This window comes from Streptomyces yatensis, assembly GCF_018069625.1.
GTDB classification, from domain to species: Bacteria; Actinomycetota; Actinomycetes; order Streptomycetales; family Streptomycetaceae; genus Streptomyces; species Streptomyces yatensis.
This window is the reverse complement of sequence record NZ_CP072941.1, coordinates 2,522,489-2,753,174: the sequence shown is the minus strand read 5'-3', so window position 1 is coordinate 2,753,174 and position 230,686 is coordinate 2,522,489. Positions and strand designations below refer to the sequence as shown.

The following is a 230,686-nucleotide window of genomic DNA, read 5'->3' as shown; positions in this document are numbered from 1 at the left end:
AGCACGGACAGCTCCGCAATCTTGTTGTCCGCATCGAGTCGGGCGTAGTCCATTCCGTTGACTTCGGTGTCTTCGATCCGCAGTCGAAAGAACGCGGCGTGGTGGGTCTCACCGCTGAGGATCTCTTCCACGGTGAGGTCGTCGGCCAGCCTGCTGACGGTCTTCAGGACGTTCGCGACTGCCTCGTGGCCGGTGATCGGCTCGGAGAGGAACGGACTGTTCAGCACCACGTTCTCGGCGAGGTTACGGGCGATGGCGTCGTTGTCCGCGCTGTGCATGCCGTCGAGGAAGGACTCGAAGGCGGCGCGCTGCTGGGTAGAGGTGCTCATGGCTACTCCTCGTTGCGTGAGATCTGGTCGGTGCGCCTGACCGTGGGTCAAGTCGTCTTCCCGATCGATCTGAGACGCAGTATCAAACCAAGACTCAGTCTCAGAAAGTCCCGCTGACGGCTACGCTGGAGTGTGATGAATACCTCGCCCGACCCGAGCGGCCACTCGGTTGCGGCACGCCCGCTGCGAAGCCTGGCCCGCGAGGTCATGAAGGCTGAAGTGGTCGCCGTAGCGTCACGGCTGTTCGACGGCCAAGGCTTCGACAACACCACCGTCGACCAGATTGCCGCCGAGGCCGGACTCTCGCGCGCGACGTTCTTCCGCTACTTCAAGACCAAAGAGGACGTCGCGCTCGACGGCCTCCATGGACTGGGCCGGCGCGTCGCCTCCGCGTTCACCTCACGGCCTGACGAGGAGCGGCCGTGGACCGCCCTTCGTCATGCGTTCGACGTCGTAACCGAAGAGCACGCGGGCGAGCCCGACCGCTCCCTCCGGTTCTTCACCATGATGTGCGAGACACCCTCGCTGAAGGCCCGGCATTGGGAGAAGCAACAGCGCTGGCACGAACTGCTGGATCCGGAGATGTGCCGACGGCTCGGCCGGTCTTCCTCGCCCCACGACCCCGTGGCGGCTGCGCTCGTCGGTGCAGGTCTCGCCTGCCTCGACGCGGCCACCCAAGCGTGGCTCGCCTGCGATGGAACCAAAAGCCTGGCCTCGCTTCTCGACCAGTCCATGGGCGCGCTCGACAACTGAGCCGAGCGCCGACTACGGGTGTTGCCGTCGAGGGCCGCGGCGGGCAGTAGCCCGTCCGGCGCCGGATGCTGGTCCGCACGCTGGGCGGCACGGCGCTGTCCGCGTTCCGCCGGCCCCGGGGGTGGGCGGGATCTCGGGCGCCGGCACGGTGCCGCGGGTGATGTCCGCAACGTATGCGCAGGTCGCCTCGTCCAGGGCATCGGCGTCCAGAGGGGCCAGGACGCGCCGGAAGGTGCGTTCTGGGCATCGTGACGCCGCGTCACCGCTCCACAAGAAGTGGATGAGAACCCGGCGTTGTGGCCGGTGTGACGGCGGCCCGAGGGAGAGAGAGGGTGTCAGCCCGCCGCCTCGCTCTGCGCGTCGCGGGCGGTGCGGCGGCGCAGGCGGCGCCACAGGGCGGGGGTCGTGCTGATCACCACCGTCAGCACCACGGCCGCCGCCACGCCCTCCCACGGTTCGGGGAAGAGCGAGCCGCCCAGGATCCCGATCAGCTGATACGTCACCGCCCAGGCCAGTGCCGCGGGCCCGGCGCCGTGGGCGAATCTCCGGAGTGGCCAGCGCGCCAGCAGGCAGGCCAGCATCACCGGTATCCGGCCCGCCGGGATCAGCCGGGACAGCACCAGAACCGCCACGCCGTGCTCCTCCAGCCGCGCCTGCGCCTGGTCCAGCCGTTCCGGCGCGGCGTGGTCGTGGATCCGCTCCAGCCACCGGGAGCCGTTCTTCGAAGCCACCCCGCGCCGCCCGAGCCAGTAGAGCATCACGTCGCCCGTGAAGGCCGCCAGCGAGGCCACCCCGAAGACCACCAGCAGCGACAGCGGGGGAGCGGTCTGGTGGATGGCGACCACCGCGGCCGAGGAGACCACCGCACCGGTGGGTACCACCGGCACCAGCGACCCGAACACGACCAGCAGGAACAGCGAGGGATACCCCACCGCCTGCTGGGTCGACTCGGAGGGCACGCGCCGGGCCAGATCGACCACGTCCACCAGATTCGCCAGATCCCCCATCACCTGGCGGGCTCCAGTCGGACGCACTCCCCGTGCCCCAGCCGGTGCACCACCGCGTCGGGGGCCAGCCGCCCGGCGTGGCGCACGAAGTCGTCGCCGGGGGCGTGGAATTCATGCGGACGGATCGCGTCCATCCCGATCGGCCAGTACGTCCCGTAGTGCACCGGCACCGCGCAGCGCGCCCCCAGCCGCGCCAGCGCCTGGGCCGCGCGGCCCGCGTCGAGATGGCCGGGGCCGAGGTAGGGACCCCAGCCGCCCACCGGGAGCAGCGCCACATCGCATGCGCCCACGGCCTCCGCCATTCGGTCGAACAGCCCGGTGTCGCCCGCGAAGTACGTGGTCGACTCGCCGCTCAGCACGTATCCCAGCGCGGGCACCCGGCTCGGCCCGTACGGCAGCCGCCGCCCGTCGTGCTCGGCCGGTACCGCCCGGATCCGCACCTCGCCGACCGTGCACACATCCCCCGGCGCCATCTCGGTCACCCGCAGCCCCCGCGCCGCCACCACCCGCCGCAGCCCGGGCACCGCCCGTCCGGCCCCGCGCGGTACCACCAGCCGGGTGCCGGGCAGCAGCTTGGCCAGCGAGCCGGGGTGCAGATGGTCGGCGTGCAGATGCGAGACCAGGGCCACGTCCGCGATCGCCGCGGCGGCCGGTGGTACGGCCCCCCGGCGGCGCCGCAGATGGGCCAGCCGCCGTGCGAACAGGGGGTCGGTCAGCACCCGCACCCCGGAGTCCCGCACGGTCGCGGTGGCGTGCCCCCACCAGGTGATCTCCACCGACATCTCCCGCCTCCGTCCCTCGGGCCCGTCCGTCCGATCCTCTCACCCCGCCGGCCGGGGCATGGCATCCGCCCATCCCGGGTATGCATGAGTCATGCATGATGACAGAGAACGGGTGGCGAATCTGCTGGGGGCCACGGCACTGGCGATCACGGACGATCTGCTCAGCGCCCCGGCCTCCGCGTCCCGCCTGAGCATGAGCGCGGCCGCCGCGCTGATCGTGCTCCGCGCCGACCCCGGCGTGAGCGTGACCGAGCTCGGCCGCCGAGTGGGGCTGACCCAGTCCGCGGCGGTGCGGATGGTCGACGGGCTGGAGCGGGACGCGCTGGTCGAGCGGCGCCGCACGATCGGCAACTGGACCGGGGTCCACCCCACCGCCAAGGGCCGGCGGACCGCCGGCCAGCTGCTGACCTCGCGGACCTCCCAGCTCACCGGGGTGCTGGACGGCCTCGGCGATACGGAGATCCGCCAGCTCGGAACCCTGCTGGCGAAGCTGCTCGACGGGCTCTACCAGGGCAGTGGCTCGGCCGACCGGATGTGCCGGCTGTGCGACCGGGCCGCCTGCACCCCGGACGGCGTGGAGTGCCCGGTCGGCGCCGCGGACCGGGCGGCCGCTCGGGCGGCGGCCGAGGACCGGGCCCGTACGGACCATGGGTGAGCTGCTCGCCCTCGCCTCGGCGCTCTGCTTCGGCACCACCCACTTCCTGAGCGGCCTGGTCTCCCGCCGCCGGCACGGGGTGACGGTCGCGGCCTGGGCACAGCTGGCCGGCACGGTGGTCAGCCTCGTCCCGGTGCTGTTCACCCAGGGCGCCACCGCCCCGGCCGCGGCCCTGGCCTGGGGCGCGCTCTCGGGGCTCGGCACCGGCGTGGGCGTGGCGTGCCTCTACTGGTCGATGAACCAGGGGCCGATGAGCGTCGTGGTGCCGGTCAGCGATGTCACGGCGGTGGGGCTGCCGGTGCTGGCCGGGATCGCCCTCCTCGGCGACCGGCCCTCGCCCCTGGCGCTCACCGGGATCGCGCTCGGGCTGCCCGCCCTCTGGCTGGTCTCACGCGGCGAGCGCGGCGAGCGCGGCAGGCGCGGCGAGCGCGGTGAGGGCGGCGAGCGGGGCGGGCGCGGCAGGCGCGGTGAGGGCGGCGGGCGCGGTGAGGGTGGCGGGCGCGGCGAGGCCCGTCCGGGTGTCGAGGCGCGTCCGGCGGCGACACCGGCCGCCGCCCGGGCCGGGCGGGCACAAGGGGCCGACCGGCTGTCCCCCGCCCTGGTCATGGCGCTGGTCGCCGGAGTGGGCCTGGCCGTGCACTTCTTCGCGCTGGCCCGGATACCGGCCACGGCCGGCTGGTGGCCGGTGGTGGTCAGCCGGGCCGTGTCGGTGGCCGTCATCCTCGCGCTGTTTCCCGCGACCGGTGCCCGGCTGCGGCTGCCCCGCCGGGAGGTCGCCGTGGCGGCGGTGGCGGGCGTCCTCGGCACGGTGGCGACCGTCCTGTATCTGCTGGCCACCCGGCAGGAGTTGCTGTCCGTGGCGGTGGTGCTGTCCGCGCTCTATCCGGCGGTGCCGGTGCTGCTCGCGCTGACGTTCCTGCGGGAGCGGATCACCCGGCCCCAGGCCCTGGGGCTGCTCGGCGCGGGGGTGGCCATCGGGCTGATCGCCCTCAACTGACCGCCGACGATGGGCGTCCGGCCACCGAGGACCGGCGCGCCTGACCGCGCGGGACCGGGGCTTGGCCGCGCGGGACCGGCGCCTGGCCGCGCGGGACCGGCACCTGGCCGCGCGGGACCGGCGTCGGGCCGGGCGAAAACCCATGGCCCGGTGGGCGGCGCGTACGCCACGATGACCGACGCCGCTTCCCGCTCCACGAACGTCCCACGAAAGGACACCGTCGTCCTCATGAGCCGTGCCCTATGAGCCGTGCACTCCACCAGCGCGCCGTCGTCGCCGACGCCCATAACGACCTGCTGATCGCCATCACCGCCCGCCCACCGCACCGCTGGGCCGGCTACTTCCGGGAGCGCTGGCTGCCGCAGCTGCGCGAGGGCGGAGTGGATGTGCAGGTGCTGCCGGTCTTCATCGACGACCGGTTCCGCCCCGAGGGCGCGCTGCGCGAGACGCTGCGGATGATCGAGTGCGCCCACACCCTCGCCGAGGGCAACGCCGACGAGGTACGGCTGTGCCTGGACGGCGACGACATCGACGCGGCCCTCGCCGACGGCCGGATCGCCCTGGTGCTGGCGCTGGAGAGCGCCCCCGGGCTGGACGCGAACGTCGAACTCCTCCCGACCCTCCACCGCCTCGGGGTGCGCATCGCCTCGCTCGCCCACTGGGGCCGCACCGCCCTGGCCGACGGCAGCGGTGAGGACGCCACCGGGAGTCGGCTCACCGAGGCCGGGGTCCTGGCGCTGCGGGAGATGGAGCGCCTCGGCATCCTCTTCGACGTCTCCCACCTCGGCGCCTCCGGAGTCGCCCATGTGCTGGAACTGGCCACCCGCCCCGTACTGGCCACCCACTCCTCCGCCCGCGCGCTCCTGGACCACCATCGCAACCTCACCGATGAGCAGTTGCGCGGGATCGCCGCGACCGGCGGCATGGTGTGCGTCAACTTCCTCGGCGAGTTCCTGGCCACCGCCCGGGCCGATCGCACGGTGGACCGGCTGGCCGACCACATCGTCCATATCGCCGAGGTGATCGGCGTCGGCCGGGTGGGTCTGGGGCCGGACTTCATCAAGGAGGTCTGCGATGACACCACCCCGCCCTGCTGCGAGGACGTCGAGTACGCCCGGTTGCTGGTCCCCGGCCTCGAAGGCCCCCGCGGACTGCCTCTGGTGACCGAGGCGCTGGTCCGAAGGGGCCTTCCCGAGGGGGACGTCGAGAAGATCCTCGGCGGCAATGTGCTGGAGCTCTTCCGCAAGGAGCTGGGGCGCCCCGCCTGACGGGTGCCTGCTACCGCGGGATGGCGGCCGAGAAGGCGTCGATCGCGGCGAACGTGGCCTCCGGGGCCTCCCGGGTGGGGATGTGGCCCGCGCCCGGGATCAGCTCGAACCGTGCCCCCGGGATGGCGGCGGCGTACGCGCGGCCGAAGTCGGGCGGGACGACGGTGTCCTGCTCGCCCCACACCGCGAGGGCGGGCACGCTCACCCGGGCGAGCCGGTGCAGCAGCTTCGGATCGGACCTCGTCGGGCCCGCGTAGGCCACCAGCGCCTGGAGGGCCGCGGGCGACGGGCCCCGGCGCGGTGCCGACGGGCCCCGGCGCGGTGCCGATGCAGGTGCCGATGCCGATGCCGATGCCGGTTCCGGTGCGCCGGAGCCCTGACCGGGCGGCGGGCCGGGCGGGCCGGGCGGGGCGGTGGGGAAGCGCAGCTCGTGCCCCTCCACGTGCGGGCCGAAGGCGCCCATGATGACCAGCCCGCCGATGCGGCGGGCCCGGTCCCGCACGGTCATCTCCGCGGCGATCCAGCCGCCGAAGGATGCGCCGACGACCAGGACATCGCGCAGGTCACGGTCGTCGTCCAGCAGGTCCAGATAGGTCTCGACGAGATCGCCCACGTCCGAGAACCACTCGGGCCGCGGGGTGTCCTCCCAGCCCGGATGGGTCGGCGCCAGCACCCGGGAGGTGGCGGCGAAGTGGTCCACGAGGTCGGTCACGGAGGCGGGTCCGCCGCCGCCGTGCAGCACGAGCACGGGCCGGCCCGCGCCCACGTCCCGCACCGTCAGGGGAAGGCCGGGGTAGGGCTCGATGGTGAATCCGGTGGTCTGGTGGGTGGTCATCGGGCCTCACCGCCGGAGGTGACCGCGGTGAAGGTCTCGCACGCGATCCGCAGGCCGTCCGGGCGGAAGAAGCCGGTGAGGTTGTCGGCGGATTGCGCGGCCGCCTCTTCGGCGCGCGGGAACATGGGTGTCTCGTAGGCGTTCAGAGCCGTCTCCAGGTCGTCGTGGGTGGCGAGGGCGAGGGCGAGTTCCGCGCCGTCGATCATGGCGAGGTTGGCGCCCGCCCCCGCGAAGGGGGACATCAGATGGGCGGCGTCGCCCAGGAGCGTGACGCCGGGCACGCGCTCCCAGCGGTGGCCGACGGGCAGGGCGTGGATGGACCGGGGGACCAGCGGGCCGTCGCTTTCGGCGATCAGCGCGCGCAGCCCCTCGTCCCAGTCGGGGAAGAGGTCGAGCGCCCGCTTCCTGGCCGCCGCCGGGTCCGCCGGGTCGATGAGGCCCGAACGGCTCCACTCCTCCGGCGCCTTGGCCGCGGCGTAGACGCGGATGCGGTTACCGCCATTGCGCTGGGCGACCAGCGCCTTCTCGTCCGCCAGGGCGAACATCGTGCCCCGGCCGACGAGTTCGGCGACGGCGGGGTGCCGGGCGTCGACGTCGTGCAGCAGACAGTCCACGAACGAGACCCCGGAGTAGACCGGGTCGGCGTCGGACACCAGGCGCCGGACCCTGGACCACGCCCCGTCCGCGCCGACCAGCAGATCCGCCTCGACCGTACGGCCGTCGGACAGGGTGAGCGCGGGCCGCCCCGCCGCGCCGAGCGCCACCGCCCGCACCTTGTGGCCCCAGCGGACCGTCCCCTCGGGCAGCGAGCCCAGCAGCAGGTCCCGCAGCGCCCTGCGGTCGATCTCGGGCCGCTCTTCTCCCTCGTCCGCGTCGCCCGGTTCCCGCGCGGGGATGCGGAGGCCGACGGCCGTGTCCTTGCCGAGCAGCCGCAGCTCCCCGTCCTCGGGGCGGCTGAGCGGCCGGAACTCCTCGAGCAGACCGGCGTGCAGCAGCGCCCGTTGACCGGACTCGGGATCCATGTCCAGCGAGCCGCCCTGGTCGCGTGCGGTCGCCGAGGCGTCCAGTTCGTAGACGGTCGAGGCGATGCCGTGGACGTGCAGCACGCGCGCCAGCGTCAGCCCGCCAAGCCCTCCTCCGACGATGGCGATACGGGGTGTTCCGGACATGGCAATGCCTCCCAGGCTCGGCGCCGGTGCGCGGCGGATGGCACGAGCGTAGGGCGACGAACATGTTCGTGGCAAACGTGTTCGTGACGAACGCGTCTGTGGCGAACACGTCTGGGACGAACGTGTTCGCAGATGGGTACGATGGCGCCATGACAGCGCATCCCACCGCCCCGCAAAGCCGTCGGGAACGTCCGGCGAAACCGGCCCTGACCAGGGAAGGCATCATCGCCACCACGGTCGGGCTCATGCGTGCCGAGGGCCTGGAGCGGGTCACGATGCGCCGTCTGGCCAAGGAGCTGGACACCGGGCCGGCCTCGCTCTACGTCTACGTCCGCAATATCGCCGAGCTGCACGCGGCGGTCCTGGACGAGCTTCTCGGCGAGGTCGACCTGAGCCCGGCCGGGGCGAGCGGCGACTGGCAGGACCGGCTGGTGCGGATCCTCACCTCGTACACCTCAGTGCTGTTCGAGTACCCCGGCCTCGCCCAGTCCGCCCTGGTGGCCCGCCCCTTCGGGAAGCACTATCTGAGGCTGGGGGAGGCGCTGCTGGCGCTGCTGGACGAGGGCGGCCTGGAGCCCGACCGGGCCGCGTGGGTGATCGACCTGCTGCTGCAGTACGCCACCGCGACCGCGGCCGAGCACGCCCACCGGGTCCCCGGCGACACCCCCCAGGACCAGGCCGACTGGCAGTCGCTCGCCACGGCGGTACGGGACGTCTCGCCGCGGACCCATCCGCATATCGCCGCGCTCGGCCCGCGGCTGCTGTCCGGGTCCCCCCAGGACCGGCTGGCCTGGGGGTTCGACGTCCTGATCGCCGGGGCGCGGCACACCCCGGTGCCGGAGGCGCTCTCCCCGTCCCCGGCGGACATCGGGGACCCGGCGGACACCGGGGACGAAAACGATGAGCTCAGCTGACCGAGGCGGCGGCGCTCAGCTGACCGAGGCGGCGGCGATCAGCGGACCGAGGCGGCGGCGCTCAGCGGGGACCGAGGCGGCGGCGCTCAGCCGCGCCCGGCGGGCCGCTCGCCGGTGGTGAGCCGGGCGATGTTGGACCGCTCGCCGTAGGTGACCGGCCGCACCCGGTAGGAGGCCCGCTTCTCGTTCGGCAGGGTGATCAGCCCGAAGGAGTTGATGTCCGGGTCGAGCACGGCGACCGGACGGAAGGAGTCGTCGCCCCGCGGCCGGTCCTCCAGCAGATAGCCCCGCTCGCCCTCGGCGTGGTCGGTCCAGGTGAACCGGATGCCGTTGGCGTGCATGATCTTCGCGCGCAGATCGGTCGGGGTCGCGGCGGGCCCCCGGGCGGGGCTGGTGCGGACACCGGCCCGTCGGATGGTGCGCGGCGGCGCCCATGTGTGCTCCTCCTGCTGTTCCGCCTTGGTGAACGCCCCCTTCGGCAGCGCGACGTCCACCGGCCGGGACGCGGGTCCGTAGTACGGCCGCACCCGGTAGGAGAAGTGGGTCTCCGGTATCAGATCCGGGTGCCGGTATGTGGTCTGGCTGAGCGGGGCGTAGGTGAGGATCGTCCAGGGCCCCCGGGGCTCGGTCGCGAACTCCACGATCCGCCCCGCGGCGCCCGGCGCCTTCCCGTGCCAGCTCAGCTTCGCGTCGACGGGGGAGACCCGGGTGACGGTGAGCACGGTGCCGGTGGTCCGGGGCTCCCGGGGAGCGTCCGGGGAGGCGCATCCGCTGATTCCGGAAAGCCCGGCGACGGCGAGAACCGCCGCCGCCAGGGCGCGTACCGAGCCGCTCACTTGCGCCAGAACTTCACGTTGCTCCACACCACGGTGGCCGGGCCGTTGCCGCTGCTGGTGCGGTACGCCCCGAACTTGTCGTAGAAGCTGCCGCCGGGGCTGTCCACGGTGTGCTTGAGCGAGCCGTTGATGTACGTACGGTGCTCCTCGCCCACGTCGTGCACCGTGTTGACGCGCACGGTGGCCCCGACCGTCCCGGCGTTGGACAGGGTGTCCCCGCCGTGCACGGCGTACAGCCGCCCGCCCCGCTCGACCGCGAGCATGAAGTACGGACCGGCGTCGCCGTCGGTGTCGTTGAACGTCTGCTTCAGGCTGATCCGGGTGCCGCCCATGCTGGTGACCCGGAAGTACCCCTCGAACTGGTGGGTTCCCCCGTTGTAGGTGTCATAGCGCCGCTCGGCCCGCTGGTCCCCGCTCGCGGTGGAGCAGGTGAGGGTGAAGGTGAGGTTGTCGACCTGCCCGCACCCCCGCTCCTGCACCTTGAACCCCGGCGACTCGGACGACCAGCCGCCCGGTTCGACCTCGGCGTGCGCGGCGCCCGAAGCCGCCAGCAGCAGTCCGCAGGCGGCCGAGATCCCGGCAATGACGCGGTATTTGGTGGACACCGTCCGACTCCTCTACTTGACCCAATAGCGGATGTTGCGGAACCGGGCCTCGGCCCGGCCGTTGCCGTGGTGATAGACGCCGTTCTTGAAGTGGCGGGTCGCCGGGCCCCGGTCGTCGACCGTCAGCACGAGCTTGTCGTCGGCGTAGACCTGGATCTTTCCGGTGCCCGCGTCATGGGCCACCTTCAGGTTCCACCACGTGTTGTAGATACCGGACTTGATGACGGTGTCCGTATAGCGCCGGAGCGTTCCGCCGTTCTCGCTGGACGCCCGGAACATGATGTCGGTGGCCGGTGTTCCGCTCGGGTGCTTGACCCGCAGGATCTGCATGATGTCCGCGCCGTTCGTACCGGACGGCACATACACATCGGCGTCCCACATATGCCGCCCCGAGGTGTACTCCTGCTTCCACCGCATTTCGGTGCGCGGATCGGTGCCGCTGCCCTCTTCGAGCGGCTCATCGGTGGAATTCACCCACATCGTGTGGGTCTTCGAGCCCGAGTCGTAGCGGTAGCGCTCGCTCAGGTCGAGATTCCACGGCTTGTGCATCGAGTATGTGAACGACGTCTGCGTCCATCCGTCCGTCGGTGACGCCGCGGCCTCCTTCGCCGTGGCCGTCCCTCCGGACGCGACCCCCGCCGTCAGGATCCCCATGAGCGCCGCGACGGCCATGGCCGTCCTGGTGTGCGGGGAGCGTCTGGCGCGCCTGGTGGTGCGTAACGCGGGCATATGGGCCCACCTCCGGTCTGTTCCGTTCCCTGGATGGATCATGGTCTAGACCAAGACTCAACGTAGGACAAGGATCATGGCGTGTCCATATCAATGAACGGAATTCACGACTGTGGGTCGGCGGGGTCAACTCCGCGGCAGTGCCTTCACCATGACCAGCTCCCTGGTCACACCGTCGGCGAGGAGATCCCCCGCTTCCTGGGTGGCGACGAAACCGTGCCGCTCGTAAAGGGCGATCGCCGGGGCGTTGCCCGGGAACACCGCGAGCCGCAGCGCCGTGGCGCCCGCCCGCAGGGCCCAGGTCCCGACCGCCGAGATCAGCCGGTCGCCCACGCCGTGGCCGCGCGCCTCGGGGCTGACCCAGACGGACCTCAACTCCGGCGGCCCGTCGTCCCCGGGCAGGCCGCCCGCCATCCCCACGGCCCGGCCGTCCAGCAGGGCGACGATGTGGTGGGCGCCCGGGATCTCCAGCCGGGCGCGCCACCGCTCCTCGCCGCCGCGGTGCCAGTCGGCGAGCCGGGACTTGAAGGCGTGCGGCGCCTCGGCCAGCGCGGCCCGCCGGACATCCCGCCACAGCGGCCAGTCGTCCATCGTGACCACGTGCAGATCCACCATGCGGCCGAGTCTCCCGCATCGTCGACCGCGGCCGAGTGCCACCGATCACCGGGGCGTACCGCCGAATCCGAGGGGAGATGGCCGGGTTCAGCCCGCTGTGCCATGCTTTGAGGAGAGGCGCCAACCCTTTCGAGGGGGCGCGGCAGCGAAGGCCCCGCCGGTGGTCGTGACCGGTCGCCGCGCGAAGGCCGATCAAGGGCCCGGGTACGCCCCACGAGACCGGCGGTCCGCGCACGGAGGCGGTGCAGGCGTGCTGTGACCGGGCATGTGCTGACGTTCACGGGGACCGCGGTGGTGGCTGTCTATGTGCTGGACGCGGAAGGTGCCGAGCTGCGGTTGGCCGAGACGGTGCGCAGCGCCGGACGGTCGTACGCGCTGCCGGCAAGCTACCGGCTGTCCGGGCGCTCGCCCGTCACCGACGCCTTCCGCGACGGCCGCCCCCTGTGGCTGACCCCCAGCGAACTCGCCGCCTACGGCCCCACCGGCCCCACCACCCCCGAAACCCCCACCACGCCCGGCGTCTCGCTGGGAGTGCTGCCGCTCGGCGGGGACGGCAAGGGGCTGGGGTGTCTGGTGGTCGTGGACGAGTCGCCCGCCGGTATCGACGCCGACCGCCGGGGCTTCATCGAGCTCTACGCCCACCACGTGGCCGCCGGCCTCGAGGCGGCCGGGCCGGAGGCGCTCACCCAGCCGCATCCCGACCTCCCCGGCCCCACCCTGGACCGGCTGCGCGTCGGCTCGTTCGTGCTGCACCTCGGCAGCGGGCGGATGACCGCCGACACCCAGGTGCTCGATCTGTTCGGCATCGCGGGGGAGGACTTCGACGGACGGGTGGAGACCCTGCTGTCGGTCACCGTCCCGGACGACGTGCCCGCCCTGATGTCGGTCCTGGAGCCCGATGTGCTGACCTCCGGCACCGCGCAGCTGGAGTTCCGGATCCGCCGGCCCAACGGTGAGCTGCGCTGGCTGGGCCTGCGCGCCCAGGTCGAGACGGGGCCGGACGGCACCCCCCGGCGCATGCTCGGCGTGGTCGCGGAGACCTCGTATCTGCGGCCCCGCGCCGACGAGGTGTCCCTGGTGCAGCGGCTGTCCGCCGCCCTGGCCGGGGCCACGACCGTACGGGACGTGGGCCGGGCGGTGGTCGGCGCGCTGCGCGATCCGCTCGGGGCGGGCCGGGTCGCGGTCGCCGAGCTCCAGGCCGAGCAGTTGGTGGTCGCCGTCCTGGCGCCCGCCGAGCCCGCCGCCTGGCCCGAGGTGTGGCGGTCCGCCTGGCGGTCCGAATGGCCCGAGCCGCCGAGCCATGCCCTGCCCACGCTGGCGGAGGCGCTGCGGGAGGGCCAGGTCAGCATCTGGCCCGAGGGCTCCGCCCTGGAACCCGGGCTCGCCGGTATCGGCCCCGGCGGCCTCGCCGTCCTCCCGCTCCCGGCGGACGGCCGGATCGTCGGGGTGTGCCTGATCGGCTGGGAGCGGCGGCATGAGTTCGGCCCGGAGGAGCGCTCGCTGCTGACCGCGACCGCCGGTCTGGTGGGGCAGGCCCTGGTGCGCGCCCACGCCCTGGACGCCGAGCACGAGCTGGCCACCATGCTCCAGCGCAGCCTGCTCCCGCGGAAGCTGCCGGAGCTGCCCGGAGGGGTGGCCGTCACCCGCTATCTGCCCGCGACGATGGGCCTGGAGGTGGGCGGCGACTGGTACGACGTGATCCCGCTGGCCGACGGCCATGTGGCCCTGGTCATCGGGGATGTGCAGGGCCACAGCGCCGCGGCCGCCACCATCATGGGCCAGATGCGCACCGCCATCCGGGCCTACGCCGTGGAGGGCCATCCGCCCGATGTGGTCGTGGCGCACGCCAACCGCCTGCTCGTCGGCATGGAGACCGACCTCTTCGCCACCTGCTGCTATGCCGACCTCGACATGGAGGAGGGCGAGGCGTGGTTCGTCCGCGCCGGGCACATCCAGCCACTGCTGCGTCACCCGGACGGCACCACCGAGGAGCTCGACGTCGAGGGCGGCCCGCCGCTGGGCGTGCTCGCGGACGCCGAGTTCCCGATGACCGCCGCCGGGCTGTCCTCCGGCACCCTGCTCGCCCTGGTCACCGATGGCCTGGTCGAGTCCGCCCGGCTCGACCTGGACGACGGGGTGCGCCGGGCCCGCCAGGCGCTCGCCCGCGCCGACCCGGCCGACCCCGGAGGGGTGGCGGACGCGCTGCTCGGCGGACACAGCCGTCGGGACGACGATGTCGCGCTGCTGTTGCTGCGCTTCGACGGGATGCGGGTGCGGCCCACCCGGGCGAGCTGGACGGTGTGGCGGCTGCCCGATGCCGTGATGCACGCCCGCCGCTTCACCGCGCGCACCCTGCGCAACTGGGGCCTGACGGACGAGCTGGACGTGGCGCTGCTGGTCACCTCCGAGCTGGTCACCAACGCCCTGGTGCACACCCGGGGCGAGGTGCGGCTGAATCTGACGCTGACCGCGGACCGGCTGCGGATCGCGGTCAACGACCTCTCGCCGCGCACCCCCGTCAAACCGGCGTCCGTGGACTGGGAGGCGACCGGCGGGCGGGGGCTGCTGCTCATCGAGGCCATGTCGCAGACCTGGGGCTCGGTGCCGCTGAGCGGAGGCAAGCAGGTCTGGGGCGAGCTCTCCCTGTCGTCACCGCGGGAGGAGCCCCCGAGCGGGCGGCCCCCGGAGGAGCCGCCGGAAGGGCCGGCCGACGCGGACGACGTACCGCGGACGGAGGGGGCGAGGGGGAGGAGAGGGAGGAGGACAAGGCGATGAGCCGCTCCCGTACGACCGCCTGGACGCACGCTGCGACGCGCTTCCGGGCACGCGCTGCGACCCGTTTCCGGACGTATGCTCCGACGCGCCCCCGGACACACGCTCCGACGCGCCCGGGGACGCACGCTGCGACGCGTGCCCGGACGGACGCCCCGACGCGTGCCCGGACGGACGCCCCGACGCGTGCCCGGACGGACGCCCCGACGCGCTCCCGGGCGCGCGCTCGCCTCCGCGCGGCCATCGCCGTCACCGCGGGCCTGGGCCTTGCCGTGTCCCTCGCCTCATGCGGCAACGCGGCCCAGGTCGGCCAGACGGTCGGCGCGACCGGGCCACACCGGGGCCCGCTGCGGATCGGCCTGCTGCTCCCGGAGAACGAGATCGTCCGTTTCGAGAGCATGGACAAGCCCCTGATCCAGGAGCGGGTCGAGCAGCTGTGCCCGCGCTGCACGGTGAGCTACTCCAGCGCCCAGCACGATCCGGTCTCCCAGCGCAACCAGATCGAGGCCATGATCACGAACGGGGTCGATGTGCTCATCCTCGACGCGGTCGACACCAAGGCCGTCCGCCACTCCGTGATCCAGGCTCGCCGCGCCGGTGTCCCGGTGGTCGCCTACGACCGTCTCGCGGAGGGGCCCATCTCCGGCTATGTCTCCTTCGACGGCGCACGCGTCGGCCGGCTCCAGGGCGAGGGGCTGCTGAAGGCGCTGGGCCCGGACCCCAAGAACCGCCAGGTCGTGATGATGAACGGCTCGTCGACCGACCCCAACGCGGACTGGTTCGAGCAGGGCGCACGGTCCGTCCTCCAGGGCAAGGTCAAGATCGTCAAGTCCTACGAGACCGTCGGCTGGCGGCCGGAGAACGCCAACCGCAACATGTCCGCCGCCATCGCCGCCCTGGGCCCCCATGCCATCGACGGCGTCCTCGCCGCCAACGACGGCCTGGCCTCGGGCGTCATCACCGCCCTCAAGACGGCCCGGATCCATCCGCTGCCCCCGGTCACCGGCCAGGACGCCGAACTCGCGGGCATTCAGCGGATCGTCAAGGGCGAGCAGTACATGACCGTCTACAAGCCGTTCAAGCCCGAGGCGTCCACCGCCGCGGAGATGGCCATCGCGCTGGGACACGGCACCTCGCTCAACGGGATCGCCAGGCAGCGGGTCAACAGCGCCACGGCCCGTGGCATCCCCGCGGTGCTGCTCACGCCGGTGGCCGTGACCGTGCACAACATCAGGAGCACCGTCATCAAGGACGGCCTGTATCGCGTCGATCAGATATGCACCAAGAAGTATGCGGATGACTGCCGCAGGGCCGGGCTCATCGGCCGGAACGGCTCATCGCACGACGCGCGATGAAGGGAGGAGCGGATGCCCCAACCGTCGGCCCCGCCCCTGCTGGCGCTGCATGGCGTCTTCAAGCGCTTCGGCGCGGTCGAGGCGCTCACGGATGTCCAGCTGGAGATCCACGCCGGTGAGGTCATCGCCCTGGTGGGTGACAACGGCGCGGGGAAGTCCACCCTGGTCAAGGTGATCGCGGGGGTCGAACCGGCCGACACGGGCGCCCTCGAATGGCGGGGCCGCCCCGTCCACATCGGCCGCCCGCACGACGCCCAGCATCTGGGGATCGCCACCGTCTACCAGGACCTCTCGCTCTGCGACAACCTCGACGTCGTCGGCAACCTCTTCCTCGGCCGTGAGATCAGCCGGATCGGCGTCCTGAACGAGGTGGAGATGGAGCGCCGTACCCGCGATCTGCTGGCCACCCTCGCCATCCGCATCCCCGATGTGCGCAGGCCCGTCGCCGCCCTCTCCGGAGGCCAGCGGCAGACCGTCGCCATCTCCCGGGCGCTGCTCGGCGAGCCGCGCCTGGTCATGCTGGACGAGCCCACCGCCGCCCTCGGCATCGAGCAGACCGCCCAGGTCCTCGATCTGGTGGAACGGCTGCGTGAACGCGGGCTCGGGGTGCTGCTGATCAGCCACAACCTGGGCGATGTCAAGGCCGTCGCGGACTGGGTCGCGGTGCTGCGGCTCGGCCGCAACAACGGGTTCTTCGACGTCACCACCACCTCCCAGGAGCAGATCGTCTCCTCCATCACCGGCGCGTCCGACAACGCGGTGACGCGGCGTGTGACACGGGAGGGGGAGTTGTGAGCGTGCCCGGCGGGATCGGCGGACCCAACGCGCACGGTGCCGAACGCTTCGCCGACGCGTTCGGGCGCAAACTGGGCGGTGGTGCGCTCGGCTCCGTCCCGGTCGTGCTCGGACTGCTCGCGATCTGGCTGATCTTCCAGACCCTCAATCCGCACTTCCTCTCCCCGCGCAACCTCTCCAACCTCAGCGTGGACATCGTCGGCACCGGCATGATCGCGGTCGGCGTGATCTTCGTTCTGCTGATCGGCGAGATCGATCTGTCGGTGGGTTCGGTGAGCGGCCTGGCCTCCGCGCTGTTCGCCGTGTTGAACGTCAACTACGGCATGCCCGAGCCACCCGCCATCGTCCTGGCCGCGCTCTGCGGTACGGCGGTCGGCTTCGTCCACGGCTTCTTCACCGCCGTGGTTGGCGTCCCCGCGTTCGTGGTCACCCTCGCCGGACTGCTGGGGTGGTACGGCCTGATGCTGGCCATCATGGGCGCCTACGGCACCATCAACCTCGACGATCAGGGCCTGGTCGCCAAGCTGACCAACTTCTACTTCTCCGATGTCGCCGCCGCCTACGCCCTGGCGGCGCTCGGCACGGCCGCGTACTTCCTGACCGCCTGGCGGGACGGCACCCGCCGTCGCGCCGCCGGAGTGCCCTCCCGCTCCCCGGTCGAGATCGCCCTGCGCACCGGGCTGCTCGCGGTGATCGCCTTCGCCGCCGCGTATGTGCTCAACCAGTTCCAGGGCCTGCCGCTCGCCCTCCTGGTCTTCCTGGTCATCCTCGTCATCCTCGACTACATCCTGCGCCGCACGACCTACGGGCGGATGATCTTCGCGCTGGGCGGCGGGGTCGAGGCGGCCCGCCGCGCCGGGGTCAATGTGGTCTGGGTGCGCACCTCGGCGTTCATGATGTCGAGCACGATGGCCGCCATCGGCGGGCTGTTCCTGGCCTCCCGGATCAACTCGGTCAGCCAGACCTCGGTCTCCACCGACCTGCTGATGAACGCCATCGCCGCGGCCGTCATCGGCGGCACCAGCCTCTTCGGCGGCCGCGGCAGCACCTGGTCCGCCCTGCTGGGCGTGCTGGTCATCCAGTCGATCGCCTCGGGCGTCGCGCTCATGGACATCCAGACCGCCGTGCAGTTCATGATCACCGGCGGGGTGCTGCTGCTCGCCGTCGTGGTCGATTCCCTGTCCCGCCGCGCACAACGCGCCCACGGCCGGGCCTGAATTTTCCGGCGCGACCATTCGCACTAAGCGGTCGTGTCGCTCCTGCCGCTGATCGCGGCCGTTGGGCAGGCTGCGGGGCAACATTGGCCGACCGTATTGTCGAGCTTTTCGAGAAGGTGGCTCTGGTGAAGAAGCTCATTCGCGTACTGGTGCTGGGTACTTCCGTTTCCTGCGCCCTGGTCTTCGGAGGCGTCAACGCGGCACAAGCCCAGCAGTGGCCCGGCCTTCCCGACGCATTCATCCGCGGCCTCACCACGGTGGGGCCGGACCAGGACAATCAGTGCGACTCCAGATTGTCGGTGGGATCCCCCGTGGACAGCGTGGGCGCTGGAGTCAGCGCCAGTGCGGCCCAGCCCGGCTCGACCGGCGGTTCGGGATCCGACTGCCGGAACACCCGCGGCTAGCGGACCGTGTCCGTGACCGACACGGGAGGGACCGGCCCCGGCCGGTCCCTCTGCCGACTCTTCTCGGCTCTTCTCAAGCCCTCGCGAAGGTCAGGAAGTCGGCCCAGGCGGTAGCGGGTATGCGGAGGCGGGGACCGCCGGGGTTCTTGGAGTCGCGTATGTGGACGGTGGTGGGGGTGGTGGCGACCTCGACGCACTGGCCGCCGCTGGAATCGCTGTAGCTCGACTTGTGCCAGTCGTAGGCGACCTCGATGCAGTCGCCGCCGGTGTTGTCGCTGTAGCTGCTCTTGAACCACACGAGTCTGCTCATAGCTCACCCATCAACTGCTCGATGAACCTTACGGATTCCTCTGGCCCGAGAGCCTGAGACCTGATCATGGCATAGCGCCGGGCCAGAACACCGACCTCTTCCGGCTTGGACAACAGGATGCTTTGGCCATGGCCCTCAAGGTAGGCCACGGGCGTTTCCTCCGGTGTCTCGATCAACGTCATCGGGCCGGGAAGCCCGGCGTGCCCAGCTTGGCTCATGGGCATGACCTGGACGACAACGTTCGGACGGGCGGCGCACTCGGTGAGGTGCGCGTACTGGCCACGCATGACCTCCGGTCCGCCGATGTGGCGCCGTAGCGCGGCCTCTTCGAGGATGACATTGACCACGGCTGCCGGTTTGCGCTCAAAGAGTGCCTTGCGGTCCATGCGCGCCGCGACGAGCTTCGTGACCTCCTCTCTGTCGAGCGGCGGGAATGCGTAGTCGAACAGCGCCGTGGTGTACTCCTCAGTCTGTAGCAGGCCGTGAATCAGATGCATGCAGTACGACGACAGACTGAGCGCTTCCTGTTCCAACTGGGCGAGCCCCTGAAAGTGGGCCGGGTACCGCACCCGTCCCCCCATCCGTCCCGCACGCCCGCCGCGCTGCCGATGCCGCTCTCCGCGCCTGGGGCCTGGACCGGGGCTCGGCCGCCCTCGTCCTGCTCGTCCTCTCCGAACTGGCGACGAACGCGGTCTGCCATGGACGCGTACCGGGGCGGTACTTCGAGGTGCGTATCGCATATGACGCAGAAAAATTGGTCGGGGTAGAGGTGTCCGACCCGCGCGAGGGCTGCCCCGCCCTGGCGGACCCGACCCCGGACGACGAGTCCGGACGCGGTCTGGCGATCGTGGACACGCTCGCCGACGCCTGGGGCGTCCGCGAGCGCGTCGTAGGCAAAACCGTCTGGGCCCGAATCCGCCTCTAGGGCCTGCCGCGGCCGACCGGCCGTCGTGCCGCGGGTCGGCCGCCGCGCCGCGGATCCGGTGTTTCACTCATGGGAGTCGACCATGCCAATCATCGGACCGAGTACGTACAGAGCCGCTGAGTCAGGAGTCCCTTATGGCAGCCGAAGCCACGCAACTCATCGATGTGCACGCCCACTTCGTCACCGACGGCTATGTCGCCGCGGCTCGTGCCGCCGGCATCGAGCGGCCGGACGGCATGCCCGGCTGGCCGACGTGGAGCGTCGAGCAGCATCTCGACCTGATGGAGCGCTCGGGCATCGAGAAGTCCTATCTGTCGGTCTCCTCGCCGGGCGTGCACTTCGGGGACGACGGCGCGGCCCGCACCCTCGCCCGCGCCGTCAATGACTTCGCCGCGGAGGTCGGAGCCGACCACCCCACGCGGTTCGGTCACTTCGCCACCCTGCCACTGCCCGATGTCGAGGGCTCCCTCGCCGAGGCCGACCGCGCCTTTGACGTACTGGGCGCGGACGGTGTGGCCGTCAAGACCCACCACGGGGGCCGCTATCTCGGCGACCCGGCGTTCGAGCCGCTGTGGGCGCGGCTCGAGCGGCGCGGGGCCGTCGTCTTCGTCCACCCCACGTCCCCGCCGCACGCCGATGAACTCGCCCTGGGGCGGCCACGGCCGATGCTGGAGTTCCCCTTCGACACCGTCCGCGCCGCGAGCGACCTGTACTTCAACGGCGTACTGACCCGGTATCCGCGCATCCGCTGGATCCTGCCGCACGGCGGCGGACCGCTGCCGCTGCTCGCCGACCGGATGGCGCTGATGAGCGGCGTGGTGGACCTGCTGCCCGCCGACGCGCCGGGTGTCGTCGAGGCGTTCGGCCGCCTCTGGTACGACATGGCGGGGACGCCGTTTCCGCGCCAGATCCCGGCCCTGGCCGCGGCCTTCGGCGTGGACCACGTTCTCTACGGCAGCGACTACTGCTGGACCCCGCCCCCGCTGGTCATGGCCCAGGTCGAGTCCGTCGACTCCGCGCCGCGGCCGTCCGCCACGCAGAGCTGGCGGGACCTCACGACACGGAACGCGGAGCGACTGTTCACCAAGGACGCGTAAGGGATGCCGCGGGCCCACGCCTCCGAATTCCGGACCGAGACGTATTGCGTTGGAGCGCACTCCAATTCCTAGGTTCGGAGGCATGCGATACATCAAACTCGGAACGACCGGACTGGAAGTCTCCGCCATCACCCTCGGCTGTATGAGCTTCGGCGAGCCGGACCGGGGCGGCGAGCCCTGGTCGCTGGGCGCGGAGGCCAGCCGGGACATCATCAAGCAGGCCCTCGAGGGCGGCGTCAACTTCCTCGATACGGCCAATGGGTACAGCGCCGGAAGCAGCGAGGAGATCGTCGGCCAGGCGGTCAAGGACTTCACCCGGCGCGAGGAGGTCGTTCTCTCCACCAAGGTCTGGATGCGGATGCGCCCCGGCCCGAACGGCGCCGGGCTGTCCCGCAAGGCGATCTTCGCCGAGCTCGACGCCTCCCTGAAGCGACTGGGGACCGACTACATCGACCTGTACCAGATCCACCGCTGGGACTACGACACCCCGATCGAGGAAACCCTCGAGGCGCTGCACGACGCGGTCAAGTCCGGGAAGGTCCGCTACATCGGAGCCTCTTCCATGTACGCCTGGCAGTTCGCCAAGGCCCTGTACCTGGCTGACCTGAACGGCTGGACCCGGTTCGTGTCGATGCAGGACCACTACAACCTCATTCACCGAGAAGCAGAGCGGGAGATGCTCCCGCTCTGCGCCGACCAGGGCATCGGCGTGATCCCGTGGAGCCCGCTGGCGCGGGGCAGGCTGACGCGGGCCCGGGACACCGCCACGGCGCGTGCCGAGACCGACGAGGGCGGCAAGATCCTCTACCGCGACGGGGACCAGGCGGTGGCCGAGCGCGTCCACGAGATCGCGGGCAAGCGGGGTCTGTCTCCGGCCCAGGTCGCCCTGGCCTGGGTCATGCGCAACCCGGCGGTGACCTCGCCCATCGTCGGGGTCACCAAGCCGGCCCAGCTGGCCGACGCGGTCGCCGCGGTGGACGTCGAACTCGACGAAGACGAGGCCGCCTACTTGGAGGAGCCCTACCAGCCGCACGAGGCCGCCTACCTGGAGGAGTCCTTCTACAAGTCGCGGCCTGTGGCGGGCTCCCGGTAGTCCGGGCTACCGCCGGGCCTTCGACGAGTCCTTGGCCTCGGCTTTCACCGCCCTGTGGTCGGCCCGGCGGTGCTTGCGGGCGATCGTGCGCAACCGCATGATCCGCGCGCTGCCCGCCACCGCGGCCAGCAGCAGGGCCACGCGCAGCGGAACGTGCCCGTGGGCACCGAAGCAGCTGACGTCCACCGACTGCTCCTGAGTTTGGTCAATTGGTAAGAGATTTCGCGGGTAGGGTCGTCAGGCTGATGTGACGCGGGCCCCCGGGATCCGTTTCGACGCGGGACTCCTCCATCCGGCGCGCAACGTGTTCTGTCGCACACCGCCAACAGTGGCGGCTGTCAAACCTGAGTCCGGGCTCCCCCCCCCGGGTACCCCTCCACAAATTGCTTGATCTGGCGCAACTAATATGTCAAGCAATCTCACAAGGGCACCCCACCCCCCGCCTGTCCGGAGTCGGCCCGCGCCCCGACGAACAGAAGCCGCCACCGGGCCCGCCTCCCACCGCCCCGGCGGCCGGCGACGCGCCCCGCACCCCCCACCTGCCGCCCCCATGCTCAAACGCGCCGAAGGCGCGAAACGGCGCAGCAGACACCCGGCGACCCCAGCCAACTCAGCCCCAGCGCGGGCTCAACCCAAGACATGCCGCAGATAGCTCTGCGGATCGGCGAGATAACGGCGCCAGTGGTCGACCAGGGCCAACTCACTCCACCCCACCCGCCGCATCCCGTGCTCGCCGACTTCCACGATCTCCGCGCCGGGCAGCGCCGTCAGCAGCGGCGAATGCGTGGCGCAGATGACCTGCCCGCCGTTCTTCACCAACTCATTCATATGGCCCAGGAGTTCGAGACACGAGGCGAAGGAGAGCGCGGCCTCCGGCTCGTCCATGACATACAGCCCGGGCTGGAGGAACTTGCCCCGGAACGCCGCGAGAAACCCCTCACCGTGGCTGACCGCATGCGGGGCGAAGCCCTCCCGGTGCAGCGCGTCCAGCGCGGTCTCGGCCCGCAGGAAGAACCCCTTGCGGGCCGACCAACTCCCCAGCATCCGCCGCCCGCGCGGCGCCGCGTCGAAGCGGATCCGCTCACCGAGCGCCGACTTGGGGCGGTGGCTGGCGTACTGCCAGTCGTGCGAGCCGCCGTACGAATCCAGCCCGAACCCCTCCGCGAGCGCCTCCACCAGCGTCGACTTGCCCGACCCGTTCTCCCCGACGAGAAACGTCACCGGCGCGGTGAACCGCAGCCCGTCCGCCAGCACATCCCGCACACAGGGCACGGACCAGGGCCACCCCTCCTCCTCGCGCGAGTCCGCGTCGATGTGTGCGTACGCACGTTCGACAATCATCGCCCGAGTCTCTCACGGCCCCTGGATCGTGCCGGCCGCGACGCGCGAGGGTACGGCGATGCGCGCCTACGCGGAATTGATGCGTCATGGGGCGAGCCGGCGGCTGGTGTTCGCCTCCACCACCGGCAAGCTGGGCTCCGGCGCGCTCGCCGGGGCGAGCGCGCCGCCCATCGTGGCGAGTACCCGCCCGCCACCGGCTATCTCGCCGCTCTCACCTGGCTCGCAATGCTCCAGGCACTCCTGGCACTCCAGGCACTCCTGGCCGCCGTACCGGCGCCCGTGCTCATGGCGATCCTCGCGTCCAAAAGGAGGCGGGCAATGCCTCGACCTCAAGGGCGGCTTGGCGTAGATCGGCGGCGACCGGCAGCAGCGCGGCGTACACCGGGTCGCCGCCACCGGCCAGGCGGTCGATGACGTCGGCGTTGGTCCGGGCCCGTGCGGGCACCACGTCCGCGAATGCGGACCGGTCGCCGTCGTAGCCGTAGGCGTCAAGCAGCAGGTGCAGACGCCGGGACCGGTCCTCGAACGCGGTGAATCCAGTCCGCTCGACCAATTGACGTGCGTGCAACGGCACCCAGGTCAACACCATGAATGCCAGATCGAACTCGCGCGACGAAGGCCCAGCGGTGTCCCAGTCGAAGAAGCCGACCAGATCGCCATCGCGCCACACCGCGTTCCACGGGGCGGCGTCATGGTGCCCGACGATCAGCCCCGGCCGCCACGTCTGCCCGGCGAGCCAGCGCACGCCCGGCGGCGGCACGAATGACTCCGTCGCATCGTGCAGCCGACGGGCCCACTTGCCGACACGCACCAACGCGGTGTCCGAAAACACCCACGCAGGCCAGGGAAGCGCCTCACCAGTGGTCTCGCCCACGAGATGGGTCAAGACCTCACGCCCTTGCCCGTCAGTCCCCAGGACCCGGGGTGCCCCGTCGAATCCCACGGCCTCCAGATGACGCAGCACCGCGTGCACGGCAGGCGTCCAGGGCTGGGCGGGCCGGTGGACCGCATCCCCGATACGCACCGCACCTACGGTCCGGCCACCAGCCAGACGTTCCTCCTCCATGGCCAGGTTGTACCGCAAGCCCGACCGGCCGCGCATGCGCATTTCCCGCTCGAGGCATCCGGCAGCTCGCGGACTCGGCTCCAGCCGGCTCCTAGCGTTGAGCCCTATGGTGATGAGGGGCGGGGCCTGAGCGGAGTCGGCCGCTCGGCTGGACGAAGGGGAGAGCGTCGATGTCGCGGATCATCCGGGGTCCAAGGGTCGCATGACGTTCGAGGGCGTCGCCCGGGCCGGGTGGGCCGCGCTGGGGTGGGCGCTTCTTGACGCCGGGGTGATGACGGCGGACTGGGCGCCGACCTTCGCCGCCGTTGACCGGGCCGCGTTTCTGCCGGAGCTGATGTGGCCGTTCGACACGCGGACACAGAGGGCCGTCGCCATCGACAAGGCCGAGGAGCCGGACGCCTGGTACGCCGCCGCTGACAGCGACGCGCCCATCGTGACGCAGTGGGACGACGGTGAGGACACCGGCCCCGAGCCGGGGCGGGTGTCCACCAGTTCGTCGTCCATGCCCTCTGTCGTCTACGGCTTGCTGCGGGACCTGGCCGTGGACGAGGGCATGGCCGTGCTCGATGTGGGCACCGGCACGGGCGAGACCGCCGGGGCGCTGGCGCATCGCTGTGGCGGACGTAAGGTCACCACGGTCGAGGTGGACGCCGCCGTGTCGCGTCACGCACGTCAGCGGCTGGCCGCGGCGGGGTTGCGGCCGGAGGTCGTGCTCGGCGACGGCGGGAAGGGCTGTGCGGGGAGTGCGCCGTATGACCGGGTCCTGGCCACCGTCGGCGTCCGGGAGATCCCGGGGGCATGGATCGAGCAGACGCGGCCCGGGGGCGTGGTCGTCGCCCCCTGGGGCACGCACTACACCCATGCGGACGCCGTCGCCCGGCTGGTGGTGCGTGGGGACGGGACAGCGTCGGGGCGTTTCACCGGGCCCGTCGAGTTCATGAAGCTGCGCGGCCAGCGGCTGTCGCTGCCGCCGCACCATGCCTACATCCCGGACGAGGGCGAGGGCAGCGGCGGCGCCGATACGTCCGGCACCGGCATCCCCGAGGGGGAGTTCATCACCCCGCCGTACGCCGCCCTCCCCTTCACGCTGGGGCTCCGGGTGCCGCATTGCGTCCAGGTGGTGGCGGCCCCGCACGATGGCGCGCGCCCTGTGTGGCTCTACGGGCTGACCGACCGCTCCTGGGCATGCGTCGTGTTCCGTGAGGGGGAGGCGGAGGCGCGCGTCTGGCAGGCGGGGGAGCGGCGGTTGTGGGACGAGGTCGAGGCCGCGTACGGGTGGTGGGTCGGCCATGACAGGCCGGATCACACCCGCTTCGGCCTCACGGTCGGCCCGGGCCCCGCCGGTCAGCGGGTGTGGCTGGACGATCCGGCCGACTCCTGGTCCCCGTAGAGCGGGGGGTGCGGAGGCGCGCTCCTGGCCAACTCATGGGCTGCCGTAAGTGGAATCGATCCGTCCTGGTAACCCGCCGTCCGCCGGGTCGCGGGGGCGCTGTGCCACGCTTGAAGCCGGTTCGCGCGCATGGTGCGGGCCGGTGACGTGAAGTGAGGCCGCGGCGTGCAGAAGCCCCGATGGAAGACGGTGGGGGGAACCCTGCTGCGGGTGACGGCGGTGTGGGCGGTGTCCACGCTCACCATGCTGGCGCTCGCCGGGATCCTCCCCGACTTTCGCCTGAAGTCCGATGTCGGTGACAGCGCCACGCGGACCGCGATCACTGCGGCCATCGGCGCCGGAGCCTTCGGCGTGCTCAGCGCGCTGGTGTGGCCGCTGCTCGTACGGGCGTTGCTGCTGATGCCCGCGCTGGTGCTGGGGCTGCTGGTGTTCGTGCTCAACGGCTCGATGCTGCTGATCGCGATCAGCCTCATCCCGGACGGGCGCGGCGCCGTCGAGCCGGAGACCGCCGTCGTGGTCGCGGCCGTGATGTCCGCCGCGTCGTCGGCGACGAGCACCTTCCTGACCGTGCGGGACGACGGCGCCTACCGGCGGCGGCTGGCCCGGCTGGCCGGGCGGCGCAGGCGGCGGCTCGGCGAGGACGGCGGGAGCGAAGAGCCCCCGGGGACGGTGTTTCTGCAGCTCGACGGGGTGGGGCACGCCGTGCTGCGGGAGGCGCTCCGGGAGCGCGACAACCGGCCCCCGGTGATGCCCACCGTCGCCCGCCTGATCCGGAGCACCCACAAGGTCACGCCCTGGCGCACCGACTGGTCCAGCCAGACCGGCGCCAGCCAACTCGGCATCCTGCACGGCTCCAACGAGGATGTGCCCGCCTTCCGCTGGTACGAGAAGAAGAGCGGGGAGGTGATGGTGAGCAACCGGCCGACCAGCGCGGCGGTGCTCCAGCGCCGCGCGGCCGCCCGGGCCGGACACGACGGACTCCTCACGGTGGACGGGGCGAGCCGGGGCAACCTCTTCACCGGCGGCGCCGATCAGCTGGCCCTGGTCCTCTCGGTCGCGGCGCGGCGCGGTCCGCACAACCGCTCCCGCTCCGGATACTTCGCGTACTTCGCCGACCCCGCCAACGCGACCCGCACCGCCGTGTCGTTCCTGGCCGAGGTCGTCCGGGAGATCTGTCAGTCCACGCGCGCCAAGCTGCGCCGCGAGACGCCCCGGGTCAAGCGGGGCGGGCTGTATCCGTTCATCCGCGCGTTCGCCACCGTCGTGGAGCGGGACGTCGTGGTGACGGCGGTGATGGGGGACATCCTCTCGGGCCGTACCGCGATCTACGCCGATCTGGTGGCGTACGACGAGGTGGCCCACCACTCGGGGCCGCGCAGCCGGGACGCCCGGCAGGTGCTCGCCCGGCTCGACCGCTCCATCGCGCTGATCGCCAAGGTCGCCGACCGTGCCCCGCGCGACTACCGGATCGTGCTGCTGTCCGACCACGGGCAGAGCCCCGGCGAGACCTTCGCGGGGGCGTACGGGCTGACGCTGGAGGACCTGGTGCGGGTCGGCTGCGGGCTGCCCGTGTCGCGGCGGGCCGGGCGGACCCCGAGCGGCGCCGAGGCGCGCGAGGCGGGGCGGGCGGCGCTGCACCGGCCGGAGAAGCCCGAGACGGACGGGGACGGGTGGTGCGGCGGACGGGATGCGTGGGGCGGACGCGGCGGCCAGGGCGGCGGGCGCGGCCCGGCCGATGCCGCCGGGGCCGGCCGGAGCGGCGCAGTCGGCGACACAGCTGGCGCAGCAGACCCGGCCGGTGTCGCGGGCGGCGCCGCCCCCGCGGCCGATCCGATCGTGCTCGCGTCCGGAAACCTGGGCCTGGTCTCCTTCCCCGATGTGCCGGGGCGGATGAGCCGCGAGCAGATCGACGCCCGCCATCCCGGGCTGCTGCGCACGCTCGCCGACCACCCCGGGGTGGGCTTCCTGCTCGTACGCTCCGAGGCGCATGGCGCGGTGGTGCTGGGTGCCGAGGGCGCCGAGCACCGGCTGGACACCGGCGAGGTCTTCGGGGCGAGTCCGCTCACGGTGTTCGGGCCCGGCGCCGAGGCGGCCGTACGGCGCACCGCGCACTTCCGGAACACCCCCGACATCATGGTCAACTCCGCCTACGACCCGGCGCGCGGCACGGTGCACGCCTTCGAGGGGCAGATCGGCTCGCACGGCGGGCTCGGCGGGGAGCAGGGGCATCCCTTTCTGCTGTGGCCGGCCGAGCTGACCCCACCGGTGGCGGCGGGGGAGGAACTGGTCGGGGCGGAGCAGGTGCACCGAGTGCTGCGGCGCTGGCTGGAGGAGGCGGACGGGCCCCAGGTGCCGGAGGAGGAGACAGCGGCCACGGCGGAGACGTATGCGCCGACGGGAGCGGGCCCGGCGGCGGTGGAGGCCCCGGCCCCGCAGGGGCCGACGGAGGTGGAGGTACCGGTCGACACCGGGCTGCCGAGGGCGCCCGACCTGGCGCGCACGGTGCAGGATTCCCGGTGGGACGGCGCCCCCGCCGCACCATTTACCGTGGTCAGCCGGGTTGTGCCGAACAAAACCCGGTGATTTGGGTGCACCCTACACGTTCTGTGACCATAGTCAAATGCACGACCAGCCCCACTCCCGCCGCTTCGGCCTGCCCACGGCGACCGCACTCGTCATGGGAAACATCATCGGCGGCGGCATCTTTCTGCTGCCCGCCTCCGTCGCCCCATTCGGCACCCTCAGTCTCCTTTCCTTCGTCGTCCTGACGCTGGGCGCCATCGCGCTCGCGCTGGTCTTCGGGCGGCTCGCGGAGCGCGACCCCCGCACCGGCGGACCGTATGTGCACGCTCGCGCCGCCTTCGGTGACTTCGCCGGCTTTCTGTCGGCCTGGTCGTACTGGACGATGACCTGGGTGAGCAATGCGGCGCTCGCGGTGGCGGCGGTCGGCTATGTGCATGTGCTGGTCCCCGGCCATGACACGAAGGGCATGAACCTGGCCGTGGCGCTGCTGGCGCTCTGGCTTCCCGCGCTCGCCAACCTCGCGGGGACGCGCTGGGTGGGCGCGGTGCAGCTGGTCTCCACCGTGCTGAAGTTCATCCCGCTGCTCTTCGTCGCCATCGTCGGTCTCTTCTTCTTCGACCCGCACAACCTCGGCTCGTTCAACGAGAGCGGCGGCAGCGCCCTCGGCGGTGTGTCGGCGGCGGCCGCGATCCTGCTCTACAGCTATGTGGGCGTCGAGTCGGCCTCGATGAGCGCGGGCGAGGTCCGGGACCCGGAGCGCAATGTGGGGCGGGCGAGCGTGCTGGGCACGGTCGGCGCGGCCGTGGTCTATCTGCTCGGCACGGTGTCGGTCTTCGGCACCGTCGCCCACAAGGACCTGGTCGGCTCCACCGCCCCCTTCTCGGACGCGGTCGACGCGATGTTCGGCGGGGGCTGGGGCCCCACACTGATCGCGCTGGCCGCCGTGGTGTCCATCGTCGGCGCGCTCAACGGCTGGACCCTGATGAGCGCGCAGGCCCCGTACGCGGCGGCGCGGGACGGGCTCTTCCCCGCCGCGTTCGCCACCCGGCGGCGCGGGGTGCCGACCTTCGGCGTCATCGTCGGTGTGATCCTGGCGTCCCTGCTCACCGTGGTCAACTACACCTCGGGTTCGAGCGGGCTCTTCGAGATCCTCGTCCTGATCACCACCTTCTCGGCGACCGTCCCGTATCTGCTGGCGGCGGGCGCGCAGCTGTACTTCCTGCTGTCCGGGCGCCGCGAGGAGGTGCGGACCGGGCGCTTCGTCCGGGACCTGGTGCTCGCGCTCGCGGGCTTCGGCTTCTCGTTCTGGCTGGTCGCGGGCGCCGGGTACGCGGCGGTGTACCAGGGTGTGCTGTTCCTGTTCGCCGGGGTGCTGGTGTACGTGTGGATGGCGGCGCGGCGCGCCGGCCGGGCGGCGGACGCGGAGGCCGTCGACGTCGCGGCGGCTGGCCCGGACGTCGCGGCGGCTGGCCCGGACGTCGCGGCGGCTGTCGCGGCAGCCGGTCCGGCGGTCACGGCCGACGGCGTCGCCTGAGCGCACCCGCGACCGTCCCGCGGTCCGGGTCAGCGTTACGTAGGTATCGGGTGTAAGCAAGAGATATGCGCGTTTCGCCGGACCTCACCCGCATCGGTGGGGAAACGCGGTCGAGCCGGGCGCTGTTCGCCGTCCCGCTCGTGATCATCCTGGCGGTCACGGTGACCGACTTGTACGCGCCGGCATCCGTCCACCTCGGCCCCTTTCTGATCGCGGCCCCCGCGATCACCGCGTCCTTCGCGGGCGCGGGCGGAACCGCCGCCATCGGAGCCCTCGCCGTGGCGGCTCAGGTCCTCATCGGTGTGTTTCACGGCGGTCTGATGACCGCCAACCACCAGGCGCAGATCGTCGCCCTGATCGTGATCTCGGGGCTGGTGACGAGCTTCCGCTATGTCACCGACCGGCACCGGCGCAAGCTGAGCCAGGTGCGTACGGTGGCCGTGGCGGCGCAGGAGGTGCTGTTGCGGCCGCTGCCCGAACGGATCGGGGAGCTGAGGATCGCCTCCCTCTATCTCGCGGCCGACGAGGAGGCGCAGATCGGCGGTGATCTGTACGCGGCCGTCCGCACCGAGGGGGCGGCCCGGCTGGTCATCGGGGACGTACGGGGAAAAGGGATGGCCGCGATCGGCGACGCCTCCGTACTGATCGGGGCCTTCCGGGGGTCCGCGTACCGCAACCTCTCGCTGCCGGGCATCGTCGCCCACATGGACAACGCCATGTGCTGGCACTGGCACCACAGCGCCGGTGGTGAGCGGAATGTCCTGGAGTCCTTTGTGACCGCCGTGGTGCTGGACGTCTACGACGACGGCCCGGTGGCCGGGATGGTGAACTGCGGGCACCCTCCACCACTGCTGCTGCACCGGGGCGAGGTCGCGACGCTGGACGTGGGCGATCCCGCGGTGCCGCTGGGTCTTGAGGTGCTGGCGGAGCGGGACTACCGGGTCGAGATGTTCCGCTTCGAGTACGGCGATGTACTGGTGCTGCACACCGACGGGGTCGTCGAGGCCCGTGACGACAGCGGCGCCTTCTATCCGCTCCCGGAGCGGCTCGCGGCCTGGAAGGGCGGCGGCCCGCAGGCGCTGGTGGACTATCTCCACGCCGATCTGCTCCGGCATACCGGCGGGGTCGTCAATGACGACGCGGCCATCGTGGTGATCGCCCGCTGCGCCTGAGCCCGCCCCCGGCCCTCGCCCTCCCCTTACCCCCTCGCCTCGGTGACCTGGACCTGCTCACCCGCAGCGGGCTCGGCCTCCGGCACCCGGCGGGACCAGCGGCCCGCGATGACGGCGCACACCATCAGTTGCAGCTGATGGAAGAGCATCAGCGGCAGGATCACCGGCCCGGCCGCGTCGCCGAACAGCACCGCGGCCATCGGCAGCCCGGTGGCCAGGGACTTGTTGGAGCCGCAGAAGACGATGGTGACGCGGTCCTCCCGGCTGAAGCCCAGCCGCCGCGCGGTGAACGACGTCGCGGTGAGGGCCAGCCCCAGCAGCGCCGCGGCCAGCCCCAGCAGCGCGCACAGCCGGGCCGGGGTCATCTGGTTCCAGATGCCCTCCGTCATGCCCCGGCTGAACGCCGTATAGACCACGAGCAGGATCGAGCCCCGGTCCAGGAGGGCGAGCACCTTCTTGTGGCGGCCGATGAAAGCCGCGGTCCAGCGCCGCAGCGCCTGCCCGGCGAGGAAGGGGAGCAGCAGCTGGGTGGCGATGGCCAGCAGCCCCTCGGCCGAGAAGCGCACGTCCGAGCCGATCAGCCACGCCGCGAGCAGCGGGGTGGCGATCATGCCGAGCAGGCTGGAGTACGTACCCGCGCAGATGGCGGCCGGGACATTGCCCCGGGCCGTGGAGGTGAGGGCGACCGAGGACTGGACGGTCGAGGGCACCACACACAGGAAGAGCAGTCCGGTGTAGAGCCGGTCGGTGAGGAGGAACGGGGCGAGGCCGCCGGCGGCCAGCCCCAGCAGCGGGAAGAGCGCGAAGGTGCTCGCGCCCACCACCAGGTGCAGTCTCCACTGCCGCAGGCCGTTCAGCGCCTCGCGGGTGGACAGCCGCGAACCGTAGAGGAAGAAGAGCAGCCCGATCGCGATGTCCGCGGCATCGCCGACGGCGGTGGCCGCCGCCCCGCTCGCGGGCAGCAGCGCCGCCAGCGCGACCGTCCCGAGGAGGGCGGCGACATAGGGGTCGACCGCCCTCCCGAGCCGGCCCGGCCACGACAGCGGCCAGGACGTCCGCATCACATCAATCACCGCTCCCGGCCTGCCACGGCGGGTGTCCGATCTGCGGCAGCACCGGATCCGTACCGGTGAGGCCGCCGGTCACGACGTCGATGGCGCCGCCGCCCCCGTCGTGGTCGCTGCCCGCCGTGCCACGGCTCAGCAGCAGGGTATTGAGGGTGCGGTCGACCTCCAGCCAGGAGTCCGCGCCGGAGTTGTCGATGACCACGAGGCCGTTGTGCGGCCCGGTGACCACCGTGGGGGTGTCGTCCGGCTCGCAGTCGTCCCGCGGGGTGCTGCCCGCGGGCACGGGTGTCGCCTTGGCGGAGACCGCGGCGCCCGCGCACAGGACGCCCGCGGTGGCCGCGAGGATGAGCCCGGCCGTGGACGGACGGGACGAGCCGGTGTCTTTTCTGGGCTTACGGCGCCGGCCGGGGCCGGGCCCGAGGAACGTCGAGGGCATACCGCGCGGCCCCGGCTCAGACCCTGGCGGGCTGACGGTGGCCGTGGTGCCTGCTGATGTTCTTCTCCAGCAGTTCCGTGGCGCCCTTGACCCCGACGGCCGCGGCCTCGCGGGTGTCCGGCAGCCGCCCGTCCGCCGTTTTGAGATCGCTCAGCGCCCCGTCGATCGCCCCATGGGCGGCGAACAGACACGGGGTGCTGTAAATGGCGACATCCACCCCCAGTTCGGACAGCTCGGACAGCGAGAGCCGCGGCGACTTCCCGCCCGCGATCTGGTTGAACAGCAGGGGCTTGTCGCCGATGACCTTGCGGACCTTGCGGATCCACTCCACGCTGCGCACCCCGTCGACGAGGACGACATCCGCGTCGGTCTCCGCGAGCGCGGCCGCCCGGCGCAGGATCTCGGGCTCCTCGGTGGCGTCCGTGCGCGCCACCACCACCATGTCCTTCCTGCTGCTCAGCACCAGTTGGAGCTTGTCGAGGTACTCCTCGAGCGGCAGGGTCAGCTTGCCGTCCGCATGGCCGCAGCGGCGCGGGCGCCGCTGGTCCTCCAGGATCACCCCGGAGGCCCCGGTGCGCTCCAGCCGCTGCACCACATGGCAGGCGACCTCGGGATCCACATAGCCGTCGTCGATGTCCACGAGCAGATGGTGCTCGGGGAAGGCGAGGCGCAGCCGCTCCACGAAGGCGAGCATGTCGGGCCAGGCGATGAAGCCGATGTCGGGCAGCCCGTAATGCGATGCGGCGAAGCCGAATCCGGATACGAAGAAGCCGTTGTAGTGCTGTGCGGCGATGGACGCCGAGTACATGTCGTAGATGCCGATGAGAGGGGTGGTTCGAGAGGAACTGATGGCCTTTCGGAGGGCATTGCCATAGAGCATGATGTCCCCTTGAGTTCGGTGCCTTTCGGCGGTGGGTGATGGTTATGTGTCCGCGCGGTTTGGTTTACGGAAGGCCAAAAAACAGTAAAGCAACCCGCCGGGTTCCCTGAAGATGCCCGGCCCGGCTCGGGTTGGGGTCGAACACCCCTTGAGCGCCGCGGCCCGCGTTCCCGGGTGGTCTGCGACACGCCTGGCATGCACCGGCCTTCGCGGGGTATGCGCAACAAGCCTGTCCACTGAAAAGAGTTGCTCGTGCCTGTCCCAACCGATGTCGAAGCCTCCGCGCCCGCGCCCTCCCGGCACCGCCTGCTCTGGCGTGCTGTCCAGCGACGCAAGAACCCTCCCCTGCGCCGGACCGACATCACGGTCACCGAAGAGAAGACCGTCCGGAAAGCGGTGAAGGCCGCCGCACTGGGAAACGCCATGGAATGGTTCGACTTCGGGATCTACAGCTATCTCGCGGTCACCATCGGCAAAGTCTTCTTCCCGTCCGGTAATGGCACGGCCCAGGTGCTCTCCTCCCTCGCGACGTTCGCGGTGGCCTTTCTGGTCCGCCCGGTGGGAGGCATGTTCTTCGGGCCCCTGGGCGACCGGATCGGCCGTAAGAAGGTCCTGTCCTTCACCATGATCATGATGGCGTCGAGCACGCTCGCCATCGGGCTGATCCCCGGCTATGCCGCCATCGGCTTCTGGTCGCCGGCGCTGCTCATCCTCTTCCGTATGCTCCAGGGATTCTCCACCGGCGGGGAATACGGCGGCGCCTCGACCTTCATCGCCGAATACGCGCCCGACAAGCGCCGTGGCTACTTCGGCAGCTTTCTGGAGTTCGGCACGCTGATCGGCTACACCGCGGCGGCCGGACTGGTCACCATCCTGACCGTGACGCTCGCCGACTCCTCGATGAATTCCTGGGGCTGGCGCATTCCGTTCCTGGCCGCCGCGCCGATCGGTCTGGTCGGTCTGTATCTGCGGCTGAAGCTGGATGACACCCCCGCCTTCCAGAAGCTGGAGGACGAGGGCGCCACCAGTGCGGGGGAGCGCGAGAGCCTGCCGTTCTGGCAGGTGTTCCGCACCCAGTGGCGCGCGATGGCGCTGTGCATCGCGCTGGTCGCCGCGTACAACATCACCGACTACATGCTGCTGTCCTACATGCCGACCTATCTGTCGGACACCCTCCACTACAGCAGCACCAGCGCCCTGGTCTCGATCATCATCGTGATGCTGGTGCTCATGGCGGCCATCACCTTCGTCGGCCGGTACTCCGACCGCATCGGCCGCAAGCCCGTGCTGATGGCCGGGTCGGTGGGCTTCCTGGTGCTCGCCGTGCCGTGCTTCCTGCTCATCAAGCAGGGCGGAGTGGTCCCGGTCTTCGCCGGGCTGCTGCTCCTGGGGCTGTGTCTGCTGCCGTATGTGAGCGTGATGTCCGCCTCGCTGCCCGCGCTCTTCCCGACGAATGTCCGCTACGGCTCGCTCTCCATCGCCTTCAACATCTCCGTCTCGCTCTTCGGCGGCACCACGCCGCTGGTGACCGAGGGCCTGATCAGCAGCACCGGGGACGATCTGATGCCCGCCTACTACACGATGCTCGCCGCCGTCGTCGGCATCATCGCGGCCGCCGTGATGAAGGAGACGGCGCGGAAGCCGCTGGAGGGCTCGCCGCCCGCCGTGGCCACCAAGGAGGAGGCCATCGCACTCGTGGAGTCCCAGCGCTCCTGAGCTCCCCGGCCGGTCTCCCTCCACCTCCATTACCTCGGCGGTAATCGACCCCCGTCCGCGACGGCGGCAGGGTTGAGCCATCGGGTTCCGGGCCGGCGCCCTCCGGTCCGGGACCCGGGCCCACCAGGGGATTTCATGGAGGAGTAACCACATGACGCAGTACGAAACCGCCGTCGCCCGCTACTTCGAGGCGTGGAACGCCACCGGCCCCGAGGCCCGTGCCAAGGCCGTCGCCGCCGCCTGGACCGAGGACGGCGACTACACCGACCCGCTGGCCGAGGCGCGGGGCCATGAGCGGCTGGCCGCCGTCATCGCCGGGGCCCAGGAGCAGTTCCCGGGCCATGAGTTCCGGCTCACCGGCGCCGTGGACGGCCACCACCACATGGCCCGCTTCAGCTGGGAGCTGGTCTCCACGGCCGACGGCTCGGCACCGGTCGCCGCGACCGATGTGATCACCCTGGCCGAGGACGGCCGGATCCGCTCCGTCCTCGGCTTCCTGGACCGGGTCCCTACGACCGGCTGAACCGCCCCAGGGCGGCGGCGGTCTCCGGGTCGGCCGGGAGGAACGTCTCGATGGCCAGCTCGGAGACCGTGACGTCCATGGGGGTGTTGAAGGTCGCGATGGTCGAGATGAACGACAGCACCCGCCCGCCGTGCTCGATCATCATCGGCAGGGCGAAGGGCGGGGTGTCACCGGCGGACGCCGTCTCCCGGCCGCCGGTCTCGGGCAGCGGATAGGCGGCCACCTCGTCGTACAGCGCGCGCAGCGGCGAGGAGCGCATCAGCGCCAGCTGCCGGTCCATCTGGTCCAGCAGATGGCCACGCCATTCGCGGAGGTTGCGGATGCGCGGGGCGAGACCCTCGGGGTGCAGGGTGAGCCGCATGGCGTTCAGCGGCGGCTTCAGCAGATGCTCCGCCACTCCCTCCAGAAGCGCCGCGATGCCCCGGTTGGCCGCCAGCACCCCGTAGGTGCCGTCCACCACGAGCGCCGGATACGGCTCGTAGCCCGTCAGCAGCCGCTCCAGGGAGGCGCGCAGGGCGCTCATCGAGGGGTCGTCCACCGACCGCTCCGGATAGTGCGGGGCGTAACCGGCGGCGATCAGCAGGGCGTTGCGCTCGCGTACGGGGACGTCGAGATGGTCGGCGAGCCGGAGCACCATCTCCTGGCTGGGCCGCGACCGGCCGGTCTCGATGAAGCTGATGTGGCGGGCGGAGGAGTCGGCGCGCAGCGCCAGCTCCAGCTGGCTCAACCGGCGGCGGTCCCGCCACTCGCGCAGCAGTGTGCCCACCCGGGGCGGCGCGGCAGTCGTCATGAGCTGAAGGTAGCCGACGCCGGGGGTGCCCATGGCAGGGTGGAAGGGCGACCGGTCACCCGCGACGAAGGGATGTGTCATGGCAGTCCAGCCGCTCACCGACCAGGAGATCCAGACGCGTCTGGAGCAGTTGCCCGGCTGGTCGTTCGCGGACGACCGGCTCTCGCGGACGTATGTCTTCAAGGGGCATCCGCAGGCGGCCGGGATGGTGGCGGAGATCGCCACCATCCAGGAGGAGCTCGACCACCACTCCGATCTGACCCTCGGCTACAACAAGGTCGGCGTCTCGGTGAACACCCACAGCGCCGGGGGCAGGGTGACCGCGCTCGACGTCGAGCTCGCGGGCAGGATCGAGGAGATCGCCCCGCAGCACGGCGCCCGCGCCGACTGACCGGCCGGGCTCGCGTCGACGACTGACCGGCCGAGCTCGCGTCGACGACGGACGGGCCGGTCAGGACCCGACGTCACCCCCGGGCGTCCCGGAAGCGGGCCAGCCCCTCCTGGAGGTCCACGATGGGGCCGGGGTAGTCCAGCCGGTCCCGCTCGGCCTTCGGCAGCCGCCAGGGCGTATGGACGCCGGAGCCGGTCACCTCGGCCAGCTCCGGCACCCAGCGCCGCACGTACGCGCCGTCCGGGTCGAACCGCCGGGCCTGCGCCAGCGGGTTGAGGACCCGGTTGGGACGGGTGTCGGTGCCGGTGCCCGCCGCCCACTGCCAGTTCAGCTGGTTGTTGGCCAGATCCCCGTCCACCAGCAGATCCAGGAAGTGCCGGGCGCCGATCCGCCAGTCCTGGTAGAGCGTCTTGGTGAGGAAGCTGGCCACCAGCAGCCGCGCCCGGTTGTGCATCCAGCCCTCGTGGCGCAGCTGCCGCATCCCGGCGTCGACCAGCGGATAGCCGGTGCGCCCCGCCTTCCAGGCCGCGATCTCCGCCTCGTCGTGGCGCCACCGGTCGCCCCGCGTGCGGTAGTCGGCGTGTGCGGCGTCCGGCCGGGCGGCCAGGACCTGATGGTGGAAGTCCCGCCAGGCCAGCTGCCGTACGAAGGCGTCGGCGCCCGCGCCGCCCGCCTCCCGCGCCCGGTGCACCAGCTCCACCGGGGACAGACAGCCGAAGTGCAGATACGGGGAGAGCCGGGAGGTGGCGTCGCCCGCCAGATCGTCCTGGCGGTCGGCGTAACTCCCGAGCCCCGACCGCCACCAGGAGCGGACGCGGCGGCGGCCCGCCGTCTCCCCGCCCTCGGGCAGCCCGGGGGAGGGGCTGCCCGGGGCGAGCGAGGTGACCGCCGCCACCGGCTCCGAGCGCAGCCCGGACGGCACGCTCACCGTGCGCGGCGCGGTGAGGGCCTTGCGCAGCCCGGCCCGCTGCCAGGCGCGGAAGTACGGGGTGAAGACCGCGAAGTGGTCCTTGCCGGCCGGGGTCACCTCGCCCGGCTCCACCGCCGTCACCACCGCGCCGTGCACCCGCAGCCGCCGCCCGTCCGCCTCCAGCGCCTCGCGCAGCCGCTGTTCGCGGCGGGTGGCGTAGCCGCTCACCCCGCCCGCGATATGCACCTCGTCCGCGTCCGCCTGCCGGGCCGCCCGCAGGATCTCCGCCACCGCGTCGCCCCGGCGGACCACCAGCCGCCCGCCGCGTTCGCGCAGCCCCGCGTCGAGATCGGCCAGGGCGTCGGCGAGGAACGCCACCCGGTTGGGGACGGCGAACCCCGTCCCGGCCAGGCCGCGGTCCACGACGAACAGCGGAACGACGCGGTCGGCGGAGCGCGTCGCGCCACGCAGCACGGGGTTGTCGGACAGCCGCAGATCGGAGGTGAAGACGGAGAGGGACGTGGTCATCCCTCTCCCTTACCCCACGCGGCGCCGCATATCGGTGAATTCCGTCCGATGTCGCCCGGTCACGCCGAGGGGAACGTCAGCAGGACCAGCGGATCGGTCGTCGGGGCCTTCGACCCTCCGGCGGGCTCGACCGTCACCCCCATGGCCGACGCCTTCCCGACCGCACCGCTCAGGACCGCCGCCGCGCTCGCGCCCGAGGAGTCCACCAGACCGGCCGGGCGCATGGTGCCGCCGTCGCTGAACCACAGCTGGTAGATCCGCCCGGCGGGCGGCTCGGGCAGCCCCGAGGCCAGGAACACCGCCCGGTTCAGCCCGCGCGAGACCACCACCGTGCCGGTCGAGCCGTCCGTCATCCGGCCGCTGCGGCTGCGCGCGTCGGGCGCGGCCAGCACCTGGGTCACCTCCTGCGCCTCGGCCACCCGCCGCTCGGAACGGCGGGCCGAGTCGCGGGCGTCGGACGCCTGCCGGTACTGCCACACCGCGGCCCCGCCGAACGCGACGGCCGCGGCCACACAGGCCGCCAGCGCGACGTTCAGCGCCCGCCGCCCGGTGCGCCGCCGGGGGCCGGCGTGGGACTCCCGGGCCTCCCGCGCCGCCACCCGGGGCGGCTCCTGGCGGACCGTGGCGATCCGCCGCATCACATCGTCCTTCATGGTCGGGGGCGGGGTCAGGGCCGTGGCCACCGCCAGCTTCCCGGCGGTCTCCCGCAGCTCCCGTACCTCCTGACGGCAGGCGTCGCAGACGGCCAGATGCCGCTCGAACTCGGTCAACTCCCGCCCCGACAGGGCGTGCACCGCGTACGCCCCGGTCAAGGTGTGCAGATCCGCTCTGGTCATGCGCCGACCCCCATGCAGTCCCGGAGCCGGATGAGCCCGTCCCGGAGTCTGGTCTTCACGGTCCCGAGCGGCAGCGACAGCAGCTCCGCCACTTCACGGTAGGAGCGGCCCCGGTAGTAGGCGAGCGTCACCGACTGCCGCTGCAGCTCGGTCAGCGTCCGCATGCACCGGCGCACCTGCTCGCGCTCCAGCCTGGCCTCCACCTGCTCGGTCACCTCGTCGAACGCCGGGGTACGGGACAGCAGCGCGGCGCGCTCCTCGCGGTCGGAGGCGGCCTGCGCCGAGCGCACCCGGTCCACGGCGCGCCGGTGCGCCACCGTCATGATCCAGGCCATGGCGCTGCCCCGGCCCGGTTCGAACCGCGCCGCGGACCGCCACACCTCGACCAGGACCTCCTGGGTGACCTCCTCGGCCTGCGCCGGGTTGCGCAGCAGACTGCGCGTCAGCCCCAGGACCGGCCCGCTGACGGCGTCGTAGAGGGCTCCGAACGCGTTCTGGTCCCCACGGGCCACCATCTGGAGCAACTCCTCGAGGTCCGGTCCGCGCGCGGCCGGTCCGCCGATGTACACGGGTTCTCTCACAGGCCGTCCTTCCGGGAACGATGCGGCGCACACGGAGGTGTCGTACCTCATTCGTCGCCCGGAGGGGTGCGGATTGGTCAAGGTGCTCCGAACACGCGCGAGGACGGGCGTGGGGCGGGTCCGAGAACAGGCGTGAGCGCACGCGCGAGGCCGCCGCCGGTCCGTCCGGCCGCGGCGGCCTCGGCACCCCGGCGTCAGCCGGTGGTGAGGGTGAGCCCGTAGGTCGTCAGGATCGGGTTCACCGGCTGGTAGTACGTCGTGCCGCCGACGGTGCAGTTGCCGGAGCCGCCGGAGGTGACGCCCTGCCCCTCGCTGCCCGAGATGAACGGGCCGCCGGAGTCGCCCGGTTCGGCGCAGACGTTGGTGCGCGTGACCCCGTTGATCGTGCCCTGCGGGTACTGCACGCTGGTGTCGTGCTGCTGGATGGTGCCGCAGTGCCAGCCGGTCGTCGAGCCGGAGCGGCAGACGGACGAGCCCACCGGCGCTTCCTGGGAGCCGGTGACGGTGACATTGGTGCCCTCGGGGCCGATCACCCACGGCTGCGGCACCCAGTCGGCGTTGGTGGACACCCAGGCGTAGTCATGGCCGGGGAAGCTGGAGCCCTGGAAGCCGCCCTGGGCCACCCGGTTGAAGCCGGTGGTGGTGTCGCCCTGGCTGCCGCAGTGGCCCGCGGTGACGAAGCCGTTCCGCTCGCCCTGGGTCACCGGGAAGCCGATGGAGCAACGGGCGGAGTCGTTGATGTAGAACGCCTCACCGCCCCGCAGGTCGTACAGCGGGCTCGGCCGCTCGGCCGACTCCACCACCCGTACCACCTCGCGGTCGGCGCCGCTGGCGGCGACGAAGGCGGCCGCCTCGTTCGGCTCGGCCGACTGCACCACCACGCTGTTGGTCTTCACGTCGACGTACCACGCGGAGGCGACATCGACCGCCGGCGGGCGCTCCGAGGCGGTGCGGTCCAGGGCCTGCTTGGCGTCGGTGAGGGCCTTGAGACTGTGCTTGACGACCGCGGCCTTGGCGCCGCCGGCCGTGATGGTGCCGCTCTGCTCCTCGTCGGTGGTGGCGACGGTGAGTTCGGCGGTGTTGCCGGTCACCCACGCGCCGCCGTAGCTGCCGCCCAGACTCTTGCGCAGGCCCGGCTCGGTGGCCCCGGCCCGGTACTCATTGGATATCCGCATCCGCGCCTCATCGGCCGTCAGGCCCAGATCGCGCTGCATCGAGGCCAGCATCTCGGGGGGCACCTCCCGCCGGGGGCGGGGGGAGGGTTCACCGGGGTCGGCCACCGCGGGTATGCCGCTCCCCAGGAACAGGGCGGCTATCGCGACGGTGCACCCGGCGGCCAGCTCAAGGCCGTGACGGCGTCTGCGGGACATCTTCGGTCTCCTCGGCTCGGGAGATGGTCACGCTGTGTGCCCATCTGGGCGCCAAGCGTAATTGCCGGGGACGTGCCTCGCTCGGTGGGCGCATGAGCCCCGGATGAGGGGTCATGCGCCCGGGATATGCCACGACGCGGGGTGCGGGGACACGGGGTGCGGGTGGGCAGGGGTCCGCCCCGCCGCGGGGGGACGCGACGGGGCGGAGTGTGGAACGGCGGAGCGCCGGGGTTCAGCCGTTGAAGGTCTCGGGGTCGAAGCCCAGCCGGTTGCCGGTCTCCAGGGAGTCGATCGCCGACAGGTCCTCGGAGTCCAGCTGGAAGTCGAAGACGTCGATGTTCTCCTGGATCCGGGACGGGGTCACGGACTTGGGGATCACCACGTTGCCGAGGTCCAGATGCCAGCGCAGCACCACCTGGGCCGGGGACTTCCCGTGCTTCCGGGCGATCGCCGCCAGCTTCGGGTCCTCCAGCAGGCCCTTGCCCTGGCCGAGCGGGGACCACGCCTCGGTGGCGATGTCATGGCGGGCGTTGAAGGCGCGCAGCTCCGCCTGCTGGAGCTGGGGGTGCAGCTCGATCTGGTCGATCACCGGGATGATCGAGGTCTCGGAGAGCAGCCGCTGGGTGTGGGCGGCGTGGAAGTTGGACAGGCCGATGGCCTTGGCGCGGCCCTCGGAGTAGATCTTCTCGAACGCCTTCCAGGTGTCCACGTACTTGTCGACCCCGGGCAGCGGCCAGTGGATCAGGTAGAGGTCCACGTACTCCAGGCCCAGCCTGGTCAGCGAGGCGTCGAAGGCGCGCAGCGTCGAGTCGTAGCCCTGATCGGCGTTCTGGAGCTTGGTGGTGACGAACAGCTCGTCGCGTGCGATGCCCGACGCGGCGAGCCCCTTCCCCGTGCCCTCCTCGTTGCCGTATATCGCGGCGGTGTCGATGCTGCGGTACCCGGCGTCCAGCGCGGTGCGCACCGCGATCTGCGCCTCGTCGTCCGGGACCTGCCAGACACCGAAGCCGAGCTGCGGCATCCGGACGCCGTTGTTGAGGGTGATGAACGGGACCTTGCTCACGGGCAGTCGATCCTTACGTCGGATGTGGATTGCATGCTTCCGTAGGTACAACGATCAACAAGCTGCGGGCATTCCCACCGGGACCCGTTCACCAGGACCGTCCGCGCAGGACCACCACCCCGCCCCCGTCCCGCCCGTCCCGCCCGATCCGCTCCGCCGCCCGCCGCGCCGCCTGGGCCAGCGTGGGCACCTCGCCCAGCAGGCCGTAGAGCCCGCCCGCGAAGGCCGCCGCGCCGTCCAGCGGTCCGCGATGGGCGACCACCACCTCGGCCGCCCGGGCGAAGGGCGCGGCGAGGGGCGCGCCTTCGGGGCAGCCGAGCACCACACCGGGCAGCGGGGCGCCGGTCAGCCGGCGATAGGCGGTCAGCAGCTCGGCCAGGCGCGTGGCGGGGGTGCGATACGCCTGGCCGTCGCCGTCCTCGAAGACCAGCGTGCGCCCCTCGCGGCGGCAGACCAGATGCAGCACATCCGGGCGTACGGTGAGGATCCGCCGCAGATCGGTGGCGGCCGCGGCGGGGCACCGGTCGACCGTCAGCACGCCCCGCGCGGCCCGCTGGACCGCGGCTAACTCCTGGGAGTCCGGGGCGGCGCCGGTCACCAGCACCCGCCGCAGACCGCCGCCGCCCGGTTCCCGTAAGGCGGCGCGGAACACCGCGTTGTGCGGATAGGTGGCACAGGCGGCGGCCAGCACGCGCAGCCGGCCGTCCGCGATCCGGTCCGCGGCCACCGCGCGGGCCACCGCGGACCAGAACTCCCCGGCGGTGGTGGCGGTGGCCGCCGGGAGGTGCTCGGCGGTCAGGCCCGCCCTGCGCAGCAGCGCCACGGCGGACGGGCCGGGCGGGAAGACCCGCGCCAACTCCCGGATCTCCTCGGTCGTCAGCGCCGGATGTCCGTCCCCGTCCTGGCCGTCCACCGTTCCGTCGCTCCTTGCCTGTGCTCGTACCGCTCGTGCCCGCCCCGTACCTACTGAAGCGCGGTGAGGTGCAGCGGTTCCTCGAGCTCCTCGCGGAAGCGGTGCAGGGTGTGCCCCTCGCGCACCGTCGCGCCCACCGCGACCGCCGCCCGGCTCACCGCCCCGCGCGGTGCCCGCACCACCATGGCCAGCCGGTAGGTCCCGCCGATGCGCACCGCCGAGGTGTGCCGGATCTCCCAGCCCGGGTCGGAGCGCAGCTCCCGCCGTGCCTCCAGGAAGGCCCGCTCGCCGTACGCGGTGTGCAGCACCTCCCGGAAACCGAGCCGCGGGCCGAGGTGGGCCGCCTGCGCCGGTGCCGCGGCCTTCGCCTCCGCGGTGAGCTGGCGCGGGGTCATCGACCAGGCCACCGGCTGGAAGACGGTGGTGCCCCGCCGCACCGGTTCGGCCGTGAGCGTGACATCGAGATTGACCGAGTGCAGGGCGGGGTCCGGCGCGTCCCGGGCGCAGGTCACCGACAGATGCACCAGGTGGTAGACGGCGTTGTCCGCCTCGGTGCGCAGGAAGTCCAGCAGCTCCGGATCCGGTTCGACGAGCTCCGCCGTCACCGGTAAGGCCACCGGCCCGCCCAGGACCACCCGCCCGGCCAGCCTCGGGCCGCTGGGCTGAGGTGTCTCCTCGGACAACAGGGACAGTTCGCGTTCGGGAAGTTCGGGGAGAATGACATCGATCATTTCGTGCCCCCTTCGCGGCTCAGGAGTGGTACAGCGCCTCGACCTCGACGGCGTACGCCTGTTCGATGGCCTTTCGCTTCAGTTTCAGCGACGGCGTCAGCAGACCATGCTCCTCGGAGAACTGCGCGGCAAGTATGCGGAAGGTACGAATCGACTCCGCCTGCGAGACGGTGGTGTTCGCCGCCACCACCGCGCGCCGGATCTCGGTCTCCAGATCGGGGTCCCGGACCAGCTCGCCCGGCGGCAGCTCCGGCTTGCCGCGCATCGTCAGCCAGTGCGCGACCGCCTCGGAGTCCAGGGTGACCAGCGCCGCGATATACGGGCGGTCGTTGCCGACCACGATGCACTGGGCGACCAGCGGATGGGCCCGCACCCGCTCCTCCAGGCCACCGGGGGAGACGGACTTGCCGCTGGAGGTCACCAGGATCTCCTTCTTCCGCCCGGTGATGGTGAGATAGCCGTCCTCGTCCAGCGTGCCCAGGTCGCCGGTGGCGAGCCAGCCGTCGCGCAGCACCGCGTCGGTCGCCTTGGGGTCGCCCAGATAGCCCTCGAAGACCTGGCCGCCGCGCACCCACACCTCGCCGTCGTCGGCGAGATGCACCGTGGTGCCGGGGATCGGCACGCCGACCGTGCCGAACCGGGTCTGCTCGGGCGGGTTGGCGGTGGCCGCGGCGGTGGACTCGGTGAGGCCGTAGCCCTCGTAGATGGTGACGCCCGCGCCCGCGAAGAACAGCCCGAGCCGCCGCTCCATGCCGGAACCGCCCGACATCGCGTGCCGGACCCGGCCCCCCATCGCGGCGCGCACCTTGCCGTACACCGCCTTCTCGAAGAACTGGTGCTGCATGCGCAGCGCGGCGCCCGGCCCCGGGCCGGTGCCGAACGCCTTGGCCTCCAGCGCCTCCGCGTACCGCACCGCCACGTCCACGGCCTTCTCGAACACCCCGGCCTTGCCCTCCGCCTCGGCCTTGCGCCGCGCCGCCGCGAACACCTTCTCGAAGATGTACGGCACCGCGAGGATGAAGGTCGGCCGGAAGGTCTTCAGATCGGGCAGCAGCGCGGCGGCCGAGAGCCGGGGCTGGTGCCCGAGCTTGACCTTGCCGCGGATGGCGGCGACTTCGACCATCCGGCCGAAGACATGGGCGAGCGGGAGGAAGAGCAGGGTGGCGGCCTCGTCGCCGCGCTTGGAGTGGAAGGCTTCCTCGTACCGCTCGACGATGTTGTCGCACTCGGCCATCAGATTGGCGTGGGTGATCACGCAGCCCTTGGGGCGGCCGGTGGTGCCGGAGGTGTAGATGATGGTCGCGGGCTGCTCGGGGGTCACGGCCAGCCGGTGCCGCTCGACCAGATCGTCCTCGACCGACTCCCCGGCCGCCAGCAACTCCTCCAGCGCCCCCGCGTCCAGCTGCCACAGCCGCCTCAGATGCGGCAGCCGGCCGACCACCGAGCCGACCGTCATGGCGTGGTCCTCATGCTCCACGACGCAGGCGGAGACCCCCGCGTCATGCAGCATCCAGCAGACCTGCTCGGCGGAGGAGGTGGGATACAGCGGGACGCTCTGGGCGCCGAGCGTCCACAGCGCGAAGTCGAAGAGCGTCCATTCGTAGCGGGTGGGGCACATGATCGCGACGCGGTCGCCGAACCGGACGCCCTGGGCCAGCAGGCCTTTGGCGAGCGCCGTCACCTCGTCCCGGAACTGGCCCGCGGTCACGTCCTGCCAGCGGTCATCCGCCGTCTTGCGTGCCAGCGCCACCCGGTGGGGATCGGCGTCCGCATGGTCGAAGACGGCATCCGCCAGTCCTCCGGCCTGGGGCGCCGTCGCCATCGGGGGGACGGTGAACTCGCGCAATACCTTGCTCCTTGAAGCCGCTGGGCACAGCGCCGCGACCGTACCCGATCCGGCCCCGATGCGGGAGAGGTGTTTTGTGCCCGGAACGTACGGAATGCCGGGCGGCCAGTGAGGTGAAAGGAGGTCAATCAGGCGCCGACGAGGGCGGATTGCGTGGAGTCTGGTCCTATGCGCCGTGTGTGTGGCTCATATGTAACGGTCTTCTGCACGAAATCTCTCCGATCGTGGCACAGGCCCCGCCAGGATCGCGGCGGCGAGTCGCTCCGCCGCGGCGTGCGAGGCGCCGTCCCGCCGCCGCTTTCCGTACAACAGTACGAAATCCACGGGGCCGAGGTCGGGCAGCCCGGCCCGTTCGGGGACCGGCGCCAGGCCGGGCGGAATCAGGCCATGGGTGTGTGCCATCACCCCGAGCCCGGCGCGCGCCGCCGCCACCAGCCCGTTGAGACTGCCGCTGGTGCAGACGATCCGCCATGACCTGCCGTGTCGCTCCAGCACGTCCAGCGCGCGGGCCCGGGTCAGCCCGGGTGGCGGAAAGACGATCAGGGGGAGCGGACGGTCCGGATCCAGCCGCAGCCGCTCGGCGCCGATCCACACCAGCCGGTCCCGCCACACCAACTGGCCGCCGGGCCTCTCCTCGGACCGCTTGGCCAGCACCAGATCCAGCTTGCCGGCCTCCAGCCGCTCGTGCAGCGTGCCCGACAGCTCCACGGTGAGCTCCAGATCCACCTCGGGGTGATCGCGGCGGAACCCCTCCAGGATCTCCGGCAGCCGGGTCACCACGAAGTCCTCCGAGGCGCCGAAGCGCAGCCGGCCGCGCAGCCGGGTGCCCCGGAACCAGCTCGCCGCCCGCTCGTTCGCCTCCAGGATCGAGCGGGCGAACCCCAGCATCGCCTCGCCGTCCTCGGTCAGCTCCACCCCATGGGTGTCGCGGGCGAAGAGCTGCCGCCCCACGGCCGCCTCCAGCTTGCGCACCTGCTGGCTCACGGTGGACTGGCGCACCCCGAGGCGGTCGGCGGCCTGGGTGAAGCTCAGGGTCTGGGACACCGCGAGAAACGTCCGGAGCTGGGCGGGGTCGTACATGGGGCCACTGTATGCCGAGGCCACAGAGCCATCACGGAACGCGATGGCAGTCAGAGCGGTATGCAGGATTCCCGATGGCCTTGATCAGGAGCACTATGGACGGGGCCCCGTCCGTGTCCACGCCAGGCCGTGCCAGGCCATGCCACTTCACCCCAGTCCATGCCACTTCACGCCAGTCCATGCCAGTCCACGCCGGATGAGAAAGAGCGAGAAAGAGAACGAATGCCGCACCGCCCGCACCTCCGCAAGATCGCCCTTCCCTCCTGGCTCCCCCTGGACGGCTTCATCCTCGGACTCATCGGCACCGTCGCCCTCGCCGCGCTCCTCCCGGTCAGCGGCCGGGCCGCCACCGTCACCGACGGGGCCACCACGGTCGCGGTCGCCTTCCTCTTCTTCCTCTACGGCGCCCGGCTCTCCACCCGTGAGGCGCTGGACGGAGTGCGCCACTGGCGGCTCCACCTGACCGTGCTGGTGTGCACCTTCGTCGTCTTCCCGGCGCTCGGCCTCGCCGCTCGCGGCCTGGTGCCGTATGTGCTGACGCATCCTCTCTACACCGGGCTGCTCTTCCTGTGCCTGGTGCCCTCCACGGTCCAGTCCTCCATCGCCTTCACCTCGATCGCCCGGGGCAATGTCGCCGCCGCGATCTGCGCGGGCTCTTTCTCCAGCCTGCTCGGCGTGGTCGTCACCCCGGTGCTGGCCGCGCTGCTGCTGGGCGGCAGCGGCGGCGGCTTCTCGGCCGACTCGATGGTCAAGATCGGGCTCCAGCTGCTGGCGCCCTTCCTCGCCGGTCAGCTGCTGCGCCGCTGGATCGGCGGCTTCATCTCCCGCCACCGGGCGGTGCTGCGCCTGGTCGACCGCGGCTCGGTGCTGCTCGTGGTCTACGCGGCGTTCAGCGAGGGCATGACCCGGGGCATCTGGCACCAGGTCACCCCGGCCCGGCTGGCGATCCTCCTGGGCGTCGAGGCGGTCCTGCTCACGGTGATGCTCACGCTCACCTCGTACGGCTCGCGGAAGCTGGGCTTCGTCCGCGAGGACCGGATCACGATCGTGTTCGCGGGGTCGAAGAAGAGCCTGGCCGCCGGGCTGCCGATGGCGAGCGTGCTCTTCGGCGCCCAGGCGAGCCTGGCGGTGCTGCCGCTGATGCTCTTCCACCAGATGCAGCTGATGGTCTGCGCGGTGCTGGCCCGCCGCTATGCGGCGCGGGCGCCGGAGGCGGCGGTGACGGGGGCCGAGACGGGGGCGGAGGCCGCTCGGGCTCGTACGGACAGCGAGGACAGGGCGGACAGCGCGGACAGCGCGGACGACGCCGCGCTGACCCGCGTCTGACGTCAGCTTTCGGCGGCCTGGCTTTCGGGGGCCTGGCCTTCGGCGGCCTGGTCGCCGGTGGTCCGCTCGTCGGCAGGCGGCAGCGGCGGCTTGCGGGCGATGAGGAACGCCTGCGGGGTGGGTTCCCAGCGCTCCGGTTCCCGGAAGGTCCGGGCGCGGACCGGCAGTCCGGCCCCGGCCAGCAACTCGGCGATCCGGTCCGGCTGCCACCGGCGGAAGCTCAGCGACACCTCATGGCCGAACGCCTCCGTGTAGTCCCGCTGCTCATCGCCCACCTGGAAGCCCACCAGGGCGTATCCACCGGGCGCCAGCACCCGGTGGAACTCGGCGAACACATCCGGCAGCCGCTCCTGCGGGATGTGGATCGTCGAGTACCAGGCCACCACGCCGGCGAGGCTGCCGTCCGCGATGTCCAGGGACAGCATCGACCCCTCCTCGAACCGCAGCCCGGGATGCTCCCGCCGGGCCAGCTCCACCATCGCCGGTGACAGGTCGATGCCGTACACGGACAGCCCCAGCTCATGGAGGTGCGCGGTCACCCGGCCCGGTCCGCTGCCCACATCGGCCACCGGTCCGCCCCCGGCGTTCCGCACCAGCTCGGCGAATCCGGCGAACATCGCCCGCTCCAGCGTCTGGGCCGCCAGTTCGTCGCGGTACTGCTTGTCGTAGTCGAGGGCTATGGCGTTGTAGGACGCCCGGGTGGAGTGCAGGAAGTCGGCTTCGGTCACGGCCGCTCACCCTAGCGGGACGCACCCGCGGCGGGTCTCGTTTCCAGACCCCTTCGGGAGGCTGTTGTCAGACCCCTCTGCGACGCTTCGGACATGACGACGCCGACGCTGCAGCTGACCATCGACTGTGCCAAGCCACGCCGGATGGTGGCCTTCTGGTCCGAGGCCCTGGGCTATGTGCCCGAGCCCCCGCCCGGCGGCCATGCCACCTGGCGGGAGTACTGGGCGGACATGGGAGTGCCCGCGGAGGAGCTGCCCCCCGGGGTCGGGGAGACCCCGGAGTCCATCGTGGATCCGGAGGGGCAGGGGCCGAGGGTGTGGTTCCAGCAGGTTCCGGAGGCGAAGGTCACCAAGAACCGGCTGCATCTGGATCTGAAGGTGGGCGGCGGGCGTGATGCGCCCCTGCCGGTCCGCACCGAGCGGGTCACCGCCACCGTGGACCGGCTGAAGGCCGCCGGAGCCACGGTGCAGCGGATCATGGACGAGCCGGGGATGGAGTACTACGCGGTGGTGCTCCAGGACCCGGAGGGCAATGAGTTCTGTGTGGTCTAGCCGTGGATGAACGCTAGTCGTGGGGTGACCGCACGCGGTCAAGGGGGAGGTGGACCAGGGCGCCGGAGTGGTGGTCGTCGAGGGGGGCGTTGAACTCGCGGACGCGCCGCAGTTCGGTGTCGGACAGCGCGCGGCCGTACAGCCGGAACTCATCGAGGTCGCCGGTCATATGGGAGCGGCCGTCCACGGCCTGGCCGAGGTGGAGGCCGAAGGGCGCGGTGCGGCTCACGGTGCCCGGGGCGTCGGGGGCGGTGACGGCGGTGCCGCCGTCCACGGTGAGCGAGAGCCGTCCGCCGCTGCGGGTCAGGGCGAGGTGATGCCACTGCCCGTCGTTGTACGCGGCGTCGGTGGACACCGAGGCACTGGTGAAGGTGGAGAAGCCGTTGACCGTCGTCATCAGCGCCCGGATCCGGTTGCTCCCGGGCTCACCGCGCAGCCAGACCTGCGGCTGTTTGGTGCCGATCCCGCCCATCCACAGGAACGGATGCTGCCCGGAGGCGGCCGAGTAGCGGAACCAAAGGCTCACGGTGAAGTCGCGGGTGCCCAGCGGCAGCGCGGTCCGGTACGGGACACGTACCGCGTCGTCCGTGCCGTCGAAGGACAGCCCGCCGCCGAAGCGGCCGTCGCCGCGTGCCGCCGCGCCGCCGAGCACGGTCGCGGACCGGGCGCCGGGCGCGCGGTCGTCGGTGGTGGGGGCGGGCGCCTGGCGGGGGCCCAGCCAGTCCTCGGTGAAGCGGGCGAAGCGGATCTCGTCACGGGCGTCCACCGCACCGCCCTCGTACAGCAGCCCCACCGTGTCGCGGGAGATCGCGACCATGTCGGAGTAGCCGGACCAGTCGGTGGTGACGACCTTGCCGCGCTCGACACCGTCCCAGGTGCGGGCCTCGTCCCAGGAGGAGCGCACCATCATGGTGCGGCGGCGGTCGGGGTCGGCGGGGGCCGAGAAGAGCAGCCGGCTGTGGCCGTCGCGGCCCGGGTCGCGCAGCCGCAGGATCGACCCCTGCACCTGGGGGGTGGGCAGATCGGGGATGGTGCGGAAGGGCCCGGCGAAGCTCTGGCCGCCGTCCTGGCTGATGGCGTAGTCGCGGTGGCCTAGATCGGTGCCGTCCTGCTCCCGCCCGCTGACGTAGACCGAGCCGTCGGCGCGCTCCACCAGCGTCATCTCGGACGGCTTCTGACGGAAGGTGCCGTCCGCCGCGAGCGGGTAGGTGTCCGTCGCGCCGATGCGCCAGCGGTTGCCGCCGTCGTCGCTGTAGGCGAGCGCGGCATGGTTGTCGGTGATGCGGCCGCCGCTGTAGCTCTCGGTGTTGAGGGTGAAGATCAGCCGTCCCTTGTGCCGGCCGTGCTGGAGCTGGATGCCGTGGACGGGGCCGGTGGCGTACCAGGAGTTCCACTGGGGCGGCATCAGCGAGGAGCTCAGATCGCGCGGGGCCGACCAGGTGGCGCCGTTGTCGTCGCTGTACTGCAGATGCGGGGAGCGGTCACAGGGGACGTCACAGCTCTGGGAGTCGTCGCGGCCGGTGTTGTAGGTGCTGGCGAGCACGATGCGGCCGGTGCGCAGGTCCACGACGGGCGCGGGGTTGCCGTGGGTGTCGCCGCCGCCCTCGTTGATCACCTGGAGCGGGCCCCAGGTGCGGCCGCCGTCGGTGGAGCGCTTGAGGACCAGATCGATGTCCCCGGCGTCACCGCAGTTGTCGACCCGGCCCTCGGCGAAGGCGAGCAGGGAGCCGTCCTTGGCTTTGACGATCGCCGGGATCCGGAAGCACGAGTAGCCCTGTTCCTGGGCAGACTTGAAGAGGACCTGTTGTTCGAAGCCGGAGTCGGCGCGGGCCGCGGACGCGGAGGAATCCGTGTCCGCGGCCCGTACCGGAAGCGGAATCAGGGCCAGCGCCGCGGCGGTGAGGAGCACGGAGGCGCGGCGCCGCCACGGTCTGGCACGGGGGTGGGGTGGTCTGGTGCGGGGACGTGTGCGGAGAACTGACGCCATGGTCACGGCCTGCCCTTCAGACTGCCTCATGGAGGCATCGGCATCTGGACGTCAAGGCCGTCGGGCATCACGCCAGGAGGCATCACACCGTCAGGACATCACGACATCCCATGTCTCACACATGACTGCGGCAGAAAGTGTCTCGTCCTGTGGTCGTCCGGGACAAGGACCGTGCGTCATATCCTCGTGACGCTGGGCCAGTTGAGGTGAGGCGGGGCGCGAGAGGGCGGCGCCCGCCCCCGGCCGCGCCCCGCCTCTCGGGCCGCGCCCCACCTCCCGGCCGCCCCGGCCGCGCCCCGCTTCGGTGTCAGTCCATGGCCGACTGGCCCGCCGTGATGACCCTGTCCAGCAGCGATCGGGACAGCTCGAGCTCCTCGATGGCCGCGGTCATCCGCTCCCGCTCCGCCCGTAGTTCGCCCAGCAGATCCGGGCAGGTGGGCACGAGGTGCTCACCGTCGTCGCGGAGGCAGGGCAGGACCTGGGAGATGGTCGCCGTCGAGAGCCCGGCCGCCAGCAGTGCGCGGATACGCCGCACCACCGCCACATCGGACGCGCGGTACGCGCGATAGCCGCTGGGCAGCCGCTCGGGCCGGAGGAGGCCCTGCTGTTCGTAGTAGCGCAGCAGCCGTTCGCTCACCCCGGTGCGGCGGGACAGCTCGCCGATCCGCATGGGTCCTCCTCCTCACGCCCCGGAACTCTCTTCACGCCCCGAAACTCTCCAACGGATGTCAGAGTTTACGGCTTCGGGCGCACGCCATCGCACAGGACGCGATCGGTGAGGCTCCGCAGGGCCGCCTCGGCCCGGAGCAACTGCTCGTCGTCGTCGGTCTTGCCGCTGGAGCTGATGGTCACCGAGCGCCGCCCGCCCTCCGTGAAGCCGGTCCGCACCGTGGCGCCTTCGAGGTCGCCGCCGTGGCCCCAGCGGTAGCCGCCGCAGCTCAGCGGCTGCCGCATCATCCCGAGCCCGTACTGGGCATGCGGGAAGGCCACCTCGAAGTCCGGCCCGACGGGGACGGTCCGGCGCATCTCGGCCAGTTGCGCCGGGGGCAGCAGACGGCCGCCCAGCAGCGCGCTGAAGAACCGGTCCAGATCGCGGTCGGTGCTGATGAGCGCACCGGCCGCACCGCCCCAGGAGACGTTCCGGAGCGTGGTGTCCGTCCAGCTGCCGGAGCCGGGGAAGCGCTGGTAGGTATGCGCGTACGGGGCCTTCAGCCGCGGATCGTCCCCGGGCTCATAGGTGCCGGTCAGGCCCAGCGGACGGATGATGCGCTCGCGGACCTCCTCGGGCCATGCGCGTCCGGTGACCTTCTGGATGATCATTCCGGCGAGGACATAGCCGGGGTTGGAGTAGTTCCAGTCGGGCTTCGGGTCATCGGCCGGGGCGGGCGGGAAGTCGGGCCGGTGCTTCATCGCCCCGGCGACGACCTGCTCGGGGGAGACATGGTCGAACCGGGTCCGATCGAAGTCCGCCGCCGAGTCGCCGGTGTCGTCGCTGTAGGCGTAGTTGTGGATGCCGCTGGTGTGCTGAAGCAGATTCCTGACGGTGATCCGGCGGCCGTCGTTGCCGTTGCCGCTCACCACACCCGGCAGCCACTTTTCCACCGGATCGCTCAGCGAGAGCCGCCCCTCGGCGACCAGTTGGAGGACGACGGTGGCCACGAAGGACTTGGTGACGCTCGCGGCCCGGTAGTGCGCCCCGTACGGCATGGGGCGGCCGGTGTTCAGCTTCGCCTCGCCCGCGCGGGCGTGGATCCGGCGGTGGCCGTCGCGCACCTCCACGGTCAGGCCGATGAAACCCGCGTCCTCGAGGGTCCGGGCCACCTCGCGGCGCAACTCCTCCTCGGTGAGCCGGTGGTCGGGGGAGCCGGAGCCGGGCGCTGCGGGCGCTACGGGCGCCTCCGGCGCTGTGGAGGCTCCGGGTGCGGAGGCGGTGGCGGCGGCCGGGACCGCGGCCGCACCGCCGAGGAGGGCGGCGGTGACGGCGGCGGCCGCGGCGAGGCGTAAACGAGGGCGCTTCGTGGGTGCGTTCATGTCTCACCAGCCTCCGGGTGCGGTGCCGCCCCGGCCATGCGGCAAGCCCCCCGGGTAAGAGTGGGGGCTGCCCCATGGCCGGAGCCTCATGGCCGGAGCCCCGAGGCCAGAGCCCTCGCGGCCGGAGCCCCATGGCCGGGCTGCTCCGGCCGCTCGATCGCTCGGGCTGGTCGATCGCTCGGGGCCGGTCGATCGCTCGGGGCCGTCAGGCCGATGAGCCGCTGTCCACCACCAGATCCGTGCCGACCACGGAGCCCGCCGCCGGTGAGGCGAGGTAGAGCACGGCCGCCGCGATCTCCCCCGCCTCCGCTATCCGCCCCAGCGGATTCTCGGCCTTCATCCGCTCGGCGCGGTCGGCCTCGGTCTCACCGGGCCGCAGCGACATGGGGGCGTCGGAGGCGCCGGGGCTGACCGCGTTGATCCGGATTCCCTGGTGGACGTGGTCGAGCGCGGCGGCCCGGGTCAGTGTGGCGACCGCCGCCTTGGAGGTGCTGTACGCGCCGAGACCCGGGACGCGGAGGTGGGCGCCGAGGTTGGAGGAGACATTGACGATCGCCCCGCCGCCGTGGTCCTTCATATGCGCGATCTGGTGCTTCATCGCCAGCCAGACACCGGTGACATTGGTGCGCAGCACCGCCTCCCAGTCCTCCTCGCTGACCTCTCCGAGGGGCCCCTGGCCACGCATGATCCCGGCGTTGTTGACGGCGATGTCCAGTCCGCCGAAGCGGGTGACGGACTGGTGCACCAGCTCCCGCAGCTGCCCGGAGTCGGTGACATCGGCGGGCACGGCGGCGGCCCGGCCGTCGGCGGCCTCGATCAGGCGGACCGTCTCGGCCAGGGTGGACGCGGTGCGCCCGGCGGCCACCACGGAGGCGCCTTCGGCGGCGAAGGCGAGCGCGATGGCACGGCCGAGGCCGGTGCCCGCTCCGGTGACGAGGGCGGTCTTTCCGGTGAAGCGGTTCACTGCGTGGCTCCTTGAGGAAGCGAGGAGGGACGGGATGGACGGGTCCGCTGGACGCGGAGGTTCACGGCGGCGGCGAGGGCGAGCACGACCCCCGTCGCGGCGAGGGAGACGGCATCGCTGCCGAAGGTGAGCACGATGGCGAAGATCACGGTCGGGCCGAGCTCCATCGCCGTGTTCAGCACTCCGCCCGCGAGCCCGGTCCGCTCGGGCGGCACGCCGTGGGTGGTGAGCACGGCGGCCCCGGCGAAGGAGGCGGCGGCGCCGGCCGGCAGCAGCACCAGCCCCGGCAACAGCGCGGAGGCGTACGGGGTGTGCGGGTCGAGCCCGGTGAGGGCGAGCAGGACCAGCCCGGCCGCGGCCGTGGCCAGGCCGGCGGCGGTGACGACGCGCGGGCCGAAGCGGGCTATCAGCGGCCCGGCGGCCCGACCCGAGGCGAGCAGGGCGATGGCGAACGGCACAAAGGCGGCCGAGGTCGCCAACGGTGACCAGTCACGGTCCTGCTGGAGATGGAGGGAGAGGGTCACAAAGGTCATCGCGGTCGCACAGGCGCTGAGCGCGATGGCCGCGAGGGCGAGGGCCCGCCGCCGGTCCAGCAGGAAGCGGGGCGGCAGCAGCGGATCGCCGGCCCGGCGCTCGACGTACCAGAACGCGACGAGCAGCGCGGCCCCGGTGAGCAGGGGCGCCAGCACCCCGGCCGACGACCACGGCAGGGCGTCGGTGACCACGAGCCCGTAACTGGCCAGCGTGATACCGGCCGTGGCGAGCAGCGCGCCCGGCAGATCGAGCGTCCGGCCCCGGCTGGGCGCGGTGTGCGGCAGCAGCCGGGGCGCGAGGGCGAGGGCGGCCGCGGCCACCGCAAGGGGCACGGCGAAGCTCCAGCGCCAGGACAGCAACTCGGCTATGACGCCGGAGAGCAGATTGCCCGCGGTGGCGCCGAGTACCGAGAGCCCGCCCCAGGTGGCCATCGCCCTGCCATAGGCCGCGGGGGTGGGGAAGACGGCCCGCAGCACGGCCATGGCGGCGGGTGCGATCAGGGCCGCCCCCGCGCCCTGGGCGAACCGGGCCATGAGCAGTGTCCCGATGCCGGGGGAGAACGGGGCGGCGGCCGAGGCGGCGGCGAAGAGGATGAGCCCGGCGGTAAGGGCGCGCCGGCCGCCGTAGCGGTCGGACAGGCGCGCGCCGAAGAGCAGCAGCCCGGCGAAGGTGAGCCCATAGGCGGCGCTGAGCAGGATCAGATCGGCCCGCTCCAGGCCGAAGGCGCGGCCGATCTCGGGCAGTGGCACGGCGATCGCCGCGAGCGTGAAGATCAGGGTGATCTGGACGGAGCCGAGCAGGGCGAAGGCGTGGTGATGGTGCGTCGTACTGGTGGCGGCGGTATCGGTGCCGCGCGAGGTGTCGGTGACGGTCATCTGTCCCCCAATATTTGACCGATCGTTTTAATATGCGGACATACGAATGGGCTCTGTCTCACTCCCGTGGTCGTGATGTGGTGTGACCGGCCCGGGCCGGGGCGGGCCCGGCCGTCAGGCCCGGCCGCTGAGGTCAGGGTTCGGAGGCGTCAGGCCATGGAGGTCAATCCAGCAGTGCCAGCGCCTGCTCCGCGGCGTCCCGCACCCGGGCCGGGTCGTCCGACGCCTTGCCGACCACCCGCAGCCCCTGCATCAGCACGAACAGCATCCGCGCCAGCGCACGGGGGTCGCGGTCCTCGGGGAGCTCCCCCTGGGCCTGGGCCCGTATCAGTGCGGAGCACAGCGGTGTCTCCACGTGGTCCCAGCTCAGCTCCACCCGGCGGGCGGCCGCCGGGTCGTGTGGGGCCAGCTCGGCCGCCGTGTTGGTCACCAGACAGCCGGCCAGCCGCATCTCCGGGGAGGCGGCCTCCTCGGCGAAGCGGCGCACCACCGCCCGCACCGCGGGCAGCGCCGGGCCCGGCTGGGACAGCTCGGTCAGCAGGGACGGGTCGCGCGTCTCCGCATAGCGGTCCATGGCCTTCAGATACAGCTCGTGCTTGCTGCCGAAGGTCGCGTAGATACTGGCGCGGCCGATGCCGAGATAATCGACGAGGTCCGCCATCGAGGTCGCTTCATAGCCGCGCTTCCAGAACAGCTCGAGAGCCGACTGCAGGGCGGCCTCCGGGTCGAATTCCTTCGTTCTGGCCATAACCCCACCGTAGCACCTAACCAGAACGAGCGGTCAAGAACACTTTCGAGTGAAGGCCCGGATCTGGAACGCACGTATGAAACCCGGTGACGCCTGCGCGAGATCCCGGTGACGCCTGCGCGAAACCCCGGTAGGGGCCGGCCGACGCAGGGGGCGCTCCCCGCCGGCCGGCCCGCCAACCCGTGCAGCGGGCGGACCGCTTCTCAGGTCCCGCCGACCGCTGTCCGCAGAGCGAGTCGCTGCTCGCCCGCGTACACGTTCATCGAGGTGCCGCGGAGGAAGCCGACCAGGGTCAGCCCCGTCTCCGCCGCCAGATCCACCGCCAGCGAGGAGGGCGCCGACACGGCCGCCAGCACCGGGATCCCCGCCATCACCGCCTTCTGTGCCAGCTCGAAGGAGGCGCGGCCCGAAACCATCAGCACCGACCCCGACAGCGGCAGCAGACCCTGCTGGAGCGCCCGCCCCACCAGTTTGTCCACCGCGTTGTGCCGGCCCACGTCCTCCCGCAGGTCCAGCAGCTCGCCTTCCGGGGTGAACAGCCCCGCCGCGTGCAGCCCGCCGGTCCGGTCGAAGACCCGCTGCGCCGCGCGGAGCCGGTCGGGGAGCACGGAGAGCGTCTCCGGCTCGATCCGGACGGCGGAGCCCCCGGCGGCCGCCCCGTCGCCGAGCCCGTCCGCCAGCGGCCAGCGCGCCGTCGTCCGCACCGCGTCCAGGCTGGCCTTGCCGCACAGGCCACAGGAGGACGTCGTATAGACGTTGCGCTCCAGGGTGATGTCCGGGACCGGCACGCCCGGTGCGAGCGTCACATCCACCACGTTGTAGGTGTTGGAGCCTTCCTCGGTGGCGCCCGCGCAGTAGACGATGTTCGCCAGCTCGTCCGCGCGCCCGAGGACGCCCTCGCTCACCAGGAACCCGGCGGCGAGGGCGAAGTCGTCGCCCGGTGTGCGCATGGTGATCGCCAGTGGTTTGCCGTTCAGCCGGATCTCCAGCGGCTCCTCCGCCACCAGGGTGTCCGGCCGGGTGCTGATCGCCCCGTCCCGGATGCGGATGACGCGGCGTCGCTCGGTGACCCGTCCCATGTCGATCAGTCCCGGTTCTGTGCGTGGTTCTGTACGTGCTGGTACCCGAAACGGCCCTTGATGCACAGGTTCCCGTGGGTGACGGGATTGTCGTGCGGCGAGGTGACCTTCACGATCTCATTGTCCTGCACATGGAGGGTGAGGTTGCACCCCACACCACAGTAGGCGCATACCGTCGTCGTCTCCGTCTGCGCCGACTCGTCCCACGCCCCGGCCGCCCGCATGTCGAACTCCGTCTTGAAGCTCAGCGCGCCGGTCGGGCACACCTCGATGCAGTTGCCGCAGTAGACACACGCGGAGTCGGTGAGGGGCGCGTCGTGCTCGGTGGAGATCCGGGCGTCGAAACCGCGGCCCGCGACCGCGATCGCGAAGGTGTTCTGCCACTGGTCGCCGCAGGCGTCCACGCACTTGTAGCAGAGGATGCATTTGTCGTAGTCGCGGACGTACAGGTCGTTGTCGACCTTCGGCTCCTCGTCCACCCGGGCGGCGTCCGCGCCGAAGCGGTCCGGCTCGGCCCCGTACTCCTCGATCCAGTCGGCCGCGCGCGGGGTCGTCGACAGATCGGTGGAGGAGGCCAGCAGTTCCAGGACGACCTTACGGCTGTGCCGGGCCCGCTCGGTGTCCGTGCGCACCTCCATGCCCTGCTCCACCCGGCGGGAACAGGCCGGCGCGAGGGTGCGGGCGCCCTCCACCTCCACCACGCACACCCGGCAGGCGTTCTTGGGGGTGAGCGTGTCGCCCTGACACAGGGTCGGGACGTCCTTGCCCGCGGCGCGGCACGCGTCCAGCAGGGTGCTGTCCTCCGGGGCGCGGACCGGCTCGCCGTCCAGGGTGAGGTCGACCAGACGGCGCGGGGGTCGCAGCGGTATCGCGGTCACTTGAAGGCTCCCAGGCGGTCGATGGCGGACTCCACGGCGTTCCAGGCGGTCTGGCCCAGACCGCAGATCGAGGCGTCCCGCATGGCCTGGCCGACCTCGCGCAGCAGCGCGATGTCCCCGGCCGCGGCGGCGCCCGTAAGGTCCTTGATCCGGTGCAGCGCCTCCTCCTGCCGTACGGTGCCCACCCGGCAGGGGACGCACTGGCCGCAGGACTCGTCGCGGAAGAACTCCGCGATGCGCAGCAGGATGCGGGGCAGGTCGACGCTGTCGTCCAGGACCAGCACCACTCCCGAGCCGAGGGTGGTGCCCGCGGCGCGCGTCCCCTCGAAGGTCAGCGGGACGTCCAGCTCGTCGGGGCGTACGAAACCGCCCGCAGCGCCGCCGAGCAGCACCGCGCGCAGGGTCTCGGGCGGTCCCGCGAGCTCCAGCAGCTCGCCCAGTGTCGCCCCGAACGGCAGCTCGTAGACACCGGGCCGGGCGACCGTGCCGGAGACGCAGAACAGCTTGGTGCCGGTGGAGGTGCCGGTACCGGTGCGGGCATACGCCTGCGCGCCCTCGATCAGAATCGGTAGCACATTGACCAGCGTCTCCACGTTGTTGACCGCGGTCGGCTTGCCGAACAGCCCCTTCTCGACCGGGAACGGCGGTTTGCTGCGCGGTTCACCGCGCCGCCCCTCGATCGAGTTGAAGATCGCGGTCTCCTCACCGCAGATGTACGCGCCCGCGCCGCGCCGGATCTCGATGTCGAACGCGAACCCCTGCCCCATGACGTCCTCGCCGAGGAAGCCACGGGCCCGGGCCCGGTCGATGGCGGTGCGCAGCCGGCGCAGCGCACGGGGGTATTCGCCGCGCAGATACAGATAGCCGCGGTGGGCCCCGGTGGCGTAGCCCGCGATGGTCATGGCCTCGATCAGGGCGTACGGATCGCCCTCCATCAGGACCCGGTCCTTGAAGGTGCCCGGTTCGCTCTCGTCGGCGTTGCAGACCAGATAGTGCGGATGGTCGGGCTGCTGGGCGGTGGCCGACCACTTCCGCCCGGTCGGGAACGCGGCCCCGCCCCGCCCGACCAGCCCCGCCTCGGTGACCTCCCGGATCACCCCGGCGGGCCCGAGCGCGAACGCGCGCCGCAGGGCGGCGTAGCCGCCGTGGGTGCGGTAGTCGTCGAGCGACCCCGGGTCCACGACTCCGACCCGGCGCAGCAGCACCAGGTTGCCTCCGGCCGGGGGCACGGATGTGTCCCGCCGCGCGGAACTCTCGGGCGGCGCACAGGGGTCGGCTCGCGGCTCTCTCTGCGCGGGGTTCTCCGGCCGCTGCCCGGCGTCGGGGCCCGGGGCGGGCACGACCGCGTCGTCGGTGCCCGCCCGTGTGGCGGGCGGGGGGCAGGGGCCGTCGGCGCCGGTCTGGGGGACCGTGGCGCCGCCCTGAGGAACCGTGGCGCCGGTCTGGGGGACCGCGGCGGCCGCGGGGGGCTCGGCCGGTGCGTCGTGCGGCGCCGAGGCCGCGTCGGCCACCGCCTCGGCCGTGGCGGGGGCGACGACCGCGGCCTGCGGGGTCTCGCCCGCCCGGATCGCCAGGGCCGCCGGGGCGCGCTCGCACAGGCCCAGGCACGGGCTGGGCTGCCAGACGGCTCCGGATCCGGCCGAGCCCGCCGGGCCCAGGTCCCGTTCGAGCTCCGCGCACACCCGCGCGGAGCCCCGGGCCGCGCACGCCAGATCCGTGCAGACGTGGACGACGGTCGCCGGACGGGGTTTCACCGCGAACATCGCGTAGAAGGTCGCCACCCCGTAGCCCTCCGCCGGAGGGACCGTCAGCCGGCGGCAGAGATAGTCCAGGCCGCCCTCGCTGATCCAGCCCACCCGGTCGTTGAGGGCATGCAGCCCCGGCAACAGCAGCTCGCGCCGCTCACGTGCCTCGCGGCCGCCGCGCGCCCAGCGCAGATCCGTGTCGTTGCGGTCGTCCGCGCCCTCCCAGGCGGACTCGGGCGGGCCGAGCAGCGCGTCGACGGCCGCCCGCTCCTCGTCCGTGGGCTTGCCGGCACCGAAGCGCAGATCCACGGTCAGCTCCTTACGGCGGTCACGGGAATCTTCTCGATCCTTATGGCCGACGCCTTGAACTCCGCCGTCCCCGCGATGGGGCAGTTCGCCTCGATCGTCAGGGAGTTGGTGTCCACCTCGTCGGGGAAGTGCATGGTCATGAAGGCGAGCCCCGGCCGCAGCCCGGGATCGATCCACACCGGCGCCACCACGGAGCCGCGCCGCGAGGTGACCCGCACCCGCTCCTCGGTCTCCACCCGGTAGCGGGCCGCGTCCTCCGGGCACAGCTCGATGTACTCGCCGCGCCGCAGCGGAGAGGCGAAACCCCCGCTCTGCACCCCGGTGTTGTACGAGTCCAGGCGCCGTCCCGTGGTGAGCCGGATCGGATAGGCGTCATCGGTCAGATCGACCGGCGGATCGTGCTTCACCGGGCCGAAGGGGGCGAGGTCGCCGCGGAGCGCCGGATCGTTCTCCCACAGCCGGCCGTGCAGATAGGTGGGTTCGAGCCGGTCGGTGCTGGGGCAGGGCCACTGGATGCCCTGGTGCTCCTCCAGGCGTTCGTAGGTCATGCCGAAGTGGTCGGGGGAGACGGCGCGCAGCTCGTTCCACACCTCTTCCGCGCCCTCGAACTTCCAGTCGTGGCCGAGCCGCCGCGCCAGCTCGCAGATGATGTCGATGTCCTCGCGCGCCTCGCCGGGCGGCTCCACGGCCTTGCGCACCCGCTGGACGCGCCGCTCGCTGTTGGTGGTGGTGCCCTCCGTCTCGCACCAGCCGGCGGTCGCCGGGAGCACCACATCGGCCAGCTCGGCGGTCCTGGTGAGGAAGATGTCCTGGACCACCAGGTGCTCCAGCGACTCCAGCCGCCGGACGGCCTGTTCGGTGTCGGCCTCGGACTGGGCCGGGTTCTCGCCGATGCAGTAGACGGCGCGCAGTTCGCCCGCCTCCATGGCCTCGAACATCTCGGTGAGGTTCAGTCCGTAGCGCGGCTGGATGACCACGTCCCAGGCGCGCTCGAACTTGGACCGGGTGGGCGGGTCCAGGATGTCCTGGAAGCCGGGCAGCCGGTTGGGGATGGCGCCCATGTCGCCGCCGCCCTGGACGTTGTTCTGGCCGCGCAGCGGCTGCAGTCCACAGCCGTACCGGCCGACATGGCCGGTCAGCAGGGACAGATTGATCAGCGCCCGGACGTTGTCGGTGCCGTTGTGGTGCTCGGTGATGCCGAGCGTCCAGCACAGCTGGGCGCGCTCGGCGGTGGCGTAGGCGTGCGCGAGATCGCGGATGGCGTCCGCGGGAACGCCCGTGACCTTCTCCGCGACGCTCAGCGTCCAGGGCTCCACATGGGCCGCGTACTCCTCGAAGCCACTGGTGGCGCGCTCGATGAAGGAGCGGTTGGCGAGCCCCGCGTGGATGATCTCGCGGCCCACGGCGTGGGCGAGCGGGATGTCGGTGCCGACGTTGAGCCCCAGCCAGCTCTCGGCCCATTCGGCGGTCGAGGTGCGGCGCGGATCGACGGCGTACATCCGGGCGCCGTTGCGGATGCCCTTGAGGACGTGCTGGAAGAAGATCGGGTGCGCGAAGCGGGCGTTGGAGCCCCACATCACGATGAGATCGGTGTCCTCGACCTCCGCGTACGACGACGTGCCGCCGCCCGAGCCGAAGACGGCGGACAGCCCCGCGACGCTGGGCGCGTGGCAGGTGCGGTTGCAGGAGTCGACGTTGTTGGTGCCCATCACCACCCGGGCGAACTTCTGGGCCACGTAGTTCATCTCGTTGGTGGCGCGGGCGCAGGAGAACATGCCGAACGCGTCGGGCCCGTGGGCCGCCGTCACGGCCCGGAACCCGGCGGTGGCCCGGCTGAGCGCCTCGTCCCAGGAGGCGCGGCGGAGTTCACCGCTGACCGAGTCCCGCACCAGGGGGTGGGTCAGCCTCGGGTACTGCTTCTGCTGTCGGTTGCGCTGGCGGTTACGGGCCACGACGGGCTCCTTACGGCGGTCACGCCGCGGTGCGACGTGAGGGAACCGAACGTCCGGGTATCGTCGACAGAATATTGAATACAGTATGCCCGAGGAGGGGGTCAAGGAGTCGAACGACACCTCAACCCCCCTCCCGTCCGCCGGTGATGGGGCCCCGGGCGGTGCTGGGACGTCGGCCGGTGAAACGAGCTCACGGGGGAAGCGAGCTCGGCCGGTGGAGCCGGTACCGCGAGTCCGGCCGCTGAGGCCGGTCATGCGAATGCGGCCGGTGAGGCCGGTGAGGCCCGTAGGGCGGGGCTCAGCCCGTGAAGAGCTGTGTGGCCTTGCGGATGAGCTCGTAGACCCCGTACGCGAAGGGCAGCCCGACCCAGGCCCAGACGGCCACGGTCAGCGCGGTGCGGTTGTTGGTGGGTTCGGTCATCGGTCCGCTCCCTTCTCGGCGGGCGCCGCCTCGGTATCGGCTGTCGCGGGAGCCGGTTCGTGGAAGCGCGGATGGACCGGCCGTACCAGCTCGTTGGCGATGAAGCCGACGATCAGCAGCGCGATCATGATGGTGAGGGAGAGCGAGTACAGCCCGGGGCCGGACTTCCCCGCCTCCTCCTGGTGGTCGGCCACCTTGTTGACGATGTACGGGCCGAGGACCCCGGCCACCGACCACGCGGTGAGCAGCCGGCCGTGGATCGCGCCTACCTGATAGGTGCCGAACAGGTCCTTCAGATACGCCGGAACGGTCGCGAAGCCGCCCCCGTAGAAGGAGAGGATCACCAGCGCGCACACCACGAACAGGGGCTTGGAGGAGTCCCCGAGCTGCGCGATGGCCAGATACATCAGCGCGCCCACGCCCAGGTAGATCCGGTACATGTTCTTGCGCCCGATGAGGTCGGACGTGGACGACCACACCAGCCGCCCGGCCATGTTGGCCGCCGAGAGCAGGGCGACGAAACCGGCCGCCGCGGTGGCGGTCACGGGGGTGTCGGTGTCCTTGAAGTAGTCGCCGATCATGGGGGCGGCCTTCTCCAGGATGCCGATGCCCGCCGTCACGTTCATGCACAGCACCACCCACAGGCACCAGAACTGCGGGGTGCGCAGGGCGTTGCGCGCGGAGACGTCGGCCGCGCTGACCATGTGCCCCTGCTCCTGCGGCGGCTCCCAGCCGGCGGGCCGCCAGCCCTCGGCCGGTACCCGCACCAGCAGCACGCCGAGGGTCATGAAGACCGCGTAGGTCAGGCCGTGCACCAGGAAGGTGGCGGCGATGCCGCCGTTGTCCGTGCCGAAGCGCTCCATCAGCCAGCTCGACCAGGGCGAGGCGATCAGCGCGCCGCCGCCGAAGCCCATGATGGCGATGCCGGTGGCCATGCCGGGCCGGTCGGGGAACCACTTCATGAGCGTGGAGACGGGGGAGATGTAGCCAATGCCGAGACCGATCCCGCCGATGAAGCCGTAGCCGAGGACGACCAGCCAGTACTGGCTGGTGGCGGCGCCGAGCGAGGCGACGAGGAAGCCGGAGGAGAAGCAGACGAGAGAGACGAACATCGCCCAGCGCGGGCCGTTGCGCTCGACGAGCGTCCCGCCGAAGGCGGCGGACAGGCCGAGCATCACGATGCCCAGCTGGAACGGGAGTGCGCTGGCGGTGCCCGAGAGGTCCATGGAGGACTCCAGGGGCGGCTTGAACACGCTCCAGGCGTACGCCTGGCCGATGGAGAGGTGGACGGCTAGGGCGGCCGGCGGCACCAGCCAGCGGCTCCAGCCCGGTGGGGCCAGGGTGCGCGAGCGGTGCAACGGACCGAGTCGATCATTGGTGAGCATGTGCCCGGACTTTAAGGATTCAACGAGTCAATGACTAGACGTCGAAGCGCCTGGGATGTGTCGACCGCGTGGACGGGATGGGTAAACTGTAGACAATAACCAATCCGGGGCACCCGGTGAACGGCGAGCCAGAGGGGGCGCGATGCTGTCCAGGGGACTGCCGAACGGCGCGGTACCGAAGCTGGAGCGGCCCGGTCCACTCCGCGAGCGCGTCTACGAGGCGCTGCTCGAACTCATCACCACCCGCGCCCTCCGCCCCGGCCAGCACCTCGTGGAGAGCGAGCTCGCCGGGCAGCTCGGGGTCTCCCGCCAGCCGGTGCGCGAGGCCCTCCAGCGGCTCAACACCGAAGGCTGGGTCGATCTGCGGCCCGCACAGGGCGCGTTCGTCCACGAGCCCACCGAGGAGGAGGCCGATCAGCTCCTTACGGTGCGCACCCTCCTGGAAGCCGAGGCCGCCCGGCTGGCCGCCGCGGGGACCGACGCGGCAGGGGTCGCCGCGCTGGAGGACCTGTGCGCCAAGGGCGAGCGCGCGGTGCTGGACGACGATGTGGACGGCGCGGTCGCGGCGAACGCCGAATTCCACGCCAAGGTGATGGAGTTGGCCGGAAACGCGGTCCTGTCCGAGCTGGCCGCCCAGGTGGACCGCAGGGTCCGCTGGTACTACACCCCGGTCGCCCGCCAGCGCGGCAAGCAGTCCTGGATCGAGCACCGCGAGCTGATCGCGGCCATCACCGCCGGTGACGAACACGGCGCCACGGCCGTCATGCGCGCCCACACCGAACACACCCGCCGCACCTACCACGACCGCGAGCGGTCCTGACCCCCGCGCCGCACCGGCCGTCGCCGGGTGGCGTCATCGCCGAGTGGCGTCGATGCGCTCGACCGCTTCCTTGGCCTCCTTCAAGTCGGCGTCGGTGAGCTGCCGGTAGGCCTTGATGGCCTCGAGCTTCTTGCCCTCCCGCAGCAGGGCCGTCACCCGCTCCAGGTCGGGCCCGGCCACCTCGATGCCCAGGTGGTCGAGGATCAGGTCCAGCTTGTGCTCGATGCGGTCCGCCCTGCGCTGGACCTTCTTGATCCTCGACTCCAGCAGCGGGTACTGCATGACGAGGGCCACGAGCAAGATGTACGCCGCTATCTCCATGATCGCCGATCGTAGTGGCCGCGCCGCCGGTCCTGTTACCGGCTGAGCGACCGACTGTTACAGAGCAGTGGCGGGACTGTCGGTGTCCGGGGCCATACTTGGTGAGTTGGGCCCCGAGGCCGGGGTCCGCTCAACGGGACTATGGCGACAACCCGACGGGGGTGCGTTCGTGAAGTTCGACATGGGCAGTTCCACGCTGTCAACGCTGACCTCCCAGACATCCGGATCGAGTGATGACCTGGGGGCGCTGATCCGTCAGCTGGTCGCTGCGGCACAGCCGTTGGAGGGCCGCTTCAACGGCGCGGGCAAGGCGGCGTTCGACCAGTTCAAGCGCAACGCGGACGAGATCACGGCGGCGCTCAACGGCTCGCTGCGGGACATCCTGGGCGGTCAGTCCGGGATGGAAAAGGCTTTCGGCAGTGGTGACGTGGAGTCGGCGGACAACGCGCGGCAGACCATGGCCGCGGCCAATTTCGACGCGGCCCGTTTCAACGGCCGGTGAACCTAGACGGGGTGACGAGCGATGGCGAATCAGGATCGGCGCAGCTACGACACGGGCGCGTCGGGTGAGGTGCAGGGGTCTCTTGGCCTGGTGATCGGGCAGCTGGAGCGGGTGCTCACCGACCGGGATCGGGCAGTGAAGGCGGCGATGGCGGACTTCACCGCCGACGGTGTGGCGGACGAGTACCACGGCAAGGAAGCGCGGTGGAACAAGGCGGCCGCCGAGGTGCGCCAGATCATCCACCTGGTGAAGACCACTCTGGAGAAGAACGACGGGACCGCCCAGCAGACGCTGTCCAGGGCCAAGGCAGCGGTGGACGCCATCGGGTGAACAAGCGCGTCACCGCGTGCGGTTGAAGCTGAAAGGGGGACGTGGTGGGGAAACCGGAGGACGGCTGGGACATCGACGTCAGCGGGGTGCGCGGTGTCCTTCTCAAGACCGGACATGTCGCCGACGACATCGAGGGCCAGGCGAAGTCGTACGGCAAGCACCTGCTGAGCGCCGCGAAGGGGGCGGGCACGCTGAGCATGGGGTGCGGACCCAAGCCCGAGGGTGGGCCCATCGCCGCGGCACTGGTCGAGTTCGAGCAGAAGACAGAGAACGACATCAAGTACATCGCCGCGCGCTCCGGCAAGTCGATCAAGGGTGCGGCGACCGCCACCAAGGAGTACGTCGGGGGCGACCTCGCCATGGCGGCGCACGCCCAGCACGAGGCGTTGAAGGCACCCGATCTGAACCCTCCGGGTCAACACCATCGGAACGGTCGGAAATGATCAGTCTGGATGGCATTCCCGAATTCACGGGAAACCTGGAGCAGTTGGAGAAGGACGCGCCCGCGCTGAAGACGGACGCCGGACACGTCCGCAAGACCGGCCAGGGGGTCCACGACCAGTTCCAGGGCCTGTCGGCGTACTACACGGCGCCCGAGGCCGAGCAGCTGTTCGCGTCCACCAGGCCGGTCAAGGAGAAGGCCGACGGGTTCGCGACCAAGCTGGAGGCCGTCAGTGACGCCCTGAGCGCTTACGCCACCGAGGTGCGGCCGATCGTCGAGCGGCTCAAGCGGCTCAGGACGGACGCCGCCACGTTCATCTTGGAGAACGGGGGAGACGACGACTGGAAGAACGACGGGGACAAGGTCCAGCACAACAATGACCTGATCGCCGACGTGGGCGCGGCCACGGCCGCGTTCGAGGCCGCCGAGCGGAGCTGCGCCAACAAGATCAGTGCGCTGGTCGGCGGCACCCACTGGGTGGTCGACGACGGTACGCACAAGCCGGGGATGTACGGCTACACGGCCGACGTCTTCCAGCACGCGGAAAAGACGCCCTGGGGCACCCAGGAGTCGCAGACGCACCACTGGTACGACATCGGCCACTGGGTCAAGAGCTTCGTCTGGGACGGCTTCATCGTCGACGGCGTCTGGGGCACCATCCGGGGCCTGGGCACCATGGTCGGCATCGATGGCTGGGACGCCTTCAAGAGCTCCTGGGCGAACCTCGGCAAGCTGGCCGTGGGCCTGTCGCTGACCACGCTGGCGCCCGGATGGCTTGCGACGCCCGACTCCGCGTTGCCGGGGTTCCTCAAGAGCACCAAGCAAACCATGATCAACGCCGGTAAGGCGATGGTGGCATGGGACGAGTGGGGCAAGAACCCGGCCCGCGCGGCGGGCGGGGTCACCTTCAACGTGCTCACGGCCATCGCCACCGACGGCGCGGGGTCCGCCGCCAAGTCGGGCGCCGTCGCGCGGACGCTCAGCGTGGCGGGGAAGGTCGGCAAGGTCGTGGACCCGATGACCTACGTCTTCAAGGGCGCGGGAATCGGGCTGTCCAAGCTCAAGGTCGGCGACCTGGTGAGCCATCTGAAGAACCTGCGCGCCGGCAGCGGTGTGCGGCTGCCGGACGGCTCACTCAAACTTCCGGACGACACGGTCTTCCGCCCGGACGGCTCGGTCAAGCTGCCCGACGGCAGCGTCCTGCACAAGAACGGCGCTCTCGAACTCCCCGATGGCACCGTGCACCACCCGGTGCACGAGCCGTCCGCCGCCGACCGGCAGGCGCTGGACGCGGCCCAGCGCGCCCGGCAGCGGGAGCTCGCCCAGGTGGGCGCACCCGGCCACGAGGTGGGCCGCGCTCCCGACGACCTGGGCCCCCGCGCGAGCCACGATGGCCCGAACGAGCCACCGAACGACCCGCCCGAGAAGCACACCCCCACCCACAACCCGGGCGGCTCGGGTGGTCCGGATGGTCCGCGCAACCCGGGTGGTTCCGATGGTCCCGGTCGTCCTCACAATCCGGGTGGTCCTGATGGTCCCGGTGGTCCTCACGACCCGGGTGGTCCTGATGGTCCCGGTCGTCCTCACAATCCGGGTGGTCCCGGTGGTCCTGATGGTCCCGGTGGTCCTGATGGTCCCGGTGGTCCTGATGGTCCCGGTGGTCCTGATGGTCCCGGTGGTCCTCACGACCCGGGTGGTCCTGATGGTCCCGGTGGTCCTCACGACCCGGGCGGCCCGGATGGTCCGGATGGCCCCCACGACCCGGGCGGCCCGGGCGATGACGGGCTCCCGGCCGAGGAGCCCCGGCCGCTTGAGCGCGGGGGCGAGACCGAGCAGAGAATCCGGGAGGCGCTCAAGCAGTTGCCTGGCCCGCAGCGCCCCAATCCGAAGGTGCTGGAGAAGGCCCTGTCGCGCCTCGCGGAGCACCCGCACGGCAACGAGGTGGGGGAGATCCTTGCCTCCGGGCGGTTCTCCGGCAGCGAGCACTACGGACAGGTCGTGTCGGCCCTCGGCTCCGGCCGTGTGCTCATGGTGGAGCCGTCCATCGATCAGCTCCGTTTCGCCAACGATCTTTACGACCACGGCATCCGTGACATCGACTTCGAGATCAAGGAGAACGGCGGGGACATCGACGTACGGGTTCGCGACAACCCGGACCACACGTACGGCTATCAGATGAAGCGTCTGGACAATCCGAAGGATCCGCTGAACGAGATCACGAGGCCGAAGTATCTCGGGCAGCTGCAGAAGTCCGACGTCGATCGGCGGATCATGCTGGTGGATGGCCAGGGTACGCTGGCGGAATGGCAGGCGAAGGGGATTCCCGGAGAACTCATGGAAGTGTACGAGGGAACACATCGGTACGCCCTCGACAGGGGTAAGGGAGTGGCGTTCGTCATCCGTCTCGATGACGGAACCCTCATCATTCCGCCCGGTGCCGACGTATTCCCGAGGAGTGTCCAGTGATTACTTCAGTACCTGTTGGCAGCTGGACGTGGGAATCCGGGCCGCGTTTTTTCGAGGGGCGGCCGCCGTTGGAGCGCGGCGTGCGCGTGGCCATGGCCGTGGGCTCCCTGCTGGCGGACCAGGGCCTCGTGGACGGCCCCTCCACGGCCCGCCTCGAGATCCGCGTCGAGGATGACGGGGGGCCTGCCTTCCTCCGGGAGGTCACGGTGGACGGGGTCTTCGCGGAAAAGCCCGAACTGGCTCCCGAGCTTGTCCAGGCCCTCCACGAAGCGGAAAGCGCGGTTCGAGGCGGACTCAGGGTCGCCGTGGCGCTGTTGGCCTTTCCCGGTCGATGGACCGAGGGTGAGGCCGAGCACCGCGCGGAGCGGGTCTTCTCGGTGGATGTGAGCGTGTGGGAGCGGGCCAGTGACCTGGTGACCGTCCACACCTACGCGGACGCTTGGTTGACCCATGATCTACTTGGGCATCCCCAGCCCGACGTGCGTGCGGCCAATGCCCCGGGACTGAGGGCGGCCCTACGAGCGGTGTCGGAATTCACCCAATGCGAACCAGATCCCGGAAATCCCACCTGGTACGCGACGCCGACGCCGACGGGGTTCGAGGACATGCCGGACGAGGAGCCGGAACTTCTGGATTCCTGGCATATGTTCGAGATCCCCTATCGCTCCAAGAAGCTCCGGTCCCGCGTTCCCCCGGGCCCGGAGGGATATCAAGAGCTGACGGAGTCCCCCGTGCGGTACGTCGCGGTGGCCTCGGGTGAAATCGTTCTCGGCTATCTGTGGGCTGCTGACGCCGCCGTCGCCGCGGGTTATGAGCCCCGCAACGCCTCGGGGGAGAAAGCGTTCGCCGCAGGCGTGGTCTGGCTGACGCGCCTTCGGGAGGCCAAGCGCCGGGGGCTGTCCCCGGAGCAGGCCCTGCGGGGTTTTTCGTCGCTCGCCGAGGACAGCGTCTCGGGCCGCGTGGTTGCGGGTTCCGAGGCCGTGGCACCGAGTCTTGAGGACCTGCAGGCGCTCTCCGGACGCTGAAGCAAGGAGGTGGCGAGCAGATGGCACGGGACTACGACAGTCAGCTGCTGGAGTCGGTGGCGGTCCGGCGGCGGCGGATTCGGGACGCGTTGTTGTTCGGCGCGCAGCGGGGGCGGCGGTCGGTGGACGAGAATCTGGGGAAGGTGTTCGCGGGCATCGTGATCGCGGCGGTGCTGTGTGCCGGGTGCGTGGGGTGGTCGTTCATCTCCGACACCATCGGCAAGCAGGGCGGCTCCGGTCCGGGCGTGCTGACGCCCTCGTCCACCGCCGCGACGGACACGGCACGGTAGGGCCTTCGGGGGAGGAGTGATCGTGGGGGCGGCGAAGCAGGCGCGGGGCGCCGAGTTGAGCCGGGTCACGCTGGTCGGGGAGCGGCGGCGGGTGGACATCGTGCTGCCCGCCGACGAACCGGTCGGCCGGCTGCTGCCGGATGTGCTGCGGCTGGTCGACGACCAGGTGGCGGACCGGCCGACGCTGCGGCATCTGATCACGGCCGAGGGGGTCGTCCTGCCGCAGGACGCCACGCTCACGTCCGCGGCGGTGCCGGACGGTGCGGTGCTGCGGCTGGTCCGGGAGCGCGACGTTCCCGCGGCGCCGGTGGTACACGACGTCACCGACGAGGTGGCCGAGGACCTGGACGTACGGGCATGGCGGTGGTCGGCGGCGGCGCGGCAGTGGACCGCGAGCGGGGCCACGCTGGTGCTGGCACTGGCCGTCGGGCTGCTGGCGCGGCGCGGTTTCCCCGACTCCGGCGTGGCCGCCGCACTGGCCGTGGCGGCCGCGGCGACGGCACTGACCGGGGCCGCGGCCGCCCGGCTGCGCAACCGGGACCTCGGCGCCACCCTCACGCTCACCGGCGGCGCCCTCGGCGGGCTCGCCGCCTGGACGGCCGCGGACGCCCACGGCTGGAGCGGCGCGGCCCGGCTCGCCGCGGTGGCGGGTGCCGTCGCGGTGACGCTGCTGCTGCTCGGGGCCTCGGCCACGGTCGGCCGGGGCGCGTATATCGGCGCCGGGGCCGTCGTGGTCACCGTCGGGCTGTGGGAGGTCGTCGCCACGCTGCAGAACGGCGCCCACACCGATGCGCAACAGGCCCGGTTGGGCTCGGTGCTCGCCGTGGTGTCCGTGGTGGCGCTCGGCCTGCTGCCGCGCCTTGCCCTGACCGCCGCCGGGCTCACCGGGTTGGATGACCGGCGCTCCGGCGGAGCCTCGGTCAGCCGGCACGAGGTGGCGACCGCGCTCGCCGCCACCCACCGGGGGCTGGTGTTCGCCACGCTCGTCACCGCGGTGTCCGCTGCCGCCGCCGGGCTGCTCGCCGTCGGCGACGCCTCCCCGTGGACGGTGCCGCTGACCGCGGTGCTCGCGGTCGTCCTGCTGTCCCGGTCGCGGGCGTACCCGCTGGCGGCCGAGGTGGTGGCGCTGCTCGCCGCGGCCCTGGTGCTGCTGGTACGTCTGGTGGCGCTCTGGCTCGACACCACCGGCGGCCGACCGTACGGGCCGCTGGCCGCGCTCGCCGTCGCCGCGCTGCTCCCGCTCGGCGTGCTGACCGTACGGCCGCCCGAGCATGTCCGGGTCCGGCTCCGGCGGATCGTGGACTTGGCCGAGGCGGTCGGCGTCATCGTGCTGTTTCCGCTGGTGGTTGGGGAGTTCGGGGTGTACGGGCGATTGCTGGACGCCTTCTAGCGCCGGTTCCCGGCCGTTGTCGTTGCCGTAGTCGACCGTTGTCCGTATCCGAGCGAGGGAGGCGTCATGGGCGCAGGGGATTGGCAGAGCGATGTGCTCCACCAGTTGCGGAGCAGGCCTGCCTCCAAGAGCCCCGAGCCCTCCACGGCCGCCGAGGCCGCGGATGTCGGGCAGAGCGGTCATGAGGCATCGGAGGCTGCCGGGGGCCCGCATGGCCCCGAGGCTCAGGATGTCGCTGCTGCCTGGGAGGCAGCCCAGACTGACGCGCCCAAGGCTTCGGAGGGTGGCTCCGACTCCAAGGACGCGGAAGACTACAAGGCTCTGCCCGCTCTGATGGCTTCCAGCGCTCCCGGGGGCGGGGAGGCTCCCGGCGGTTCAGGAGCCACCGAGGCCCACCCCGCCCCCGTCCCACGGCGGGTGAACGGGGCGGCGGGCCCCGACGACCCCGAAACCGCCTCGTCCCCCGCCCCAGCCGACCGGCGTCCCCAAGTGCGTCCTCAGCACCTGCCCGCCCCCGCCCCCGTGCCGCCCGTCGACCCTCGGCTCGCCCTCGCCCAGGGCAGGCTCCGCAGCGGCGACCCGGTTACCCGCCGCGCCGGGCGTACCCTGCGGCGGCTGGTCGCCGCGTCCGCCTCGCGTGAGGTGGAGGAGGCCACCGAGGTCGCCCGGGCGCTGCAGCAACCGGTCACCACCGGGCGGCAGATCGCGGTGAGCAGCATCCGCGGCGGCGCGGGCAAGACGACCGTCGCGGCGCTGCTCAACCTCACCTTCGCGCACTACCGCAAGGACCCGGTTCTCGTCGTGGAAGCCGACCCTGCGCTGGGCAGCCTGCCCATCCGGCTCGGTGCCGAGTCGGTCCGCTGGACGTGTGCGGACGTGGCCCACGTCGTATCCCCATCGATGCAGTTCGCCGAGATCACCGGTTATCTGGTCCAGCTGCCCGAGGGCGGCTGGCTGCTGCCCGGCAGTCAGGGCCGCATCGGCACTCCGCTGGACATCCGGACCTACCGCACCGTGACCATGGCGCTGCGCCGCTACTTCGGTGTCACCGTCGTCGACTGCGAGACGATGCCGGGGGAGCTGGCCCGTACGGCGCTGGACACGGTGCAGGCCCGGGTGCTGGTGGCGCCCGCCACCCTGGAGGGCGTGGCGAGCACCCGCACCGTCCTGGACTGGATGGCGGCGGTGCCGCGGCCCATGCTGCCCGGCACGGTGGTCGCCCTCACCGAGTCCTCGCCCGACACCGCGCTCGACCTGGACGTGGCCCGGGCCCACCTCGCCGAGAGCGGGGTCGAGGTGATGGCCATCCCGTACGACCGTCATCTGGCCGCGGGCGGCGCCATCCACACCGGGCTGCTCGCTCACAGCACCCGGCTGGCCGCGGGCCGCCTGGCCGCCGCACTCCTGGACCGCGCCGTACGCGACAGGGGAGGGCACAAGAGACGACACGGAGGAGGACCGCGATGACAACCCGCCTGGTGCACCGGCCCGCCCGCGCCACCCGCCCGCTGCCCGAGCCCGAGCCGCGCACCATCGAGGCCCCGCCCAACCTGCCCGAGGGCAAGGCGGCGGGGGCCGCCATGTCGCTGCTGCCGATCGCCGGGGTGATGAGTTCGGTCGTCATGATGACCGTGCTGCGCAGCGGACAGTTCGCGGCGATCGGCGCCCTCGTCCTCGTCGTCACCGTCGTCGGCGCCCTGGTGCTGCTGTTCTCGCAGCGCGGGCGCGCGCAGCGCACCCGCCGCCGGCAGCGGGAGCGGTACCTGGAGTATCTGGAGGAGCTGCGGGAGGAGCTCGGCGCCGAGGAGCGGGCCTGGCGCGCCACCGCGCGGGTGCTCGACCCGCCTCCGCAGGCCCTGTACGACGTGGTGCGGGACCCGGCCCGGCTGTGGGAGCGGCGCCGCACCGACCCGGACTTCCTGCGGGTGCGGATCGGTACCGGCGAGATGCCGCTGCGGCCGCTGACCGTGGCCCGGCAGTCGGGCAGTGTGCTCACCCCGCCCGACCCGTTCATGCTCAACGAGGCAGGCGCCCTGGTCGGGCGCTACACACTGGTCACCGATCTGCCGCTGACCGTACCGCTGGACCGTGTGGGCAATGTCAGTGTGGTGGGGGAGCGGGACGCGGTGCTGCGGGTGGTGCGGGCGCTGTTCGTCCAGACCGCCGCCACCCATGCCCCCGACGACGTGGCCCTGGCGCTCGCCGCCCCCGGCGACCGGGTCGAGCGGGACTGGGCCTGGCTCAAGTGGCTGCCGCACCTGCTGGACGCCGAGGAGCGCGACGGGCCGGTCGCCGCCCGCCGGATCGCCCCCGACCTGCCCCAGCTTGCCCGGCTCCTCGGCCGCGACCTCCGTCAGCGCGCCGCGTACGCGGCCGAGGTGCGGCGCGGCCTGTCCGGGGCCGACGCGCTCGGGCTCAGCAGCCGGCTGCTCGTCATCAGCGATGACCACGGCGAGGAGGCACGGGAGCTGCCGCGCCCCGACGAGGCCGTGGCCCACCGCGAGATGGGCGTCACCGTGCTCCACCTGGTCGCCGAGCGGGTGCAGGAACCGGGAGAGGTGGCGATCCGCATCACCGTGACCGAGGGCGAGGTGGTCGTGGAGGACCTGCGCGGCGGGCAGCCGACGGGCGCCCACGGCACCGTGGACGACGTCACCGCCGCCGGGGCCGAGGGCCTGGCCCGGATGCTGGCCCCGCTGCGGCTGTCGGCCGAATCCCTCGTCGACGCCCCGCTGTCCGGACCCGTCGACTTCCCCGAGCTGCTGGGCATCGACGACCCCGGCGCCCTGGACCTGGCCCGTGCCTGGGCGCCCCGTGGCGAGCGCTCCTTCCTGCGGGTGCCCATCGGCGTCAACGACGCCCACGAGCCGGTGCTGCTCGACCTGAAGGAATCCGCCGAGCTGGGCATGGGCCCGCACGGTCTGTGCGTCGGCGCCACCGGCTCCGGCAAGAGCGAGCTGCTGCGCACCCTAGTCCTCGCCCTGGTGGCCGGCCATCCGCCCCAGGACCTGGCGCTGGTGCTGGTCGACTACAAGGGCGGCGCGACCTTCGCCCCCTTCGACGGGTTGCCGCACGTGGCCGGCGTCATCACCAACCTGGAGAACCAGGCCGGGCTCGTCGAGCGGGTGCACACCAGCCTCGCGGGCGAGGTCAAGCGCCGTCAGCAGGTGCTCAAGGACGCGGGCAACGTCGCCGACATCTCGAGTTACGCGGCGGTGCGCGAGACGACGAGACCCGATCTGGAGCCACTGCCGCATCTTTTCGTGGTCATCGACGAGTTCGGCGAACTCATCACCGCCAAGCCCGACTTCATCGATCTGTTCCTGTCCATCGGCCGCATCGGCCGCAGCATCGGCGTCCATCTGCTGCTGTCCAGCCAGCGCATCGAGGGCGGCAAGCTCAAGGGCCTGGACACCTACCTCTCCTACCGGCTGGGCCTGCGCACCTTCTCCGCCGACGAGAGCCGCACCGTCCTGGACACCACCGACGCCTTCCACCTGCCGCCGCTGCCCGGCTTCGGCTACCTCAAGGTCGACACCACGGCGTACGAGCGGTTCAAGGCCGGGTACGTCTCCGGCCCGTACCGGGGCCCGGCAGTGCGCACCGTGGAGGACACCGGGCCCGCCATCCACCCGTACCCCGCGTACAACATGCTCGCCGGGCCGGAGGACTCCGCGCCCGCCGAGGACGACGGGCCCGGCGCGGGCAAGCGCACCCGGGATCCCGGGCCGACCGCGATGTCCGTGATGGTCGGCCAGATCAGGGGCGCCGCCGACCCGGTTCGCCGCATCTGGCTGCCGCCGCTGCCCGCGACCGTCCCGCTGGACGGCGCGGCGGGGCCCGTGGAGGTCGACGCGGCCCGCGGCATGCAGTTCGCCCGGCGCCCGGGGACGATGCGGGTGCCGATGGGTCTGCTGGACGACCCGGGACGGCAGTGGCAGGGGCAGTGGACCCTCGACCTCACCCTCGCCGGCGGCCACGCCGCCGTGATCGGCGGCCCGCAGTCCGGCAAGACCACGCTGCTGCGCGCCCTGGCGCTCTCCCTCGCCCTCACCCACACCCCGCGCGAGGTCGGGATCTACGGTCTCGACCTGGTCGGCGGCGGTCTGCAGGCTCTCGCCGCGCTGCCGCACGTCGGTGGCGTGGCCGGGCGGGCCGACCGGGAACGGGCCACCCGCACGGTCGAGGAGGTGCGCGGCATGCTGGACGCCCGCGAGGAGCTCTTCCGCGAGCAGGGCATCGACTCGGTGGAGCGGCTGCGCGCCCTGCGCGCCGCCGGATCCCTGCCCGAATTGGTGTCCACCGACATCGTGCTGCTCATCGACGGGTTCGGGGCGCTGCGCGACGACTTCGAGGCCTTGGACGACGCCGTGGGGGACCTGCTCAAGCGCGGCAGCGGGTACGGCATCCATGTGGTGGCCGCGATGCTGCGCTGGAACGACGTGCGCATCGGCCACCAGTCCACCTTCGGCACCCATATCGAGCTGCGGCTGAACGACGCGGGCGACAGCAGCATCGACCGCAGGCTCGCCGAGACCCTCACTCCCGACGACGCCGGGCGCGCCCTGACCGACCGCAAGCTGTTCGCACAGACCGCCCTCCCACGCCTGGACGGCAGCGCCTCCACCGCCGATCTGGGCGCGGCCGTCGAACAGGCGGCCCGGTCCATCGGCGCCGCCTGGCCCGGGGAGACGGCGCAGCGGGTGCGGGTGCTGCCCGCGCGGCTGCCCGCCGGGTCGCTGCCGTCGGCCACCTCCCAGCCGCGCCGGGTGCCGATCGGGGTCGATCAGACCGCGCTCGCGCCGGTGCTGCTCGATCTGTTCGACCGCGACCAGCACCTGCTGATCCTCGGGGACAACGAGTGCGGCAAGACCAATCTGCTGCGGTTGATCGCCGAGGGTCTTGCCGCGCGGTACTCCGACGAGGAGCTGGTCTTCGGGATCATGGATCCGCGGCGGGGGCTGCGCGAGGTGGTGCCCGAGGCGTACCAGGGCGGCTATGCGTACAACGCCCGGATCTGCGAGGGGCTCGCCGCGGGCATCGCGGGCGAGCTGGCCAAGCGCATGCAGGACGAGACCACCGGCACCCCGCCGCCGTCCGCCGGCCGGGCGTACGACGGGCCCCGCGTCGTCATCCTCGTCGACGACTACGACATCCTCACCACCGCCGGGCAGCAGCCGCTCCAGCCCTTCCTGCCGTATGTGCCGCACGCGCCTGACATCGGATTGCACTTCGTGGTCGCCCGGCGCGTGGCGGGTAGCTCCCGGGCCCTGTACGAGCCGTTCCTGATGACCCTGCGGGAGAGCGGCACATCGGCCCTGGTGATGACGGGCGACCGGATGGAGGGCCAGCTGTTTCCGGGCGTGTACGCGTCCGCACAGCCGCCCGGGCGCGGGCTGCTGGTCCGGCGCGGTGAGCCCGACCGCCTGATCCAGACGGGATGGGTGGAGCAGGAGCGGCACCCGCGGGAGGCCGGCCGATGACCAAGGACGTGATCGCGCTCACCGAGCGGATGCCCGACGTCTGGAGCATCGTCGCCGGGCTGTTCGCCGGGGGCCCCGACCTCGACGTGCGCTCGGCCGGCGAGGGGGCGCTGATCCAGATGTGCGACGAGGCGGGCCGCCCGCTGGTGTCCGTCGAGGCGCCGCTGCTGGTGCGGACCGAGGGCGAGGCGGCGCGGCTGCTGGGCGCCGAGGCCGAGGGCACCGGCGTGCCCGTGTGGTGGACCGAGGCCAGGGCCGCCACCGGAGTGGAGCGCGCCGAGTTGCTGGCGGCGTCCTTCGCGCGGCGGCTGGCCCGGTTGTGCGGCGGCTCGGTCTGGCCGCCGGATGCGGCGGCGGACTCCGAGGAAGCACGGCCGGGCGACGGCGCCGCGGCCGTCACCGCATCCGCCGACCCGGTCGCGGCTCAGCCCGCCGTCGACGTGCTCACCGACCGTACGGCGGTGGTGCTGCAGGACCGCCCCGTGGTGGCCATGACGGCCTGGCTGTCGGACGCGGTACGGGCCGCGGCCGCCGGCGACCGGGCCGTCCAGATCGTGACCCCCGCGACCTCCCGGCTCAGCCTGCCCACGCGCCTGTCGCTCACCGGGTTGCCGTCCCGCTGGGTGGTGCGCGACGAGGAGGGCGGCGGCTACTACGACGGGCTGTCCGGCGCCCTGCTGCGCTGGCACGACGGGGAGTTCGCCCCGGTGGAGGCGGAGCCGGAGCGGACCCCGGTGGCCCGGGCCTTCATCGAGGGCGCCGAGGCCACCGGGGAGTGCCAACTCGCCCTGTCCTTCCGCTCCGTGCAGCCCGCCGAGGAGCGGCTCGTCCTCGGCGGGGCCCTCGAAGCTGCCTGGCGCGCCGTCACCGGGGGCCCACCCGGGGGCTGGAGTACCGCCGAGCCCGTCAATCTGCCCTGGTCGCGCGAGGCGCTGACCGCCCTTGCCCGCGACCGCGCACCCGAGAGCACCTGGGTAGTCGCGGTGGGCCGTGCCGACCGGCCCGCGATCGCCACGCTGCGTGTGGAGCGGACCGCCCGGGGTGTCGAAGAGGACGTGACGCTGGCCTTCGGCTACGGTCCCGGCGAGACGCCGCCGCTGGACGTCCTGCTCGGCCTCGCCGGCACGCTGGTGACCGAGCACCGAATCCAGTCGTTGCTGGTCCAACTGCGGGCCGCCCGCCGCGACCTGAGTCTGCCCGCCCGCTTCGAACCGCCCGCCGTCCCGGTCGGTTTCGCGCTCGGAGCCGATGAGGCGCAGCAAGTGGGCCTCACCTTCGCCCGGCGCACACCTCTCCCCGCCAGGCCCGTGCCGCTGGGGCCCGCGACCCGTCCGGGTTTCTACTATCCGCTCGGCGACGGGAGTTCCCCCTCCAGCTGGGGACTGTTCGAGCAGCTCATGCGCCATCTGAGGCAGCCGGGCTGAAGGCCGGCCACCCGCGCGCGGCGCATCCGTGCGCGGATTACTTTGTCCTGAGGCAGGAGAAAGTCGTAGCCAATTGCGGCGCAAGTTCTTCCCACCCCCGACAACCGCTGCTACGTTCCCCGTGAAAGCCCGGTGACGTGGATGCCGATGACGGCGGGAGGGGCAGCGTGAGGCGCATGACGGCACGACCGGCGAACGCGCATCAGGCGCGACTGCTCCGCCTGCTGCGCGACGGCGGCCCCAACTCCCGCGCTCAGCTGGGCGATCAGATCGACCTCTCGCGTTCGAAGCTGGCCGTGGAGATCGACCGGCTGCTGGAGACCGGGCTGGTGGCCGCGGACGGGCTCGCGGCCTCGCGCGGTGGCCGGCGCTCGCACAACATCCGGCTCGCGCCCGGGCTGCGGCTGCTCGGCGTCGACATCGGCGCCACCTCCGTGGACGTCGCCGTGACCAATGCCGAACTGGAGATTCTCGGCCATCTCAACCAGCCCATGGATGTGCGCGAGGGACCCGTCGCGGTCTTCGAGCAGGTGCTGGACATGGCCGCGAAGCTCCGGGCCTCCGGGGTGGCCGAGGGATTCGACGGGGCGGGCATAGGAGTGCCCGGCCCCGTGCGGTTCCCCGAGGGCGTGCCGGTGGCACCGCCGATCATGCCGGGGTGGGACGGCTTCCCCGTACGGGAGGCGCTCAGCCAGGAACTGGGCTGCCCGGTGATGGTCGACAACGATGTGAACCTCATGGCGATGGGGGAGCAGCATGCCGGAGTCGCCCGTTCCGTCAAGGACTTCCTCTGCGTGAAGATCGGCACCGGTATCGGCTGCGGGATCGTCGTCGGCGGTGAGGTCTACCGCGGTACGACGGGCAGCGCGGGCGACATCGGCCACATCCAGGCCGAGCCCGACGGCCGCCCCTGCGCCTGCGGCAACCACGGCTGCCTGGAGGCGTACTTCGGCGGCGCGGCGCTGGCCCGCGACGCCGAGGCGGCCGCCCGCGACGGCCGGTCGGCCGAACTCGCCGCCCGGCTCGAGGAGGTGGGCAGCCTCGCCGCCACGGACGTCGCCGCGGCGGCGTCGGCGGGCGACGCGACCGCCCTCGACCTCATCAGGGAGGGCGGCACCCGTACGGGCCAGGTCATCGCCGGGCTCGTCAGCTTCTTCAACCCCGGTCTGGTGGTCATCGGCGGCGGTGTCACCGGGCTCGGCCATACGCTGCTCGCCGCCATACGGACCCAGGTCTACCGCCAGTCCCTGCCCCTGGCCACCGGCAACCTGCCCATCGTGCTGGGCGAACTCGGCCCGGCCGCCGGGGTCACCGGCGCGGCCCGCCTGATCAGCGACCACCTCTTCTCCCCGGCCTGACGGCCTGACGGCCTGACGACCTGGTCCAGCCCGGCCACGGCCGGTCCGTACCTCGGCACAGCGCAGCAGCACGGCACCACCGAGCCGCACCACCCGGGCACCACCGAGCCGCAACAGGGCACCACCGAGCCGCACCACCCGGACCACCGTGGCGGCGCGCCGTACCCCGGCGCGCCCCGCAGCTCACCACGGCACCACATCACCGCTCCATCCAGCCCCACCTCACGCCCCACCTCACGCCCCGCCGCGCGCCCGCAGCGGCTCCGGCACGCCCAGCGACCCGCACCGCATCGAGCGAACCCGCCGAGGAGGCCAGCCATGGCACCGGCACCACCCGACCCGCGCCCGCTCCTCACCATGTCCGCGATCACCAAGTCCTTCCCCGGCGTACGGGCCCTGGACGGCGTCGACCTCGATGTCGAAGCGGGCGAGGTGCACTGTCTGCTCGGCCAGAACGGCGCGGGCAAGTCCACCCTGATCAAGGTGATCGCCGGGGTGCATCAGCCCGACAGCGGCGAGATCCTCTGGCGGGGCGCACCGGTCACCCTCAAGTCGCCCATCGCCGCCATGCGCCTGGGGATCGCCACCATCTACCAGGAACTCGACCTGGTGGAGGGGCTGTCCGTCGCCGAGAACGTGTTCCTCGGCCATGAGATGGCCACCGCCGGTTTCGTCCGCTCCCGAGCGGCCCGCACCGCCGCCGCCGCGCTCCTGGCCCGGCTCGGGCATCCCGAGATCGACCCGGGGCGGCTGGTCGGGGAGCTGTCCGCGGCCGGGCAGCAGATCGTCTCGATGGCCCGCGCGCTCTCCCACGACGTGCGGCTCATCGTGATGGACGAGCCGTCCGCGGCCCTCGACCCCGACGAGGTCGACAACCTCTTCCGCATCGTCGGCGATCTCACCGCCGCCGGGGTCGCCGTCGTCTACATCTCGCACCGGCTGGAGGAGATCCGCCGGATCGGCGACCGGGTCACCGTGCTCAAGGACGGCCGCGCGGCGGCCCGCGGGCTGGATGCCCGCACCACCCCGACCCGCGAGGTGGTGGCCCTGATGACGGGCCGGGACGTGGAGTACGCGTTCCCGCGCCGCACCACGGCGCCTCCGGCCGCGAGCGCCGAGCCCGTGCTGCGGCTGGAGAACCTCGGCAGGGCGGGGGAGTTCGAGCCGATCGACCTCGAAGTGGCGCCCGGCGAGATCGTCGGGCTCGCCGGACTCGTCGGCTCCGGGCGGTCCGAGATCCTGGAGACCGTCTACGGCGCCCGCCGCCCCACCTCGGGCCGGGTCCTGGTGGACGGCCGGGTGCTGCGCCCCGGCAGCGTGACCGCCGCCGTACGCGCCGGGCTCGGGCTCGCCCCCGAGGAGCGCAAGGCGCAGGCGCTGCTGATGCTGGAGTCCGTCACCCGCAATGTCTCGGTCTCCTCGCTGCCCCGCTTCTCCCGCGCCGGATGGGTGGACCGCGGCGCGGAGCGGGCGGCCGCCCGCCGGTGCGTCCGCGACCTCTCGCTGCACCCCGACGACCCGGAGCGGCCGGTGCGCACCCTGTCCGGCGGCAATCAGCAAAAGGCCGTGCTGGCCCGCTGGCTGCTGCGCGGCTGCCGGGTGCTGCTGCTGGACGAGCCGACGCGCGGGGTGGACGTCGGCGCCCGCGCCGAGCTGTACGCCGTGATCCGCCGACTCGCCGACGACGGCATGGCCGTCCTTCTCGTCTCCAGCGAACTGCCCGAAGTCCTGGGCCTCGCCGACCGGGTGCTGGTGCTCCGCGAGGGCCGCGTCGTGCATACGGCGCCCGCCCGGGAGCTGGACGAGCACCGCGTCCTCGATCTCGTCATGGAAGGGAGCCCGTCGTGAACTCACCCGGGAGCACGCCGGCGTCCAGCCCCCCGGCCGACTCCGCCCCGGTGCCGGGCGCGGGCGCCACGCTGACGGCCGGTCCGGTCGGCAAACCGCCGGCCGGCCGCACCGGCACCGACCCCCTGAGCAGGCTGCGGCGCCTGGCCGACCTGCGCAACCTCTCCCTCGTCGGGGTGCTGGCGGTGCTGATCGCCGTCGGCGGCTTCACCAAGCCCGACGAGTTCCTCAGCACCGACAACCTCCAGCTCGTGCTCACCCAGGCGTCCGTCATCGGCGTCGTCACCGTCGGCATGACCTTCGTCATCACCAGCGGCGGCATCGATCTGTCGGTCGGCGCGATGGTCGCCCTCGCCTCGGTGTGGGCCACCACGATCGCCACCCAGGACTACGGACTCGGCGGCATCCTGCTCTGCGCGGTCCTGGTGGGACTCGGCTGCGGACTGGTCAACGGGGTGCTCATCGCGTACGGCGGGATGGTCCCGTTCATCGCCACCCTCGCGATGCTCGCCTCCGCCCGCGGGCTCGCCCTCCAGATCAGCGACGGCCGGACCCAGGTCGTCACCGTCGAGCCGGTCCTGGACCTCGGGCTCCCGGACTCCTACGTCCTCGGCATACCGCCACTGGTGATCATCTTCGCCGCCGTCACGGTCCTCGGCTGGCTGGTGCTCAACCGCACGACCTTCGGCCGGCGCACCGTCGCCATCGGCGGCAACGCGGAGGCCGCCCGGCTCGCGGGCATCGACGTCAAACGCCAGCGGCTGATGCTGTATCTGCTCTCCGGGCTGTGCTGCGGTGTCGCCGCCTTCATGCTGGTCGTCCTCACCGGCTCCGGCCAGAACACCAACGGCAACCTGTACGAACTCGACGCCATCGCCGCCGCGATCATCGGCGGCACGCTGCTCAGCGGCGGTCGCGGCACCATCACCGGCTCCGTCCTCGGCGTCCTCGTCTTCACCACCATCACCAATCTGTTCGCCCTGAACAACCTTCAGAGCGATGTCCAGCAGATCGCCAAGGGCGCGATCATCGTCGCCGCCGTCCTGGTACAGAAGGGTCGTTCGACGCCATGAGGTTCCCACAGAGCTCCTCCCCCACCAGTCGCAGAAACCTGCTCCTGGGCACCGCCGCGGCGGGCGCGCTGTTCGCCGCCGGGTGCACCAGCAACGAGAACAACGACAGCGACGAGAACAGCAAACAGGCCGCGAACACCGCCAATGACAAGCCCGGTAAGGCGGTCACCATCGGCTTCGCCGGGCCCCAGGCCGACCACGGCTGGCTCAACGCCATCAACCAGCAGGCCAAGCGGCGCGCCAAGGAATACAAGGACGTCACGCTGGAGATCACCGAGGGCTCCAACGACACCGCCCAGCAGATCGGGCAGATCGAGACCCTCATCAACAAGAAGGTCGACGTCCTGGTCATCCTGCCCGCCGACGGCAAGGCGCTGACCCAGGTCGGGCTCAAGGCGATGCGGGCGGGCATCCCGGTCGTCAACCTCGACCGCGTCTTCGCCTCCCCGCAGGCGTACCGCTGCTGGATCGGCGGCGACAACTACGGCATGGGCCTCAACGCCGGGCACTACATCGGCGAGCAGCTCAAGGGCAAGAAGAACGCCAAGGTCATCGAGCTGGCGGGAATCGACAACCTGGAGCTGACCCGGCAGCGCACCGCGGGCTTCAACGACGCCCTGAAGAACTACCCGAACATCAAGAAGGTCGGCCGCCAGGCCGCCGAGTTCACCGTCGAGTCGGGCCAGTCGAAGATGGCCCAGCTGCTCCAGGCCCACTCCGACTTCGACGCCCTGTGGAACCACGACGACGACCAGGGCGTCGGCGCCGAGCGTGCCATCAAGCAGGCCGGGCGCGATGACTTCCTCATGGTGGGCGGCGCGGGCGCCAAGCACGCCATGGACGCCATCAAGGCCGACAACACCGTGCTGAAGGCCACCGTGCTCTACCCGCCGACCATGGCCGCCTCCGCCATCGACCTCGCCCGGGCGCTCGGCCAGGGCAAGGGCGTCGGCGGCCTCGCGGAGCTGGAGATCCCGGCCTCCCTCACCCTCTACTCCGCCGTCGTCACCAAGGACAACGTGGACGAATACCTCCCCACGGGATTCAGCTGAGCCCGCTGGAGGGCCAGACCCCCCACCTCGCGTCGGTTTGCGATCGTCAGAAGGAGTCCCATGGAAAGTCCTGAAGCGAAGACGCTCGGCGTCGGCATGGTCGGTTACGCCTTCATGGGCGCCGCACACTCCCAGGGCTGGCGTACCGTCGGCCGTGTCTTCGACCTGCCCGCGCGCCCCGTGATGTCCGCCGTCTGCGGGCGCGACGCGGAGGCCGTACGGGCCGCCGCGGACCGGCACGGCTGGGCCGCGGCCGAGACCGACTGGCGGTCGATGATCGCCCGGGACGATGTGCAGCTCGTGGACGTCTGCACCCCCGGCGACAGCCATGCCGAGATCGCCATCGCGGCCCTGGAGGCGGGCAAGCACGTGCTGTGCGAGAAGCCGCTCGCCAACTCCGTGACCGAGGCGCAGGCCATGGTGGAGGCGGCGCGGCGGGCGCGGGAGCGCGGACAGGTGGCGATGGTCGGCTTCAACTACCGCCGCGCGCCCGCGATCGCCTATGCCCGCCGGATGGTGGAGCGGGGGCGGCTCGGTGTGCTGCGGCACGTACGGGTCACCTATCTGCAGGACTGGATCGTCGACCCGGAGTTCCCCCTGGTGTGGCGGCTGCGGCGGGAGTACGCGGGCTCCGGGGCGCTCGGCGACCTGGGCTCGCACATCGTCGACCTGGCGCAGTATCTGGCGGGGGAGCGGCTGATCGGCGTCTCGGCGCTCACCGAGACGTTCATCCGGGAGCGGCCGCTGCCCGCCGGCGCGGTGGCGGGGCTCGGCGGCTCCGGGGCGGGCGGGGCGGCGCGCGGACCGGTCACGGTCGATGACGCGGCGCTGTTCACCGGGCGGTTCGGCTCCGGGGCGGTGGCGTCGTTCGAGGCCAGCCGCTTCGCCGCGGGCCGTAAGAACTCGCTCAGGATCGAGCTCAACGGCGATCACGGCTCGCTCGCCTTCGATCTGGAACGGCTCAACGAGCTGTCCTTCCACGATCACACCGAGCCCGCCGCCGACTCCGGCTTCCGCCGGATCCTGGTGACCGAGCCCGAGCACCCCTACCTGGACGCGTGGTGGCCGCCGGGCCACGCCCTCGGCTACGAGCACACCTTCGTCCACCAGGCGCGGGACATGGTGCTCGCGGTCGCCGAGGGGACCGGGCCCGAGCCGTCCTTCGAGGACGGGCTGCAGGTGCAGCAGGTACTCGCCGCCGTCGAGGAGAGCGCGGAGAAGAACTGCGTCTACACCCCCGTACCCGTCTGAGACAGGAGGCCGGAATGCCCAGACCCTTCACGCTCTTCACCGGCCAGTGGGCCGACCTTCCCCTGGAGGAGGTCTGCCGGCTGGCCCGCGACTTCGGCTACGACGGCCTGGAACTCGCCTGCTGGGGCGACCACTTCGAGGTGGACCGGGCGCTCGCCGAGCCCGGCTATCTGGACGGCCGCCACAGCCTGCTGGAGAAGTACGGCCTGAAGTGCTTCGCCATCTCCAACCACCTGGTCGGCCAGGCCGTGTGCGACTCGCCCATCGACGAGCGCCACCAGGCCATCCTGCCGGGCCGGATCTGGGGCGACGGCGAGGCCGAGGGCGTCCGGCAGCGGGCCGCCGCGGAGATGGCCGACACCGCCCGCGCCGCGGCCGCCTTCGGGGTCCGCACCGTCATCGGCTTCACCGGCTCCTCCATCTGGCATCTGGTGGCGATGTTCCCGCCGGTGGTGCCGGGGATGATCGAGCGGGGCTACGAGGACTTCGCCGAGCGCTGGAACCCGATCCTCGACGTCTTCGACGCCGAGGGCGTGCGCTTCGCCCACGAGGTGCACCCCAGCGAGATCGCCTACGACTACTGGACCACCCACCAGGCCCTGGAGGCGCTCGGCCACCGCCCCGCCTTCGGGCTCAACTTCGACCCCAGCCACTTCGTCTGGCAGGACCTGGACCCGGTCGGCTTCCTGTGGGACTTCCGGGACCGGATCTACCACGTCGACTGCAAGGAGGCCCGCAAGCGGCTGGACGGCCGCAACGGACGCCTCGGCTCCCATCTGCCCTGGGGCGACCCCCGCCGCGGCTGGGACTTCGTCTCGGCGGGCCACGGCGATGTGCCGTGGGAGGACGTGTTCCGGATGCTGCGCTCGATCGGCTACGACGGTCCGGTGTCGGTCGAATGGGAGGACGCCGGGATGGACCGGCTCACCGGCGCCCCGGAGGCGCTGGCCCGGCTGAAGCACTTCGACTTCGACCCGCCGACGGCGTCGTTCGACGCGGCCTTCGGGGGCGGGGAGAAGTAGCCCCGCCCGTCCGGCGATCGAGGACCCGCCCGAAGGGCCCCTGGGTGGGGGACCGCACACCGCGCCCCCACCCAGCTTTGTCCTGCCCGTGGATGAAGCAGGGGCTACTTTGCGTCAAAGGGGTTTCCGGACCGGACAAACACCGCTACGGTCCTTGAGATGTACCGGTCACATAGGGGCCCCTCGCCCCGGACCGGTCATCCCGGCGCGACGGCGCGCGCCTGTGCCAGTCACGGCGGCCTGACGGCCCGCCCGTACACCCCCTCTTTCCACGGAGGATCAGCGTGCACAGGAAAAGGCTTCGACTGCGCGGGCCCCTCGCGCTCGTCACGAGCGCCCTGCTCGTCGGCGCGGGGCTCGCGCTCACCGCTCCGCCGGCGGGCGCGGATCAAGCGGATCAACCCGCCCCGGCCGCCGAGCAGTTCCAGCAGGTCACCCTCGCCAAGGGCGTGGAGGAGACCGGCGAGCCCATGACGCTCGCCGTGCTCCCCGACCGCTCCGTGCTGCACACCTCGCGCGACGGCACCCTGTGGCTGACCGATGCCACGGGCGAGACCAAGGTGTCCGGCAAGCTGCCGGTCTACTCGCACGACGAAGAAGGGCTGCAAGGCGTCGGTATCGACCCCGGCTTCGCCGACAACCGCGCCATCTACCTCTACTACGCGCCCCCGCTCGACACCCCCGCCGGTGACGCCCCCACCCAGGGCACGGCCGCCGACTTCGCCAAGTTCGACGGCGTCAACCGCCTCTCCCGCTTCACCCTCAACGCCGACGGCACCCTGAACACCGGCAGTGAGAAGAAGGTCCTGGACGTCCCCGCGTCCCGCGGCATCTGCTGCCACGTCGGCGGGGACATCGACTTCGACGCCGACGGCAACCTGTACCTGTCCACCGGCGACGACAGCAACCCGTTCGAGTCCGACGGCTTCACCCCCATCGACGAGCGGGACAACCGCAACCCGGCCTTCGACGCCCGGCGCTCCGCGGGCAACTCCAACGACCTGCGCGGCAAGGTCCTGCGCATCAAGGTGGCCGACGACGGCTCGTACACCGTCCCGGACGGCAACCTCTTCGCGCCGGGCACCGAGAAGACCCGTCCCGAGATCTACGCGATGGGCTTCCGCAACCCGTTCCGGATCAGTGTCGACAAGCCGACCGGCACGGTCTACGTCGGCGACTACGGACCGGACGCCGGCGCCGCCAACCCCGAGCGCGGACCGGGTGGCGCCGTCGAGTTCGCCCGGGTGACCAAGCCCGGCAACTACGGCTGGCCGTACTGCATCGCCGACAACAAGCCGTACCGCGACTACGACTTCGCCACCGGCACCTCCGGCCCGGCCTTCGACTGCGCCGCGCCCGAGAACACCTCGCGGTACAACACCGGGCTCACCGATCTGCCGCCCGCCCAGCCCGCCTGGATCCCGTACGACAACGACTCCGTGCCCGAGTTCGGCTCCGGCTCCGAGTCCCCGATGGCCGGGCCGGTCTACCGTTATGACGCCTCGCTCGACTCACCGGTGAAGTTCCCCGAGTCGTACAACGGGAACTTCTTCGCCGGGGAGTTCGGCCGCCAGTGGATCAAGCGGATCGAGCAGGGCGCCGACGGGGCCGTGCAGAAGATCAACGACTTCCCGTGGTCCGGCACCCAGGTCATGGACTCGGCCTTCGGCCCGGACGGCGCGCTGTACGTCCTCGACTATGGCCTCGGCTACTTCAACGGCGACGAGCACTCCGCGCTCTACCGGATCGAGAACGCCACCGGCGGCCACTCGCCCATCGCCGAGGCGAGCGCCGACCGCACCTCGGGCAAGGCGCCCATGAAGGTCGCCTTCTCGTCGGCGGGCACCTCGGACGCCGACGGCGACACCCTCGCCTACAGCTGGGACTTCGGCGACGGCACGACCTCCGCCGCCACCAACCCCACCCACACGTACAAGAAGAACGGCACCTTCACCGCGACCCTCACCGTCAAGGACCCCACCGGCCGCACCGCCAGCGCCAATGTGCACCTCACCGTGGGCAACACCGCGCCCAAGGTGACGCTGCAACTGCCCGCCGACGGCCAGCTGTTCAACTTCGGCGACGAGGTCCCGTTCAAGGTCAAGGTGACCGACCCGGAGGACGGCACCGTCGACTGCGCCAAGGTCAAGGTCACCTACATCCTCGGCCATGACAGCCACGGCCACCCCGTCACCACGGCGAACGGCTGCTCCGGCACCATCAAGACCAACGCGGACGGGGAGCACGACCCCAACGCCAACATCTTCGGGGTCTTCGACGCCGAGTACACCGACGGCGGCGGAGGCGGCCAGCCGCCGCTGACCACCCACGACCAGTCCATCGTCCAGCCCAAGCACCGGCAGGCCGAGCACTACGACGACGGCCAGGGCGTCTCGGTGATCAACCACACCCCGGCCAACGGCGGCAAGACGGTCGGCAACATCGAGAACGGGGACTGGATCTCCTTCACCCCGTATGTGCTGGGCAACGCCAAGGACTTCACCGCACGGGTCTCCTCGGCGGGCGCCGGCGGCACGCTGGAGATCCACAGCGGCTCCCCGACCGGACGGCTGCTCGGCACCGTCACCGTGCCGGTGACCGGCGACTGGGAGACCTTCCAGGACGTCAAGACGACGCTGACGAAGCCCCCGAGCGGTACCACCACACTGGCTCTCGTCTTCAAGGGCGGTGCGGGAGCGCTCTTCGACGTGGACGACTTCACGATCGGCACCGGCTGACGAGTTGACGCCCGGGGCCGGGGGTGGCGGCCGTACGCGGCCGCCGCCCTTGGCCCGGGAGGAAGGAGCACGACGGATATGCACCCGCACACCTCTCCGCACTCCAGACGCGACTCCCGACCCGACTCCGGACGCGACTCCGGACCCGACTCCGGCACCCGCTCCCGGCGTGGGGCGCGCCTCGCCGCCGTCGGGGCCACGCTGCTGCTCGCCCTGACGGCCCTGCCCGCCGCCGCGTCCGGGGCTGCCACATCGGCTGCCGACGACGACCGGGTCCTGGTCTTCTCCAAGACGGCGGGCTTCCGCCATGACTCGATCCCCGACGGGGTCGCCGCCATCAAGGAACTCGGCGCGCAAAGCGGCTTCGCCGTGGACGCCACCGAGGACGGCGCCGCCTTCACCCCCGACAACCTCGCCCGCTACGACGCCGTCGTCTTCCTCTCCACGACCGGCGACGTCCTGGACACCGCCCAGCAGTCCGCGTTCGAGGGCTATGTGCGGGCGGGCGGCGGCTACGTCGGCGTCCACGCGGCCGCCGACACCGAATACGACTGGCCCTTCTACGAGGGACTGGCCGGGGCGTACTTCCAGTCCCACCCCGCGATCCAGCAGGCCACCGTGAACGTCGAGGACCGGGCCAACCCCGCGACCGCGCATCTGGCGCCGACGTGGGAGCGGACGGATGAGTGGTACAACTACCGCACCAACCCGAGGGAACGGGTGCGGGTCCTCGCCACGCTCGACGAATCCTCGTACCAGGGCGGCGCGATGGGCGAGGACCACCCCATTTCGTGGTGCCAGGAGTACCGGGGCGGACGCGCCTTCTACACCGGCTTCGGCCACACTAAGGAGTCCTACACCGACCCCGCCTTCCGGCAGCACCTGCTCGGCGGCATCCGCTACGCCACCGGCGCCGCCCACGCCGACTGCCGCCCCGAGCAGGGCTACCGCCCGCTCTTCGACGGCACCTCGACGGACGGCTGGAAGCAGGCGGGCCCCGGGAGCTTCACCCTCGACACCGCGTCCGGGACCCTCTCCTCGACCGGCGGCATGGGCATGCTCTGGTACGACGCGCGCGAGCTGCGCTCGTACTCGCTCAAGCTGGACTGGAAGATGGCGGGCGACGACAACTCCGGCGTCTTCGTGGGCTTCCCGGCCTCCGACGACCCCTGGTCGGCGGTCGACAACGGCTATGAGGTGCAGATCGACGCCACCGACACCCCCGATCACACCACCGGTTCGGTCTACGGCTTCCAGTCGGCCGACCTCGCCAAGCGGGACGCGGCGCTGAACCCGCCGGGGGAGTGGAACACGTACGAAATCCGTGTGCAGGGCGAGCGGCTGCGGATCTGGCTCAACGGCGTGAAGATCAACGACTTCACCAACCGGGACCCGGCGCGCAGCCTGCTCCAGGGCTACGTCGGCATCCAGAACCACGGGGAGGGGGACGAGGTCTCCTTCCGCGATATCCGGATCAAGGACCTGCCGGCGAAGGGCGGCGGCCACCACCAGCACCACCACGACGGCTAGGCCCCCCGGTTCGCCGTCCCGACGGCCCGAGGGGAGCCGTGGGGGCGGCGTGGCGGCGGGCAGGAGTACGCCGCCTCCTTCCCGCCGCCACCTCAACCACCCACCCGGGGGCAGGACTCCGGGGCCCACCGGCCCCGGTTCCGGCCCTCGGGCTGGGTCCTGCCCGGGCCACCCGCCCCGCTCCCGGCCACCCCGGGGCTCCGGGCGGGGGCCTGGGCCCGGAGGCCCGGGGTGGCCCGGTGGCCCCGGAACTCCGCGAGGAGCCCCCGACCGCCCGAGGCGCTCCGCGCCCCGACCGCACGGAGGCTCCACGCCCCGACCCGCCCGACCCCGACCACCTGACCTCGCCCCCAACCCGTCCGCCCCCGACCCGTCCGGCTCCGGCCACCCGGCCTCGGCCCGTCCGCCCCCCGACCACCGGGCCTCGACCACCCGACCCCGACGGCCCGACCCGGACCACCCGGCCTCGGCCTCGATCCGTCCGACGGCGACCACCCGGCCTCGGCCTCGACCCATCCGTTCCCGACCACCTGGCCTCGACCACCGGACCTCGGTCTCGACCCGCCCCCGACCACCCGGCCCCGACGGCCTGACGCGACCACCCGTCCAACGTCGACCACCGGACCCCGACCACCGGACCTCGGTCTTGACCCGCCCGACGCCGACCACCCGACCTCGGCCACCAGACCTCGGCCCTGGAGCCATCCGCCCCGACTCCCACTCGACACGAGCGAACCGGCGCCGCCCACGTACCGCCGCCGCGAACGCGGATTCGCGGATCCGCGGCACTCGAACCACATGCGCAACCCACGCCCACCCGGGAGGCAGCCAGTGACCACCCGCCCCGACGACATCACCCCACCCCGCGACGCACCCCGTACGGGGGTCTGGCTCATCGGCGCGCGCGGCTCCGTCGCCACCACCGCCGTGGCGGGCTGTGCCGCCGTCGCCGGGGGGTTGCAGCCGGCGACCGGCATGGTCACCGAGACCGCGCCGTTCGCGGACAGCGGCCTTCCCGCACTCGCCGACCTCGTCTTCGGCGGCCATGACACCGCCACGACCCCGCTGCCCAAGCGGGCCGAGGCACTGGCCGCCGACGGGGTGCTGCCGCATGGGCTGCCCGCCGCCGTACGGGCCGAGCTCGCCACCGCCGACGCGGCCGTACGCCCCGGCGGGCCGCAGCCCGGCGACGGCCGCGGTGAGGAGGAGCTGATCGCGGCCTTCGCGGCGGACCTCACCGACTTCCTCCGTACGCACGGGCTGGCCCGCGCCGTCGTCGTCAACGTCGCCTCCACCGAGGCGGCTCCGGAGGACCCCGGGACCCTGCCGCCCAGCTCCCTCTACGCGGCCGCCGCGCTGCGCGCCGGATGCCCGTACGTCAACTTCACCCCCTCCACCGGGCTCCACCACCCCCGGTTGCGCGAGCGCGCCGAGCGCTCCGGGCTGCCGTACGCGGGGCGCGACGGCAAGACCGGGCAGACGCTGCTGCGGTCCGTCCTCGCGCCGATGTTCGCCCAGCGGGCGCTGGCCGTACGGAGCTGGTCCGGTACGAACCTCCTCGGCGGCGGCGACGGCGCCGCCCTCGCCGACCCGGGCGCCGCGGCGGCCAAGAACGCGGGGAAGGCGCGGGTCCTCTCCGACACCCTCGGCGAACTCCCCGACGGTGAGCTGCACATCGACAACGTGCCCGCGCTCGGCGACTGGAAGACCGCGTGGGACCATGTGGCCTTCGAGGGCTTCCTCGGCTCCCGGATGGTTCTGCAGACCATCTGGCAGGGCTGCGACTCGGCCCTCGCCGCACCGCTCGTCCTCGACCTGGCCCGGCTGACCGCCCGCGCCCACGAGGTCGGCCTCACCGGCCCGCTCCCCGAACTCGGCTTCTACTTCAAGGACCCGGACGGCGGCCCGGCCGCCCTCGCCGACCAGTACGCGGCGCTGGTCGGCCTCGCCGGACGGCTGCGGGGCCGCTCATGACGCGGGCGGCGGGGGAGCCCGGGGGCTGGGGGAACTGGGGCGACTGGGCCGAACTGCTGCGGGTGTCGGCCCTGTTCACCGTGCCCGGTGACGCCCTGGCGGGCGCGGCCGCGGCCCGGTGCGGCCCCAACCGGGGCACCGCGCTCGCGGTCTGCGCGTCGCTGTGCCTGTACGAGGCGGGCATGGCGCTCAACGACTGGGCGGACCGGGAGATCGACGCCGTGGAGCGCCCCGGCCGCCCGCTGCCGTCGGGCCGTATCGCCCCGGGCGCCGCGCTGACCGCCGCGACCGGGCTGACCGCCGCCGGGCTGCTCTGCGCGGCCGCCGCGGGCCGCCCGGCCCTCACCACGGCGACGGCCCTGGCGGGCACGGTGTGGGCGTACGACCTGGGGCTGAAGAACACCCCCGCGGGTCCGCCCGCCATGGCCGCCGCCCGCGCGCTGGACCTCCTCCTCGGCGCCACCGCCTCCGCCCCCGCCGCCCTGCGCAACGCCCTGGCCCCGGCCGCCCTCCTGGGCGCCCACACCCTCGCGGTGACCACGGTCTCCCGCCGGGAGGCCGTCGGCGGCTCCTCGGCGGCCCCCCTCGGCGCCCTCGCGGTGGGCACGGCAATCGCCTGGGCCGCGACCAGACGTCCGGCCCGCCCCGCCACCACGACCGATCGGCCCCCGGGCCGCGGCCGCGAGGCGGGCAGGCCCCCGGTGGCCACGCCCGCCAAAGCGGCCACCGTGCCGAACCGGCGCGGCGCGCCCGGAGGTGACCAGAGCACCGGTGGTGCCGTTGCCGCCGTGGTGGCCACGGCGATCGGCCGTACGCGATCGACGAGCCGCTTCGCGGCCGTCGTGGGGGCCGCGCCGACCCGGAACAGCGGGGCCATCCCCGCGCCCGGCGCGGCGGCCGGCCGCTTCGCGGCCCTCGCCGGGGTCGTGCTCGCCGGAGGCTATGTGGCCACGGTCGCCCGGCCGTTGGCGGATGCCGCGCTCAATCCCTCCCCGTACTTCCTCCAGCGCGCCGTCGGCAGCGGCATCCGCGCGATGATCCCGCTTCAGGCCGTGCTCGCCTCCCGCGCCGGGGCGCACCGGACGGCGGCGGGGTTGCTCGCGCTGATGCCCGTCGCCCGACGGCTGTCGAGAAAGGTCAGCGCCACATGAGCCGTCCCCGCCCGGAACCCCTGCGCTTCGCCTACGGCACCAACGGTCTGACCGACCTCCGTCTGACCGACGCCCTCGCGCTGCTCGCCGACCTCGGCTACGACGGCGTCTCGCTGACCCTCGACCATATGCATCTCGACCCGCTCGCCCCGGACCTCGCCGCCCGCACCCGCCGCGTCGGCCGCGACCTCGAGCGGCTCGGCCTCGGCGTCGCGATCGAGACCGGCGCCCGGTACGTTCTCGACGCCCGGCGCAAGCACCACCCCACCCTGCTCGACCCGGACCCCGAGGCCCGCGGCGCCCGTGTCGATCTGCTGCTGCGGGCCGTACGGGTGGCGGCCGACCTCGGGGCGCCGGCCGTGCACGGCTTCAGCGGGGTGCTGCCGCCCGGCGAGTCCGAGGAGACGGCGTGGCGGCGGCTCGCGGACGCCCTCGCGCCGGTGGTCGTCGCCGCTGAGGCGGCGGGCACGGCCCTCGCTGTCGAGCCGGAGCCGGGGCATCTCCTCGCCGACCTCGCCGGATTCCACCGGCTGCGCACGGCACTCGGCGATCCGGCCGCCCTCGGCCTCACCCTCGACATCGGCCACTGCCAGTGCCTGGAGCCCGAGCCGCCCGCCGAGTGCGTGCGCGCGGCGGCGCCCTGGGTGCGGCATGTGCAGATCGAGGACATGCGGAGGGGAGTGCACGAGCATCTGCCGTTCGGCGCGGGGGAGATCGACTTCCCGCCGGTCCTGGAGGCGCTGCACGCCGCCGGGTACCGGGGGCTCGTCGGCGTCGAACTGCCCCGCCACTCCCACGCCGGTCCCGAACTGGCCCGCACCTCCCTGCGCTTCCTCCAGGACGCCGAACGGGCCGCGATCGAGGGCGGCGTCCGGTGCTGACCCCGACCGAGCTGCGCGCCGCCGTGGAGCGGCGACTGGACGAGGCAGGACGCGCCTGGCTGGCCAGGGCCCTGACGGAGGCGGCGAACACCGGGCCGCAGGCGGACGATTCCGACTCCGGCTCCACTTCCGGTCCCGGTCCAGGCTCCGGCCCCGCTTCCGGTCCCGGCTCCGGCCCCGCTTCCGGTCCCGCCCGCTGGGAGCTGGACTTCGCCGCCGCGGGCCGTCACGTCCGGAGCGCTCGACCCGCCGCAGGGGACCCCACCCCCCACGGCCTTCCCCACGACCTCCCCGACGCCGCCCGCATCCTGCTCCTCCACGCCGCCGACGCGGACGCGCCGACCGCCGCGAGGCTGTACGCGCAGGGCACCGCCGCCGAGCGCCGCGCCGTGCTCCTCGCGCTGCCGCATCTCCGTCTCGACGCCCCGGACGCCGTCCCGCTCGTCGAGGACGCCCTGCGGACCAACGACACCCGGCTGGTGGCCGCCGCCGTCGGCCCGTACGCCGCTCGTCACCTCTCGCCGCACAGCTGGCGGCAGGCCGTGCTCAAGTGCCTGTTCACCGGCGTCCCGCTCACCGCCGTCGCCGAATGGGAGCGCCGGGCGCGCGGGGACGCCGAGCTGGCCCGCATGCTCACCGACTACGCCCGCGAGCGCACCGCCGCCGGCCGCCCCGTGCCCGCCGATCTCGACCGCGTACTGGCCCTGACGTCCGAAACCGCCGCGACGTCCGAAACCGCCGCGACGTCCCAAACCGCCGCGACGTCCCCGACAGCCGAGACGTCCCAAACCGCCGCACCGCCCCCGACAGCCGCGACGTCCCCGACCGCCACGACGGCCCCCACCCGCGCCCTGACCCGCGAGGAGTCCTGATGCGCATCTTCGACCCGCACATCCATATGACCTCCCGCACCACCGACGACTACGAGGCCATGTACGCCGCGGGGGTGCGCGCCGTCGTCGAGCCATCCTTCTGGCTCGGACAGCCGCGCACCTCGCCCGCCAGCTTCTACGACTACTTCGACTCCCTCCTCGGCTGGGAGCCGTTCCGGGCCGCCCAGCACGGCATCGCCCACCACTGCACCCTCGCGCTCAACCCCAAGGAGGCCAACGACCCGCGCTGCGCCCCCGTCCTGGACGAGCTGCCGCGCTATCTCGTCAAGGACGGCGTCGTGGCCGTGGGCGAGATCGGCTACGACTCGATGACCCCGGCCGAGGACACCGCCCTCGCCGCCCAGCTGCGGCTCGCCGCCGACCACGGCCTGCCCGCCCTCGTGCACACCCCGCACCGCGACAAGCTGGCCGGACTGCGCCGCACCCTCGACGTCGTCAAGGAGTCCGCGCTGCCCATGGACCGCGTCCTGGTCGACCACCTCAACGAGACCACCGTCAAGGAGGCCAAGGACAGCGGCTGCTGGCTGGGCTTCTCCGTCTATCCCGACACCAAGATGGACGAGGAGCGGATGGTCGCGATCCTGCGCGAGTACGGAACCGCGCGGGTCCTGGTCAACTCCGCCGCCGACTGGGGGAGGAGCGATCCGCTCAAGACCCGCAAGGTCGGCGACCTGATGCGCGCCGAGGGGTTCACCGAGGACGACGTCGACCAGGTGCTGTGGCGCAACCCGGTCGCGTTCTACGGGCTCAGCGGCCGCCTGGACCTCGACCTCGACAGCGCGGAGACCGAGGCCACCGCCACCCACGAGGGCAACTCCATCCTGCGCGGCGGCGGCGCCCCGGCCGCCGCGCCGACGGAACGGTGAGGAGGACACCATGCGCTTCCGCCACCCCGACGGCTCCACCGTCCACCTCGCCTACTGCACCAACGTCCACCCCGCCGAAGACCTCGACGGCGTCGTGGAGCAGCTGCGGCTGTACTGCGAACCCGTGCGCCGCCGCCTGGGCCGCGACCGGCTCGGCATCGGCCTGTGGCTGGCCCGCGACGCCGCCCGCACCCTGAGCGCCGACCCCGCCGAACTCCGCAAACTGCGCACCGCGCTGGACACCCGCGGCCTGGAGGTGGTCACCCTCAACGGCTTCCCGTACGAAGGGTTCGGCGCCCAGGAGGTCAAGTACCGCGTCTACAAGCCCGACTGGACCGATCCGGAGCGGCTGGAGCACACCACCCATCTGGCCCGGCTGCTGGCCGCGCTGCTCCCCGACGACATCTCCGACGGCTCCGTCTCCACCCTGCCGCTGGCCTGGCGCACCCCCTTCGACGCCGAACGGGCCCGCACCGCCCGCCGCCACCTCACCACCCTCGCCCAGCGGCTCGACGCCATCCAGGAGCTCACCGGCCGCTCCGTGCGCATCGGCCTGGAGCCCGAGCCCGGCTGCACCGTGGAGACGACCGGGCAGGCCATCGAGGCGCTCACCGCACCCGGCGGCCCGCCCCTGGACCGGATCGGCGTCTGCCTGGACACCTGCCACCTGGCGACGCAGTTCGAGGACCCGCACACGGCCGTCGACGCGCTCACCGCCGCCGGGGTCCCGGTCGTCAAGGCGCAGCTGTCCGCCGCGCTGCACGCCGAGGACCCGGCGCGGCCCGGGGTGCGGGAGGCCCTCGCGGCGTTCGCCGAGCCCCGCTTCCTCCACCAGACCCGCACCCGGGCCCCCGAGGGCGGCGTCCACGGCACCGACGACCTCGACGAGGCGCTCGCGGGCGGGCTCGGCGACACCGGGCCCTGGCGGTCCCACTTCCATGTGCCGCTGCACGCCCCGCCCGAGCCCCCGCTCACCTCCACCCTCCCGGTGCTGGCCGACGCGCTGGCCCGGCTCGTCGGCGGGCCCGCCCCGCTGACCCGCCACCTCGAGGTGGAGACCTACACCTGGCAGGCGCTCCCGCCCGAGCTGCGCCCCCGCACCCGCGACCGGCTCGCCGACGGCATCGCCGCCGAACTCGCCCTCGCCCGCGACCTGCTGACCGACCTCGGCCTCAAGGAGCTGCCATGAGTGAGATGAGCGGCAGGGGCGGCCCGACCCCCCTCCTCGTCCTCGACGTCGTCGGGCTGACCCCACGGCTGCTGGACCATATGCCGCGCCTCAAGGCCCTCGCCCGCTCCGGCTCCCACGCCGCGCTGGGCACCGTGCTGCCCGCCGTCACCTGCGCCGCCCAGTCGACGTTCCTCACCGGCACCACCCCCGCCGAACACGGCATCGTCGGCAACGGCTGGTACTTCCGCGAGATGGGCGAGGTGCTGCTGTGGCGGCAGCACAACGGCCTGGTAGGCGGCGACAAGCTGTGGGACGCCGCCCGCCGCGCCCACCCCGGCTACACGGTGGCCAACATCTGCTGGTGGTACGCGATGGGCTCGGACACCGACATCACCGTCACCCCGCGCCCCGTCTACTACGCCGACGGCCGCAAGGAGCCGGACTGCTACACCCGGCCCCCCGCGCTGCACGACGAACTCACCGCGCGGCTCGGCACCTTCCCGCTCTTCCACTTCTGGGGGCCGGGCGCCGATCTGGTCTCCTCGCAGTGGATCATCGACGCCACCCGCCACATCCTGCGGACCAGCCCCACCGATCTGGTGCTGACCTACCTTCCGCATCTGGACTACGACCTCCAGCGGTACGGCCCCGACGACCCCCGCTCCCACGCCGCCGCCACCGAGCTCGACACCGCCCTCGGCCCGCTGCTCGACGATGCCACCGCCCGCGGCCGCACCGTCGTGGCGCTGTCCGAGTACGGCATCACCCGGGTCTCCCGGCCCGTGGACATCAACCGGGCGCTGCGCCGCGCCGGGCTGCTGGAGGTGCACACCCAGGACGGCATGGAGTATCTGGACCCCGGCGCCTCCAGGGCCTTCGCGGTCGCCGACCATCAGCTCGCCCATGTGTATGTGCGCCGCGCCGAGGACCTGGACGCCACCCGAGCCGCCCTGGCCGGACTGCCCGGGATCGCCGAACTCCTCGACGACGAGGGCAAGAAGGCCCACGGGCTGGACCATCCCCGCTCCGGGGAGCTGGTCGCGGTGGCCGCGCCGGACGCCTGGTTCACGTACTACTACTGGCTCGACGACGCCCGCGCGCCCGACTTCGCCCAGCTCGTGGAGATCCACCGCAAGCCCGGCTATGACCCGGCCGAGCTGTTCATGGACCCCAAGGACCCCTATGTGCGGGTGCGGGCCGCCACCGCGCTGGCCCGCAAGAAGACCGGGATGCGCTACCGCATGGCCGTCGTCCCGCTCGATCCGTCCCCTGTGCGCGGCAGCCACGGCCGCCTCCCGGACCGCGAGGAGGACGGACCCGTCCTCCTCTGCTCCCAGCCCGGCGCGGTGAGCGGCCACGTGGCCGCCACCGACGTCAAAACCCTGCTCCTCCGCCTCGCCGGCCTGACGAACGCAACCACCGAAGGAGACACCCCGTGAAGAGGGCTCAGGAACACCCCGAACTCGCCGAGACACTCCGCCGCCGCAGATTCCTCGGCGTCGCCGCGGGCGCCACGGCCGCCACCCTGGTCGGCACCGCCACCGCCACCGCCGCCCAGACCGGCACCCGGAGCGACACCTCGGCCCAGCAGGGCCGGGGCGGCCCGCTGGTGCCCCGCGGCCACCTCGGCATCCAGCTCTACACCCTCCGCGACCAGGTGCAGTCCATCGGCTTCGCCCAGGTCTTCAAGGAGCTGGCCCGGTACGGCTACGACCAGGTGGAGTTCGCCGGATACACCCAGGGCACCGGCGACATCACCCTGGGGCAGCTCAAGCGGCTGATGCGGGACCACGGGCTGCGCGGTATCGGCAGCCACGTCGGCTACTACTCCGACGACCCGAAGGCGTACACCTTCGCCACCAACCTCACCCAGGTGCTGGACGACGCCGAGGCGCTGGGCCTGCCGCATGTGGGCACCGCCTCCGGGCCCTGGCGCTACGGCTCCACGGTCGACGGCTGGAAGCGCTGTGCGGAGGAGTTCAACACCTACGGCGCGGCGGCCAAGGCGCGCGGGATGAAGTTCTACCAGCACAACCACGCCGAGGAGTTCTCCTTCGCCACCGACCGGCCGGACGTCCGCCTCTACGACGTGCTGCTCGCCGAGACCGACCCCGAGCTGGTCCATCTGGAGATGGACATCTACTGGGCGTACGTGGGCCAGTACCGCTTCGGCAAGAAGGTGGACGGCTCCCCGGCGCCCTTCGAGCCGCTCGACTACGTCCTGCGCGCCCCGCACCGCTATCCGCTCTTCCACGTCAAGGACGGGGAACACGACGAAACCGCCACCGACGGCTACCGGATGGTGGACGTCGGTGACGGTGACATCGACTACCGCCGCTTCCTGACCGCGGTCGGCAGGACCCATGGCGGCCGCCGTGACCACCACTGGATGGTGGAGCACGACCAGCCCGCCGATTCGCTCACCACCGCCCGCCGCTCCGCCCGCTATCTGCGGTCACTGCGGTGCGGCGGACGGGGCTGAGCGAGGGCCCTGCGGGGCGGAGCTAGACGGCCTCGCGGCTGATCGGCTGCGGGTTCGGGGCGATGCCCCGGACCCGTGGCCGACCCGGTTGCCGCAGCAGCAGGGCCACCGCGGCCGCCAGCATGGAGATGCCCCCGGCCAGCGCGTACGCGCCGTCGTAGCCCCAGGAGTCGACCACCATCGAGCCCAGGCCGCCGCCGAACAGCCCGCTGATCAGCTTTCCGCTGTACACCAGGCCGTAGTTGGTGGCGTTGTAGTTCTCCCCGAAGTAGTCCGGGGTCAGCGCCGCGAACATCGGGTAGAAGGCGCCGCCGCCGAATCCGGAGAGGAAGGCGAAGAAGAGGAACAGCACCTCGTTGTGGATGTTGCCGGCCCAGATCACCCCGAACTGGGCGAGGCCCAGCACCACGATGACGAACACCAGGGTCGTCTTGCGCCCCCACAGGTCCGAGAGCCAGCCGACCACCCCGCGTCCGACACCGTTGATGACGGACATGATGCCCATGGACGAGGCGGCCACCAGCGGGCCGAAGCCCACCTCCTTGGCGTAGTCGACCTGGAAGGAGATGCCGAAGATGGACACCCCGGCGGTGAGCACCAGGGACACCCACATCAGCGGCAGCATCCCGGTCCTGATGGCCTCCTTGGGCGTGTACTGCCGCGCCGCCGGCGGGTTCTTCGCCAGACTCGCCGCGCTCTTGGCGTTGCCGCTGTAGCTCAGCGGGTCGATGTCGGCGGGCCACCAGTTCTTCGGCGGGTCCTTGAAGAACCAGGCGCAGATCGCCACGGCGATCAGCACATAGACCCCGATGAGGTCCAGGACCTCGTCGAAGTTACCCGTGTCGAACCAGTAGTTGAAGATGAAGATGAACGGCAGCGCGCCGTAGGCGAACCCGCCGTTGACGAACCCCGTCTTCGCCCCGCGCCGCTCCGGGAACCACTTGCCCACCATATTGATGCAGGTGGCGTAGATGAATCCGGAGCCGAGCCCGCCGATGACGCCGAATCCGACGATGGCGGCGAAAACGTTGTCCAGGTGGGCGAGGGCCACGAACCCGATCAGACACAGCCCCGACCCCAGGAACATCGCCGCGCGGGCGGTCAGGATGCCCTTCTCCCGCAGCCACCCGGCCGGGAAGGCGATCCCGGCCTGGAAGAACACCCAGACGCTCAGGATCCAGAAGGTGTTGCTCTGGGTCCAGCCGTGCGCCTCCGAGAGCGTGTCCTCGGCCGAGCCGTACGCGTACTCGGACACGCTGATGGCCATCATGGCGATCCACGGCAGATAGACCATCAGTTTGCGGCTGTGGCCCAGGATGTCGCGGTCCGTCTCGCCGATGCGATACGTGCGTCCCTTGCTGTCCTGCACTTCACGGAAGGGGAGGGCCCCCTCCGGTCGTTCTGCAGTGCTCATGTCGTCCCCTTGGCTTCGAAGGAACCCGGCCAGCGCCCCCTGTCCAAACTCTTCGTGCTCCGGGAAACGTGGTGGCTTATGTGAGCAGCCCCGCTGACCTGGCCCAGCGGTACTTGGCGCCCAGAACGGCCACCGGCTTCTCGGTGGTGTACGGATAAGCCACGACCCCGCGCTCGAAGAGGTAGGCGCACGCCTCCTCGACCTCGGTGTCGCCCGCGAGCGAGGCCACCACCGGTTTGGCGATGCCCCGGGCGCGGAACTCCTCGACGACCCGCGCGGTCAGCTCGGCGAACACCATCGGCGGGGTGACGATGGTGTGCCAGTAGCCCAGGACCAGTGAGTGGATCCGCGGATCCTCCAGGCCCAGCCGGATGGTCGCCTCGTAGGTGGACGGCGGTTCGCCGCCGGTGATGTCCACCGGGTTCCCGGCCGCGCCGAACGGCGGGATGAAGCGGCGGAACGCGGCGTCCAGATCGTCCGGGATCTCCATCAGCGACAGCCCGTTGTCGACGATCGCGTCCGACAGCAGCACCCCCGAGCCCCCGGCGCCGGTGATGATGACGACGTTGTCGCCCTGCGGCGTGGGCAGCACGGGCAGCGCCCGCGCGTACTCCAGCATTTCGTTCAGCCCCGGCGCCCGGATCACCCCTGCCTGCCGCAGGATGTCGTCGTAGACCGCGTCGTCCCCGGCCAGCGCGCCGGTGTGGGAGCCGGCCGCCTTGGCGCCCGCCGCCGTACGGCCCGCCTTGAGCACCACCACGGGCTTCCGGGGCACCGTGGCCCGCGCCGCCTCCACGAAGGCCCGGCCGTCCTTGAGGTCCTCCAGATGCATGGCGATGCACTGGGTGCGGTCGTCCTCACCGAACCAGGTGAGCAGATCGTCCTCGTCCACATCGGACTTGTTGCCGAGCCCGACGATCGCCGAGACACCGGTCCTGGTCGTCCGGGCGAAGCCGAGGATCGCCATCCCGATGCCACCGGACTGCGAGGTGAGCGCCACCGGCCCCTTGACGTCGTACGGGGTGCAGAAGGTGGCGCACAGGTCCTGCCAGGTGGAGTAGTAGCCGTAGATGTTGGGCCCCAGCACCCGTACCCCGTGCTCCTCGGCGATCTCCACGATCCGCCGCTGCAGCTCGTGTTCGCCGGTCTCGGCGAACCCGGACGGGATCAGCACGGCGTTCGGGATGCCCTTGCGGCCGACCTCCTCCAGCGCGGCGGGCACGAACTTCGCGGGGATCGCGAAGACCGCCACATCCACCTCGCCGGGGACGTCCGTGACGCTCTTGTACGCCTTGCGGCCCAGGATGTCGTCGGCCTTGGGGTTCACCGGGTGGATCTCCCCGGGGAAGCCGCCGTCGATGAGGTTGCGCATCACCGAATTGCCGATCTTGCCCTGCTCGTTGGAGGCGCCCACTACCGCCACCGAGCGCGGCTGCATCAGCCGGCGCATCGCGCCCAGGATCTCCTCGCGCGAGTAGCGGCGGCGCTCCTGCGGGGCGGGGTCCCCGATCAGCAGCCGCACATCGGCGGCGAGCACCCCGCTCGCGGTGGCGAACACCGGGTTGAGGTCGACCTCCGTGATCTCCGGGAAGTCCGCCACCAGCCGGGAGACCCGCACGATCAGATCGGCGAGCGCCACGCGGTCCACCGCCGGTCCGCCGCGCACCCCGCGCAGCACCTCGGCGGCGCGGATCCCGTCCAGCATCGACAGCGCGTCGTCCTCGGTCGCCGGGGCCAGCCGGAAGGTGATGTCCCCCAGCACCTCCACCAGCACCCCGCCGAGGCCGAACGCCACGACCTTGCCGAAGGTGGGATCGGTGACCGCGCCGACGATGACCTCCTGCCCGCCGTCCGGGATCATCTGCTGCACCTGGACGCCCTGGATCCGGGCCTTCGGGTCGTAGGAGCGGGCGTTGTCGACGATCGCGGTGAACGCGCCCCGCACCTCGGCGCAGGAGCCCAGCCCCACCCGGACCCCGCCCGCGTCGGTCTTGTGCAGGATGTCCGGGGACACGATCTTCAGGACGACCGGGAAGCCGATCCGGTCGGCCAGCGACACCGCCTCGTCGACGGTCTCCGCCAGCCCCTCGGCCGGGGTCGGGATGCCATAGGCATCGGTGATCCGCTTCCCTTCGGGAGCGGTCAGCGCCGTGCGCCCCTCGGCGCGGGCGGCGTCCAGCACCGCGCGCACGGCATCGTTGTCATACGTCACCGTCAGATCACTCCGTTCGTCTTGAGCAGCCGCACTTCCTCGTCGCCGAGTCCCAGCTCCCCGACGTACACCTCTTCGTTGTGCTCACCCAGCAGCGGGGAGCGCTCGACCTGGACCGGGGAGTCGGAGAGCTTCAGCGGGGAACCGACGGTGGTGAACGAGCCGCGCTCGGGGTGGTCGACCTCGACGATCATCTCGTTGGCCGCGAGCGACGCGTCCTCGACGATCTCCTTGGTGGACAGGATCGGCCCGCACGGGATGTTGTGGGCCGTGAGCTGCTCCAGCACCTCCCACTTGGGCAGGGTGCTCGACCACTCCTCGATCAGCTGGAACATCTTGGCCAGCTTCGGCAGCCGCGACTCCGGCGAGGCCCACTCCGGGTCCTCGGCCAGCTCGGGGCGGCCGATGAGCCGGGTGATGGGCTCCCAGCCGACCGGCTGCACGATGACGTACACGTAGTCGTTGGGCCCACCGGGCGCGCATTTGACCGCCCAGCCCGGCTGGCCGCCACCGCTGGCGTTGCCACTGCGCGGCACCTCGTCGCCGAAGTCCTCATTCGGGTACTCGGCGAGCGGACCGTGCGTCAGCCGCTGCTGGTCGCGCAGCTTGACCCGGCACAGGTTGAGCACCGCGTGCTGCATCGCCACATTGACCCGCTGGCCGCGCCCGGTGTGGGTGCGCTGGTAGAGCGCGGCGAGGATGCCCGCCACACAGTGCACCCCGGTGCCGGAGTCGCCGATCTGGGCGCCGGTCGCCAGCGGCGGGCCGTCCTCGAAGCCGGTCGTGGACATCGACCCGCCCATGGCCTGCGCGACCACCTCGTACGCCTTGAACTTGGTGTACGGGCCCTCGCCGAACCCCTTGATCGAGGCGTAGACCAGCCGCGGATTGATCTCCTGGATGCGCTCCCAGGAGAACCCCATGCGGTCCACGGCGCCCGGGCCGAAGTTCTCCACCAGCACATCGCTGCGGCGGATCAGCTCGGTCAGGATCTCCTTGCCGCGCTCGGACTTGGTGTTGAGGGTGATGCTCCGCTTGTTGCAGTTGAGCATCGTGAAGTAGAGCGAGTCCACGTCGGGGAGGTCCCGCAACTGCTTGCGGGTGATGTCCCCGGTGGTGTTCTCCAGCTTGATCACGTCCGCGCCGAGCCAGGCGAGCAGCTGGGTGGCGGAGGGACCGGACTGCACATGCGTCATGTCGAGGACGCGGATGCCCGTCAGAGCTTGATTGGCCTGGGCAGCCTGGGACATGGTGGCGGCTCCCTACTTGTACATGGTCTGGTTCATGGTTCCGGGGGCGTACGCGTCCGGGTCCACCCAGACGTTGATCAGCGACGGCTTGCCGGACTCCCGGGCGCGCCGCAGCGCCGGGCCGATGTCCGCCGGGTCGCGGACCTCCTCGCCGTGGCCGCCGAGCATCCGCGCGAACTGGTCGTAGGGCACATCGCCGAGGGTGTTGCCGATCCGCTCCCGCTCCTCGCCGTACTTGGCCTTCTGGCCGTAACGGATCTGGTTCATCGAGGAGTTGTTGCCGACGATGCCGACGAACGGCAGGTCGAAGCGGACCAGCGTCTCGAAGTCCCAGCCGGTCAGGGAGAACGCGCCGTCGCCGAAGAGCGCCACCACCTCCTTGTCGGGGCGGGCCTGCTTGGCGGCCATCACGAACGGCACACCGACGCCGAGCGTCCCCAGCGGCCCCGGGTCCATCCAGTGGCCGGGCGACTTGGGCTGGACGACCTGACCGGAGAAGGTGACGATGTCGCCGCCGTCGCCGATGTAGATCGAGTCCTCGGTGAGGAAGTCGTTGATCTCGCTGACCAGGCGGTACGGGTGGATGGGGGAGGCGTCGGAGCGGAGGCTGGGCAGCCGCTTCTCGATCGCCTTCTGCTCGGCGGCGCGCAGCTCGTCCAGCCACTCCTTGCGCTTGCCCGCCCCGCCATTGATGCGGCCCGAGGCGGCCTGGGTGACGGCCGAGAGCACCAGCCCGGCGTCGCCCACGATGCCGAGGTCGATGTCCCGGTTCTTGCCGACCGTGCGGTAGTCGAGGTCGATCTGGACCACGGTGGCATCGGGGGAGAGCCGCTTGCCGTAGCCCATCCGGAAGTCGAAGGGCGTGCCGACGATGACGATGAGATCGGCGTTGGAGAACGCGTAGCGGCGGGAGAGCTGGAAGTGGTGCGGATCGCCGGGCGGCAGTGTGCCGCGCCCCGCGCCGTTCATATACGCGGGCACATTGAGCGTACGCACCAGATCGATGGCCGAGTCGGTGGCGCGGGTGGTCCACACCTGACTGCCCAGCAGGATCGCGGGCTTCTCCGCCTGGACCAGCAGATCGGCCAGCTTCTGGACGGACTCGGGGTCGCCGGCGCTGCGGGTGGAGGCGCGGTAGTGTCCGGCCTGCGGGACGCGGGCCGCCTCCACCGGCACCTTGGCGTCCAGCACATCGCGCGGGATCTCCAGGAAGGAGGGCCCGGGGGCGCCGTGGAAGCACTCGCGGAAGGCCATGGAGACCATGTCGGCGGCGCGGGCGGTGTCCGGGACGGTGGCGGCGAACTTGGTGATCGGCGCCATCATGTCGACGTGCGGAAGGTCCTGCAGGGATCCCATCTTGTGCTGGTTGTGGGCGCCCTGGCCGCCGATGAGCAGCATGGGTGACTCGGCGCGGAAGGCGTTGGCGACGCCGGTGACCGCGTCGGTGGTGCCGGGACCGGCGGTGACGACGGCGCAGCCGGGCTTGCCGGTGATCCGGGCGTAGCCGTCGGCGGCGTGGGCGGCGACCTGTTCATGGCGTACGTCGATGACATCGATGCCCTCGTCGACGCAGCCGTCGTAGATGTCGATGATGTGGCCGCCGCAGAGGGTATAGATGACCTCCACGCCCTCTGCCTTGAGTGCTTTGGCGACCAAGTGCCCGCCGGAGATGACGTCCTGGCTGTCGTCGGGCATGGCGAATCGCGTCCCTTCGTAGGGGTCGGTGCGTGCCTCGCAGATGGATCGCTGGATTGCATACAGTCGACGTTATCCTGTATGAACTTTGTTATCCCACCATCGGCCGAGCGATGTCCAGGGGGCGTGCGCCACTCGTTCGATCCAGCGCTGGTTCAAGCGCTGTTGACCGGTCATCAGGGAGCGGGCAATGGACCTGTACGAACACCAGGCACGGGAACTCCTCCGAGAAAACGGCGTGTTGGTGCCGCGAGCCGAGGTCGTGGCCACGGCCGAAGACGCCCGCGCCGCCGCCGAGCGGCTCGGCGGCCGCGTCGTCGTCAAGGCCCAGGTGAAGACCGGCGGCCGGGGCAAGGCGGGCGGGGTGAAACTCGCCGACGACCCGGCGGCGGCCGAGCGGACCGCACGCCGGATCCTCGGCATGGACATCAAGGGCCACACCGTCCACCGGGTGATGGTCGCCGAACCCGTCGAGGTGGCACGGGAGATGTACCTCGGCTTCACCCTGGACCGGGCCGCGGGCCGCTTCCTGGCCATCGCCTCCGCCGAGGGCGGTATGGAGATCGAGGAGGTCGCGGCACACCGCCCCGAGGCGGTGGCCCGGATCCCGATCGGCCCCGCCGAGGGGGTGACCGAGGCGAAGGCCGCCGAGATCGCCGCCGCCGGGGGACTGCCGCCGGAGACGGCCGGGACCATCAGCCGGCTGTGGACCGTCCTGACCGCGTACGACGCCCTCCTGGTCGAGATCAACCCGCTGGTGGTGACCCGGGACGGCGCGATCGTGGCCCTGGACGGAAAGGTCACCCTGGACGACAACGCCCGCTTCCGGCAGCCGTCGTGGGACGACTCCGGCGACCGCGCCCGGGACCCGCTGGAGGCCCGCGCCGCGGCCGCCGGGCTCGGCTACGTCAAACTGGACGGCCGGGTCGGTGTCATCGGCAACGGCGCGGGCCTGGTGATGTCCACCCTGGACGTCGTCGCGGGCTGCGGCGCCCGCCCCGCCGACTTCCTCGACATCGGTGGCGGCGCCTCGGCGCAGGTGATGGCCGACGGGCTGTCCCTCGTCCTCGACGACCCCGAGGTGCGCTCTGTCCTGGTCAACGTCTTCGGCGGCATCACCGCCTGCGACGCGGTGGCCGACGGCATCGTGCGCGCCCTGGACACCGTCGCCCTCACCAAGCCGCTGGTCGTCCGGCTCGACGGCAACAACGCCGCGCGTGGCCGGGCCATCCTTGGCCAATTGGCTCATCCACTCGTCCACCAGGCCGACACCATGGACGGCGCCGCCGCGCGCGCCGCCGAACTCGCCGCGTAGGGGGCGCACATCATGGCCATCTTCCTCACCAAGGACAGCAAGGTCATCGTCCAGGGCATGACGGGCGCGGAAGGCATGAAGCACACCCGGCGGATGCTCGCCGCGGGCACCGATGTCGTCGGCGGTGTCAATCCGCGCAAGGCCGGGACCCGGGTCGACATCGACGCCCGTACGGTGCCCGTCTTCGGCTCCGTACGCGAGGCCATGGACGCCACCGGCGCCGATGTGAGCGTCCTGTTCGTCCCGCCGCCCCACGCCAAGGCCGCCGTCACCGAGGCCGCCGACGCCCGGATCCCGCTCGCCGTCGTCATCACCGAGGGCATCCCGGTCCATGACGCGGTCGCCTTCCAGGCGTACGCCCGGGCCCGCGCCACCAGGATCATCGGCCCCAACTGCCCCGGACTGATCTCCCCGGGCCAGTCCAACGCCGGCATCATCCCCGCCGACATCACCAAACCGGGCCGGATCGGGCTGGTCTCCAAGTCCGGCACCCTCACCTACCAACTGATGTACGAGCTGCGCGACATCGGTTTCTCCACCTGCGTGGGCATCGGCGGTGACCCGGTCATCGGCACCACCCACATCGACGCCCTGGCCGCCTTCGAGGCCGACCCCGACACCGACCTCATCGTGATGATCGGGGAGATCGGCGGCGACGCGGAGGAGCGCGCCGCGCGATACGTCGCCGACCACGTCACCAAGCCGGTCGTCGGCTATATCGCCGGCTTCACCGCCCCCGAGGGCCGCACCATGGGTCACGCGGGTGCCATCGTCTCCGGCTCCTCGGGCACCGCCGCGGCCAAGAAGGCGGCGCTGGAGGCGGCGGGCGTGTCCGTGGGAGCGACCCCCACGGAGACCGCCGGGCTGGTGATGGCGCTGCTGGCCGAGCCGGCCGAAACGCCCGGCGACGCCGCGTGAGCTGAGCCGTACCCGCTCCGCGACCCGGCCACCGGCACGCTCCGTACCGCCACCTTCCTCCCCGTAGGGACACCCGCCACGCACAGCCACACCGCGTACGTGGCGGGTGACGTACGGACCGCCATGTCCCGCCACATCGCCACACCCGGCCACATCCCGCCCCGCGCCTGTGCAACGAGAGCGGAGATCACCGATGGCACCCACCCTCACCCTCAAGCCCGGAACCGCCTGGGGCGACGCCTGGCGGCGCTGCCTGGCCGCAGCCCCCGAGGCGTTCCAGGACGACCGCGTCCTCAACCTCTGGAACGGCACCTGGCACCGTGACGGCCGGGCCCTCCCCGCCACCACCCCCGTCGACGGCACCCCGATCGCGGGCCCGCCACGCCTCGACGCCACCACCGCCCACCAGGCCGTACGCGCCTCCCTCGACCAGCACCGCGGCTGGCGCCATATCGCCCTCCCGGAGCGCCGGGCGCGGGTGTCCGCCACTCTCGACGCGCTCTGCGAGCACCGGGGACTGCTCGCCCTCCTCCTGGTCTGGGAGATCGGCAAGCCCTGGCGGCTGGCCCAGGCCGATGTGGACCGGGCCATCGACGGTGTCCGCTGGTACGTCGACGAGATCGACCGCATGGCCGAGGGCCGCACCCCGCTGCCCGGCCCGGTCTCCAACATCGCCAGCTGGAACTACCCGATGAGCGTCCTCGCCCACGCCCTGCTCGTCCAGGCGCTGGCCGGCAATGCCGTCATCGCCAAGACCCCCACCGACGGCGGGCTGTCCTTCCTCACCCTCGCCTGCGCGCTCGCCGCCCGCGAGGGCATCCCGGTCACCCTCGTCAGCGGCAGCGGCGGTGAGCTCTCCGAGGCCCTGGTCCGCTCGCCCGAGATCGGCTGCGTCTCCTTCGTCGGCGGCCGCGACACCGGCGCCCGGGTCGCCACCGCCGTCGCCGACCTCGGCAAGCGCCACATCCTGGAGCAGGAGGGGCTCAACGCCTGGGGCATCTGGAACTTCACCGACTGGGACGCCCTCGCCCCGCTGATCCGCAAGACCTTCGACTACGGCAAGCAGCGCTGCACCGCCTATCCGCGCTTCGTCGTCCAGCGCTCGTCCTTCGACGCCTTCCTCTCCGTCTACCTCCCGGCGGTGCGTGCCATCCGCGTCGGCCACCCCTTGGCGGTGGAAAACCCCTCCGACCACCTCCCCGCCCTGGACTTCGGCCCCCTGATCAACGCGGCCAAGGCCAAGGAGCTCGCCGACCAGGTGGCCGAGGCCGTCGACCGCGGCGCCGTCCCCCTCCACCGCGGCGACCTCGCCGACGGCCACTTCCTCCCCGGCCAGGACCTCTCCGCCTACGCGGCCCCCATCACCCTCCTCAACCCACCCTCCACCTCCCCCCTCCACCACGCCGAGCCCTTCGGCCCCGTCGACACCCTCGTCCTGGTCGATACCGAGGCCGAACTGCTCGCCGCCATGAACGCCAGCAACGGCGCCCTCGTCGCCACCCTCTCCTGCGACGACCCCGCCACCTACGCCCGCCTGGCCCCCCAGATCCGCGCCTTCAAAACCGGCCACGGCACGCCCCGCTCCCGCGGCGACCGCGACGAACTCTTCGGCGGCTTCGGCGCCTCCTGGCGCGGCGCGTTCGTCGGCGGCGACCTCCTGATCCGCGCCGTCACCGAGGGCCCGGCCCCCGAACGCCTCCCGGGCAACTTCCCCGACTACCACCTGATGCCCACCTAGTCACCGCCGGTCACCCTCCGTGCCCACCCGCGCGTCCCCCCAGGTCGGCGCGGGGGTGGGCGCCCGGCATACGCAGGTGAAACGCACTCCGAAACCTTGGTATCGTGGTGCATGTCGCCGCGGCCAGCCGCGGAGACACACCTGGTCCGGGTGGCGGAATGGCAGACGCGCTAGCTTGAGGTGCTAGTGCCCTTTATCGGGCGTGGGGGTTCAAGTCCCCCCTCGGACACTTACGATCTCCCCACGGTTGTTTGTCGACCGTGGGGATTTGTCGTTCTTCGGGGCGAGCGCGACCTCGGCGCGATCCGGGCCTCCGGCCCTTTCGGCGACGCGCGCAGCTCAGCTTCGGCTCTGACCCGGTGGGTGGCCGGCTCGGCAGTGGCACGCTGATCCAGCTCTCACGGAGGTAGGTGTTTTCGGCCCGCGGTACAGGCAGGGGTTGCGGGTGCGGTGCTTCTGGTGGGTGTTGCCGTGGCGCGAGCGGGCCGCGAAAAAGTGGGTGCATCAGCAGGGAGAGCTATCACCCCAACAGGACCGGGACTTCCGCATACGCTGACGCCATGCAGCAGGCGATCGGAAGTCCGCGCGAGGCGAACGCCGCCCCGGACAGCAAGAGGCAACGCCGTTGAGGCGTGATCCCAGAATGGGACGCACCGCACCGTGGGCCAAGGCCCTCGGTGCGGTGTGCGCCCTCGTATTCGTCGCCGTCGTCAGCGTGTACATCGGGCAGAAAAGGACCGCGCACCACAACAAGCAGGCGGCCATAAAGGCGTCCACCAACCTGGCTCATGCGTTCGGCCGCGCCATCCGGCAGAGTGGAAACACACCGTTCCCCTCGTCCGCCCAAGTTCACTTCACGCTGTGGCAGGCCTCGCGGACCGCGAACCTGGATTCCTACACCGTCCACGACGCCGTAGCCGAGGTGGTGGCCGCCTTCACCTCTTCCTATGACGACGGCAACCCGATCGCGGGAGGACGCGGACAGGTCACTCGCTGCTACTCCTACGCCGTCACCCGCATGCGCGCCCTGGGTGCCTCGGTAACGACGCGCTCGCTGAAGGCCTGCCCCCGCCAAGAGCCAGATCTCAGAGAGCGGGAACTGAACACCGTCTACCGGACGGCTTTCAAGGCCTGGGAACAGTTGGCGAGGGATGCTGGTGGAGGAGAGTTGACGTCCAGCGAGATGGCACGCGCCGTCGGCCCCCACGCCCTGGTTGAACGGCATCGACGGAGTGTTGGTATCACCCAACGGTTCACCAACGCCCCGCTGGGCGACACCCCCCACCTCGCGGCATGCCTGCGATTCGACGTGACCCTGGCCCCGGGCCGACCGGGAGTGGTGTCGTCCCACGACGTGTCGGAGGCAGCTTGCCGTCCTCTGCGCAATCGCCAAGGCGATGCTCCGCGGAATCCATGAAGCCCCGGGTCACAACCACAATCCCCTGAGCCCCCAGGCCCTCCGATCCTACGAACGACCAGATCAGACCCGTGTCGTGAAGGTAGGACAACCTCTAGTGGACCGGCGACACGGTGGGGAGGAAACCCAGGTTCCCAGGGCCCGTCGGAGACGGGCCCTGAGGTTCGCCGCACCTCGGCCATCCAGTCCCGGGTCCACGGCGGCAGTTCGGACGGGTGCCCGGACTGCGCCCGATTGATTTGCTCCACGGTCACCCCAGGGGGCGATGCAGCGGACCCCCGCTGCGGCATCGAGCGGCGAACGACGATCCCTGCCCGTTTGCGGTCTTGGTTCGGGTGACCAGGATACGGAATCCAATAGGATTACTCCTGCGCTCTGCATGGACGTTCACAGGAGGGACCAACGGATCCAGCGCCACCGAGGAGGCGCACCGGCGCACCCTCGACGCAGTGCCCACGGTCGAAGTGGAGGCGCTGAGGGCTGCACTGCCAGGCGGGGCCGCCCCGTGGGGCCTGCCTGGCGGCGCAGCCCGACGCAGCCCGAGTCCGCGTCGCCCGATCGCTGTCGTCCCTCTTGACTTGCTGCCGCAAGGCGAAAATCCTATGGGAAATTCACGAGATGATCGGGGCGACCGTGAAACGTTCCGTAAACCTGACGTTCGCCGGTGTGCTCACCGTGCTGAGCCTTCTGAGTATGGCCGTCGCGGGCGGTACCGCCGCGGCCCGCACGCCCGCGCCACCGCCCGGCGGCGAACCACGGGACTACGCGTTCGGCGCCACCGCCGGCCAGAGCAGCACCGACTTCGGCGGCACCGCCGACCGGGCGGTGGACGCCAACACGGACGGCCGGTACGAGAACAAGTCCGTCTCCCACACCGCCGAGGAGTTCCAGCCGTGGTGGCAGGCCGACCTCGGCACCTCGCGGAAGCTCAGCTCGATTGTGGTGTGGAACCGTACGGACTGCTGCGCCGACCGGCTCTCCGACGCCTGGGTCCTGGCGTCCGACCGGCCCATCACCGCCACCAACGCGGATGAGGCCAGGAAGCAGCCCGGCGTCAGCTCCTGGCACATCGACACCCTCGACGGGCCCTCCACCCGGATCGCCCTCAAGCGCTCCGCCCGCTATCTGCGCGTCCAGCTTCAAGGCACCGGCTATCTGTCCCTCGCCGAGGTGCAGGCGTTCGGCGACGCCGTCATCACCCCGTCCCGCACCGCGCGACAGTGGGTGAAGCACAACCCGTTCGGCATGTTCCTGCACTACAACATGTCGACGTACACCAACGAGCAGTGGGCCGACCCGAACGCCGACCCGGCGGCCTTCAACCCCACCGGCCTCGACCCCGACCAGTGGGCGAAGGCCATGAAGTCCGCCGGCATGACGTTCGGGGTGCTGACCGCCAAACACCACGACGGCTTCGCCCTGTGGCCCACCGCCTACTCCGACCACGACATCGCCGCCGCCCCCTACGAGAACGGCAAGGGTGACATCGTCCGCGCGTACGTCAAGGCGATGCACGCCAACCACCTCAAGGTCGGCCTCTACTTCTCCATCTGGGACCGCCACAACGGGGACAGCCTGGCACTCGTCAAGAACCAGCTGCGCGAACTCCTCACCCGCTACGGCACGATCGACTACCTCTGGTTCGACGGCTGGGGCTGGTCCGTGCCGTACTCCACGATCCCCTACCAGCCGGTCCGCGACATGATCCGCAAGGTCTCCCCCCGCACCGTCGTCGCCAACAACGACCACCTCGGCACGCTTCAGACCACCGATGTCATCGTCTACGAGGTCCCGGTCCAGGGCATGCCGCCCGCCGACAACCCCCGCCCGACCGACGGCAGTGACACGCTCGATCAGAACCGGACATGGTTCCACACCACCGAGACGGGCACCCCCCGCCCCGCCGCCGAGATCGTCGACAACCTCCGCAAGGCCAAGGCCGGCAACGCGCTGTACCTACTGAACGTCGGTCCCGGCCGCAACGGCCGCATCCCCCAGGACTACCTGGATCGGCTGGAGGAGATCGGTTCCCTACGGTGAGCTCAGAATTCGGCACCCCGCCATCATTGACCTCCGGCCAACTCGAAGGTCAACACCGGCCGCAGCGCCATACGGGAGCGATGATGGACCCGTGGCGTTGTCGACGGAGTCGACGGAGCTGTTGGGCCTGCGGCACCCGATCGTGCTGGCACCGATGGGCGGTGCGGCCGGGGGGCGTACTGGCGGCGGCCGTCTCGCAGGCAGGATCTGGACGAGGCCGAGCGGGCCCTGGCCTCGTCACCGAGCTGGCCACCCGGGCCGAAGAGGCACTGCTCCGGGCCGGGAGGCTCCGTCCGAACGAGGACCGATCGCGCATTGACGGCTAATGCCGCGCGGGGCGGAACCGGATCGCGGTGCCGCCGCCGGCGACGAGTCGCAGGGTGAGCACCGTGGACGATCGCACCGTGGTGGTCTCGACATCGATCGGGAGCGGGTTGTCGTGCCAGCTGGTGTCGGCGGCGTCGCGGTAGATCTCGGCTCGGTACCGACCCGGTCCCAGGAACCGCAGCGGCACCCGCAGCGTCCGGTCCTGCTCGTCGGTGATCGCGCCGAGATACCAGGTGTGGCCCTTGCGGCGGGCGGCGACCGTGTAATCGCCGATCTCGCAGTCCAGGAACCGGGTCTCGTCCCAGCCGGCCGGGATGTCCTTCAGATAGGCGAAGCCCGGGTGGGAGCGGTAGTTCTCCGGGGTGTCGGCCAGCATCTGCAGCGGGCTGAAGAACAGTGAGTACAGGGCGAGTTGTGCGGCCGATGTCGTCTGTACGCGGGTGCCGAGCCCGGCCGGGTCCCACGTCACGTTGAGCACACCCGGGGTGTAGTCGGCCGGCCCGCCCATGAACCGGGTGAACGGCAGGATGGTGGCCTGCTCCGGCGGATTCCCGAGCTTGCCCATGTAGTTCTGCTGCTCCATCCCGGCCACCCCCTCACCGGTCATCATGTTCGGGTAGGTGCGTGCCAGTCCGGTCGGCTTGATGGCCTCGTGCGCGATGACCATGATCTTGTGGCGGGCCGCGGTGTCGACGACCCGCTGAAAGTGGCGCACGGCTTCCTGGTCGAAGTGGCTGCGGTTCACCCCGCCCAGCTCGAACCTGGTGGCATAACCGGTCTTGACCGAGTGGATGCCGAGTTCGGCGTACCGTGCGAAGATCGTGTCCAGGTGCCGCTCGTAGTAGTCGACGAAGCCGCGGGTCTCGTTGTGAGCGGTGAACCCGATGCCGTTGGCCCGTGCGTAGCGCAGCACCTCGGGCAGATCGAAGTCCGGCTGTGGCGTCAGGAAGTCCTGGCCGGTCCACTGGCCGCCGGCGTTGGTGTTCCATCCCTCGGCGAGAACGCTGCTCGCGCCCGCCTCCCTGGCCAAGTCGATGTACTGCTTGACCCGCTCGGTCGTCGCCCCATGGTGTGGCCCCGCGGTCCAGGTCGTGTGGCGCCGCTGCAGTTCCCACCACACACCGACGTATGTGCCGGGTGAGATCCATGACGTATCGGCGAGCGCACACGGCTCGTTCAGGTTCTCGATCATGTGTGATTCGGCGAGATCACCGGGACGGTCGCCGATGGTCAGGGTGCGCCACGGGGTGGAGAACTCGCCCGTCAGCCGGGCCTTCGTGCCGTCGGGAAGGCTGATCAGTTCACTGGTGAACGTACCCGGCCGGGTGGTGTCGGCGGCGAGGGTCATGCTCGGATAGTCGATCAGCGCCGCCTCGTGCACGACGACGTACTGACCGTCCGTCGTGGCCAGCGTCAGCGGGGTCTGCGCGGTGTCCACATCGGACAAGGGGGCCCGCCGGTAGTGCTGTTCGTCGGCCCGCCAGTCGGTGCCCGCCTTCAGCGACCAGCTCGTGGCCGTCGGCGGCAGCGCGAACTCGGTGCGCTCGGCGGTGACCGTGTAGGTGTCGAGCCCGGTCTGCGCCGGCAGGTGGTAACGGAATCCGACGCCGTCGTCGAAGACCCGGACGACCAGGTCCAGCCGTATGCCAGTCGCCGACTGCACGGTCCGCAGCACGCACTCCTTGGCGTGGTTGCGGACGAGCGCGTCGGGGCCCCACACCGGACGCCATGACTCCTTGATCGTTCTGTGCCTGATGGATTCCACCACCAGGCCGCCGGTGAGCGATGGCCGGCCGGCCAGGTCGAGCCCGAGCCCGGAGGGCGCGACCAGGACCCGGCCATCGCGCACGACCTGATACCGGAGAGACCCGTTCGCCGTGAGAACGGTGACCCGCAGCCGGCCATCGGGCGAGTGGACCGTGACGTGGCCGGGCGTCTCGGCGAACGAGGTGGTGGCGGGGGCGCTGAACGCCCCGGTGAGTGCGGCGCCGGCGGTGGCGCCGAGTACCGTACGACGGTCTGGCTTGCTGACCACTTCACCCTCCATCAAGGCTGGCCGGGGCGTGGACAACAGACGGGATACGTCCTGTCCCGGATCATGGCTGCCCGGCGTTGGCTTCGTAGGCGCCTCCTGACGTTCCGCGCCCGGCGGCCGGTCTTGCGCGTCAGGAGTTCTGATCGGATACGGGGGGTTGTGCCATGGTTCGGGATGCGGTGCGGACGGTGCCGTCGTCACCCTTCCCCGAGCCACCGTCGCGAACCGGATGTGTGCGCCTCAGGTATCCGGCTCTGAGTCCCGTCATGGGACGTGTCCCGGGTTCAGCCGCCATCCACCAGGTCGTTCCGGTAGGCATAGCCCACCGCCTGGGCGCGGTCGGTTGCGCCGATCTTCGCGAAGATCCGGTTGATGTGCGTCTTCACGGTGGCCTGGCTGACGACGAGCCGGGCGCAGATCTCCGCGTTGGACAGGCCGTGGGCGATGAGGGTGAGCACCTCGGTCTCGCGGGGGGTCAGACCGTCCGGCAGGGTGTCCGCTCCCCGGCGGGCGGAGCCGGGCGGGTGGTGGGGTGGCGTGGGCGTCGGGGCGGCTTGGCCCGGCTGGAGGGCGGCGACCAGGCGGGCCCCACGGGGTCGAGCCGATCAGCAGCACGAGCCCGCTTCGTACGACCTGCTGATCGTCCGCGAGCAGGACCCTGATCCGCTCGCCGGGCCCCGCGGCGCCGGGCCCCGCGGCGCCGGGCCCGTCACGCCGGATCCCGTCATGCCGGGACCTCCATCCGCACCGTCCAGCCGTCCTGGGTCGGCCCCGCACCGGCGCTTCCGCCGACTTCGCGCAGCCGCTCCCGCATGCCGTTCAGGCCCAGGCCGGAGCCCACGACCAGGGGCGAGGGGGCCGGGCCCGGTGCGGGCCGCCGGTCCTCGATGGTCAATACGGTGGCGTCCGGTTCGTAGCGGAGGGTCACGGTCGTGCGGGCGCCGCGAGCGTAGCGGGCCGCGTTGGTCAGGGCCTCCTGTGCGCCGCGGTAGAGGGCGAGATCCGCGTCGGCGGGCAGGGGGCGAGGCGCCCCGACGACGGACAGTGCACATCGAGCTCCAGGTCCACGCGGTAGCGCTCGACCAGCTCCGCCAAACGCTCCAGCGAGGGCGTTCGCTGTCCGCGCAGGCGGCTCACGGCCCGGCGTGCGTCGCCCAGCCCCTCCTTGACGAGGGTGCCCGCCCGGTCGAGCAGTCCTCGTAGATCGTCGCCGGCCGGACGGCCATGCCCACGATCCACAGGGCCGCGGCGACCGCTCCGGCCTTGGCCAGGGCGACTCCGTCCGAGCCGCGCCGCACACCGGTGGCGGCGCCACACGCGGCACCCAGGGCCGCCCCGGCGAGGACCCCCACGAGGTCGAGCTGGACGTCGTGCCCCTCGGTGGGGAAGGACCGCAGGTAGTACGCGGCCGCGGCGGCGACGGCCACCACGGGCAGAAGTGCGTTGCGCGGCGTCTGGCGGGTGCCGCGGATCTGCGGGATCACCAGGGGGATCAGGGCGACGGAGATCAGGTAATCGGTGGTCGTCATGGCGTAGAGCGTCCCGCGTAGGCCGCCGCGGAACGTCGGCCCGGGGGTTGATTGCCCCGGTCAACCCACGGGTTGAGGCGCCACCGCTCGCCTCGGTCCCGCGGGCACGGCGAATCCCCTGGCTACCCAGCATGCTGGGAGGTGGAGGTGGTTGCCGTGGCCGGTGATACCCCGCTGATGATCGTCGACAGCAGTGGCACGGTGGTGGAGTGGAGCCACCGGGCAGAAAAGCTGCTCGGCCGCACGGCTGACGAGGCGATCGGGCGGCCGGTGACCGACCTGCTCGGCTCCGCCCCGCCCGCAGGCGGCGATGATTCCGCCGCGTCCGCCGGCCGTGATGATTCCGCCGCGCCCGCCGGTGGCGGTGATTCCGCCGCGCCCGCCGGTGGCCATGATGGGGACGACTCCCGCCGGGTCGACCTGCGGGATGCCGCGGCCGGACCGGTCGATCCGCGTGATGTGGCCGCCGGACCCGTCGGCGAAGGGCTGCACGTCCAGCCGCTGCCGCGGCACGACGGCTCGGTGGCATGGCAGGTCTTCCTGCCCCCGGCGAACGGCACGCCGCCCGCCATCAAGGCCGCGGTGCTCGAAGCGCTGCACGTCTACGCGCCGGGACCACTGTTCGTCGTCGACGGCGACCTCCGCGTGGTGTCGGCCAACGCGGCCGCGCAACACATGTGCGGCGCGGATCTTCAGCAGCTGAAGGGACGTTCGCTCGGCGTTCCCCTTGCGGGACGCGCTGGGGGCGGTGCTCACGACGGCCGATGTGACGGACCAGGAGAAGTTGCGGCGCGGGCTGCGGACCATGCGCGCCGTGCGCGAGCGGGTGGGACGCACCCTGGACGTGGTGGCCACCTGCCAGGAGCTGGTCGAGGCGCTGGTCCCGGGCTTCGCCGACATCGCCGTGGTGGAGGTGGTCGAGCCCGTGGTGCGCGGGGAGAAACCGCCGCTCAGCCCGCTGGGACGGGATGTGCCGCTGCGCCGCGCCGCCTTCGCCCACAGCGGCGGTGAACGGCAGATCCTGGCGCATCCGGTGGGAGATGTGCGCGCTCTGTTCTTCCCCACGCCCTACGCCCAGGTGCTGGTCGACCTCAAGCCCCGCGCGGTCGTCCTGGGCCCGGACACCCCGTGGCTGGCCGCCGATCCCGCGCGGGGCCAGGCCATCCGCGACTCCGGGGCCCATGCCCTGCTCGCCGCGCCCCTCACGCTGCGCGGAAGGGTCCTCGGACTGCTGAGCATCTACCGCACCCGGCAGGCCGACACCTTCGACGAGCGGGAGGTCGCCCTCATCCTGGAACTGGCCACACACACCGCCCTGAGCATCGACAACGCGCGCCGCTACACCCATGAGCACGCTATCGCCGCGGCGCTCCAGCGCCATCTGCTGGCCATGGTCCCCATCTCCCGGACCGCGGTCGAGACCGCCCATCTGAACGTGGCCGACGACAAGGGGGGTGGTGGCTGGTTCGACGTCTTCGACCTGCCCGGTGCCCGTACCGCCCTGGTGGTCGGCCGGGTCGCCGGCCACGGCATCCAGGCCGCGACCACCATGGGACAGCTGCGGACCGTCATCCACTCGCTCGCCGCACTCGACCTGGAACCCGACGAGCTCCTCGCCCGGCTCGACGACACGGTCATCCGCCTCGCCCGGGAGCGGGAGGCGTTGCCCGGGGGCGATCCGCTGCACAGGCAGTCGCTCAGCGCGACGTGTCTGTGCGTGATGTACGACCCGTTCTCCCGCACGTGCGCCATCGCCTCCGCCGGACATCCGCCGCCCATGCTCGCCGGGCCCGATGAGACGCCCCGCGTACTCGACCTGGCCGTCGGCGCGGCCCTCGGCGAGGGCGGCCCCCCGTTCGCCGCCACCACCGTCCCCGTCGCCGACGGGGACGTCCTCGCCCTCTACACGGCCGTGCTGTCGGCCGCCGGCCGGTCCGAGGAGGGCACCGGCGGTCCGCGGCTGCTCCGGCACGTGCTCGCCGACACCGACCGGCCCCTGCAGGACCTGTGCGACGACGTCCTCTACCAGCTGCGCGGCGACGCCCTCTCGGGTGATGCCATCCTCCTCCTCACGCGCACGCACGCCTTCCCCGCCGACCGCACCGCCACCTGGGCCCTGGACGACGACCGCACCGCCCCGGCGATCGCGCGCCGGCACGCCCGGTCCCAACTCGCCACCTGGGGCGTGGACGAGGACACCGCCTACGCCACGGAAGAGATCGTCAGCGAACTGGTCACCAACGCCCTGCGTTACGGCGCGCCACCCGTGCGCCTGCACCTCATCAAAGATCGCACCCTCACCTGCGAGGTCCACGACTCCAGCCCCACCGCCCCCCGGCTGCGGCACGCCGGGACCGTCGACGAGGGCGGCCGCGGCCTGTTCATCTGTGCCCAACTCGCCCAGAACTGGGGCATCCGCTACAACGGGCAGGGCAAGACCGTCTGGACCGGACCGGCGCCGTCGCGTTGATGGCCTGAACGGTTGACGGACTGATCGGGGGAGCCCGGTCAGCGCCGTGGTTCGGGGCGTCTGCCCGGGGGTTGGGCGGGCTCGGGAAGGGCGGTCGGGTGCTCGACGGGGCGGGTCTGGGGCGAGCCCTTGGACAGGGTGATGACCTCGCCGCCGTGGCTGATCCGGAGCGGCTCGCCGTCCCGCAGGGTGTAGGTGACCTGCGAGCCCGTGATGTCCACCCGCAGACAGCGCTGCCGGATCAGCACGGAGAAGGCCAGCCGGCTGAGGCTCTCGGGAAGCCGGGGCGCGAAGTACAGGACGTCCCCGTGGTCGCGCATACCGCCGAAGCCGGCCACCAGTCCCACCCAGGTGCCCGCCAGGGAGGCGATGTGCAGACCGTCGCGGGTGTTCTTCTCCAGGTCGGCCAGGTCCATCAGGGCGGCCTCGCCCAGGTAGTCGAAGGCGAGCCGCACATGGCCCACTTCGGCGGCCATCACACACTGGACACAGGCCGACAGCGAGGAGTCCCGGACCGTCAGCGGCTCGTAGTACGCGAAGTTGCGCGCCTTCTGGTCGGCTTCGAAGGCATCGCCGCGCAGATACATCGCCAGTACCAGGTCCGCCTGTTTGACCACCTGCTTGCGGTACAGGTCGAAATACGGGAAGTGCAGCATCAGCGGGTACAGCTCGGGTGGCGTGTTCTCGAAGTCCCATACGTCGAGACCGGTGTAGCCGGCCGACTGCTCGTGCAGGCCCAACTCGCTCACATACGGCACGGACATCGCCTTGGCCGCGTCACGCCATCCGGCGGCCTCTTCCTTGTCGACGCCGAGCGCCGCGGCCTGCTCCGGGTGGCGTTCGGCCACATCCGCGGCGGCCCGCAGATTCGCCCCGGCCATCAGGTTGGTGTAGGCGTTGTCGTTCGCGAGCGCGCTGTACTCGTCGGGGCCGGTGACGCCGTCGATGTGAAAGCGGCCCCCGGAGTCGTGATGGCCGAGGGAATGCCACAACCGGGCGGTCTCCACCAGCAGTTCCACACCGGTGCGCCGTTCGAAGTCGGTGTCGCCGGTGGCCCGGATGTAGCGCACGACGGCGGCGGCGATATCCGCGTTGATGTGGAAGGCCGCGGTCCCGGCCGGCCAGTACCCGGAGCATTCCGCCCCGTCGATCGTGCGCCAGGGGAAGACCGCACCCCGCAGTCCGAGCTGTTCGGCGCGCTCCCGCGCCGCCGGCAGGGTGTTCTGCCGCCAGTGCAGGGCCTCCGCGACGCAGTTCGGCGAGGCGTAGGTGAGCAGGGGCAGCACGAACGTCTCGGTGTCCCAGAAGGCGTGTCCGTCGTATCCGGAGCCGGTCAGGCCCTTGGCCGGGATCGACCGCTGCTCGGCCCGGCTGCCCGCCTGCAGTACATGGAAGAGGGCGAAGCGGACCGCCTGCTGGATTTCCGCGTCGCCGTCGACCTCGATGTCGGCATGGCGCCAGAAGCCGTCGAGATACTCGCGCTGCTGGTCGACCAGGCCCTGCCAGCCGGTGTTGCGCGCGCCGGTGAGCGCCGCTTCGACCTGGTCGCGGACGGCCGGCAGCGAGCGGATTCCGGACCAGCCGTAGGAGACGAACTTCTCGATGCGAAGCGTCTCGCCGGGGTCCAGGACCGCGCTGACGGTGAGGCGGCCCACGTCGTTCGCGCTCTCACTGGAGCTCCGGGTGGATGCGGGGCCGCGCACCACATGGTCGGCCGCGGCCCCGATCCGCTGATCGCTCGCCGCCGTGTGGTGCACCAGGCGCAGCCGCATGTCGACCGCCGCGTTCTCCTCGGGGCGAAGGCACGACCTCAGGGCGGCGCCGACCCGGGGATCGCCGCTGAGCGCGGGCATTTGCTCATTGGCGACGAGCTCCGACTGGACGACCACGCTCGTTCGGGCGTCCACCGGCTCCACTTCGTAGGCGACCGCGGCGATGGCGCGCTGGGTGAAGGAGACCATCCTGGTGGAGCGCACCCGTACCGTCTGACCGACCGGCGATGTCCACTCGCAGACGCGGTGGAGCAGTCCGGTGCGCAGATCGAGCACGCGCTCATGCGAACGCAGCCGCCCGTAGCGCAAGTCGAACGGTTCGTCGTCGACCAGCAGCCGGATGAGCTTGCCGTTGGTCACGTTGATCACCGTCTGGCCGGACTCGGGGAATCCGTAGCCGGCTTCCGCGTACGGCAGCGGATGCTGCTCGTGCACACCGTTGAGGTAGCTGCCGGGCAGGGCGTGCGGCTCGCCCTCGTCGAGGTTGCCGCGCCAGCCGACATGCCCGTTGGACACGGCGAAGACGGATTCGCTCTGCGCGAGGACGTCCAGGTTGAGCTCGGTCTCGCGCAAGCACCACGGCTCGACGGCGTAGGCATGGTGGCTGATCACTTTCGACCCTCCAACAGCTCGTAGAGGTCCGACGCCACGACGCTCGTTTTGTCCGGGAGGCCCAACTTCGCCGTATACACGATTCTACTGGTGACGTCATCCGCGCGCCGCCGCAGGCTGCCCGAGGCCACCGAACTCATCCCTGCTCCGGTCGACACACTGGGCCAGGCACCGGGTATGGGAGAGCCCGAAGATTCCGTACAGGAGCACACCCAGTCCCAGCACCGCCGGTACGAGCCAGAATCCGGCGCGCGGCTGCTCGCCGTAGAGCGTCACGCCGAGACAGAAGCTCACCGTGGCGTCGCCGAGCGTCAAAGCGGGTTGCGAGCCGATCAGCGGGCCCCCTTGCATGGCGACCCCGAGCAGGAACAGGGAAAAGGCGCCGACAGCCGCGAAGCTGTACGTCTGCCACGCCGCGAAGAAGGCGACGACGCCCCGCGCGGAGAGAATATTCATGGCCGACTTGACCAGCGCCGCGGTGACGGCGTTTCCGATGGCCGCCGCTGCCGCCAGGCAGGCCGCTCGCAGCAGACCGGTGGGGCGCCGCAGACCGGCGAGAACGAGGGCGGCACCAATCCCTCCGGTGACCGCGAGGCCCGGCACCCACCAGATCCCGGGCACCTGGTCGCGCCCTCCGGTGGGCGCCAGGGAGAAGAGGACCAGAGCCAGCCCACCGACGATGCAGGCCACGTGGATCCATGCCCTGCGCGTCACCCCGACGCGGAAGACGATCCCTCCGATCACCAGCGCCAGCGGAAGTTCGAGGATGAAGAGGGGCTGTACGGTGGCGAGCGATCCGGTGGCCAGCGCGAGGGCCTGAAAGAGGGCGGCGAAGACGACGCCGAGCATCCCGCCGAACCAGACCGGAGTGTGCAGAAGGTCGCGGACCAGCCCGAGGCGCAATGATCGTGAGGCGGGAACAGTGAGCGCGGCGCGGCGCTGCAACACCGTCCCGAGTGCGTTGCTGCCGGCCGCGAGCAGGGCGAACACGATGGACAGCACGATCGTCATCGTCACCATGGGCACCACTCCCGGGCTCGCGTGCTTCTCTCCTGGTGCGCTCCCTGGGCCCTTCCGCCAGGCTACACAGATCGCGCGCGGCGCCGGCCTCCGCCGATCGCCGGCGGAGGCCATCAGAGGGAGACCGGCCCTGGATCCTCCCGGTGGGCGAGACCCAGGGCCGTACAGCCGCCGTCCGCGCCGGGTCAGACGGCCACGCGGCCGCCGTCCACCGGCAGCACCGCGCCCTGGACGAAGCTCGCCGCCTCGCTCGCCAGGAAGATGATGGCCTCGGCGATCTCCTCGGGCGCGGCGGGCCGCCCGGTGGGCGCCTGCGCGGCGAGAGCCGTCAGGTCCTCACCCATACCGGCGGTGCCCTCCGTGCGGGTCGGCCCCGGCTCGACGGCGTTGAACCGGACCCCGCGCGGGCCGTACTCGGCCGCCCACGACTTGGTGAGCAGGTTCAGCGCCGCCTTGCTCGATCCGTACAGCGCCATCCCCGGCGCCCCGTACTCGGCGACCATGGTGCTCACGTTGATGACCGCCCCGTAGCCGCGCTCCGCCATCGCCGGGGCGAGCTCCGCCACCAGGTAGAACGGCGCCTTCACATTCAGCGCGTAGACGGTGTCGACATCGCTCTGCGGCGTCTGGTCCGTCGGCCCGAACGGGAAGATCCCGGCGTTGTTGACCAGGACGTCCACCCGGCCGCCGCCCAGTTCCCGGGCCTCGCGGGCCAGCTTGCGCACGGACTCCGCGTCCCGCAGATCGGCGGCGACGAAGTCCGCCTTGCCACCGCGGCCGCGGATGGAGCCGACCACTGCCTCACCCCGCGCCCTGTCCCGGCCCGCGACCAGCACATGCGCGCCCCGTTCGGCCAGTTTCGCCGCGGTGGCCGCCCCGATACCGCTGGTCGCCCCGGTCACCAACGCGACGCTCCCGGCGAGGTATGCAGAACTCATCAGTCAATCCTTAGCTCGTATCACGGGTATTCCACGGGAGGGCGATATCGCCTCTCCCGCTGATCGCCGGCTCATTGCCGTGGCGATGTCCGTTACAAGCGCGGGTGGCCTGCGGATGATGGCGCTCGGCCATAGGAGTGGCCAATGGCGGCCATAACCCGTGGATCGGCAATCCGTGGATCAGCCGCTCCGGAACCCGTGCCCGATCGGCCGGTCCGGGCGATGCCGCGGCCGCACGTTCTCATGCGTCGGCGGCCACCGCCTCGATCTCTCATACGTCGACCGCCACCGCCTCGATCCCGTGGATCCGCCGGTGGTCGGCGAGGGCCGGGATCGAGGTGAGTGCCGGGGGAGCGGGAGGCTCGCCTTCGAGGCCGGAGACGTAGTCGAGCAGGACGCCCTCGCGCAGGCCCCACGGGCAGGTGGTGAGCCGTTCCACCTCCATGGCCTCCATGACGGCCTCCGCGACGATCGCACCGGCCAGGGACTGATGCGCCCTGGAGGCGGAGATGCCGCGCAGTCTCGCTCGCTGCTCGTCCGTCTTGGCCGCGAGTTGGGGCACCCAGGGCCCCAGGTTCCGCCGGCTGAGACTGTGGGACGCGGGCAGGCCGTTGTGCGGCTGTGGCTTTCCGGCGAGGCGGGCCAGTTGCGTGAAGGTCCTCGATGTGGCGACGCAGGAGGCGGGCGCGGGCTGGGCGCGCAGTTCGGCGGTGCACTGGCCGAGCACGGAGCGTACGTGCCGGCGCAACGCGCTGACGTCCCGCTTCTTCACCGGTGTGGCATCGGGCAGATGGTGGCGGGTGAGCCGGTCGGCGCCCAGGGGCAGGGAGACGGCGAGGTCGGGGTACCTGCCGCCGCCACAGGCGATTTCCAGCGAGCCACCGCCGATGTCGAGGAGGAGGATCCGCCCCGCCGACCAGCCGAGCCAGCCGCGTGCCGCCCTGAACGTCAGCCGTGCCTCCTCCTCGCCGGTCATGAAGCCCACGCGGATCCCGGTGGCGGCCTCGATCTCGCCGAGCACGGCGTCCCGGTTGGTCGCGTCCCGCACCGCCGATGTGGCGAAGGGGATCAGGCGGTCGACATGGTGGGCGAGAGCGGCCGCGGCACTCGCGGTCACGGCGCCGACCAGGGACCGGATCGCGTCAGGCCGGATCACCCCCTGGCGATCGGTCGCCTCGGCCACACGGACCGGCTGTTTCCACGAGGCCACCGGCTCCGGGGGCCTGCCCGGAGCCAGCTCGGCGATCATGAGGTGGACCGTACGGGATCCAATGTCGATCACTCCACAGCGCATATGCCCTGAGTGCCCCACCCGCCACGAGTTCAGACCTCCGTTGATCGTGGTTCACCTGGAGAACACCTGCACAGGGGGTTGCGCGGTGCTCCGGCGGCGACGGCTGGGCGGGGCGGTGGGACGGTGCGGGACGCGGGTGAGGCGGGCGGCGCGCTTCGCCTCCGCGTCCGATCCGCTACGTCGCGTCTGATTTGCTACGTCGCGTCCGATCCGCGCCGCGACCTCGGCGGCCTGCGGCGGTGGCTGGTGTCGCACCACGGGTAGCGCGCGCTGCGGCCGCACAGGCACACGGCCACCGTGAAACGGTCGGAGCGCACCACGCTGCCGTCGGGCAGGGTGATCTCGACCGGCCCTTCGATCAGCATCGGGCCGTCGGTCCCCAGCCGCATCCGCACCGGGCGGTCACGTTCGTCGTTCGGCACGGATCACCACCAGCTCTTCCTTCGTCTCGCCCGGGGCGATCAGCCCCTGGGCCTCCAGCCAGGGCGCCTGCGCGCGCAGCACCGGGCCGAAAGGGATCGTGCGGCGGTCGGCCACGGCCGCCCGCAGCCCGCTCTCCGTCAGCTGCGCCACGGTTCGCTCCGTCCCGCTCAGCGCCGAATGCACCAGCAGCAGCACGCCGCCGGGGCGCAGCAACGGTGGCGCGTCCCGGCAGATCCGGTCGAGGAACGCCCGTCCGTCGGCCCCGGCCCGCCAGGCCCGACCGCGGCCCCGGGTCCGTCGCCCCGCCACCGGCACATAGGGCGGGTTGGCGACGATGAGATCGAACCCGCGGCCCGCCACCGGTGTCAGCAGGTCGCCGTGGAGGACCCGCACCGGCAGCCCCTTGAGGCGGGCCCGCAGCCAGGTGGCGCCCACGGCGAGCGGCGAGACGTCCACCGCGGTCACCTGGGCCGCACCGCGCCCGGCCGCGACCAGGGCCAGGGCCCCGCTGCCGGTCCCCACGTCCAGGACGGCCGTGTCGGCCGTGATGTCCTCCCGCAGCAGCGCCTCGGCCAGCATCCATGTGTCGTCCTGCGGCGCGTACACCCCTGGCGGCGTCTTGAACAGCATCAGCGGCGAGTACCCGCACGGGGCCGAGGTGTGCGCGTGCGGTGCGGCGGTGAAGATCACAGACAGTCCCGGGGCAGCGTCTCGTTCCAGGTGCGCGAGAACACGCGCCGGTCGCCCTCGTAGCCGTCCAGCGTGGCATCGACGAAGAACTCGCTCTCGCTGGAGCGCAGCACCGTGCTCGTCACCACCCGTACGTCCCAGTCGTCGCGGTGGAAGCGCATGGTCCAGGTCGACTCGCCACCGACCGAGGTGAAGTCGTCCGCGACCGCGGTGTAGCGCTCGTACGCCCGGCGGCCGACATCCATCCCGATGTCCTCGAAGCGCTGGGTGCCCGCGTCCTTGACGATCTCCAGCTCGGACCGGTAGCCGACCAGGTCGCGCTTGACGTCCCAGCGCTCCTCGCGGGGGGTGAGCGCGGTGGTGGCGACGGGGGGCGTGCCCTCGGGCTCCCCGAACGGGCGCTGGGGCCGATCCTCGCCCGCCGAGGCCCGGCGCAGCGGCAGCGTGAGGGCGCTGGTGGCCTCGTACACGGTCAGCAGCGCGGGCCTCGGCGGGGGCCAGGCGAGCGGCCAGTACGACGTGGACAGCGACAGCCGGATGCGGTGGCCGGGCGGAAACGCCTGGGCCACGCCGTTGAGCTGGACACGGGCGCGGTAGCGCCGGCCGGGCTCCAGCGGCTCGGGGTCGCCGATGGTCTCGCGGTGGGCGACATTGAGCAGACCGTAGGTGACACGGGTGGCGCGGCCGTCCGGAGCCACATCGGAGAGCCGGGCGGCCACCATCGCCACCGGTTCATCGACCGACAGGTCCAGTTCGACGGAGGGCGAGCCGAGGATCTCCACCCGCTCGGTGAGCGGATCGGTCTCGAACACCAGCGAACCGCCGTCCTCCTCCCGCTGGTCGTACGGCAGGTCCGGGGGCGCGTTGTAGGAGGCCCACTTGCCGGCGAACTGGCCGACGGACAGCGGCGATTGCACGGTCAGCGGCTCGCCCTGCGCCTCCTGCCCGGACGATGTGTCACCGGGGGCGCCGATGCGCCGGCCGGTCAGCGGGTGCACGGTCGGCTCGACGTTGGGGGAGGGCCACCGGGGCTCGGCGATCCAGCGGCCGGGCCGCTCCTCGTAGGAGGTGGACGGCGCCACGCTGTCCTGCATCCACGTCCACAGCATGGGCCCGTCCATGACGCCGTTGTCCACGCCCTTCAGCCAGTGGTCCCACCACCGCACCACCTCCTGGAGGTAGCCGATGGCCGGGCCCGGCTCGCCCAGGTGCGGGTACTTGTGCGACCACGGGCCGATCAGACCCCTGCGCGGTACGTCCAGCCGGCCGAGCAGCCGTGTCACGGCGTTGGAGTAGCCGTCCGCCCAGCCGCTGGAGGCCAGCACGGGGCACTGCACGGCCTGGTAGTCCTCGCACACCGAGGCATGCCGCCAGTAGTCGTCGCGGCGCTGGTGGCGCAGCCACTCCAGCACCCAGGGGCGGGCGTTCTCCAGCCGCTCGTGCCACATCTCGCGCCAGCGCTCGCCGACCACCGCCGGGTCCGGCGGACAGGTGGCGTAGGCGAACATGGTGCCCGCCTCGGCGAGGTTGTCGGACAGCAGGGCACCGCCCATGTAGTGCATGTCATCGGCGTACCGGTCGTCGGTGAAGGAGGCGATGACGATGGCGCGCAGACTCGGCGGCCGCCGGGCGGCCACCTGCAGGGCGGCGAAGGCGCCCCAGGAGATGCCCATCATGCCGGTGGCGCCATCGCACCAGGGCTGCTCGGCGAGCCAGGCCAGGATCTCCTCGGCGTCCGTCTGCTCCTGTCCCAGGTATTCGTCCGTCAGCACCCCCTCAGACTCCCCGGTGCCCCGCAGGTCGACGCGGACACAGGCGTAGCCATGACCGGCGATGTACGGATGGTGGATGGAGTCGCGTACGGAGGTCAGATCCCGTTTCCGGTAGGGGATGTACTCCAGCACCGCGGGCACCGGCTCCTCGTCCGAGGACGTGGGACGCCAGATGCGCGCCGACAGACGAATGCCGTCGGACATGGGGATCGTGACGTGTTCCTCTTCCTTTGTCGCGCACGGCAGATTGCTCACGAGGCGCATAGGGCCGATCTGCTCCTTCCCTGGTGGCGGGGTGCACGGGTGCCCACGGACGCCACCGGCACACCGGCCGTGTCCGTGGGCGGTCGCAGCCGGGCTCAGCCCCGCTCCCGCTCCTGTTCGTTCTTCCGCTTCTCCTCCTGCCGGCCGCCCGGGGCGGTGGCGTCGAAGAGGCGGTTCAGGGCGGCGACACAGCGGTCGTACTTCTCGCGCAGGTCCTCCTCGCTGTCCCCGCCGGTGAAGATGTGGGCGAGTTCGAAGCTGTAGCTGTCCTGCTGGTCCATCTGCGACAGCCGCTGCCCCTCCTCGGGCACCACATCGATCCGTACGCCCGGGATCTCGCGCTCGATCCGCTCGATCTCCTCGTCCACGGGGGTGTCGTGGACCACGCCGTCGGCGAACCAGCGGTAGTACCACTTGGCGGCCATCCGGTAGGGGCCGGCGCGGTACGGCAGGGCGGGGTCCTCGCCGAGGGCGAGGCTGAGCATGCAGTGGTGATTGGACACCCCGTCGACGTAGGCGAAGAGTTCGGCGTGCGACTGGGAGTGCCGGGGGTTGATCTCCAGGAGATTGATCTCGTCCGTCCCGGCGTCGTAGAAGTACTCGATGCTGAACGTCGCCCCGTCCATGCCGATCTGCCGCATGACCCGCCGGGAGACGTCATGCAGCCGCTGGATCACGGGCTCCGGCAGGGCCGAGGGGTACTGGTGGCGCAGGAAAGACGGGCTGTCGGGGTAGTCGATGGAGTCCAGCACGCCGTAGACGGTGACCTCGCCGTCGTGGACGTATCCCTCCACGGCGACCTGCACTCCGCTCAGCGCTTCCTCCGCGAGGCACACCTGGCCGCCCACACCCTCCATCTCCGGGGGGAGGTCCAGCCGTTCGAGTACGGCCTCGAAGGGCTTGCCGACGCGGCCGATGCCCGCACGGATCTCGCCGACCGCCGTACGGAACTGCTCCTCGTCCTTGACGGAGAAGGCCAGCTCCGAGGAGTACGCGAGGGCCGGCTTGAGCCACATCGGGAAGCGGACACCCTCCGGTGGCTGTGGGTCCCGCGCATGCAGATCCACCCGGCCGAACCGTGGGCACTCGTCGATCACCTTCTGCTGCTCCAGCCGACTCCAGTACTTGTGCTCGCACTTGACGACCGACTCCAGACTCGTGCTGCGCGTGCCGTAGCGCTCGCTGAGTATCGGTACGAGTGTGCTCACCGGAAAGTCCCAGTAGCCGACGATGGCGTCGATGCTTCCCTCGAAGGCATCCAGCACACCCTCCGCCTTGGCGATGAGATCCGCCACGGACACCTCGCCGCTCTGCAGATCCTCGATGGTGAGCAGGCGGTGGAACCGGTACCGGCCGGCACCGGGGCCACTTTCCAGAATGGGTTCGTTGGCCTCGTCCAGGCCGATGACGAAGATGTTCTTCTCGGCCGCGCTCTTCTCGCCCGTGTTCTTCTCGGCCGTGTTCTTCTCGGCCGTGTTCTTTTCGGCCGTGTTCGTCTCGTCCACTGGGTGGTCCCTCCCTGGTCCGTCGTTTTCCGGCGTCCTGAGTACCCTCCAGCGGGCGGCCAATCCCCATGTGACGTGGCAGTCCGGAGTGCCTTCCTGCCGTCTTGAGGGGGAGAGCTGTTACGGGGTGGTGGGTTCGTTTACGCTGTCGCTCGCTCGAACGGTGAGAGACGGGGTGACGGGGAGCATGTCCCGATCGGAGCATGGTCGACCGGCGATACCGCCTGTTGATGCGGGGGGACAACCGGGGTGGCCGATAGCTCCGCCACCCCACGGCCCACTGGGGCACGCCGATCCTCCCCAGGCCGGTCCGTACCGGCTGGAGGCGGTTCTGGGCGCGGGCGGAATGGGCCGCGTCTACCTGGGGCGGACGCCGGCCGGCAGCGCGGTGGCGGTCAAGGTCGTCCACCGTGAATACGCGGGCGACGCGACGTTCCGCAAGCGCTTCGAGCAGGAAGTGGCCGCGGCCCGGCGGGTCCAGGGGCTGTACACCGTGCCGGTCGCGGACGCTGATCTGCGGGCCGATGAGCCCTGGCTGGCCACGGCCTACGTGCCCGGGCCGTCCCTGCAGCACGCGGTCGCCGACAGCGGGCCGTTGGCGGCCGACGCGGCGCTGGGACTGATCGCCAGGGTGGCGGAAGCCCTGCAGTCCATCCACGCCGCCGATGTGATCCACCGTGACCTGAAGCCCTCCAACATCATCCTCACCGCCGAGGGCCCCAAGGTCATCGACTTCGGTATCGCCCGGGCCGCGGACGTCACCACGGTGACCGCCACCGGAATGCGCACCGGAACGCCCGCCTACATGGCGCCCGAATACATCAGGGGGCAGAACGTCACCGAAGCCGGTGATGTGTTCGCCCTCGGAGTCGTCGCCCACTTCGCCGCCACCGGACGGCTCGCCTTCGGCGGCGGTACCGACCACGGCGTGGTCTACCGCATCCTGGAACAGGCCCCCGACCTCGACGGCTGCCCCGAGCCGCTCCGGGCCATCGCCGCGCGATGCCTGGAGAAGGACCCGGAGCGGCGGCCGACCCCCGCCGAGGTCATCGAGCAGTGCCGCCACGGCTCCACGGCGGGGATCGCCGACGCCCACCCACACACCGTGGTGTCCCCGTCCGGGCCCGGGCGTGTGACACCCGGCCCGCCCGGCGCCCCTGGTGCCCCCGGCTTGCCCGAGGCCGAGACCCGCACATCACTGGCGCCGCGCGGGTCCGGGCCCGCCGCCCCCGTACCGCCGCCGTCCGCTCCGGCCGCGCACGATCCGGTACGGGACGCCGCCCCCGGCGGTCCCGCGACCCCACCGAGTGCGGACACCTCGGCGAACCCGCCGGTCCCCGACCCGCTCACCACGCCCGCCCCGGGGCTGCCCGTCCTCCTCAGCGGAGTCGGGATCCTCGTCCTCGCCGTCGTCCTGATCGCCGTCTACCTTCCCGGCTCTTCCCCCGACCGTGGCCCCAGCTACCCCTATCGCTCGTTCGAGCCCACGGCCGCCATCGGCCCCACCGGGCAGTCCAGGGACACCGAAGGCATGGCGTTCAGCCCGGACGGCAAGACGCTCGCCACGAACAGCGACGACGGCAAGGTGCGACTGTGGAATGTCGCCGACCGCAAGCCACGCGCCACCTTCACCCAGCGCGACAGCGTCGGGAATGACGGGTTCGGGGGCCGCGGTGTGGCGTTCAGCCCGGACGGCAAGCTCCTCGCGGCCACCAATATGACCGGCTGGCTGACCATGTGGGACGTGGCCGCGCGCCGGCAGGTTCGCTTCCTCAACGGTCCCGGCAGCGGCGAGAGCGTGTCCTTCAGCCCGGACGGCAAGCTGTTCGCTACCGGCAGTCAGGGCAACTCGGTGGACCTGTGGGACACCAACAGCCGCAAGGACGAGATACTCGCCTACTACGACCAGGAGGCCGACGTCACGGGCGTGGCCTTCAGCCCGGACGGCCGGACATTGGCCTCCGCGAGCGACGACTCCGCCAGCAACGTCACCCCGAAACACTCGGTGCGGCTGTGGGACGTGGCGCACCGCGATCCGGAACCCTACGGCCAGGACGGTCCACGGCTCACCATCTCCCCCGCGCAAGGAGTCCTGAGCCTGGCGTTCAGTCCGGACGGCAGGACCATCGCCACCGGCAGCTACGACGACAAGGTGCGGCTGTGGGATGCGAAGACCGGCCGTCAGCGAGCCGCCCTCGGCGACTCCTACCAGGCGAGGGTCGACCACCTGGCCTTCAGCCCGGACGGAAAGACGCTCGCCGCCCCCGCCGGACGAGGACTGCTGCTGTGGAACGTGGCCACCCGCAAACCACGCGCCATCCTGTTGACCGGCGCGCAGGGGCCGGAGAGCACGGTCCGGGACGTGGCCTTCAGCAGCGACGGCCGCCTCATCGCGGGCAACGACACCGAGCACCACAAGGTGTACCTGTGGAAGAACCCCACATAGAGCGCGCGGTGGGAGCTCGCCGCGGCGGTTGACCCTGACGCAGGGACAACCCCGCAGCATGGGCGGCATGACGACGACGCGCCACCGCACGGTCCACCACGAGGGCGTCACCATCCCGGTGTCCCGCGGCGGCCGGGGACGGCCACTTGTGCTGTGTCCCGGCCTCAACTCCACCCAGGCCGATCTGCGGGAGCTGACCGGGCTGCTGCGCCGCGACCACGATGTGGTGACCTTCGACCTCAGGGGCCATGGCCTCGCCTCGGCCGCCGACCGGTATTCCTTCGACGCGTTCCTGAGCGATCTCTTCGCCGTGCTGGCGTACCTGGAACGCCGCGGCCTGCCCTCGCCGCCCGTGCTCGTGGGCTACTCGCTGGGCGCGGACCTGGCCGTGCACTATGCGGCCGAGCGTCCTGACGCCGTGGCCGGGCTCGTCCTCATCGACGGGGCGAACCCGCTGCCCGAACCGTTCATCACCGACGCCGACCTGCCGGAGTTCCGTGCCATGGCGGAGGATCCGGAGACGCGGCGGGAGATCGAGCGGGCCATGGGCACCGCGCGGCAGGTGTCGCTCACCGCCCAGGATGTCCTCAGCCTGCAGCTCGAGATGGATGTGGTGCGGTCCGCGATCCTCGACCGGTACCGGAGGATCGACTGCCCCATCCACATGATCATGTCGAGGTCGATCGCCGGCGACGGCACTGAGGGGCGTGCGCCGCGGCACAACCGGCTCTGGCGTGCCGGTATCGACCGCCTCGTCCGCGAGCGCCCGCACATCTCCACGTCCTGGCTCGACGCCGACCACCGCCTGGCCTTCACCCACGCCCCCGACATCGCGGAGATCGTCCGAAGCGCACACCCTGGCCTCACGGGGTGACGTCGCGAGCGAGTCCGAGGAGACTGACGCGATGCTGACCATCGGCGAGCTGGCCTCGTACGCCGGAGTGACGGTGCGCGCGGTGCGGCACTATCACGCCAAGGGGCTGCTGCCGGAGCCGGACCGGGACCACTCCGGCTATCGGCGGTACGGCGCCGACGCCGTCGTCGAGCTGATCAGGATCCGCACCCTCGCCGAGGCCGGGGTACCCCTGGCGCGCGTACGAGACCTGCTACGGGCCGACGGGGCGGAGTTCGCCGCTGCGGTCGCGGACATCGACAAGCGGCTGCGGGCCGAGATCGGGGAGCGGCAGCGGCACCGCGAGCGCATCGCCCGCCTCGCCGCCGGGGACAGTCTGGCGCTGCCCCGGGAGGTGGTCGAGTTCCTCGACAGGCTGCGGGCGCTCGGGGTCGACGAGCGGATCGTCCGGGTCGAACGCGACGGCTGGATCCCGCTGGCCGCGCACGCACCCGAGCGGGTCCCGGAGTGGATGGCACGCAAGCGGGAGCAGATCGCCGACCCCCGTTTCCTCGCCTTCTATCTCACCCTGGGCCGGGCACTCGACCGCACCGACGACGACCCGCGGCTGGTCGAGCTGGCCGACCAACTGGCCGCCTGCCTCACGCAGATGGCGAAGGAGCGGGGCGAGGACTACATCGACGATGCCGACATCGGGCCACCGCTCGCCAAGGTGATGGACACCCTCGCCTTCGACACCGTGCCATCGGCCCGCCGGCTGATCGAGCTGCTGAAGCAGCGGGGCTGGACCGGCTGGACCAAGCTCGAGCGCGTGGCCGCGGCAAGGGAGCGGACGGCCTGCCACGAATATCCGGTGGCGGGTCCGGCCGCCGGTGGTGAGGATCGCGGCATGCATGTCTTCCTGGAGACCGAACGGCTCGTGCTGCGCCCGTTCACCGAGGCCGACGCCGACCACCTCTTCGCGCTGGACAGTGACCCCGAGGTCATGCGCTTCCTCTCCGGCGGCAAGCCGACGAGTCGCGAGACGGTCCGCGCCCAGATCCTGCCGCGCCTTCTCCACGACCATCCGTGCTTCGGCACCCGCGGCTACTGGGCCGCCGAGGAGAAGGCCACCGGAACCTTCCTGGGCTGGTTCGAGTTCCGCCCCCTGGACGACCACAGCCCCGCCGTGGTGGAACTCGGCTACCGCCTGAACAAGGCCGCCTGGGGCAGGGGTTACGCCGCGGAGGGAGCGCGGGCCCTGATCCACAAGGGCTTCACGGACCTCGGGGTGGAGCGGGTCACCGCGGACACGATGGCGGTGAACACCCGCTCGCGGCGGGTGATGGAGAAGGCGGGCCTGTCGTTCCTCCGGAACTTCACCGGGGACTGGCCGGAGCCGATCGAGGGCTCCGAGCACGGCGAAGTCGAGTACGAACTCACGCGGGCCGACTGGGAGCGCCAACTCCGGTAGCCGCACCGGCGGTCGGCCGATCGGCGCCTGGGCCGGATCAGTCGTGCCGATCGGCGCCTGGGCCGGTCAGCCGTGCGTGGTGGCCGGTGGGCCGGCGATGGTGGTGAGGCGGAGCTTGGTCTCGTCCTCGCTGCCGGGCATGGCGGTCATGATGACGATCTTGAGTTCGGAGTCGCCGTCGGTGAGGGTGTCGCAGTCCACCGTGACCGGGCCCACCGACGGGTGGTCGATCGTCTTGTGGTCCTCGCGGTGCGCGGCCACCTCTCCGGTCGCCCATAGCTCGGCGAACCTCCGGTTGCCCGCGTTCAGCTCGCGGATCAGCGCGGCCAAGCGGCCGTCCCGGGGGAAGCGGCCGGTGGCGCGGCGCAGATCGGAGACGACGGCGGCGTCGGTGGCGGCGCGGTCCGCCTCGGTCACCGGCCACCGTGCGAGGTGGGCGGGATCGGCGTCCACCGGGAACCTGTCGCGCGCGAAGTTGCGCAGCTTCGGCGGCGAGGCGGAGGGGTCGCCCAGGAGGGCGGCCCACCCGTGGTTCCACCAGATCAGTTGCCAGTCCGCCGCGAAGACGGCGACCGGCGCGTCCCCGAGCCGGGCGAGCACCCGCTGCACACCGGGCGGAAGGTGGTCGGAGATCGCGCCGTCCTCCGGCGGGGCGAGCTGGGCCAGCCGGTACAGATGATCCCGCTCGGCGGTGGACAACTGCAGGGCGCGCGCCAAGGACGCCACCACCGACACCGAGGGTGTGGTGGCCCGCCCCTGCTCCAGGCGCACGATGTAGTCGACCGACACCCCGGCCAGATCGGCCAGTTCCTCGCGCCGCAGCCCGGCCGCCCGGCGCCCGCGGGCCACCGGCAGCCCGGCGGCCGACGGAGGCAGCCGGTCCCGCCAGGTGCGGATCATCGCGCCCAGTCCGGTTCCGGGGGTCCTCGGCATGCTCACCATCCTCCTTCATCCCCGGTCGTACGGGTCGGCACGAGGGTGGTACTGGTCTTCCTACCGTCGAAGTCTCCCTGGTCCGCCTCCTGCGCCGGGGCCAGGATCGAAGGCATGACGATCACCTTCATCACCGGAGCCAACAAGGGTCTCGGCCGTGAGACCGCCCGCCGTCTGATCGAGTGCGGCCATACCGTGCTCGTCGGATCCCGCGACCGCGAGCGGGGCGAGGAGGCCGCCGCCGCGCTCGGCGCGCGTCACGTCCCGATCGATGTGACCGACGACGCGTCCGTGGCCGCCGCGGCCGCGAACGTCGCCGCACACGAGGGAAGGATCGACGTCCTGATCAACAACGCCGGTGTCCACGGCCCCGGCGGCGACCCCGGCGACCTGACCGCCGCCGACGCGCGCGCCGTCCTCGACGTCAATGTCATCGGCGTCATCCGCACCACCACCGCGTTCCTGCCGCTGCTGCGCCGTTCGGACGACCCCGCGATCGTCAACGTCAGCAGCGGTATGGGCTCCCTCGCCTTCACCCACGACCCCGCCCGGCCCGAGTCGCGTGTCGTCGTGCCGCTGTACACCGCGTCCAAGGCGGCGCTGACGATGCTGACCACGCAGTACGCCAAGGGGCTCGAGGGCGTTCGCGTCAACGCCGCCGACCCCGGATACACCGCGACCGACCTCAACGGGCACAGCGGCCCGCAGACCGTCACCGAGGGCACGGACGCGATCGTCGCCCTCGCCACCGAGGGGCCCGGCGCCGGCACCGGACGCTTCGTCTCCCGCCATGGCGAGATCGCCTGGTCCTGAAACAGCCATAACCGTGTGTCCGGCCGGGCAGGCAACGACGGAATTCGTTGTCGATACCCCCGTACACGGGCCATATCCGCAGTGCCGGACGGCTGGTGCTTATGTGCTTAATCACGAAGGCTGACGCGTCATTACCTCATCACACTCAGGGAGTGAGCATGGGCTTTGACCTGGCGCGCCGTCGTCTTCTGTCGGCCGTGGGCGCAGCGGGTGTCGCGGGTGCCCTCGGCCTGGGCGCCTCCGACGCGTTCGCGGCCTCCGGCCGCCCCTCGTCCGGATCCCGTGGCGCGTCGGGATCCCGCCGCTCGGCCGCGACGATCATCCACGGTGGACGGGTGCTCACCGGTCTGCCGCATGTGCCGCAGCAGGAGGCCATCGCCGTGGGGAGGGACGGGAAGATCCTCGCGGTCGGCCCGGCGGCCCTGGTGCGCCGGCTGGCCGGGAGGGACACCGACTTCGTCGACGCCCGCGGTGGCACCGTCATGGCGGGGATCATCGACGCGCACGCACACTGCCTGGAGGCCGGGTCGCGCACCCTCAACCCGTCCCTGGGCAATGAGTCGTTCACCGTCGCCGCACTCCAGGCGAAGCTCACCGAGTTCCTGAACGCGAGCAAGGACCAGGAGCCGGACGGCTGGCTGGTGGTGGAGGACTGGAACCCGGTGGGCCTGCCCGCCGGGACCGAGACCCACCACCGCATCCTGGACGCGCTGCCGACCCGCCGGCCGATCGCGCTCAGGGGCTCGGACGCCCACAACACCTGGGTCAACCAGCGCGCCCTGGAGCTGGCGAAGATCACGTCGAGCACCCCGGACCCGGCCGGGGGCCGCATCGTCCACGACTCGGCCGGAGCGCCGTCCGGATTGCTGAAGGACACCGCGCAGGACATCGTCGAGGGGGTGATTCCGCCGCCCGCCCGGGACAAGCTGCTCGCCGCCGAGGCGAAGGCCCTCCGCCTGGCGGCGTCCAGCGGCATCACCACGTACATGGACGCGGCCACCGAGACCGAAGGACTCGGCAGCTACGCCGACCTGGCCGACTCGGACCGGCTGCTCCAGCGGGTCATCCCGGCGCTGCGCCTGGACCTCGACCTCATCCGCGACCCGAAGGCCGCGCTGGCCTACGTCGAGGAGCAGCGCGCCAAGTACGCGGAGGTGCCCGGGCTGTGCTTCGGGACCGCGAAGGTGTTCCTCGACGGGGTGATCGAGCACCCCGCGCAGTCCGCCGCGCTGCTGGAGCCGTACCTCGACGGCCACGGCAAGCCCACCGACAACCGCGGCGACTTGTACGTCACCTCCACCGAGTACGGACGTCTGGCGGCCGTACTGGACCGGGCCGGCTGGCAGTTGCACGCGCACGCCATCGGTGACCGCGCGGTGCGCACCGCGCTGGACGGCTACGAGGCGGCGATACGGGCCAACGGGCGCCGTGGCAACCGGCACACCATCGCCCATCTGCAGCTGGTCCACCCGGACGACTACCGGCGCTTCGCACCGCTGGGCGTCGTCGCCTGCATGCAGTTGCAGTGGGCGATGCGCGATGTGTGGACGGTGGACGCCCTCCTGCCCTACATCGGCCCGGACCGCCACAAGCTGATGTATCCGGCGCGCAGCCTGGAGCGGCACGGCGCGCTGCTGGCCGGGGGGTCGGACTGGCCGGTGGACCCGCTCGACTCCTTCAACCAGATCCGCACCGCCATCGACCGGAACGGCGACGACGGCGCGCTGTACCCGGAGCGGGAGGGCATCAGCCGCGCCACCAGCCTGCGCATGCACACGGCGGGCTCGGCCCATCAGCTCCGTATCGACCGCGAGACCGGTGTGCTCACCCCGGGCCGGGCCGCCGATGTGATCGTGCTCGACCGGGATGTGACCCGGGTGCCGGTCAAGGACATCACCGGCACGAAGGTGCGTCTGACACTGGCGGGCGGCAGGCGCATCTGGGACGCGGATCAGCCGGGCGCCCCGGCGTCCGCCACCGCGTTCGCGGCCCGGCCCGCATCCCTCGCCTCCGTGCACGGCCGCCATGCCGCCTGCGGCTGCCAGGGCTGACCGCCTGTCCACCTGGCATACCGCCCCGCCTCGCCGGGCCCACTAAGCAGGTCAGAGGAAGTCCGCTACGGTTCGGGCAGCGCCCCGAAGGGGCGCGGGGAACTGCGCGACCAGCCACGATGGCGCCGCAGTCGGCCGACGACGCATCGGGACACTTCCAGCGGAGCGCTTAGCTCGCCGCGCCCGGGGGCCGTCTTCCAAGGGCACCCGGCCGCGGGCGGTGTCTGGTGCGGACGCCCGCGTGGCGGAGGGGCGTTCTCGTACCGGGGGCACTCGGGCGACTCCGACAACGCGGTGAGGGCCGTGCCAGGCGCCGGGAGCAGCGGCCCCTTTGAAGACGGGCCTAATAGCCGACGGTGAAGTGTTCGTCCTCGCCCGGATTCTCGAGCTCGTCGAGGACGGCCACGGCGAGGTCCTCGGCCGAGATATGGGACGCGCCGTCGGCGCCGGTGATGAGGGTCGTGGTGCCGCGTCGGTAGGTTCCGGTGCGCGCCCCGGGTTCCAGGACGGCCGGCGGGCTGAGATAGACCCAGTCGGCCGGGTGCGCTCGGCAGGCGCCCAACTGCGCGGCGCTGGCGGCGGCGATGGCGCGGAACGCCGGTGGCACGTGGTCCGGACTGTCGACCACGAGCCGGTCGGGGTATCCCGGGACCCGCAGGGGTGCGGCGCCACCGACGACGAGTATCCGGGCCCGGGCTGTCGCGGCCGCGGTGAGCAGCGCCGTCGTGGTCGCGACGGCGGTGTGTTCGTGGCCGGGGGCGGGGCGGGTCGCGGCCACGATCGCGTCGGTTCCGGCGAACAGCCGGCTCATCCGGCCGGGGTCGTTCGCGTCGCCCTCGACGGCGGTCGCCCCGGGCGGCAGGACGGCGGGCGGCCTTCTGCGGAACACCGCGACGAGCTCATGGCCCCGGCGCGTGGCTTCGGTGACGACGCGCGAGCCGACCATGCCCGCGGCTCCGACGACGGCGATCTTCATTGACGTGTCCCTTCCGGGGTGGGGGTGGAGACGGAGTCGTGCGAACGGGTGCGGGGCGGAAGCTGTCCCGCGACGATCGCGGCGAGTGAGAGCGCGAAGCCCACGAGCTGGATCGGGCCGAGTGTCTGGCCGAGCAGTGCGGCACCGAGCACGGCGGCGACCAGCGGCGAGAGCAGGGCGAGAACCGCGACGGCGGAGACGGGCAGGGTGCTGATGCCCTGGAACCACAGGGCGTAGGTGATCAGACCGCCGACCAGCCCCAGCCAGAGGTAGCCGAGGGCGGCACCCGCGTCGATCGCGGGAGGCGATCCCTCGACGAGGAAGGCGAGGGGCAGCAGGAACAGACCTCCCGCGGTGAGTTGCCAGCCGGCGAACGTGGTGGGACCGACGTCGGCGGGGCGCCCCCAGCGCTTGGTGAGCGTCACGCCGAGCGCCATCGTGACCGCGCCGGCCAGGCCCGCCACGACTCCCACGGTGTCGAGTGCCGCGTCCGGTCCGATCACCACCAGGCCGACGCCGACGACGCCCGCCACGGCCCACACCAGGCGCCGGGCGGACAGCCGCTCATGGAGCACGGTGACGGCCAGGACGGCGACGACGAGCGGCTGGGATGCCGCCAGGGTCGCGGCGACGCCGCCCGGCAGGCGCTGGGCCGCGATGAACAGCAGCGGGAGGAACAGCCCGATGTTCAGCACCCCGAGCGCCGCCGCCTTGCCCCACCAGGCTCCGCGCGGCAGGGTGCGGGTGATCGCCAGCGCGATCAGCCCGGCGGGCAAGGCGCGCAGGAGTCCCGCGAACAGTGGGTGGCCGTGGGGGAGAAGCTCGGTGGTGACGACATAGGTCGTGCCCCACACCGAGGGCGCGAGCGCCGTCAGGGCGGTGCGTGGCAGATGTCCGTGGCGGATGCCGCCGGCTCCCCCGGAGACCGCCCGTGTGATGTGACGTGTCATGACTCGCAGTCTCATCGAGCGGCAATCAATGAGTCCAACACATGTTTTTCACCTCATCCATCGTCATTCACGATGGATCCATGGAGCTTCAGCAGATGCGGTACGTCGTCGCCGTCGCCGAGACGAACAGCTTCACCCGGGCCGCCGAACGATGTCTGGTCGTCCAGTCCGCCCTCAGCCACCAAGTCGCCCGCCTGGAGCGGGAACTGGGTGCGCGGCTCTTCGAGCGCACCAGCCGCCGGGTGCGGCTGACACCGGCCGGTGAGGCGTTCCTCCCGGCCGCTCGGCAGTGTCTGGACGCCGCCGAGCGCGCGGCCGCCGAGGTCGCCGCGGCCGTCGGAGAGGTGCGGGGACGGCTGGCCGTGGGCGTGATCTCCACCGTCACCGCGGTCGATATCCCGGGCGCGCTGCGCGATTTCCGCGAGCGCTACCCACAGGTGCGCATCAGCCTGCGGGTGGCCGCCAGCGACGACCTCGTCGAACAGGTCAAGGAAGGAGCCATCGACGTGGCCTTCCTCGGGCTGCCCACGACGGCGCGACCCCAAGGCGTCGCCGCCCACGAACTCGCGCGGGACCGGCTCGTCGCCGTGGTCGCGCCGGACCATCCACTCGCCGGGGAAGCGGAGGTCGACCTGCGCAGGCTCTCCTCCGAGGTGTTCGTGGACCTTCCGGCCGGAACGGCCGGACGTGCCCAGTCCGACCTGGCCTTCGAGGCCGCCGGGCTCGGGCGTACCGTCGGCTTCGAGGTGACCAGCGCGGACTTCATCGCCCGGCTCGTCCGGCCGGGCCTCGGCGTGGCCATGCTGCCCTCCGCCTACGTGCCCCATCTCTCCGGTGTCGTCACCATCGAGGTCGCCGACGCCCCGGCCCGCGTCGAGTACGTCATCTGGAGCCGCTTCAGCCGCACACCGGCGGCGACCGCCTTCCTCGCCGCCCTCGACATCCCGGCAACGGATGGCTGACCTGCGTGGCCCGGCGCATCCGTCATGACGCGTCCCGGCCGGGCCGGCGCATCGAGGAGGACCGGACCTCCAGACGGGTCTCGATCACCACGGGCGGCGGCGTGTGCGGCGGGTTCTCCACCAGGCTCACCAGTGCGTCGACGGCCGTCGCACCGGCCTGCTCCGGGGCCAGCGACACCGTCGACACGGGCGGGGCGGTGTGCCCGTACGCCGGATCCTCGCTGCTGCACACCACCATCAGGTCGTCCGGCACCGAAAGACGGCACCGCGCGGCCGCCTCCAGGACCTGACGGCCGCAGGGGTCATACAGGCCGAACACCGCGTCCGGCCTGCCGTCCCCGGTCAACAGGGCGTCCAGCCGCGGCCCCTCGGAACCGTCCTCGGCGAACGGGACCATGCGCGGCCGCACACCGGTGCGCGCGCACCACCGCCGGTAGGCCGTCACGCTCGCCCGCGTGTAGTACTCCTGGGTGGGCCCGGCGATCAGCGCGATCCGCTCCGAGCCCTGCCCGGCCAGGTGCTCCAGAACACCGCGGGTCATGGCCTCGTGGTCGGTGTCGACCCAGGTCTCCCGCGCCCGCAGCTCGCCGGGACGGCCGTCGAACACCAACGGCAGACCGCGGGCGCGCAGCAGCCGCACCACGGGGTCGCCGGGCGGACTGTCCACCAGCACCACCCCGGCGGCCGGCAGGGTGCGCCACATGTGCCCGGCGGGCCCGGAGGGCATCGCCATCAGCGCGTAGCCGTGCCGATGGGCGGCGATGGTGGCCGCGCTGATGGCCCGGGCGAAGTACGGCACACTCGCGAAGTCCCACGCACTCTCACCATGGGCGGTCACCGCGAGCCCCAGGGTGCGCGCGCCACCACCCGCCGGGCCGTAGCCCAGCGCACCGGCCACCGCCTGCACCCGGGCCCGCGTCGGCTCCGAGACCCGGCCCGTGCCGTTGAGCACGTTGGACACCGTCGCGGTCGACACCTCCGCCGCCCGTGCCACGTCCGCGATCGTCACCTTGGACACGCCCGGCAGAATACGCTCCCGCGCCCGCGCCACCCGCCGCATCAGCCAGAACGTCGCCTCCAGGGCACGCGGCCCGCATGCCGCGCGACCAGTCACCGTCCCGGCTCACACCGGGGTTTCGGAGGACGGTGCCGGCTGGTGGCGGCCGGTCAGCCAGTCCCGGCGCAGGAGCAGCAGGGTGCTCTCCACGTCCCGGACGTCGGTGGCCGGCAGCCGCACCTCGAAGCGTGTGCCGGGGCGTCCGTCGGGCCGGTCCAGCACGGCGATCCGGCCGCGGTGCAGGTCGATCTGCTGGGCGACCAGGGTCAGGCCGAGGCCGGAGCCAGGGCTGTCCGGGCCCCGCAGGAACCGCTGGAAGATCTCCTCGCGGCGCTCGGGAGGGATGCCGGGGCCGTGGTCGTCCACGGTGAGCACCGCGGCCGGTTCCCGCGGGTCGCGGGACGGGCGCAGGGTGACCTCGATGCGGGCGGTACCGTCGGCGGCGCGGCCGTGGGTCCAGGCGTTGGTCAGCAGGTTGTCCACCGCCGAGCGCAGCCCCTCCTCCCAGCCGTGCACCAGCAGCCCGGTGGTGGTGCGCACGGACACCTCGGCGCCCGCGTGGGTGCGCCGCAGGTCGGAGACCGACGCGTCCACCAGCTCCGCCAGGTCCAGCGACGCGAACGCGTCCGCCTCGACCAGGTCGCCCTGCGCGAGTGCCCTGAGCATCACGAGCAACCCGAGCAGCCGGGCGTGTTCGCGCCCCAGGTCCTCGAGCACCTCCGCCCGGTCGCCGGGATCCAGGCCGGGGTGGTCGGTGAGGATGTCGATGTTGGTGCGCATGCTCATCAGCGGGGTGCGCAGCTCGTGGGACGCGGTGGCGGCGAACGCGCGGGCGGTGGCCAGCGCCTCCCCGGTGCGTTCGACCTGCTCGTCGTAGCGGGCGAGCACCGTCCGCACCGTGTACGCCAGGTCGTCGACCTCGGCGATCCGGGTCGGGGTGTGCTCCAGGCGCGTGGCGCTGGTCCTGGGGTCCATGCCACTGGTACGCCGCTGCAGCCGCCGCAGCGGCAGGACCGCCCGGGTGGCGATGACCCAGGTGGTGGCCCCGGACAGGGGCGCGGCCAGCAGCGCCCCGAGCACGACCCGCCGGCGCACCAGCGCCAGCTCCTCCTCGGCGGTGTCCGGCGAGAACAGCCACAGATTCGGCGGTGTGTCGCCCTTCTTCGCGGCACCGACCCGCAGCGACAGGGCCAGCCAGTCCGTGTCGCCCGAGGTCACGGCGACCGGCTTCGGCGCACTGCGGGGCAGCGAGGGGAACGGATCGGGCTGCGGGCCTGCCGTGATCGTGCCCCCGGGGGCCCCGGGGACGGTCAGCCGGACGCCCACGTCCCGCGCGGAGTTGACCAGCCGCCGCTGCCGGGCCTGCTCCATGACCGGGCGATCGGTCCCGGCCACCTCCAGGTACGCCTTGGCGTTCTTGGCGAGGACCGTCGCGCTGGCGCGCAACTGGGAGTCCTGGCGCGCCCGCAGGTCATCGGTGACCAGATGCAGCAGCAGCCAGCCGGAGGCCAGCACCAGCAGGGGCACACTCACACCCACGGCGAGGGCGATGCGGGTGGACAGCTTCACGGCGCCTCCCCGGCAGGCGGGCGCTCGCCGCCCGTGCGCCGCGGCCACCGCCGTATGGCCGCGTCGCCGTCGGCCATGGGCACTCGCCCGTCCCTGCCTGCCATGCTCACCCCTGTCTCGCGGCGTCCGAACGAGTCCGTCCGAGGAGACCGATCAAATCATCGTCATGACCCGTGTCTCCACACCGAGCGGACCGCCCGGAGCGACGTCGGCGGAGCACCCGCGAGACCCCGTGCGTGACGTGGTGCGGCGTGCCGGCCATCACGAGACCGTTTGCGGCGCGTCGCCGCCGGTACGTCAGGAGCCGAGGGCCTCGGTGAGTGCGTCGGCCAGCGTGGTCGTGGGCCGGCCGATCAGGCGGCGCAGGTCCGAGGAGGCGGTGAAGAGTTCGCCGCGCCCCAGCCCGAGGTCCGAGTCGGAGAGGACCTCGGCCATTTCGGCGGGCAGCCCGGCGCCGAGCAGCGCACTCCGGTACTGCTCGACGGGGAGGTCGTTGTAGACGACCCCCTGGCCCGAGGCGGTGGACAGCGCGGCGGCCAGCTCCGCGAGGGTGAAGGCGGTGTCCCCGCCCAGTTCGTACACGGAGCCGGCGTGGCCTTCGGAGGTCAGGACGGCGGCCGCGGCCTCCGCGTAGTCGCGTCGCGAGGCGGCGCTGACCCGGCCGGTACCGGCACTGCCGGCCACGGCTCCGGTCCGCAGGTAGAGCGGCACCTGGGACGTGTAGTTGTCCAGGTACCAGCCGTTGCGCAGCACGACCCAGGGCACACCGCTGTCGCGCAGATACCGCTCGGTCTTGGCGTGGGCGTCGGCCAGGATCATGTTCGCGGAGTGCGCGTTGAGGGTGCTGGTGTAGGCGATCAGTTCGGCACCGGCCCGCTTGGCCGCGTCGATGGCACGGGTGTGGTTGTCGAACCGCTCGCCGACGGTGGTCGTCGACACGAGCAGGACCTTCCGCACACCCTTGAACGCCTCGGTGAGGCCCGCGGAGTCGGCGAAGTCGGCCCGCCGCACCTGGACGCCCCGCCCGGCCAGGTCGGCCAGCCGACCGGTGTCCCGCCCGGTGGCGATGATGTCGTGCGGCGCCACTCCGCGGCGCAGCAGGTCCTCCACGACGAGTCGGCCGAGCTGGCCGGTGGCTCCGGTAACGGCGATGGACATGTCTCTACTCCTGGTACGTAGTTCCGAGAGGGCTCGATCGAGGAGCGCCCTGTCAGAAGTACATCCGAGAGACTCCCCGTGGGGAAGTGACCACTTTTTGGTTGGGCTACTCTCCAAAAGAGAGTGTGGGGTAGGCTGACGTGTCGGAGGAGCGGGACGAGGCCAGTGAACGAGGCTGAGGAGAACACGGGCATGGCGAAGGCACCGCGCACCGACGGGGACCCGTACGCCGGAGGCTGTCCGTCCCGCGACGTTCTCGACCGCATCGGCGACAAATGGACGGTGCTCGTCCTCGGCGAACTGGCGAATTCCGGCGCCAAGCGGTACACGGCGCTGCGCAGAAGGCTGGACGGGGTGAGCGAGAAGATGCTCACGCAGACGCTGCGCGCCCTGGAGCGGGACGGTCTGGTCCGTCGGACCGTGCATCCGGAGATCCCGCCCCGGGTCGAGTACGAGCTCACCGAACTGGGCGTGACCCTGCGCGGGCCGCTGCTGGCGCTGACGGACTGGTCGATGCGTCATATGAACGAGGTGCTGGAGGCGCGGGCCGCCTACGACCAGGGCAAGGAAGCCGCGCCCGAGTCGGCGGGCTGAACCGGGGGCCGGGGGCCGGGGGGCCGGGGACAGGGGGGCGGCGGTTTCGGCCCGCTCGTTCCCGGCTCAGATGTGCGGGAACGGTTCGGTCAGCGAGGTGAGTACGTGGTCGGCCCCGGCGGCCCGCAGCTCCTCGGCGGTGTAGTGGCCGCTGGCGACCCCGACCGCGGTCGCGTTCGCCGCGCGCGCGGCCTCGATGTCGCGCGGGGTGTCCCCGACCACGTAGACATCGGAGCGGGCCAGCTCGTGTCCGTGCAGCCGGGCGGCCTTGGCCATCGCCAGGCGGGTGATCTCCGCCCGGTCCGGGGAGTCCGAGCCGTAGGCGCCGAAGACGAAGTAGCGGCCCAGTCGGCCCGGTTCCATCTTGAGCCTGGCCGCACCCTCCATCGCGCCGGAGATCAGCCCGAGGATGATCCCCGCGTCCGTGATCCGCCGCAGGGTGTCCTCGACCCCGTCCAGGACGCGATACCCCTCCGACGCCCGGATGTCCTCCGACAGATGCCACAGATACGCGGCGTAGAGGCGGGCCATCTCATCGTGACTGGGCTCGCGGCCGAGCACGGCCCGGAAGGTCTTCCGGCCGACCTGCGGATCCGTCTCCCCGGCCGAGGTGTGGTCCCCGATGTCGGCGGCCACACCGTGCAACCGGTCGAACGCCCAGGCCCAACTCCGCTTTCCCGAGCCTCCGGTGTGCACCAGCGTTTCGTCGATGTCGAAGAGCGCCGCAATCGGTCCGGCCATGGCATTCTCCTCCGGCTCCGCCTGCCTCCAGGGTGCGCGATGGCGCCGGGGGCGGCCAGTTGCGGCACCGCGGTGTTGGTGGTGCGGTTGACATGACGGAGGGAGCGCCCCCGAACCGATTCCACCACTCCCGCAAGCGCCGCCCGGAGGACGCGCCACAGGAGTGGTACGAGCGCTCCGTCGCCGAGGTACAGGCACTGACCAAGTTGTTCCGCGACGAGAACTACGAGGCGCTGGACGGCATGGACACCGTCACGGTGCTCACCGGAACCGCTGCCTTCACCGATCCGCACACCGTGCGGGTCGAATGCGCCGACGGACCATGACGATCACCGCCGAGACGATCCTGATCAACACCGGATCGGAGCCGATCGTCCTCGACATCCCGGCCTGCGGTCCAGCCAGTACACCGTGACCAGCACCGACCTGATCGACACGACCATCCTCCCGGAACGGCTGACGATCATCGGCGGAGGCTATCTCGGCATGGAATTCGCCTCCATCTACCGGCGGTTCGGATCCCAGGTCACCGTGGTCGAGGCGGCCCCGAAGGTCTTCGGCCCGGTGGACGACGACGTTGCCGCCGTCGCCGAGGGCATCCTGGTGGACGAGGGCATCGAGATCGTGACCGGTGCGCACACCACGGAAGTCCGGGACGGCGAAAGCTCGGCGACCGTCGTCTACGAAAAGGACGGCCGACAGCACACTGTGGAGGCCGACGCGGTCCTGGCCGCCACCGGCCGCGCACCGGTCATCGGCGATCTGGGGCTGGAAGCCGCCGGTGTGCGCACCACCGAGCGCGGGGCGGTCGAGGTCGATGAACACCTGCGAACCAGCCAGCCGCATATCTTCGCCCTCGGAGACGTCAACGGCGGCCCGGAGTTCACCTATGTCTCCCTCGACGACAGCCGTATCGTCCTCGACCAGCTCCTCGGCGAGGGCAAGCGCTCCACCGACGACCGGGTCGCCATCCCGCACACCGTCTTCATCACCCCGCCCCTGGCCTCCGTCGGGCTCACCGAGAAGCAGGCCCGGGCCGCGGGGCACCAGGTGAGGATCGCGAGTCAGCCGGTCGCCGAGATCGTGGCCATGCCGCGTGCGTACATCGTCGAGGACACCCGCGGGATGATGAAGTTCGTGCTCGACGCCGAGACCGACGAGATCCTGGGCGCCGCCCTGCTCAGCGTGGACGCCCAGGAAATGATCAACACCGTCGCGCTCGCCATGCGGCACGGCATCAGGGCGGCCGAGCTCCGCAACGCCGTCTACACCCACCCCACCTCCACCGAGGCCTTCAACGACGCCCTCGCGACCATCGTCCGATCCGACATCTGACACCGGGCACGCCGGCGGACACACCGGAGGCCCGGCGGCCGAAGTTGAGGGTGGATACGGGCGAGCCTAGGCTGGTGGAGGTGGGCAAGCGAGATGGCCCACACTCGGCCGAACGCCGCGCCATCGTGTCCGGCACGGCGGTCCCGTCCTCATCGACCCGCCCCATCGCACGGCCGCCGCTCGGCTCCGGCCCTTATGGCCAGGCCGTGGACGCAGTGCACCAGCGCGGACATCCATCGAGCGCGCGGACATCCATCGAGGCGCAGACATCCATCGAGCGCACGGAGGGCGGCGTAGCCATGACCGACCTGGACACGCTGTCGGTGAACACGATCCGCGGACTGTGCATGGACGCGGTGCAGAAGGCGAATTCGGGGCACCCCGGAACGCCGATGGGGATGGCGCCCGTCGCGTACACGCTGTGGCAGCGGTTTCTGCGCTTCGACCCCGCCGATCCGATCTGGCCGAACCGCGACCGCTTCGTGCTCTCCGAGGGCCACGCCTCCGCCCTGCTCTGGTCGCTGCTCTACCTGACCGGTGTCCGTACGGTCGATCCCGAGTACGAGGTGCTGGGCCGTCCGGCGGTGACCCTCGACGATCTCAAGTCCTTCCGGCAGCTCGACTCGCGCTGCCCAGGCCACCCCGAGTACCGGTGGACGAGCGGTGTCGAGACGACCACCGGCCCGCTCGGCCAGGGAGTCGCCACCTCAGTGGGCATGGCGATCGCCGGCCGGTGGCTGGCGGCGCGGTTCAACCGCCCGGACTTCCCGCTCTTCGACTTCGATGTGTACGCGCTCGCCGGGGACGGCTGCATGATGGAGGGCGTCGCCTCCGAGGCGGCGTCGCTGGCCGGACACCTGCGGCTGTCCAACCTGTGCTGGATCTACGACTCCAACCGGGTCACCATCGAGGGCCACACCGACATCACCTTCACCGAGGACGTCGCCGCCCGCTTCCTGGCCTACGGCTGGAACGTGACCACCGTCGCCGACGCCAACGACCTGGACCTGATCAGCCGCGCCTTCCACACCTTCCGGGCCGAGGCCGCCCGTCCGACCCTGGTCCTCGTCCACAGCCACATCGGCTACGGCTCGCCGGTCGAGGACTCGCCGAAGGCACACGGAGCGCCGTTCGGGCCGGAGGGGGTCAGAGCCACCAAGCGCGTCCTCGGCATTCCGCCGGACGCCGATTTCCACGTACCCGACGGTGTGCCCGACTGGTTCGCACGGGGCATCGGCGCCCGGGGCGCCGAACTGCGCACCCGCTGGGAGAAGATGTTCGACGCCTACCGCGGTGCGTACCCCGATTTCGCCGACGAGTTGGAGCGCATCCAGCGCCGTGAGCTCCCGGACGGCTGGGAGACCGCGCTGCCCACCTTCCCGGCCGATCCCAAGGGCCTGGCCACCCGCGACTCGTCCGGCCAGGTGCTGAACGCCGTGGCCAAGGCGGTGCCCTGGATCCTCGGCGGTTCCGCCGATCTCACGCCGTCGACCAAGACCCGGCTGACCTTCGGCGGAGCGGGCGACTTCCAGCCCGGAGCCTGGTCCGGGCGCAATCTGCACTTCGGCGTCCGGGAGCACGCGGCCGCCGCCGTCACCAACGGAATGGCGCTGACGAAGCTCCGCCCGTACTGGTCCGGGTTCCTGATCTTCTCCGACTACGCCAAGGCGGCCATCCGCCTCTCCGCGCTGATGGAGATCCCCACCGTGCACATCTTCACCCACGACTCCATCGGGGTCGGCGAGGACGGTCCCACCCACCAGCCCGTCGAGCAGCTCGCGGGTCTGCGCGCGACGCCCGGGCTGCTGGTCTTCCGCCCCGCCGACGCGAACGAGGTCGTGGAGACCTGGCGGGTGGTGGCCGCCCTCCGCCGGGAGCCGGCCGCGCTGGTCCTCTCCCGCCAGCCCCTGCCCACCCTGGACCGCGATCGGCTCGCGGCGGCCGGCGGTGTCGCGTGGGGTGCCTATGTGCTGGCGGACGCGGACGCGGACGCGGACCGGGGCGAGCCCGAGGTGATCCTGCTCGCCACCGGCTCCGAGGTGGCGCTGGCCCTGGCCGCGCACGAGGAGCTCACCGCCGGGGGCATCGCCTCCCGGGTGGTGAGCATGCCGTGCTGGGAGCTGTTCGACCGTCAGCCGCGGGAATACCGCGACCAGGTGCTGCCACCCGCGGTGACCCGAAGGGTCGCGGTGGAAGAGGGCTCCACCTTCGGCTGGGACCGGTATGTCGGCCCCGATGGGGCCATCGTCGGCATGCACACCTTCGGCGCCTCCGCACCCCTCAAACAACTGCTCACGAAGTTCGGATTCACCCCCGAGCGCGTCGCGCAGGTGGCGCGCGAGCTGGTGGCTCCGGGCTGAGCGGGCCATGACGTGACAGGAGAGCACATGGCTACCGACACCCCCATGCAGCTCGGCATGATCGGGCTCGGCCGGATGGGTGCGAACCTCGTACGCCGGCTGACGCGCGACGGCCACCACTGTGTGGTCTATGACGTCAACGAGAGCGCGGTGAGGGAGCTGGAGGGCGAGGGCGCCGTCGCCGCCCACTCGCTCGGCGACCTGGTGGCGAAGCTGGAGCGGCCACGGGCGGTCTGGCTGATGCTGCCCGCCGCCGTCGTACAGTCCACCCTCGATCAGCTCACCGACCTCCTCGACCCGGACGACGCGGTCATCGACGGTGGCAACTCCTACTACCGCGACGACATCACCCGCGCGGCACAGCTCGCTCCGCACCGGCTGCACTATCTGGACTGCGGAACGTCGGGCGGTGTCTGGGGACTCGAACGCGGCTACTGCCTCATGATCGGTGGCGAGCAGGAGCCCGTCACCCGGCTCGACCCCATATTCCGCACCATCGCGCCCGGCAGGGGCTCCGCCGAGCCGACACCGAGCAGGCGCACCGACGGCACGGCGCCGGAAGGCTATCTGCACTGCGGTCCGAGCGGGGCCGGCCACTTCGTGAAGATGGTCCACAACGGGGTCGAGTACGGAATGATGGCCGCGATCGCCGAGGGGCTCAGCATCATCGAGCACGCGGACGCCGGGCTCCGCAAGCGCTCCGCGGACGCGGAGACCACCCCGCTGCGCGAGCCGGAGGCGTACCAGTACGAGATCGACGTCGGCGAGGTGGCCGAAGTGTGGCGCCGCGGCTCGGTCGTGGGCTCCTGGCTCGTCGACCTCACCGCGGACGCACTCGCCCGGTCACCGAAGCTGGAGGAGTTCACCGGGCGCGTCTCGGACTCCGGTGAAGGACGCTGGACGGCACGGGCCGCGATCGACGAGGGCGTACCCGCCGCTGTGATCACCACGGCGCTCACCGACCGGTTCGCCTCCCGGGGCCTCGGCGAGTTCGCCGACCGGGTCCTGTCCGCCATGCGCAGTGAGTTCGGCGGACACGCCGAGAAGCGGAGCGGGCGATGAGCGGGCCGGACGACCATGTGATCGTGCTCTTCGGCGCCACGGGGGACCTCGCCAAGCGCAAACTCCTGCCCGGGCTGTTCCACCTCGCCACGGCGGGCCTCCTCCCCGACGGCTACCGCATCGTGGGCTCGACACCGGCTCGCTCGGCCATGAGCGACGACGAGTTCCGCACCCACGCGCATGACGCGGTCGCCACCTTCGGGCGGTCCAAGCCGACCGGGCCGGTGTGGAAGACCTTCGAGGAGTCGCTGTCCTTCGGCGCGGCCGACCCCCAGGACCCGGGCCCGCTGCTCGCGGCCGTACGGGCGGCCGAGGACTCCCTCGGCGGGCCGTCACGCAGACTGTTCCACCTGGCCATTCCGCCCTCGGCGTTCGCGTCCGTCATCGGCATGCTCGGCGACACGGACCTGGCGAAGGACGCGAAGGTGATCGTGGAGAAGCCCTTCGGGACCGATCTCGCGTCGGCACAGGCGCTCAACGAGACGATCCACACCGTGTTCGACGAATCCCAGGTCTTCCGCATCGATCATTTCCTCGGCAAGGAGTCGGTGGACAACATCCTCGCCCTCCGCTTCGCCAACGGGATGTTCGAACCCATCTGGAACCGGGACCACATCAGCCATGTGCAGATCGACGTGCCCGAGACGCTCGGGCTCGAAGGCCGTGCCCACTTCTACGAAGGCACGGGGGCCTTCCGCGACATGATCGTCACGCATCTGATCCAGGTGCTCGGCATCGTGGCGATGGACCCACCGGTCTCGCTCGCCGCCCAGCCGTTGCGCGACGAGAAGGACAAGGTCTTCGAGGCGTTGCGCCCCATCGAACCCGCGCATGTCGTGCGCGGCCAGTACGAGGGCTACCTCGACGAACCGGGGGTCGCCCCCGATTCGTCGACCGAGACGTTCACCGCGCTGCGGATGGAGGTGGACAACTGGCGGTGGGCCGGAGTCCCGTTCTACCTGCGCTCCGGCAAGAGCCTGGCACAGGGCCGCCAGGCGATCACCCTCGGCCTGCGCGAGCCGCCCCTGCGGATGTTCGCCACCGATCCCGCCGATCAGCGGCAGGACCGCGGCAACAAGATCGTGATCGACTTCGGGGACCCCGGCTGGATCGCCACCGCCTTCCTCGCCAAGGAGCCCGGCCCCGCCATGCGGCTCGAACCGGCGACGATGACCTTCGGCTACGCCGGCTCCTTCTGCGAGGAGAACGGACTCGAAGGCTACGAACGCCTGATTCTGGACGCCATGCTGGGCGACCAGTCGCTGTTCACCCGGTCCGACGGCATCGAACACATCTGGCGGGCGTCCACGCCCCTCCTCGAGAACCCACCGCCGGTCCAGCCGTACGCCCCCGGCTCATGGGGCCCCGAACCGGCCATCAGCGACCTGATCGCACCCCACTCCTGGCATCTGCCGGAAGCCGGCCAGATGTTCCCCGGAACCGGCACATGACCGACCGCCGCTGCGCGTGGGCGCTGAGCTCTGACGCCATGGCGGCCTACCACGACACGGAGTGGGGCCGTCCCGCGCACGACGACCGGCACTTGTTCGAAATGCTGCTCCTGGAAGGGGCCCAGGCGGGGCTGTCCTGGTCGACCGTGCTGACCAAGCGCGAGAACTACCGCCGCGCCCTCGACGGATTCGACCCCGAGGTCATCGCCTCCTACGGCCGGTCACGGCTGGAGGACCTGCTCGCGAACGACGGCATCATCCGCAACCGACTGAAGATCGCGTCGACGGTGAAGAACGCCCGCGCCTTCCTCGACGTCCAGGAAGCCTTCGGCTCCTTCGACACCTATCTGTGGGACTGGGTGAAAGGCACCTCCGTCGTGAACCACCCGGCCCCCGGCGATCCGCTGCCGGGCAGCACCGACCTGTCCGACCGCATCGCCAAGGACCTCAAACGCCGCGGTTTCACCTTCGTCGGCACCACGATCGTCTACGCCTATCTGCAGGCGGTGGGAGTCGTCGACGACCATGTCGACGGCTGCCCCGCGAAATCCCGCTAGAGCCGCCCGCCCTGCCCTGGCCCGCACCGGTTGCGGTCCCCGGTCGCGGGTGCTGCTGTGGAAGTGCGGCCATCGTGGGCGTGCCGCCCGCGGAGAAGGCCGCACGGACCAGAGCGCCGTCCGGGGCCCCGCCTGACCCGGCCGGTGTGCGCCCGCCGGGGCGTGTGCAACGCCCTTGGCCCGTCGCGGAGGGATCCGGCTATGACGTCCGCACCCATGCAGGGGAAGGTCGCGCTCGTGACCGGGGCCACCAGTGGCATCGGCGCGGCCGTGGCGGAGGCGCTGGCCGAGCGTGGCGCGCATACGCTGGTCGCCGGCCGTGACGCGGGCCGCGGCGAGGCCGTTGTCGGGGGGATCGAGAAACGCGGCGGGAGCGCCGACTTCGTGGGCGCGGATCTGCGCGACGCCGAGTCGGTGCGACGCTTCGCGCGGGACGCCCTGGGGCGGGGCGGCGGCCGGGTCGACATCCTGGTCAACAACGCGGGCATCTACCCCTTCGGGCCGACGGAGGAGACGGAGGAACGCCTCTACGACACGGTGTACGCGCTCAACGTCAAGGCCCCGTTCTACCTGGTGGCCGAGCTCGCCCCGGGGATGGCCGACCGGGGCGGCGGAGCGATCGTCAACGTGAGCACGACCGCGGCGGCGGTCGGCTTCCCGGGCATGGCGCTGTACGGGTCGAGCAAGGCGGCGGTGAACCTGCTGACGAAGGCGTGGGCGGCGGAATACGGCCCGCGGGGAGTGCGGGTGAACGCCGTACAGGTCGGTCCCACGCGGACCGAGACCACCGCCCGGACGGAGGAGAACCTGCAGCGCCTGGCCGCCCAGGCGCCCGCCCAAAGGCCGGCGGCCGCCGCCGAGGTCGCGGCGGCGATCGTGTACCTGGCCGACGACGGGACGAGCAGCTTCGTGCAGGGCGCGGTCCTGCCCGTCGACGGCGGCCGCGTCGCCGTGTGACTCCGGGCACCGGTCCCGGTCGGCGCGTCCGGGGTCGACCAGGCCCTGTCCGGTGGATCTTCGCGGGCCCGCGAAGATCCACCGGACAGGGCCTAACTCTCGGTCGGCTGCTCGAACGCCGCGATGAGCCGCCCCAGATCCTGGCGCCGTGAATCGGCCGACCACACCGCCCACGTCCGGCGCAGGAGCGGATGGCCGACCAGTGGCGACCACGCCACTCCCGCCGGAATGGGCTGCGACCAGTCCGGCGGAGCCATCGCGAAGGCCCGCCCGGCGCCGACGGCCGCGAATTTCACCTCCGCGATCAGCCGCTGTCCCTTGGGCGCCTGCACTCCCGGATCGAGCCCGTGGCTGCGCAGGATCGCCGTCAGCTCGTCGTACCAGGCGGGGCTGTCCGCACGTGGGAAGGACACCCACTCCAGCCCGGCCAGCGCCTCCAGGGGGATACCGTCCGGCCCGGCCAGCTCCGCCGCCTGCTCCGCGGCCACCAGCACGCCCAGCCGTTCCTTGTTGACCACCATCGCGTCGAATTCCTGCCCGGTGGGGCGCTCCCGCAGCAGCCCCAGCTCGAGTTCGCCGGCGTGCAGCGCGGCCAGTTGCTCGGAGGTGGACAGATGCCGGGCCTGGACCCGGGTGTCGGGGCATGCCTCGGCCAGCTCGTTGAGTGCGGGACTGAGCAGGCGCGAGGGAAACTCCAGCGGAATGCCGATCCGCAGCACCCCTCCGCCCCCGCCGGTGTACCGGGCCATCGTCCGCAGCGCCTGATCACGCCGGGCGAGCATCGCCCGCGCCTCCCCGAGCAGGGCGGACCCCGCGTCCGTGGGCCGCACCCCGGTGCTGCTGCGCACCAGCAGCTTCACCCTGAGCTCCCGCTCCAGAGCGCTGACCGTCTGGGACAGCGCCGGCTGGCTGACGTGCAGCCGCCGGGCCGCGGCCGAGAAACCGCCCTCTTCGACCACTGCCACAAAGGAATGCAACTCCCGCAGGTCCATGCGCCTATCGCACCACGGCGGGAACGCTCGATCCACGACCGGCCGCAGCCTGCCCTTATGGGCCCCATAAGGGGTGCCACATGGGCCCCATAAGGAGTGCCACATGGGCCCCATAAGGAGTGCCACCGCGCCGGTTCCGCCCGATCACGAGCGGTCATCCGCGGGGCTACGGTGAAAAGGGGTCACGCCGACACCGGAGCCGTATGGTGCGTGCCATCGTGATCGAGAAGTTCGGAGGACCGGACAGCCTCGTCTGCACGGAGCTACCGGACCCCGAGCCCGAGGCCGGTCAGGTCGTCATCGACATCAAGGCCTTCGGCCTCAACCACGCCGAGATGCATATGCGCAGGGGCGAATGGGCCGAGGCCGCCAAGGTCAGCGGCATCGAATGCGTCGGGCTGGTGGCATCGTGCCCCGGCGGTGAGTTCCCCGTCGGGACGAAGGCCGCCGCGCTGATGGGCGGCCTCGGACGCACCGTCAACGGCAGCTACGCGGAATACACCCGGGCGTCGGCGTCGAATGTGGCACTCATCGAATCCGACCTGCCGTGGGCCGAGCCGGCCGTCATCCCGGAAACCTACGCGACCGCCTGGACGTGCCTGTTCCGCAATCTGGAGATCACCCCGGAGCGGACCCTGGTCATCCGGGGAGCGACCTCGGCCTTCGGCCAGGCCGCCGTCAACCTCGCGGTGAACGCCGGTGCCCATGTCATCGGCACCACGCGCAACCGTGAGCACTTCGCCCTGCTGGAGGAACCCAACCCGCTGCTGCAGATGGCAAGCGGCGTCTATCTGACCTTCTTCGGCAGCTTTGTGTTCGGGACGCCCGGTTTCCCGCTCTCCGATGTGCCGCTCCAGGCCATCGCGGAGCAGGTGGCGGCGGGCCGCCTCAAGGCGAAGCCCTCGCGTGTGTTCCGTTTCGAGGACATCCACGAGGCGCACCGCGTGATGGAGGCGGGCGAGGCCAAGGGCAAGATGGTGGTCGTTCTTGACTGACCGGCCACCGAGGGCGGCAGAGTTGGATCACAGTGCTCAAGAGGAGAAGACGTGAGCGAGGACCGTTTCGCGGGCAAGGTTGTGCTCATCACCGGCGCCGGATCCGGCATCGGTGCCGCCGCGGCGCACCGTTTCGCCCGCGAGGGCGCCACCGTGATCGTGGTCGGACGCACCGAGGAGAAGTTGCGGAAGACGGTCGCCGCCGCGCCCGCCGGTTCGACGGTCGTCGCACGGGTCGCGGACGTCTCCGACGCATCGGCGGTCACCGCCCTCATCGATGGCGTGGCGGGGGAGTACGGCCGCCTGGATGTGCTGGTCAACAACGCGGCCGTGGCCGCGGTCGGCACCGTGGGGGACATCGACACGGCCGACTGGCGGCAGGTCATGAGCGTCGTCGCCGACGGCACCTTCTTCATGTCGAAGGCCGCGCTGCCGCATCTGCGCACCGTCGGCGGCAACATCGTGAACGTTGGCTCGGTCTCCGGCCTCGGCGGGGACTGGGGTCTGGCCGCCTACAACGCGGCGAAGGGCGCGGTGGTCAACCTGACCCACGCCATGGCGCTCGACCACGGCGCCGAAGGTGTGCGGGTCAACGCGGTGCACCCGAGCCTCACCGCCACGGAGATGGCCACGCCCGTGGTGGAGAACGAGACCGCCATGGCCGCGTTCCGCCAGCGCATCCCCATGCGGCGCGCGGCCGAGCCCGAGGAGGTCGCCGACGTCATCGCCTTTCTGGCCAGTGCCGATGCCCGGTTCGTCAACGGCGTCCAGATCCCGGTCGACGGCGGACTCCGGGCCTCCTCGGGCCAGCCCCGCATGTTCTGAGCACCCCAGGTGGCGAGAATCGGGAGCTGTTTGGCATTCTCTCCGCTGTTTGACTCGACGGCGCATTCATAGGCTCTCGGTAAATCAACCACCGATGAGAAAGCGCCACAGATGACCGACGAGAACCCGAGCACAAAGAAATTCGCCCGGCGTACGATGCTGCAACACGGCGCCGGTATCGCCGCGGTGGGAGCGATGTCCGCGCTCGCCACCGCGGCATCCACCGCGCCCGCCGCCGCACGCACCACGGGGGCGAAGCCGACCCCGGGCTCCCTGCCCTCGACCGTGGCCGGGGTCCGCATTCCCGACAGCGGACTGGCCAGGGAAGCCGTGGCCTACGCACAAAGAGTGTGCTCCGAGACAATCTTCAATCATTCCTTGCGGACGTATCTCTTCGGCGCTCTGATATTCGACCGACGCGGCGTCACCTACGACCGGGAACTCGTATTCGTCGCCGCGGTTCTGCATGACCTCGGTCTGATCGAGGCGTTCCGGACCCCGACCGAGCGCTTCGAGGTCGACGGCGCCGACGCCGCACGGAAGTTCCTGACGGAACGCCATGTACCGGCCGAGCGGGCCGAACTGGTCTGGGACGCGATCGCCCTGCACACCAACGTCGGCATCGCGACGCGGAAGAGGCCGGAGATCGCCATGATCTCCGTCGGCTCCGGTATGGACTTCGCCGGAAACGACCTCCAGCAGCTTCCGTCCGACGCTCTCCAGGACGTGCTCACCACCTTCCCCAGGAAGGGGTTCAAGAAGAACGCGATCGACACGATCCTCTCGCTGTGCCGCACCAAGCCCATGGCGGAGCTCATGCACCCCTTCGCCGAGGTCGGCCGCCGTCATATCCCCGGCTTCTCGGTGCCCACCGTGGAGGATCTGGTGCTCGCCGCACCCTTCACGGAGTGATGGAACTGTCCCGGTACGGCGCCAGGAGGGCGGTCGGCGCAGCCGGCGCCGCCTCCTCGGCGGGGTAGTGGCCACAGCCGGGCAAGGGCGAGGCGCCGCGCGAGGTTGGCGCGGCGCCCGGTGGGCCCGGGCCCATCCGTCGGCTCAGGGCCGGGCGCTGGGCGTACGCGTACGCCGTGCCGCGACCGTGCGGCCGCTACGCCGCGATGACGGCCGCCGTGGTGCGACCGCCGTCGACGTCCAGCACGATGCCGTGGACGAACGCGGCCTCGTCACCGGCGAGGTAGACCGCGGCGTGTGCGATGGCCCGCGGACTTCCGACGCCCCCGGCCGGGGTGCCGTTCATCATGACGTCGCCCGGGTGCACCTCGCCGGGCACGGGCGTGTGGACCACTCCGGGGGAGATCGCGTTCACCCGCACACCGCGCGGGCCGAACTCGGCGGCCCAGGCGCGCGTCAGCGTCTCCACCGCACCCTTGGTGGAGCTGTAGAGCGCGCCGAGGGGGATGCCCAGCCGCGCGATCCAGGACCCCAGATTGATGATCGCCCCGCCACCGGCTTCCGCCATGGCCGGAGCGACCGCGGCGGTCAGGAAGAACGGCGCCTTCACATTCACCGCGTAGACCCGGTCGAAGGCCGTCTCATCGGTGTCCACGGTGCTGTCGCCGGGGTAGACGCCCGCGTTGTTGACCAGGATGTCGATGCCCCCGCCCAGAGCGGACGTCGCCGCCTCGGCCAGGGCACGGGACGCCGCGGCGCTCCCGTCCAGATCCGCCTGTACGAAGTCGGCCCGGCCGCCCCGCGCGCGCAGGGCGCCGACGACCTCGGCGCCCCGCTCGGCGCTGCGCCCGGACACGATCACCTGCGCGCCCTCGGCGGCGAACATCTCCGCGATCGCCCGCCCGATGTTGCTGGTCGCACCGGTTACCAGAGCCCTCTTGTCCTGCAGCCGTCCACTCATCACGCGCTCCTGCCACGCTCGTCACCCGCCATCGATGTCCCGCGGGAAACGACCTCGATCTCGGTCGGGTCGGACGCGCGGGCACCGCCCGGATCCGCCCGGGGGCCATGCCACTGTGCGAAGAAAAAAATGGACTTGCAAGTCCATTCGCCGCCGTCGGTGGCGGGGTGACCTGCCCGTCCGCCGCCACCCCGATCAGGCCGCGGCGCGTCGCAGATCCCCGATGCCCTGATCGAGCGCGGCCCGCAGATGGTCGGCCCGGCCGGTCGACTGGAGAATCGCCACGCCGCCCTGGATGCCCGCCAGCAGGGCGGCCGCGCGGCGCTCGACGTCCAGATCGGCGGGCAGGTGCCCGGCCGACTGCAGGGCCCGGATGCCGGTGGCCAGGCTCGCCTGCCACTGGCGCATCAACGCCACCACCACATCCCGGGCGCCCGGGGTGGAGCGGCCCAGATGGAGGACCAGCGAGCCCAGCGAACACTCCTCGCCCTGCTCCTCGTAGCGCTCGACCACCACATCGCGCCACCGCTGCCACGCCTCCCAGGAGTCCAGGCAGCCGAGGTACGGCTGCTGGTCCGCCAGGACCTGGTCGGCCTCGTAGTGCGCGACCGCCAGCAGCAACTCGTCCTTCCCGGTGGGGAAGTAGTGGAAGAGCTGGCTCTTGCTGGTGCGGGTGCGCGCCATGACGTCATCGAGGGTGGCGATCGACACGTCCTTCTCGCGCAGCACCGCGGCCGCGCCCTCGATGATCCGGTCCCGGGTGGCCTTCCCCTTCGCCGTCAGCTCCTTGTGCATGACGTCCCCTCTCGACTGGACTGGCTGGTCCAGCCTACTGAGCGAGGTTCCGGGTCAGGATCGCGGCGAACCCTTGGCGGCCGCTGGGGTGCCGGGGGTCGGCCACAGCGCCCGGGCGGCGGCGGGCAGGCCGTCGACCGCGTCGGGGCCGAGGGTGGCGAGTTGGAGGATGTAGCCGGGCACCGTGGAGGTGATCAGCTGGGCGAGGGAGTCCGCCGCCACGTCCGGCGGCAGTTGGCTGACGTCCTGATGCTCCCGTACGAGGGTGGCCAGGTCGGCCGTCGCCTCGGTGAGCGCGGTGGTGAGCCGCTCGGCGAGCCGCGGGTTGCGCAGGGATTCGGACCAGGTCAGCAGCGCGATGGCGGCGAAGCCGTTCTCCGCGTGCTTGGCCCTGATGACCTCGAAGAGATCGGCGACCGCTTCGCCGAGCCCGACGGGCGGCCTGCGCTCGGCCTGCCGGCGGGCCTCGCGGACCACCTCGGCCAGGTTCTCCTCGGCGATCGCGACGATCATGTCCTGCTTGCTGGAGAAATACCGGTAGACCGACCCCGAGGACATCCCCGCCTCGGCGAGCAGATCCTGCATCGACGTCTCGTGGAAGCCGTCCCGGACAAAGCAACGCCGCGCCGCCGCCAGGATCTCCGTCCTGCGGGCGTCGAGGTACTCCTGGCTCACCTTCGGCATGACGCCAGGCTACATCAAAATCGATCGATCGTTCTCCTTGACAGTGCGTCCCCCGGGGCGGCAGGGTCGAAGAAATAAGAGAACGGTCATTCGTTTTATTATCCCTGTGGCCCGGCGCCGCCGACGGACTCGTCGCGCCCGCCGCCGATGGATGAGGAGAACGCTTGTGGCGATAGCTGATGAACCGGCACCCCGGGTTGCGCACGACGTCGCTCGCGCGCTGAAGGACAACGGCGTCGACCGGGTCTTCCTGATCACCGGGGGTGATCTGTGGCTCTGGCGCGCCCTGCGCGATCACGGCATCGAGATGTGTCTCGCCCGCAGCGAGGCCGCCTCCGTGGTGATGGCCGACGCGTACGCCCGCGTCACCGGCAGGCCGGCCGTCGTCTACGGGCAGTGGGGGCCGGGAGCGGCCAACGTCGCCGCCGCGCTCGCGGACGCCCGGTGGGCCCACAGTCCGCTCGTGGCGCTCACCAGCACCGTCTCGACGCGGGTCGAGTACAGATTCGAGTATCAGGAACTCGACCAGCCGCCCCTCTTCCAGCCGGTGACGAAGTGGCAGGCGCGCGTCACCCGCGCCGATCGCGCCGGGGAGCTGACCGCCCAGGCGGTCCGTATCGCGGGCGCGGGAGCCCCGGGCCCGGTGCACATCGACATCCCGTGCGACCTCCTCGCCGCGGAAGCCGCACCGAAGCACACCGACACCGGCTCCGTTCCGGTCTCCGGCCCGACGCCCCCGGCGCCCTCGGCCGGCGCCGTGGCCGACATCGCCGACCGGCTCGCCCGGAGTCTGCGACCGGTACTCCTGGCCGGTAACGGGGTTCTGATCGCCGACGCCGCCACGGACCTCACCCGGCTCGCGGAAACCGCGGGCGTTCCGGTCCTGACGACCATGGGCGGGAAGGGGGCGATCGCCGAGAACCATCCGCTGTCGGTCGGCGTGGCGGGACGCTACTCGAGCACGGTGGCGAACGAGATCGCGCGCGAGGCCGACTTCGTCCTGGCGATCGGCACCGATCTCGGCGGCCTCGCGACCGACACCTACACCTTGCCGTCGGCGGGCGCCGAGGTGGTCCACGTCGACGTGACGGCCGAGCACATCGGCCGGACCCGCACGGTCGAGCGGGGCGTGGTGGCCGACGCGGGCGAGCTGTGCCGCGCCCTCGCCGCGGCGCTGCCCCCGGAGTCGGGCAATCGCGCTCACCACACCTGGCGCACCTCGGTACGGAGCAGGTGCGCGGCCTGGCGGGAGGCGTTCCGGGCCGTCGCCCACCGCCCTGCCACCGGGCACGTACGGCCCGAAGCCGTCGTGGCGATCCTGCGCGAGCTGGCGGATGACCGCGATCTGCTCGTCGCGGACACGGGCTTCATGGGGGCCTGGGGTGGCGCGCTGTTTCCCGTCCATGCGCCCGGCCGGACGTTCCTGCGCGCCGCCGGCACACTCGGCTGGGCGTTCCCGGCGGTCCTCGGGGCGCAACTCGCCGCGGGGGAGGGGCGGCGCGCGTTCGCGCTCGTGGGCGACGGTGGCTTCGGCTACAACGTCGGAGACCTGGAGACCGCGATCCGGCTGGACATTCCCGCGGTGACCATCGTCCTGAACAACGCGAGCCTCGCCTACGAACACGTCGGGTTCAAGCACGGCCTCGGCGGCGACGCCGTGGCAGAGGTCTGCGACTTCATCGACGTCGACCACGCCAAGGTGGCGGCCGCGTACGGGATGTTCGCGGCGCGCGCCGACTCGGCGGACGGCTTCCGCGCCGCCCTGGAGAAGGCGATCGCCGGTGACCGCCCGGCGTTGATCGACGTTGTCGTCAGCAAGGAACGGATCGCCCCGGTCACCTCATTCGACACCCGGCTGCACCGGGACGTCTGACCGCACGGCGGGCGGTGCGCAAGCCCGGCCCCAGAGCTGCCCCAGAGCTGCCCCAGAGCTTCGCAAGGAGGAGAGAGCCCCATGTTCGAGGATCCCGAGGACTTCGGGACGTTCGGCCGCTATGTGGAAACGCCGGTCGACGCCATGCCACCGGAGATGCGCGACGCGTATGAATACACGCGGCGACTGCGCGGCCTGGTGCCCGGCCCGCACAAGATCTGGCTGGCCAACCCCAAGCTGCTGACGGCGATCGTTCCGACCGGTGCGTACTTCCAGACGGACTCGTCGCTGTCCAAGGCCGAGATAGAGATCGTCACGAACGTCGTCACCGGCCACTGGCTCTCGGCCTACGCCTCCTATGAGCACGAGAAGATCGGCGTGGCGCTGGGCGGTCTCGACCCGCGGAAGGTGGAGGCCCTGATCGCCGGGCTCCCCACCTCCTTCGAGGAGCCACGGCAGCAGCTCGTGTACGAACTCGCGTCCTCCCTGGTGGGGCCGCGCGTCATTCCGGTCGGGCTGTACCGCCGGGCCAAGGAGGCGATCGGGGAGGAGGGCATCGTCGATGTCACCGTGCTGATGGGCTGGTTCACCGGTGTGGCGCTGACCCTCGCCGCCTTCGACGTGCCGTCGAACGCGGTCGGCCTTGACCAGTGATCCGGCAGAAGGGACGACCACGGAATCCGCACCCCCGGACACCGTCGCCGAGTTTCCCGCTCACTCCTTCCCGGAGAACTTCGCGGTGCGCACTGCCGGGCTTCGATTGACTATCGATCGAAACCAATCGATAGTCGATACATGCACCGACTCTTCATCGTCGCACTCCGGGCCGGAATCGTCGCAGCGATCCTGGCCGGCCTCTTCGGCCAGATCGTCCTCAACCGAGCCACCCGCCGAGGAACCCGACGAGGGCCGCGGCCCCCGCCACCCGCAGGGCGCCGACGGTCCGCGGGCGCCGTACGAGCCTGGTGCCGTCGCGGCGCTCCGGCGCCGGGGGTGCCACATCGCGGACCGCGAGCCGCGGGTCCACGGTGAGCGAGGTGGCGCCGAGCGGCTCGGTGAGGGCGCGCAGCGCCGGTTCGCCGAGCCGGATCCACGGCTGCCGGGTGCCGAGGACGGCGGTCAGCTGCCGCCGGGTGGAGAAGCCGACAGCGGTACGGCCGCCATGGGGGGTACGGAAGACGCGCACGGCGCAGCCGGCGGGCCCCGGCCGGACGGGGACGTACAGGACGCGTCCGGCCGGGACGGGTTCGTCGGGCTCGGGGTCGTCTCCGTACAGACGGTTGGTCATGACGTGCCTCCAGGGGGAGCGGGGAAGGCTCCGGACCGGTCGGCGGACCGGGGCCCGGACAGGACGGTAAGTCCCGCGCCCCGTGGCGGGCGCCGGTCCCTGACGCGACGCTGACGCGAGGACGGGCGGTCTTGACGCGACGCTGTCGGCGGCCACCCGCGCACGCGGCCGTGACCGCACCCGTCCGCAGCGTCAGGCCCCGCCGGCGGCGGCCCTGCGGGGGTGGTCGAAGAGCTGTCCGGCGGCATGCTGCAGCGGGTCGTGATCGCCGCCGCCCTGTCCACCGGCCCGACCTCCTCCTCGCCGACGAGGCGACGAGCGCGATGGACGCGACCACCCAGGCGGAGGTCCTGGCCCTGCTGCGCGGCATCCAGGAGGAGCGGCGGCGGGACGGCAGCGGCCTCGGCACGCTCTTCATCACCCGCGATCTGCCGCTCGCGGCGGCACTACTGCGACCGCGCGTACGTGATGTACGCGGGGCGCGTGGTGGAACACCAGCCCGCCCACGGGCTGTTCGCCGACCCCAGGCACCCGCTGGTGATGCGGCGTGGCCGTGCGGTCGAGACGGGTCCGACGACCCGGGTGCTGGACACCCCGGCCGATCCGTACACCCGGCTGCTGTTGTCGTCGGTGCCGCAGGACGGCTGGGATCCGGCGGAGACGGTACGGCTGCGGGCGGAGCTCGCCGAGCTATGACCGCGACCGCCGCTGGCGAGACATCGGCTCACTCCGGCCCTCGACGGCTCAATGTGTGGAGCTTGGCCCGCCTCACCTGCGAATACCTAGCGCGCTGAATTTCTATACGTCGGAGGTATTCCCAGGTGCCCATGTGCCCTGCACCATGCCGGTAGTTCACCACCGGATATGGGAGGCACATACGTGACCGCGCCAACAGGGAACGGGATCTCTCGCAGAGGTGTGATCGGCACGGCCGCCGCGGTCGGCGCTGGCGGCTGGCTGGCCGGATCGGGCACCGCCTGGGCCGCTCCCCAAGTGTCCGACGGAGCGGCGGCCCTGCCCGAACGGATGGTCAGGGCCGCCGCCCCGCGGTGGCGGCGGATGCCCGGCGACTGGAAGGACGGCCCCTTCCTGGCCAACGGCCTGCTCGGCGCGGTGGTGTACAAGGGTGAGACGCCGGGCTCCGTGAAGGTCATGCTCAGCCACACCCAGGTGCAGGACCAGCGCCCCCAGTGGCGCGCTCCGTACGGCTTCTCCCGCCTGCCCATCGGCCACTTCGACCTCACCCTCGCCGGAGAGGTGACGGGTGTCGACTGGACCCTGGACATCTGGGACGCCGAGCTGCGCGGCACCATCACCACCACCCGGGGCAGCGTCCGCTTCACGATGCTGGTGCACAACGCCCGTAGCGCGCTGCTGATCTCCACCCGGCCCAGCGCCGGTGAGGAGGCCGCGGCCTGGTCGTTCACCTGGCTGCCCGCGGCCTCACCCCGGACCAAGGACAAGCCCGCCGACTACACCGGCAACCCCGACCCCCGCACCGGCTCCACGGGCGCCACCCACTACGTCGAACAGCCGCTGATCGCCGGCGGCGGCTGGACCACCGCCTGGCGGGAACGGCGCGTGGGCACCGGCAGGCTGCTGGCCGCCCATATCGTCTACCGCCACCCCGAGGACCTGTCGCACACCACCCGTCTGGCCGTCGCCGAGGTGGCCCGGACCCTGGCCACCGACCCCGACGACCTGGTGCGCTCCCACCGCGCCTGGTGGCAGCGCTTCTACCGGCACAGCCTGGTCTCCGTACCCGACAAACGGCTGCAGAGCTTCTACTGGATCCAGCTCTACAAGGTCGCCTGCGCCACCCGCGCCGACGGTCCCTCGATGTCCGAATGGGGGCCGTGGTACCCGGAGACCGGCGGCAGCTGGACCGCGGTCTGGTGGAACCTCAACGTCCAGATCGCCACCTGGCTGGTCCAGGGCTCCAACCACCTCGAACTCGACTCCGTCACCTCCACCTTCAAGGAGTTCGAGAAGAATCTGCCGCTGTCCGTCCCGCCGGAGTACCGCGACGGCGACACCTACGCCCTCGCCCACCCCTCCGACTGGCTGCTGCGCCCCGGCGACAAGACCGTCGGCATCCCCGGCACCGCCACCAAGACCGACAACAACGGCAATCTCATCTGGGCCATGCACAACGTCTGGCTCAGCTACCGCCACACCATGGACATCCGCATCGTGCGCGACGTCCTCTTCCCGATCCTCGCCAAGGCGGTGAACTTCTACGACCACTTCCTCCACGAGGGCGGCGACGGGAAACTGCATCTGCCGCTGACCCGCTCACCGGAGTGGGCGGACGCCGAGGACTGCACCTACGACCTCTCCCTCCTCCGCTGGGGCTGCGCCACCCTCCTGGACTGCCTGCGCATCCTCCGCACCGACCACCCCCGCGCCCGGCGCTGGCGCGAGATCCTCGACCGCCTGGTGGCCTACCCCCGCGATGCCACCGGCATCATGATCGGTGCCGAGAAGCCGCTCACCGAGTCCCACCGCCACTTCTCCCATATGCTCTGGCTCTACCCGCTGCACGAGCTGGACTGGGACCGCCCGGCCGACCGGGACATCATGCGCACCACCTTCGACCACTGGGTCGAGGACCGCAGCCTGTGGGCCGGTTACAGCTACGCCGTCGCCTCCTCGATGGCCTCGCGCATGGAACGGCCCGAGGAGGCCCTGGACTTCCTCACCTTCCTCACGGACGGCAACCTGATCAAGAACGCCTGGATCACCCCGAACACCATGTACGTCGAGGGCGGCAACCTCGCCACCGAAAGCCCCCTGACCGCGGCCCAGTCGATCCTGGAGATGGCCGTCCAGAGCCACAACGGCGTCCTGCGGGTCTTCCCCTCGGTCTCCCGCCGCTGGCCCGACCTCTCGGTCCAGTCCCTGCGCACCCAGGGCGCCTTCCTCGTGGACGCCGACCGCTCGGCCGGGCGCACCCGCTGGATACGCGTCCACAGCGAGGCCGGTGCCCCGCTCGTCCTGCACCACGGCATCCCCGGCCCGATCGACGTCCGCGACCACCGCGGCCGCCCCCTCCGCTACCGCTCCACCGGCCCCGGCCGTATCGAGATCCCCCTCGGCCGCGACGCGACGGCCCTCATCACGCCCCGGGGCCACCGCCCGGACCCGGCCCCGCGCGACGTCCCGGCCGTCGGCGACGCCAAACCGTGGGGACTGCCGGACTGAGGTGAGCGATGAGCGGGCCCCGCTTCCCCAGGGGCCCGCTCATCGATTGCGATTTTCGCAAGACCTCGTTAGCCTTGTCCTTATGAACGAGTCTGTGACCGACCGTGTGCGCAAGGTCATGAGCGCAGTCTCCCTCCAGCAGGCCGCGTTCGCGGAGCGCGTCGGACTCACCCCCGACAAGCTGTCCAAGTCACTGAGTGGCAGGCGCCGTTTCACCTCGCTCGACCTGGCCCGCATCGCGGAGCTGGGCCGGACCACGGTGGACTGGCTGCTCACCGGTCGCGAGCCGCAGCGTCCCGCCTTCGCGGCCCGCGCCAGCAGTACCTTCGCCGACTCCGAACCCGACTCCGAACCCGGCCTCGCCCTGAAGGAGCTCGTCCACCGGTTCACCACCGCGTATGACGTGCTCGACCTGATGGGCCGATCCCGTGCGCTCCCTGACCTGCCCCGCCCCAGGGCGGACCTGGAGCAGTATGTCGACCAGGGGGAAGCGCTGGCCCTGGACGCCCTGACGGCGCTGTCCGCCCGCGAAGTGACGTCGGTGGCCGCTTGCGAGACCTCCGATCTCGCCCTTGCCCTCGAAGAGCACTTCGGGATCGACGTGGCACAGACGGATCTCCCGCAGGGCCTGGACGGGGCAGCCTGGCAGACCGATCACTTCCGGCTGGTGCTGCTGGCGCGCACCGGGGTGTGGACCCGGCAGCGCTTCACCCTGGCCCATGAACTCGGCCATATCCTGGCCCGGGACGCACAGGAGATGCGCACCGAGACCCATCTGGCGCCCGGCAGGCAGAAGGACCACACGGAGGTCCGTGCCAATGTCTTCGCGGCCAACTTCCTGATGCCGCGGGCAGAGATCCATGCCGAAGTGGGCCCCGAGTCGGCCGGCTCCGGAGTGTCCGATGACGCCTTCCGGGCTCTGGTCGTCCGATTCAAGGTCTCTCCGAGCGCGCTCGCCGCCCGTCTGCACCAGCTCGGCCTGGTCACCCCCCACGACCGGAACCGCCTGCGCGGTGTGACCACCGAGATGTGCCACCTGCTGGCCCAGCGCGCGGATCTCCATGAGAAGCGCGTCGCCGCCGCCCAGGCCAGACGCCTCCCGCTGACCCCCGCCCGTGGTCTCTACGAGGGCTATCTGGCAGGCGACACCACGCTGCGCCCGCTCGCGGCCTACTTCGGCATGGACCCGAACGCCCTGCACGACGCCCTGGACCCCGACCAGCCCACGGCCACCGTTCCGGCCGCGGACGCGGAGAAGGGCGACCTGATCTTCCAGCCATGACGGCCACGCATCGCACCTGGTGGTTCCCCGACAACACGGTCCTGTGCAACTTCGCGGCCGTCGACCGGCTGAGCCTGCTGGAAAAGGTCCTCGACAGCCGGGGCCGCTGGACCCAGGCCGTCGCCTACGAGGCCACCCGCTCGGCGCGCCATCTGCCCCGGCTCCGCACGGTCCTCGCCGACGGCTGGCTCGGCAGGCCGATCGAGATCGACGACCCGCACGAGACCCAACTCGTCGACCGCTTACGGCGGTTGGTCTTCGCCGGTGACCCGCGGCGCCCCCTCCAGCACCTCGGCGAGGCCGAGACCCTGACGCTGATCCAGAACCGGCCGGAATTCGCCGGCTCGGTCTGGATCACCGACGACGGGGAGGCCGGCCGCTTCGCCCGCCGCAAGGGGATCACGGTTCTGGACACCGTGGACATCGTCCGGGTGGCCGTGGCCGAGGAGCTGGTCGTGGCGCACGAAGGGCACCGCCTTTTACACGCCATGACGGAGCAGGGCCGTCATCTGCGGGGCATACCCCAGCGTCCCGAGGACCTACGGCACTGACCGGCAGCGGGGGCGCGAGTCCAGCTCCGCCCACACCGTCTTGCCCGCCGGAGGGTGCGGCTCGGTGCCCCAGCGGTCGGCGAGCGCGTCCACCAGCAGCAGTCCGCGGCCGGTTTCACCCTCCGGGGGAGGGGGCGGCTGGAGGGCTGGCTGCCGCTCGCCCCGGCTGGAAGCCGAGTTGCATGCCTGCCTGGACGGTCCGGTACAGCTGTTGGAAACACCGGAGGGGCGGCGCCTCGCGTACTCCGAAGGGCAGCAGAACGGACGGCTGATCGCCGACCGGAAAGAGGTGAGCCTGCTCTGTCAGCGCTATGACACACTGCGCTCGCAAGCCCCTGACTCCCCAAGACTCGCGGGGCTTGCTGGAGCGACTGCGAGGAGAGCTATGAGCGCGACGGAATGTGCTTGGTTCAAGTCCAGTTGCAGCGGCAGTCAGGGTGACAGCTGCGTAGAGGTCGCCGTCACCGAAGAGGCCGCCCACGTACGAGACTCCAAAGACACGGCGCGCCCCGGTCTTGCCGTCAGCCGTGACGGCTGGGCGCAGTTCGTCCGGTTCGCCGCACACGGCTGAGCCGCGATGCGCGTTGCGGTGGATCTGAGGCGTCGGCAGCCGTAGTTACTGAGACTCTCCGCAGGTCAGCAAGGGCAGCGTGAGGTTGAGAAAAGCTCCGTGACGTGGGTCGGAGCGCTTCGGTGATCGAGGCTGGGGGCTGTAGCTTCAGGCACTATGTGGTGGGACTGCGTAGCCATCCATGGTGTTCAGCGCATCGTCGGGCGGTGGCGAGGACGCTCGCGATGGCGGGCGACGGATCCTTCGCGGGCCACAGCACCGAGAGTTCTGCCACGATCGACGGATCGACGACATCGCGACGAACGATGCTGGTGCTGCCCTTCGCGGCGTGCTCAGCGAACGATGCAGGGGCCAAGCCGACATTGCGTCCGCTGGAGAGCCGGGCGAGCATGGCGTTTACCGGCGGATCCTCGAACGCGCAAACCTTGGGTGAGAAGCCTGCTTCGTGGCATGCGGCGACGATGCCGTCGTAGTAGGCCGGTGCGAGACGGCGAGGGAACAGCTGCAGCGTCTCGTCGCGGAGGGCCGTCACCGGGATCGTCGGTGCGGCAGCGAGGTGGTGGCGAGTGCTGAGGAGCGCGGAAACGGGCTCTTCACGGAGGATCTCGCCGCCTACCCCATCGAGCGGCTGCGGTGAGAGGGCGAGACCGATGTCCAGGTCGCCGGCACAGAGCCGTTCGGGAATCTCGGCGCTGAAGAACTCTCGAGGGTCGACCGTGAAGTCGGGGTGGTCTTCCTGGAGAGCGTCCAGAAGCACCGTGAGCGTGTCGAAGCTCGTGACCGGCGTATAGCCCAACCGAATCGTCGTCGCGATCCCTGCCCCGGCCCGCCGGGTGAGCTGTACGGCTTGCTCCAGCGCAGCTAGCGCTATCGGTGCCTCGTGAACCAGCGTCCGGCCCGCTGCGGTGAGCTGCACCCGACGGCTCGAACGCACAAAGAGCGGGGTTTCGAGGGTCTCCTCAAGCTTGCGGATCTGATGACTCAGGGACGGCTGGGAGATGTAGAGACGCGTGGCTGCGCGGCCGAAGTGGAGTTCCTCGGCTACGGCCATGAAGTAGCGGAGGACGCGGGGGCTGACATCCATAGACGAATCCTATTGCCCGGCGTCCGGACAAGTCTTGGACGCCCGCCGGACGCCCGCCGTAGCGTCGTTTCACGCCACGGGAAACGTTCCCACCTGCCCCGACGAAGCCCAACGCGCTCGGCCGGTTCGTCTACCGGATGGCATCACCCGAACAGCTCTGAATCTCACCATCGTACGCTCAACTCATCGCGCAGAAGGAATCATCGTGACACGCACCGCAAAGGCCGGACTCGAAGCACTGCTCACCCCCGAGGGAAGCGTCCTGGTGCTCATCGACCACCAGCCCTTCCAGTTCGCCAATCTCAACAGCCACGAATCAACCATGATCGTCAACAACGTCGTCGGCCTGGCCAAGGCCGCGAAGGCGTTCGACGTCCCCACGGTGCTGACTACGGTGATAGAAGAACGTGGCGGCTACCTCATCAAGGGCCTCCAGGATGTCTTTCCGGACCAGAAGCCGATCAACCGCACGTTCATCAACACCTGGGAAGACCGTCGCGTCGTCGACGTCGTGGAGCGAACGGGGCGCAAGAAGCTGATCATTGCCGGGCTGTGGACGGAGGTCTGCGTCGCCATGCCCGCCATCCAGGCGCTGGGTGAGGGGTACGACGTCTTCGTCGTCACGGACGCCTGCGGCGGGGCCAGCGCCGAGACGCACGACATGGCGGTGCGTCGCATGGAACAGGCCGGTGTCGTGCCCATCACCTGGATGGCCGTGATCAGCGAATGGCAGCGCGACTGGGCTCGCGAGTCAACAGCCAGCGCGCTTCAGCAGGTACTCTCCGACCACGGCGGCGGCAGCGGGATCGCGCTCGCCTGGGAGCTCCAGCTACTGGCCACACCCACCGCCGATGGTGCTGGCGTGTAGCGCTGGCCGGTGCTGAGCCGGAGGTGGGTCGAGCGCTCACGGCCGTGAGCGCTCGACCCACCTCCCAACGCGAACAGCACGACCACGGCCCACGAGGAAGGGAAGCCATGACCCACATTCTCGTCGTCGGCGGCGCCGGGGCCATGGGCCGCCATGTGATCCAACGCCTGCTCAACACCACGGGCGCGTCCATCACCGTCCCCACCCGCACCCCGGAGTCCGCCCACGCCGTCGGCCTCGCCGCTTCCGCGCCCGGCCGCGTGGAACTGGTCCGCTTCGACCCGGCGGCCCTGGACGCTCTGGTCGGGAACGCAGATCGCGTGTTCGCCAACACCGACTTCTTCGCGACGGGAGCGCCGTGGGCGAGTACCGGCAAGGTCCGGATCTGCTGGCCGCCGCAACCGGATGGTCGGGTGGCCTGGCCGCGCCGCACCGGGTGGATGGGTGTCTGACCACCGATCTGTACGCCGTCAGCTGCCCGCCGCCGCGAACGGGACCTGGGTGGTGGGCCGTTCGGCGGTGGCGGGGGAGTGGACGGGGTGGGACCACAGGCCCTGCCGTTGCAGCAGGGGCAGGACGCCCTCGCCGAACCAGTACGCCTCCTCCAGATGCGGATAGCCGGACAGGATGAACTCGTCGATCCCGAGGCGGTGGTATTCGGCGATCCGCTCGGCGACCTCGGTGTGGCTGCCCACCAGGGCCGTACCCGCGCCGCCGCGGACCAGGCCCACACCGGCCCAGAGGTTGGGGTAGATCTCGAGGTTGTCCAGGCTGCCGCCGTGCAGGGCGAGCATGCGCTGCTGGCCCTCGGACTCGCTGCGGCCGAGCCCGGCCTGGATGGAGCGCACGGTCTCCGGGTCGAAGCCGTCGAGCAGCCGGCGGGCCTCGGCCCACGCCTGCTCGGCGGTGTCGCGGGTGATGACGTGCAGCCGGATGCCGAAGCGGATCGTACGGCCCTGTGCGGCGGCGAGGGAGCGGATCCAGGCGATCTTCCGGGCGACCTCGGCGGGGGGCTCGCCCCAGGTGAGGTAGACATCGCTATGGCGGGCGGCCACCTGGCCCGCGGCGGGGGAGGAGCCGCCGAAGTACACCTGCGGGAGCGGGTCGGGGAGCCGGGCCAGCTTGGCGCCCTCGACCTGGAGGTGTTCACCGGTGGCATCGACGGTCTTGCCGTCCCACAGGTCGCGGACGATGCCCAGGAACTCGCCGGTGCGGGCGTAGCGGGCGTCCTTGTCGAGGAAGTCGCCGTAGGCGCGCTGCTCATGGCTCTCGCCGCCGGTGACCACGTTGAGCATCAGCCGGCCGCCGGTCTGCCGCTGGTAGGTGGAGGCCATCTGGGCGGCGAAGGTGGGCGAGAGGAAGCCGGGCCGGAAGGCCACCAGGAACTTCAGCCGTTCGGTGTGCTGGCTGACCATCGCGGTGGTCAGCCAGGCGTCCTCGCACCAGGCGCCGGTCGGGGTGAGGGCGCCTTCGAAGCCGAGGTGTTCGGCGGCGCGGGCGATCTGGGAGAGATAGCCGACGGACGGCGGGCGGTCCCCTCCGGCCGAGGTGACGGGGGTGCCATGGCCACCGCCGACGACATGGCGGCTGTCGCCGTTGGTGGGCAGGAACCAGTGGAAGGTGAGGGACATGGTGCGGCTCCGTTCAGGGGTGAGCGGGGGTGGGGCGGGGGCCACGGGGGCTACGGGGCTAGAGGAGGCCGTGACGGGGTGGTTTCGTGCCGTTGAGCACATAGCGGCCGATGTGCTGGACCTTCCAGCGGGACGGGTCGTGCAGGGTGTGGGTACGGGCGTCCCGCCAGTGGCGGTGCAGGCCCAGGGCGTCCAGGGCCGAGCGGGTGCCGGAGACCTCGAACAGCGAACTGCCCGTCTCCAAAGCCGCGTTGGCCGCCGCCACCTTCGCCGCGGCCACCGCGATCGACGCCTCGGCGGCGGTGTCCTCGTCGAGGTGGCCACGGGCGGCGTCCACCGCCCGGGCGGCGGCGGACAGCAGGGCCTCGGCGCCCCGGACCCGGAGGGCCAGCTCGCCGAAGCGCTGGATGAGCAGCGGATCCTCGGCGGCGGTCTCGAAGCCGCTCTCGAACCAGGGGCGGCTCTTGGTGCGGACGAAGGCCACCGCCTCCGCCAGCGCCCCCGAGGCGATCCCGGCGTCGATGGCCGCGTGCAGCAACTGCGCGCTGGCACCGTGCAGTTGGGGTCCGCGAAAGGTGAGGTGGTGGGGTACGACCCGGTCCGCCGGGACGGACACGGCCGCCAGCCGGACGGTGCCGCTCGCGGTCGTCCGCTGGCCCATGCCGTCCCAGTCGTCCACGACGGTCAGACCGGGCGCGTCCCGCGGCACATAGGCCACGTGCAGGTCGTCGTCCGCCGCCCGGGCCAGCACCGGGATCCAGTCGGCGAACAGCGCGCCGGTGGAGTAGTTCTTGACACCGGTCAGGGTGTACGAGCCGTCGGCGGCCGGGGCGAGGCGGGTGCGGATGTCCTGGAGGTGGCGGGTGCCCGCCTCCGACTGGGCGTTGCCGAACCGCTTCCCCGCCAGCACCTCGCCGAAGAAGAACGCCTGCTGCGCCTCGGTGCCCTGACGGCGCAGCACATTGAGGTACGAGAAGTGGCTCTGCGGGATCTGGGCGAGGCTCGCGTCGGCGGCGGCGAGCAGCCGGAACACCTCGGCGAGGGTCACGGCGGACACGTCCGCGCCGCCGTGCCCGGCCGGGACGGTGATGGCCAGGAGCCCGGACGCGGAGAGCCGGTCCAGTTCGGCACGCGGCAGCCTGCGCCGTGCGTCGCGCTCGGCGGCGCCGGTACGGAACTCCTCGGCCAGCGCCGCGGCCACCTTCAGCGCCTCGGTGTCATCGGCGATGACATGGGCGGGCTCGGGCAGGGACGACATGGTCAGCTCGCCGCGGCCAGGACGGTGGTGTGGCCGAGCGCCGCCGAGAACTGGTCGACCACCTGCTCCAGCGCCTCGGCGGCCCCAGCCGCCACGCTCACCCCGCCGTCCGACTCCACCGTGATGTCCTTGTCCAGGGTGAACCAGCCCTGGACGATATGGGCCGCCCCCATGGAGGACAGCACCGGCCGCAGCGCGTAGTCGATGGCCAGCACATGGGCGGTGGTGCCACCGGTGGCCAGCGGCAGCACGGTCTTGCCCGCGAGCGCGTACTGCGGCAGCAGATCCAGCAGGGACTTCAGCAGCCCGGAGTAGGCGGCCTTGTAGACCGGCGTTCCCACCACGAGCCCGTCCGCCTGCTCGACCAGCGCCTTGGCCCGGACGATGGCCGGATGCGAGAAGTCCGCGCCGAGCAGCGCGGCGGCGGGCAGGGTGCGGACGTCGAGCGGCACCACCTGGTGGCCCTGGGCGGTCAGCCGGGCGTCCAGACGGCGCAGCAGCCGGGCGGTGCGGGAGGTGGCGGAGGGGGAGCCGGAGAGGGACAGGACGGTGGCCATGAGCAACCCTTCGTGATGCGGTCGAGGCGGTGGGATCGGGCGCCGGTGGGACCGGGAGCCGGTGGAAACGGCGGCGGGAGGGCCGGGAGCGGTCAGGACAGCGCGGGCACCGGCTCCGGCAGCTCCGCCTCCAGCTCGCGGACCAGCGGCAGCACCCGCGTGCCGAAGTACTCGACCTCCTCCAGGTAGTGCAGGAAGCCCAGGAGGAAGAGGTCCACGCCGAGCCGCTTGTAGGCGACGATGCGCTCGGCGATCTGCTCGGGGGTGCCGATCAGCCCCGTACGGAAGCCGTCGTTGTACTGGACCAGGTCCTCGAAGGAGGAGTCCTGCCACATGCCCTTGCCGTCGGCGGTGGACCGGCCCGCCTGCTGGACGGCGCCGCGGAAGCCGGCCACGGCCTCGGTGTCGGCCTTGGCGACGATCTCGCGCAGGGTCTCGCGGGCCTCGGCCTCGGTGTCGCGGGCGATGAGGAAGGCGTTGAGCGCGAAGCCGGGCGCCGGGCGGCCTACGGCGGCGGCCGCGGCGCGGACGTCGCCGATCTGCTCGGTGACGCCGTCGAAGTCCTTGCCGTTGCTGAAGTACCAGTCGGAGACCCGGCCCGCCATGGCGCGGGCGGCGGTGGAGTTGCCGCCCTGGAAGATCTCCGGATGCGGGCGAGCGGGGCTGCTCAGCGGCTTGGGCTTGAGCGAGAAGTCCCGGATCCGGTAGAAGTCCCCGGCCAGTTCGGCGTGGTCCTCGGTCCAGATGGCGCGCAGCGCCCGGATGAACTCCTCGGAGCGGCGGTAGCGCTCGTCGTGCTCCAGCCAGGGCTCGCCCAGCGCGGTGAACTCGCCCTTGAACCAGCCGCTGACCACGTTCACCGCGAACCGTCCGTCGGACAGGTGATCGGCGGTGGCGCCCAGCTTGGCCAGCACGCCGGGGTGCCACAGCCCGGGGTGGACGGCGGCGATGACCTTCAGCCGCTGCGTGGCCAGCAGCAGCGCGAGGCTGAAACTGGTCGACTCGTGCTGGTACTCGGCGCCGTAGCTGGCCATGTAGCGGACCTGGCTGAGGGCGTAGTCGAAACCGTTGTTCTCGGCGAGCACGGCCAGGTCGCGGTTGTAGTCGTAGCCCCAGTCGGTGCGCTGCTCGATGGTGCTGGTGACCAGTCCGCCGCTGACATTGGGCACCCAATAGGCGAAACGGAGGGGTTCTGCGGGCATGGGGAACTCCCGGTGGAACGAATACGGGCATGGCGAATCGGCGCCCCGGCGTCGAGCGGAATTCATCCGGGGCGGGGCGCGGAAAGACCGGGCAGCGCGAATGCGCAAAGGCCGGGCAGCGCGGCCGCGTTTTCTCGGTGGCGGCGGCTAAAAGCCTTTCCCGATCATGGGAGGCGGCGGGGAGCGAAGCGGAGGCGATCCCTCAGGGCCCGCTCGGACCCGACGTCAGGTCAAGCCCGACAGCAACAGGACGCGCTGGAGACACGCGCGAGGTCGACGTGGCGTCGCCGCGTGAGGTCCTGTCGCTTCATGTCACCGATCCAACCAGGGGGAAGTCCTGCCGGTCAAGAAGGCCCGGGGTCCATTCCATATCCCGGACGCATGGGCCGGGCCGCGGAATTCCGCGGCGCCCGCTTCGAGATTACCCGGGACGCGGGCCGGGGAGTGAGTCGGTATTCATGAGACCGTGATAGGGATCCCCTTGAAGCGGGCGCACCGGGCGGGCATCGTGCGCCGTGTGCGAATTGAACAGCTCGAATACATCGCCGCGGTCACCCGCCTCGGCTCACTGCGCCGCGCCGCCGAGGAACTGCATCTGTCCCAGCCGGCGCTGAGCGAGACCGTGCGCAATCTGGAACGCGAACTCGGCGTGGATCTGCTGGAGCGCAAACGCTCCGGCGCCACGATCAGCGCCGAGGGACGGGAGTTGCTGCCGCATATCGCCACCGTCATCGAGGCCGTCGACCGGCTGCGCGGCGCCGCCGGCGACCAGCACCGGGTCAGCCGGATGATCCGGCTGGGCACCGTCAACACCGCGACCGTCCCACTGCTGATCCCGGCCGTCCGGGAGTTCCGCGCCACCCACCCGGTCACCCAGGTCGAGGTGGTCGGCGCGCAGCAGACCGAGATCCACCGGGCGCTGCTGGAGGGCAGCGTCGACCTGGGCCTGGTCAACTACCTCCGGGGGGACGACGTCCCGCCGGACCTCGAGACCACCGAGCTGCTCCGCGGCCGCCCGGTGGTCTGTCTGCGCCCCGACAGCCCGCTGGCCGCCCGGCCGACAGTGAGCGCGGCGGACCTGGTGGACGGGCGCGAACCGCTGATCGTCATGCGCTCCGGCTATCTCATGCACCGCTTCATCCACCGGCTGCTGGCCGGGCGCACCCCGTCCTTCTCGTACTCCACCGACGGGGCCGAGATGGGCAAGCTGATGGTGGCCGAGGGGCTGGGTGTCACCGTGCTCCCCGACTTCAGCGTCATCGGCGACCCCCTGGAGCGCGGTGGCGCGATCACCCACCGGCCGCTCGCGGAGGACGGCGAGGCCACCGAGGTGCTGCTGGTGATCCAGCGCCGCCGCTCGGGCTCCGTCCCGCGCGCCGTACGCGATCTGCACCAGCTCTTCGTACGGCGCGCGGACACTCCTCGAACTCCCTGGGCTACAGCTCCCTGAGCGCGGGCAGCAGCCGCTTCTCGGCCCAGTCCAGGAACGGCCGCTGGTGGTCACCGCCGATCTGGACGAGGGCGACATCCGTGAACCCCGCGTCCACGAAGGGCCGGATCAGCTCCGTGAACTCCTCGACGTCATCGCCGCACGGAATGGACGCGGCCACGTCCTCGGGCCGGACGAACTGGGTGGCGCCCGCGAAGGAGGCGGGCCCCGGCAGCTCCGAGTTGACCTTCCAGCCGCTCCCGAACCAGCGGAACTGGTCATGGGCGCGCGCGATGGCCGCGTCCCGGTCGGGGTCGTAACAGACCGGGATCTGGCCGATCCGGGGCTTCCCGCCACCACCGTTGCGCTCGAAGTCCGCCACCAGCTCTGGCTTGGGCTCCGTGGCGATCAGGATGTCGGCCAGCCGCCCGGCCAGCCGGCACGACTGCGGCCCGGAGACGGCCACGCCGATGGGCGGCGGCTGGTCCGGCAGATCCCACAGCTTCGCCGAATCGACGTCGTAGTGGGTGCCGTGGTGGGTGACATAGCCACCGCCGAACAGCGCCCGGATGATCTCGATCGCCTCTTCCAGCATCTCGTGGCGCACATCGGCCGACGGCCAGCCCTGCCCGATCACATGCTCGTTCAGGTTCTCACCGGACCCGAGCCCCAGCCGGAACCGCCCCTCGGACAGCAACTGCAGCGTCGCCGCCTTCTGGGCGACCACCGTCGGGTGATAGCGCACGGTAGGGCAGGTGACATACGTCGTCAGCGGGATCGAGGAGGTGGCCTGCGCGGCGGCGCCCAGCACGCTCCAGGCGTACGGGGCGTGCCCCTGCGAGTCCAGCCACGGGAAGTAGTGGTCGGAGGTCACCGAGAAGTCGAACCCGACCTGTTCGGCCCGGACCACGTCGTCGACGAGCTGACGTGGTCCGGCCTGCTCGGTCATCATCGTGTATCCCCATCGAACCATGGCTCCCGAGTACCGCCCCCTCCGGCGTCCAAACGGGACGAATGGCTGGTCACCGTGGGTCGCGGCGGCTCACCTGCGGTAGACGCGGGACGCGGTCACGGCGTGGTGGTCCGGCCGTCGTACTCCTGCTGGTCGTCGTGCTCCTGGTGGTCCTGCCAGCGGTAGCTCTCGGGGAGCAGCTCGGCGACGGGGACGGCGCGCGGGCGCTCGCCCGCGCCGACGATGACGCGCAGGTCCGGGAAGTAGTCGAGCATCACCTGGCGACAGCGGCCGCAGGGAGGGATCACCCCGCGGCCGCGGTCGCCCACGGCGACCATGGTCACCAGGTCGTACGCGCCCTGGGCGGCCGCCGCGCCGATGACGACGAGCTCGGCGCAGGGGCCGCCGGTGAAGTGGTACGCGTTCATCGCGGTGATGATGCGCCCGTCCCGGTCGCGGGCCGCCGCCGCCACGGTGTGGTCGTCGCCGCGGCTGCGCGCGGCCGCCACGCGGGTCGCGGCCTGGATGAGGTCATGGTCGACGGAATGAGGCGTGGTCATGCCTGGAGCTTGGCAGAGATGACCGGCGCCAGGCGGTCGGTGATGGTGCGGTGGCCCTTGTCGTTGGGGTGGACCGAGTCCGAGAGATCGTCGGGGGCGAGCCAGCCGGTGGTGTCGATGGAGGACGACCTCGCGTCGCCGAAGGCGGTGACGGCGGCCTTGGTCTCGGTGCCGAAGCGGCCGCTGAAGGTGCGCAGGGCGAAGATCCAGGCGTTCGGGTAGGCGGTGCGGACCTTACGGAGCAGGCTGGTGTACGAGGCCTGGAACTGCGCCGAGCTCACGCCGCGCCCCACATCGTTGGTGCCCAGGTTGATGACGACGGCATGCGCCTGGTAGTGGGAGAAGTCCCAGTCGGGCGTGGCGGCGTTCGGGTTCAGCTTGGTGAACTGCTGCTCCAGGCTCATCCGGTCGTCGGCGGTGTCGACGAGCGCGGCGCCGCCCTGGGCGATCTGGGTGTGGTCGGCGCCGAGCCGTTCGCCGATGAGCCAGCCGTAGGCGGTGCGGGCGTTCTGCGAGGTGGTGGTGCCGACGGTGATGGAGTCGCCGACGAATTCGATCAGCTTCTTCGGGGCCGGTGGGGTGAAGGTGGTGGCGCCGCTGTCGAGGGTCAGGCCCTGGAAGACCGCGTCTCCGTGGTAACTGCCCGCGATCACCTGGTAGTTGACCTGAAGCGTGTGGTTTCCGGCGGCGAGCGGGGTGGGGGTGAGGTTCACCGTGCCCTTGGCCTCGTCGTAGAAGGTGGCCGGGCCGCCGTCGATGCTGGCCCACAGGTCGATCGCACCCCGCTGCTCGAGCTTTACCGTGCGGCCGGTGAAGCCGGTGCGGAAGTAGGCGCCCGCCCAGTAGGGGGTGTAGGCGCTGGTGGAGCTCTTGGTGTCCCAGCGGCCGCTGAACGTGATGTGGGGGTCGCCCGGCCGGCCGGGAGCGGCGGCCTTGAGGGGGGCGGAGCCGAGTTTCGCGGCGATGACCGGGGCCAGTCGGTTCGCGAACTTGGTGTGGCCCGCCTCGTTGGGGTGGCCGTTGCCGTCCTCGTAGTCCGTGCCGTCGGTGAGCCAGCCGCTGGTGTCGACGTAGGACACCTTCGCGTCCCCCGCGCCGTTGCGCGCGCTCACGGCCGCCTTGGTCTCCGCCACGTAGCGCTTCTTGAGGGTCTGGACGGCGAAGAGGGCCGCGTTCGGGTACTTCGCGCGGATGTCGCGCAGGAGGGCGGTGTACGCCGACTGGAACTCGGCCCCGGTGACGCCGTGCCCGATGTCGTTGGTGCCCAGGTTGATGACCACCGCGCTCGCCTGGTAGCGGGAGAAGTCCCAGTTCTGGTCGCCGGTGGAGGCCGTCTTGAAGAATTGGGAGACGAGGCCCACACAGCCGCCCTTGCCGACCAGGCAGTAGCCCGAGCGGGCGATCTGGGTGTGCCGCATGCCGAGCTGTTCGCCGGTCTTCCAGCCGTACGAGTCCAGCGCCAGCCGGTCGGTGAGGGCGCCCGCGGTGATGGAGTCGCCCACGAACTCGATGAGCCCGGACGGGACGCGGGGGGCCACCGTGCCCGCGCCCGAGTCGAGGACCAGGCCCTGGAAGACGGTGTCACCGGAGCGGTAAGAGACACGGAGGGTGTGGTTGCCCTGGGGGAGTGGCGTCGGGGTGAGATTGACGGTGCCCCTGACGCCCGCGTAGAAGACATCGGCGCCGCCGTCGACGCTGGCGTAGAAGTTCACCGCCTCCCGGGCCTTGATCTTCACCGTGGTGCCGGTGAACGCCGTCTGGAGGTAGCCGCCGGTCCAGTTGGGGACGGCGGCGGTGGCGGAGCCGAGGTCCCAGCGGCCGGTGTAGGCGATGTTGGGGTCGGTCACCGAGCCGTTCCCCAGGGCCGCTGCCCGTGCGGTGGTGCTGATGCTCAGCCCCACCGCACAAAGCGACGCGGTCATGACAACCAGCAAAAGTCTGCGTAAGACGTGCGGGATCGATGGCATGGGGGTCCTCTCGGGGAGGGTGCGGGGGCGGGTCTGGGAGCGCTCCCAATCTTGGTCGCCTCACGATAGAAGCGTTGAATCGGTTCAACGTCAAGGTGTGCGGCCACGGTTACGATGTGCGCCATGGCGGAAACCGGTGGGGTGCGCGAGGTGAAGTCCGCGGGCCGCACCGTGGAACTGCTGGAGCTGCTCGCCGCGCGCGGCGACCAGCCGGCCAGGCTGCGCGAGCTCGCCGAGGAGCTGGGTGTCCCGCGCAGCAGTATGTACGCCCTCCTCAAGACCCTGATCGACCGCGGCTGGGTGCGTACCGATGTCACCGGCTCGCTGTACGGGATCGGCATCCGGGCGCTGCTCACCGGCACCAGCTACCTGGACACCGATCCCCGGGTGCGGGCGGCGCGGCCGTATCTGGACGAGGCGTCCGACGGGCTGGGCGAGACCATTCACCTCGCCCGGCTGGACGGCGGCGATGTCGTCTACCTCGCCACGCGTGAATCGCATGAGTACCTGCGCCCGTTCAGCCGGGTCGGGCGGCGGCTCCCGGCCCATGTGGGGGCGCTGGGGAAGGCGCTGCTCGCCGAGCGGATCGACGGCGAACTCCCTCTGAAAGGTGAGGAGTTGACGCCGATGACGCCCAACACCCACCGCACCCGCACCGCGCTCCTCGCCGATCTGGCGCGGGTGCGGGAGCGGGGCCACGCGGTCGACCGGGAGGAGGGGGTCGTGGGCATCGTGGGGTTCGGGTTCGCGCTGCGGTACGACATCCCGGCGGTGGACGCGATCAGCTGCTCCGTGCCGACGGCCCGGCTGACGGAGGGGCGGGAGGAGCGGATCGTCGAGGTGATGCGGGAGATCCGGGCGAAGATCGAGGCGGTCGTGCCGAGGGAGACCGGCACGGGCCCGCGGTGGCGCCCGTAGACGGCTCGTTCGGGCCCGGCCCCGGCGGGCCCGGGGTCCAGCCGCCCCGGTGGGCCCCGGCCCAGCCGCCGCGGTGGGTCCGGGCCCAACAGCCGCGGCGGGCTTCAGCTCCGGTCGCCCCGGCCGGTTTTCAGGCCCAGCCACGGTGGGCGGCGCGCACACCGGCCTGGAAGCGGCCGGTGGCGGCCAGCCGGAGTTGAAGGTCGCTGACCCGGCGGCGCAGGGTGCGCAGACTCACCCCCAGGTGGCGGGCGATGGCCTCGTCCTTCATGCCCGCCGCGAGCAGGCCGACCAGCCGGCGGTCCGCCGCGCTCAGCTCCTCGTCGTCGTCCGGCACCCGGCCCAGCGGGGTCCCCTGCTGCCAGAGCGTCTCGAAGAGCGTGCGCAGGGCGTCGGTCAGGGCGGAGTGCCGCACGATCACCGCGGAGTAGCCCGGACCGACGTCCGAGCTGGTCAGCGGCAGCATCGCGGTATGGCCGTCGACCACCAGCAGCTTCATGGGGACGGTCGGCAGTACGCGGGCCTGTTCGCCGAGCGCGACCATGCCCTCCGCGTACGCCAGCAGGTCGGGGGACTCCAGCGAGGTGGCGGAGTACAGGGTGCGGTAGGCGACGCCTCGGTGCAGCAGTTCGCCCTGGAGGACCAACTGCGGGGTGCGCGGGGCGAGATAGGGCGGGGAGTCGAAGAGGCAGACCTCGTGTTCGGCGCGGGCGTACAGCTCCTCCAGCCGTGCGGCGTTGGCGCTTTCGCCGCACACCACCTCGATGAGCGAGGAGGGTTCGACGCGCAGCAGCCCGGCGGCGTAGACCTTGGTCAGCTCGTCCGCGGTGGCGGCCAGCTGTTCGGATTCGCTTTCGCGCTTGCGGATGAGCGCCCGTACGGCGATGCGGGGGTCCACGGGCCGCAGACCTCCGGTGGAGTCGGGCGCCTGGATCAGGCCGAGGCGGAGCAGCCGGGCGCAGGCGCGGCGGACGCGCGCCGGGGACGCGCCGATCAGCCGTGACCAGACGGCGATGCCCGCGTCGGGCTGATGGAGAATCGCGTGGTACAGCGTCTCGTCGAAGTCGGAGACCCCTGCCGCGGCCCAGGGACTCGGGCTCGGGGCAGGGGTCTTGTCGGATGCGGATGCGGATGCGGATGCGGATAAGGATGCTCTGCTGTCCACTGGCGGCGACTCCAGCGCGTCGATGCAACGATGCGATCAACGGCACGCTAGACGTTGTTCGTTACCGCCAAAGGAAGGCTTTCGGCCTACTTCAGGCCATATGCGCGAATGACCGTTTGATCGATTCGATTGCCGTCCGCGTCGGCGGCCTGGACGCGCAGGCTGACGAAGCCGTTGGTGGCGCCGAGCGGGGGATGGCCGACCGCGGCCCGGTAGCCCGTGCCGGAGCGGGTGAGACTGACCTTTTTCCAGGTCGTGCCGTCGTCGTAGGACGCCCATGCCTTCGCGCCGGTGAGCTTCGCGGCGTCGGCGCCCTCCTGGTGGCGGATGGTCAGGCCGAAGCCGAACTTTCGCCCCGCCTTGGCCTGGCCGAGCAGGTCCACGCCGAGGTCGTAGTCGATGGAGAGCAGGGGGAGGGCCGTCGCCTGAGCGGTGTGCGCGGAGGTGAAGTCCCATTGCGTGGTGGTCCTGGTCGAGTACGCCGACCAGTCGGCCTTTCGCCGGGCGTCGATCGTCAGCCGGTACGCGGCTTTCGCGGCCGGTACGGGGAAGGTGCCCGAACCGTACGGCGCCTCACCGACCAGCGTGCCGTCCGCGTACAGGCTGGTCTTCACCGCGTCCACACCGTCCTTGGCCGCGCCCGCGTAGCCGTAGTGTCCGTTACCCGAGTCGGAGAACTCCGGTATGGCTACGGTGAGTTGGTCACCCTCGCGCTCCGAGGTGCCGAACTCGGCCGCGGTGGTGGGCCGGATGACGGGCGACAGCCAGTCCACCGTCTCCTTCGTCCCGGGTGCGTAGGTCCGCAGCGGCGACCACTGTCGTCCGCCGCCGTCGTAGTCCTGCATGGCGGTGCGCCAGACCCGGGTGTCGGGGTCGGCGCTGTAGTACTCGGTGCGCTGGGTGCCGAGCGGCACCTCGGACTTCTGCTCCACGGAGAAGAGCTGGTAGGGGCGGTAGGTGTGGGTGGCCTCGGCGCCGAGGTGTCCCTTCGGGGCGCCGTGGTAGCGGGCGGTGACCTTGTGGGTGGTGCGGCTGTCGAGGGGGTACGTGAGGTTCGTGCCGATGGCGTCCCGCTCGGGAAGCAACACGTCGTACAGGTACGGGCTGTTGGCCGTACCGCCCAGCTCGATGGTCACCTTGGACTGGCCGTCCAGCAGCGAGAGCAGCTTGTCGCCCTCCTCGCCCGGCAGCGACATGACGGGGATGGTCGCGCTGTCGACCGCGGTGATCCACAGGCCGAGCGTGGTCTTGCGGTAGACGAGGACGTACGCGGCGCCCGCCTTGGTGGCGTTGATGACCGCTTCGTCGGGCCATCCGTCGGGTGCCAGGCCCACCAGCACGGCCTTGCCCTTCACATCCAGGCCCTCGAAGTCCTCGGGTGTACCGGCCCCGGCCGACACCAGCCGCACCTTCCGCTTACCGTCGATCTTGACGGGCCAGCCGGTGTACGTATCCGCGTACTCCGGGTTCAGCGTGACCCGCTCGGGACTGGTGACGCTCGCGGTCAGCTTCGTCTTCTCCAGCCGCCAGCGGCTGTAGAACTCGAAGAAGCCCTCGGTGACCTTCTCGGTCGGCGCCGCGTAGATGTGCTTCCTCCACCTGCCCATGGAGTAGGTCAGGCCGAAGGAGCTGCCGCCCTTCAGCTCCCGGTGCCAGGAGGTCGTCACGCCCTGGGATTGGGCGTCCTTCTCCTTGGTCTGTGGCTTGATCTCGACGGCCCTGCGGGCGTCGAGGGTGAGCGAGGTGTCGCCCGTCAGCTCGAACTGCGGATTGCCCACGATGCTCGTCGCGACCTCGTGCCCGCCGCTGTCGAGTACCGGGATCCAGGTGGCGAGGGAGTACGTACCGGCCGGGAGCTGGAAGGAGTCGGAGCCGCGCATGTACCCGAACTGGTTCTGGCCGGCGTCGCTGAGCTCCTGGAGGGTGTAGAGCCCGCTCGGAGCCTGGTTGCCCTCCCGGTCCAGCAGCGTGACCTTGAGGTCGTAGAGCTTCTGCGCCTTCTCGTAGGCGACGGCCGTGGTCACCTTGACCGTGCCGCCCGCGCCGTCGTCGCCGGTGGCGGTGATGTACCCGGCGTGCCGGCCCGCTTTCGCCTTCGCCGGGTCGACGGTGACCAGGGCCTTCACCTCGCCGTTAGCGGGCACGGTCACGGTGTCGGAGCCGAGGGTGAGGGAGTCGTCGCCGACCGAGGACGCCAGCTTCAGCGTCACCGGTTTGTCAGTGCCGTTGGTGTACTTGATGGCCTTGGGGTCGGCCTTGTCGGCGTCGTACGCGTACTGGCCGTAGCTGAGGGCCGGGGTCCCGAAGACGTTCTGGGTGGCCGCGCGCGGCACGTCGACCCGGCCGTCGCCCTGGGTGAACGGGTCGTCCGCCGCGCTGGTCTTCGCGGTGCTGGCCAGGGCGTCCTTGATCTGCCGGCCGGTCCAGTCGGGGTGGACCTCCGCGACGATCGCGGCCGCGCCCGCGACATGCGGCGTGGCCATCGAGGTGCCGCTCGACGTGGTGTACAGGTCGTTGACGGGGGTGCCCATGGCCGTACCGGCCGCACGGGCCGCCGTGATGTTCACGCCGGGCGCGGTGATGTCGGGCTTGACCGCGTAGTCCCCGGTGCGCGGACCGCGGCTGGAGAAGGTCGCCCACTTGTCGGACTTGTCGACGGCGCCGACGGTGAGGGCCGAATCGGCGATGCCGGGGGTCTCCACGGTCCCGTCGAACGGGCCGGAGTTGCCCGCCGCGATCACGAACAGCGCCCCGGAGGACGCCGACAACTGGTCGACCGCCTCGCTCAGCGGATCCGAGGGGCCGGACGCCGTGCCGCCGAGCGACATGGAGATGATCTTGGCATCAGAGGCGGCGGCCCACTCCATGCCCTCGATGATCCACGACGAGTAGCCCTCGCCGGCGTCGTTCATCACCTTGCCGACCAGCAGCTTCGCGCCCGGGGCCACGCCCTTGTACTTCCCGTCGGATCCGGCGCCGCTGCCCACGATGGTGTCGGCCACATGGGTGCCGTGGCCGTGGCCGTCCTTGACGGTCTGGTCCGGGACGAAGCTCTTGGAGTCGGCGACGGCGTCCTTGACGTCCGGGTGCGTGGCGTCGATGCCGGTGTCCAGCACGGCGACCTTCACGCCCTTGCCGTCGTATCCGGCCTTCCACATCTCCGGGGCGCCGATCTGCGGAACGCTGACGTCGAGCGACGCCTTGACCTTCCGGTCCAGCCAGAGCTTCCGTAACCCCTTGTCGCGGCTGACGTCGGCCCAGAAGTCCGCCGCGTCGGCCTTCCTGGCGCTGAGCGCCGCACCGTCCACGCTGGTGAGGGCGAGGGTCTTGCGCGCGCCCTCGGGGGTCGGGTGCGCGGCCTTGGTGCGATAGGTGGCGATGACCGGGATCGAGCTGGTCTTCCGGTCGTCGTAGCCCTGCTTCACCAGTTGGGTGATGTTGAACAGGCCCGCGTCGACCCGGCCCTTGGACATCAGCCGGAGCGCGTCCACGGGTACGACGCTGATTTCCTTGTCCTGCTGGGTGGTCACGAACTCCGCCGACTCGCGGCCCGGCGCTCGCTCCACCTCCACGGCGTACTTTCCGTCGGCGCCGGTGGTGACGCTGACCGTGTCGCCGGTGATCAGGGTGACCGTGTGCTGCTGCGTACGGACCGGTGGGGCCTCCGCGGCGGCCTGGGACGGCCGCCCGCTGGCCACCGGAGCGGCCATGGCGCCCATCACACCGGCGGCACCCACCACAGCCAAGAAGCGACGCAATCTTCGCATCGGCTGGCTTCCTCCCTCATCGCAATCCGACTCTCCTGTCGGAAGGTGCGATCAGAGTGGTGGCCGCGAGCTGATGTGCTCAAGGGAATCCTGTGGCCGGGGCGTGCCAACGCCCTCAATGGCCACAGGAGTTGGGGAACAGTGGAAGGAGTCCTGCTCGATCACGCCTGCTCAATGCCTTCTTGATCACGCCTGCTTGATCATGTCCGCGCACTTCTCGCCGATCATCATCGTCGTGATGCACGGATTGACGGCGATGAGATACGGCATCGCCGAGCCGTCCGCGACCCGCAGCCCCGTCACACCCTTGACCCTCAGCCGCGGATCGAGGGGGGCGTCCGGGTCGTCGGGCGCGCCCATCCGCACGGTGCACGCCGGGTGGTAGACGGTGTTGTGGGTCCCGCGGATGTAGGCGGCCAGTTCGTCGCTGCTGTTCACATCGGGCCCGGGGGCCAGTTCGGTGCCGGCCCACATGGCCAGCGCGGGCCGGGCGGCGATCTTGCGGGCGAGCAGCAGACCGTGGGTCATGATGTCGATGTCGTAGGGGTCGGTGAAGTAGCGGGGGTCCACGCGGGCCTTGTCGCGGAAGTCGCGGGTGGCCAGCCGTACGGTGCCGCGGGAGCGGGCGCGGGTGACGTTCGGGGTGAGGGAGAAGGCGTTCTCCGAGGTGGGGTAGCCGCGACGGTAGGTGTTCAGGTCGAAGGGCATCGCGCCGTAGTGGAACATCAGGTCCGGGCGGTCCAGATCGGGCTCGGTGGCGGTGAAGATGCCGATCTCCCACCACTGGGTGGAACTCTTGATCATGGGTTGCTCGGCGTTCCACATGATGACGCCCTCGGGGTGGTCCTGGAGGTTGCCACCGACACCGGGGGAGTCCACGAGCACCTCCACCCCCGTCTCCCGCAGATGTCCGGCGGGGCCGATACCGGAGAGCATCAGCAGTTTCGGGGTGTCGATGGCGCCGCAGGAGACGATGACCTCGCGCCGGGCGTGCACCCGCAGGGTGCGGATGAGATCCGGGGAGAGGTAGTCGACACCGGTACAGCGCAGGTTCTCGTCCAGGACCAGCCGCTTGGCCTGCAGTCCGGTGCGCACCTCCAGATTGGGCCGGGAGTCCATGACGGGGTGGAGGTAGGCGACCGAGGCGGAGCAGCGGGTGCCGTCCTCGCGGGCGTTGATCTGGAACCAGTTGGCGCCGTCCAGCACCGTCGTCCCGGTGTTGAACGGGGTGATCGGGATGCCCACCTCCTCGCAGGCCGCCAGCACAGCCCTGCCGCACGGGTCCTCGGGCGGCACGGTGCGGATCCGGACCGGGCCGCCGCGGCCGTGGTGGTCGCCGGGCGCGTCGTTGTCCTCCAGTCGCCGGTAGAGCGGGAAGCAGTCGGCGGCCGACCAGCCGTCCAGGCCCATGGCGGCCCATTCGTCGAGGTCCTCGGCGGGGGCCCAGAAGGCGATGCAGGAGTTGTGCGAGGAGCAGCCGCCGAGCACCTTGGCGCGGGCGTGGCGCAGAAAGCTGTTGCCCTTCTCCTGCGGTTCGACCGGGTAATCCCAGTCGTAGCCGGACTCCAGCAGCCACATCCAGCGGTTCAGCCGCAGGATGTTGTCGTCCCCGACGTCGGACGGGCCCGCCTCCAGCAGGCAGACGCTCACCGAGGGGTCCTCGGACAGCCGCGCCGCGACCACCGATCCGGCCGTACCGCCGCCGACCACCACGTAGTCGAACTGGTCCACGGGCCTCTCCTCACGGGGTGGTGGCGGCCGCGTGTTCGGCGAGCACACCCGTACGGGTCCGCTGGACGAACCAGTAGTAGGTGAAGCCGCCCAGTGCGACCACGCCGACGAACAGGACCGCCCCCCAGCGCAGATACCAGTGCTGCGGTCCGGTGGCGTTGTAGACCTGGGCCCGGGGCCAGGCGAGGTTGACGGTCATCGCGGTGCCCCACAGCACGGCCAGGACATTGACCGGCAGCCCCAGCCGCCCCAGCGAGAAGCGGCCCTCGGCCGGGTGCCATTGGCCCCTCAGCCGCCGTACCAGCATGGGCAGGGTGACCATCAGATACGCGAAGTAGATCATGATGATCGCGATGCTGGTGACCACGGAGAAGATCTGCGGCTGGTTGATGTTGAGGACCAGGATCGCGATGGCCACCAGCCCGATCAGCACCGCCGGCAGCAGCGGGGTCTGGAACCGCGGATGGACCCGGGCCAGCCGGGAGCCGCCGGGCAGGTTGTTGTCCCGGGCCATGGCGAACATCAGCCGGATGGCGGCGGTGTGCACGGCCAGCGCGCATACGGTGATCGCGACGACCACGCACCACAGCACCATCAGGCCCACGCCGTGGCCGAGCGCGGAGAGCACCACGAACTGCAGGCCGTCCACCGCCAGCCGTTTGTCGCGCGGATTCGGCACCGCCATGAGGGCGAAGAGCAGGATGAGCCCGCCGAGGGCGAACGACGCCACCAGCGCCCGCAGGATGGCGCGCGGCGCGTTACGGCCCGGGTCCACGGACTCCTCGCCCAGCGAGGACGCCGTGTCGAAGCCGTACATCACATACGCCGAGGCGAGCGAGGCGGTGAGGAACGCGCCGAGGTAGCCCAGCGGCTGACCCTGGCCACGGCCGAAGGTGTCCAGCACCACGGACGGGCCGCGGGCGATGTTCGCGGCCAGCAGCAGGATCAGCACGACCGTGGCGATCAGCTCGATGGCCACGCCCGCGGAGTTGATACGGGCCATCAGCTTCACCCCGAAGCCGTTGACCATCATGGTGAACAGGATCAGCACACTGCCGAGCAGCACCGCGTTGGCCGCGCGCTCGGTCCCGGTGGAGCCGTCGCCGATGAACTGGAACAACGAGGAGATCTGCGGCAGCGTCACCTGGTACGCGAGCGCCACGGCCGCCAGCGACACCATCGAGGCCGTCATCATCATCCAGCCGCCCAACCAGCCCACATGAGGGCCGCCCAGCAGCTTGGACCAGTTGTAGACCGAACCCGCCACCGGATAGCGGCCGGCCAGCTCGGCGAAGTTCAGCGCCACCATCAGCTGCCCGAGGAACACCATCGGCCATGACCACCAGTACGCCGGGCCGCCGTGCGCGACACCGAAGTAGAAGAGCTGGAAGGTGCCGGTCAGGATGGAGATGTAGCTGATCCCGGCGGCGAAGGTGTGGAAGTTGCCCAGGGTGCGCTTGAGTTCCGGGCGGTAGCCGAGTTCGGCGAGCGAGTCGTCGTCGTGCGCACCCTCCGGCCTCGGCGGCGGTCCTGCCGACTCGCTCGCCGTCATTCGAACCACCGCTGCGGACGGGGCGCGGTGTTGCGCCAGATGTGCTTGAGCTCCTGGTACTCGTGCAGCCCCGACGGGCCCAGCTCACGGCCGATACCGGACTGCTTCATCCCGCCCCACTCGGCCTGCGGGACATACGGATGGAAGTCGTTGATCCATACGGTCCCGGCCCGCAGCCGGGACGCCACCCGCTGCGCCTTCTCCGCGTCCTGGGTCCACACCCCGCCCGCCAGGCCGTACACCGTGTCATTGGCGAGCGCCACCGCCTCGTCCTCGTCCCGGAACCGCTCCACGGTGAGCACCGGGCCGAAGGACTCCTCCTGCACCACGGACATGTCCGGGGTGCAGTCGTCCAGGACGGTCGGCAGGTAGTAGTAGCCCTTCTCCAGGTCGGGATCGTCGGGCGGGGCCCCGCCGCAACGCAGCACCGCGCCCTCGTCGATCCCCGCCGCCACATAGTCGGCGATCTTCTGGCGGTGCTCGGCGGAGATCAGCGGGCCGGTGCGGGCGTTCTCGTCGAACGGCCCGCCCAGCCGGATGTTCCGGGCGCGGTGGACGATCTCGTCGACGAACGCGTCATGCAGCTGCTCCTGGACCAGCAGCCGGGCGCCGGCCGAGCAGACCTGCCCGGAGTGCAGGAACACCGCCGTGAGCGCGTAGTCGACCGCGGTGTCGAAATCGCAGTCGGTGAAGACGATATTGGGGTTCTTGCCGCCCAGCTCCAGGGCCAGCTTCTTCACCGTCGGTGCGACGGCCGACATGATCCAGCGCCCGGTGACCACCCCGCCGGTGAAGGACACCATGTCCACCCGTTCGTCCGTGACCAGCGGCGCGCCCGCGGTGGCCCCCGAACCCAGGATCAGATTGGCGGCGCCACCGGGCAGCCCGGCCTCCGTCAGCAGCCGCATCAGATGGATCGCGGTGTGCGGGGTCAGCTCGCTGGGCTTGAGGACGAAGGTGTTCCCGGCGGCCAGCGCGGGCGCCACCTTCCAGGCCGTCTGCAGCAGCGGGTAGTTCCACGGCGTGATCAGCACACAGACCCCGACCGGTTCGTGCACCACCCTGCTGTCGATCTCCGCGCTGCCCACCTCCACCACGCGGCCGGCGCCGGCGGAGGAGGCGAGGTTGCCGAAGTAGCGGAAGCAGTTCGCGATGTCGTCGAGGTCGTACTCGCTCTCGACCATCCGTTTCCCGGTGTCCAGCGACTCGGCGCGGGCGAGCGTCGTCTTCTCGCGCTCCAGCAGATCGGCCACCCGCAGCAGCAGCCCGCCCCGGTCGGCGGCCGGGGTACTGGGCCACGATCCGCGGTCGAAGGCGTCCCGGGCGGCCGCCACCGCGGCGGCGGCGTCACCCGGCCCCGCCTCGTCGACCACGGCCACCAGCGAGCCGTCCGCCGGACAGCGGATCTCGCGGCTGTGTCCGTCGAGGGCGGTCGTCCAGTGGCCGCCGATGAACAGCTCCGGCATGGGCTCCTCCGGGCTCGGACGACGGGGCCGGTCCCGAGGTGGATCCGTCGAAGCACCCGGCCGGCCCACACACTGAGCGTAAGCGGCACGGGTCACGCTCGCACGGCGTAGGGAAGCCGCGGGCGCGGCGGGGATGTGAGCGGGTGCCTCGGTGGTCTTGGTGGTTCGGGTGGCCTTGGTGGCCTCGGTGGCTCCGGCGGTCCGGGTGGCCTCGGCGGCCCGGGCAGTCCGAGTGGTGCCGGTGGCCCCGGCGGTCACGGTGGTCCTGGCGGTCCGGGTGGCCTCGGTGGTCCTGGCGGTCCCGGCGTCCTCGGCGGCCCCGGCGGGATCGGCGAGCCCGGCGCGCCCGGCCGGGGCGCGCCCGGGGTCGCCGCCGGGCTGCCGGTCGCCGAGGCCGTGTGCCTCGCGGCCCGGATTGTGGCACGCGCGGCCGGGACGCGAGCGACCGCGACCGGGCGGGAGGGGCCGGTGCCGGGGGCGGGGGCCGGTGCTGGCGCGAGGCGTCGGGGCCGGGCGCGAGGGGTCGGGGCCGGGCGCGAGGGGCCGGGGTGGCGAGGGTGCTGCGGGAAACCATTTTCCGGCGAGACGTGTGACCGGACGTGTGGGCGGCACAATCCCTGGCATGGTCAACGCGTCCGAAGCCCACCGCGGCCCCGAAGCCGACCGTGGGCCCGAAACCCACCTCGGCCCCGAGCCCCACCGTGGGCCCGAAGTCCACCGTGGCTCCGAGCCCCACCGTGGGCCCGAAACCGACCGTGGCTCCGAAGTCCATCGCGGTCCCGAAGCGCAGGCGGGCTCCGAAGCCCACCGTGGCCCGGAAGCCCACCGCGGCCCCGAATCCCCCGGTGCCCTCGCCGACGAGTTGCTCGCCGTTCTCGATCCGTTGCCCTTTCCACGGCGGATGCGGGAGCTGGCCGGGCGGGCGAGGGCCGCCAGTGCCGAGGGGCGGTTGGGTGCGCTGATCGAGGAGCTGGAGCGGCGCGGGCCGTACGAGCGGCGGCTGGCGGCCGTGGCCGCGGCCGCCGGTGGCCGGACCGGCCACCTCGCGGCGCGGCTCGCGGACCCGGACCCGGTGGTGCGGCACCGCGCCCTCGACACCGCCCGGCGCGGCGGCCCCGCCGCCATCGCGGACGACGCGCTGGAGGCGGCCTTCGAGGACGCGCCCGCCACCGTACGGCGCGAACTGGTGCGCACCGTCGTGGCCGGGCGGCGCACCGCGCTCGCGGACCGGCTGATCGAGCCGTTCCGGGAGCGCTGGGGCGACGGCGAGGCCGCCCGCCTGCTCCCCGGATGCGGTGCGGAGACCGTGGTACGGCTGTTGCCCGGGCTGTTCCATGCCGTCCGCGCCTGGCGGCCCCTCGTCTCCCGACATCCGGTGGCCGTCCTGGACGAGGCGGCGCGCCAGCTCACCGCGCTGCCCGCAGCGCTGCGCGCCGACTGGTGGACCCGTTACGCGCCCTGTGTCGCGCTCGCCGCGCCCGTAGAGCCGCAGCGGGTGCTGGAGCTGCTGGAGGACCACTGCCACGGCCCGCTGCCCGCCTCCGTACGGGCCCGGCTGTCCGCGCTGGTGGCCGCCGAGCCCGGCACCACGCTGCGGCTGCTGCTCGCCCCCGAGCACAGCGGCACCCGGCGCCGGCTGGACCGGGCCGTGCTGCGCCGGATCGTCCGCGCCGACCCGCCCGAGCTCGCCGAACTGGGCCGGGCCCTGCGGCACGACGCCGACGCCCTCGCCCGGCTGCTGGCCGCGCTGCCGCCCGCCCGCCGCGCCGCGTTCTACGACGCGGTCACCGAGGGACGCGACTCCGCCCACGCCGTCGTCGAACCCGCCGTACTGGAGGTCCTGCCGCGCCCCCGCCGCCAGGCCGAGGCCCGCCGGATGGCCGCCCAGGCGCGCGAGCGCGGCGCGCCCTGGACCACCGTGCTGGAGTCGGTGGCCCATCTGCCGGTCGAGGAGGCGCGCGAGGAGCTGCTGGCCGCCGTGCGCCGCCCTTCGGCCGAGGACCGCGCCCTGGCCTATCCGCTGCTGATCCAGTGCGTCGCCCGCTCCGGCGACCCGGAGGCCCTCACCGACCTGCTGCGGCTGCTGGAGCGGCTGCGCAACGAGCCGGACCCGGTGCGCTCCGCCGCGCTCGGCGCGCTCGCCCGCACCCACCCCGCGCTGTTCACCGACGACGCCGCCGAGCAGCTGGACCGCATCGCGGCCGAGGCGATCTCCGCCCCCGACTCCTCCTCCGCCACCCGCCAGGCGCTGCGCCACCTCGCCGTGGCACTGCTGCGCGAACACGCCGTCACCGGGCGGCGGCAGCTGCTGGGCTGGGCGCTGCGCACCCTCACGCGGCTCGCGGGCAGCGTCGGCGCCGCCGATCTGGGCCGCCTCGACTACCAGTTGCGGCGCGGCCAGGAGCAGGCCGTGTTCGAGGCGCTGCGGCCCTGGCTGGAGGCGGGCGCGGAACGCGTTGACCACGAGCTGACCTTCGCCCTCGCCCGCTCCCTCGGCCGACGCGCCCACGCCCTGCCCGAGCTGCAGGAACTCCTGTGGCAGGCCATCTCGTTCGGCAGCGACGCGACGGTCCGCACCGCCATCGGGCTGTGGCTGGAGCCACCGGTGGAGCGGGATACCCGCGTGGCCGAGCTGCTGACCCACGAGCCCTCGGCGGCCGTGCTGCCGCCCGTCCTGGCCGTGCTGACCCGCCGTCGCACCGATCTGCTCGACCTCGTCCTCGACGACACCCCGCCGTACGGCCGCTTTCTGACCCCCGGCACCCACTGGACCCCGCCCACCGGCCGGGACACCGGCCGCTGGCTGCCCCGCCAGCAGGGCGCCGCCGCCCGCCTCCTGGACCGCGCCGCAGCCGATACCTCCCTGCGGCCGCAGCAGCGGGCGGCCGCCGTCGCCGACGCCGCGCTGATCCCCGGCACCGGCGCGGCCACCGTCCGGAGCTGGGCCGCCGCCCCGGATGTGGCCCTGGCCGACGCCTCGGACGTGATCCTGGCCGAGGCCGCGCTCGCCGCCCTCGCCCGGACCGACCGCCCCGCGGACGCCCTGCCCGCCCTGCTCGCCCACGCGGGCGGCGACCGGGCCCGGGTGGCGGTGTACGCGGCCACCAGAGCGGCCCGGTACGCCGAACCGTCACGGCTGGGGCGGCTGGTGCGCGGGGTGCTCGCGCCGGACGGGGTCGCCACGGCCGTACCGCCCGTCCCCGCGAAGGTCACCAGCCGTAAGGAGGCCGTCCGGCTCGCCGCCACCCTGCTCCCGGTGACCGACGCCGCCGCGCTGCTCGCCGACGCCTTCGCACTGCCCGGCCAGCACCCCGATGTGCAGGCCGCCTGCGTCGCCTTCGCCACCCGGCCGCTCGACGCCGAACGCTCCTGGGAGCTGCTGACCGCCGCCGCGAGCGGACGGCGCGAACTGCGCCACGCCGTGCTGCGCACCCGCCCGCTGGACCTCCCCGAGGCGCACCGCGCCCGCTACGCCCAGCTCATACGCCTCGTCTGCGACACCGACGACCCCGAGGTGGCGGCGGCCGGATACGGGGCGCTGGCCGCGTGGTCACCGTGGGCGCCGGACGCGGCGGCCGTGCTGGTCGCGGCCGTCACCGACCTGGGCAACCGGGCGAGCTGGCGGCCCGCCGCCGACGCCCTGCTGGACCTGATGGCCGCGACCCCCGACGGGTCGCCCGGCGACAACCCGCTGGCCTGGGCGCTCGCCGCGCTCGTCACCGCCGACGCCCGGCCCGGCGGCCCCGACGCCGAACCCGACCGGGACCGCCCCGCCCGCCGCCGCGTCCAGCACCTCGCCGACCGGCTCGCCACCCGGGCCCGGATGCGGCCCCGCGTGACCCGGCGCACCGCGCGGGCCGCCGGTGAACTCCTCGCCGGATACGAGACGTTCGTCCAGGAGGCCGCCCATGTGCTGGTGAACGCCCTCGACCTGGACGCCCGCCCCGGCCCGCTGTCCGCCGCGCTCGCCCGCCTCGCCCGGCTGCACACCACCCGCCCCGCGCTCGCCGTCCATACCGCCGACGCCCTGCGCCGACGGCTGAACACCGCACTGCGGCCGGGCTCCGACGCCGGTCTGCTGCGCGCCGCGGGCCAGCTCGACGAGGACGGGGGCCACGCCTCCGGACTGTTCGCCGCGACCCTCACCGAGGTGGGCGGGGCGCGTACGGAATGGGCGGAGCCCTGGCGGGAGCGGGTGCGCTCGCTGCGCGGACATCCGCACGCGGATGTCCGGGACGCGGCACTGCGGCTGACGACGACGGTGGAGTGAGGCGGGTGGTGAGAGAGTGCCGCCGCCAGGCGCTCAGTCGCTCAGTTCGCTCGTGTGCCAGGAGCCGTCGGTGTAGTCGTAGGCGTACTGCGGGCGTCCCTTGATGCTGCTGGTGCGGAACGGCGAGCCGTGGTCGTCGATCCGCAGCGTCCCCGAGCGGCCGCCGCTCGACCAGTCCAGCTCCAGATACCAGCTGCAGTCGCAGCCCGCCGTCCGGGCGTTGACCAGCAGCACCTCGGGGTCCGAGGCCGAGACGCGATAGGGGAAGTGGACGGCGGGGATCGGCTTGCCCGCGTCGTTGCCCTCGGTGGGGCGGGCCAGCGGACGGGCGGCGTCCAGATTCACCGAGAAGGCGCGCGGGGTGAGGGAGCCCCCGCAGCCGTTGTCCATGGCGAACGACGACCACGCGAGCGGGGTGCGACGGCCCACGACCCGTACGTGCAGGGCCTGCAGGACCACGGCCGACGAGGCCCGGCCCTGCACCGTGACCTCCACATTGGTGGTCCCGCCGTGCACCGCGCCATGGGCGGCGGCCCAGGTCGGGGCGTCCTGCTCGGTGGGTGGCGGGGCGACCTGGGACGGGGACCGGTCGATGAGATAGCGGTGACCGCAGCCGTTCTCCCAGACATGCGAACGGGTGGAGAGGGTGAGCGGGACCTGGGTGGAGCCGCCACCGCCCGGGCCCTTGGAGGAGCCGGGCGCGGGAGAGCCGGAGGCGCCCCCATTGGCTCTCTGCCCCTTGCCGCGCTCGCCCTTACCGTCCTTGTCGTCGCCGCGCGGCGCGCCGGACGCGTCGTCGCCGTCCGTCTTCTGACGGTCCAGATGCCCGCGGGCGGTCGGCCCGGTGCGCGGCGTGGACGAGGGTGCGGCGGAGGGAGGTGAGGCCGCCGCGTCCTTACGGCCGTCCTCACCGGGCGGCCGTACCTCGACCGCGGTGACGGCCAGCACGACGACGGCGGCGGCCCCGGCCAATAACGCCCACGGCCGCCGCGCCCGTGACACGACGGCGGTGCCGCCGTCGCTCCCCGACACGGCCCGCAGCCGCCGCCGCGCGGTGGCGGCGGATGTGGCGTTGGCGGTGGGTGTGGGTCGGGTGTTGCCGGGGTGCGCGGATCGGGTGTTGCCGGTGGGCGCGGATTGGGTGTTGCCGGCCGGCGCGGACTGGGCGTTGGCGGTGGGTGCGGTCTTGTCCGTGGGCGCGGCGTGGGGCTGGGCCTGCCCGGCGGCTGCGGACGGCGCCCGGCCGTCGCCGGCGTGCTCGGTGGTGTCCCCGGTGTCGCCGCGTTGGTGATGGTTCCCCGGGTTTCCGTCCTGCTGTGCGGCCCCGCCACGGCGTGCGGCGCCATGGCCGTCCGATGAGGGGTCGGTCGCGGCGGCGGTGCGGTGGGCGGCCGGGGCGCCGTACCACGTTGGCGTGGCCCTTGAAGCGTCGGCCGGGGTGGCGGTGCCCCGTCGTTCCTCGGCGGTGTCGTGCCGCTCCTCGGCGGTGTTGTGCCGCTCCTCGGCGGTGCTCTGCCGTTCGTCGATGGTGCCTTGGCGCGCATCGGCTGCCGCGTACGGCCGAGCGTCGTGGGAGCGCCCACCCGCTTCCGGTCCGGTGCCGTCTCGGGCCGGGCCGCTCGGAGCGGCTGCGCCCGGGGGAGTGCCTGTCACCGGGTCCGGACCGGAGGCGGCGACGCGCCCCTGGTGGCGACCGGCGTTCGGGCGGGCGCCGGGTGTGGCGGCGGGGGTCGCGGAGTTGTCCGACGAATCGTCGTCGCCTTCTCGTGCGTCGGCTGACGGACGCGGCTCACCGTCACCGCCCCGCGCGTCCGCGTCGGGTTCGGGCGCGGGGCCGTCCGCGGCCGGGCGGCCGCCCGCGCTCTCGCGTTCGGCCTCCCGCCCGGTGCCGTCCGTGGACCGCACGTCCGTCTCCCGCGCGGGGCCGTCAGCAGTCCGCGGGTCCGCCTTCCTCGGGGTGCCGTCCGCGGCCGGGCGGTCGGCCGCGCCCCCGCGCGGGGCCGACACCGTGCCGTTGGCCGCCGCGCGGCCGCCCGCGCCCTCCCGATCGGCCTCGCGTGCGCGGTGCCTGGAGGCGTCCGCGAGGATCCAGCGGCGGTGGAGGGCGAGCAGCTCCTCCGGGGAGGCGCCGCACAGCCGGGCGAAGCGCTCGACGGAGGCGTACTCCGCCGGGACCGCGTCGCCGTTGCAGTAGCGGTGCAGCGTGGACGTGCTGACGTGCAGTCGTGTGGCCAGCGAGCCGTAGCTACGGCCCGAGCGCTCCTTCAACGCCCTCAGTCTCTCGGCGAAGTCCTCAACCTCTTTGGCGTTCCCCACGCCCACCACCCCCCATATCGGCCCCGGCCCGCGACATCGTCCCGCGGGCGTTCCACGGGCGCGTTCCAGGGTGTTGTCATACCCCCAAGTCAGCGTACGTGCAGGCATTCCAGCGTCCCGCATGCCCCGCCGGTCGTAGCGGTCACGGCCAAGTGGCGCACAGGCTTGTCCTGCCGCCGCGACCTGCCGGTACGACGGCGGACATGAAGAAATCCTGAGTTCGGGAAGAGACGGGGAAACAGCTCATGCGACACAAGCCCACGCACTCATTGCGCGGCGCCGCGCTCGGCGTCGTGGCCGCGGCCGCCGTCGTGGCCGTGGCCGGGACCGGGCCGGCCCAGGCCCAGGCCCATGCACCGTCGGCCCGGGCGGAGGCGCAGGCGGCCGTACCCCAGGGCACCCCCGGCCATCTGGTGCCGAGGGAGCTCCCGCCGCACCCGAGTTCGGATTGGTACGCGAGTGATGTCACGCGGGGCCTGCCCGAGACCCCTCCGTTCTGCGTGGAGAAGACCCTTCCGTCGGCCGGGGCGACCCATCGCACGTTCTGGACCGAATACGACACCGGCGCCACCCAGATCGTGATCAGGACCGGCACGGTGGAGGCGGCCCGCAAGCTCGCCGCCGCGGCCGAGAAGAAGATCCGGAACTGCGCCGCGGACTGGGTGCGCGACTATCCGGAGGGCACCGCCTCAGGCCGGGACTACGGCGCGCTGACGGCCGAGGACGGCGCCCATGTCTACGGCGTCCACACCTCGTACCCGGACTCGGAGCAAGGCATCCACCTTATCGGAGTGGGGCGCGACGGCCGGACCGTCACGGTCGTGTCGTGGGGCGAGATGGGCGGCTTCGACCAGGCACCGGTGGCCGACTTCAAGCGGACCACCACGACCGCGGTGGTGAAGCTGTACCACCCGTGAGCGGGGCCTGACGGCGCCCTGACGGCGCCCTGACGGGGGCGCGGGAGCTGGGGGCCGACAAGGCCGACGAAGGACTCGGCCCAGAGGGCCGACAGGGGGTCACATGGCCCGCCGGGCCCACGGGGGTGACAGGCCCGAGCGAGGCCGACGGGGGAATGGGGCCGGTGGCGGTCACGCGTACACACGGGGGTACGCGTGGCCGCCATCTCCGCGTGTCCCGGTCCCTGCCACATCCCTATACGGAGGCGACGAGCCCCGGGGCAGCCGAGCCCCGGGACGACGACGCGCCCGGCCCCGCCGGAACCTCGGGGCGGAGGGTCGATCATGGGGGCACGTGGCCGATATGGTCGAGGTACGCCGCCCCACCGGACGCCCGACCGTCGGAGGTTCCCATGCCGAACGGCTCGCTCTCCCTCGCCGCCTCCCTCTACCTGCTCTCCTACGATCCCGAGACCGGCATGCCCGCCGGTGCTCACACCGCCCTCCTCGTCCGCGCCGCCGCCCTTACCGAACTCGTTCAGCGGGGCATGCTCACCGACACCGACGGCAGTCCCTGCCCGGTGGCCGACGCCGCCACGGGAGACCGGGCGCTCGACGGGTTGCTGGAGCTGATCGGCGAATCCCGGCCGCGCAGCTGGCAGATCTGGGTGGGACATCAACCGCGGCTGACCGAGCACGCGGTCCGCGACCAGATGGTGGCGGCCGGGTATGTGCGGGCGAAGGGGAGGCGGGTGCTGGGGCTGTTCCCGGCCAAGGAGTACACCCTGGAACGGCCCGATCAGGTGGCCGGAATGCGGGATGACGCGGTGCGCGTACTGCACGGCGACGCGCCGGCGGCCGAAGTGTCCGAACGGGACGCGGCGTTGGTCACGCTTGCGGCGGCGGGTGAGCTGAGGGCTGTGGTCACGGCCACGGACGCCAAGGTCCGCAAGCACCGGATCCTCGACCTGGGGGAGCGCTGCGGGGGCATGGGGCCGGTGCTGGAGAAGGTGATCGCCCAGGTGCGGACGGCGCTCGCCGCCGCCGTCGCCACGGCCATGCTGGCGGCGACCACGACCGCGACCGCCACCTGACCCCCTCACCGTAAGGGCGGGCTCAAGCGCCTGTTACGGGCTCACGGGTGTCCGCCGGAGGCGGCTCACGGGAGTCCGTAAGGGCGGGCAGGCTCACAGGTGTCCGTACGGACGGGCTTCAGGTGTCCGTACGGGCGGTCTCACAGGTGTCCGTACGGACAGGCTCACTGGTCCGTACGGGCGGGCTCACAGATATCCGTATCCGTTCCGGCTCACGCGTCTCTCAGCAGCGACGCCAACCCCTGGTCCAGGTCGAGCGCCCCGGCCTCGCTGCCCTCGGGGACGATGGCGAACGAGCGGCCGAGGAATCTGCGGAGATCCGCGGTGTCGAACTGGACCATGGCCATGCCCTCGGGGGCATGGAACTCCAGGACCGTCCGCCGCGGTCCGCACGGCCACATCTGCACATCCCCGCTCCCCGCCGGGCCGCGCAGCCCGGCCGAGAGCAGCTCCCGGCCGAACGTCCACTCCACCGCGGAGCCGTCGAGGGACGCGGAGGGCGGGAAGGAGACACGGACGGCGAACGGGTCGTCCCGCTCATAGCGCAGGCACGCCGGAATCGCGCGTGACTCGGGCGTCGACGCGATGAGCTGTGCCTGGACGGCTTGATCGATGACAGTGGTCACGTCGGCTCCCTTGCGATAGGTGCGGGGCGCGTCGCCCTTTCGAGGGTTAAGACGTTTGGGCGATCAGGGCAGTGCACCCGCTTTCGACGTGACGTGCGTCACGAGTGTTTTTTCGAGGGGACATACGGCATTTAGGCTTGCCAAACCATGCAAGGTCTCGGGGCGCCGTGCGGAGCTGTTACAGAACGGCGGCAGTGACGAGGCACCCACCCCAGGGGTTGTTCCACCATGACCGAAGGTCACGCACCGCTCGACGCGGCCGCCTACACCCGTATCTACGAAGCCGAATATTCGCGTCTGTGCGGATATGCCCGAACTCTTACCGGTAACCCCTGGGTTGCCGGAGACCTGGTGGCCGAGGCGCACTACAGCGTGTGGCGCCGACTGCGCGCCGGGCACCCGCTCGGTGCCGACGCCGTCCCCGCCGAGCTGACGGGCGCCGTGAGGGGGCTCTCGGCCGGGGCGGGGGGTTGGGGTCCGGCGCAGCAGGCGTCGTACCTCGAACCGCTCGTGCAGGTCCTCCATGAGCTGCCGCAGCGCTGGGTGAAGGTGCTCTGGCTCACCGAGGTGGACGGGCTGCCGCCGGAGGAGGTGGCGTGGCGGACCGGAGTGAACCCGGACGGCGCGGCGGCCCTGGTGGAGCGCGTCCGGGGGAGCGTGCGCCAGGAGTTCCTGCGCGCCCAGCCCGGCTATCCGGCGAGCGCCGCGTGCGGTGAGCACTGGGAGCGGCTGCCCGGCCATGTGCAGGGCACGGACTCCCCGCATCAGGCCGAGCGGATCGCCGTACACATCGACGGCTGCCGGGACTGCCGGGGCCGGATGGAGCAGCTCGTGGCGGCCGACGACCGGCTGCCCGCGCTGACCGGCCCGGCGCTGCTGGCGCTGTACGACCGGGGCATGGCGCGGTTCCTGGCGCCCCTGGCGGCCGCCGCCGCGGTGGGCGCCGTAGGGGCGGCCGGAGTGGGCGCCCTGGCGGCCGGCGGTGCGCACGCGGCCCCCTCGAACGGCCCGCTGGTCTCCTCCCGCCGTTCCATGCGCCACCTCGTCCGCGGGCAGGTGCGCCAGGCGGGGCCGGTGGCGGTCGCGGCGGCCGCGGGCGGGGTGCTGCTGGTCGCGGGTGCCGCGGTCATGACCGGGCTCGCGCTGACGGACGGCGGCTCGGCGGAGGCCCAGCAGCCGGCCGGGGCGTCGGCGCCGTCCATATCGGACACATCCGACTCCTCTGATTCATCGGGTTCTTCCGCTTCGTCCGGCTCGTCGTCGGCTTCGGGTACGTCCGCCACGTCCAGGGCCTCGCGGCACTCGGGCGGGTCGCGGGCGGGGGCTCCGGGGGAGGCGTCCCGGAACCGGCCGTCCACGTCGGGCGTGCCCACGGGGCACTCCCCGGCGGATGTGCCGTCCAGCGCCGTCTCGCCCTCGCGGAAGGCGCCGTCGTCCTCTTCCTCCGCTTCGCCCTCGTCCCGGCCGTCTTCGCCCGGCTCGCCCTCTTCCTCCGCTTCGTCCTCCCCGTCGAGCGGCCCGTCGGACCAGCCGACCGACGAACCGACCGGGAAGCCCACGGGCGGCGGGACGACGGACCCGGAGGGCACGCCGAGTGGGCAGCCCACGGATGAGCCGACGCAGCAGCAGCCGACGGACGAGCCCACGCAGCGGCCCACGGCCAAGCCGACCGATCCCGGCTCCGGCTCTGGCTCCGGCTCCGGCGACTCCCGGGGCTGCGTCTCGCTGGTGGTCCGGCTCTGCGTCTCCCACTAGGCCCAGTAGGGGTGCCCGCCGGGGCTTGAGGCCTGCGGCGGGCTGTTCCCCTCCCCGCCCCTTCCCACAACTGGGGCTCCGCCCCAGACCCCGGACCGGGCTTCGCCCGGCACGGATATGCGGCTCCGCCGCGTGGTCCCCCGGACGTCCCGTAGTGCGTGCGGCCACCGGGGCTCAATTACGGAACGTGTCAAGTGCGTTGCCCTCCGGAGCGTAAGCTCAAAACAAGCCAGCGGTCCCAGCCGGACAGCGGGACCAGGAGGGATGGACCCATGCCGTTCCAGCCACGCGAACTCTTCCCCGACCGCTCCGCACGCGACCTGTTCGGCGCGGAGATCCGCCGCCACCGCGAGAAGGCGGACATGTCGCTGCGGCGGCTGTCCGAGGTGTTGAACTACAGCAAGTCGCACTTAGCGCGCATCGAGGCGGCCGAATCACTGCCATACGACGACCTACCGGCGAAGCTGGACGCGTGCTTCGGCACGGATGGGATGTTCGCGCGGGTTTATGCGCTGGCGAAGAACGAGCCGTTCCCGGGCAAGTACCGGCGAATGATCGAGTTGGAGAGCCGAGCGGTCATCATCGAGAAGTACGTCGGCGCCACCTTCCCGGGCCTCCTGCAAACCCCTGAGCTAGCCGAGCACTCTTTGCGCTGTGGCTTCCCCCACGCCCCCGACGTGGAGATTCAGGCCATGGTCAAGGCTCGTATCGATCGGCAGGTGTTGCTGGACCGGGCCAAGCCGCCGCGTTGCTGGTTCATTCTCGACGAGGCCGTGCTGCGCCGCCCGGTCGGCGGACCAGCGGTGATGCGTGACCAACTGTCGTCCCTACTTGAGCGCGGGACGCAGTCCCACGTCATCATTCAGGTGCTGCCCTTCACGGCGGGCGGACACATTGAGGCAGGCGGTTCACTGACGCTCTTCACGATTCACGGCGAGTCGCCGGTGGCCTACGACGAGAGCAGCCAGTCCGGAATGATCATCGAGGATCAGGAGGATGTCGCACAACGCAGGGAGAACTACGATTTGCTCAGGGCGATGGCCCTCTCGCCCCGCGACTCCGAGGCGATGATCCGAGCCGTGATGGAGGAATGGACCCCATGCCAACCACCCCGGACCTGAGCGTTGCCGCGTGGCGTAAGAGCAGCTACAGCAACAACAACGGCGGCGATTGCGTTGAGGTCGCTGACAACTTCCCGGGCCTCGTCCCGGTCCGTGACTCCAAGCGCCCCGATGGTCCCGCTCTCATATTCGCTGCCGGATCATGGGCCACGTTCATTGCAAGCCTCAAGACGGACTGAACTCATGCCCACAACCACGGACCTGAGCACCGCCGCGTGGCGTAAGAGCAGCTACAGCAACAACGACGGGGGCAACTGCGTGGAGGTCGCCGACAACGTCCCGGGCCTCGTCCCGGTCCGTGACTCCAAGAACCCCGACGGCCCCGACATCCTGTTCCCCGCCGCACCGTGGGCCACGTTCATCGCCTCTCTCAAGGCATAAGCCCCAAGGGGCTCCTTACGGCCGCTCCTGGCGGTGTTCGGCGAGGGCCGGGGCCGTGCGGGTGGCCAGGAACTCGGTGATCGTGTACTCGCCCACGCCCGCCACGATGAAGGGGTCGCTCTCCACCATCTCCTCGATCCTCGCCCGGTCGTCGCCGAGCGCCAGGATGACCCCTCCGTCGCGGGGGTTCTTGGGGCCGGAGGCGAGGAAGGTGCCGTTCGCGAAGTGGTCGTCCACCCAGACGAGGTGTTCGGGGAGGGCGGCCTCGACGCGGTCGGCCGAGGCGGTGTAGGTGATCTCCAGTACGAACATGATGTGCAGGCTAGTAACGTGAGCCACACGATGACCAGCGCCGTCGATCCACGATATGAACTGCCCCGCGACTGGCCCACGACCGAGGCCGAGGCCATCGCCGTCCAGGAGCGGACGCGGGCGTCCGTGGTCGTCGGCGGGGAGCTGCCCGAGCCGGGCACCGGCACCGGCGTGCTCGTCGGGGTGGACGTGGCGTACGACGACGAGCGCGACCTGGTCGCGGCCGCCGCCGTCGCCCTGGATGCCCGGGGCCTCGCCGTCGTCGCGGAGGCGACCGCGGTCGGCCGGGTCACCTTCCCGTACGTCCCCGGACTGCTGGCGTTCCGTGAGATCCCTGCCGTCCTCGACGCGCTCGGCGACCTCGACCGGCGGCTCGGCCGCCGCCCCGACCTGGTGGTGTGCGACGGCTACGGCCTCGCCCACCCCCGCCGGTTCGGGCTGGCCAGCCATCTCGGGGTGCTGACCGGGCTGCCCACCATCGGCGTCGCCAAGAACCCGTTCGGCTTCCGCCACGCCGACCCGGGGCCGCGCCGCGGCGACTGGTCGCCGCTGCTCGACGGCGACGAGGAGGTCGGCCGGGCGCTGCGCACCCGCGACGGTGTGAAGCCGCTCTTCGTCTCCGTCGGCCACCGGGTGACCATCGCGGACGCCTGCGCGTACACCCTGCATCTGGCCCGCGACTTCCGGCAGCCCGAGACGACACGGCGCGCGGACGCGCTGTGCCGCCGGGCCCTGAAAGCCGCCGAGGCCGAAGTGGCTCCTGGGGCGTGAGGCAGCCCCCGGGGGCGTGATGCAGCCCCGGGGGCGTGATGCAGCCGCCGGGGCGTGAAGCAGCTCCGGGGCGTCAAAGGAGCCGCCGGGTCTGACGGAGCCCGGTCGGCCTCACCGGCAGCGCGCCGTCGGAGCGCCGTCAGAACGCCCTCGCAGCGCCCTCGCGGCGCCCTCACACCGCCGTCAGACCCGCCGCGTCTCGGCCAGGAAGCAGCCGAACTCGACGGCGCGCACATGCACCGCCGCCACCCGCGGGTCCGCGTACAGCTCCGCCAGCCCCTCCTCGATCGTCGGTTCGCCGTCGTTCAGCAGCCGGCCGCCGAGGATGTTGCCCTCGGCGGAGTACGCCCGCAGCACCCGCCGTTCGCCCCGGATGCCTTCCGCGATCCCGGGGCCGGTCCAGCCGTCGCACTCCTCGGGGTGGATGAAGACCGGGCCGACCTCGTCGTACGGGCCGGGCGTGGCCCCCGTCTCCTGTGCCCAGCGGCGCAGCGGGGCGTAGGAGACGAGCGCGATGGTCTCGTGCGGCCGGCTCCGGCCCACGCAGCAGCGCATCGGGCTGCCGCCCTCCTCGTCCTCCACCACCACGCGCGGCGGGTTTCCCGCGTCGTCCGTGATCCGCAGCTGCTTCAGCACCTCGGGCGCGATGGCCCGCATCTCGTAGTTCTCGCTCATGCGTTCCAGACTGGCCGGTGGGCCGCCGGAGTGCTGGCGGGATTCGGACGGGGCGCTGACGGGGGAATGTACTTGACAGCGCGATGGCACTCCGTCAGATTCGGCCCCGAACATAGGACGTCCCACGTCCTAATTGTCCTGCTATTCAGAAGGCTGGGTGTCGATGAGTCTTCCGGCTCCCCTCACCGGTGTCGTTCCGCCCCTGTGCACTCCGCTCACGCCCGCGGGCGAGGTCGACACCGCTTCCCTCGCCGCGCTCGCCGAGCGGCTGATCGACGCGGGGGTGAGCGCGCTGTTCGCGCTCGGCTCCAGCGGCGAGGCCGCCTATCTGAGCGACCGAAGCCGCGTCACGGCCCTTGAGGCGGTCATCGAGACCGTGGACGGCCGGGTGCCCGTCCTCGCGGGGGCGATCGACATGACGACCGCGCGGGTCCTCGATCACGCCCGTACGGCGGCCGAACTCGGCGCGGACGCCGTCGTGGCCACCGCGCCCTTCTACACCCGCACCCATCCCCTGGAGATCGCCGACCACTTCCGGCGGCTGCGCGACGGTGTGGACGTGCCGCTGTTCGCGTACGACATCCCGGTCTCCGTCCACTCCAAGCTGACGTCCTCGATCCTGCTTCCGCTGGCCGCCGACGCCACCCTGGCGGGGGTCAAGGACAGCAGCGGGGACGACGGGGCGCTGCGGCGGATGCTCGTCGAGGTCCGCCGTCGCGGCCTCGACGACACCTTCACCGTGCTCACCGGCTCCGAACTGTCGGTGGACGGTGCCCTCTTGGCGGGGGCCCATGGCGTCGTCCCGGGGCTGGCCAACGTCGACCCGGCCGGTTATGTCCGGCTGTATGAGCACGCGCGGGCGGGGCGCTGGGAGCAGGCGGCCGCCGAACAGGACCGGCTGGCAGCCCTCTTCGCCATCACCGATGCCGGGGACCCGGCGCTGATGGGCGCCAGTTCGGCGGGGCTGGGCGGTTTCAAGGCCGCGCTGCGGCTGCTGGGAGTGATCGAGTGCGCGGACACCGCCGCGCCCCAGGTGCCGCTGGGCGAGGCGGCCGTCAAGACCGTACGTCAACTTCTGGAGGAGGGAGGGCTGTTGCCATGACCGAAGCCACCACGGTGCCCTGGTACCGAGAGGTCTCGCGGGGTCAGTGGAAGTCCATGTTCGCCGCCTGGATCGGCTATCTGCTCGATGGTTTCGACTTCGTACTGATCACGCTCGTCCTGACCGAGATAGCCGACGAATTCGACCTGAGCACGGCGTCGGCGGCGAGCCTGGTCTCGGGCGCCTTCATCACCCGCTGGCTCGGCGGGGCGGTGCTGGGCGCGCTGGGGGATCGCTACGGCCGTAAGGCCGCCATGATCGTCAGCATTCTGCTCTACTCGCTCGGCACCTTCGCCTGTGGGTTCGCCTGGAACTACATCAGCATGTTCACGGCTCGGCTTGTGATTGGCATGGGCATGGCTGGTGAATACAGCGCGAGCGCCACCTATGTCCTGGAGAGCTGGCCCGCGCGGCTGCGCAACCGCGCCTCCGGCTTCCTGATCTCGGGCTACTCCGGCGGCACCATCCTCGCCTCCGAGCTCTACAAGTGGGTGGTTCCCCACTGGGGCTGGCGCTGGATGTTCTGGATCGGCGTGCTGCCGGTGCTGGTCGCGCTGTGGGTGCGGCGCGCGCTTCCGGAGGCCGGGGACTGGCACGAGGAGGTGGCGACGGCGAAGGCGCGGCCGAACCCCTTCCGGCCGCTGTTCACCGGACGCTCCCGCGCGAGCGTCAACACGGCGCTTGCCGTGGCCGCGAGCGTCGCGCTGTTCCTGGTCTTCACCCCGCCGGGCGCGGGCTGGCGCTGGCCGCTGTCGCTCCTGGCGGCGGGGTGTCTGATCGCCTTCGCGGCCCAGCTCGGCGGACGGCGCCGCTGGCCGCTGTATGTGGCCCTGACATGCACGGTCTTCTGCGCGTTCCTCTACAGCTGGCCGATCCAGGCGCTGCTGCCCACCTATCTGAAGGAACAGCTCGGGTACACCCCGTCCGAGGTCACCGATGTGATGTTCTACGCCGGGTTCGGGACGATGGCCGGCTGCTGGCTGGCCGGGTTCGCGGGCGACTGGCTCGGCACCCGGCGTGCCTACGTCTACACCCTGCTCGCCTCGCTGGCCTTCGTCTTCCCGGTGTTCGCGGTGCAGGACACCCTGGTCGGGCTCGGCGTGCTGCTGTTCTTCCTGCTCGCGCTGAGCCAGGGGATCTCCGGCATCCTGCCGAAGTACATCGCGGGTCACTTCCCGACTCCGACGCGGGCGGCCTCGCTCGGCTTCGTCTACAACACCGGGGCCCTCGGCGGCGCGGTGGCGCCGGTGCTCGGCGCCCATCTGGCCGAGGGCATGTCCCTCGGGCGGGCGCTGGCGGTGCTCACCTTCGGGCTGACGCTGGTGGTGATCGTGCTGGTCGGCTCCGATCTGCCGCGCCGGCTGGGCAGGCTCACCGATCCGGCGGGCGACGAGGACCATCTCGTGCCCGAACAGCCGCTGTCGATGACGGGGCCGGACAGGGAGAAGACCTGACCCGCAAGGCCGGTCGGCGCCACACCCGGCCCGCCGTGCCGCCGCAGGGACCAAACCCGCTTGCCGGGCAAGGGGCTTGGTTGTCCACAGGCCCAGGAGAGGGCTTGTGGAATGCGGGACGCGTTCTTAGCATCGGCGGTGTTACAGCGGTGGTGTCACACGATTGGGGGACGGCATGACGGTGGCGGCGGAGGACGGGGCGACGGGGGCCGGTCCGCTGGCCGGAGTGCGGGTGGTGGAGCTGGCGGGGATCGGGCCGGGCCCGTTCGCCGCCATGGTCCTCGCCGACCTCGGCGCCGATGTCGTCCGCGTCGACCGCCCCGGAAGCGCCGGCGGCCTGCGGATCGACCCGGACCACGACCTCACCAACCGCAACAAGCGCTCGGTGCTCCTCGACCTGAAGGCCGAGGGGAGCGTGGCCGCCGTGCTCGACCTCGTGGAGCGCGCCGACATCCTCATCGAGGGGTACCGCCCGGGGGTCACCGAGAAGCTGGGCCTCGGCCCGGAGGAGTGCCTGGCGCGCAACCCCCGGCTGGTCTACGGCCGGATGACCGGCTGGGGGCAGGAGGGCCCGCTCGCCCGCACCGCCGGCCATGACATCGGCTATATCGCCGTCACCGGCGCCCTCAGCATGATCGGCGCCGCCGACGGCCCGCCCATCGCCCCCGCCAACCTCCTGGGGGACTACGCGGGAGGCTCGCTGTATCTCGTCATCGGCGTCCTGGCCGCCCTGCAGCACGCCCGCGCGGGCGGCACCGGCCAGGTCGTGGACGCCGCGATCGTCGACGGCACCGCCCATCTCACCTCCGCCATCCACGGCATGATGGCCGCCGGGGGCTGGCGCGACCAGCGCGGCACCAATCTCCTCGACGGCGGCTGCCCCTTCTACGGCACCTATGAGACCGCCGACGGCGGCTATATGGCGGTCGGGCCCCTGGAGCGCAAGTTCTACGCGGAGTTCATCGAGCTGCTGGGCATCGCCGACCAGGCCCCGGCCCGCGATGACTTCGACAGCTGGGCCGCGCTGCGCACCGCCATCGCCGACCGCTTCAAGCAGCGCGACCGCGAGGAGTGGACCGCCGTCTTCAGCGCCACGGACGCCTGCGTCGCCCCCGTGCTGTCCCTGCGCGAGGCCCCGGCCCATCCGCACCTCGCCGCCCGCTCCACCTTCGTCGACCACGGCGGGATCACCCAGCCCGCGCCCGCCCCGCGCTTCTCCGCCACGCCGGGCGCGGTGCGCCGCGCGCCCGTCCGCCCTGGGGCGGACACCGCCGAGGTGGCGCGCGACTGGGGAGTCACCTCGCTCGTCGAGGGAAACCCGTCAGGAACGTCATGAACCCCTGGATGGACGGCGTGAACCCCCGTATGGACGTCATGAACCCCCGTCCGCATCCCGCCGCCCCCCTGAGCCGTCCCGGCCCGAACCCTCTCCTGAAAGGCCGCTGAAGTGAGCACCGAAGCGTATGTGTACGACGCCATCCGCACCCCGCGCGGGCGCGGTAAGGCCGACGGTGCCCTGCACGGCACCAAGCCCGTCGACCTGGTGGTCGGCCTGATCCACGAGATGCGGCGGCGGTTCCCCGAGCTGGACCCGGCGGCCATCGACGACGTGGTCCTCGGCGTCGTCAGCCCTCTCGGCGACCAGGGCTCGGACATCGCCAAGATCGCGGCCATCGCGGCCGGGCTCCCGGACACGGTCGCGGGCGTCCAGGAGAACCGCTTCTGTGCCTCGGGCCTGGAGGCCGTCAACCTGGCGGCCGCCAAGATCCGTTCCGGCTGGGAGGATCTGGTGCTCGCGGGCGGCGTCGAGTCGATGTCCCGGGTGAAGATGGGCTCCGACGGCGGCGCCTGGTTCGCCGACCCGATGACCAACTACGAGACCGGTTTCGTACCGCAGGGCATCGGGGCCGACCTCATCGCCACCACCGGCGGCTACAGCCGCCATGACGTGGACACCTTCGCCGCGCTCTCCCAGGAGCGGGCCGCGCGGGCCTGGAAGGAGGGGTACTTCGACCGCTCCGTGGTCCCGGTCCGCGACCGCAGCGGGCTGACCGTCCTCGACCGGGACGAGCACATCCGCCCCGGCACCACCGCCGAGACCCTGGCGGGCCTGAAGCCGTCGTTCGCCACCATCGGCGAGGCGGGCGGCTTCGACGCGGTCGCGCTGCAGAAGTACCACTGGATCGAGGCGATCGACCATGTCCACCACGCCGGGAACTCCTCGGGCATGGTGGACGGCGCCGCCCTGGTCGCCATCGGCAACCGCGAGGTCGGCGAGCGCTTCGGGATGACCCCGCGCGCCCGGATCGTCTCCGCCGCCGTCTCCGGCGCCGACCCCACCATCATGCTCACCGGCCCGGCTCCCGCCACCCGTAAGGCGCTCACCAAGGCCGGGCTGACCATCGACGACATCGATCTGGTCGAGATCAACGAGGCGTTCGCGGCGGTGGTGCTGCGCTTCGTGGACGACATGGGGCTGAGCCTGGACAAGGTCAATGTCAACGGCGGCGCGATCGCGATGGGCCATCCGCTGGGCGCGACCGGCGCGATGATCCTCGGCACGGTGATCGACGAGCTGGAGCGGCGCGACGGGCGGTTCGGGCTGGTGACGCTGTGCGTGGGAGGCGGGATGGGCATCGCGACGGTGGTCGAGCGGCTCTAGAGACGCGCCGTTTCCCGCTTCCCCCCGCCCCGCCCTCCGCGCCCTTCCCCTTCGCCCTGGAGACCTCAGATGAGCCACCCCACCACCGCCTCGACCATCCGCTGGGAGCAGGACGACGCGGGCGTCGTCACCCTGGTGCTCGACGACCCCGGCCAGTCCGCCAACACCATGAACGCCGCGTTCATCGACTCCCTCGACGCCATCGCCGACCGCGTCGAGGCCGAGCGCGACACCATCCGCGGCATCATCGTCACCTCCGCCAAGAAGACCTTCTTCGCTGGCGGCGACCTCAACGACCTCCTTCGCGTCGGGCCCGACCAGGCCCAGGAGATCTACGAGAAGAACCTCCGCATCAAGCGCGGGCTGCGCCGGATCGAGACCCTCGGCAAGCCCGTGGTCGCCGCGATCAACGGCGCGGCGCTCGGCGGCGGACTGGAGATCGCCCTCTCCTGCCACCACCGCATCGCCCTCGACGCCCCCGGGTCGCGCATCGGCTTCCCCGAGGTCACCCTGGGCCTGCTCCCGGGCAGCGGTGGCGTCGCCCGTACGGTACGGCTGCTCGGCGTCACCGACGCGCTGCTCAAGTGGCTGCTCCAGGGGGCGCGGTACAGCCCCCGGCGCGCCCAGGAGGCGGGGCTGGTGCACGAGGTCGTGGCCACCCCGGAGGAGATGCAGGCCCAGGCGCGGGCGTTCATCGACGCCCACCCCGAGTCGGCACAGCCCTGGGAGGCCAAGGACTACCGGATCCCGGGCGGCACCCCGGCGCAGCCGAAGTTCGCCGTCAACCTGCCCGCCTTCCCCGCCAATCTGCGCAAGCAGCTGGGCGGCGCGCCCTACCCGGCGCAGCGCAATATCCTGGCCGCCGCCGTCGAGGGGTCCCAGGTGGACTTCGAGACCGCGCAGACCATCGAGGCCCGGTACTTCACCGAGCTGGTCGTCGGCCAGACCGCCAAGAACATGATCCAGGCGTTCTTCTTCGATCTGCAGGCGGTCAACTCCGGGGCCAACCGGCCCCAGGGGATCGAGCCCGGTCAGGTCCGCAAGGTCGCGGTGCTGGGCGCCGGGATGATGGGCGCGGGCATCGCGTACGCATGCGCCAAGGCGGGCATCGAGGTCGTCCTCAAGGACGTGTCCGTGGAGGCCGCCGCCAAGGGCAAGGCGTATGCCGAGGGGCTGCTGGCCAAGGCGCTCGCCAAGGGCCGGACCACCGAGGCCAAGCGGGACGAGCTGCTGGCCCGGATCACCCCGACCGGCGATCTGAGCGACCTCGAGGGGTGTGACGCGGTCATCGAGGCCGTCTTCGAGGACCCGGCGCTCAAGCACAAGGTGTTCCAGGAGATCGAGGGCGTCGTCGCCCCGGACGCGCTGCTGTGCTCCAACACCTCCACCCTGCCCATCACCCTGCTCGCGGAGGGGGTGCAGCGCGCCGACGACTTCATCGGACTGCACTTCTTCTCGCCCGTCGACAAGATGCCGCTGGTCGAGATCATCAAGGGCGAGCGCACCGGCGACAAGGCGCTGGCCCGCGCCTTCGATCTGGTGCGGCAGATCAACAAGACCCCGATCGTCGTCAATGATTCCCGCGGCTTCTTCACCTCCCGCGTCATCGGCCACTTCCTCAACGAGGGCGTGGCGATGGTGGGGGAGGGCGTCGACCCGGCCTCCGTGGAACAGGCCGCGGCGCAGGCCGGCTATCCGGCCAAGGTGCTCTCCCTGATGGACGAGCTGACCCTGACCCTGCCGCGCAAGATCCGCGAGGAGACGCGCCGGGCGACCGAGGAGGCGGGCGGCACGTGGCGGCCGCATCCGGCCGACGCGGTGATCGACCGGATGGTGGAGGAGTTCGGGCGGCCCGGCCGCAGCGGCGGGGCGGGCTTCTACGAGTACGACGAGGCGACCGGCAAGCGGATCCGGCTGTGGCCGGGGCTGCGGGAGCACTTCGGGCGAGGTGGGTCTGGGGGTTCCGGTGGGTCCGGGGGTTCCGGTGGGTCCGGTGGTGACGGCGATCGCATTTCCCTCGAGGACATGATGGAGCGGATGCTCTTCTGCGAGGCCATCGACACAGTGCGGCTGCTGGAGGAGGGCGTGCTGACCTCCGTCGCCGACGCCAACATCGGCTCCATTCTCGGCATCGGCTTCCCCGGCTGGACGGGCGGGGTGCTGCAGTACATCAACGGCTACGAGGGCGGCGTGGCCGGATTCGTGGCCCGTGCGCGGGAGCTGGAGGCGGCGTACGGGGAGCGGTTCGCGCCGACCGCGCTGCTGGTGGAGAAGGCGGAGCGGGGGGAGCGCTTCGCGGACTAGGGGCGTGCGGCGGGCCGCGCGGCTGAGCCGCGTGTCGACGCTTTCCCCTCCCCGCCCCTTCCCGCAACCGGGGCCCAGCCCCGGCCCCCGCCGGGGCTCCGCCCCCGGACCCCGCTCCTCAAACGCCGGAGGGGCTGGGTTGTGGGCTCCGCCCGTGGGCCCTGTTCCTCGAGCGTTGGAGGGGCTGGGTTGTGGGCTCCGCCCGTGGGTCCTGTTCCTCGAGCGTTGGAGGGGCTGGGTTGTGGGCTCCGCCTCTGGGTCCTGTTCCTCAAGCGTTGGAGGGGCTGCTTGCTAGCGCGGGAGCGGTTGGATTGATGGGCCGGTCGGTCGGGGTCGGCCCGTCAGCGCGCGCCCAGACGGCGTTCGAGGCGCTCGCCCACCCCTGGGCACCGCTCACGGGTGATGTCCAGGAAGGCCGCCAGCACGGGGGAGCGGTCCTGGGCGCGGAAGGACATCACCAGCTCCGGCAGCTCCACCCGCGGGCTCACCTCGCACACCCGGACGTCCGGTCGCGCCGCCACCCGCAGACAGGCCGGGCCGAGCCCCACCCCGACCCCGCACGAGGCCAGCCCGATGATGGTGTGCGCATCCCACGCCTCGGTGACCCCACCGGCCCGCGCGGGCGCCTCGGTGCCCTCGTCCAGCAGTGCGGTCAGCCAGGCGGCGACCACCGGCTCCTCATCCGCGGGCGCCACGATCAGATGCTGGCCCCTGAGCTGCTCGAGGCTCACCTTGGACTGCCCGGCGAACGGATGGGCGGCGCCGACGACCGCCACGAGATGGTCCCGGCCGACCGTGACCGACACCAGATCCTCGGCACCCGCGCCCCGGGGCGCGCCGCGCCCGATGGCGATGTCCAGCTCGCCCGCGAGCAGCGCCGCCGTGGACCGGCACGTCGTCATCTCCTGCAGCCCCAGCCGCACGTCGGGGCGCTCCCGGATGAACTGGCCCAGTACGGACGGCAGCAGCTCCAGCAGCGCCGAGCCGATGAAGCCGAGCCGCAGCCGCCCCGTCTCGCCCCTGGCGGCCCGGCCCGCGTCCGATACGGCGGCGGACATCTCGGCCAGCGCCCGGCGCGCCCTGGCCAGGAACGCCTCGCCCGCGGCGGTCGGGAACACCCCACGCGCCGTACGGTCGAAGAGGCGGGCGCCCAGCTCCCGCTCCAGCGCCGCGATCTGCTGGGACAGCGGGGGCTGGGCGATCCCGAGGGCGGCGGCCGCCCGTCCGAAGTGCTGATGCTCGGCCACCGCCAGGGCGTACCGCAGATGTCGTGACTCCATCGGACCGAGGATATCCGAGCCGATATCCAGGAGATATCGGCGGCGGGGTTGTCAGATATCGTGGTGGATAACGCCGCTCCGTGGCGGTGGACTGTTCTCCATGAGCGCCATGAGCCCCAGAATGCCGTCGAACGATTCCCACCCCGTGAGCGAGGCCCACCCCGCCTCCGGCACCGTGTTCGTGCTGGTCCACGGCGCCTGGCACGCCTCCTGGCAGTGGGCGCCCACCCAGCGCGCCCTGGCCCGGCGCGGCGCGGCGAGCCTCGCCGTCGACCTGCCGGGACACGGCTTCGAGGCACCGCTGCCCTCGGGCCTCCACCTCCCCGGCCAGCCGCGCTTCGCCACCGAGAAGTCGGCGCTGGCCGGGCTGACCCTCGAGGAGTGTGCCGGGGCCGTCGTCGCCGCGCTGCGATCGGTGCGCCGCTACCGGAAGGTCGCCCTGGTCTCGCACAGCGCCGGTGGCGCCTCGGCGTCGCTGGCCGCGGAGCGGGCCCCCGAGCTCGTCGACGAGCTGATCCATCTGTCGTCCTTCGTTCCCGCCGGGCGCCCCCGCTTCGCCGACTATCTGGCGGCCCCCGAGCAGACCGCGACCGTACGGGGGCAGGGGCTGATGCTGGGCGACCCGGAGGCCATCGGCGCGTTCCGGATCAATCCGTACTCCGCCGATCCGGCGTACGTGGAGGAGCTGCGGCTGACCTATTACCACGACGTCCCGGCCGAGTCCTTCGCCCGCTGGTACCACGCCCTGAGCCCCGATCTGCCCTTCGCGGTGCCGACCACCCCGATCGCCCTGACCCGGGAGCGGTGGGGGCGGATCCCGCGCACCTTCATCCGGTGCGCCGAGGACTGGGCGTGCACCCCCGCGATGCAGGATCTGATGATCGCGGAGGCCGACGCGGCCATGCCGGACCAGCCCTTCACCGTACGGTCGCTGCCGGGCAGCCATTCGCCGTTCGCCGCCCGCCCCGACGAGCTCGCCGCCGCGCTCACCGGCGGCGAATGACCACCGCCGCCGGCGCCCCGGGGCGGTCGGTCGGCCGCAGCACCGCCCCGGGCCGCGCGGCCCGGGGCGCACCGCCTCGGACCCGCGCAGCCCGCGTCGCAGTCCGCGCCCGCAGCCCGCGGTTCACCCCGCGCGCGCTCCCCGCGTCGCAGTCCGCGCCCGCAGCCCGCGGTTCACCTCGCGCCTGCTCCCCGCGGTTCACCCCGCTCCCGCAGCCCGCCGTTCACCCCGCGCCCGCTCCCCGCATCCCAGTCCGCGCCCGCAGCCCGCGGCTCACCCCGCGTCCGCGCCCCGCTTCACCTCCGCCCCAGCCCGGTTCACGGCCCGCGCCCGCGCCCCGCCTCACACCCCGCCGCTCAGTCCGCGTCCTGCCCGTACCAGGCCCGCAGCTCATGCTTCATCGACCGCTGGAAGGCGATCACCAGCGCCTCCACCACCAGCGGCTGCATATGGGCCGACAGTGACTTCTTCGCCTGCATCCGCTCCGGTCCGCTCCCGGACTCGTGATCGCGCTCGGGTCCCCACACCTCGTCCCGGAACAGCCGGCTGAGCTCGCGCGCCGCGGAGCGGGTGTGTTCCAGGACGACCGTATGGGCCGTGCGTATCGTCTCCATCTCGATCGGCACGTCCAGCAGCCGCAGCCCCAGATGGAGCACCTTGGGGTCGATGCGGAAGCGATCCGGGTCGTCGGTGCGCTCCAGGGCGTCCAGTGCGGCCAGCCGGTCGATGTCCTCCTCCGTGAGCTCCCGCCCGGCCCGCCGGTCCAGCTGTTCGCGGGTCGTCTCCTCGGGGGCGTCCGGGCCCCAGGAGGCGACCAGGGCCCGGTGGAGCGCCAGATCGTCCTCGCTCAGATCCGGTGGCAATTGGCTCAGATAGCGCTCGATGGCGGACAGGGTCATGCCGTGGCGCTGCAACTGTTCGATCAGCGCGAGCCGGGAGAGGTGCTCGGGGCCGTAGTGGCCGACCCGGCGCGGGCCGATCGCCGGCGGCGGCAGCAGTCCACGGGTGCCGTAGAAGCGCACGGTGCGCACGGTCACCCCGGCGCGGGCCGCCAGTTCATCGACGGTGAGGGTGGGTTCCTCGGTGCCGGGGGTGGTCATCGGCCGTGCCTCGCTCTCCGCGTCGTCCTGCTCCGTCGTCCTGCGCCGCCGGGCCGCTGCCCGATCGGGTTCATCAGTATTGCTGTCGCAGCACCGCTGTGAAACCTTCCGCCGCCACTGGCTCAACACCGGGATCCGCACGACCTGTTGACGATCTCTTTACCGATGAATACCGTGCGTCGCTGTTCAGCTGTGTTGGTTTTCTTCCGAATCTGTGAGGTGGGGTCGGATTGAGCTCGGAACGCGGCAGATATGGGATACGGCGACTGATCGGCGCGGTGCTCGCCATGACCACCGCTGTCGGCCTCGGTCTCACGGCCGCGGACACGGCCGTCGGGAGATCGTCGGACGCGGGCAAGTTCCCCGCCGATGTGCATACGTACCTCGAGGACCCGGAGCGGACCGGCGAGGGCCAGGAACCCCCGCACACCCGGCTGCGGCCGGACGGACCCGACCGCAAGGCCTGGGAGCGCAGCCTGGACGGATCCTGGCGGTTCGCGATGGCCGACCGGCCGGAGGACGCCCCGAGCGGCTTCTGGAAGGACGGCTACGACGCCTCGGCCTGGCAGCGCGTCCAGGTCCCGCACACCTGGCAGACCGACGACCTCGACCATCCGGTGTTCCGCAACGTCCAGAGCGAGGTGGCCCCGGACGATCCGCCCAAGGTGCCCCGTGACACCAATCCGACCGGGGCGTACGTCCGCGACATCACGGTGCCGCGGAATTGGGACGGGCGCCGGCAGGTGATCCGCTTCGACGGGGTCACCTCCGGCTGGTTCCTGTGGATCAACGGCCACTACGTCGGCTACGACCAGGGCGGCTATGTGTCCGCCGAGTTCGACGTGACCGACTATCTGCGTCCCGGCGCCACCAACCGGATCGCCGTCCAGGTGCACCGCTGGAGCGCGGGATCGTATCTGGAGGACTACGACCAGTGGCGCTACGCGGGCATCTTCCGCTCCGTATCGCTGTACTCCACGCCCACGACCCGCATGGAGGACGCGTACGTCACCACCGATCTCGACGCTTCCTACCGGGACGCCACGCTGCGCACCGAAGTGGACATCGCGCGCACCGGAGGCGACAGGAGCCGACCCCATCAGGTCACCGGGGTGCTCTATGACCCCAAGGGGCGTGAGATACGGCGTCTGACGGCCGAGGAGAAGGCCGGGAAGGCCGAGCTGACCGGGCGGATCGCCAACCCCGCCAAATGGTCCGACGAGACGCCGAACCTCTATGCGCTGGTGCTCACCCTGCGCGATCCGGACGGCAAGGCGATCCAGACCGTGCGCCAGAGCGTCGGATTCCGTGAGATCGAGGTCAAGGACAAGCAGCTCACGCTCAACGGCAAGCGCGTCCTGATCCGTGGCGTCAACCGCGCCGAGACCGATCCCACCACCGGGCGCCATGCCACCCGCGCCCGGATGGAACAGGACGTCCGGCTGATGAAGCGGCTGAACGTCAACGCGATCCGCACCTCCCACTACCCCTCGGACCCGTACCTCTACGAACTCGCCGACCGCGAGGGCATCCTGATCGACGACGAGATGGAGGTCGAGACCCACAGCCACGAGAACTGCCCGAACGACTGCCTGGCCGAGCGCCCCGAATGGCAGAAGGCGTTCCTGGAGCGCCACCAGGGCATGGTGGAGCGCGACAAGAACCACCCCAGCGTCATCATGTGGGACACCGGAAACGAGGCCGGGCTGGGCAAGGCGCACTACGCGATGGCGAAGTGGACCCGGGCGAACGAGCCCACCCGCCCGCTCTACCACCAGTCCAACAGCCCCGACGGCGACGCGCCCTACGCGGACATCGCCGGACCCCGCTACCCGACCCCGGCGTCCCTCGAAGCCAAGGCCAAGACCTTCACCAAGCCCATCGTGATGGGCGAATACGCCCACGCCATGGGCAACAGCCTTGGCAACTTCCGCGAGTTCTGGGAGGTGATGCGCGCCTACCCCAGCGCCCAGGGCGGCTTCATCTGGGACTGGGCCGAGCAGAACATCCGCCGTCCGCTGATCACCACCCCCGACTCCTCCGGCAACGACATCGCCGCCTCCCTCTCCGGCAAGCCCAACGTGGTCGACGGGTACGGCGGAAAGGGCAAGGCGCTGTATCTGTCCGGTCTCGACGACTTCGTCGAGATCTACCGCGATCCGAAGCTCGACCTCACCGGCACCGCCGTCACCCTCGACGCCCGCGTCAGACCGGCCGAGCCCTGGACCGGGGACTTCACCATCGTCAGCAAGGGTGACCAGTACGTCCTGCGGATGAAGGACGAGAAGACCCTCGAATTCACGATCACCGGCGGCGGTAAGCCCCGCACCGTCACCGCCCCCGTGCCCGACGGCTGGACCGGCGCCTGGCACCGGGTCACCGGCACCTACGACGGCACCGCGCTGCGCCTCTATGCCGACGGTAAGGAGCTCACCGAGACCGCGTGGAGCGGCCGTATCGACTACACCGGCTTCGACCTCGGCGTCGGCCGGAACAACGACACCATGGAGGACGGCTGGACCGGCCGGACCGCCAAGGGCACCATCGACCAGGTCCGGGTCTATGACACGGCGCTCGGCGCGGAGCCGCTCGCCCAGGACCGGGACCCCCGCGGCGACGCCCTGATCGCGCTCGACTTCGACGACTTCACCCGTAAGGGCAGCTACCTCTCCTACGGGCTCTATGAGTCCGGCGTGGACGGCCTGGTCACCGCCGACCGCGACCCGGAGCCGGAGACCGCCCAGCTCGCCTGGGTGCAGGCGCCGATCCGGATCACCGACCCGGGCGGCGAGGACGGCGCCCGCACCGGCAAGGTGAAGGTCACCAATGAGCGCGCCTTCACCGGCACCGATGATCTCGCCCTGCGCTGGACGGTGACCGAGGGCGCGCGGACCGTCGCGAGCGGCACCCGCGCCCTGGACGTGGGGCCCGGCGAGAGCGCCACGGTCCAGCTCCCGGCCCCGCCCGCCAATCCCGGGGGCTATGAGCGCCATCTGACCGTGCGGGCCGTCACCGCGCACTCCACCGACTGGGCCAAGGCCGGGCATGTGGTGTCTTTCGGCCAGTTCGCGGTCGGCGGCGACAAGGTGCCCGAGCCCGCCCCCGCCCCGGCGGCCGACCAGCCCGCCAAGGCCGTCGAGCGCGGCGACACCGTGCGGGTCGGCGGCGAGGACTTCCAGTACACCTTCGGAAAGAAGGAGGGCACGCTCACCTCGATGCGCGTGGCGGGCCGCGAACTGCTCCGCTCCGGCCCCGAACTGGACGCCTGGCGCGCCCCGATCAGCAATGAGCGCTCCGACTGGGGCACCGCCGAGGGCAAGCGCTGGCGGACCCTGGGCCTGGACCGGCTGCGCACCACCGTCGACGGGGTCGAGACGACCCCCGGCGACGACGGCACGGTCACCGTCACCGTCCGCTCCACGGCCGCCGCGCCCGATGTGACCGGCGCGTCCTTCGGCCAGACCGTGGCCTACCGGATCGACGGCGCGGGCCAGGTGCGGATCCGGCACCAGGTCGAGGCGCGCGGCGACTTCCGCACTCTGTCCTATCTGCCCAGGATCGGTCTCCGGCTCAAGGTGCCCGAGCGGTACGGCACCTTCCGGTGGTACGGGCGCGGACCGGTGGAGAACTTCAACGACCGTAAGGACGGCACCCCCATGGGCGTCTGGGCCTCCTCGGTCGAGGACCAGTACGTCGAGTATCTGAAGCCCCAGGACCACGGCAACCACGACGATGTGTGCTGGGCGTCCCTCACCGACCGCGGCGGCGCCGGACTGCTGGTCTCCGGAGATCTGGAGGCGGGCGCCAGCGCGTACGACGAACTCGACCGGGCCGCCTATCCGCACTTCCTCAAGCGCAACGACGGCTGGAACACCCTGCACGCCGACCACGCGGTCACCGGCGCCGGCGACACCCCCAACCCGGTGCGCGACCAGTACCGGGTGAAGGCCGACAGCGCCTACGACTACACGCTCACCCTGCGCCCGCTCGGCGGCGGCGCGGGGGCGCACACTGGAACGGGAGGGAAGTAACCGCACCACCGATGGTCCCATGAGCACGCAGCGCCCCCGCCGCCCCACCGAAGGCCACGACCCGCCGCCCGCCGGCGGCATCCTGTGGGCCGTGGCGGGGGAGCTGCGCAGCCTGCTCGCCCTGCCGGCCGCGATGACCATGCAGGTGGCGCATCCGGCCGTCGGGGCGGGCGTGGACCAGTACTCCGTCTTCCGCACCGACCCCTGGGGGCGCGGCGAGCGCTCCCTGCGGTCGGTGCAGCTGTGGGTGTACGGCGGGGCGCGGGCCGAGGCGGAGGGCCGCCGGCTGCGCAGGCTCCACGCGTCCATCCAGGGCGTCGACGCACACGGCCGCCCGTACCGCGCACTGGACCCGCCCGTCTACGCCTGGGTGCACGCCACCGGCTATCCGGTCTATCTGCGCGCCCAGCGCTATCTGGGCACCCGTCCCTTCACCGCCGCCGAGGAGCGGCAGCTGTACGGGGAATGGCTGCGGATCGGACGGGTGCTGGGCATCGACGACCACGAGATGCCGCGATCCGTCGAGGAGTTCTGGCCCTACTACCGCTCGATGGTGCGCGAACGGCTGGAACCGACCGTCGTCGCGCGTGAACTGACCGCGCCCGACGCGCCCGTCCCTGCGCCCGGCCCGCTGCCGCCCCGGCTGCTGTGGCCGCTGCTGCGCCCGCTGTTCACCCGCTTCCGCGCGTTCCTCACCGTCGGGCTGATGCCGCCGGACGCCCGGGAGGCGATCGGGCTGGGATGGACGCGGGGGCAGGAGCGGCGGCTGCGGTGGTTCGGGAGGGTCGTCCGGATCGTGGTCCCGCTGCTGCCCGAGCGGCTGCGCTATCTGCCCATCGCGCGTGAGGCCCGGCGCCGCGCCCGCGCGGACGGCCGCGAGCAGCGGCCGTGACCAGGGGGCGTGGGCAGGGGCCGTGACCAGGGGCCGTGGCCAGGGGCCGTGGGCGGGGCCGCGTGGCCGTGAGCGGACTCGGTCCAAGGCCGTGACCTGAGGCCTGGCGCGCACTGCGGGCGCGGGCGGCCTGTCGGCGCCGCACCAGTCGGCGGGCCGGACGAGCGCGCCCATGGCGTGGTGGGCGCCACCGCACCGCAGAGGCGCCGGGCCCCGGCCGGGGTGGGGGACCCGGCCGGGGGTGGGTGACCCCGGCCGGGCCCGGGCGGCTCAGCGGCCGTGGGTGCGGTGCGTGTCCTGGATCCGCTGCCACGACTTCGGCCGCACCGGCGCCTTGGCCGGGCTCAGCTCCGCCGCCCGCGCCTGCGCGGCGGCAGGCTTCGACGGGGTGAACAGCCAGGTGTCGAAGAGCGCGGCCAGCGGCTTGCCCGACACCTTCTCCGCATAGGTCACGAAGTCCTTGACCGAGGCGTTTCCGTACCGGTTCTCCGTCGTCCAGCCCTTGAGGATCGCGAAGAAGTCCTTGTCGCCGATGTGGTTCCGCAGCGCCTGGAGGGCCAGCGCGCCCCGGTCGTACACCGCGTCATGGAACTGGTTCTCCGGCCCCGGGTTGCCCGGCTCGACCTTCCAGAAGGGGTCGTCGGCCGGGTAGGAGGCGTAGGTGTAGTCCGCCAGCTCCTGCGCGGTGCCCTCGCCCTCCTTCTCCGACCACAGCCACTGGGCGTAGCTGGCGAAGCCCTCGTTGATCCAGATGTCGCGCCAGTCCTTCAGCGAGACGCTGTCGCCGAACCACTGATGGGCCAGCTCATGCACGATCAGTGAGGTGTTCGCGCCCTTGGCGAACCCCTTCGGGCTGTAGAACGGCCGGGTCTGGGTCTCCAGCGCGTAGCCCGTGGGCACATTGGGCACATAGCCGCCCAGCGCGTCGAAGGGGTACGGGCCGAAGACGGTGGACTCCCAGTCCACGATCTCCGCCGACCGCTCCACGCTCGCCCGCGCCGCCCCCGCGTTGTCCCCGAGGTCCTTGCTGTAGGCGTTGATCACCGGCAGACCATTGGCTGTCGTGTCCGTCGTGATGTCGAACTTGCCGACCGCCAGCGTGGTCAGATACGTGGCCTGCGGCTTGGCGGAGCGCCAGTTGTAGCGGGTCCAGCCCAGCTGGGAGCTGGTCGACCGCAGGGCGCCGTTGCTGATCGCCTGCGTTCCGTCCGGCACCGCCACCGACACGTCGTAGGTGGCCTTGTCCAGCGGATGGTCATTGCTCGGGAACCACCACCACGCCGACTCCGGCTCGTTGGCCGCGATCCCGCCGTCCGGGGTGCGCAGCCATGAGGTGAACCCGCTCGCCACCACCTTCGAGGGGGTACCGCTGTAGCGCACGACCACGGTGAAGGGGCGGTCGACGGTCAGCGGCGCGGCCGGGGTGATCTCCAGCTCATGGTCGCCGGTCTTGGTGAAGGCGGCCTTCTTCCCGCCCACCAGCACCTCGCTCACATCGAGCGCGAAGTCCAGGTTGAACCGGGACAGATCCTGCCGGGCGTCGGCCACGATCGTCGCCGTGCCCTCCAGCCGGTCGGTCTTCGGCTGGTACTTCAGCCGGAGGTCGTAGTGGGAGACGTCGTACCCGCCGTTCCCGTACGAGGGGTAGTAGGAGTCCCCGATGCCGGGGGCGCCCGGTGTGGCATCGGCCGCCGACGCCGGGATCGCCAGCAGCAGGCAGGCCGCGGCCGCGCCCGGGACGAGAAGTCTGTGGTGACGCACGAGTCCTCCAACTCGTAGGGGAGAACGATCACTCGTGACCTTATGTACTCCTCACACGCACCTCACGTCCATCACGCCGTCCGACATCCAATCGACATCCGGCCGCAACGCGAATCGACTCGGACCCGATCGCGACACGTATCGCCCTCTTCTGTACGGGAGTTGACTCGCGCTACCGTCCGGCCGTGCTGCTACCGACGCGGACACCCCGCATCCCCTGGACCACACTCGTGCTGTCGGCGGTCACCGCGCTGGTCGCGGCCGCCATATCCCTGCTGCCACCGCTCGGCGCCCCGGCCGCCCACGCCGCCTCCGCGGCGCCGAGCGCACCGGATGGCAGATCCGAGAGCAGACCCGCCTACTCCTACGAGAACGCCATCCGGGAATCGGTATGGGTGGACACCACGATCGACGGCGACGCGGACGGAGAGACCGACCGGGTCGCCGTCGACATCGTCCGGCCGCGCGAACCCGCCGCGCAGGGCCGCCGCGTCCCCGTCATCATGGACGCCAGCCCGTACTACTCCTGCTGCGGCCGCGGCAACGAGAGCCAGACCAAGACCTATGACGCCGCCGGGAATCCGGTCCTCTTCCCGCTCTTCTACGACAACTACTTCGTCCCGCGCGGCTACGCCACCGTCCTGGTCGACCTCGCCGGAACCAACCGCTCCGACGGCTGTGTGGACGTCGGCGGCCGCTCCGACATCCTGTCCGCCAAGGCCGTGGTCGACTGGCTGAACGGCCGCGCCACCGCGTACTCCACCCGCACCGGCGGGCAGCCGGTCAAGGCGAGCTGGTCCAACGGCGCCACCGGCATGATCGGCAAGAGCTATGACGGCACCGTCGCCAACGGGGTCGCCGCCACCGGCGTCAAGGGGCTCAAGACCATCGTGCCCATCGGCGCCATCTCCTCCTGGTACGACTACTACTTCGCCAAGGGCGCCGCGCTCTACGACTCCGGCCCCGACGGACTCTCGGACGCCATCGAGAGCGATGACGCCCACGCCCACTGCGCCGCCGTACAGAAACGTCTCGTCGAGGGCGCCCCGCGCAGCGGCGACTGGACCGGCCTGTGGAGCGAGCGCGACTATGTGCCGGCCGTGGACAAGGTGCGGGCCAGCGTCTTCGCCGTGCACGGCGCGCAGGACCTCAACGTCCGCACCAAGCACCTCGGACAGTGGTGGAACGCGCTCGCCGACGCGGGTGTCGAGCGCAAGATCTGGCTCTCGCAGACCGGGCATGTCGACCCGTTCGACTTCCGGCGCGGTGAGTGGGTGCGCACCCTGCACCGCTGGTTCGACCACTACCTGCTCGGTATCGACAACGGCATCGAGCGCGAGCCGATGGCCGATGTCGAGCGCGCCCCCGACCAGTGGTCCACCGACCGGGTCTGGCCCCCGTCCGGCACCCGGCCAACCACGCTGCGTGCGCGCGGCGGGGCCACGGCCGGAGTGGGCGTACTCGGCACCGAGCGGGCCGAGCCCGGCGCCACGGAGACCTTCACCGACGACCCCGCGCTGAGCGAGGCCGACTGGTCCGCGGCCATCGACACCTCGACACCCGGCAAGGCGGGCTTCACCACCGGTCCGCTGAAGAAGGACCTGCGGCTGTCCGGCTCCGGCACGGTCACCGTCACCGCCACGCCCTCCACCACGAGCGCCCATCTCTCCGCGGTCCTGGTCGACCTCGGCCCGGCCACCATCCGGAACTACACGGGGAGCGGCGAGGGCATCACCACCCTCGACCGGCGCAGCTGCTGGGGCAGCAGCACGGCGGGCGACAGCGCCTGCTTCAAGGAGACCGCCGCGGACCGGGCCGACGTCGACTACACGGTCTTCAGCCGGGGCTGGGCCGACCTCGGCAACTTCGCGGACGACGGCAAGGGCCGCCCGCTGACCCCGGGCAAGGCGTACACCATCACCCTGGACCTCGCGGCCACCGACCATGTCGTCCCGGCCGGCCACCGCCTCGGGCTGATCATCGCCGGCACCGACGCGGGCCTTCTCGAACCGCCGTCCACCACCCCGCGGCTGACCCTGGATCTGCCCCGCACCTCGGCCCGGCTGCCGCTGGTCGGCGGCGCCCCCAAGGCCGCGGCCGCCCCCTCGCGCACGGCGGCCACACCGCCCCTGAAGGGCGTACGGGCGCCGCAGCACCGCACCCCGCTCCCGTTCATGTCCGTCCACGACTGACCCGCGCCGGTGGGCCCCCGCCGCCGCGCGGGGGCCCACCGGCGGCGGGCCGTGGCAGGACGCCGGCACCGATATCACCCCGTATCCCTCTCACCCCAGGAGGTCCTTCGTGTTCTCGCGGTCACCCCTCTTCCGCAGCGCCGCCTGCGGCGCGATCGGTGCGCTGCTGACCGGGTCGTTCCTCAGCGCGCCCGCGCGGGCCGAGCAGCGTCCGCCGCGTACGGGGTTCGAGATCAGCCATGGCGCACGGTGGACCACGCAGGCCGAGGAGGCGGACTTCCTCGCGGCCGTCGACAAGTCCGCCCCGCGCGTGGCCGTCGACCGGATCGGCGCCACCGCGCAGGGGCGGCCGCTGCGGCTGGTGCGGATCGGCGCCCCGGCCGCGCCCGCCGACCCGGACAGAGCGGCGCGCGGCAACGTCCTGCTGCTGATCTGCTCCCAGCACGGCGACGAGCCCTCCGGCCGGGAGGCGTGTCTGTCCACCGTCCGCGACCTCGCCTACGCCAAGGACCGCCGGACCCGACGCTTCCTGGAGCGCACCCAGGTGCTCGTCGTCCCGACCGCCAACCCCGACGGTCGCGCCGCCGACACCCGCGGCAACTCCGACGGCGTGGACATCAACCGCGACCATGTCGCCCTCAGCACCGCCGAGTCCCGCGCGATGGCGGGCGTCATCCGCGACTGGCGCCCGGACACCGTCTACGACCTGCATGAGTACGGGGCGGCCGTCCCGTACTACATGAAGGACCTGCTGGCCCTGTGGCCGCGCAACCTCAACACCCAGGACCCGGTGCACCACGAGGCGCGGACCCTGTCGGACACCTATGTGCGCCCCGGCGTCGAGGCCGCGGGCCACACCACCGGCGTCTACGGCATCTGGACCGACCCCGAGACCGGGGAGCCGGTCAAGCAGGTGGCGGGCGACGGACAGGAGCGGATCCTGCGGAACACCGCGGGCGTCAAGCACTCCGTAGGGCTGCTGGTCGAGACCCGGGTCGACCCGCTGACCGACGCCGAGAAGGCCGACCCCGCCGTCAACAACCGCCGCCGGGTGGGCTCCCATCTGGCCGCCCTGAACGGCGCCTTCGACTTCATCACCGAGCGCCGCGGCCGGATCGAGGCGGCCACGACGGCGGCGCGGCTGGCCGGCTACGCGGACCGGGGCCCGGTCTACCTCGGCGGCGCGGACAACGAACCGCCGCAGGAGGGCACGGTCCTGCAGGATCCGCCGTGCGGCTACCGGCTGGACGCCGCCCAATACGGCGAGGTGCGGGACGAACTGGCCCTGCACGGGGTGACGGCCCGGCCCGCCAAGGGCGACGGAGGTGCCTTCGTACCGCTGCGCCAGTCGGCCCGCGCGCTCGTACCGCTGCTGCTGGACGGCCGCGCCGCGTACCACCTCACCGCCGGGCAGCCGGTGGACAAATGCTGACATGACGCATTGATGGCATACTAAAACACCGGCCACATGGCCGGTTGGCATGCATCTCAAAGTGCTGGGTAGCCGGAAATCCGTCAGCCAAACCCCCAGTGAAAGGTTTTTTGCGTGCCGCAGACAGGTACAAGCGCGGGGGACGTCGGCGGCGACCCCCCGGCCCCCGTGGATACTCCCGGCGCCGACTCCGCCGGGCCCCATGCGGCCCCCCGGACGGACCGCGTGGTGTTCGGCGTCTCCGCCGCGCTCACGCTGGCCTTCGTCATCTGGGGGTCCGTTGCCAGCGACACCCTGGAAAGAGTCTCGGACAGCATGCTCTCCGGGCTCATACACAACGGCGGATGGGCCTTCGTCCTGGCCGCGTCGGGGTTTGTCATCTTCGCCCTCTGGCTGGCCATGAGCCGCTACGGCAAGATCACCCTCGGAAAGGAGGGCGAGGAACCCGAATTCCGCACCGTCTCATGGGTCGCGATGATGTTCAGCGCGGGCATGGGCATCGGTCTGATGTTCTACGGCGTGAGTGAGCCGCTGTCGCACTTCATCACCCCGCCGCCCGGGACCGACCCCAGCAGCGCGGCCGAGAAGATGCAGACCGCGATGTCCACCACGCTCTTCCACTGGACGCTGCACCCCTGGGCCATCTACGCGGTCGTCGGCCTGGCCATCGCGTACAGCACCTTTCGCCGCGGCCGCCGGCAGACGATCAGCGCGGTCTTCACACCGCTCATCGGCTCGAGGAACGCCAACGGCTGGGCCGGCCGGGTCATCGACATCCTGGCCATCTTCGCCACGCTCTTCGGCTCCGCCGCATCGCTCGGCCTCGGCGCGCTGCAGATCGGCAGCGGTATCGAGGTGCTGGGCTGGAAGAGCGACGTGGGCACCGGGCTGCTGGTCGCCATCATCGCGATCCTGACCGTCGCCTTCATCGCGTCCGCCGTCTCCGGTGTCGCCAAGGGCATCCAGTGGCTGTCCAACATCAATATGGTGCTGGCGCTCTTCCTCGCGGTCTTCGTCTTCGTGGCCGGCCCGACCATCATCATCCTCGATCTGCTGCCGACCTCGATCGGCTCGTACATCGGCGATCTGCCGCAGCTGGTGGGCCGCACCGAGGCCACCGGCGGCAAGTCGGTCGCGGACTGGCTGAGCAGCTGGACGGTCTTCTACTGGGCCTGGTGGATCTCCTGGACGCCGTTCGTGGGCATGTTCATCGCCCGGATCAGCCGCGGCCGCACCATCCGGCAGTTCGTGGGCGGCGTGATCCTGGTGCCGAGCAGCGTCAGCCTGCTGTGGTTCGCCATCTTCGGCGGTTCGTCGATGAAGCTCCAGGCCGCGGGCCGGCTGGGGAAGGAATCCACCCCCGAGGGGCAGCTGTTCGGAGTGCTGGACCAGTACCCGATCGCCGGCGTGATGAGCGTCCTGGTGATGATCCTGGTCGGCATCTTCTTCGTCTCCGGCGCCGACGCGGCGTCCATCGTGATGGGCACGCTCTCGCAGAAGGGCGCCTTCGAGCCGACCCGCTTCGTCGTCATCTTCTGGGGCGTGATCACGGGCGCGGTGGCGGCCGTGATGCTGCTGATCGGCGGTGGCGGGGGCGATGCCCTCACCGGGCTGCAGAACCTGACGATCCTGGTGGCCGCGCCGTTCACGCTGGTGATGGTGGGGCTGTGCTGGGCGCTGCTGAAGGATCTGCGCCGCGACCCGCTGATCGTGCGGGGCGAGCGGGGAGAGGAGGCCGTCGAGATGGCGGTCATCGCCGGTCATGAGAAGTACGACGGCGAGTTCGAGATCCGCATCGGCCCGGCCACCCCGCCCGACGCCGACTCCGACGCCTCGCCCGGTGGCGAGGACGGGGACGGGGACGGCGCGGACGGATCGGGCGATCGCGCCGCCGCGGCCAGGAGCCGCTGAGCGCTCCGCGGGAAGGGCCGCGAGGTGCGGTCGTTCATCCGCGGCTGTGTCGTGGCCGGCCACGCGGCGGAGCCGCGTATCGACACAGCCGCGGCGGAGCCGCGTATTGACACGGCCCCGCGCCCCTTCGGGGCGCACCCGAACCGCGCACCGGACTTCATCGAGGCGGCCTAGCCCTCCGGTGGCCGCCCCGCGGGGCGCGGCCGTGACACCTGCCGCCCGGACCGATCGGTCCGGGCGGCAGTTTGTGTCGGCGGCGTCCCGTACGGGCTGACGCGGTGTCCCGTACGGGTCGAAGCGGCGACCCGGGCCGCCCGGCGCACCGCCGGTTTCCCCCCGATACGTCCCGTAACGGGAATACTTGGCGCATGACCTCCGAGTACGTGACGTTCGGGCTGGCGCCGGCGATGCGCGCGGGCGGTGTGCTGGCCGATGGCGCGTACCAAACCCACCGCGACTTCCTGGACTTCGTGGTGGACGGCAGGCCGCTGCTGGCGCGCCTCGCCGACCTCGACGCGGTCTCACCGCTCGCCGCCGACATCGGGCCCTCCGGCCTCGCCGAGCAGGTGCGGACGCTGCTGCTGGAGGCGGAGGCGCCGCTGGAGGGAGGCCGGTGCGTCATCTACGGCTGCCCGGAGTGCGAGGGGCTGGAGTGCGGGGCCGTCACCGCCGTCGTCGAGCGGGACGGGCCGGACGTCATCTGGCGTGACTTCGTCTGGCAGACCGGCGACACCCCGGACGCCGAGCGCGACGGCTACCACGACATCGGCCCCTACCGCTTCCCCGGCGAGCAGTACCGGGCCGTGCTGAAGCGGCTGCTGACCGCCGACGGCGCGCCCGCACTCGAGGTCCCGACGGGCCCGAGGGCGCTGCTGATCGGACAGCGCGCCGCCGTCCTCGCCAAGCTGGCCGCCGCGCTGCGCACCATCGGCATCGGTGCCGAGATCACCCTGGACGCGGTGGGCGCCCACGCGGATGAGCTGCGCAAATACGGTGCGGTGGTCTTCGGCCGGACGGTGGGCCCGGGCGAGCGTGACGCGGTCCGGGACGCCTTCACGGCGGCGCGCTCCGACGCGGTGTGCGTCACCGCGCTCGCCCCGATCGTCCCCCTGCTCGTCGCCCAGGTCGAACAGGCCCTGGACCGCACCCCGCACGACCGCCGCCGCCTCCTCGGCCTGACGGCGGTGGCGGGCGGCGCCGAGGCGGTGGTCGAGGTCGCGTCCGCCTGCCGGGTGAGACTGACGGCCCACCGCCTCGACCGGCTGTCCCGGCCCCATGCGCGCGAGCTCTTCGACACCGTCCTGACCCCGGGCACCCACCGCATCCCCCTGGACCCCCGCGCCATCCGCGGCCGGTCCTTCCTGACGGCCCGCACCAGCGAGACGGTCCGGGTCACCCCCGTGGACTACTAGCGCCCGGCCCCACGCAGCCCACGCCCGCACTCGCGCGATCACCTTGGGCACCTCCACGGGCCCCACGGCCCCTGGCGACCGGGAGCCCGGTCGGCCTGGGAACGCGCGTGGATCAGGCCGGGTCAGAAGGGGCAGCTCCGCTGCGCGCAGGCGCCAGGCGGGAGGAGGGGAGGGGAGAGCGCGGGGCCGACGTCCAGCGGCGGCTGGGGCGGCGCACGTGATGGTGCCCCAGCCCACCGCCGCCTGGCCTGGCCGGGCGGGCCGATATTCAGCCCGTCCGGCGAATTGAGGACCGGGGTCCGGGGCGGAGCCCCACGCGCGGCGGAGCCGCATATCGACAGAAGCCGGGAAGGGGCGGGTTGGGGAAAGCAGCCGCCGCCCGGCCCCGCCATGACGGCGGGGCCGGGCGGCGGGACGCACCCGGTGTCGCCCGGAGGGCTAGCGGTTCTTCGGGTCGAGCAGGCCCGCCCGCCGCAGGGCATCGGCCATCGCCCCGTTCACCGGGGCCGCGTCGCGGCC

At 71.8% G+C, this 230,686-nt stretch carries 191 protein-coding genes, 1 tRNA gene and 6 pseudogenes (2 of these 198 cut by a window edge); 107 read left to right on the top strand and 91 right to left on the bottom strand.

The genetic code is table 11. The features are described 5' to 3' along the window. Positions 1–329, bottom strand: the 5' portion of a protein-coding gene (locus J8403_RS11040; protein WP_211123034.1) for a nuclear transport factor 2 family protein. It extends 94 nt beyond the left edge of the window; only the first 329 of its 423 coding nucleotides appear in the window; it begins with the start codon at positions 327–329; its stop codon lies beyond the left edge, outside the window. Positions 330–464: 135 nt separating this feature from the next. On the opposite strand from J8403_RS11040, the gene J8403_RS11035 reads away from it, so the two are divergent. Next, a complete protein-coding gene (locus tag J8403_RS11035; RefSeq protein ID WP_211123033.1) occupies positions 465–1,082 on the top strand; it encodes a TetR/AcrR family transcriptional regulator in 618 nt (205 codons plus the stop codon). A gap of 335 nt (positions 1,083–1,417) precedes the next feature. Here the strand turns inward: J8403_RS11035 and J8403_RS11030 are convergent, their stop codons facing one another. Next, positions 1,418–2,089 (bottom strand): DedA family protein, encoded by a 672-nt coding sequence (locus tag J8403_RS11030; RefSeq protein ID WP_211123032.1) that lies wholly within the window; start codon positions 2,087–2,089, stop codon positions 1,418–1,420. Further along, positions 2,089–2,871 carry an MBL fold metallo-hydrolase gene (locus J8403_RS11025; RefSeq protein WP_211123031.1) on the bottom strand — a complete coding sequence of 261 codons (783 nt, stop codon included), beginning with the start codon at positions 2,869–2,871 and terminating at the stop codon, positions 2,089–2,091. Before J8403_RS11025 ends, J8403_RS11030 begins: the two co-directional genes overlap by 1 nt. Before the next feature lie 91 nt (positions 2,872–2,962). Between J8403_RS11025 and J8403_RS11020 the strand changes: the two genes are divergently transcribed. From J8403_RS11020 to J8403_RS11010, 3 genes are all read left to right on the top strand, one after another. Beyond that, complete coding sequence (locus J8403_RS11020; protein ID WP_211123030.1) at positions 2,963–3,526, top strand: MarR family winged helix-turn-helix transcriptional regulator; 564 nt, start codon at positions 2,963–2,965, stop codon at positions 3,524–3,526. Next, positions 3,519–4,523 (top strand): DMT family transporter, encoded by a 1,005-nt coding sequence (locus J8403_RS11015; protein ID WP_211123029.1) that lies wholly within the window; start codon positions 3,519–3,521, stop codon positions 4,521–4,523. Before J8403_RS11020 ends, J8403_RS11015 begins: the two co-directional genes overlap by 8 nt. A 242-nt stretch (positions 4,524–4,765) precedes the next feature. After that, positions 4,766–5,791 carry a dipeptidase gene (locus J8403_RS11010; protein ID WP_211123028.1) on the top strand — a complete coding sequence of 342 codons (1,026 nt, stop codon included), beginning with the start codon at positions 4,766–4,768 and terminating at the stop codon, positions 5,789–5,791. Between the two features lie 10 nt (positions 5,792–5,801). Here the strand turns inward: J8403_RS11010 and J8403_RS11005 are convergent, their stop codons facing one another. Together J8403_RS11005 and J8403_RS11000 are read right to left on the bottom strand one after the other, a co-directional pair. Then, complete coding sequence (locus J8403_RS11005; protein WP_211123027.1) at positions 5,802–6,626, bottom strand: alpha/beta fold hydrolase; 825 nt, start codon at positions 6,624–6,626, stop codon at positions 5,802–5,804. Then, positions 6,623–7,795, bottom strand: a complete 1,173-nt coding sequence (locus tag J8403_RS11000; RefSeq protein WP_211123026.1) for an FAD-dependent oxidoreductase — start codon at positions 7,793–7,795, stop codon at positions 6,623–6,625. The genes J8403_RS11005 and J8403_RS11000 overlap by 4 nt, the downstream gene beginning before the upstream one ends. Positions 7,796–7,944: 149 nt before the next feature. Between J8403_RS11000 and J8403_RS10995 the strand changes: the two genes are divergently transcribed. Then, positions 7,945–8,709, top strand: coding sequence for a TetR/AcrR family transcriptional regulator (locus tag J8403_RS10995; RefSeq protein ID WP_211123025.1), 765 nt, complete (start codon positions 7,945–7,947; stop codon positions 8,707–8,709). Between the two features lie 86 nt (positions 8,710–8,795). Here J8403_RS10995 and J8403_RS10990 read toward each other — a convergent pair whose 3' ends face one another. From J8403_RS10990 to J8403_RS10975, 4 genes are all read right to left on the bottom strand, one after another. Then, positions 8,796–9,545, bottom strand: a complete 750-nt coding sequence (locus tag J8403_RS10990) for a fibronectin type III domain-containing protein (RefSeq protein ID WP_246585799.1) — start codon at positions 9,543–9,545, stop codon at positions 8,796–8,798. Further along, on the bottom strand, positions 9,542–10,150 hold the full coding sequence (locus tag J8403_RS10985; RefSeq protein ID WP_093465626.1) for a hypothetical protein: 609 nt from the start codon (positions 10,148–10,150) through the stop codon (positions 9,542–9,544). Before J8403_RS10985 ends, J8403_RS10990 begins: the two co-directional genes overlap by 4 nt. A 12-nt stretch (positions 10,151–10,162) precedes the next feature. Further along, positions 10,163–10,879 carry a cinnamyl alcohol dehydrogenase gene (locus tag J8403_RS10980; protein ID WP_425519775.1) on the bottom strand — a complete coding sequence of 239 codons (717 nt, stop codon included), beginning with the start codon at positions 10,877–10,879 and terminating at the stop codon, positions 10,163–10,165. Positions 10,880–11,005: 126 nt separating this feature from the next. Next, positions 11,006–11,494: a GNAT family N-acetyltransferase gene (locus J8403_RS10975; protein ID WP_211123024.1), complete on the bottom strand. Its 489-nt coding sequence runs from the start codon at positions 11,492–11,494 to the stop codon at positions 11,006–11,008. A gap of 255 nt (positions 11,495–11,749) precedes the next feature. Between J8403_RS10975 and J8403_RS10970 the strand changes: the two genes are divergently transcribed. The 5 genes from J8403_RS10970 to J8403_RS10950 all read left to right on the top strand — a co-directional run bounded on the left by J8403_RS10970 (position 11,750) and on the right by J8403_RS10950 (position 18,037). Beyond that, a complete protein-coding gene (locus J8403_RS10970; protein WP_211123023.1) occupies positions 11,750–14,269 on the top strand; it encodes a SpoIIE family protein phosphatase in 2,520 nt (839 codons plus the stop codon). Between the two features lie 269 nt (positions 14,270–14,538). After that, positions 14,539–15,621, top strand: coding sequence for a sugar ABC transporter substrate-binding protein (locus J8403_RS10965; protein ID WP_246585798.1), 1,083 nt, complete (start codon positions 14,539–14,541; stop codon positions 15,619–15,621). Positions 15,622–15,633: 12 nt separating this feature from the next. After that, complete coding sequence (locus J8403_RS10960) at positions 15,634–16,416, top strand: ATP-binding cassette domain-containing protein (RefSeq protein ID WP_211123022.1); 783 nt, start codon at positions 15,634–15,636, stop codon at positions 16,414–16,416. Between the two features lie 2 nt (positions 16,417–16,418). After that, entirely contained in the window at positions 16,419–17,633 is a 1,215-nt protein-coding gene (locus J8403_RS10955; protein WP_211128185.1) for a sugar ABC transporter permease, read from the top strand. Between the two features lie 83 nt (positions 17,634–17,716). Next, complete coding sequence (locus J8403_RS10950; RefSeq protein WP_211123021.1) at positions 17,717–18,037, top strand: hypothetical protein; 321 nt, start codon at positions 17,717–17,719, stop codon at positions 18,035–18,037. A 73-nt stretch (positions 18,038–18,110) separates the two neighbouring features. On the opposite strand, the gene J8403_RS10945 is transcribed toward J8403_RS10950, so the two are convergent. After that, the gene (locus J8403_RS10945; protein ID WP_211123020.1) at positions 18,111–18,347 is read right to left on the bottom strand and encodes a DUF397 domain-containing protein; all 237 of its coding nucleotides are present in this window, start codon (positions 18,345–18,347) and stop codon (positions 18,111–18,113) included. After that, a complete protein-coding gene (locus tag J8403_RS10940) occupies positions 18,344–18,928 on the bottom strand; it encodes a DUF5753 domain-containing protein (protein ID WP_281427914.1) in 585 nt (194 codons plus the stop codon). The genes J8403_RS10945 and J8403_RS10940 overlap by 4 nt, the downstream gene beginning before the upstream one ends. 11 nt (positions 18,929–18,939) lie before the next feature. Here J8403_RS10940 and J8403_RS10935 point away from each other — a divergent pair. The 3 genes and pseudogenes from J8403_RS10935 to J8403_RS10925 form a co-directional block, all read left to right on the top strand. After that, positions 18,940–19,272, top strand: a pseudogene (locus J8403_RS10935) (ATP-binding protein); the annotation flags it as partial. Between the two features lie 134 nt (positions 19,273–19,406). Further along, a complete protein-coding gene (locus tag J8403_RS10930) occupies positions 19,407–20,369 on the top strand; it encodes an amidohydrolase family protein (protein WP_211123019.1) in 963 nt (320 codons plus the stop codon). 82 nt (positions 20,370–20,451) lie between these two features. After that, a complete protein-coding gene (locus J8403_RS10925) occupies positions 20,452–21,462 on the top strand; it encodes an aldo/keto reductase (protein ID WP_211123018.1) in 1,011 nt (336 codons plus the stop codon). Positions 21,463–21,468: 6 nt separating this feature from the next. On the opposite strand, the gene J8403_RS10920 is transcribed toward J8403_RS10925, so the two are convergent. From J8403_RS10920 to J8403_RS10910, 3 genes are all read right to left on the bottom strand, one after another. Next, complete coding sequence (locus J8403_RS10920) at positions 21,469–21,648, bottom strand: LapA family protein (RefSeq protein ID WP_211128720.1); 180 nt, start codon at positions 21,646–21,648, stop codon at positions 21,469–21,471. Positions 21,649–22,089: 441 nt separating this feature from the next. Next, positions 22,090–22,803 (bottom strand): AAA family ATPase, encoded by a 714-nt coding sequence (locus tag J8403_RS10915; RefSeq protein ID WP_211123017.1) that lies wholly within the window; start codon positions 22,801–22,803, stop codon positions 22,090–22,092. A gap of 283 nt (positions 22,804–23,086) precedes the next feature. Further along, positions 23,087–23,869, bottom strand: a complete 783-nt coding sequence (locus J8403_RS10910; protein ID WP_211123016.1) for a phosphotransferase — start codon at positions 23,867–23,869, stop codon at positions 23,087–23,089. Between the two features lie 202 nt (positions 23,870–24,071). Between J8403_RS10910 and J8403_RS10905 the strand changes: the two genes are divergently transcribed. From J8403_RS10905 to J8403_RS10890, 4 genes are all read left to right on the top strand, one after another. Then, positions 24,072–25,259 carry a methyltransferase domain-containing protein gene (locus tag J8403_RS10905; RefSeq protein WP_211123015.1) on the top strand — a complete coding sequence of 396 codons (1,188 nt, stop codon included), beginning with the start codon at positions 24,072–24,074 and terminating at the stop codon, positions 25,257–25,259. Positions 25,260–25,424: 165 nt separating this feature from the next. Next, positions 25,425–27,842, top strand: coding sequence for a phage holin family protein (locus tag J8403_RS10900; protein ID WP_211123014.1), 2,418 nt, complete (start codon positions 25,425–25,427; stop codon positions 27,840–27,842). A gap of 37 nt (positions 27,843–27,879) precedes the next feature. Continuing rightward, complete coding sequence (locus tag J8403_RS10895) at positions 27,880–29,316, top strand: amino acid permease (protein ID WP_211123013.1); 1,437 nt, start codon at positions 27,880–27,882, stop codon at positions 29,314–29,316. A 65-nt stretch (positions 29,317–29,381) separates the two neighbouring features. Then, the gene (locus J8403_RS10890; RefSeq protein ID WP_211123012.1) at positions 29,382–30,488 is read left to right on the top strand and encodes a PP2C family protein-serine/threonine phosphatase; all 1,107 of its coding nucleotides are present in this window, start codon (positions 29,382–29,384) and stop codon (positions 30,486–30,488) included. A gap of 26 nt (positions 30,489–30,514) precedes the next feature. Here J8403_RS10890 and J8403_RS10885 read toward each other — a convergent pair whose 3' ends face one another. From J8403_RS10885 to J8403_RS10875, 3 genes are read right to left on the bottom strand one after another with little or no spacing between them, the layout of a single operon-like run. Beyond that, positions 30,515–31,549, bottom strand: a complete 1,035-nt coding sequence (locus tag J8403_RS10885) for a bile acid:sodium symporter family protein (RefSeq protein ID WP_211123011.1) — start codon at positions 31,547–31,549, stop codon at positions 30,515–30,517. Between the two features lie 4 nt (positions 31,550–31,553). Next, positions 31,554–31,991, bottom strand: coding sequence for a hypothetical protein (locus J8403_RS10880; protein WP_211123010.1), 438 nt, complete (start codon positions 31,989–31,991; stop codon positions 31,554–31,556). Positions 31,992–32,007: 16 nt separating this feature from the next. After that, a complete protein-coding gene (locus J8403_RS10875; protein WP_211123009.1) occupies positions 32,008–32,871 on the bottom strand; it encodes an isocitrate lyase/PEP mutase family protein in 864 nt (287 codons plus the stop codon). A 252-nt stretch (positions 32,872–33,123) separates the two neighbouring features. Here J8403_RS10875 and proP point away from each other — a divergent pair, with 252 nt between their 5' ends. Both proP and J8403_RS10865 read left to right on the top strand, forming a co-directional pair. Beyond that, positions 33,124–34,587, top strand: a complete 1,464-nt coding sequence (gene proP / locus J8403_RS10870; protein WP_211123008.1) for a glycine betaine/L-proline transporter ProP — start codon at positions 33,124–33,126, stop codon at positions 34,585–34,587. A 151-nt stretch (positions 34,588–34,738) separates the two neighbouring features. Continuing rightward, positions 34,739–35,110, top strand: coding sequence for a nuclear transport factor 2 family protein (locus J8403_RS10865; RefSeq protein ID WP_211123007.1), 372 nt, complete (start codon positions 34,739–34,741; stop codon positions 35,108–35,110). Here the strand turns inward: J8403_RS10865 and J8403_RS10860 are convergent. Beyond that, positions 35,097–35,900 carry a helix-turn-helix domain-containing protein gene (locus J8403_RS10860; protein ID WP_246585796.1) on the bottom strand — a complete coding sequence of 268 codons (804 nt, stop codon included), beginning with the start codon at positions 35,898–35,900 and terminating at the stop codon, positions 35,097–35,099. The two genes, J8403_RS10865 and J8403_RS10860, sit on opposite strands and share 14 nt — an antisense overlap. Before the next feature lie 79 nt (positions 35,901–35,979). On the opposite strand from J8403_RS10860, the gene J8403_RS10855 reads away from it, so the two are divergent. Beyond that, on the top strand, positions 35,980–36,291 hold the full coding sequence (locus J8403_RS10855) for a 4a-hydroxytetrahydrobiopterin dehydratase (protein WP_211123006.1): 312 nt from the start codon (positions 35,980–35,982) through the stop codon (positions 36,289–36,291). A 73-nt stretch (positions 36,292–36,364) separates the two neighbouring features. On the opposite strand, the gene J8403_RS10850 is transcribed toward J8403_RS10855, so the two are convergent. The 9 genes from J8403_RS10850 to J8403_RS10810 all read right to left on the bottom strand — a co-directional run bounded on the left by J8403_RS10850 (position 36,365) and on the right by J8403_RS10810 (position 46,149). Further along, complete coding sequence (locus J8403_RS10850) at positions 36,365–37,729, bottom strand: cryptochrome/photolyase family protein (protein WP_211123005.1); 1,365 nt, start codon at positions 37,727–37,729, stop codon at positions 36,365–36,367. 59 nt (positions 37,730–37,788) lie between these two features. After that, positions 37,789–38,565: an anti-sigma factor gene (locus J8403_RS10845; protein WP_211123004.1), complete on the bottom strand. Its 777-nt coding sequence runs from the start codon at positions 38,563–38,565 to the stop codon at positions 37,789–37,791. After that, entirely contained in the window at positions 38,562–39,146 is a 585-nt protein-coding gene (locus J8403_RS10840; protein WP_059141979.1) for a sigma-70 family RNA polymerase sigma factor, read from the bottom strand. Before J8403_RS10840 ends, J8403_RS10845 begins: the two co-directional genes overlap by 4 nt. Positions 39,147–39,340: 194 nt before the next feature. Continuing rightward, a complete protein-coding gene (locus tag J8403_RS10835; protein ID WP_211123003.1) occupies positions 39,341–40,516 on the bottom strand; it encodes a S1 family peptidase in 1,176 nt (391 codons plus the stop codon). Between the two features lie 232 nt (positions 40,517–40,748). Beyond that, a complete protein-coding gene (locus J8403_RS10830) occupies positions 40,749–41,579 on the bottom strand; it encodes an aldo/keto reductase (RefSeq protein WP_281427913.1) in 831 nt (276 codons plus the stop codon). A gap of 88 nt (positions 41,580–41,667) precedes the next feature. Further along, positions 41,668–42,492 carry an effector-associated domain EAD1-containing protein gene (locus tag J8403_RS10825; RefSeq protein ID WP_211123002.1) on the bottom strand — a complete coding sequence of 275 codons (825 nt, stop codon included), beginning with the start codon at positions 42,490–42,492 and terminating at the stop codon, positions 41,668–41,670. 50 nt (positions 42,493–42,542) lie between these two features. Then, positions 42,543–43,223, bottom strand: a complete 681-nt coding sequence (locus J8403_RS10820) for a hypothetical protein (protein WP_211123001.1) — start codon at positions 43,221–43,223, stop codon at positions 42,543–42,545. Between the two features lie 19 nt (positions 43,224–43,242). Beyond that, the gene (locus tag J8403_RS10815; protein ID WP_211123000.1) at positions 43,243–45,069 is read right to left on the bottom strand and encodes an AMP-dependent synthetase/ligase; all 1,827 of its coding nucleotides are present in this window, start codon (positions 45,067–45,069) and stop codon (positions 43,243–43,245) included. A gap of 186 nt (positions 45,070–45,255) precedes the next feature. Beyond that, positions 45,256–46,149: a LysR substrate-binding domain-containing protein gene (locus tag J8403_RS10810; protein ID WP_211122999.1), complete on the bottom strand. Its 894-nt coding sequence runs from the start codon at positions 46,147–46,149 to the stop codon at positions 45,256–45,258. 222 nt (positions 46,150–46,371) lie between these two features. Between J8403_RS10810 and J8403_RS10805 the strand changes: the two genes are divergently transcribed. After that, positions 46,372–47,475, top strand: a complete 1,104-nt coding sequence (locus tag J8403_RS10805; RefSeq protein ID WP_211122998.1) for a bile acid:sodium symporter family protein — start codon at positions 46,372–46,374, stop codon at positions 47,473–47,475. A 2-nt stretch (positions 47,476–47,477) separates the two neighbouring features. Here the strand turns inward: J8403_RS10805 and J8403_RS10800 are convergent, their stop codons facing one another. Beyond that, the gene (locus J8403_RS10800; protein ID WP_211122997.1) at positions 47,478–48,203 is read right to left on the bottom strand and encodes a class I SAM-dependent methyltransferase; all 726 of its coding nucleotides are present in this window, start codon (positions 48,201–48,203) and stop codon (positions 47,478–47,480) included. Positions 48,204–48,296: 93 nt separating this feature from the next. Here J8403_RS10800 and J8403_RS10795 point away from each other — a divergent pair, with 93 nt between their 5' ends. Continuing rightward, positions 48,297–48,755 carry a VOC family protein gene (locus J8403_RS10795; RefSeq protein WP_211122996.1) on the top strand — a complete coding sequence of 153 codons (459 nt, stop codon included), beginning with the start codon at positions 48,297–48,299 and terminating at the stop codon, positions 48,753–48,755. 13 nt (positions 48,756–48,768) lie between these two features. On the opposite strand, the gene J8403_RS10790 is transcribed toward J8403_RS10795, so the two are convergent. The 12 genes from J8403_RS10790 to J8403_RS10740 form a co-directional block, all read right to left on the bottom strand. Then, on the bottom strand, positions 48,769–50,742 hold the full coding sequence (locus tag J8403_RS10790; RefSeq protein ID WP_425519774.1) for an exo-alpha-sialidase: 1,974 nt from the start codon (positions 50,740–50,742) through the stop codon (positions 48,769–48,771). Between the two features lie 307 nt (positions 50,743–51,049). Next, entirely contained in the window at positions 51,050–51,412 is a 363-nt protein-coding gene (locus tag J8403_RS10785) for a MerR family transcriptional regulator (RefSeq protein WP_211122994.1), read from the bottom strand. 65 nt (positions 51,413–51,477) lie between these two features. Beyond that, positions 51,478–52,773, bottom strand: a complete 1,296-nt coding sequence (locus J8403_RS10780) for a serine hydrolase domain-containing protein (RefSeq protein ID WP_211122993.1) — start codon at positions 52,771–52,773, stop codon at positions 51,478–51,480. A gap of 205 nt (positions 52,774–52,978) precedes the next feature. Further along, complete coding sequence (locus J8403_RS10775; protein ID WP_211122992.1) at positions 52,979–53,737, bottom strand: SDR family NAD(P)-dependent oxidoreductase; 759 nt, start codon at positions 53,735–53,737, stop codon at positions 52,979–52,981. Continuing rightward, a complete protein-coding gene (locus J8403_RS10770) occupies positions 53,734–55,146 on the bottom strand; it encodes an MFS transporter (RefSeq protein WP_211122991.1) in 1,413 nt (470 codons plus the stop codon). Before J8403_RS10770 ends, J8403_RS10775 begins: the two co-directional genes overlap by 4 nt. A gap of 163 nt (positions 55,147–55,309) precedes the next feature. Next, positions 55,310–55,894, bottom strand: a complete 585-nt coding sequence (locus J8403_RS10765; RefSeq protein ID WP_211122990.1) for a TetR/AcrR family transcriptional regulator — start codon at positions 55,892–55,894, stop codon at positions 55,310–55,312. A gap of 203 nt (positions 55,895–56,097) precedes the next feature. Continuing rightward, complete coding sequence (gene fdhD, locus J8403_RS10760) at positions 56,098–56,973, bottom strand: formate dehydrogenase accessory sulfurtransferase FdhD (protein ID WP_211122989.1); 876 nt, start codon at positions 56,971–56,973, stop codon at positions 56,098–56,100. Between the two features lie 5 nt (positions 56,974–56,978). Next, positions 56,979–57,851, bottom strand: coding sequence for a 2Fe-2S iron-sulfur cluster-binding protein (locus tag J8403_RS10755; protein ID WP_211122988.1), 873 nt, complete (start codon positions 57,849–57,851; stop codon positions 56,979–56,981). Further along, entirely contained in the window at positions 57,848–59,905 is a 2,058-nt protein-coding gene (locus tag J8403_RS10750) for an NAD(P)H-dependent oxidoreductase subunit E (RefSeq protein WP_211122987.1), read from the bottom strand. Before J8403_RS10750 ends, J8403_RS10755 begins: the two co-directional genes overlap by 4 nt. Before the next feature lie 2 nt (positions 59,906–59,907). Beyond that, positions 59,908–61,857: a molybdopterin oxidoreductase family protein gene (locus J8403_RS10745; RefSeq protein ID WP_211122986.1), complete on the bottom strand. Its 1,950-nt coding sequence runs from the start codon at positions 61,855–61,857 to the stop codon at positions 59,908–59,910. 298 nt (positions 61,858–62,155) lie between these two features. Then, positions 62,156–62,278, bottom strand: a complete 123-nt coding sequence (locus tag J8403_RS44335) for an MFS transporter small subunit (protein WP_280143017.1) — start codon at positions 62,276–62,278, stop codon at positions 62,156–62,158. Continuing rightward, entirely contained in the window at positions 62,275–63,663 is a 1,389-nt protein-coding gene (locus J8403_RS10740) for an L-lactate MFS transporter (protein WP_211122985.1), read from the bottom strand. The genes J8403_RS44335 and J8403_RS10740 overlap by 4 nt, the downstream gene beginning before the upstream one ends. Before the next feature lie 142 nt (positions 63,664–63,805). Between J8403_RS10740 and J8403_RS10735 the strand changes: the two genes are divergently transcribed. Then, the gene (locus J8403_RS10735) at positions 63,806–64,483 is read left to right on the top strand and encodes a GntR family transcriptional regulator (protein WP_211122984.1); all 678 of its coding nucleotides are present in this window, start codon (positions 63,806–63,808) and stop codon (positions 64,481–64,483) included. A 33-nt stretch (positions 64,484–64,516) separates the two neighbouring features. Here the strand turns inward: J8403_RS10735 and J8403_RS10730 are convergent, their stop codons facing one another. Further along, positions 64,517–64,804 carry a hypothetical protein gene (locus tag J8403_RS10730; RefSeq protein WP_211122983.1) on the bottom strand — a complete coding sequence of 96 codons (288 nt, stop codon included), beginning with the start codon at positions 64,802–64,804 and terminating at the stop codon, positions 64,517–64,519. 169 nt (positions 64,805–64,973) lie between these two features. Here J8403_RS10730 and J8403_RS10725 point away from each other — a divergent pair, with 169 nt between their 5' ends. The 26 genes from J8403_RS10725 (at position 64,974) to J8403_RS10600 (ending at position 99,446) form a co-directional block, all read left to right on the top strand. Continuing rightward, positions 64,974–65,306 carry a hypothetical protein gene (locus J8403_RS10725; RefSeq protein WP_211122982.1) on the top strand — a complete coding sequence of 111 codons (333 nt, stop codon included), beginning with the start codon at positions 64,974–64,976 and terminating at the stop codon, positions 65,304–65,306. A 21-nt stretch (positions 65,307–65,327) separates the two neighbouring features. After that, the gene (locus J8403_RS10720) at positions 65,328–65,636 is read left to right on the top strand and encodes a pore-forming ESAT-6 family protein (RefSeq protein WP_211122981.1); all 309 of its coding nucleotides are present in this window, start codon (positions 65,328–65,330) and stop codon (positions 65,634–65,636) included. 44 nt (positions 65,637–65,680) lie between these two features. Beyond that, complete coding sequence (locus tag J8403_RS10715) at positions 65,681–66,079, top strand: DUF6507 family protein (RefSeq protein ID WP_246585795.1); 399 nt, start codon at positions 65,681–65,683, stop codon at positions 66,077–66,079. Then, positions 66,076–68,544 (top strand): hypothetical protein, encoded by a 2,469-nt coding sequence (locus J8403_RS10710; RefSeq protein ID WP_211122980.1) that lies wholly within the window; start codon positions 66,076–66,078, stop codon positions 68,542–68,544. The genes J8403_RS10715 and J8403_RS10710 overlap by 4 nt, the downstream gene beginning before the upstream one ends. Further along, positions 68,541–69,569: a hypothetical protein gene (locus tag J8403_RS10705; RefSeq protein ID WP_211122979.1), complete on the top strand. Its 1,029-nt coding sequence runs from the start codon at positions 68,541–68,543 to the stop codon at positions 69,567–69,569. The genes J8403_RS10710 and J8403_RS10705 overlap by 4 nt, the downstream gene beginning before the upstream one ends. Positions 69,570–69,589: 20 nt before the next feature. Then, positions 69,590–69,859: a hypothetical protein gene (locus J8403_RS10700; protein ID WP_211122978.1), complete on the top strand. Its 270-nt coding sequence runs from the start codon at positions 69,590–69,592 to the stop codon at positions 69,857–69,859. 19 nt (positions 69,860–69,878) lie between these two features. Next, positions 69,879–71,249: a type VII secretion integral membrane protein EccD gene (eccD, locus tag J8403_RS10695; protein ID WP_211128181.1), complete on the top strand. Its 1,371-nt coding sequence runs from the start codon at positions 69,879–69,881 to the stop codon at positions 71,247–71,249. A 66-nt stretch (positions 71,250–71,315) separates the two neighbouring features. After that, complete coding sequence (locus J8403_RS10690) at positions 71,316–72,716, top strand: hypothetical protein (RefSeq protein ID WP_246585794.1); 1,401 nt, start codon at positions 71,316–71,318, stop codon at positions 72,714–72,716. Further along, positions 72,713–76,732 carry a type VII secretion protein EccCa gene (gene eccCa, locus J8403_RS10685; RefSeq protein ID WP_211122977.1) on the top strand — a complete coding sequence of 1,340 codons (4,020 nt, stop codon included), beginning with the start codon at positions 72,713–72,715 and terminating at the stop codon, positions 76,730–76,732. The genes J8403_RS10690 and eccCa overlap by 4 nt, the downstream gene beginning before the upstream one ends. Then, positions 76,729–78,156 (top strand): DUF6177 family protein, encoded by a 1,428-nt coding sequence (locus J8403_RS10680; protein ID WP_211122976.1) that lies wholly within the window; start codon positions 76,729–76,731, stop codon positions 78,154–78,156. The genes eccCa and J8403_RS10680 overlap by 4 nt, the downstream gene beginning before the upstream one ends. Before the next feature lie 176 nt (positions 78,157–78,332). After that, positions 78,333–79,514, top strand: coding sequence for an ROK family transcriptional regulator (locus J8403_RS10675; RefSeq protein ID WP_043235769.1), 1,182 nt, complete (start codon positions 78,333–78,335; stop codon positions 79,512–79,514). 318 nt (positions 79,515–79,832) lie between these two features. Then, positions 79,833–81,362, top strand: a complete 1,530-nt coding sequence (locus tag J8403_RS10670) for a sugar ABC transporter ATP-binding protein (protein WP_211122975.1) — start codon at positions 79,833–79,835, stop codon at positions 81,360–81,362. Beyond that, on the top strand, positions 81,359–82,435 hold the full coding sequence (locus J8403_RS10665; RefSeq protein WP_211122974.1) for an ABC transporter permease: 1,077 nt from the start codon (positions 81,359–81,361) through the stop codon (positions 82,433–82,435). Before J8403_RS10670 ends, J8403_RS10665 begins: the two co-directional genes overlap by 4 nt. Then, positions 82,432–83,487 carry a substrate-binding domain-containing protein gene (locus J8403_RS10660; protein ID WP_211122973.1) on the top strand — a complete coding sequence of 352 codons (1,056 nt, stop codon included), beginning with the start codon at positions 82,432–82,434 and terminating at the stop codon, positions 83,485–83,487. The genes J8403_RS10665 and J8403_RS10660 overlap by 4 nt, the downstream gene beginning before the upstream one ends. Before the next feature lie 60 nt (positions 83,488–83,547). Then, positions 83,548–84,738, top strand: coding sequence for a Gfo/Idh/MocA family protein (locus tag J8403_RS10655; RefSeq protein WP_211122972.1), 1,191 nt, complete (start codon positions 83,548–83,550; stop codon positions 84,736–84,738). Positions 84,739–84,752: 14 nt separating this feature from the next. Next, entirely contained in the window at positions 84,753–85,760 is a 1,008-nt protein-coding gene (locus J8403_RS10650; RefSeq protein WP_211122971.1) for a sugar phosphate isomerase/epimerase family protein, read from the top strand. A 284-nt stretch (positions 85,761–86,044) separates the two neighbouring features. Beyond that, the gene (locus J8403_RS10645) at positions 86,045–88,498 is read left to right on the top strand and encodes a carbohydrate-binding protein (RefSeq protein WP_211122970.1); all 2,454 of its coding nucleotides are present in this window, start codon (positions 86,045–86,047) and stop codon (positions 88,496–88,498) included. A 78-nt stretch (positions 88,499–88,576) separates the two neighbouring features. Continuing rightward, positions 88,577–90,028, top strand: a complete 1,452-nt coding sequence (locus J8403_RS10640; protein WP_211122969.1) for a ThuA domain-containing protein — start codon at positions 88,577–88,579, stop codon at positions 90,026–90,028. 798 nt (positions 90,029–90,826) lie between these two features. Further along, on the top strand, positions 90,827–92,002 hold the full coding sequence (locus J8403_RS10635; RefSeq protein ID WP_425519773.1) for an inositol-3-phosphate synthase: 1,176 nt from the start codon (positions 90,827–90,829) through the stop codon (positions 92,000–92,002). Continuing rightward, on the top strand, positions 91,999–93,153 hold the full coding sequence (locus tag J8403_RS10630; protein ID WP_211122967.1) for an SCO3242 family prenyltransferase: 1,155 nt from the start codon (positions 91,999–92,001) through the stop codon (positions 93,151–93,153). The genes J8403_RS10635 and J8403_RS10630 overlap by 4 nt, the downstream gene beginning before the upstream one ends. After that, positions 93,150–94,034, top strand: coding sequence for a sugar phosphate isomerase/epimerase family protein (locus J8403_RS10625; RefSeq protein ID WP_211122966.1), 885 nt, complete (start codon positions 93,150–93,152; stop codon positions 94,032–94,034). Before J8403_RS10630 ends, J8403_RS10625 begins: the two co-directional genes overlap by 4 nt. Beyond that, positions 94,028–94,906, top strand: a complete 879-nt coding sequence (locus J8403_RS10620; protein ID WP_211122965.1) for an EboA domain-containing protein — start codon at positions 94,028–94,030, stop codon at positions 94,904–94,906. Before J8403_RS10625 ends, J8403_RS10620 begins: the two co-directional genes overlap by 7 nt. Then, on the top strand, positions 94,906–95,793 hold the full coding sequence (locus J8403_RS10615; RefSeq protein ID WP_211122964.1) for a TatD family hydrolase: 888 nt from the start codon (positions 94,906–94,908) through the stop codon (positions 95,791–95,793). The genes J8403_RS10620 and J8403_RS10615 overlap by 1 nt, the downstream gene beginning before the upstream one ends. A 10-nt stretch (positions 95,794–95,803) precedes the next feature. Next, on the top strand, positions 95,804–96,982 hold the full coding sequence (gene eboE / locus J8403_RS10610; protein WP_211122963.1) for a metabolite traffic protein EboE: 1,179 nt from the start codon (positions 95,804–95,806) through the stop codon (positions 96,980–96,982). A gap of 5 nt (positions 96,983–96,987) precedes the next feature. Beyond that, on the top strand, positions 96,988–98,403 hold the full coding sequence (locus J8403_RS10605; protein ID WP_211128179.1) for an alkaline phosphatase family protein: 1,416 nt from the start codon (positions 96,988–96,990) through the stop codon (positions 98,401–98,403). Then, positions 98,400–99,446 carry a sugar phosphate isomerase/epimerase family protein gene (locus tag J8403_RS10600; RefSeq protein ID WP_211122962.1) on the top strand — a complete coding sequence of 349 codons (1,047 nt, stop codon included), beginning with the start codon at positions 98,400–98,402 and terminating at the stop codon, positions 99,444–99,446. Before J8403_RS10605 ends, J8403_RS10600 begins: the two co-directional genes overlap by 4 nt. Before the next feature lie 22 nt (positions 99,447–99,468). Here the strand turns inward: J8403_RS10600 and J8403_RS10595 are convergent, their stop codons facing one another. The 4 genes from J8403_RS10595 to J8403_RS10580 form a co-directional block, all read right to left on the bottom strand. Beyond that, on the bottom strand, positions 99,469–100,860 hold the full coding sequence (locus J8403_RS10595; protein ID WP_211122961.1) for an OFA family MFS transporter: 1,392 nt from the start codon (positions 100,858–100,860) through the stop codon (positions 99,469–99,471). 76 nt (positions 100,861–100,936) lie between these two features. Beyond that, on the bottom strand, positions 100,937–103,072 hold the full coding sequence (locus tag J8403_RS10590) for an acetate--CoA ligase family protein (protein ID WP_211122960.1): 2,136 nt from the start codon (positions 103,070–103,072) through the stop codon (positions 100,937–100,939). A gap of 2 nt (positions 103,073–103,074) precedes the next feature. After that, on the bottom strand, positions 103,075–104,322 hold the full coding sequence (gene frc, locus J8403_RS10585) for a formyl-CoA transferase (protein ID WP_211122959.1): 1,248 nt from the start codon (positions 104,320–104,322) through the stop codon (positions 103,075–103,077). Between the two features lie 12 nt (positions 104,323–104,334). After that, positions 104,335–106,017: a thiamine pyrophosphate-binding protein gene (locus J8403_RS10580; protein WP_211122958.1), complete on the bottom strand. Its 1,683-nt coding sequence runs from the start codon at positions 106,015–106,017 to the stop codon at positions 104,335–104,337. Positions 106,018–106,192: 175 nt separating this feature from the next. On the opposite strand from J8403_RS10580, the gene sucC reads away from it, so the two are divergent. The 6 genes from sucC to J8403_RS10550 all read left to right on the top strand — a co-directional run bounded on the left by sucC (position 106,193) and on the right by J8403_RS10550 (position 113,445). After that, positions 106,193–107,332, top strand: coding sequence for an ADP-forming succinate--CoA ligase subunit beta (sucC, locus tag J8403_RS10575; protein WP_281427990.1), 1,140 nt, complete (start codon positions 106,193–106,195; stop codon positions 107,330–107,332). Between the two features lie 12 nt (positions 107,333–107,344). Then, on the top strand, positions 107,345–108,250 hold the full coding sequence (sucD, locus tag J8403_RS10570; protein ID WP_211122956.1) for a succinate--CoA ligase subunit alpha: 906 nt from the start codon (positions 107,345–107,347) through the stop codon (positions 108,248–108,250). A gap of 193 nt (positions 108,251–108,443) precedes the next feature. After that, a complete protein-coding gene (locus J8403_RS10565; protein ID WP_211122955.1) occupies positions 108,444–109,988 on the top strand; it encodes an aldehyde dehydrogenase family protein in 1,545 nt (514 codons plus the stop codon). 144 nt (positions 109,989–110,132) lie between these two features. After that, positions 110,133–110,217, top strand: a tRNA-Leu gene (locus tag J8403_RS10560). 414 nt (positions 110,218–110,631) lie between these two features. Next, positions 110,632–111,405 carry a hypothetical protein gene (locus tag J8403_RS10555; RefSeq protein WP_211122954.1) on the top strand — a complete coding sequence of 258 codons (774 nt, stop codon included), beginning with the start codon at positions 110,632–110,634 and terminating at the stop codon, positions 111,403–111,405. 633 nt (positions 111,406–112,038) lie between these two features. Further along, the gene (locus J8403_RS10550) at positions 112,039–113,445 is read left to right on the top strand and encodes an alpha-L-fucosidase (protein WP_246585793.1); all 1,407 of its coding nucleotides are present in this window, start codon (positions 112,039–112,041) and stop codon (positions 113,443–113,445) included. A gap of 322 nt (positions 113,446–113,767) precedes the next feature. Here J8403_RS10550 and J8403_RS10545 read toward each other — a convergent pair whose 3' ends face one another. From J8403_RS10545 to J8403_RS10530, 4 genes are all read right to left on the bottom strand, one after another. Beyond that, positions 113,768–115,807, bottom strand: coding sequence for a glycoside hydrolase family 97 protein (locus J8403_RS10545; RefSeq protein WP_211122952.1), 2,040 nt, complete (start codon positions 115,805–115,807; stop codon positions 113,768–113,770). Between the two features lie 284 nt (positions 115,808–116,091). Then, positions 116,092–116,286: a response regulator transcription factor gene (locus J8403_RS43570; RefSeq protein WP_425519890.1), complete on the bottom strand. Its 195-nt coding sequence runs from the start codon at positions 116,284–116,286 to the stop codon at positions 116,092–116,094. Positions 116,287–116,531: 245 nt separating this feature from the next. Then, a complete protein-coding gene (locus J8403_RS10535; protein ID WP_343245362.1) occupies positions 116,532–116,777 on the bottom strand; it encodes an ATP-binding protein in 246 nt (81 codons plus the stop codon). A 163-nt stretch (positions 116,778–116,940) separates the two neighbouring features. Beyond that, the gene (locus J8403_RS10530) at positions 116,941–117,336 is read right to left on the bottom strand and encodes a hypothetical protein (RefSeq protein ID WP_211122950.1); all 396 of its coding nucleotides are present in this window, start codon (positions 117,334–117,336) and stop codon (positions 116,941–116,943) included. Between the two features lie 177 nt (positions 117,337–117,513). On the opposite strand from J8403_RS10530, the pseudogene J8403_RS44720 reads away from it, so the two are divergent. Then, positions 117,514–118,008, top strand: a pseudogene (locus J8403_RS44720) (PAS domain-containing protein); the annotation flags it as partial. Positions 118,009–118,084: 76 nt separating this feature from the next. After that, on the top strand, positions 118,085–119,806 hold the full coding sequence (locus tag J8403_RS43560; protein WP_246585790.1) for an ATP-binding SpoIIE family protein phosphatase: 1,722 nt from the start codon (positions 118,085–118,087) through the stop codon (positions 119,804–119,806). A 38-nt stretch (positions 119,807–119,844) separates the two neighbouring features. Here J8403_RS43560 and J8403_RS10515 read toward each other — a convergent pair whose 3' ends face one another. The 8 genes from J8403_RS10515 to J8403_RS10480 form a co-directional block, all read right to left on the bottom strand. Further along, complete coding sequence (locus J8403_RS10515) at positions 119,845–122,190, bottom strand: glycoside hydrolase family 65 protein (protein WP_211122948.1); 2,346 nt, start codon at positions 122,188–122,190, stop codon at positions 119,845–119,847. Positions 122,191–122,286: 96 nt separating this feature from the next. After that, positions 122,287–123,210: a DMT family transporter gene (locus J8403_RS10510; protein ID WP_211122947.1), complete on the bottom strand. Its 924-nt coding sequence runs from the start codon at positions 123,208–123,210 to the stop codon at positions 122,287–122,289. Positions 123,211–123,395: 185 nt separating this feature from the next. Then, complete coding sequence (locus tag J8403_RS10505; RefSeq protein ID WP_211122946.1) at positions 123,396–124,148, bottom strand: SDR family NAD(P)-dependent oxidoreductase; 753 nt, start codon at positions 124,146–124,148, stop codon at positions 123,396–123,398. 271 nt (positions 124,149–124,419) lie between these two features. Further along, positions 124,420–125,442: a Ppx/GppA phosphatase family protein gene (locus J8403_RS10500; RefSeq protein WP_211122945.1), complete on the bottom strand. Its 1,023-nt coding sequence runs from the start codon at positions 125,440–125,442 to the stop codon at positions 124,420–124,422. A gap of 194 nt (positions 125,443–125,636) precedes the next feature. Continuing rightward, a complete protein-coding gene (locus J8403_RS10495; RefSeq protein WP_211122944.1) occupies positions 125,637–125,864 on the bottom strand; it encodes a CDGSH iron-sulfur domain-containing protein in 228 nt (75 codons plus the stop codon). Further along, positions 125,845–126,495: a HemK2/MTQ2 family protein methyltransferase gene (locus J8403_RS10490; RefSeq protein ID WP_211122943.1), complete on the bottom strand. Its 651-nt coding sequence runs from the start codon at positions 126,493–126,495 to the stop codon at positions 125,845–125,847. Before J8403_RS10490 ends, J8403_RS10495 begins: the two co-directional genes overlap by 20 nt. A gap of 56 nt (positions 126,496–126,551) precedes the next feature. Beyond that, positions 126,552–128,591, bottom strand: coding sequence for a CocE/NonD family hydrolase (locus J8403_RS10485; protein WP_211122942.1), 2,040 nt, complete (start codon positions 128,589–128,591; stop codon positions 126,552–126,554). A gap of 95 nt (positions 128,592–128,686) precedes the next feature. After that, entirely contained in the window at positions 128,687–130,006 is a 1,320-nt protein-coding gene (locus J8403_RS10480) for an ATP-grasp domain-containing protein (protein ID WP_211128176.1), read from the bottom strand. A gap of 277 nt (positions 130,007–130,283) precedes the next feature. Here J8403_RS10480 and J8403_RS10475 point away from each other — a divergent pair, with 277 nt between their 5' ends. The 4 genes and pseudogenes from J8403_RS10475 to J8403_RS10460 all read left to right on the top strand — a co-directional run bounded on the left by J8403_RS10475 (position 130,284) and on the right by J8403_RS10460 (position 134,848). After that, entirely contained in the window at positions 130,284–132,542 is a 2,259-nt protein-coding gene (locus J8403_RS10475; RefSeq protein WP_211122941.1) for a WD40 repeat domain-containing serine/threonine protein kinase, read from the top strand. 67 nt (positions 132,543–132,609) lie between these two features. Next, entirely contained in the window at positions 132,610–133,416 is an 807-nt protein-coding gene (locus J8403_RS10470) for an alpha/beta fold hydrolase (protein ID WP_246585788.1), read from the top strand. 31 nt (positions 133,417–133,447) lie between these two features. Next, a pseudogene (locus J8403_RS10465) lies at positions 133,448–134,209 on the top strand (MerR family transcriptional regulator); the annotation flags it as partial. Positions 134,210–134,284: 75 nt separating this feature from the next. Then, complete coding sequence (locus tag J8403_RS10460; RefSeq protein ID WP_211128175.1) at positions 134,285–134,848, top strand: GNAT family N-acetyltransferase; 564 nt, start codon at positions 134,285–134,287, stop codon at positions 134,846–134,848. A gap of 66 nt (positions 134,849–134,914) precedes the next feature. Here the strand turns inward: J8403_RS10460 and J8403_RS10455 are convergent, their stop codons facing one another. Beyond that, entirely contained in the window at positions 134,915–135,781 is an 867-nt protein-coding gene (locus tag J8403_RS10455) for a helix-turn-helix transcriptional regulator (RefSeq protein WP_211122939.1), read from the bottom strand. Between the two features lie 114 nt (positions 135,782–135,895). Here J8403_RS10455 and J8403_RS10450 point away from each other — a divergent pair, with 114 nt between their 5' ends. Both J8403_RS10450 and J8403_RS10445 read left to right on the top strand, forming a co-directional pair. After that, positions 135,896–136,594, top strand: coding sequence for an SDR family NAD(P)-dependent oxidoreductase (locus J8403_RS10450; RefSeq protein ID WP_211122938.1), 699 nt, complete (start codon positions 135,896–135,898; stop codon positions 136,592–136,594). Between the two features lie 158 nt (positions 136,595–136,752). Continuing rightward, positions 136,753–138,645, top strand: a complete 1,893-nt coding sequence (locus tag J8403_RS10445) for an amidohydrolase (protein ID WP_211122937.1) — start codon at positions 136,753–136,755, stop codon at positions 138,643–138,645. Between the two features lie 343 nt (positions 138,646–138,988). Here J8403_RS10445 and J8403_RS10440 read toward each other — a convergent pair whose 3' ends face one another. Next, complete coding sequence (locus J8403_RS10440; protein WP_211122936.1) at positions 138,989–139,621, bottom strand: NAD(P)-dependent oxidoreductase; 633 nt, start codon at positions 139,619–139,621, stop codon at positions 138,989–138,991. Then, the gene (locus J8403_RS10435) at positions 139,618–140,571 is read right to left on the bottom strand and encodes an EamA family transporter (RefSeq protein ID WP_211122935.1); all 954 of its coding nucleotides are present in this window, start codon (positions 140,569–140,571) and stop codon (positions 139,618–139,620) included. Before J8403_RS10435 ends, J8403_RS10440 begins: the two co-directional genes overlap by 4 nt. 80 nt (positions 140,572–140,651) lie before the next feature. Here J8403_RS10435 and J8403_RS10430 point away from each other — a divergent pair, with 80 nt between their 5' ends. Beyond that, positions 140,652–141,533 carry a LysR family transcriptional regulator gene (locus J8403_RS10430; protein ID WP_211122934.1) on the top strand — a complete coding sequence of 294 codons (882 nt, stop codon included), beginning with the start codon at positions 140,652–140,654 and terminating at the stop codon, positions 141,531–141,533. A 22-nt stretch (positions 141,534–141,555) separates the two neighbouring features. On the opposite strand, the gene J8403_RS10425 is transcribed toward J8403_RS10430, so the two are convergent. The 3 genes from J8403_RS10425 to J8403_RS10415 all read right to left on the bottom strand — a co-directional run bounded on the left by J8403_RS10425 (position 141,556) and on the right by J8403_RS10415 (position 145,317). After that, positions 141,556–142,551 carry a LacI family DNA-binding transcriptional regulator gene (locus tag J8403_RS10425; protein WP_246585787.1) on the bottom strand — a complete coding sequence of 332 codons (996 nt, stop codon included), beginning with the start codon at positions 142,549–142,551 and terminating at the stop codon, positions 141,556–141,558. Between the two features lie 105 nt (positions 142,552–142,656). Then, a complete protein-coding gene (locus J8403_RS10420) occupies positions 142,657–144,159 on the bottom strand; it encodes a sensor histidine kinase (RefSeq protein WP_211122933.1) in 1,503 nt (500 codons plus the stop codon). 297 nt (positions 144,160–144,456) lie between these two features. Next, positions 144,457–145,317 (bottom strand): SDR family oxidoreductase, encoded by an 861-nt coding sequence (locus tag J8403_RS10415; RefSeq protein WP_211122932.1) that lies wholly within the window; start codon positions 145,315–145,317, stop codon positions 144,457–144,459. A 192-nt stretch (positions 145,318–145,509) separates the two neighbouring features. Here J8403_RS10415 and J8403_RS10410 point away from each other — a divergent pair, with 192 nt between their 5' ends. Next, positions 145,510–145,911 (top strand): winged helix-turn-helix transcriptional regulator, encoded by a 402-nt coding sequence (locus J8403_RS10410; RefSeq protein WP_211122931.1) that lies wholly within the window; start codon positions 145,510–145,512, stop codon positions 145,909–145,911. Positions 145,912–145,977: 66 nt separating this feature from the next. Here the strand turns inward: J8403_RS10410 and J8403_RS10405 are convergent, their stop codons facing one another. Beyond that, a complete protein-coding gene (locus J8403_RS10405) occupies positions 145,978–146,652 on the bottom strand; it encodes an HAD family hydrolase (protein WP_211122930.1) in 675 nt (224 codons plus the stop codon). A 92-nt stretch (positions 146,653–146,744) separates the two neighbouring features. Between J8403_RS10405 and J8403_RS43555 the strand changes: the two genes are divergently transcribed. The 7 genes from J8403_RS43555 to J8403_RS10375 all read left to right on the top strand — a co-directional run bounded on the left by J8403_RS43555 (position 146,745) and on the right by J8403_RS10375 (position 154,374). After that, positions 146,745–146,978: a hypothetical protein gene (locus J8403_RS43555; RefSeq protein WP_246585786.1), complete on the top strand. Its 234-nt coding sequence runs from the start codon at positions 146,745–146,747 to the stop codon at positions 146,976–146,978. Between the two features lie 85 nt (positions 146,979–147,063). Then, positions 147,064–147,987: a dihydrolipoyl dehydrogenase family protein gene (locus J8403_RS10400; RefSeq protein ID WP_246585785.1), complete on the top strand. Its 924-nt coding sequence runs from the start codon at positions 147,064–147,066 to the stop codon at positions 147,985–147,987. Between the two features lie 299 nt (positions 147,988–148,286). After that, the gene (gene tkt / locus J8403_RS10395) at positions 148,287–150,347 is read left to right on the top strand and encodes a transketolase (RefSeq protein WP_211122929.1); all 2,061 of its coding nucleotides are present in this window, start codon (positions 148,287–148,289) and stop codon (positions 150,345–150,347) included. A 27-nt stretch (positions 150,348–150,374) separates the two neighbouring features. Then, positions 150,375–151,409 (top strand): phosphogluconate dehydrogenase (NAD(+)-dependent, decarboxylating), encoded by a 1,035-nt coding sequence (gene gnd / locus J8403_RS10390; RefSeq protein ID WP_425519770.1) that lies wholly within the window; start codon positions 150,375–150,377, stop codon positions 151,407–151,409. Then, entirely contained in the window at positions 151,406–152,860 is a 1,455-nt protein-coding gene (zwf, locus tag J8403_RS10385; RefSeq protein ID WP_211122928.1) for a glucose-6-phosphate dehydrogenase, read from the top strand. The genes gnd and zwf overlap by 4 nt, the downstream gene beginning before the upstream one ends. Further along, entirely contained in the window at positions 152,857–153,417 is a 561-nt protein-coding gene (locus J8403_RS10380; RefSeq protein ID WP_211122927.1) for a DNA-3-methyladenine glycosylase I, read from the top strand. The genes zwf and J8403_RS10380 overlap by 4 nt, the downstream gene beginning before the upstream one ends. Before the next feature lie 201 nt (positions 153,418–153,618). After that, positions 153,619–154,374 carry an SDR family NAD(P)-dependent oxidoreductase gene (locus tag J8403_RS10375; protein ID WP_246585784.1) on the top strand — a complete coding sequence of 252 codons (756 nt, stop codon included), beginning with the start codon at positions 153,619–153,621 and terminating at the stop codon, positions 154,372–154,374. A gap of 92 nt (positions 154,375–154,466) precedes the next feature. On the opposite strand, the gene J8403_RS10370 is transcribed toward J8403_RS10375, so the two are convergent. Continuing rightward, a complete protein-coding gene (locus tag J8403_RS10370) occupies positions 154,467–155,366 on the bottom strand; it encodes a LysR family transcriptional regulator (RefSeq protein WP_211122926.1) in 900 nt (299 codons plus the stop codon). Positions 155,367–155,569: 203 nt separating this feature from the next. Between J8403_RS10370 and J8403_RS10365 the strand changes: the two genes are divergently transcribed. The 3 genes from J8403_RS10365 to J8403_RS10355 all read left to right on the top strand — a co-directional run bounded on the left by J8403_RS10365 (position 155,570) and on the right by J8403_RS10355 (position 158,098). Then, a complete protein-coding gene (locus J8403_RS10365) occupies positions 155,570–156,361 on the top strand; it encodes a zinc-binding dehydrogenase (protein ID WP_246585782.1) in 792 nt (263 codons plus the stop codon). 51 nt (positions 156,362–156,412) lie between these two features. After that, positions 156,413–157,186 (top strand): meso-2,3-butanediol dehydrogenase, encoded by a 774-nt coding sequence (gene budC, locus J8403_RS10360; protein WP_211122925.1) that lies wholly within the window; start codon positions 156,413–156,415, stop codon positions 157,184–157,186. Positions 157,187–157,297: 111 nt separating this feature from the next. Next, positions 157,298–158,098 carry an HD domain-containing protein gene (locus tag J8403_RS10355; RefSeq protein ID WP_211122924.1) on the top strand — a complete coding sequence of 267 codons (801 nt, stop codon included), beginning with the start codon at positions 157,298–157,300 and terminating at the stop codon, positions 158,096–158,098. A 196-nt stretch (positions 158,099–158,294) separates the two neighbouring features. Here the strand turns inward: J8403_RS10355 and J8403_RS10350 are convergent, their stop codons facing one another. The 3 genes from J8403_RS10350 to J8403_RS10340 form a co-directional block, all read right to left on the bottom strand. Next, complete coding sequence (locus J8403_RS10350) at positions 158,295–159,059, bottom strand: SDR family NAD(P)-dependent oxidoreductase (protein WP_211122923.1); 765 nt, start codon at positions 159,057–159,059, stop codon at positions 158,295–158,297. 195 nt (positions 159,060–159,254) lie between these two features. Then, positions 159,255–159,854 (bottom strand): TetR/AcrR family transcriptional regulator, encoded by a 600-nt coding sequence (locus J8403_RS10345; protein ID WP_211122922.1) that lies wholly within the window; start codon positions 159,852–159,854, stop codon positions 159,255–159,257. A 54-nt stretch (positions 159,855–159,908) separates the two neighbouring features. Next, positions 159,909–160,538, bottom strand: a complete 630-nt coding sequence (locus tag J8403_RS10340) for a TetR/AcrR family transcriptional regulator (RefSeq protein WP_211122921.1) — start codon at positions 160,536–160,538, stop codon at positions 159,909–159,911. Between the two features lie 166 nt (positions 160,539–160,704). Between J8403_RS10340 and J8403_RS10335 the strand changes: the two genes are divergently transcribed. Next, the gene (locus tag J8403_RS10335; RefSeq protein WP_211122920.1) at positions 160,705–162,411 is read left to right on the top strand and encodes a thiamine pyrophosphate-binding protein; all 1,707 of its coding nucleotides are present in this window, start codon (positions 160,705–160,707) and stop codon (positions 162,409–162,411) included. Positions 162,412–162,492: 81 nt separating this feature from the next. Then, entirely contained in the window at positions 162,493–163,065 is a 573-nt protein-coding gene (locus J8403_RS10330) for a carboxymuconolactone decarboxylase family protein (RefSeq protein ID WP_211122919.1), read from the top strand. Between the two features lie 220 nt (positions 163,066–163,285). Here the strand turns inward: J8403_RS10330 and J8403_RS10325 are convergent, their stop codons facing one another. Next, on the bottom strand, positions 163,286–163,699 hold the full coding sequence (locus J8403_RS10325) for an SAV_915 family protein (protein WP_211122918.1): 414 nt from the start codon (positions 163,697–163,699) through the stop codon (positions 163,286–163,288). Positions 163,700–163,930: 231 nt separating this feature from the next. On the opposite strand from J8403_RS10325, the pseudogene J8403_RS10320 reads away from it, so the two are divergent. The 4 genes and pseudogenes from J8403_RS10320 to J8403_RS10305 form a co-directional block, all read left to right on the top strand. After that, positions 163,931–164,377, top strand: a pseudogene (locus J8403_RS10320) (ABC transporter ATP-binding protein); the annotation flags it as partial. Between the two features lie 201 nt (positions 164,378–164,578). Beyond that, entirely contained in the window at positions 164,579–166,903 is a 2,325-nt protein-coding gene (locus J8403_RS10315; protein WP_343245280.1) for a glycosyl hydrolase family 95 catalytic domain-containing protein, read from the top strand. 82 nt (positions 166,904–166,985) lie between these two features. After that, entirely contained in the window at positions 166,986–168,185 is a 1,200-nt protein-coding gene (locus J8403_RS10310; RefSeq protein ID WP_211122916.1) for an XRE family transcriptional regulator, read from the top strand. After that, positions 168,182–168,736: a PIN domain-containing protein gene (locus J8403_RS10305; protein WP_211122915.1), complete on the top strand. Its 555-nt coding sequence runs from the start codon at positions 168,182–168,184 to the stop codon at positions 168,734–168,736. The genes J8403_RS10310 and J8403_RS10305 overlap by 4 nt, the downstream gene beginning before the upstream one ends. Here J8403_RS10305 and J8403_RS43545 read toward each other — a convergent pair. Beyond that, positions 168,725–168,904: pseudogene (locus J8403_RS43545) on the bottom strand (ATP-binding protein); the annotation flags it as partial. The gene J8403_RS10305 and the pseudogene J8403_RS43545 overlap by 12 nt on opposite strands. Here J8403_RS43545 and J8403_RS43540 point away from each other — a divergent pair. Together J8403_RS43540 and J8403_RS10300 are read left to right on the top strand one after the other, a co-directional pair. Then, positions 168,903–169,125: pseudogene (locus J8403_RS43540) on the top strand (Scr1 family TA system antitoxin-like transcriptional regulator); the annotation flags it as partial. The pseudogenes J8403_RS43545 and J8403_RS43540 sit on opposite strands and share 2 nt — an antisense overlap. Next, positions 169,122–169,307, top strand: coding sequence for a DUF397 domain-containing protein (locus J8403_RS10300; protein ID WP_211122914.1), 186 nt, complete (start codon positions 169,122–169,124; stop codon positions 169,305–169,307). The pseudogene J8403_RS43540 and the gene J8403_RS10300, both read left to right, overlap by 4 nt. A gap of 154 nt (positions 169,308–169,461) precedes the next feature. Here the strand turns inward: J8403_RS10300 and J8403_RS10295 are convergent, their stop codons facing one another. Then, complete coding sequence (locus tag J8403_RS10295) at positions 169,462–170,391, bottom strand: LysR substrate-binding domain-containing protein (RefSeq protein WP_211122913.1); 930 nt, start codon at positions 170,389–170,391, stop codon at positions 169,462–169,464. 205 nt (positions 170,392–170,596) lie between these two features. Here J8403_RS10295 and J8403_RS10290 point away from each other — a divergent pair, with 205 nt between their 5' ends. Beyond that, a complete protein-coding gene (locus tag J8403_RS10290; protein ID WP_211122912.1) occupies positions 170,597–171,259 on the top strand; it encodes a hydrolase in 663 nt (220 codons plus the stop codon). A gap of 107 nt (positions 171,260–171,366) precedes the next feature. Further along, the gene (locus tag J8403_RS10285; RefSeq protein WP_211122911.1) at positions 171,367–171,711 is read left to right on the top strand and encodes an NAD-dependent epimerase/dehydratase family protein; all 345 of its coding nucleotides are present in this window, start codon (positions 171,367–171,369) and stop codon (positions 171,709–171,711) included. Positions 171,712–171,729: 18 nt separating this feature from the next. Here the strand turns inward: J8403_RS10285 and J8403_RS10280 are convergent, their stop codons facing one another. The 4 genes from J8403_RS10280 to sfnG all read right to left on the bottom strand — a co-directional run bounded on the left by J8403_RS10280 (position 171,730) and on the right by sfnG (position 175,907). Beyond that, positions 171,730–172,890 carry an LLM class flavin-dependent oxidoreductase gene (locus J8403_RS10280; RefSeq protein ID WP_211122910.1) on the bottom strand — a complete coding sequence of 387 codons (1,161 nt, stop codon included), beginning with the start codon at positions 172,888–172,890 and terminating at the stop codon, positions 171,730–171,732. 58 nt (positions 172,891–172,948) lie between these two features. After that, a complete protein-coding gene (locus J8403_RS10275) occupies positions 172,949–174,148 on the bottom strand; it encodes an SfnB family sulfur acquisition oxidoreductase (protein ID WP_211122909.1) in 1,200 nt (399 codons plus the stop codon). 2 nt (positions 174,149–174,150) lie between these two features. Continuing rightward, positions 174,151–174,705, bottom strand: coding sequence for an NADPH-dependent FMN reductase (gene ssuE, locus J8403_RS10270; RefSeq protein ID WP_211122908.1), 555 nt, complete (start codon positions 174,703–174,705; stop codon positions 174,151–174,153). Between the two features lie 92 nt (positions 174,706–174,797). Further along, entirely contained in the window at positions 174,798–175,907 is a 1,110-nt protein-coding gene (sfnG, locus tag J8403_RS10265) for a dimethylsulfone monooxygenase SfnG (protein WP_211122907.1), read from the bottom strand. Positions 175,908–176,424: 517 nt separating this feature from the next. Here sfnG and J8403_RS10260 point away from each other — a divergent pair. Beyond that, positions 176,425–177,357: a LysR family transcriptional regulator gene (locus tag J8403_RS10260; protein ID WP_211122906.1), complete on the top strand. Its 933-nt coding sequence runs from the start codon at positions 176,425–176,427 to the stop codon at positions 177,355–177,357. Here J8403_RS10260 and J8403_RS10255 read toward each other — a convergent pair. From J8403_RS10255 to J8403_RS10245, 3 genes are all read right to left on the bottom strand, one after another. Continuing rightward, positions 177,344–178,309, bottom strand: coding sequence for an LLM class F420-dependent oxidoreductase (locus J8403_RS10255; protein WP_211122905.1), 966 nt, complete (start codon positions 178,307–178,309; stop codon positions 177,344–177,346). The genes J8403_RS10260 and J8403_RS10255 overlap by 14 nt on opposite strands. A 95-nt stretch (positions 178,310–178,404) precedes the next feature. Further along, positions 178,405–178,848 (bottom strand): cytidine deaminase family protein, encoded by a 444-nt coding sequence (locus J8403_RS10250; protein WP_211122904.1) that lies wholly within the window; start codon positions 178,846–178,848, stop codon positions 178,405–178,407. Beyond that, the gene (locus J8403_RS10245; RefSeq protein ID WP_246585781.1) at positions 178,845–180,770 is read right to left on the bottom strand and encodes a GDSL-type esterase/lipase family protein; all 1,926 of its coding nucleotides are present in this window, start codon (positions 180,768–180,770) and stop codon (positions 178,845–178,847) included. The genes J8403_RS10250 and J8403_RS10245 overlap by 4 nt, the downstream gene beginning before the upstream one ends. 168 nt (positions 180,771–180,938) lie before the next feature. On the opposite strand from J8403_RS10245, the gene J8403_RS10240 reads away from it, so the two are divergent. Next, the gene (locus J8403_RS10240; protein ID WP_211122902.1) at positions 180,939–181,733 is read left to right on the top strand and encodes an IclR family transcriptional regulator; all 795 of its coding nucleotides are present in this window, start codon (positions 180,939–180,941) and stop codon (positions 181,731–181,733) included. A gap of 130 nt (positions 181,734–181,863) precedes the next feature. Here the strand turns inward: J8403_RS10240 and J8403_RS10235 are convergent, their stop codons facing one another. From J8403_RS10235 to J8403_RS10215, 5 genes are all read right to left on the bottom strand, one after another. Next, a complete protein-coding gene (locus J8403_RS10235; protein ID WP_211122901.1) occupies positions 181,864–182,898 on the bottom strand; it encodes a helix-turn-helix domain-containing protein in 1,035 nt (344 codons plus the stop codon). A gap of 86 nt (positions 182,899–182,984) precedes the next feature. After that, positions 182,985–186,665 carry a S8 family serine peptidase gene (locus J8403_RS10230; protein ID WP_211122900.1) on the bottom strand — a complete coding sequence of 1,227 codons (3,681 nt, stop codon included), beginning with the start codon at positions 186,663–186,665 and terminating at the stop codon, positions 182,985–182,987. Positions 186,666–186,851: 186 nt separating this feature from the next. After that, positions 186,852–188,396, bottom strand: coding sequence for a GMC family oxidoreductase (locus tag J8403_RS10225; RefSeq protein WP_211122899.1), 1,545 nt, complete (start codon positions 188,394–188,396; stop codon positions 186,852–186,854). A 10-nt stretch (positions 188,397–188,406) separates the two neighbouring features. Next, positions 188,407–189,948, bottom strand: a complete 1,542-nt coding sequence (locus J8403_RS10220) for an APC family permease (protein ID WP_211122898.1) — start codon at positions 189,946–189,948, stop codon at positions 188,407–188,409. Beyond that, positions 189,945–191,414, bottom strand: coding sequence for an aldehyde dehydrogenase family protein (locus J8403_RS10215; protein WP_211122897.1), 1,470 nt, complete (start codon positions 191,412–191,414; stop codon positions 189,945–189,947). The genes J8403_RS10220 and J8403_RS10215 overlap by 4 nt, the downstream gene beginning before the upstream one ends. A gap of 622 nt (positions 191,415–192,036) precedes the next feature. Here J8403_RS10215 and J8403_RS10210 point away from each other — a divergent pair. Further along, positions 192,037–195,684, top strand: coding sequence for a hypothetical protein (locus tag J8403_RS10210; protein WP_246585780.1), 3,648 nt, complete (start codon positions 192,037–192,039; stop codon positions 195,682–195,684). A gap of 33 nt (positions 195,685–195,717) precedes the next feature. Here the strand turns inward: J8403_RS10210 and J8403_RS44555 are convergent, their stop codons facing one another. After that, on the bottom strand, positions 195,718–198,000 hold the full coding sequence (locus tag J8403_RS44555; RefSeq protein ID WP_343245279.1) for a helix-turn-helix domain-containing protein: 2,283 nt from the start codon (positions 197,998–198,000) through the stop codon (positions 195,718–195,720). 245 nt (positions 198,001–198,245) lie between these two features. Here J8403_RS44555 and J8403_RS10200 point away from each other — a divergent pair, with 245 nt between their 5' ends. Together J8403_RS10200 and J8403_RS10195 are read left to right on the top strand one after the other, a co-directional pair. Then, on the top strand, positions 198,246–198,917 hold the full coding sequence (locus tag J8403_RS10200; RefSeq protein ID WP_211122896.1) for a hypothetical protein: 672 nt from the start codon (positions 198,246–198,248) through the stop codon (positions 198,915–198,917). A 392-nt stretch (positions 198,918–199,309) separates the two neighbouring features. Beyond that, on the top strand, positions 199,310–199,990 hold the full coding sequence (locus J8403_RS10195) for a GOLPH3/VPS74 family protein (RefSeq protein ID WP_211122895.1): 681 nt from the start codon (positions 199,310–199,312) through the stop codon (positions 199,988–199,990). 212 nt (positions 199,991–200,202) lie between these two features. Here J8403_RS10195 and ssgD read toward each other — a convergent pair whose 3' ends face one another. Next, complete coding sequence (gene ssgD / locus J8403_RS10190; RefSeq protein WP_211122894.1) at positions 200,203–200,616, bottom strand: spore wall synthesis regulator SsgD; 414 nt, start codon at positions 200,614–200,616, stop codon at positions 200,203–200,205. Between the two features lie 228 nt (positions 200,617–200,844). On the opposite strand from ssgD, the gene J8403_RS10185 reads away from it, so the two are divergent. The 4 genes from J8403_RS10185 to J8403_RS10170 all read left to right on the top strand — a co-directional run bounded on the left by J8403_RS10185 (position 200,845) and on the right by J8403_RS10170 (position 203,873). After that, on the top strand, positions 200,845–202,371 hold the full coding sequence (locus J8403_RS10185; RefSeq protein ID WP_211122893.1) for a hypothetical protein: 1,527 nt from the start codon (positions 200,845–200,847) through the stop codon (positions 202,369–202,371). A gap of 272 nt (positions 202,372–202,643) precedes the next feature. Then, positions 202,644–203,492 carry a helix-turn-helix domain-containing protein gene (locus J8403_RS10180; RefSeq protein WP_211122892.1) on the top strand — a complete coding sequence of 283 codons (849 nt, stop codon included), beginning with the start codon at positions 202,644–202,646 and terminating at the stop codon, positions 203,490–203,492. Continuing rightward, complete coding sequence (locus J8403_RS10175) at positions 203,462–203,671, top strand: DUF397 domain-containing protein (RefSeq protein WP_425519769.1); 210 nt, start codon at positions 203,462–203,464, stop codon at positions 203,669–203,671. The genes J8403_RS10180 and J8403_RS10175 overlap by 31 nt, the downstream gene beginning before the upstream one ends. Before the next feature lie 4 nt (positions 203,672–203,675). Further along, positions 203,676–203,873: a DUF397 domain-containing protein gene (locus J8403_RS10170; RefSeq protein ID WP_211122890.1), complete on the top strand. Its 198-nt coding sequence runs from the start codon at positions 203,676–203,678 to the stop codon at positions 203,871–203,873. 15 nt (positions 203,874–203,888) lie between these two features. On the opposite strand, the gene J8403_RS10165 is transcribed toward J8403_RS10170, so the two are convergent. After that, positions 203,889–204,185, bottom strand: a complete 297-nt coding sequence (locus J8403_RS10165) for a YciI family protein (protein ID WP_211122889.1) — start codon at positions 204,183–204,185, stop codon at positions 203,889–203,891. 30 nt (positions 204,186–204,215) lie between these two features. Between J8403_RS10165 and J8403_RS10160 the strand changes: the two genes are divergently transcribed. Then, positions 204,216–204,956, top strand: a complete 741-nt coding sequence (locus J8403_RS10160) for an endonuclease V (RefSeq protein ID WP_211128169.1) — start codon at positions 204,216–204,218, stop codon at positions 204,954–204,956. 183 nt (positions 204,957–205,139) lie between these two features. Here J8403_RS10160 and J8403_RS10155 read toward each other — a convergent pair whose 3' ends face one another. Beyond that, positions 205,140–205,631, bottom strand: a complete 492-nt coding sequence (locus J8403_RS10155) for a DUF1203 domain-containing protein (protein WP_211122888.1) — start codon at positions 205,629–205,631, stop codon at positions 205,140–205,142. Between the two features lie 163 nt (positions 205,632–205,794). Here J8403_RS10155 and J8403_RS10150 point away from each other — a divergent pair, with 163 nt between their 5' ends. The 5 genes from J8403_RS10150 (at position 205,795) to J8403_RS10130 (ending at position 213,153) form a co-directional block, all read left to right on the top strand. Beyond that, positions 205,795–206,733: a dihydrodipicolinate synthase family protein gene (locus J8403_RS10150; RefSeq protein WP_211122887.1), complete on the top strand. Its 939-nt coding sequence runs from the start codon at positions 205,795–205,797 to the stop codon at positions 206,731–206,733. After that, positions 206,730–208,187 carry a sialate:H+ symport family MFS transporter gene (locus tag J8403_RS10145; RefSeq protein WP_211122886.1) on the top strand — a complete coding sequence of 486 codons (1,458 nt, stop codon included), beginning with the start codon at positions 206,730–206,732 and terminating at the stop codon, positions 208,185–208,187. The genes J8403_RS10150 and J8403_RS10145 overlap by 4 nt, the downstream gene beginning before the upstream one ends. 175 nt (positions 208,188–208,362) lie before the next feature. Beyond that, the gene (locus tag J8403_RS10140) at positions 208,363–209,523 is read left to right on the top strand and encodes a CaiB/BaiF CoA transferase family protein (RefSeq protein ID WP_211122885.1); all 1,161 of its coding nucleotides are present in this window, start codon (positions 208,363–208,365) and stop codon (positions 209,521–209,523) included. A gap of 111 nt (positions 209,524–209,634) precedes the next feature. After that, positions 209,635–210,849, top strand: a complete 1,215-nt coding sequence (locus J8403_RS10135; RefSeq protein WP_211122884.1) for an acetyl-CoA C-acetyltransferase — start codon at positions 209,635–209,637, stop codon at positions 210,847–210,849. Between the two features lie 69 nt (positions 210,850–210,918). Next, positions 210,919–213,153: a 3-hydroxyacyl-CoA dehydrogenase NAD-binding domain-containing protein gene (locus J8403_RS10130; RefSeq protein WP_211122883.1), complete on the top strand. Its 2,235-nt coding sequence runs from the start codon at positions 210,919–210,921 to the stop codon at positions 213,151–213,153. A gap of 341 nt (positions 213,154–213,494) precedes the next feature. Here J8403_RS10130 and J8403_RS10125 read toward each other — a convergent pair whose 3' ends face one another. After that, positions 213,495–214,433 carry a LysR family transcriptional regulator gene (locus tag J8403_RS10125; RefSeq protein WP_211122882.1) on the bottom strand — a complete coding sequence of 313 codons (939 nt, stop codon included), beginning with the start codon at positions 214,431–214,433 and terminating at the stop codon, positions 213,495–213,497. A gap of 121 nt (positions 214,434–214,554) precedes the next feature. Here J8403_RS10125 and J8403_RS10120 point away from each other — a divergent pair, with 121 nt between their 5' ends. After that, positions 214,555–215,436: an alpha/beta fold hydrolase gene (locus tag J8403_RS10120; protein WP_211122881.1), complete on the top strand. Its 882-nt coding sequence runs from the start codon at positions 214,555–214,557 to the stop codon at positions 215,434–215,436. A 356-nt stretch (positions 215,437–215,792) separates the two neighbouring features. On the opposite strand, the gene J8403_RS10115 is transcribed toward J8403_RS10120, so the two are convergent. Further along, positions 215,793–216,536 (bottom strand): MerR family transcriptional regulator, encoded by a 744-nt coding sequence (locus J8403_RS10115; protein WP_211122880.1) that lies wholly within the window; start codon positions 216,534–216,536, stop codon positions 215,793–215,795. A 287-nt stretch (positions 216,537–216,823) separates the two neighbouring features. On the opposite strand from J8403_RS10115, the gene J8403_RS10110 reads away from it, so the two are divergent. Continuing rightward, positions 216,824–220,567, top strand: a complete 3,744-nt coding sequence (locus tag J8403_RS10110; RefSeq protein WP_211122879.1) for a glycoside hydrolase family 2 TIM barrel-domain containing protein — start codon at positions 216,824–216,826, stop codon at positions 220,565–220,567. A gap of 19 nt (positions 220,568–220,586) precedes the next feature. Next, entirely contained in the window at positions 220,587–221,459 is an 873-nt protein-coding gene (locus J8403_RS10105; protein ID WP_211122878.1) for an oxygenase MpaB family protein, read from the top strand. Between the two features lie 270 nt (positions 221,460–221,729). Here the strand turns inward: J8403_RS10105 and J8403_RS10100 are convergent, their stop codons facing one another. Continuing rightward, complete coding sequence (locus J8403_RS10100; RefSeq protein ID WP_211122877.1) at positions 221,730–223,220, bottom strand: M1 family metallopeptidase; 1,491 nt, start codon at positions 223,218–223,220, stop codon at positions 221,730–221,732. A 185-nt stretch (positions 223,221–223,405) separates the two neighbouring features. On the opposite strand from J8403_RS10100, the gene J8403_RS10095 reads away from it, so the two are divergent. The 4 genes from J8403_RS10095 to J8403_RS10080 all read left to right on the top strand — a co-directional run bounded on the left by J8403_RS10095 (position 223,406) and on the right by J8403_RS10080 (position 230,167). Beyond that, entirely contained in the window at positions 223,406–225,412 is a 2,007-nt protein-coding gene (locus J8403_RS10095) for a Xaa-Pro dipeptidyl-peptidase (RefSeq protein ID WP_246585779.1), read from the top strand. 109 nt (positions 225,413–225,521) lie between these two features. Next, positions 225,522–226,844 carry a M14 family metallopeptidase gene (locus tag J8403_RS10090; RefSeq protein WP_211122876.1) on the top strand — a complete coding sequence of 441 codons (1,323 nt, stop codon included), beginning with the start codon at positions 225,522–225,524 and terminating at the stop codon, positions 226,842–226,844. A gap of 168 nt (positions 226,845–227,012) precedes the next feature. Beyond that, a complete protein-coding gene (locus J8403_RS10085; RefSeq protein WP_211128167.1) occupies positions 227,013–228,755 on the top strand; it encodes a BCCT family transporter in 1,743 nt (580 codons plus the stop codon). A gap of 368 nt (positions 228,756–229,123) precedes the next feature. Continuing rightward, positions 229,124–230,167, top strand: coding sequence for an oxidoreductase (locus tag J8403_RS10080; RefSeq protein ID WP_211122875.1), 1,044 nt, complete (start codon positions 229,124–229,126; stop codon positions 230,165–230,167). 438 nt (positions 230,168–230,605) lie between these two features. Here the strand turns inward: J8403_RS10080 and J8403_RS10075 are convergent, their stop codons facing one another. Further along, positions 230,606–230,686 carry the 3' portion of a Tex family protein gene (locus tag J8403_RS10075; RefSeq protein WP_281427912.1) on the bottom strand. 2,328 nt of this gene lie beyond the right edge of the window, so 81 of the gene's 2,409 nt are visible here — the last part of the coding sequence; the start codon falls outside the window, past its right edge — the gene reads right to left on this strand; it ends in the stop codon at positions 230,606–230,608.

Coding starts and splice junctions, on each gene's coding strand:
- J8403_RS10530 (WP_211122950.1), bottom strand. CDS start 117,336: ATGACGACCACCGATTACCTGATCTCCGTCGCCCTGATCCCCCTGGTG.
- J8403_RS10650 (WP_211122971.1), top strand. CDS start 84,753: ATGCCCAGACCCTTCACGCTCTTCACCGGCCAGTGGGCCGACCTTCCC.
- J8403_RS10510 (WP_211122947.1), bottom strand. CDS start 123,210: ATGGTGACGATGACGATCGTGCTGTCCATCGTGTTCGCCCTGCTCGCG.
- J8403_RS10805 (WP_211122998.1), top strand. CDS start 46,372: ATGCCGCACCGCCCGCACCTCCGCAAGATCGCCCTTCCCTCCTGGCTC.
- J8403_RS10700 (WP_211122978.1), top strand. CDS start 69,590: ATGGCACGGGACTACGACAGTCAGCTGCTGGAGTCGGTGGCGGTCCGG.
- J8403_RS10505 (WP_211122946.1), bottom strand. CDS start 124,148: ATGAGTTCTGCATACCTCGCCGGGAGCGTCGCGTTGGTGACCGGGGCG.
- J8403_RS10345 (WP_211122922.1), bottom strand. CDS start 159,854: ATGCACAAGGAGCTGACGGCGAAGGGGAAGGCCACCCGGGACCGGATC.
- J8403_RS11035 (WP_211123033.1), top strand. CDS start 465: ATGAATACCTCGCCCGACCCGAGCGGCCACTCGGTTGCGGCACGCCCG.
- J8403_RS10865 (WP_211123007.1), top strand. CDS start 34,739: ATGACGCAGTACGAAACCGCCGTCGCCCGCTACTTCGAGGCGTGGAAC.
- J8403_RS10855 (WP_211123006.1), top strand. CDS start 35,980: ATGGCAGTCCAGCCGCTCACCGACCAGGAGATCCAGACGCGTCTGGAG.
- J8403_RS10810 (WP_211122999.1), bottom strand. CDS start 46,149: ATGTACGACCCCGCCCAGCTCCGGACGTTTCTCGCGGTGTCCCAGACC.
- J8403_RS10285 (WP_211122911.1), top strand. CDS start 171,367: ATGACCCACATTCTCGTCGTCGGCGGCGCCGGGGCCATGGGCCGCCAT.
- J8403_RS10105 (WP_211122878.1), top strand. CDS start 220,587: ATGAGCACGCAGCGCCCCCGCCGCCCCACCGAAGGCCACGACCCGCCG.
- J8403_RS10210 (WP_246585780.1), top strand. CDS start 192,037: ATGGTCAACGCGTCCGAAGCCCACCGCGGCCCCGAAGCCGACCGTGGG.
- J8403_RS10770 (WP_211122991.1), bottom strand. CDS start 55,146: ATGACCGTCACCGACACCTCGCGCGGCACCGATACCGCCGCCACCAGT.
- J8403_RS10490 (WP_211122943.1), bottom strand. CDS start 126,495: ATGCTGTTCAAGACGCCGCCAGGGGTGTACGCGCCGCAGGACGACACA.
- J8403_RS10675 (WP_043235769.1), top strand. CDS start 78,333: ATGACGGCACGACCGGCGAACGCGCATCAGGCGCGACTGCTCCGCCTG.
- J8403_RS10875 (WP_211123009.1), bottom strand. CDS start 32,871: ATGCTCTATGGCAATGCCCTCCGAAAGGCCATCAGTTCCTCTCGAACC.
- J8403_RS11020 (WP_211123030.1), top strand. CDS start 2,963: ATGCATGATGACAGAGAACGGGTGGCGAATCTGCTGGGGGCCACGGCA.
- J8403_RS11000 (WP_211123026.1), bottom strand. CDS start 7,795: ATGTCCGGAACACCCCGTATCGCCATCGTCGGAGGAGGGCTTGGCGGG.
- J8403_RS10255 (WP_211122905.1), bottom strand. CDS start 178,309: ATGGTTCGATGGGGATACACGATGATGACCGAGCAGGCCGGACCACGT.
- J8403_RS10630 (WP_211122967.1), top strand. CDS start 91,999: ATGACGCGGGCGGCGGGGGAGCCCGGGGGCTGGGGGAACTGGGGCGAC.
- J8403_RS10365 (WP_246585782.1), top strand. CDS start 155,570: ATGGTGCGTGCCATCGTGATCGAGAAGTTCGGAGGACCGGACAGCCTC.
- J8403_RS10670 (WP_211122975.1), top strand. CDS start 79,833: ATGGCACCGGCACCACCCGACCCGCGCCCGCTCCTCACCATGTCCGCG.
- J8403_RS10415 (WP_211122932.1), bottom strand. CDS start 145,317: ATGTCCATCGCCGTTACCGGAGCCACCGGCCAGCTCGGCCGACTCGTC.
- J8403_RS10850 (WP_211123005.1), bottom strand. CDS start 37,729: ATGACCACGTCCCTCTCCGTCTTCACCTCCGATCTGCGGCTGTCCGAC.
- J8403_RS10485 (WP_211122942.1), bottom strand. CDS start 128,591: ATGCGCCTCGTGAGCAATCTGCCGTGCGCGACAAAGGAAGAGGAACAC.
- J8403_RS10275 (WP_211122909.1), bottom strand. CDS start 174,148: ATGTCGTCCCTGCCCGAGCCCGCCCATGTCATCGCCGATGACACCGAG.
- J8403_RS11010 (WP_211123028.1), top strand. CDS start 4,766: ATGAGCCGTGCACTCCACCAGCGCGCCGTCGTCGCCGACGCCCATAAC.
- J8403_RS10785 (WP_211122994.1), bottom strand. CDS start 51,412: ATGCGGATCGGCGAGCTGTCCCGCCGCACCGGGGTGAGCGAACGGCTG.
- J8403_RS10910 (WP_211123016.1), bottom strand. CDS start 23,869: ATGGAGGAGGAACGTCTGGCTGGTGGCCGGACCGTAGGTGCGGTGCGT.
- J8403_RS10475 (WP_211122941.1), top strand. CDS start 130,284: ATGTCCCGATCGGAGCATGGTCGACCGGCGATACCGCCTGTTGATGCG.
- J8403_RS10945 (WP_211123020.1), bottom strand. CDS start 18,347: ATGAGCAGACTCGTGTGGTTCAAGAGCAGCTACAGCGACAACACCGGC.
- J8403_RS10305 (WP_211122915.1), top strand. CDS start 168,182: ATGACGGCCACGCATCGCACCTGGTGGTTCCCCGACAACACGGTCCTG.
- J8403_RS44335 (WP_280143017.1), bottom strand. CDS start 62,278: ATGACCGAACCCACCAACAACCGCACCGCGCTGACCGTGGCCGTCTGG.
- J8403_RS10730 (WP_211122983.1), bottom strand. CDS start 64,804: ATGGAGATAGCGGCGTACATCTTGCTCGTGGCCCTCGTCATGCAGTAC.
- J8403_RS10565 (WP_211122955.1), top strand. CDS start 108,444: ATGGCACCCACCCTCACCCTCAAGCCCGGAACCGCCTGGGGCGACGCC.
- J8403_RS10130 (WP_211122883.1), top strand. CDS start 210,919: ATGAGCCACCCCACCACCGCCTCGACCATCCGCTGGGAGCAGGACGAC.
- J8403_RS11015 (WP_211123029.1), top strand. CDS start 3,519: ATGGGTGAGCTGCTCGCCCTCGCCTCGGCGCTCTGCTTCGGCACCACC.
- J8403_RS10660 (WP_211122973.1), top strand. CDS start 82,432: ATGAGGTTCCCACAGAGCTCCTCCCCCACCAGTCGCAGAAACCTGCTC.
- J8403_RS10940 (WP_281427914.1), bottom strand. CDS start 18,928: ATGGGGGGACGGGTGCGGTACCCGGCCCACTTTCAGGGGCTCGCCCAG.
- gnd (WP_425519770.1), top strand. CDS start 150,375: ATGGCTACCGACACCCCCATGCAGCTCGGCATGATCGGGCTCGGCCGG.
- J8403_RS10405 (WP_211122930.1), bottom strand. CDS start 146,652: ATGGCCGGACCGATTGCGGCGCTCTTCGACATCGACGAAACGCTGGTG.
- frc (WP_211122959.1), bottom strand. CDS start 104,322: ATGTCCCAGGCTGCCCAGGCCAATCAAGCTCTGACGGGCATCCGCGTC.
- J8403_RS10925 (WP_211123018.1), top strand. CDS start 20,452: ATGCGATACATCAAACTCGGAACGACCGGACTGGAAGTCTCCGCCATC.
- J8403_RS10165 (WP_211122889.1), bottom strand. CDS start 204,185: ATGTTCGTACTGGAGATCACCTACACCGCCTCGGCCGACCGCGTCGAG.
- J8403_RS10150 (WP_211122887.1), top strand. CDS start 205,795: ATGAGTCTTCCGGCTCCCCTCACCGGTGTCGTTCCGCCCCTGTGCACT.
- eccCa (WP_211122977.1), top strand. CDS start 72,713: ATGACAACCCGCCTGGTGCACCGGCCCGCCCGCGCCACCCGCCCGCTG.
- J8403_RS10380 (WP_211122927.1), top strand. CDS start 152,857: ATGACCGACCGCCGCTGCGCGTGGGCGCTGAGCTCTGACGCCATGGCG.
- J8403_RS10555 (WP_211122954.1), top strand. CDS start 110,632: ATGGGACGCACCGCACCGTGGGCCAAGGCCCTCGGTGCGGTGTGCGCC.
- J8403_RS10735 (WP_211122984.1), top strand. CDS start 63,806: ATGCTGTCCAGGGGACTGCCGAACGGCGCGGTACCGAAGCTGGAGCGG.
- J8403_RS10470 (WP_246585788.1), top strand. CDS start 132,610: ATGACGACGACGCGCCACCGCACGGTCCACCACGAGGGCGTCACCATC.
- J8403_RS10680 (WP_211122976.1), top strand. CDS start 76,729: ATGACCAAGGACGTGATCGCGCTCACCGAGCGGATGCCCGACGTCTGG.
- J8403_RS10350 (WP_211122923.1), bottom strand. CDS start 159,059: ATGAGTGGACGGCTGCAGGACAAGAGGGCTCTGGTAACCGGTGCGACC.
- J8403_RS10280 (WP_211122910.1), bottom strand. CDS start 172,890: ATGTCCCTCACCTTCCACTGGTTCCTGCCCACCAACGGCGACAGCCGC.
- J8403_RS10885 (WP_211123011.1), bottom strand. CDS start 31,549: ATGCGGACGTCCTGGCCGCTGTCGTGGCCGGGCCGGCTCGGGAGGGCG.
- J8403_RS10880 (WP_211123010.1), bottom strand. CDS start 31,991: ATGCCCTCGACGTTCCTCGGGCCCGGCCCCGGCCGGCGCCGTAAGCCC.
- J8403_RS10145 (WP_211122886.1), top strand. CDS start 206,730: ATGACCGAAGCCACCACGGTGCCCTGGTACCGAGAGGTCTCGCGGGGT.
- J8403_RS10690 (WP_246585794.1), top strand. CDS start 71,316: ATGGGCGCAGGGGATTGGCAGAGCGATGTGCTCCACCAGTTGCGGAGC.
- J8403_RS10370 (WP_211122926.1), bottom strand. CDS start 155,366: ATGGACCTGCGGGAGTTGCATTCCTTTGTGGCAGTGGTCGAAGAGGGC.
- J8403_RS10895 (WP_211123013.1), top strand. CDS start 27,880: ATGCACGACCAGCCCCACTCCCGCCGCTTCGGCCTGCCCACGGCGACC.
- J8403_RS10160 (WP_211128169.1), top strand. CDS start 204,216: ATGACCAGCGCCGTCGATCCACGATATGAACTGCCCCGCGACTGGCCC.
- J8403_RS10930 (WP_211123019.1), top strand. CDS start 19,407: ATGGCAGCCGAAGCCACGCAACTCATCGATGTGCACGCCCACTTCGTC.
- J8403_RS10780 (WP_211122993.1), bottom strand. CDS start 52,773: ATGAACGCACCCACGAAGCGCCCTCGTTTACGCCTCGCCGCGGCCGCC.
- J8403_RS10655 (WP_211122972.1), top strand. CDS start 83,548: ATGGAAAGTCCTGAAGCGAAGACGCTCGGCGTCGGCATGGTCGGTTAC.
- J8403_RS10170 (WP_211122890.1), top strand. CDS start 203,676: ATGCCCACAACCACGGACCTGAGCACCGCCGCGTGGCGTAAGAGCAGC.
- J8403_RS10640 (WP_211122969.1), top strand. CDS start 88,577: ATGCACCCGCACACCTCTCCGCACTCCAGACGCGACTCCCGACCCGAC.
- J8403_RS10445 (WP_211122937.1), top strand. CDS start 136,753: ATGGGCTTTGACCTGGCGCGCCGTCGTCTTCTGTCGGCCGTGGGCGCA.
- eboE (WP_211122963.1), top strand. CDS start 95,804: ATGCGCTTCCGCCACCCCGACGGCTCCACCGTCCACCTCGCCTACTGC.
- J8403_RS10410 (WP_211122931.1), top strand. CDS start 145,510: ATGGCGAAGGCACCGCGCACCGACGGGGACCCGTACGCCGGAGGCTGT.
- J8403_RS10375 (WP_246585784.1), top strand. CDS start 153,619: ATGACGTCCGCACCCATGCAGGGGAAGGTCGCGCTCGTGACCGGGGCC.
- J8403_RS10180 (WP_211122892.1), top strand. CDS start 202,644: ATGCCGTTCCAGCCACGCGAACTCTTCCCCGACCGCTCCGCACGCGAC.
- J8403_RS10615 (WP_211122964.1), top strand. CDS start 94,906: ATGCGCATCTTCGACCCGCACATCCATATGACCTCCCGCACCACCGAC.
- ssuE (WP_211122908.1), bottom strand. CDS start 174,705: ATGGCCACCGTCCTGTCCCTCTCCGGCTCCCCCTCCGCCACCTCCCGC.
- J8403_RS10905 (WP_211123015.1), top strand. CDS start 24,072: ATGACGTTCGAGGGCGTCGCCCGGGCCGGGTGGGCCGCGCTGGGGTGG.
- J8403_RS10860 (WP_246585796.1), bottom strand. CDS start 35,900: ATGACGACTGCCGCGCCGCCCCGGGTGGGCACACTGCTGCGCGAGTGG.
- J8403_RS10340 (WP_211122921.1), bottom strand. CDS start 160,538: ATGCCGAAGGTGAGCCAGGAGTACCTCGACGCCCGCAGGACGGAGATC.
- J8403_RS10710 (WP_211122980.1), top strand. CDS start 66,076: ATGATCAGTCTGGATGGCATTCCCGAATTCACGGGAAACCTGGAGCAG.
- J8403_RS10230 (WP_211122900.1), bottom strand. CDS start 186,665: ATGCGAAGATTGCGTCGCTTCTTGGCTGTGGTGGGTGCCGCCGGTGTG.
- J8403_RS10120 (WP_211122881.1), top strand. CDS start 214,555: ATGCCGTCGAACGATTCCCACCCCGTGAGCGAGGCCCACCCCGCCTCC.
- J8403_RS10460 (WP_211128175.1), top strand. CDS start 134,285: ATGCATGTCTTCCTGGAGACCGAACGGCTCGTGCTGCGCCCGTTCACC.
- J8403_RS10200 (WP_211122896.1), top strand. CDS start 198,246: ATGCGACACAAGCCCACGCACTCATTGCGCGGCGCCGCGCTCGGCGTC.
- J8403_RS10450 (WP_211122938.1), top strand. CDS start 135,896: ATGACGATCACCTTCATCACCGGAGCCAACAAGGGTCTCGGCCGTGAG.
- J8403_RS10155 (WP_211122888.1), bottom strand. CDS start 205,631: ATGAGCGAGAACTACGAGATGCGGGCCATCGCGCCCGAGGTGCTGAAG.
- J8403_RS10580 (WP_211122958.1), bottom strand. CDS start 106,017: ATGCCCGACGACAGCCAGGACGTCATCTCCGGCGGGCACTTGGTCGCC.
- J8403_RS10975 (WP_211123024.1), bottom strand. CDS start 11,494: ATGGTGGATCTGCACGTGGTCACGATGGACGACTGGCCGCTGTGGCGG.
- J8403_RS10115 (WP_211122880.1), bottom strand. CDS start 216,536: ATGACCACCCCCGGCACCGAGGAACCCACCCTCACCGTCGATGAACTG.
- J8403_RS10110 (WP_211122879.1), top strand. CDS start 216,824: ATGACCACCGCTGTCGGCCTCGGTCTCACGGCCGCGGACACGGCCGTC.
- J8403_RS11025 (WP_211123031.1), bottom strand. CDS start 2,871: ATGTCGGTGGAGATCACCTGGTGGGGGCACGCCACCGCGACCGTGCGG.
- J8403_RS10820 (WP_211123001.1), bottom strand. CDS start 43,223: ATGATCGATGTCATTCTCCCCGAACTTCCCGAACGCGAACTGTCCCTG.
- sfnG (WP_211122907.1), bottom strand. CDS start 175,907: ATGCCCGCAGAACCCCTCCGTTTCGCCTATTGGGTGCCCAATGTCAGC.
- J8403_RS10125 (WP_211122882.1), bottom strand. CDS start 214,433: ATGGAGTCACGACATCTGCGGTACGCCCTGGCGGTGGCCGAGCATCAG.
- J8403_RS10325 (WP_211122918.1), bottom strand. CDS start 163,699: ATGACCAACCGTCTGTACGGAGACGACCCCGAGCCCGACGAACCCGTC.
- J8403_RS10625 (WP_211122966.1), top strand. CDS start 93,150: ATGAGCCGTCCCCGCCCGGAACCCCTGCGCTTCGCCTACGGCACCAAC.
- tkt (WP_211122929.1), top strand. CDS start 148,287: ATGACCGACCTGGACACGCTGTCGGTGAACACGATCCGCGGACTGTGC.
- J8403_RS10355 (WP_211122924.1), top strand. CDS start 157,298: ATGACCGACGAGAACCCGAGCACAAAGAAATTCGCCCGGCGTACGATG.
- J8403_RS11005 (WP_211123027.1), bottom strand. CDS start 6,626: ATGACCACCCACCAGACCACCGGATTCACCATCGAGCCCTACCCCGGC.
- J8403_RS11030 (WP_211123032.1), bottom strand. CDS start 2,089: ATGGGGGATCTGGCGAATCTGGTGGACGTGGTCGATCTGGCCCGGCGC.
- sucD (WP_211122956.1), top strand. CDS start 107,345: ATGGCCATCTTCCTCACCAAGGACAGCAAGGTCATCGTCCAGGGCATG.
- J8403_RS10835 (WP_211123003.1), bottom strand. CDS start 40,516: ATGTCCCGCAGACGCCGTCACGGCCTTGAGCTGGCCGCCGGGTGCACC.
- J8403_RS10220 (WP_211122898.1), bottom strand. CDS start 189,948: ATGACGGCGAGCGAGTCGGCAGGACCGCCGCCGAGGCCGGAGGGTGCG.
- J8403_RS10330 (WP_211122919.1), top strand. CDS start 162,493: ATGTTCGAGGATCCCGAGGACTTCGGGACGTTCGGCCGCTATGTGGAA.
- J8403_RS10890 (WP_211123012.1), top strand. CDS start 29,382: ATGCGCGTTTCGCCGGACCTCACCCGCATCGGTGGGGAAACGCGGTCG.
- J8403_RS10960 (WP_211123022.1), top strand. CDS start 15,634: ATGCCCCAACCGTCGGCCCCGCCCCTGCTGGCGCTGCATGGCGTCTTC.
- J8403_RS10430 (WP_211122934.1), top strand. CDS start 140,652: ATGGAGCTTCAGCAGATGCGGTACGTCGTCGCCGTCGCCGAGACGAAC.
- J8403_RS10245 (WP_246585781.1), bottom strand. CDS start 180,770: ATGACCGCGTCGCTTTGTGCGGTGGGGCTGAGCATCAGCACCACCGCA.
- J8403_RS10455 (WP_211122939.1), bottom strand. CDS start 135,781: ATGCCGAGGACCCCCGGAACCGGACTGGGCGCGATGATCCGCACCTGG.
- zwf (WP_211122928.1), top strand. CDS start 151,406: ATGAGCGGGCCGGACGACCATGTGATCGTGCTCTTCGGCGCCACGGGG.
- J8403_RS10440 (WP_211122936.1), bottom strand. CDS start 139,621: ATGAAGATCGCCGTCGTCGGAGCCGCGGGCATGGTCGGCTCGCGCGTC.
- J8403_RS10300 (WP_211122914.1), top strand. CDS start 169,122: ATGAGCGCGACGGAATGTGCTTGGTTCAAGTCCAGTTGCAGCGGCAGT.
- J8403_RS10140 (WP_211122885.1), top strand. CDS start 208,363: ATGACGGTGGCGGCGGAGGACGGGGCGACGGGGGCCGGTCCGCTGGCC.
- J8403_RS10195 (WP_211122895.1), top strand. CDS start 199,310: ATGCCGAACGGCTCGCTCTCCCTCGCCGCCTCCCTCTACCTGCTCTCC.
- J8403_RS10795 (WP_211122996.1), top strand. CDS start 48,297: ATGACGACGCCGACGCTGCAGCTGACCATCGACTGTGCCAAGCCACGC.
- J8403_RS10250 (WP_211122904.1), bottom strand. CDS start 178,848: ATGACCACGCCTCATTCCGTCGACCATGACCTCATCCAGGCCGCGACC.
- J8403_RS10215 (WP_211122897.1), bottom strand. CDS start 191,414: ATGCCGGAGCTGTTCATCGGCGGCCACTGGACGACCGCCCTCGACGGA.
- J8403_RS10790 (WP_425519774.1), bottom strand. CDS start 50,742: ATGGCGTCAGTTCTCCGCACACGTCCCCGCACCAGACCACCCCACCCC.
- J8403_RS10605 (WP_211128179.1), top strand. CDS start 96,988: ATGAGCGGCAGGGGCGGCCCGACCCCCCTCCTCGTCCTCGACGTCGTC.
- J8403_RS10310 (WP_211122916.1), top strand. CDS start 166,986: ATGAACGAGTCTGTGACCGACCGTGTGCGCAAGGTCATGAGCGCAGTC.
- J8403_RS10980 (WP_425519775.1), bottom strand. CDS start 10,879: ATGCCCGCGTTACGCACCACCAGGCGCGCCAGACGCTCCCCGCACACC.
- J8403_RS10995 (WP_211123025.1), top strand. CDS start 7,945: ATGACAGCGCATCCCACCGCCCCGCAAAGCCGTCGGGAACGTCCGGCG.
- J8403_RS10240 (WP_211122902.1), top strand. CDS start 180,939: ATGGCGGAAACCGGTGGGGTGCGCGAGGTGAAGTCCGCGGGCCGCACC.
- J8403_RS10295 (WP_211122913.1), bottom strand. CDS start 170,391: ATGGATGTCAGCCCCCGCGTCCTCCGCTACTTCATGGCCGTAGCCGAG.
- fdhD (WP_211122989.1), bottom strand. CDS start 56,973: ATGGGACGGGTCACCGAGCGACGCCGCGTCATCCGCATCCGGGACGGG.
- J8403_RS10175 (WP_425519769.1), top strand. CDS start 203,462: ATGGACCCCATGCCAACCACCCCGGACCTGAGCGTTGCCGCGTGGCGT.
- J8403_RS10765 (WP_211122990.1), bottom strand. CDS start 55,894: ATGGCCAGAACGAAGGAATTCGACCCGGAGGCCGCCCTGCAGTCGGCT.
- J8403_RS10185 (WP_211122893.1), top strand. CDS start 200,845: ATGACCGAAGGTCACGCACCGCTCGACGCGGCCGCCTACACCCGTATC.
- J8403_RS10720 (WP_211122981.1), top strand. CDS start 65,328: ATGGCGAATCAGGATCGGCGCAGCTACGACACGGGCGCGTCGGGTGAG.
- J8403_RS10845 (WP_211123004.1), bottom strand. CDS start 38,565: ATGACCAGAGCGGATCTGCACACCTTGACCGGGGCGTACGCGGTGCAC.
- J8403_RS10435 (WP_211122935.1), bottom strand. CDS start 140,571: ATGACACGTCACATCACACGGGCGGTCTCCGGGGGAGCCGGCGGCATC.
- J8403_RS43555 (WP_246585786.1), top strand. CDS start 146,745: ATGACGGAGGGAGCGCCCCCGAACCGATTCCACCACTCCCGCAAGCGC.
- J8403_RS10740 (WP_211122985.1), bottom strand. CDS start 63,663: ATGCTCACCAATGATCGACTCGGTCCGTTGCACCGCTCGCGCACCCTG.
- J8403_RS10595 (WP_211122961.1), bottom strand. CDS start 100,860: ATGAGCACTGCAGAACGACCGGAGGGGGCCCTCCCCTTCCGTGAAGTG.
- J8403_RS10635 (WP_425519773.1), top strand. CDS start 90,827: ATGCGCAACCCACGCCCACCCGGGAGGCAGCCAGTGACCACCCGCCCC.
- J8403_RS10080 (WP_211122875.1), top strand. CDS start 229,124: ATGACCTCCGAGTACGTGACGTTCGGGCTGGCGCCGGCGATGCGCGCG.
- J8403_RS10500 (WP_211122945.1), bottom strand. CDS start 125,442: ATGCGCTGTGGAGTGATCGACATTGGATCCCGTACGGTCCACCTCATG.
- J8403_RS10915 (WP_211123017.1), bottom strand. CDS start 22,803: ATGATTGTCGAACGTGCGTACGCACACATCGACGCGGACTCGCGCGAG.